This window comes from Altererythrobacter rubellus, assembly GCF_030284385.1.
GTDB classification, from domain to species: domain Bacteria; phylum Pseudomonadota; class Alphaproteobacteria; order Sphingomonadales; family Sphingomonadaceae; genus Erythrobacter; species Erythrobacter rubellus.
The window spans coordinates 1752201-1977311 of sequence record NZ_CP127221.1; the positions used below are offsets into that span (position 1 = coordinate 1752201).

Annotated in this window: 225 protein-coding genes, 7 tRNA genes, 1 other RNA gene and 6 pseudogenes (2 of these 239 running past the window's edge); 102 read left to right on the plus strand and 137 right to left on the minus strand. The window is 57.2% G+C overall.

Features of this window, described 5'->3' with window-relative positions; translation table 11 throughout:
• Together QQX03_RS08745 and ahcY are read right to left on the minus strand one after the other, a co-directional pair.
• On the minus strand, positions 1-1898 hold the 5' portion of the coding sequence (locus QQX03_RS08745; RefSeq protein ID WP_285975364.1) for a PAS domain-containing sensor histidine kinase. Its footprint begins 442 nt before the window's first position; 1898 of the gene's 2340 nt are visible here — the first part of the coding sequence; its start codon is at positions 1896-1898; its stop codon lies off the left edge, out of view.
• Between the two features lie 111 nt (positions 1899-2009).
• Positions 2010-3422 (minus strand): adenosylhomocysteinase, encoded by a 1413-nt coding sequence (gene ahcY / locus QQX03_RS08750; protein ID WP_432762818.1) that lies wholly within the window; start codon positions 3420-3422, stop codon positions 2010-2012.
• A 187-nt stretch (positions 3423-3609) separates the two neighbouring features.
• Between ahcY and QQX03_RS08755 the strand changes: the two genes are divergently transcribed.
• Complete coding sequence (locus tag QQX03_RS08755; RefSeq protein ID WP_285975366.1) at positions 3610-4089, plus strand: peroxiredoxin; 480 nt, start codon at positions 3610-3612, stop codon at positions 4087-4089.
• Between the two features lie 302 nt (positions 4090-4391).
• The gene (locus QQX03_RS08760) at positions 4392-5297 is read left to right on the plus strand and encodes an OmpA family protein (protein WP_285975367.1); all 906 of its coding nucleotides are present in this window, start codon (positions 4392-4394) and stop codon (positions 5295-5297) included.
• A 102-nt stretch (positions 5298-5399) separates the two neighbouring features.
• Here QQX03_RS08760 and QQX03_RS08765 read toward each other — a convergent pair whose 3' ends face one another.
• Both QQX03_RS08765 and QQX03_RS08770 read right to left on the minus strand, forming a co-directional pair.
• Positions 5400-6383 carry a copper resistance protein B gene (locus tag QQX03_RS08765; RefSeq protein WP_285975368.1) on the minus strand — a complete coding sequence of 328 codons (984 nt, stop codon included), beginning with the start codon at positions 6381-6383 and terminating at the stop codon, positions 5400-5402.
• The gene (locus QQX03_RS08770; RefSeq protein ID WP_285975369.1) at positions 6383-8086 is read right to left on the minus strand and encodes a copper resistance system multicopper oxidase; all 1704 of its coding nucleotides are present in this window, start codon (positions 8084-8086) and stop codon (positions 6383-6385) included. Before QQX03_RS08770 ends, QQX03_RS08765 begins: the two co-directional genes overlap by 1 nt.
• A 53-nt stretch (positions 8087-8139) precedes the next feature.
• On the opposite strand from QQX03_RS08770, the gene QQX03_RS08775 reads away from it, so the two are divergent.
• Both QQX03_RS08775 and QQX03_RS08780 read left to right on the plus strand, forming a co-directional pair.
• Positions 8140-8439, plus strand: coding sequence for a metal-sensitive transcriptional regulator (locus tag QQX03_RS08775; RefSeq protein ID WP_285976992.1), 300 nt, complete (start codon positions 8140-8142; stop codon positions 8437-8439).
• A 10-nt stretch (positions 8440-8449) separates the two neighbouring features.
• Positions 8450-9202: pseudogene (locus QQX03_RS08780) on the plus strand (MauE/DoxX family redox-associated membrane protein).
• Positions 9203-9568: 366 nt separating this feature from the next.
• On the opposite strand, the gene folE reads toward QQX03_RS08780, so the two are convergent.
• The 3 genes from folE to QQX03_RS08795 form a co-directional block, all read right to left on the minus strand.
• A complete protein-coding gene (gene folE, locus QQX03_RS08785) occupies positions 9569-10192 on the minus strand; it encodes a GTP cyclohydrolase I FolE (RefSeq protein ID WP_432762852.1) in 624 nt (207 codons plus the stop codon).
• 192 nt (positions 10193-10384) lie between these two features.
• A tRNA-Arg gene (locus tag QQX03_RS08790) sits at positions 10385-10461 on the minus strand.
• 27 nt (positions 10462-10488) lie between these two features.
• Positions 10489-10908 carry a (deoxy)nucleoside triphosphate pyrophosphohydrolase gene (locus QQX03_RS08795; protein ID WP_285976994.1) on the minus strand — a complete coding sequence of 140 codons (420 nt, stop codon included), beginning with the start codon at positions 10906-10908 and terminating at the stop codon, positions 10489-10491.
• 101 nt (positions 10909-11009) lie between these two features.
• Here QQX03_RS08795 and QQX03_RS08800 point away from each other — a divergent pair, with 101 nt between their 5' ends.
• Together QQX03_RS08800 and QQX03_RS08805 are read left to right on the plus strand one after the other, a co-directional pair.
• Positions 11010-11195 carry a Flp family type IVb pilin gene (locus QQX03_RS08800; protein WP_285975370.1) on the plus strand — a complete coding sequence of 62 codons (186 nt, stop codon included), beginning with the start codon at positions 11010-11012 and terminating at the stop codon, positions 11193-11195.
• A 116-nt stretch (positions 11196-11311) separates the two neighbouring features.
• Positions 11312-11479 carry a Flp family type IVb pilin gene (locus QQX03_RS08805; protein WP_285975371.1) on the plus strand — a complete coding sequence of 56 codons (168 nt, stop codon included), beginning with the start codon at positions 11312-11314 and terminating at the stop codon, positions 11477-11479.
• Positions 11480-11810: 331 nt separating this feature from the next.
• Here QQX03_RS08805 and QQX03_RS08810 read toward each other — a convergent pair whose 3' ends face one another.
• From QQX03_RS08810 to QQX03_RS08825, 4 genes are read right to left on the minus strand one after another with little or no spacing between them, the layout of a single operon-like run.
• Positions 11811-12758, minus strand: coding sequence for an acetyl-CoA carboxylase carboxyltransferase subunit alpha (locus QQX03_RS08810; RefSeq protein WP_285975372.1), 948 nt, complete (start codon positions 12756-12758; stop codon positions 11811-11813).
• A 15-nt stretch (positions 12759-12773) separates the two neighbouring features.
• Positions 12774-13658: a tyrosine recombinase gene (locus QQX03_RS08815; RefSeq protein WP_285975373.1), complete on the minus strand. Its 885-nt coding sequence runs from the start codon at positions 13656-13658 to the stop codon at positions 12774-12776.
• A 3-nt stretch (positions 13659-13661) separates the two neighbouring features.
• The gene (locus tag QQX03_RS08820) at positions 13662-15506 is read right to left on the minus strand and encodes a hypothetical protein (RefSeq protein ID WP_285975374.1); all 1845 of its coding nucleotides are present in this window, start codon (positions 15504-15506) and stop codon (positions 13662-13664) included.
• Positions 15503-15676, minus strand: coding sequence for a hypothetical protein (locus QQX03_RS08825; protein WP_285975375.1), 174 nt, complete (start codon positions 15674-15676; stop codon positions 15503-15505). Before QQX03_RS08825 ends, QQX03_RS08820 begins: the two co-directional genes overlap by 4 nt.
• 68 nt (positions 15677-15744) lie before the next feature.
• Here QQX03_RS08825 and QQX03_RS08830 point away from each other — a divergent pair, with 68 nt between their 5' ends.
• The 5 genes from QQX03_RS08830 to QQX03_RS08850 are packed head-to-tail and all read left to right on the plus strand — an operon-like array spanning position 15745 to position 20074.
• Positions 15745-16314, plus strand: coding sequence for a shikimate kinase (locus tag QQX03_RS08830; protein ID WP_285975376.1), 570 nt, complete (start codon positions 15745-15747; stop codon positions 16312-16314).
• Positions 16305-17408 (plus strand): 3-dehydroquinate synthase, encoded by a 1104-nt coding sequence (gene aroB, locus QQX03_RS08835; protein ID WP_285975377.1) that lies wholly within the window; start codon positions 16305-16307, stop codon positions 17406-17408. The genes QQX03_RS08830 and aroB overlap by 10 nt, the downstream gene beginning before the upstream one ends.
• Before the next feature lie 41 nt (positions 17409-17449).
• On the plus strand, positions 17450-18850 hold the full coding sequence (locus QQX03_RS08840; RefSeq protein ID WP_285975378.1) for a peptide MFS transporter: 1401 nt from the start codon (positions 17450-17452) through the stop codon (positions 18848-18850).
• Entirely contained in the window at positions 18847-19614 is a 768-nt protein-coding gene (locus tag QQX03_RS08845; RefSeq protein WP_285975379.1) for a cyclase family protein, read from the plus strand. Before QQX03_RS08840 ends, QQX03_RS08845 begins: the two co-directional genes overlap by 4 nt.
• A 4-nt stretch (positions 19615-19618) precedes the next feature.
• Positions 19619-20074, plus strand: coding sequence for a GNAT family N-acetyltransferase (locus tag QQX03_RS08850; protein WP_349665836.1), 456 nt, complete (start codon positions 19619-19621; stop codon positions 20072-20074).
• A 9-nt stretch (positions 20075-20083) separates the two neighbouring features.
• On the opposite strand, the gene QQX03_RS08855 is transcribed toward QQX03_RS08850, so the two are convergent.
• From QQX03_RS08855 to QQX03_RS08895, 9 genes are all read right to left on the minus strand, one after another.
• Positions 20084-22105 (minus strand): acetyl-CoA carboxylase biotin carboxylase subunit, encoded by a 2022-nt coding sequence (locus QQX03_RS08855; protein WP_285975381.1) that lies wholly within the window; start codon positions 22103-22105, stop codon positions 20084-20086.
• A 158-nt stretch (positions 22106-22263) separates the two neighbouring features.
• A complete protein-coding gene (scpA, locus tag QQX03_RS08860; RefSeq protein WP_285975382.1) occupies positions 22264-24495 on the minus strand; it encodes a methylmalonyl-CoA mutase in 2232 nt (743 codons plus the stop codon).
• Positions 24496-24543: 48 nt separating this feature from the next.
• Positions 24544-25329: an enoyl-CoA hydratase-related protein gene (locus QQX03_RS08865; protein ID WP_285975383.1), complete on the minus strand. Its 786-nt coding sequence runs from the start codon at positions 25327-25329 to the stop codon at positions 24544-24546.
• On the minus strand, positions 25329-25769 hold the full coding sequence (gene mce, locus QQX03_RS08870; RefSeq protein ID WP_285975384.1) for a methylmalonyl-CoA epimerase: 441 nt from the start codon (positions 25767-25769) through the stop codon (positions 25329-25331). The genes QQX03_RS08865 and mce overlap by 1 nt, the downstream gene beginning before the upstream one ends.
• Positions 25769-26260: an OsmC family protein gene (locus QQX03_RS08875; RefSeq protein WP_285975385.1), complete on the minus strand. Its 492-nt coding sequence runs from the start codon at positions 26258-26260 to the stop codon at positions 25769-25771. Before QQX03_RS08875 ends, mce begins: the two co-directional genes overlap by 1 nt.
• Before the next feature lie 46 nt (positions 26261-26306).
• The gene (locus QQX03_RS08880; RefSeq protein ID WP_285975386.1) at positions 26307-26537 is read right to left on the minus strand and encodes a hypothetical protein; all 231 of its coding nucleotides are present in this window, start codon (positions 26535-26537) and stop codon (positions 26307-26309) included.
• Positions 26538-26676: 139 nt separating this feature from the next.
• Positions 26677-28209: an acyl-CoA carboxylase subunit beta gene (locus QQX03_RS08885; RefSeq protein WP_285975387.1), complete on the minus strand. Its 1533-nt coding sequence runs from the start codon at positions 28207-28209 to the stop codon at positions 26677-26679.
• 70 nt (positions 28210-28279) lie between these two features.
• Positions 28280-29002: an SDR family oxidoreductase gene (locus QQX03_RS08890; protein ID WP_285975388.1), complete on the minus strand. Its 723-nt coding sequence runs from the start codon at positions 29000-29002 to the stop codon at positions 28280-28282.
• Positions 29002-30021, minus strand: coding sequence for an NAD-dependent epimerase/dehydratase family protein (locus QQX03_RS08895; protein WP_285975389.1), 1020 nt, complete (start codon positions 30019-30021; stop codon positions 29002-29004). Before QQX03_RS08895 ends, QQX03_RS08890 begins: the two co-directional genes overlap by 1 nt.
• Before the next feature lie 69 nt (positions 30022-30090).
• On the opposite strand from QQX03_RS08895, the gene QQX03_RS08900 reads away from it, so the two are divergent.
• Complete coding sequence (locus QQX03_RS08900) at positions 30091-31203, plus strand: NAD(P)/FAD-dependent oxidoreductase (RefSeq protein WP_285975390.1); 1113 nt, start codon at positions 30091-30093, stop codon at positions 31201-31203.
• A 1-nt stretch (position 31204) separates the two neighbouring features.
• On the opposite strand, the gene gorA is transcribed toward QQX03_RS08900, so the two are convergent.
• The 4 genes from gorA to pgi form a co-directional block, all read right to left on the minus strand.
• Positions 31205-32551 carry a glutathione-disulfide reductase gene (gene gorA, locus QQX03_RS08905; protein ID WP_285975391.1) on the minus strand — a complete coding sequence of 449 codons (1347 nt, stop codon included), beginning with the start codon at positions 32549-32551 and terminating at the stop codon, positions 31205-31207.
• A 101-nt stretch (positions 32552-32652) separates the two neighbouring features.
• Positions 32653-34059, minus strand: coding sequence for a DEAD/DEAH box helicase (locus tag QQX03_RS08910; protein WP_285975392.1), 1407 nt, complete (start codon positions 34057-34059; stop codon positions 32653-32655).
• 246 nt (positions 34060-34305) lie between these two features.
• Positions 34306-34788 (minus strand): TspO/MBR family protein, encoded by a 483-nt coding sequence (locus QQX03_RS08915; protein WP_285975393.1) that lies wholly within the window; start codon positions 34786-34788, stop codon positions 34306-34308.
• Positions 34789-34811: 23 nt separating this feature from the next.
• A complete protein-coding gene (gene pgi, locus QQX03_RS08920; RefSeq protein ID WP_285975394.1) occupies positions 34812-36356 on the minus strand; it encodes a glucose-6-phosphate isomerase in 1545 nt (514 codons plus the stop codon).
• A gap of 49 nt (positions 36357-36405) precedes the next feature.
• On the opposite strand from pgi, the gene lepB reads away from it, so the two are divergent.
• The 3 genes from lepB to era are packed head-to-tail and all read left to right on the plus strand — an operon-like array spanning position 36406 to position 38806.
• Positions 36406-37236, plus strand: a complete 831-nt coding sequence (gene lepB, locus QQX03_RS08925) for a signal peptidase I (RefSeq protein WP_285975395.1) — start codon at positions 36406-36408, stop codon at positions 37234-37236.
• Positions 37233-37904, plus strand: a complete 672-nt coding sequence (rnc, locus tag QQX03_RS08930; protein WP_285975396.1) for a ribonuclease III — start codon at positions 37233-37235, stop codon at positions 37902-37904. Before lepB ends, rnc begins: the two co-directional genes overlap by 4 nt.
• Entirely contained in the window at positions 37901-38806 is a 906-nt protein-coding gene (gene era / locus QQX03_RS08935; RefSeq protein WP_285975397.1) for a GTPase Era, read from the plus strand. Before rnc ends, era begins: the two co-directional genes overlap by 4 nt.
• 255 nt (positions 38807-39061) lie before the next feature.
• On the opposite strand, the gene topA is transcribed toward era, so the two are convergent.
• From topA to plsY, 3 genes are all read right to left on the minus strand, one after another.
• Positions 39062-41602 carry a type I DNA topoisomerase gene (gene topA / locus QQX03_RS08940; protein ID WP_285975398.1) on the minus strand — a complete coding sequence of 847 codons (2541 nt, stop codon included), beginning with the start codon at positions 41600-41602 and terminating at the stop codon, positions 39062-39064.
• Between the two features lie 79 nt (positions 41603-41681).
• A complete protein-coding gene (locus tag QQX03_RS08945) occupies positions 41682-41897 on the minus strand; it encodes a hypothetical protein (RefSeq protein WP_349665837.1) in 216 nt (71 codons plus the stop codon).
• 16 nt (positions 41898-41913) lie between these two features.
• Entirely contained in the window at positions 41914-42516 is a 603-nt protein-coding gene (plsY, locus tag QQX03_RS08950) for a glycerol-3-phosphate 1-O-acyltransferase PlsY (RefSeq protein WP_285975399.1), read from the minus strand.
• Positions 42517-42772: 256 nt separating this feature from the next.
• On the opposite strand from plsY, the gene QQX03_RS08955 reads away from it, so the two are divergent.
• The 4 genes from QQX03_RS08955 to QQX03_RS08970 all read left to right on the plus strand — a co-directional run bounded on the left by QQX03_RS08955 (position 42773) and on the right by QQX03_RS08970 (position 46404).
• Positions 42773-43447 carry an EF-hand domain-containing protein gene (locus tag QQX03_RS08955; RefSeq protein WP_285975400.1) on the plus strand — a complete coding sequence of 225 codons (675 nt, stop codon included), beginning with the start codon at positions 42773-42775 and terminating at the stop codon, positions 43445-43447.
• Positions 43448-43503: 56 nt separating this feature from the next.
• Entirely contained in the window at positions 43504-44301 is a 798-nt protein-coding gene (gene murI, locus QQX03_RS08960; protein WP_285975401.1) for a glutamate racemase, read from the plus strand.
• A gap of 108 nt (positions 44302-44409) precedes the next feature.
• Entirely contained in the window at positions 44410-45630 is a 1221-nt protein-coding gene (hemA, locus tag QQX03_RS08965; RefSeq protein WP_285975402.1) for a 5-aminolevulinate synthase, read from the plus strand.
• An 81-nt stretch (positions 45631-45711) separates the two neighbouring features.
• On the plus strand, positions 45712-46404 hold the full coding sequence (locus QQX03_RS08970) for a nitroreductase (protein WP_285975403.1): 693 nt from the start codon (positions 45712-45714) through the stop codon (positions 46402-46404).
• Positions 46405-46475: 71 nt separating this feature from the next.
• Here the strand turns inward: QQX03_RS08970 and QQX03_RS08975 are convergent, their stop codons facing one another.
• The 4 genes from QQX03_RS08975 to QQX03_RS08990 all read right to left on the minus strand — a co-directional run bounded on the left by QQX03_RS08975 (position 46476) and on the right by QQX03_RS08990 (position 50682).
• Positions 46476-46811 carry a hypothetical protein gene (locus tag QQX03_RS08975; RefSeq protein WP_285975404.1) on the minus strand — a complete coding sequence of 112 codons (336 nt, stop codon included), beginning with the start codon at positions 46809-46811 and terminating at the stop codon, positions 46476-46478.
• A 96-nt stretch (positions 46812-46907) separates the two neighbouring features.
• Positions 46908-48113: a type III PLP-dependent enzyme gene (locus QQX03_RS08980; protein WP_285975405.1), complete on the minus strand. Its 1206-nt coding sequence runs from the start codon at positions 48111-48113 to the stop codon at positions 46908-46910.
• A 179-nt stretch (positions 48114-48292) separates the two neighbouring features.
• Positions 48293-49471 carry a carboxynorspermidine decarboxylase gene (locus tag QQX03_RS08985; RefSeq protein ID WP_285975406.1) on the minus strand — a complete coding sequence of 393 codons (1179 nt, stop codon included), beginning with the start codon at positions 49469-49471 and terminating at the stop codon, positions 48293-48295.
• A complete protein-coding gene (locus tag QQX03_RS08990) occupies positions 49471-50682 on the minus strand; it encodes a saccharopine dehydrogenase family protein (protein WP_285975407.1) in 1212 nt (403 codons plus the stop codon). Before QQX03_RS08990 ends, QQX03_RS08985 begins: the two co-directional genes overlap by 1 nt.
• A gap of 265 nt (positions 50683-50947) precedes the next feature.
• Here QQX03_RS08990 and QQX03_RS08995 point away from each other — a divergent pair, with 265 nt between their 5' ends.
• The 3 genes from QQX03_RS08995 to QQX03_RS09005 are packed head-to-tail and all read left to right on the plus strand — an operon-like array spanning position 50948 to position 52857.
• Entirely contained in the window at positions 50948-51907 is a 960-nt protein-coding gene (locus QQX03_RS08995) for a threonine ammonia-lyase (RefSeq protein ID WP_285975408.1), read from the plus strand.
• A gap of 60 nt (positions 51908-51967) precedes the next feature.
• On the plus strand, positions 51968-52414 hold the full coding sequence (locus QQX03_RS09000) for an MAPEG family protein (protein ID WP_285975409.1): 447 nt from the start codon (positions 51968-51970) through the stop codon (positions 52412-52414).
• On the plus strand, positions 52414-52857 hold the full coding sequence (locus QQX03_RS09005; protein ID WP_285975410.1) for an MAPEG family protein: 444 nt from the start codon (positions 52414-52416) through the stop codon (positions 52855-52857). The genes QQX03_RS09000 and QQX03_RS09005 overlap by 1 nt, the downstream gene beginning before the upstream one ends.
• A 39-nt stretch (positions 52858-52896) precedes the next feature.
• On the opposite strand, the gene trxB is transcribed toward QQX03_RS09005, so the two are convergent.
• The 5 genes from trxB to QQX03_RS09030 all read right to left on the minus strand — a co-directional run bounded on the left by trxB (position 52897) and on the right by QQX03_RS09030 (position 57339).
• Positions 52897-53871 (minus strand): thioredoxin-disulfide reductase, encoded by a 975-nt coding sequence (trxB, locus tag QQX03_RS09010; RefSeq protein WP_285975411.1) that lies wholly within the window; start codon positions 53869-53871, stop codon positions 52897-52899.
• A 77-nt stretch (positions 53872-53948) separates the two neighbouring features.
• On the minus strand, positions 53949-54728 hold the full coding sequence (locus QQX03_RS09015) for a tyrosine-protein phosphatase (protein WP_285975412.1): 780 nt from the start codon (positions 54726-54728) through the stop codon (positions 53949-53951).
• 206 nt (positions 54729-54934) lie between these two features.
• The gene (gene rimK, locus QQX03_RS09020) at positions 54935-55840 is read right to left on the minus strand and encodes a 30S ribosomal protein S6--L-glutamate ligase (RefSeq protein WP_285975413.1); all 906 of its coding nucleotides are present in this window, start codon (positions 55838-55840) and stop codon (positions 54935-54937) included.
• Between the two features lie 5 nt (positions 55841-55845).
• The gene (locus QQX03_RS09025) at positions 55846-56316 is read right to left on the minus strand and encodes an ATP-dependent zinc protease family protein (protein WP_285975414.1); all 471 of its coding nucleotides are present in this window, start codon (positions 56314-56316) and stop codon (positions 55846-55848) included.
• Positions 56317-57339 carry a YVTN family beta-propeller repeat protein gene (locus QQX03_RS09030; RefSeq protein WP_285975415.1) on the minus strand — a complete coding sequence of 341 codons (1023 nt, stop codon included), beginning with the start codon at positions 57337-57339 and terminating at the stop codon, positions 56317-56319.
• Positions 57340-57653: 314 nt separating this feature from the next.
• Here QQX03_RS09030 and QQX03_RS09035 point away from each other — a divergent pair, with 314 nt between their 5' ends.
• On the plus strand, positions 57654-58214 hold the full coding sequence (locus QQX03_RS09035) for a metal-independent carbonic anhydrase family protein (RefSeq protein WP_285975416.1): 561 nt from the start codon (positions 57654-57656) through the stop codon (positions 58212-58214).
• A gap of 79 nt (positions 58215-58293) precedes the next feature.
• On the opposite strand, the gene QQX03_RS09040 is transcribed toward QQX03_RS09035, so the two are convergent.
• The 5 genes from QQX03_RS09040 to QQX03_RS09060 form a co-directional block, all read right to left on the minus strand.
• Positions 58294-58743: a hypothetical protein gene (locus QQX03_RS09040; protein ID WP_285975417.1), complete on the minus strand. Its 450-nt coding sequence runs from the start codon at positions 58741-58743 to the stop codon at positions 58294-58296.
• A 63-nt stretch (positions 58744-58806) separates the two neighbouring features.
• Positions 58807-59559, minus strand: a complete 753-nt coding sequence (locus tag QQX03_RS09045; RefSeq protein WP_285975418.1) for an alpha/beta fold hydrolase — start codon at positions 59557-59559, stop codon at positions 58807-58809.
• Complete coding sequence (locus tag QQX03_RS09050) at positions 59556-60041, minus strand: GFA family protein (protein WP_349665838.1); 486 nt, start codon at positions 60039-60041, stop codon at positions 59556-59558. Before QQX03_RS09050 ends, QQX03_RS09045 begins: the two co-directional genes overlap by 4 nt.
• Positions 60005-60652, minus strand: a complete 648-nt coding sequence (locus tag QQX03_RS09055; RefSeq protein ID WP_285975420.1) for a 2-hydroxychromene-2-carboxylate isomerase — start codon at positions 60650-60652, stop codon at positions 60005-60007. Before QQX03_RS09055 ends, QQX03_RS09050 begins: the two co-directional genes overlap by 37 nt.
• 48 nt (positions 60653-60700) lie before the next feature.
• Positions 60701-61726 (minus strand): aspartate-semialdehyde dehydrogenase, encoded by a 1026-nt coding sequence (locus QQX03_RS09060; RefSeq protein ID WP_285975421.1) that lies wholly within the window; start codon positions 61724-61726, stop codon positions 60701-60703.
• A gap of 75 nt (positions 61727-61801) precedes the next feature.
• On the opposite strand from QQX03_RS09060, the gene QQX03_RS09065 reads away from it, so the two are divergent.
• The gene (locus QQX03_RS09065; protein WP_285975422.1) at positions 61802-62710 is read left to right on the plus strand and encodes an alpha/beta fold hydrolase; all 909 of its coding nucleotides are present in this window, start codon (positions 61802-61804) and stop codon (positions 62708-62710) included.
• Here the strand turns inward: QQX03_RS09065 and QQX03_RS09070 are convergent.
• From QQX03_RS09070 to trmD, 3 genes are all read right to left on the minus strand, one after another.
• Positions 62670-64895 carry a S9 family peptidase gene (locus QQX03_RS09070; protein WP_285975423.1) on the minus strand — a complete coding sequence of 742 codons (2226 nt, stop codon included), beginning with the start codon at positions 64893-64895 and terminating at the stop codon, positions 62670-62672. The genes QQX03_RS09065 and QQX03_RS09070 overlap by 41 nt on opposite strands.
• Before the next feature lie 125 nt (positions 64896-65020).
• Positions 65021-65389, minus strand: a complete 369-nt coding sequence (gene rplS / locus QQX03_RS09075; protein ID WP_285975424.1) for a 50S ribosomal protein L19 — start codon at positions 65387-65389, stop codon at positions 65021-65023.
• A gap of 5 nt (positions 65390-65394) precedes the next feature.
• A complete protein-coding gene (gene trmD, locus QQX03_RS09080; protein WP_285975425.1) occupies positions 65395-66168 on the minus strand; it encodes a tRNA (guanosine(37)-N1)-methyltransferase TrmD in 774 nt (257 codons plus the stop codon).
• Positions 66169-66277: 109 nt separating this feature from the next.
• On the opposite strand from trmD, the gene QQX03_RS09085 reads away from it, so the two are divergent.
• Entirely contained in the window at positions 66278-66742 is a 465-nt protein-coding gene (locus QQX03_RS09085; protein ID WP_285975426.1) for a hypothetical protein, read from the plus strand.
• A gap of 9 nt (positions 66743-66751) precedes the next feature.
• Here the strand turns inward: QQX03_RS09085 and QQX03_RS09090 are convergent, their stop codons facing one another.
• From QQX03_RS09090 to QQX03_RS09115, 6 genes are all read right to left on the minus strand, one after another.
• Positions 66752-67705 (minus strand): carbon-nitrogen hydrolase family protein, encoded by a 954-nt coding sequence (locus QQX03_RS09090; RefSeq protein WP_285975427.1) that lies wholly within the window; start codon positions 67703-67705, stop codon positions 66752-66754.
• A 4-nt stretch (positions 67706-67709) separates the two neighbouring features.
• The gene (gene rimM / locus QQX03_RS09095; protein ID WP_285975428.1) at positions 67710-68240 is read right to left on the minus strand and encodes a ribosome maturation factor RimM; all 531 of its coding nucleotides are present in this window, start codon (positions 68238-68240) and stop codon (positions 67710-67712) included.
• An 8-nt stretch (positions 68241-68248) separates the two neighbouring features.
• Complete coding sequence (gene rpsP / locus QQX03_RS09100) at positions 68249-68764, minus strand: 30S ribosomal protein S16 (protein ID WP_285975429.1); 516 nt, start codon at positions 68762-68764, stop codon at positions 68249-68251.
• 43 nt (positions 68765-68807) lie between these two features.
• Positions 68808-70280 (minus strand): signal recognition particle protein, encoded by a 1473-nt coding sequence (gene ffh, locus QQX03_RS09105; protein ID WP_285975430.1) that lies wholly within the window; start codon positions 70278-70280, stop codon positions 68808-68810.
• Between the two features lie 117 nt (positions 70281-70397).
• Positions 70398-70473 (minus strand) — tRNA-Ala (locus tag QQX03_RS09110).
• Between the two features lie 78 nt (positions 70474-70551).
• Positions 70552-70890 (minus strand): TIGR02300 family protein, encoded by a 339-nt coding sequence (locus QQX03_RS09115; protein ID WP_285975431.1) that lies wholly within the window; start codon positions 70888-70890, stop codon positions 70552-70554.
• 182 nt (positions 70891-71072) lie between these two features.
• On the opposite strand from QQX03_RS09115, the gene aroA reads away from it, so the two are divergent.
• The 6 genes from aroA (at position 71073) to QQX03_RS09145 (ending at position 77024) form a co-directional block, all read left to right on the plus strand.
• Positions 71073-72386 carry a 3-phosphoshikimate 1-carboxyvinyltransferase gene (gene aroA, locus QQX03_RS09120; protein ID WP_285975432.1) on the plus strand — a complete coding sequence of 438 codons (1314 nt, stop codon included), beginning with the start codon at positions 71073-71075 and terminating at the stop codon, positions 72384-72386.
• Positions 72383-72643 (plus strand): CBU_0592 family membrane protein, encoded by a 261-nt coding sequence (locus QQX03_RS09125; RefSeq protein WP_285975433.1) that lies wholly within the window; start codon positions 72383-72385, stop codon positions 72641-72643. Before aroA ends, QQX03_RS09125 begins: the two co-directional genes overlap by 4 nt.
• Complete coding sequence (locus tag QQX03_RS09130; RefSeq protein ID WP_285975434.1) at positions 72640-73260, plus strand: (d)CMP kinase; 621 nt, start codon at positions 72640-72642, stop codon at positions 73258-73260. The genes QQX03_RS09125 and QQX03_RS09130 overlap by 4 nt, the downstream gene beginning before the upstream one ends.
• A gap of 216 nt (positions 73261-73476) precedes the next feature.
• The gene (gene rpsA, locus QQX03_RS09135) at positions 73477-75180 is read left to right on the plus strand and encodes a 30S ribosomal protein S1 (protein WP_285975435.1); all 1704 of its coding nucleotides are present in this window, start codon (positions 73477-73479) and stop codon (positions 75178-75180) included.
• A gap of 99 nt (positions 75181-75279) precedes the next feature.
• Positions 75280-76038, plus strand: coding sequence for a hydroxyacylglutathione hydrolase (gloB, locus tag QQX03_RS09140; protein ID WP_285975436.1), 759 nt, complete (start codon positions 75280-75282; stop codon positions 76036-76038).
• Between the two features lie 5 nt (positions 76039-76043).
• The gene (locus QQX03_RS09145; protein WP_285975437.1) at positions 76044-77024 is read left to right on the plus strand and encodes an NADPH:quinone oxidoreductase family protein; all 981 of its coding nucleotides are present in this window, start codon (positions 76044-76046) and stop codon (positions 77022-77024) included.
• Positions 77025-77093: 69 nt separating this feature from the next.
• Here QQX03_RS09145 and QQX03_RS09150 read toward each other — a convergent pair whose 3' ends face one another.
• From QQX03_RS09150 to QQX03_RS09175, 6 genes are all read right to left on the minus strand, one after another.
• On the minus strand, positions 77094-77618 hold the full coding sequence (locus tag QQX03_RS09150) for a F0F1 ATP synthase subunit B family protein (protein WP_285975438.1): 525 nt from the start codon (positions 77616-77618) through the stop codon (positions 77094-77096).
• A complete protein-coding gene (locus QQX03_RS09155) occupies positions 77611-78105 on the minus strand; it encodes a F0F1 ATP synthase subunit B family protein (RefSeq protein ID WP_285975439.1) in 495 nt (164 codons plus the stop codon). Before QQX03_RS09155 ends, QQX03_RS09150 begins: the two co-directional genes overlap by 8 nt.
• Before the next feature lie 77 nt (positions 78106-78182).
• The gene (locus QQX03_RS09160; RefSeq protein ID WP_285975440.1) at positions 78183-78410 is read right to left on the minus strand and encodes a F0F1 ATP synthase subunit C; all 228 of its coding nucleotides are present in this window, start codon (positions 78408-78410) and stop codon (positions 78183-78185) included.
• A gap of 49 nt (positions 78411-78459) precedes the next feature.
• Positions 78460-79221 carry a F0F1 ATP synthase subunit A gene (locus QQX03_RS09165; protein WP_285976995.1) on the minus strand — a complete coding sequence of 254 codons (762 nt, stop codon included), beginning with the start codon at positions 79219-79221 and terminating at the stop codon, positions 78460-78462.
• 69 nt (positions 79222-79290) lie between these two features.
• Positions 79291-79626 carry an AtpZ/AtpI family protein gene (locus QQX03_RS09170; protein WP_285975441.1) on the minus strand — a complete coding sequence of 112 codons (336 nt, stop codon included), beginning with the start codon at positions 79624-79626 and terminating at the stop codon, positions 79291-79293.
• A 178-nt stretch (positions 79627-79804) separates the two neighbouring features.
• Positions 79805-80077 (minus strand): YdbL family probable chaperone protein, encoded by a 273-nt coding sequence (locus QQX03_RS09175; RefSeq protein ID WP_349665839.1) that lies wholly within the window; start codon positions 80075-80077, stop codon positions 79805-79807.
• A 428-nt stretch (positions 80078-80505) separates the two neighbouring features.
• Between QQX03_RS09175 and purB the strand changes: the two genes are divergently transcribed.
• The 9 genes from purB to QQX03_RS09220 all read left to right on the plus strand — a co-directional run bounded on the left by purB (position 80506) and on the right by QQX03_RS09220 (position 88182).
• The gene (gene purB, locus QQX03_RS09180; RefSeq protein WP_285975442.1) at positions 80506-81819 is read left to right on the plus strand and encodes an adenylosuccinate lyase; all 1314 of its coding nucleotides are present in this window, start codon (positions 80506-80508) and stop codon (positions 81817-81819) included.
• Positions 81820-81896: 77 nt separating this feature from the next.
• Positions 81897-82253: a hypothetical protein gene (locus tag QQX03_RS09185; protein WP_285975443.1), complete on the plus strand. Its 357-nt coding sequence runs from the start codon at positions 81897-81899 to the stop codon at positions 82251-82253.
• Complete coding sequence (pyrF, locus tag QQX03_RS09190; protein WP_285975444.1) at positions 82253-82930, plus strand: orotidine-5'-phosphate decarboxylase; 678 nt, start codon at positions 82253-82255, stop codon at positions 82928-82930. The genes QQX03_RS09185 and pyrF overlap by 1 nt, the downstream gene beginning before the upstream one ends.
• A gap of 9 nt (positions 82931-82939) precedes the next feature.
• Complete coding sequence (locus tag QQX03_RS09195) at positions 82940-83572, plus strand: phosphoribosylanthranilate isomerase (RefSeq protein ID WP_285975445.1); 633 nt, start codon at positions 82940-82942, stop codon at positions 83570-83572.
• A 7-nt stretch (positions 83573-83579) separates the two neighbouring features.
• The gene (gene trpB, locus QQX03_RS09200; RefSeq protein ID WP_285975446.1) at positions 83580-84797 is read left to right on the plus strand and encodes a tryptophan synthase subunit beta; all 1218 of its coding nucleotides are present in this window, start codon (positions 83580-83582) and stop codon (positions 84795-84797) included.
• On the plus strand, positions 84794-84982 hold the full coding sequence (locus QQX03_RS09205) for a hypothetical protein (RefSeq protein ID WP_285975447.1): 189 nt from the start codon (positions 84794-84796) through the stop codon (positions 84980-84982). Before trpB ends, QQX03_RS09205 begins: the two co-directional genes overlap by 4 nt.
• A gap of 261 nt (positions 84983-85243) precedes the next feature.
• Positions 85244-86032 (plus strand): tryptophan synthase subunit alpha, encoded by a 789-nt coding sequence (trpA, locus tag QQX03_RS09210; protein ID WP_285975448.1) that lies wholly within the window; start codon positions 85244-85246, stop codon positions 86030-86032.
• 8 nt (positions 86033-86040) lie between these two features.
• On the plus strand, positions 86041-86889 hold the full coding sequence (gene accD, locus QQX03_RS09215) for an acetyl-CoA carboxylase, carboxyltransferase subunit beta (protein WP_285975449.1): 849 nt from the start codon (positions 86041-86043) through the stop codon (positions 86887-86889).
• A gap of 12 nt (positions 86890-86901) precedes the next feature.
• The gene (locus QQX03_RS09220) at positions 86902-88182 is read left to right on the plus strand and encodes a bifunctional folylpolyglutamate synthase/dihydrofolate synthase (protein WP_285975450.1); all 1281 of its coding nucleotides are present in this window, start codon (positions 86902-86904) and stop codon (positions 88180-88182) included.
• Here the strand turns inward: QQX03_RS09220 and QQX03_RS09225 are convergent, their stop codons facing one another.
• On the minus strand, positions 88183-89904 hold the full coding sequence (locus tag QQX03_RS09225; protein ID WP_285975451.1) for an AmpG family muropeptide MFS transporter: 1722 nt from the start codon (positions 89902-89904) through the stop codon (positions 88183-88185). It lies immediately after the preceding gene.
• A 72-nt stretch (positions 89905-89976) separates the two neighbouring features.
• On the opposite strand from QQX03_RS09225, the gene QQX03_RS09230 reads away from it, so the two are divergent.
• The 6 genes and pseudogenes from QQX03_RS09230 to QQX03_RS11570 form a co-directional block, all read left to right on the plus strand.
• Positions 89977-91137, plus strand: coding sequence for an aromatic ring-hydroxylating oxygenase subunit alpha (locus QQX03_RS09230; RefSeq protein WP_285975452.1), 1161 nt, complete (start codon positions 89977-89979; stop codon positions 91135-91137).
• A 19-nt stretch (positions 91138-91156) separates the two neighbouring features.
• Complete coding sequence (locus QQX03_RS09235; RefSeq protein ID WP_285975453.1) at positions 91157-91936, plus strand: pseudouridine synthase; 780 nt, start codon at positions 91157-91159, stop codon at positions 91934-91936.
• Entirely contained in the window at positions 91933-92478 is a 546-nt protein-coding gene (gene rsmD / locus QQX03_RS09240) for a 16S rRNA (guanine(966)-N(2))-methyltransferase RsmD (RefSeq protein WP_285975454.1), read from the plus strand. The genes QQX03_RS09235 and rsmD overlap by 4 nt, the downstream gene beginning before the upstream one ends.
• A 45-nt stretch (positions 92479-92523) precedes the next feature.
• Entirely contained in the window at positions 92524-94833 is a 2310-nt protein-coding gene (locus tag QQX03_RS09245) for an ATP-dependent helicase (RefSeq protein ID WP_285975455.1), read from the plus strand.
• Between the two features lie 101 nt (positions 94834-94934).
• A complete protein-coding gene (locus tag QQX03_RS09250; RefSeq protein WP_285975456.1) occupies positions 94935-95723 on the plus strand; it encodes an SDR family NAD(P)-dependent oxidoreductase in 789 nt (262 codons plus the stop codon).
• Positions 95724-96059: 336 nt separating this feature from the next.
• Positions 96060-96218: pseudogene (locus tag QQX03_RS11570) on the plus strand (isoprenylcysteine carboxylmethyltransferase family protein); the annotation flags it as partial.
• Positions 96219-96357: 139 nt separating this feature from the next.
• Here QQX03_RS11570 and QQX03_RS09255 read toward each other — a convergent pair.
• Together QQX03_RS09255 and QQX03_RS09260 are read right to left on the minus strand one after the other, a co-directional pair.
• Positions 96358-97734: a DEAD/DEAH box helicase gene (locus QQX03_RS09255; RefSeq protein ID WP_285975457.1), complete on the minus strand. Its 1377-nt coding sequence runs from the start codon at positions 97732-97734 to the stop codon at positions 96358-96360.
• A gap of 160 nt (positions 97735-97894) precedes the next feature.
• Entirely contained in the window at positions 97895-98470 is a 576-nt protein-coding gene (locus QQX03_RS09260) for a hypothetical protein (RefSeq protein ID WP_285975458.1), read from the minus strand.
• Positions 98471-98626: 156 nt separating this feature from the next.
• Between QQX03_RS09260 and QQX03_RS09265 the strand changes: the two genes are divergently transcribed.
• Positions 98627-100060 (plus strand): FAD-binding oxidoreductase, encoded by a 1434-nt coding sequence (locus QQX03_RS09265; protein ID WP_285975459.1) that lies wholly within the window; start codon positions 98627-98629, stop codon positions 100058-100060.
• A 107-nt stretch (positions 100061-100167) separates the two neighbouring features.
• Entirely contained in the window at positions 100168-100944 is a 777-nt protein-coding gene (locus QQX03_RS09270; RefSeq protein ID WP_285975460.1) for a SapC family protein, read from the plus strand.
• A gap of 204 nt (positions 100945-101148) precedes the next feature.
• Here the strand turns inward: QQX03_RS09270 and QQX03_RS09275 are convergent, their stop codons facing one another.
• On the minus strand, positions 101149-102096 hold the full coding sequence (locus QQX03_RS09275) for an N-formylglutamate amidohydrolase (RefSeq protein WP_285975461.1): 948 nt from the start codon (positions 102094-102096) through the stop codon (positions 101149-101151).
• A gap of 149 nt (positions 102097-102245) precedes the next feature.
• Here QQX03_RS09275 and cpdR point away from each other — a divergent pair, with 149 nt between their 5' ends.
• The 5 genes and pseudogenes from cpdR (at position 102246) to QQX03_RS09300 (ending at position 107687) form a co-directional block, all read left to right on the plus strand.
• Positions 102246-102635: a cell cycle two-component system response regulator CpdR gene (cpdR, locus tag QQX03_RS09280; protein WP_285975462.1), complete on the plus strand. Its 390-nt coding sequence runs from the start codon at positions 102246-102248 to the stop codon at positions 102633-102635.
• Positions 102636-102714: 79 nt separating this feature from the next.
• Positions 102715-102789, plus strand: a tRNA-Val gene (locus QQX03_RS09285).
• A gap of 126 nt (positions 102790-102915) precedes the next feature.
• Positions 102916-104136: an NADP-dependent isocitrate dehydrogenase gene (locus QQX03_RS09290; RefSeq protein WP_285975463.1), complete on the plus strand. Its 1221-nt coding sequence runs from the start codon at positions 102916-102918 to the stop codon at positions 104134-104136.
• A 94-nt stretch (positions 104137-104230) separates the two neighbouring features.
• A pseudogene (locus QQX03_RS09295) lies at positions 104231-105874 on the plus strand (carbon-nitrogen hydrolase family protein).
• Between the two features lie 49 nt (positions 105875-105923).
• Complete coding sequence (locus QQX03_RS09300) at positions 105924-107687, plus strand: cation:proton antiporter domain-containing protein (RefSeq protein ID WP_285975464.1); 1764 nt, start codon at positions 105924-105926, stop codon at positions 107685-107687.
• Here the strand turns inward: QQX03_RS09300 and alaS are convergent.
• The 6 genes from alaS to smpB form a co-directional block, all read right to left on the minus strand.
• Positions 107684-110335 carry an alanine--tRNA ligase gene (alaS, locus tag QQX03_RS09305; RefSeq protein ID WP_285975465.1) on the minus strand — a complete coding sequence of 884 codons (2652 nt, stop codon included), beginning with the start codon at positions 110333-110335 and terminating at the stop codon, positions 107684-107686. The two genes, QQX03_RS09300 and alaS, sit on opposite strands and share 4 nt — an antisense overlap.
• Positions 110336-110385: 50 nt before the next feature.
• On the minus strand, positions 110386-111216 hold the full coding sequence (locus QQX03_RS09310; protein ID WP_285975466.1) for a class I SAM-dependent methyltransferase: 831 nt from the start codon (positions 111214-111216) through the stop codon (positions 110386-110388).
• A 213-nt stretch (positions 111217-111429) separates the two neighbouring features.
• Entirely contained in the window at positions 111430-112488 is a 1059-nt protein-coding gene (recA, locus tag QQX03_RS09315; RefSeq protein ID WP_285975467.1) for a recombinase RecA, read from the minus strand.
• 391 nt (positions 112489-112879) lie between these two features.
• On the minus strand, positions 112880-115342 hold the full coding sequence (locus tag QQX03_RS09320) for a response regulator (protein ID WP_285975468.1): 2463 nt from the start codon (positions 115340-115342) through the stop codon (positions 112880-112882).
• Positions 115339-115926, minus strand: coding sequence for a DUF2062 domain-containing protein (locus QQX03_RS09325; protein ID WP_285975469.1), 588 nt, complete (start codon positions 115924-115926; stop codon positions 115339-115341). The genes QQX03_RS09320 and QQX03_RS09325 overlap by 4 nt, the downstream gene beginning before the upstream one ends.
• A gap of 152 nt (positions 115927-116078) precedes the next feature.
• On the minus strand, positions 116079-116561 hold the full coding sequence (gene smpB / locus QQX03_RS09330) for an SsrA-binding protein SmpB (protein ID WP_285975470.1): 483 nt from the start codon (positions 116559-116561) through the stop codon (positions 116079-116081).
• 115 nt (positions 116562-116676) lie between these two features.
• Here smpB and QQX03_RS09335 point away from each other — a divergent pair, with 115 nt between their 5' ends.
• Entirely contained in the window at positions 116677-117747 is a 1071-nt protein-coding gene (locus QQX03_RS09335; RefSeq protein ID WP_285975471.1) for a succinylglutamate desuccinylase/aspartoacylase family protein, read from the plus strand.
• On the opposite strand, the gene dapA is transcribed toward QQX03_RS09335, so the two are convergent.
• On the minus strand, positions 117744-118625 hold the full coding sequence (gene dapA / locus QQX03_RS09340) for a 4-hydroxy-tetrahydrodipicolinate synthase (RefSeq protein WP_285976996.1): 882 nt from the start codon (positions 118623-118625) through the stop codon (positions 117744-117746). The two genes, QQX03_RS09335 and dapA, sit on opposite strands and share 4 nt — an antisense overlap.
• A 103-nt stretch (positions 118626-118728) precedes the next feature.
• Between dapA and QQX03_RS09345 the strand changes: the two genes are divergently transcribed.
• The 5 genes from QQX03_RS09345 (at position 118729) to QQX03_RS09365 (ending at position 123505) form a co-directional block, all read left to right on the plus strand.
• Positions 118729-120720 (plus strand): lytic transglycosylase domain-containing protein, encoded by a 1992-nt coding sequence (locus tag QQX03_RS09345; protein WP_285975472.1) that lies wholly within the window; start codon positions 118729-118731, stop codon positions 120718-120720.
• 6 nt (positions 120721-120726) lie between these two features.
• Positions 120727-121206, plus strand: a complete 480-nt coding sequence (gene greB / locus QQX03_RS09350; RefSeq protein WP_285975473.1) for a transcription elongation factor GreB — start codon at positions 120727-120729, stop codon at positions 121204-121206.
• On the plus strand, positions 121199-121723 hold the full coding sequence (locus tag QQX03_RS09355; protein WP_285975474.1) for an invasion associated locus B family protein: 525 nt from the start codon (positions 121199-121201) through the stop codon (positions 121721-121723). Before greB ends, QQX03_RS09355 begins: the two co-directional genes overlap by 8 nt.
• 36 nt (positions 121724-121759) lie before the next feature.
• Positions 121760-123004: a dual-specificity RNA methyltransferase RlmN gene (rlmN, locus tag QQX03_RS09360; RefSeq protein ID WP_285975475.1), complete on the plus strand. Its 1245-nt coding sequence runs from the start codon at positions 121760-121762 to the stop codon at positions 123002-123004.
• A gap of 135 nt (positions 123005-123139) precedes the next feature.
• A complete protein-coding gene (locus tag QQX03_RS09365) occupies positions 123140-123505 on the plus strand; it encodes a glycine zipper 2TM domain-containing protein (protein ID WP_285975476.1) in 366 nt (121 codons plus the stop codon).
• Between the two features lie 71 nt (positions 123506-123576).
• On the opposite strand, the gene QQX03_RS09370 is transcribed toward QQX03_RS09365, so the two are convergent.
• Entirely contained in the window at positions 123577-124422 is an 846-nt protein-coding gene (locus QQX03_RS09370) for a PhzF family phenazine biosynthesis protein (protein ID WP_285975477.1), read from the minus strand.
• A 63-nt stretch (positions 124423-124485) separates the two neighbouring features.
• Here QQX03_RS09370 and QQX03_RS09375 point away from each other — a divergent pair, with 63 nt between their 5' ends.
• From QQX03_RS09375 to QQX03_RS09385, 3 genes are read left to right on the plus strand one after another with little or no spacing between them, the layout of a single operon-like run.
• Complete coding sequence (locus QQX03_RS09375; RefSeq protein ID WP_285975478.1) at positions 124486-125259, plus strand: SDR family oxidoreductase; 774 nt, start codon at positions 124486-124488, stop codon at positions 125257-125259.
• Positions 125256-125927 carry a cytochrome b/b6 domain-containing protein gene (locus tag QQX03_RS09380; protein ID WP_285975479.1) on the plus strand — a complete coding sequence of 224 codons (672 nt, stop codon included), beginning with the start codon at positions 125256-125258 and terminating at the stop codon, positions 125925-125927. The genes QQX03_RS09375 and QQX03_RS09380 overlap by 4 nt, the downstream gene beginning before the upstream one ends.
• Positions 125917-126657, plus strand: a complete 741-nt coding sequence (locus QQX03_RS09385; RefSeq protein ID WP_285975480.1) for a molybdopterin-dependent oxidoreductase — start codon at positions 125917-125919, stop codon at positions 126655-126657. The genes QQX03_RS09380 and QQX03_RS09385 overlap by 11 nt, the downstream gene beginning before the upstream one ends.
• 7 nt (positions 126658-126664) lie before the next feature.
• Here the strand turns inward: QQX03_RS09385 and QQX03_RS09390 are convergent, their stop codons facing one another.
• A complete protein-coding gene (locus QQX03_RS09390) occupies positions 126665-127159 on the minus strand; it encodes an ATP-binding cassette domain-containing protein (protein ID WP_285975481.1) in 495 nt (164 codons plus the stop codon).
• Here QQX03_RS09390 and QQX03_RS09395 point away from each other — a divergent pair.
• A pseudogene (locus QQX03_RS09395) lies at positions 127130-127624 on the plus strand (class I SAM-dependent methyltransferase). The gene QQX03_RS09390 and the pseudogene QQX03_RS09395 overlap by 30 nt on opposite strands.
• Before the next feature lie 6 nt (positions 127625-127630).
• Here QQX03_RS09395 and QQX03_RS09400 read toward each other — a convergent pair.
• Positions 127631-128512, minus strand: coding sequence for a DUF1295 domain-containing protein (locus tag QQX03_RS09400; protein ID WP_285975482.1), 882 nt, complete (start codon positions 128510-128512; stop codon positions 127631-127633).
• Positions 128513-128695: 183 nt separating this feature from the next.
• On the opposite strand from QQX03_RS09400, the gene QQX03_RS09405 reads away from it, so the two are divergent.
• Positions 128696-129109 (plus strand): DoxX family protein, encoded by a 414-nt coding sequence (locus tag QQX03_RS09405; RefSeq protein WP_285975483.1) that lies wholly within the window; start codon positions 128696-128698, stop codon positions 129107-129109.
• 277 nt (positions 129110-129386) lie between these two features.
• Here QQX03_RS09405 and QQX03_RS09410 read toward each other — a convergent pair whose 3' ends face one another.
• From QQX03_RS09410 to QQX03_RS09425, 4 genes are all read right to left on the minus strand, one after another.
• Positions 129387-129875: a DUF411 domain-containing protein gene (locus QQX03_RS09410; RefSeq protein ID WP_285975484.1), complete on the minus strand. Its 489-nt coding sequence runs from the start codon at positions 129873-129875 to the stop codon at positions 129387-129389.
• Between the two features lie 3 nt (positions 129876-129878).
• A complete protein-coding gene (locus QQX03_RS09415; RefSeq protein ID WP_285975485.1) occupies positions 129879-130655 on the minus strand; it encodes a copper resistance protein B in 777 nt (258 codons plus the stop codon).
• 329 nt (positions 130656-130984) lie between these two features.
• The gene (locus QQX03_RS09420) at positions 130985-132748 is read right to left on the minus strand and encodes a copper resistance system multicopper oxidase (RefSeq protein WP_285975486.1); all 1764 of its coding nucleotides are present in this window, start codon (positions 132746-132748) and stop codon (positions 130985-130987) included.
• A gap of 2 nt (positions 132749-132750) precedes the next feature.
• The gene (locus QQX03_RS09425; RefSeq protein WP_285975487.1) at positions 132751-133023 is read right to left on the minus strand and encodes a metal-sensitive transcriptional regulator; all 273 of its coding nucleotides are present in this window, start codon (positions 133021-133023) and stop codon (positions 132751-132753) included.
• 96 nt (positions 133024-133119) lie between these two features.
• On the opposite strand from QQX03_RS09425, the gene QQX03_RS09430 reads away from it, so the two are divergent.
• The 3 genes from QQX03_RS09430 to QQX03_RS09440 are packed head-to-tail and all read left to right on the plus strand — an operon-like array spanning position 133120 to position 135023.
• Complete coding sequence (locus QQX03_RS09430; protein WP_285975488.1) at positions 133120-133749, plus strand: DUF2231 domain-containing protein; 630 nt, start codon at positions 133120-133122, stop codon at positions 133747-133749.
• Complete coding sequence (locus QQX03_RS09435) at positions 133750-134259, plus strand: DUF305 domain-containing protein (RefSeq protein WP_285975489.1); 510 nt, start codon at positions 133750-133752, stop codon at positions 134257-134259.
• A 17-nt stretch (positions 134260-134276) separates the two neighbouring features.
• Positions 134277-135023 carry a MauE/DoxX family redox-associated membrane protein gene (locus QQX03_RS09440; RefSeq protein WP_285975490.1) on the plus strand — a complete coding sequence of 249 codons (747 nt, stop codon included), beginning with the start codon at positions 134277-134279 and terminating at the stop codon, positions 135021-135023.
• Between the two features lie 217 nt (positions 135024-135240).
• Here the strand turns inward: QQX03_RS09440 and QQX03_RS09445 are convergent, their stop codons facing one another.
• The 11 genes from QQX03_RS09445 to aspS all read right to left on the minus strand — a co-directional run bounded on the left by QQX03_RS09445 (position 135241) and on the right by aspS (position 147787).
• On the minus strand, positions 135241-138477 hold the full coding sequence (locus QQX03_RS09445; RefSeq protein WP_285975491.1) for an efflux RND transporter permease subunit: 3237 nt from the start codon (positions 138475-138477) through the stop codon (positions 135241-135243).
• Positions 138467-139612: an efflux RND transporter periplasmic adaptor subunit gene (locus QQX03_RS09450; RefSeq protein WP_285975492.1), complete on the minus strand. Its 1146-nt coding sequence runs from the start codon at positions 139610-139612 to the stop codon at positions 138467-138469. The genes QQX03_RS09445 and QQX03_RS09450 overlap by 11 nt, the downstream gene beginning before the upstream one ends.
• Positions 139609-140853 carry a TolC family protein gene (locus QQX03_RS09455; protein WP_285975493.1) on the minus strand — a complete coding sequence of 415 codons (1245 nt, stop codon included), beginning with the start codon at positions 140851-140853 and terminating at the stop codon, positions 139609-139611. The genes QQX03_RS09450 and QQX03_RS09455 overlap by 4 nt, the downstream gene beginning before the upstream one ends.
• A 64-nt stretch (positions 140854-140917) precedes the next feature.
• Positions 140918-141283: a hypothetical protein gene (locus QQX03_RS09460; protein WP_285975494.1), complete on the minus strand. Its 366-nt coding sequence runs from the start codon at positions 141281-141283 to the stop codon at positions 140918-140920.
• Positions 141284-141515: 232 nt separating this feature from the next.
• Positions 141516-141592, minus strand: a tRNA-Met gene (locus tag QQX03_RS09465).
• A gap of 77 nt (positions 141593-141669) precedes the next feature.
• The gene (locus tag QQX03_RS09470) at positions 141670-142179 is read right to left on the minus strand and encodes a 2'-5' RNA ligase family protein (RefSeq protein WP_285975495.1); all 510 of its coding nucleotides are present in this window, start codon (positions 142177-142179) and stop codon (positions 141670-141672) included.
• A gap of 21 nt (positions 142180-142200) precedes the next feature.
• Positions 142201-143163 carry an endolytic transglycosylase MltG gene (mltG, locus tag QQX03_RS09475; protein ID WP_285975496.1) on the minus strand — a complete coding sequence of 321 codons (963 nt, stop codon included), beginning with the start codon at positions 143161-143163 and terminating at the stop codon, positions 142201-142203.
• A gap of 1 nt (position 143164) precedes the next feature.
• On the minus strand, positions 143165-144427 hold the full coding sequence (fabF, locus tag QQX03_RS09480) for a beta-ketoacyl-ACP synthase II (RefSeq protein ID WP_285975497.1): 1263 nt from the start codon (positions 144425-144427) through the stop codon (positions 143165-143167).
• Between the two features lie 142 nt (positions 144428-144569).
• Positions 144570-144806 (minus strand): acyl carrier protein, encoded by a 237-nt coding sequence (locus QQX03_RS09485; protein ID WP_285975498.1) that lies wholly within the window; start codon positions 144804-144806, stop codon positions 144570-144572.
• A 119-nt stretch (positions 144807-144925) separates the two neighbouring features.
• Entirely contained in the window at positions 144926-145918 is a 993-nt protein-coding gene (locus QQX03_RS09490; protein WP_285975499.1) for a hypothetical protein, read from the minus strand.
• A gap of 81 nt (positions 145919-145999) precedes the next feature.
• Complete coding sequence (aspS, locus tag QQX03_RS09495; protein ID WP_285975500.1) at positions 146000-147787, minus strand: aspartate--tRNA ligase; 1788 nt, start codon at positions 147785-147787, stop codon at positions 146000-146002.
• A 181-nt stretch (positions 147788-147968) separates the two neighbouring features.
• Between aspS and rnd the strand changes: the two genes are divergently transcribed.
• The gene (rnd, locus tag QQX03_RS09500) at positions 147969-149171 is read left to right on the plus strand and encodes a ribonuclease D (RefSeq protein WP_285975501.1); all 1203 of its coding nucleotides are present in this window, start codon (positions 147969-147971) and stop codon (positions 149169-149171) included.
• Positions 149172-149476: 305 nt separating this feature from the next.
• A complete protein-coding gene (locus tag QQX03_RS09505) occupies positions 149477-150385 on the plus strand; it encodes a LysR substrate-binding domain-containing protein (RefSeq protein WP_285975502.1) in 909 nt (302 codons plus the stop codon).
• Here the strand turns inward: QQX03_RS09505 and QQX03_RS09510 are convergent.
• Both QQX03_RS09510 and pgsA read right to left on the minus strand, forming a co-directional pair.
• A complete protein-coding gene (locus QQX03_RS09510) occupies positions 150382-150648 on the minus strand; it encodes a hypothetical protein (RefSeq protein WP_285975503.1) in 267 nt (88 codons plus the stop codon). The genes QQX03_RS09505 and QQX03_RS09510 overlap by 4 nt on opposite strands.
• Positions 150649-150724: 76 nt before the next feature.
• Positions 150725-151318, minus strand: a complete 594-nt coding sequence (pgsA, locus tag QQX03_RS09515) for a CDP-diacylglycerol--glycerol-3-phosphate 3-phosphatidyltransferase (RefSeq protein ID WP_285975504.1) — start codon at positions 151316-151318, stop codon at positions 150725-150727.
• A gap of 113 nt (positions 151319-151431) precedes the next feature.
• On the opposite strand from pgsA, the gene QQX03_RS09520 reads away from it, so the two are divergent.
• A complete protein-coding gene (locus QQX03_RS09520) occupies positions 151432-152748 on the plus strand; it encodes an MFS transporter (RefSeq protein WP_285975505.1) in 1317 nt (438 codons plus the stop codon).
• Here QQX03_RS09520 and QQX03_RS09525 read toward each other — a convergent pair whose 3' ends face one another.
• The gene (locus QQX03_RS09525; protein ID WP_285975506.1) at positions 152749-152940 is read right to left on the minus strand and encodes a hypothetical protein; all 192 of its coding nucleotides are present in this window, start codon (positions 152938-152940) and stop codon (positions 152749-152751) included. It lies immediately after the preceding gene.
• 139 nt (positions 152941-153079) lie between these two features.
• Between QQX03_RS09525 and QQX03_RS09530 the strand changes: the two genes are divergently transcribed.
• Positions 153080-154741, plus strand: a complete 1662-nt coding sequence (locus tag QQX03_RS09530; protein WP_285975507.1) for a thiamine pyrophosphate-binding protein — start codon at positions 153080-153082, stop codon at positions 154739-154741.
• Here QQX03_RS09530 and QQX03_RS09535 read toward each other — a convergent pair.
• The gene (locus QQX03_RS09535) at positions 154719-155177 is read right to left on the minus strand and encodes an EVE domain-containing protein (RefSeq protein WP_285975508.1); all 459 of its coding nucleotides are present in this window, start codon (positions 155175-155177) and stop codon (positions 154719-154721) included. The two genes, QQX03_RS09530 and QQX03_RS09535, sit on opposite strands and share 23 nt — an antisense overlap.
• Positions 155178-155357: 180 nt before the next feature.
• On the opposite strand from QQX03_RS09535, the gene QQX03_RS09540 reads away from it, so the two are divergent.
• From QQX03_RS09540 to QQX03_RS09565, 6 genes are all read left to right on the plus strand, one after another.
• Positions 155358-157016: a putative bifunctional diguanylate cyclase/phosphodiesterase gene (locus QQX03_RS09540; RefSeq protein ID WP_285975509.1), complete on the plus strand. Its 1659-nt coding sequence runs from the start codon at positions 155358-155360 to the stop codon at positions 157014-157016.
• A gap of 62 nt (positions 157017-157078) precedes the next feature.
• Positions 157079-157903, plus strand: a complete 825-nt coding sequence (dapF, locus tag QQX03_RS09545; protein WP_285975510.1) for a diaminopimelate epimerase — start codon at positions 157079-157081, stop codon at positions 157901-157903.
• Positions 157903-159078 (plus strand): MiaB/RimO family radical SAM methylthiotransferase, encoded by a 1176-nt coding sequence (locus QQX03_RS09550; RefSeq protein WP_285976997.1) that lies wholly within the window; start codon positions 157903-157905, stop codon positions 159076-159078. Before dapF ends, QQX03_RS09550 begins: the two co-directional genes overlap by 1 nt.
• Positions 159075-160013 carry a signal recognition particle-docking protein FtsY gene (gene ftsY / locus QQX03_RS09555; protein ID WP_285975511.1) on the plus strand — a complete coding sequence of 313 codons (939 nt, stop codon included), beginning with the start codon at positions 159075-159077 and terminating at the stop codon, positions 160011-160013. The genes QQX03_RS09550 and ftsY overlap by 4 nt, the downstream gene beginning before the upstream one ends.
• Positions 160013-160666: an inner membrane-spanning protein YciB gene (locus QQX03_RS09560; protein WP_285975512.1), complete on the plus strand. Its 654-nt coding sequence runs from the start codon at positions 160013-160015 to the stop codon at positions 160664-160666. Before ftsY ends, QQX03_RS09560 begins: the two co-directional genes overlap by 1 nt.
• A 98-nt stretch (positions 160667-160764) precedes the next feature.
• Positions 160765-161337 carry a urate hydroxylase PuuD gene (locus tag QQX03_RS09565; protein WP_285975513.1) on the plus strand — a complete coding sequence of 191 codons (573 nt, stop codon included), beginning with the start codon at positions 160765-160767 and terminating at the stop codon, positions 161335-161337.
• A gap of 91 nt (positions 161338-161428) precedes the next feature.
• Here the strand turns inward: QQX03_RS09565 and QQX03_RS09570 are convergent, their stop codons facing one another.
• From QQX03_RS09570 to QQX03_RS09620, 11 genes are all read right to left on the minus strand, one after another.
• Positions 161429-161665 (minus strand): hypothetical protein, encoded by a 237-nt coding sequence (locus tag QQX03_RS09570; protein WP_285975514.1) that lies wholly within the window; start codon positions 161663-161665, stop codon positions 161429-161431.
• A gap of 54 nt (positions 161666-161719) precedes the next feature.
• Positions 161720-163642, minus strand: coding sequence for a potassium transporter Kup (locus tag QQX03_RS09575; protein ID WP_285975515.1), 1923 nt, complete (start codon positions 163640-163642; stop codon positions 161720-161722).
• A 127-nt stretch (positions 163643-163769) separates the two neighbouring features.
• Entirely contained in the window at positions 163770-164420 is a 651-nt protein-coding gene (locus QQX03_RS09580; protein WP_285975516.1) for a tetratricopeptide repeat protein, read from the minus strand.
• 38 nt (positions 164421-164458) lie between these two features.
• Positions 164459-164905 carry a cytochrome c-type biogenesis protein gene (locus QQX03_RS09585; RefSeq protein ID WP_285975517.1) on the minus strand — a complete coding sequence of 149 codons (447 nt, stop codon included), beginning with the start codon at positions 164903-164905 and terminating at the stop codon, positions 164459-164461.
• Complete coding sequence (locus tag QQX03_RS09590) at positions 164902-165426, minus strand: DsbE family thiol:disulfide interchange protein (RefSeq protein ID WP_285975518.1); 525 nt, start codon at positions 165424-165426, stop codon at positions 164902-164904. The genes QQX03_RS09585 and QQX03_RS09590 overlap by 4 nt, the downstream gene beginning before the upstream one ends.
• On the minus strand, positions 165426-167417 hold the full coding sequence (locus QQX03_RS09595) for a heme lyase CcmF/NrfE family subunit (RefSeq protein ID WP_285975519.1): 1992 nt from the start codon (positions 167415-167417) through the stop codon (positions 165426-165428). The genes QQX03_RS09590 and QQX03_RS09595 overlap by 1 nt, the downstream gene beginning before the upstream one ends.
• Positions 167418-167419: 2 nt before the next feature.
• Complete coding sequence (ccmE, locus tag QQX03_RS09600; protein ID WP_285975520.1) at positions 167420-167884, minus strand: cytochrome c maturation protein CcmE; 465 nt, start codon at positions 167882-167884, stop codon at positions 167420-167422.
• The gene (locus tag QQX03_RS09605; RefSeq protein WP_285975521.1) at positions 167881-168021 is read right to left on the minus strand and encodes a hypothetical protein; all 141 of its coding nucleotides are present in this window, start codon (positions 168019-168021) and stop codon (positions 167881-167883) included. The genes ccmE and QQX03_RS09605 overlap by 4 nt, the downstream gene beginning before the upstream one ends.
• The gene (gene ccmC / locus QQX03_RS09610; RefSeq protein ID WP_285975522.1) at positions 168021-168743 is read right to left on the minus strand and encodes a heme ABC transporter permease CcmC; all 723 of its coding nucleotides are present in this window, start codon (positions 168741-168743) and stop codon (positions 168021-168023) included. The genes QQX03_RS09605 and ccmC overlap by 1 nt, the downstream gene beginning before the upstream one ends.
• Before the next feature lie 81 nt (positions 168744-168824).
• A complete protein-coding gene (locus tag QQX03_RS09615; RefSeq protein WP_285975523.1) occupies positions 168825-169856 on the minus strand; it encodes a Leu/Phe/Val dehydrogenase in 1032 nt (343 codons plus the stop codon).
• Positions 169857-169906: 50 nt separating this feature from the next.
• A tRNA-His gene (locus tag QQX03_RS09620) sits at positions 169907-169983 on the minus strand.
• A gap of 205 nt (positions 169984-170188) precedes the next feature.
• On the opposite strand from QQX03_RS09620, the gene QQX03_RS09625 reads away from it, so the two are divergent.
• Both QQX03_RS09625 and QQX03_RS09630 read left to right on the plus strand, forming a co-directional pair.
• Positions 170189-170821 (plus strand): prolyl hydroxylase family protein, encoded by a 633-nt coding sequence (locus tag QQX03_RS09625; protein WP_285975524.1) that lies wholly within the window; start codon positions 170189-170191, stop codon positions 170819-170821.
• Positions 170822-171023: 202 nt separating this feature from the next.
• Positions 171024-171137, plus strand: coding sequence for a TraR/DksA family transcriptional regulator (locus QQX03_RS09630; protein WP_285975525.1), 114 nt, complete (start codon positions 171024-171026; stop codon positions 171135-171137).
• Positions 171138-171247: 110 nt separating this feature from the next.
• On the opposite strand, the gene rpmE is transcribed toward QQX03_RS09630, so the two are convergent.
• The 12 genes from rpmE to rpsB all read right to left on the minus strand — a co-directional run bounded on the left by rpmE (position 171248) and on the right by rpsB (position 182509).
• Positions 171248-171472 (minus strand): 50S ribosomal protein L31, encoded by a 225-nt coding sequence (gene rpmE / locus QQX03_RS09635; protein ID WP_285975526.1) that lies wholly within the window; start codon positions 171470-171472, stop codon positions 171248-171250.
• A gap of 106 nt (positions 171473-171578) precedes the next feature.
• A complete protein-coding gene (gene fabZ, locus QQX03_RS09640; protein ID WP_285975527.1) occupies positions 171579-172043 on the minus strand; it encodes a 3-hydroxyacyl-ACP dehydratase FabZ in 465 nt (154 codons plus the stop codon).
• A gap of 25 nt (positions 172044-172068) precedes the next feature.
• Positions 172069-172761, minus strand: coding sequence for an OmpH family outer membrane protein (locus QQX03_RS09645; RefSeq protein WP_285975528.1), 693 nt, complete (start codon positions 172759-172761; stop codon positions 172069-172071).
• Positions 172761-175451 (minus strand): outer membrane protein assembly factor BamA, encoded by a 2691-nt coding sequence (bamA, locus tag QQX03_RS09650; RefSeq protein WP_285975529.1) that lies wholly within the window; start codon positions 175449-175451, stop codon positions 172761-172763. Before bamA ends, QQX03_RS09645 begins: the two co-directional genes overlap by 1 nt.
• Positions 175452-175607: 156 nt before the next feature.
• Positions 175608-176738, minus strand: coding sequence for an RIP metalloprotease RseP (gene rseP, locus QQX03_RS09655; protein WP_432762819.1), 1131 nt, complete (start codon positions 176736-176738; stop codon positions 175608-175610).
• A 1-nt stretch (position 176739) separates the two neighbouring features.
• A complete protein-coding gene (gene dxr / locus QQX03_RS09660) occupies positions 176740-177894 on the minus strand; it encodes a 1-deoxy-D-xylulose-5-phosphate reductoisomerase (RefSeq protein ID WP_285975530.1) in 1155 nt (384 codons plus the stop codon).
• On the minus strand, positions 177891-178571 hold the full coding sequence (locus QQX03_RS09665; protein ID WP_285975531.1) for a phosphatidate cytidylyltransferase: 681 nt from the start codon (positions 178569-178571) through the stop codon (positions 177891-177893). The genes dxr and QQX03_RS09665 overlap by 4 nt, the downstream gene beginning before the upstream one ends.
• The gene (gene uppS, locus QQX03_RS09670; protein ID WP_285975532.1) at positions 178558-179253 is read right to left on the minus strand and encodes a polyprenyl diphosphate synthase; all 696 of its coding nucleotides are present in this window, start codon (positions 179251-179253) and stop codon (positions 178558-178560) included. The genes QQX03_RS09665 and uppS overlap by 14 nt, the downstream gene beginning before the upstream one ends.
• Before the next feature lie 24 nt (positions 179254-179277).
• Positions 179278-179835, minus strand: coding sequence for a ribosome recycling factor (frr, locus tag QQX03_RS09675; RefSeq protein WP_285975533.1), 558 nt, complete (start codon positions 179833-179835; stop codon positions 179278-179280).
• Between the two features lie 3 nt (positions 179836-179838).
• Positions 179839-180561: a UMP kinase gene (gene pyrH / locus QQX03_RS09680; protein ID WP_285975534.1), complete on the minus strand. Its 723-nt coding sequence runs from the start codon at positions 180559-180561 to the stop codon at positions 179839-179841.
• Positions 180562-180718: 157 nt separating this feature from the next.
• Positions 180719-181645: a translation elongation factor Ts gene (gene tsf, locus QQX03_RS09685; protein ID WP_285975535.1), complete on the minus strand. Its 927-nt coding sequence runs from the start codon at positions 181643-181645 to the stop codon at positions 180719-180721.
• A gap of 114 nt (positions 181646-181759) precedes the next feature.
• Complete coding sequence (rpsB, locus tag QQX03_RS09690; protein WP_285975536.1) at positions 181760-182509, minus strand: 30S ribosomal protein S2; 750 nt, start codon at positions 182507-182509, stop codon at positions 181760-181762.
• A gap of 327 nt (positions 182510-182836) precedes the next feature.
• On the opposite strand from rpsB, the gene QQX03_RS09695 reads away from it, so the two are divergent.
• A complete protein-coding gene (locus tag QQX03_RS09695) occupies positions 182837-183079 on the plus strand; it encodes a hypothetical protein (RefSeq protein ID WP_285975537.1) in 243 nt (80 codons plus the stop codon).
• Here QQX03_RS09695 and pssA read toward each other — a convergent pair.
• From pssA to QQX03_RS09710, 3 genes are read right to left on the minus strand one after another with little or no spacing between them, the layout of a single operon-like run.
• Complete coding sequence (gene pssA, locus QQX03_RS09700; protein WP_285975538.1) at positions 183036-183863, minus strand: CDP-diacylglycerol--serine O-phosphatidyltransferase; 828 nt, start codon at positions 183861-183863, stop codon at positions 183036-183038. The genes QQX03_RS09695 and pssA overlap by 44 nt on opposite strands.
• Complete coding sequence (locus QQX03_RS09705) at positions 183860-184612, minus strand: phosphatidylserine decarboxylase (protein ID WP_285975539.1); 753 nt, start codon at positions 184610-184612, stop codon at positions 183860-183862. Before QQX03_RS09705 ends, pssA begins: the two co-directional genes overlap by 4 nt.
• Before the next feature lie 56 nt (positions 184613-184668).
• Positions 184669-185814, minus strand: coding sequence for a beta-ketoacyl-ACP synthase III (locus QQX03_RS09710; protein WP_285975540.1), 1146 nt, complete (start codon positions 185812-185814; stop codon positions 184669-184671).
• 319 nt (positions 185815-186133) lie between these two features.
• Between QQX03_RS09710 and QQX03_RS09720 the strand changes: the two genes are divergently transcribed.
• Entirely contained in the window at positions 186134-186580 is a 447-nt protein-coding gene (locus QQX03_RS09720) for a YeeE/YedE family protein (RefSeq protein ID WP_285975541.1), read from the plus strand.
• Positions 186580-186990: a DUF6691 family protein gene (locus QQX03_RS09725; RefSeq protein WP_285975542.1), complete on the plus strand. Its 411-nt coding sequence runs from the start codon at positions 186580-186582 to the stop codon at positions 186988-186990. Before QQX03_RS09720 ends, QQX03_RS09725 begins: the two co-directional genes overlap by 1 nt.
• Before the next feature lie 13 nt (positions 186991-187003).
• Here QQX03_RS09725 and QQX03_RS09730 read toward each other — a convergent pair.
• Positions 187004-187089 (minus strand) — tRNA-Tyr (locus tag QQX03_RS09730).
• Between the two features lie 139 nt (positions 187090-187228).
• On the opposite strand from QQX03_RS09730, the gene rlmB reads away from it, so the two are divergent.
• Both rlmB and QQX03_RS09740 read left to right on the plus strand, forming a co-directional pair.
• Entirely contained in the window at positions 187229-188017 is a 789-nt protein-coding gene (rlmB, locus tag QQX03_RS09735) for a 23S rRNA (guanosine(2251)-2'-O)-methyltransferase RlmB (protein ID WP_285975543.1), read from the plus strand.
• A 22-nt stretch (positions 188018-188039) separates the two neighbouring features.
• Complete coding sequence (locus QQX03_RS09740) at positions 188040-188900, plus strand: hypothetical protein (protein ID WP_285975544.1); 861 nt, start codon at positions 188040-188042, stop codon at positions 188898-188900.
• A 92-nt stretch (positions 188901-188992) separates the two neighbouring features.
• Here the strand turns inward: QQX03_RS09740 and QQX03_RS09745 are convergent, their stop codons facing one another.
• The 9 genes from QQX03_RS09745 to hrpB form a co-directional block, all read right to left on the minus strand.
• The gene (locus QQX03_RS09745) at positions 188993-189265 is read right to left on the minus strand and encodes an HU family DNA-binding protein (protein WP_118052299.1); all 273 of its coding nucleotides are present in this window, start codon (positions 189263-189265) and stop codon (positions 188993-188995) included.
• A gap of 265 nt (positions 189266-189530) precedes the next feature.
• Positions 189531-191927 carry an endopeptidase La gene (gene lon, locus QQX03_RS09750; protein ID WP_285975545.1) on the minus strand — a complete coding sequence of 799 codons (2397 nt, stop codon included), beginning with the start codon at positions 191925-191927 and terminating at the stop codon, positions 189531-189533.
• 299 nt (positions 191928-192226) lie between these two features.
• Complete coding sequence (locus QQX03_RS09755) at positions 192227-192847, minus strand: hypothetical protein (protein WP_285975546.1); 621 nt, start codon at positions 192845-192847, stop codon at positions 192227-192229.
• A 97-nt stretch (positions 192848-192944) separates the two neighbouring features.
• Positions 192945-193739, minus strand: coding sequence for a class II aldolase/adducin family protein (locus QQX03_RS09760; protein WP_285975547.1), 795 nt, complete (start codon positions 193737-193739; stop codon positions 192945-192947).
• A gap of 52 nt (positions 193740-193791) precedes the next feature.
• Positions 193792-194130, minus strand: a complete 339-nt coding sequence (locus QQX03_RS09765) for a YbaB/EbfC family nucleoid-associated protein (RefSeq protein WP_285975548.1) — start codon at positions 194128-194130, stop codon at positions 193792-193794.
• Between the two features lie 5 nt (positions 194131-194135).
• Positions 194136-195980, minus strand: a complete 1845-nt coding sequence (locus QQX03_RS09770; protein WP_285975549.1) for a DNA polymerase III subunit gamma/tau — start codon at positions 195978-195980, stop codon at positions 194136-194138.
• Positions 195981-196038: 58 nt separating this feature from the next.
• Positions 196039-196133, minus strand: an RNA gene (gene ffs / locus QQX03_RS09775) — signal recognition particle sRNA small type.
• Positions 196134-196189: 56 nt separating this feature from the next.
• Positions 196190-196468: an ETC complex I subunit gene (locus QQX03_RS09780; protein ID WP_285975550.1), complete on the minus strand. Its 279-nt coding sequence runs from the start codon at positions 196466-196468 to the stop codon at positions 196190-196192.
• Between the two features lie 15 nt (positions 196469-196483).
• Positions 196484-198916, minus strand: coding sequence for an ATP-dependent helicase HrpB (gene hrpB / locus QQX03_RS09785; protein ID WP_285975551.1), 2433 nt, complete (start codon positions 198914-198916; stop codon positions 196484-196486).
• Positions 198917-199282: 366 nt separating this feature from the next.
• Between hrpB and QQX03_RS09790 the strand changes: the two genes are divergently transcribed.
• Complete coding sequence (locus tag QQX03_RS09790) at positions 199283-199870, plus strand: hypothetical protein (protein WP_285975552.1); 588 nt, start codon at positions 199283-199285, stop codon at positions 199868-199870.
• Positions 199871-199947: 77 nt separating this feature from the next.
• Here QQX03_RS09790 and QQX03_RS09795 read toward each other — a convergent pair whose 3' ends face one another.
• On the minus strand, positions 199948-200958 hold the full coding sequence (locus QQX03_RS09795; RefSeq protein WP_285975553.1) for a polyprenyl synthetase family protein: 1011 nt from the start codon (positions 200956-200958) through the stop codon (positions 199948-199950).
• A 65-nt stretch (positions 200959-201023) separates the two neighbouring features.
• Between QQX03_RS09795 and QQX03_RS09800 the strand changes: the two genes are divergently transcribed.
• Both QQX03_RS09800 and QQX03_RS09805 read left to right on the plus strand, forming a co-directional pair.
• Positions 201024-201332, plus strand: a complete 309-nt coding sequence (locus QQX03_RS09800; RefSeq protein ID WP_285975554.1) for a chorismate mutase — start codon at positions 201024-201026, stop codon at positions 201330-201332.
• A 150-nt stretch (positions 201333-201482) separates the two neighbouring features.
• Positions 201483-201806: a hypothetical protein gene (locus QQX03_RS09805; RefSeq protein WP_349665840.1), complete on the plus strand. Its 324-nt coding sequence runs from the start codon at positions 201483-201485 to the stop codon at positions 201804-201806.
• Here QQX03_RS09805 and QQX03_RS09810 read toward each other — a convergent pair.
• From QQX03_RS09810 to QQX03_RS09820, 3 genes are all read right to left on the minus strand, one after another.
• A complete protein-coding gene (locus QQX03_RS09810) occupies positions 201803-203128 on the minus strand; it encodes a sensor histidine kinase (RefSeq protein WP_285976999.1) in 1326 nt (441 codons plus the stop codon). The genes QQX03_RS09805 and QQX03_RS09810 overlap by 4 nt on opposite strands.
• A 49-nt stretch (positions 203129-203177) precedes the next feature.
• Positions 203178-203855: a response regulator transcription factor gene (locus tag QQX03_RS09815; RefSeq protein ID WP_285975556.1), complete on the minus strand. Its 678-nt coding sequence runs from the start codon at positions 203853-203855 to the stop codon at positions 203178-203180.
• A gap of 101 nt (positions 203856-203956) precedes the next feature.
• Positions 203957-204265, minus strand: coding sequence for a PepSY domain-containing protein (locus QQX03_RS09820; RefSeq protein WP_285975557.1), 309 nt, complete (start codon positions 204263-204265; stop codon positions 203957-203959).
• Positions 204266-204407: 142 nt separating this feature from the next.
• Between QQX03_RS09820 and QQX03_RS09825 the strand changes: the two genes are divergently transcribed.
• Together QQX03_RS09825 and QQX03_RS09830 are read left to right on the plus strand one after the other, a co-directional pair.
• Positions 204408-205997 carry an amidohydrolase family protein gene (locus tag QQX03_RS09825; RefSeq protein WP_285975558.1) on the plus strand — a complete coding sequence of 530 codons (1590 nt, stop codon included), beginning with the start codon at positions 204408-204410 and terminating at the stop codon, positions 205995-205997.
• Positions 205998-206058: 61 nt separating this feature from the next.
• Complete coding sequence (locus tag QQX03_RS09830; protein WP_285975559.1) at positions 206059-207876, plus strand: ABC-F family ATP-binding cassette domain-containing protein; 1818 nt, start codon at positions 206059-206061, stop codon at positions 207874-207876.
• Between the two features lie 53 nt (positions 207877-207929).
• Here QQX03_RS09830 and QQX03_RS09835 read toward each other — a convergent pair.
• Positions 207930-208403, minus strand: a pseudogene (locus tag QQX03_RS09835) (DUF6456 domain-containing protein).
• 101 nt (positions 208404-208504) lie between these two features.
• Between QQX03_RS09835 and QQX03_RS09840 the strand changes: the two are divergent.
• A complete protein-coding gene (locus QQX03_RS09840; protein ID WP_285975560.1) occupies positions 208505-209077 on the plus strand; it encodes a helix-turn-helix domain-containing protein in 573 nt (190 codons plus the stop codon).
• A 37-nt stretch (positions 209078-209114) separates the two neighbouring features.
• Here QQX03_RS09840 and secF read toward each other — a convergent pair whose 3' ends face one another.
• Genes secF through yajC form a run of 3 tightly spaced genes read right to left on the minus strand, consistent with a single transcriptional unit; the run spans position 209115 to position 212076 of the window.
• A complete protein-coding gene (gene secF / locus QQX03_RS09845; protein WP_285975561.1) occupies positions 209115-210095 on the minus strand; it encodes a protein translocase subunit SecF in 981 nt (326 codons plus the stop codon).
• A 13-nt stretch (positions 210096-210108) separates the two neighbouring features.
• Positions 210109-211713, minus strand: coding sequence for a protein translocase subunit SecD (gene secD, locus QQX03_RS09850; RefSeq protein ID WP_285975562.1), 1605 nt, complete (start codon positions 211711-211713; stop codon positions 210109-210111).
• Positions 211714-211755: 42 nt separating this feature from the next.
• Entirely contained in the window at positions 211756-212076 is a 321-nt protein-coding gene (gene yajC / locus QQX03_RS09855) for a preprotein translocase subunit YajC (RefSeq protein ID WP_285975563.1), read from the minus strand.
• A 237-nt stretch (positions 212077-212313) separates the two neighbouring features.
• Here yajC and QQX03_RS09860 point away from each other — a divergent pair.
• From QQX03_RS09860 to QQX03_RS09870, 3 genes and pseudogenes are all read left to right on the plus strand, one after another.
• A tRNA-Pro gene (locus tag QQX03_RS09860) sits at positions 212314-212390 on the plus strand.
• Positions 212391-212466: 76 nt separating this feature from the next.
• Positions 212467-213357 carry an HpcH/HpaI aldolase/citrate lyase family protein gene (locus QQX03_RS09865; RefSeq protein ID WP_285975564.1) on the plus strand — a complete coding sequence of 297 codons (891 nt, stop codon included), beginning with the start codon at positions 212467-212469 and terminating at the stop codon, positions 213355-213357.
• A 59-nt stretch (positions 213358-213416) separates the two neighbouring features.
• Positions 213417-213831 (plus strand): annotated as a pseudogene (locus QQX03_RS09870) (holin family protein).
• A gap of 144 nt (positions 213832-213975) precedes the next feature.
• On the opposite strand, the gene queF reads toward QQX03_RS09870, so the two are convergent.
• Positions 213976-214434: a preQ(1) synthase gene (queF, locus tag QQX03_RS09875; RefSeq protein ID WP_285975565.1), complete on the minus strand. Its 459-nt coding sequence runs from the start codon at positions 214432-214434 to the stop codon at positions 213976-213978.
• Positions 214435-214520: 86 nt separating this feature from the next.
• On the opposite strand from queF, the gene QQX03_RS09880 reads away from it, so the two are divergent.
• From QQX03_RS09880 to QQX03_RS09920, 9 genes are all read left to right on the plus strand, one after another.
• On the plus strand, positions 214521-215675 hold the full coding sequence (locus tag QQX03_RS09880; RefSeq protein ID WP_285975566.1) for a hypothetical protein: 1155 nt from the start codon (positions 214521-214523) through the stop codon (positions 215673-215675).
• Positions 215676-215723: 48 nt separating this feature from the next.
• Positions 215724-216566, plus strand: a complete 843-nt coding sequence (locus tag QQX03_RS09885) for a sulfurtransferase (protein ID WP_285975567.1) — start codon at positions 215724-215726, stop codon at positions 216564-216566.
• Positions 216563-217771: a cystathionine beta-lyase gene (metC, locus tag QQX03_RS09890; protein WP_285975568.1), complete on the plus strand. Its 1209-nt coding sequence runs from the start codon at positions 216563-216565 to the stop codon at positions 217769-217771. The genes QQX03_RS09885 and metC overlap by 4 nt, the downstream gene beginning before the upstream one ends.
• Positions 217768-218868, plus strand: coding sequence for a mechanosensitive ion channel family protein (locus tag QQX03_RS09895; protein WP_285975569.1), 1101 nt, complete (start codon positions 217768-217770; stop codon positions 218866-218868). Before metC ends, QQX03_RS09895 begins: the two co-directional genes overlap by 4 nt.
• Before the next feature lie 106 nt (positions 218869-218974).
• Positions 218975-219733 carry a uroporphyrinogen-III C-methyltransferase gene (gene cobA / locus QQX03_RS09900; protein ID WP_285975570.1) on the plus strand — a complete coding sequence of 253 codons (759 nt, stop codon included), beginning with the start codon at positions 218975-218977 and terminating at the stop codon, positions 219731-219733.
• Positions 219730-220026, plus strand: coding sequence for a DUF2849 domain-containing protein (locus QQX03_RS09905; RefSeq protein ID WP_285975571.1), 297 nt, complete (start codon positions 219730-219732; stop codon positions 220024-220026). The genes cobA and QQX03_RS09905 overlap by 4 nt, the downstream gene beginning before the upstream one ends.
• A complete protein-coding gene (locus QQX03_RS09910; RefSeq protein ID WP_285975572.1) occupies positions 220026-221663 on the plus strand; it encodes a nitrite/sulfite reductase in 1638 nt (545 codons plus the stop codon). Before QQX03_RS09905 ends, QQX03_RS09910 begins: the two co-directional genes overlap by 1 nt.
• Entirely contained in the window at positions 221653-222135 is a 483-nt protein-coding gene (locus QQX03_RS09915) for a DUF934 domain-containing protein (protein ID WP_285975573.1), read from the plus strand. Before QQX03_RS09910 ends, QQX03_RS09915 begins: the two co-directional genes overlap by 11 nt.
• The gene (locus QQX03_RS09920; RefSeq protein WP_285975574.1) at positions 222128-222925 is read left to right on the plus strand and encodes a phosphoadenylyl-sulfate reductase; all 798 of its coding nucleotides are present in this window, start codon (positions 222128-222130) and stop codon (positions 222923-222925) included. Before QQX03_RS09915 ends, QQX03_RS09920 begins: the two co-directional genes overlap by 8 nt.
• A 59-nt stretch (positions 222926-222984) precedes the next feature.
• Here the strand turns inward: QQX03_RS09920 and QQX03_RS09925 are convergent, their stop codons facing one another.
• The 3 genes from QQX03_RS09925 to proB form a co-directional block, all read right to left on the minus strand.
• Entirely contained in the window at positions 222985-223386 is a 402-nt protein-coding gene (locus QQX03_RS09925) for a hypothetical protein (RefSeq protein WP_285975575.1), read from the minus strand.
• 99 nt (positions 223387-223485) lie between these two features.
• On the minus strand, positions 223486-224412 hold the full coding sequence (locus QQX03_RS09930) for an NAD-dependent epimerase/dehydratase family protein (RefSeq protein ID WP_285975576.1): 927 nt from the start codon (positions 224410-224412) through the stop codon (positions 223486-223488).
• On the minus strand, positions 224409-225111 hold the 3' portion of the coding sequence (gene proB / locus QQX03_RS09935) for a glutamate 5-kinase (protein ID WP_285975577.1). It continues 422 nt past the right edge of the window; only the last 703 of its 1125 coding nucleotides appear in the window; its start codon lies beyond the right edge, outside the window — the gene reads right to left on this strand; the stop codon is at positions 224409-224411. Before proB ends, QQX03_RS09930 begins: the two co-directional genes overlap by 4 nt.

Sequence of the window (225111 nt, forward strand, 5' to 3'; positions counted from 1 at the left end):
TTCGAAAGCGGCAACATGCCCGCTTCACCTTGCGAGAGATCAAGCACGTTCTCGACCTGATCGGTCAGGCGGTTGACCGAATCCAGAATGGCTTGAACGTATTCTTCCAACTGCGGACTGACGGGGCCAGCTGCACCGCTTTGAATCAACTCCGCAAAACCGCCGATCGACGTGAGCGGAGTACGAAATTCATATGACATATTGGCCAGGAAGCTCGCTTTCACACGATCCGCCTCTTCCAGCGCTTGATTGCGCTCACGCAGAGCGGTCTCTGCCATTTGTGAATCCGTGATGTCGAGAACCGTCAACAGTCCATTGCCATCGGGCAAAGGCACACCCGCAAATTCAAGCGTTCGACCGCCCGCCAGCTCAACCCGCCCGCCTTTTTCCTTGCGGTCCAGCGTGGCAGACCGGATGATCTTGCCAATCGCATCCGCATGGGCAGACTTCTGCAGATTTGGCGCGATTGCTTCGATCAACTTGTCGGCAGAAGGGTGACCGTCAAGCGCTTCGGGTTCAATGCCCCAGATTCCCGCAAAGCTGCGGTTCCAAAGCTGAAGTGACCCATCTGGAGCGAACACAGCGATCGCCTCGAACAGGCTGTCGAGCATGGCCGTTCGCGTTCGCAGCAAGGTGTCGCGCGTGGCGGATTCGGCCAATTGCTCTGTGCGATCTTCGGCGAAAAGAACCAAGCCGCCATCCGGCATAGGTTGACCGACAATCCGAAGATGTTGCCCCGCACCGAGCGGCCAAGCCTCCTCCACCGCCTCGTTTAAGCTGAACCATTCGACCCGCTCGCGGCGCCAGGCGGGGAAATCTCGAACCTCTGGCGTGCGCCGTTTCTCTCGAGAATCGCTCAAGAAACGATCAAAGGGAATGTGATCGGATACGATTCCAAATGGCAGATCGAACAGCCGAATGAAGGGTTTGTTCGCAAAGGCCAATTTCTGATCGGCGTCAAACTGAGCAACCCCAACCGACAATTGATCCAGCATGGCACGTTGCGCTTGGCGGAATGCGCGGAATTTGCGGGCAATCTGCTCTGTTTCTTCGATATCAATCGCGTAGCCAGCAATGCCTTCGTCACCGACTGCAAGGTCGCTAACCCGCAAAAGCCTGCGCTGCCAATCAATTGTCGCAGGAGATTCCCGCTCAATCGTTTCACCGCTTGCAGCGGCTTCCTTCGCGTAATCTCGTGCTGACTTGCCTTGATGGGATTCCAACAATTCGATCTGTTTGCTGACCACTTCGTCGGCGCTTTGCGCTGCCACAGCGTCGACGTAGGCCCGATTCACCAGCTTGATATTGGCATCTTTTCCCCGGAACCACATGGGAATCGGGGCCGCCTCAATCAAACCAACCAGAGCAGTGAAATCACTTTGCGCCCGCGAAACCTGTTCGCGCAATAGAGCCAATTCGCCCTCGCTCTCGGTAAAATCGAAAATCCACACCTGCGCCGCCCCGCCTGGCGCGACTTTGGGGTCTGCCGCACACCCACGGAATGCCAGGCTGCGCCCCGCGCCATCCAATTTGATCGACATGCGAAAAGGCGCGGCAGTTCTCTGTGTGACCTTGATAGCCTGGGTCAAATCTTCAAGCTGCGCAGTTGTGAGGCCAGCGCTCGCGCCGCCGTCGAGCTCGCTCAAGAACGATGGAGGTGAATCTAGGCCAAGCCACCCAGCAAGGCGTTCATGCACCTCTAACCTGCCATCGGCAAGGACCAGCATCGGGATGGCCGGGGCTTCTTCGAGCATGCCCGAGAGCCGCGCGCTTGAACGTTTCAGAACCTCAAATTTCTGGGACCTTTGCGCTGCTCTGATCATAAGCAACGCTGCGCCCACCGTCCAAGCGGCTAGCAGTAGCCCTATCATGGCCAAAGCGGTCGGCGAAAAGTCCATCGATCCCAGCTATGCGCGGGCTGCGGCGGATGCAACCGATCACTAAAGAAAAGCCCCCGCAAACACATCAGTTTGCGAGGGCTATCGTAGATTTTCGGACGAACCGAGCGCTTAGTAGCGATAGTGATCCGGCTTGAAAGGTCCTGCCTGTGGCACGCCAATGTAATCGGCCTGCTTCTGGCTCAGCTGAGTCAGCTGAACACCAAGCTTCTCTAAGTGTAGCGCTGCCACCTTCTCGTCCAAGTGTTTGGGCAGAACGTAGACTTCATTGTCGTACTCATCCGCCTTCGTGAACAATTCGATCTGCGCCAGCGTCTGGTTAGTGAAGCTGCTGCTCATGACGAAACTCGGGTGACCGGTCGCGCAGCCGAGGTTGACCAAGCGCCCCTTGGCAAGAACGAGGATCGAAGACCCGTCCGGGAAAGTCACAAGGTCGGTTCCTTCCTTGATTTCTTTCCATTTGTAATTGTCGAGCGCAGAAACCTGAATCTCGCTGTCGAAGTGGCCGATGTTGCACACGATTGCCATGTTTTTCATGGCTTCCATATGCTCGCCAGTGATCACGTCTTCGTTGCCGGTCGCCGTCACGAAGATATCAGCGCGTTTCACCGCTTCATCCATCGTCACAACTTCATAGCCATCCATCGCTGCCTGCAATGCACAGATCGGATCGATTTCTGTGACCATAACGCGCGCACCGCCATCGCGAAGTGACGCCGCTGAGCCCTTGCCAACGTCGCCATAGCCAGCAACGCAAGCGACCTTGCCAGCCAACATCACGTCAGTCGCACGGCGGATCGCGTCGACCAGCGATTCCTTACAGCCATAAAGGTTGTCGAATTTGGATTTGGTCACGCTGTCGTTCACATTGATCGCCGGGAACGGCAATTTGCCCTGTTTCGCGATCTGATAGAGCCTCATCACGCCGGTAGTGGTTTCTTCCGAGACGCCTTTGATGTTTTCAACCGACTTGGTCAGATAACCTGGCCGTGCAGCAACGAAAGCCTTGAGCGCGCGCTGGAATTCGATTTCCTCTGCATTGCCAGGTGCTGGCAATTCTTCGCCAGCCTCGATGCGGGCGCCCCAAAGCGCGAACATGGTGGCATCACCCCCATCATCAAGGATCATGTTCGCCGTCAGGTCAGCATGTGATTCGGTCGACCAATCAAAGATACGACCAACATAGTCCCAATAATCGGCCAGACTTTCACCCTTGATCGCAAACACGGGGATACCCTGCGCCGCAATGGCTGCCGCTGCGTGATCCTGGGTCGAGAAGATGTTGCAAGTTGCCCAGCGGACTTCCGCACCCAGTGCAATGAGAGTTTCGATCAGAACGGCCGTCTGGATGGTCATGTGCAGCGAACCGGTGATGCGTGCACCTTTCAACGGCTGGCTCTCTCCGTATTCCTCCCGCAATGCCATCAAGCCGGGCATTTCCGTTTCGGCGATCGCGATTTCGTCTCGACCATACTCGGCCAGCGCGATGTCTTTAATGATGTAATCTTGTGCAGCTTTTGCCACGGCCAAACTCCTGAAAATCAATCCAGCATCGCAGCCGATGCCAGTGCCAAAAATATGTCGGGGGCTCTAACGCCAAGACTGCCCTGAGGCAAATATAAAAGATTCTTTATATCCTTCATTATTGCGGACGCGCAGCAAGCGCCTATATCGAGCGCAGTTAAACGGAATTTCGAAAGGATATTACGCGATGGCAATTTCGGTTGGTGACAAGCTTCCTGATGTAACTCTGGTCAAAGCGACCGAAAACGGGCCGGAGCAAGTCTCCTCGGCCGATTATTTCGCTGGCAAGAAAGTAGCTCTCTTCTCGGTTCCGGGCGCCTTCACACCCACCTGTTCAGCACGCCACCTTCCCGGTTATGTCGAGAAGGCCGCAGAGCTGAAGGCAAAGGGCATTGATGAAATCGCCGCGACCGCAGTGAACGATGCCTTTGTCATGGGCGCATGGAACAAGGCAGCTGGCAGCTATGACATCACGATGCTGGCAGACGGCAATGCCGAATTCGCGGAAGCGGTGGGCCTGACCATGGATGGTTCGGGCTTTGGTATGGGCAAGCGCGGTCAACGCTTTTCGATGATTGTCGAGGACGGCATTGTCAAAGAACTGAATGTCGAAGCGCCAGGCGACTTCTCGGTTTCGAGCGCGGAACACATGCTCGGCCAGCTCTGAGCTTTCCAACATATGTAAGCTTGAAGGGCGCCCAGTGCGGCGGCCTTTTTCGTTTCATTGAGGCGAATTGAACCGAATCAGACGCGCGATTCAGGCCGATACAATCAGTTCGCCGCAACTTGCGCTCGAAACACCCCCAATAGCTATCAGGCAAGCTGGGATCGTGTGAATGGCGCGATTATGGCTTCTCGTCACATTTTAAACGGGGGTTTGGCTCGCGCAAGCGGGTCAATTTCATATGGGTCGGCCGGTTTGTCCATAGATACAACATTGCAACCGGCTACGAATGAAGGAGTACACTGATGAAAGTCCACTCAAAGGGAACCAAAGCGATGCTCGCAATGTCGATTGTCGCAGCGCCCGCTTGGAGCGGAGCGGTTGCCCAAGACCAAACCGCGCCATCGGAAGAAGTCTTGACTACGGTTGTTGGCGTTGAAGGCCCGAAGATCGAAGGAATTATAGCCGCTCGCAATGAAGATCGTCTGCAAATCACAACGGCAGGCGGAACTACCACCACGGTTGCGGTAAACGACGAAACCCGCGTACGCGGAACTGGTGGCTTCCTTGGTCTGGGGCGCAAAAGCCTCGGCATCGATGCGCTGCTCAACGGCCTGCCTGTGACAGTTGAAACCTGGCAATCCGGCGCAACGCTTGTTGCCAGCGACATTCGTTTCAAGAACGATGATCTTAAAACCGCTGCGATGATCCGCAACGGAACCGCTCAACGCTTCGCAGCAAACGAGCAGGCGATCGGAGAGAATAAGGTCGGCGTTAAAGAGAATGCACGCGCAGCAGAGGCTCTTCGCGGCCGACTTGGCGACATTGATCAGTATAACATCAAGGGCGTGACTAATGTCTACTTCGCCTCTGGCCGCTACCAGCTGTCTGGCAAAGCTCGCGAAAAGCTGTGCGCCGCAGCCGCTGAAGCCGATGCGATCGAAAACTCACTGCTACTGGTGGTTGGATACACTGACTCAACTGGCAGCTATGAAGTAAACCAACGCCTGAGTGAGCAACGCGCAGGCCGCGTAGTTAACTACCTCCAACAGGAATGCTCGTGGAAGCCATTTCGCATGTTGACGCCGACTGGCATGGCCGCCTCTGATCCGACGGCCGACAACAGCACCGCCGCAGGTCGTTCAGAAAACCGCCGCGTTTCAGTCAACATTCTGGTGAGCAAAGCGCTCGACAGATTTGGAGACAGCTAAGTAAATTTGACTTTTAGTTTTGGAAGGGCGCCCGCCGAAATTCTCGGTGCGGCGCCGTTTATTTTGCCAATCAATATCTAGGCCAGTCTCGCAGCGATGCGCTCAAAACCAGGCTCGCAGCCCGATCAAGATTTTGAGACCAGCCACATCTTCACCTTCGGCGCGGGCAAGATCGGCGGTCTGACCCAACTTTGCCTTGTACTCTACGCCGACATAGGGCGCGAATTCAGGCACGAATTCATAACGTAAGCGGAGGCCCGGCTCGATCTTGGTCAGACCTGCACCAATCTCTCGCTCCGGAATATCCTGCGCTGACATCTCGAGTTCGAATCGCGGCTGAAGAATCAGCTGTTGCGTGATCTTCTGGTCGTATTCAGCCTCTATCCGCGCGGTCAGATCGCCACGGTCCGACAGGAACAGCGCGCCATCAACATGGAACATGTAAGGCGCGAGGCCCTGAACGCCGACAACCAGATGCGAACGCGTGTCAGGCTCCGGATCGAAGCGAATGCCGGCTTGCAAATCGAAGAATGGTCCGATTGCGCGGCTGTAAAGTGCCTGGACCTCAGCGTCCTCTAACTCACCGCCAAACTCGCCTTCGCCCTCGGTTTTTAGCACGAAGCGATTGATATCGCCGCCATACCAGGCCTGCGCGTCCCAGACATAGCCCGTATCGCCGCCCTCGGTGGGGACGCGTGCCTCGAGCCGCTCAATCATGACCATGCCGGTCTTCATCGCACCATTTTCGCGAGCGAGTTGCGCGCGGCTGGGGGCCATCGCGACTTCGCCCCAGATATCGTCGGCAGCGTGACGCGGGCCTTCGAATGCGCGGGGTGGCACTGCGTTCTCCGGTGCGGCCCCGGGTGCTGATTTGTCCTGCGAAATGGCGTGGCCCGAATGGTCCATTTGCGAGTGGTCTGTCGCCTCTTGCTTTGGCGGGCACTGTTCGGGCGGCATATGCCCCATTGCGCAATGGTCGACTTCTACCTTGTCAGGCGCGGCCTGATGCTGATGCGCAGAATGATCCTGCGCTGCCGCAGGTGTGCTGGCGGCCAAGGCAGAACTAGCGAGCAAGAGCGCGCGCATCAGTGGTGCCCCTCATGCGGGAAAGGTCGCACGCTGACGACCTGCATCATCCCGGCATGCATGTGGTAAAGCAGGTGGCAATGGAAAGCCCAGTCGCCGGGCTCATTCGCGGTCAGGTCAAACGTTGCCGTACCGCCGGGCTGCACCACCATCGTATGCTTCAAGGGTTGATGCATGTGGTCTACGCCATTGACCATCTCGAAGAAATGGCCGTGCAAATGGATTGGGTGCGCCATCATGTTCTGGTTGACGAGCTTCACTCTGACCCGCTCGTCAAAACCGAAACGTATCGGATCATCGGTAACGGCGGTGAACTTCTTGCCGTCGAAGCTCCACATATAGCGTTCCATATTGCCGGTAAGATGGATCTCCATCTCGCGCTCGACCTCGCGATGCGGGTTCATCCGCGCAGCCCTGAGGTCGGTGTAGCGCAGCACACGGTGCGGCACCTTGTCGAGGCCAAGACCCGGGAAGTCCATCCGGTCCATCGGCATCGGCGCGACCATGTCCAATCCAGGGCCAACCTTCACGTCGCCGGGCAATTTTGAGGTGTCACGCATGTTGTGATCCATGCCGCCGCCGCTCATGTCGTGTCCCATCGCGCCATGATCCATCATTCCCATATCAACCATGGTGAGAGTGGGCGTTTCGCGCAGCGGTGGCGGTGTCGCGACATGTCCAGAATGGCTGGTTAGGCTGGCGACGCCCATACCGCTGCGGTCGATTGCTTCGGCTACGATCGCATGGCTGCCGTCCTGCGGCGCTACGATCACGTCATAGGTTTCGGCAACTCCGATCTGGAATTCATCGACCTCGACCGGATCCACTGGTTGCCCGTCTGCTTCGATCACGGTCATCGGCACGCCGGGAATGCGGACATTGAAGAACGTCATCGCGCTGCCATTGATAATGCGCAGGCGAATGCGCTCTCCACGGTCAAAGGCGAGCTGCAAATTGTCCGCAGGGCCATGACCGTTGATCATGTAAGTGTAGGTCGAACCCGTCACGTCAGAGATGTCGCGCGGGTTCATCCGCATCTCTCCCCACATTCGCCGCATTTCGCCTGACATTTCGCCCTCGGTCGCGATCATCATGGTGCGGTTGAAGTAATGCTCGCCCACCTTCAGCTTGCGCATGATTTCGTGCGGATGAATGGGCGTGAATTCGCTTAACAGGACAACGTAGTCACGGTCATATCGAGAGTCTTGCTCGGCACTTTCAATGATAATCGGGCCATAGTGGCCAGCCTGTTCCTGAAGCCCCGAGTGGCTGTGCCACCAATAAGTGCCCGCTTGGCGGATCGGGAATTCATAGGTGAATGTCTCACCCGGCTTGATGCCGGGAAAGCTGACGCCGGGTACTCCGTCAAACTGGAATGGCAGCAAAAGACCGTGCCAGTGGATAGAGCTGTCCTCTTCAAGTTTGTTGGTAACGTGCAGGCGCACGTCTTGCCCCTGCTTCAGGCGGATCAGTGGACCGGGGACCGTGCCATTGACCGCAAAGGCATGGCCCATGCGGCCACTAGTCATGAAGTGATGGTTAGCAATGCTGAGGTTTATTTCTTCTCCTGAAAGTTCACCAAAGCCGTTGCGGGCGTGCGGCAAAGAAGTGCCCTTGGCCCAAGCAGGAACGGGGAGCGATGCGGCGGCGGCCAAGCCAACCATACTAGTGATCATGCGGCGGCGATTAATAAGAGTTGTCATGTTTATATCTACGCTTGCTTGAACCAATTGGTTTCAGCCGATATATACCCCCCATGGGTATATCAAGTGATTCACGCTGCCCAACAGATGCGGCCACCGCAAAGATAAGTCGCCTTAACCGCATTGCCGGCCAGGTTCGCGGTGTCGCACTTATGATCGAGGATGACCGCTATTGCATGGACATTCTACATCAGATCCAAGCCATTAAGTCAGCTCTCGCCAAGGTAGAGACTCAAGTCCTGAAGGATCATGCTGCGTGCTGCGTCGCTGAGGCGATTGCAAGCGGCGATGAAGCCGAACAACGCCAAAAGTTTTCTGAGCTCATAGATCTGCTTGAGCGGACTAGAAAATAGGGCAACCCAAATGACAACTAGCATGACAGCGGCCCTCTATCGGATGATGATGCCTGACCATTTGTGCCCATCCGGACCCAAGGCGAAATGGCTACTTGAGAGCAAGGGCTTCGCCATTGACAATCACCATCTGGAGTCGCGCGCGCAAACCGACGCGTTCAAGGATAAGCAAATTGTTGCCACTACGCCCCAAGTATGGATCGATGGCGAGCGAATTGGCGGTTACGCCGATTTGCGCGCGTACTTCGGCAAGCCTGTCCTTCAAAAAGGCGAGGCAACCTATCGCCCGGTGATTTCGTAGTTTGCGATGATGGCATTGATGGCGATCAGCGCGGCGTTTGTTGTCACTCAACAGCCGCTTTCAATTCTCACTGCTGAGTGGTTTGTCAGCTTCTCAATGTGCGCTCTGGCCTGTCTCAAACTGCGCGACGTCGAGAGCTTCTCGACAATGTTTCTGAACTACGATCTGCTCGCCCGACGCTGGGTCCCTTGCGGTTAGGTCTATCCCTTCGCCGAAGGGTTGGTTGGCGTGCTGATGACCGCACATATACTCGATTAGGTGTCGATCCCTGTTGCGCTTCTCATTGGCTCAATCGGTGCAATCAGCGTGTTCAAAGCGGTGTATATCGATAAGCGCGAACTGAAATGCGCCTGCGTAGGCGGAGACAGTAATGTGCCATTGGGGTTTGTCTCACTGACCGAAAATCTGTTTATAATCAGCATGGCGCTGTGGATGTTGGAGAAGCCAAGCCTTGTCGGCTAAACGGCTTTATCTGGCCCGGAGTGAAATCGAAGCCCTCTCCGTCCAATGCCTAGCATAGAGCATCGACGGCGCTCTTCAGGTCGTTGTCCTTACCAGTCGAACGCATTACCAAGTTCGCGACGGCTACATCAAGGGAACCGGATATCCCAATGATCCGAACAGGGTTTTGCTTGTCTCAACACAAACCCCGTCGCCGAAGAAATATATCTTCGACACGGTAAGCGCATTCGATATTCCGTGCGCTATGACTGCGGGCAAAAGCAGGAACGCACAGCCGCCTTAGAGACCCGTTGAACGAAGCTTCAGCTTGAGGCACGCCTACAGTGGAACGATTAGATGATAGAAGAAGCACAGCTGCGCTGAGATCTAGTAGCCCATCAGGCTCATCACTTCCTTGCGGCTGCGATGATCTTCGAGAAAGCAGCCCATCATGCGGCTGGTGAGCATTTCCACTTCGTGCACTTTAACACCGCGGCCCGTCATGCAAGCGTGCTCGGCCTCGATAACAACGGCTACACCGCGCGGTCCAAGGTTCTGCCAAATGCAATCGGCAACTTCAGCAGTCAGGCGCTCTTGCACCTGCAGGCGGTTGGCGAAACCATGAAGGACGCGCGCGAGTTTAGAGATGCCGACAACTTTCTTGTCGGGAATGTAGGCAATATGCGCCTTTCCCGTGATTGGCGCCATGTGATGTTCGCAATGCGACTGGAACGGAATGTCTTTCAGAAGAACAATCTCGTCATAACCGCCAACTTCTTCGAAGATGCGGCTGAGATGGACTGCGGGATCGCTCTGATAGCCTTGGCAGTATTCCAGCCAGGCCCTGCCCACCCGTTTGGGCGTGTCGACCAGGCCTTCTCTCTCTGGATTATCTCCGGCCCAGCGAATCAGTGTACGAATGGCTTCTTGCACATCTTCAGGAACGTCAGGCTTGTTCAAGGGATTCTCCGGATCAAACTCAGCGTTATCATGCACGCTCATATAGTTCATGGCTATGTCTTTCGCGTATTTCGTTCTTTCCTGACGCGCCATCTAAAACGGCCGGCGCGTCTTGACGGGTCTTTCAAACACGCACTTAGATTCACGAGTTAAGCCCGGAGAAAGAACAGCATCTGCCCGTGAATGTTCCAAAAACTCTGCAGATTCTACAAAAAAACCCACCCCCGAGGGGATGGGTTTTCTTGGCGCGCCAGGAAGGATTCGAACCTCCGGCCGCCTGATTCGTAGTCAGGTACTCTATCCAGCTGAGCTACTGGCGCGCGAGAGGGCCGGCACATAAGGGGGCTTTACCGCCTTTGCAATCCCTTATCGGCCAATTCTTCAAACAGTTTTTCCGCTAGCACTACGTCAAGCGGTGGCTTGTCGAGCTTGTTAATCTCATCAGGCGTAAACCAACCGATTGACCCGCCTTCCAATGCCTGCGGCTCCCCCACCCAATACCGGCAAGTGTATAGCGCGATGACAATCTTTTCACCGCCGGTCGGCGAAGCATGTCTCGCTTCAGCAATCGAGCTATGCGAGTCGAGGACGGCTTTGATCCCGAGCTCTTCGTGAAGCTCGCGAATCAAGGCTTCGTTCTGATTTTCATATACTTCCGCTTTGCCACCAGGAAATTCCCACAGTCCACCATGCTGTTTGTGCAGGGGCCTCTTGTGCATCAGCCAGAGGCCATCTTGGCGCTGCAGAGCGCCAGCCACCACACGCATGAATGTCGGATTTTTTTCCAAACTTCGGTTCCCCCTCAACACATTTTTAACACCCTGAGGCGCAGAATGCTCTCATCACGACGTAAAAACAGGTTTTGTCTATGAAATTACCGACTTTCGTTAAGCGTATCGGGAGCGACAATTCCGGGGTAACCGCCGTCGAATACGGCCTGATCGCAAGTTTAATCGTTATTGCATCCATGGGAGCATTTGGTTCGGTTGCGGACGAGAATGCCCGGATGTGGAACACGGTTGAAACTGTGATGGTCGAGGTGGGATCAAGGTAAATATTTTGAAAGCATCCGATTTAGGATTTTTCAATAACTGCGGATTACACCTTTGTCAGTTCGGTCGGGATACTCGATCGGACACGGGTACCGAAGACTGAACTAGGGGACTACTAATGACTTTCTTCAACAAGCTTCTCAAAAACGAGCAAGGCGCGACTGCAATTGAATACGGCCTAATCGCTGCACTGATCGCAGTTGCTGCTATCACTGCAATGGGCGCTTTAGGTGACCAGTTGGACAACACCTTCACTGACGTTTCGACCAAATTGGCAAACGCCTAATTTTCGAACGGCATCGCCGAAAAGCGAAGCGGCGGGGGTTTCCCCGCCGCTTTTCTTTTGTGCGCAGTAAATTCCTCGGACTCTGCGCCCTGCTGGGCCTCTTACTGCGTAATCGGGGTCGAGGCGCTGGGAATGCTGCCCCCGTCCATACAACCGGTGAGCGCCAGATTGAGCGAAGCCGCCGTTGTCAGTGCCAATGCCTTGCGCGAAAAAGCCATGAATTCTCTCCGTTTTTCAGCGTCCGCGCCCCACCACGCGCTTTGGAAAACACGCGCAGCATCGCGCATCGCAGCCTTCGCTGCAAGGGCGATCAACGGCAATTTGAAACGATCTAACTTGCTCCGATCTGCAGGAAGCGTTCTTCGCGCATCTGCCGGATCTGCTCCGATGGCATCTTGCCAAGCTTCTCAAGCTCTTCAGCAATCGCATTGCCCAGGCTCCGCGCCATCGCTTCAGGCGCGCGGTGCGCGCCGCCAACAGGTTCTTTCACGATCCGGTCAATAATCTTCAAGCGCTTCAGATGTTGCGCAGTGACGCGCATAGCTTCGGCTGCGTCAGGTGCTTTCTCAGCGGTACGCCAAAGGATTGATGCACACCCTTCAGGAGAGATTACCGAATATACCGCGTGTTCAAGCATTAGCACACGCTCCGCACTCGCCAAAGCGACTGCGCCGCCAGAACCGCCCTCACCTACGATCGTCGCCACCATCGGTGTCGGCAATGCCAGACATGCCTCTGTCGAGCGTGCGATCGCTTCTGCCTGGCCCCGTTCCTCGGCCTCAACGCCGGGAAATGCACCCGAAGTATCCACCAGCGTGACCACCGGCAGATCGAACCGGCCAGCCAGTTCCATCAAGCGGATTGCCTTGCGATAGCCCTCTGGCTTGCCCATGCCGAAATTGTGTTTGAGGCGCGTCTCCGTATCGTGGCCTTTCTCATGGCCGATCAAAACAACGCGCTTACCCTTTAGCCGGGCAAATCCGCCCTGAATCGCTTCATCATTGCCGTAATAACGATCACCGCCCAATGGCACGAATTCGTCAAAGGCGTGTTTGATGTAATCGCGCAAATGCGGCCGCTGCGGGTGCCGTGCAACCTGCGTCTTTTGCCAAGGGGTTAGCGAGGCATAAGTGCTCGCCAGAAGTTCCTTGCTTTTTTGTTCGAGCCGCTTGAGCTCCGCGCCGACATTGACCTCGTCATTGTCAGCAGCGGCGCGCAATTCTGCGATCCGCTCTTCGAGCTTGGAAATCGGCTTCTCGAATTCGAGATATGAAATCATGCGGCTGCGCTAGTCTTATGTTGCGTTTCGGGCAAGAGGATGTCGCGCATTTACCAGCGCAACCAAGCGCGCAGCATCGACATGGGTGTAAATTTGCGTTGTGGAAATATCCGCATGTCCAAGCAGAGTTTGTAGCACGCGCAGGTCCGCACCACCTTCCAGCAGATGCGTTGCGAAGGCATGGCGCAACACGTGCGGACTGACCGATCCGGGATCGATATCGGCCCGCAAAGCCAGTTCTTTCAACATCTGGTATAGGCGCACACGGGTCAAATGCTTGGCGCGCGACGGGAACAGGAATCGCGCAGCTGGCCCAGAGGGCGCCCCTCGAACCGCCATCCAAAGCGCGATTGCCTCTTTGGCGCGCTCGCTCACCGGAACCATCCGGGCTTGCCCGCCCTTGCCCATCACCGTCAGCAAGGGGGCATCGCGAGGGACCGAGGAGACAGGAAGCGAAACGAGTTCACTTGCGCGCAATCCCGAACCGTAAAGCAATTCCAGCAAGGCCAATTGACGAACCGCCGCCGGTTTGCCGCTGCCCGCCTCCAATTCCGCTCGATTGAAAAGTTTGTCGACGTCATCATGCGAGAGAATCTTGGGCAAGGGTCGCCGCGCACGCGGCTTGGGAAGCGCATTCGAGGGATCGTCTCCCCGCCAGCCTTCATCCACTGCAAAACCGAAGAATTGTCGTAGCGCCGAGCTTTTGCGCGCCACTGTAGAAGGTGCCAGCCCAGACCATGCTGCGGCCAGTTTCTGTACATCTGCGCGCGATGCCTTAGCCAGGTCTCCGATCAGGTCCTCCGAGCCCTGCAAGTCGCGTCGATACGCCGCCAGCGTGTTGATCGCTGCCCCGCGTTCGGTTGCCAACATGTCGAGAAAGGCTTCGCTGGCCGCGCCCATGGTCTAAACGCGCGCGATCGCCTCCACAGCGATCATTCTGGCTTCCGCCTCCAGACCGACCCGGCGCAGAGAGGAAACTATGAAGTAGAGATGACGCGGTGTCATGCGATCCCATCCCTCGCCCTGCATTCCCAACCCTGCGAGCAATGCGACCAATGCCGCGTTATTAACGTCTGCCGCGCGTGTGATGGCGCGTGACCAACGGCTTTGGCGGACTAGGTCTGCCTCCGTTCGGCTGGTAAAGTCACTGAGATCGCTAGGGGCAACCCGTTCCAGCCCGGCCAATCCCGCCAGCAGAAACTGCGAACGGCGGTAATCTGCGCTGCTATCACCATCAATGAAGCTATCGATCGCTTCGCGAGGCTCAATTCGGCCAACGGCGTTGCGCCCCACCGCGATCAGCGCCCATGCATCGCTTCCTTGCTCGACGGCCTCAGACCAGGCTGCCGCATCGCGGTCCAGACCAGCAGTCAGCATGGACGCGATCAGAGCCGGTGCATGTTCCGCCAAATCGGGTGACGCGGGAATCCTCGCGGCTGCATAAGCTGTCAGTACCAAGCGACCATAGTCAAGAGAATCCCCATTCCCCCAGACCGACTGCATTGCCGAGACGCGTTCGGGCGCTGTGTTCGCGACGTAAGCTTCTCGCAACAGAGTGGCGCGGTCGGCGGCTTCGCCTGTAATATTCTCATTCGCATAGATTTGGCTGTAGAGATCAATCGCGGCCTGCGAAGAGAATATACCTTCACGTGCTGCTCGATCCGCGCCAATCGCCCGCTGTTGCAAGGAAAGTGTCGGCGTTACCGCCCAAACCCGCTCGTAATAGGGTTCCACATTTGCTCGAAGTGATTCGGGAATTTCCTCTCCAACAGCGTTCGCTATCGCAAATCGCCACGGATTGATCTCGTCCACGCCTTCCCACTCGACATCAACTGCTCTGCGGCCGCGCCCGGCAGCGCCAGCCAACCGTTGAGCCAGCAAGACATCAATACCAGGGGCAATTTCGTCGCGCAGCGCACGATCGAGCTGACGCCCGCCCAATACACCCTCGCCCGCATAGGAATTGCAGATTGCACCAAGCATGCGCCATTGTGGGTCTTCGCGCTCGGAACCGACCAATCGAACAACCGGACAGGTACCGATAAGGTCGGTCGTCGCTATGTACGCTTCGAGCCCGGCGTCAACGAGCGCCGTATTCCAATTGCCCGTGTCGATATCCTGCAGCAGCGATCGTGCAGCATGATATTCGCCCATATTGTTGAGCGCCTGAGCCCGAAGAGCGGCGAATTCGACCGGACTCATGCCTTCGGGAGCCTGCAGCCTGCTCGCCAAAGCCCGGCGCAGCAGAACATGGCCCCAGCGCGAGACGACTGGCCGTTCAAGCCCGCGAAGCGCAGCCTGAACCAATGCAGCGGGTTGCCGCGCCAAAGAGGCGGAGGGAAATCCGCCTTCCTGTGAAGAAATCACTCCGACCCGCGTCATCGCACGCCGTGCCGCCGGCGGAATGTCGTAACTGGGGCTTAGACCAAGAAGATCGTCCAGCTCGTCAGGTGACATCTCTTCCAATTCCTCAAGCGTGGGAATGGTCGAAAAATCGAACTGAGAAAGTTCGCGCAACGGATCGCCCGCACCCGGTATCGGCTGCACAGTTGGCTCACCCGGTTCCTGCGGCTGCCCCGGTACAGGGGCGGTTGGCGCGGCTGGAGCGGTGGGTGCAGGTGTCGGCCTTGGTTCCGGATCGTCAAAACCAGGCGGCAGCAAAGATTCCGGCGCATCTTGCGCCGCAACGAAACTGGCGCTGAGCGCAATTGCAGCCACGCCTGCACAAATCCATGTCTTGCGGGTCATTGTTCGGCCAACTCCGGAATCGCAATTTCCTGCGAGATCGGGTGCAATGCCTCTTCTCCGCCATCGAACCAAGCAAGGCAAAGGATCCCGACCAAAGCGGCAACCGCTAGCCAAATTCGCTTGGCGCGCGGCTCGCGCTTTTGCGAAGTCACACCAACCGAGTCATCCATGGAAAGAATTGTGCTGCGTCTGCTTACCATATTGCATGGCCGATAGCCGATCTATAGGCCGCTCTGCAATGACTGACGCACAGCCTACCCTCAATGAAGAGCGGATTGCCGGAATCATCAAGCGGCTGGACCGGCCAATCGCATTGGTCGGGCTGATGGGCGTGGGCAAGTCGACCATCGGAAGGCGGCTGGCCAATGCGTTGGGCCGCCCGTTTGTCGATGCGGACCACGCGATAGAAGACGCCGCCCAGCACAAGATTTCAGAAATCTTCGAACAATTCGGTGAGGACTATTTTCGCGACGGAGAACGGCGTGTGATTGCCCGGCTCATCGAAGAACACGATGGCGTTATCGCGACCGGCGGCGGGGCATTCGTAAACGACGATACACGCGCCTTGATTCTGGAACAGGCAATTGCGGTTTGGATTGACTGCGACATCGATACCTTGGTCGAGCGCACAGCGCGCAAGAACACCCGCCCACTACTCAAAACCGGCGACCCGCGTGAGATACTCAGCAATCTCTACGAAAATCGCAAAGGCTTCTATTCGCAGGCACAAATCCATGTCATGAGCGACGCCGGTCCGCACGATTACACTGTGACGAAAATTCTGGAGGCGCTCGACTCATGGCTGTGATCCCGGTCCAACTAGCTGGTCGAAGTTATGAAGTGCTGGTCGATCACGGCTTGCTTGACGATGCCGCGAATGTTGGCGCAGCATTTTTGCGCAAGGAAACTGTCCCGATTGTCGCCGATACCAATGCGAAGGCGCACCATGGCAAACGTCTTGAAGCTGCCCTGGCTACGGCAGGCCACAAAGCCACATGGTTTGAGGTAGCATCCGGAGAAGCCTCCAAAAGCTGGCAAGGCCTCCAGGAACTAACCGACTGGCTGCTTGCGCAAGGGGTAGAGCGCGGCGATCAAGTGTTTGCGCTGGGCGGCGGCGTGGTTGGCGATCTGACCGGATTTGCCTGCGCAATCCTGAAGCGTGGCTGCGGCTTCGTGCAAATCCCCACCACCTTGCTCGCTCAGGTTGATTCTAGCGTAGGCGGGAAGACCGCAATCAACACAAATGCGGGCAAGAATTTGATCGGGGCATTCCATCAGCCCGCGCTCGTGCTGATCGACCCTGCCACACTCGACACATTGCCGGATCGCGAGATGCGCGCGGGCTATGCCGAAGTGATCAAATACGGCATTCTGGCCGACCGCGAATTCTTCGATTGGCTCGCCGAAAATGGCAAGAAAGTAGTCGCCCGCGATCCAGGCGCGCTTGTCCATGCGATTTCGACAAGCGTAGCGGCCAAGGCGCGGATTGTCGCAGAGGACGAGCGCGAGACCAGCGGCGCGCGCGCGTTGCTGAATCTGGGTCACACGTTTGGACATGCGCTTGAAGCGGAAACGGGTTTTTCCGACAGATTGCTTCATGGTGAGGGTGTCGCACTCGGTATGGTACTCGCCGCCCGGTACTCGGCGCGGCGCGGACTAATCAGCGTTGAGGACGCCGCATTGGTTGCCAGCGCTATCGAGGCATCCGGCCTTCCGTCGGAGATTTCGCAGCTCGGACTCTATTGCGATGGCTCCAAACTGGCGGATCACATGTTGCACGACAAGAAGATGGACGCGGGCACTTTGCCATTCATTTTGCTGCGCGGCATCGGTGCAGCATATCTGGCAAAGGACGTAGCTCTGGATGACGTTGCAAGCTTCCTCGACGAGCAGCTTCAATAGGGCTAGATCAGCGACAAAAGCAGAAATGAGGGGAGTTCTGCATGACCGTTGCCGAAGCCACACCAGAGCTTGATTTCGATTGGGACGATAAAAGCTTTCTTGGCCACCCGAAGGGGCTTGGCTATCTCGCCTTTACTGAAGCGTGGGAGCGTTTCAGCTTTTACGGCATGCAGGCACTGCTGGTGCTCTACATGGTCAATTTCCTGCTCTTGCCGGGAAATGTCGAGCAAGTCGCGGGCATCGAACAGCTTCGTGCGCTCTATGGCGGACTCGAAGGACAAGCCTTCGCAAGCGCGATCTTCGGTACCTATGCCGCAACGGTTTATCTGACACCCATCTTTGGCGGCCTGCTGGCTGACCGGGTTCTGGGCAAACGGCGCACCGTGCTTCTTGGCGCGGTCACCATGGCGCTCGGCCATTTCCTGATGGCGTTCAACGTCACCTTCCTGTTCGCGCTGCTGTGCCTGATCCTTGGTTCAGGAATGTTCAAAGGCAATATCTCCAGCCAGGTGGGTAGCCTTTACAAACCCGAAGACCTGCGCCGCGCCGATGCTTTCCAGATCTTTTATCTGGGCATCAATGCGGGCGTGATTGCGAGCCCGCTGGTGGTTGGCACATTGGGTGAAACCATGGGCTGGCATTGGGGGTTTGGCGCAGCGGGGGTCGGCATGCTGATCGGCCTTGTTATCTATGTCGCAGGTCAGAAATATTTGCCCAAGGAACATTTCGACGTCGCAGCGAAAACAGCAAAAGCAGCGCAGGATCCGATGTCGCGCAAGGACTGGCTTGCCACCATTGCACTGCTGCTGCTGATCCCCGTTCTGGCCGTCGCAATCGTTCCCAACAACCAGATATTCAATGCCTATCTGGTTTGGGGGGATCAGCAATTCGCGCTTTATTGGGGTGACGAGAAGCTTCCTACGACTTGGCTTATCACGCTCGATGCTGTCGTATCCGTCAGCTTCCTCGCCGGTGTTGCTGCCTTTTACCGTTGGTGGAAGACCAAATGGCAGGAGCCCGATGAACTGAGTAAAATCATCATCGGATCGGTATTCTCGATTGGCGGCATGGCCTGCCTCTATATGGCCGCTGCAACGACACCTGCGGGCGAGAAAATCGGCCTGTTCTGGCCGGTCATGTTCCACATCGTAAACTCGATCGGCTTTGCGCATATGTTACCCGTCAGCCTTGCACTGTTTGCGCGGCTCGCGCCCAAACAGATATCCGGAACGGTTATCGGGCTTTACTTTCTGGCATTCTTCGCCGGCAATTCGATGGTGGGCTATGTCGGCGGCTGGTTCGAGACTATGCCGGTTACGCAGTTCTGGCTGATCCACATGGGCTTTGCCGCGGCGGCGGGCGTGGTGTTCCTGCTGTTCAAGCTGCTGCTCGCACCGCGCCTGATGCATAGCGCAGAGCCGGAGGATGTCGCGCTCGCATGACCCGCTTCATCGATCTCTCTATCCCGATCACCAACGATGTGATTTCCGATCCGGAGGTGATGCGGCCCAAGGTCACTTACATGACCCACGAGAACACGTGGGAGCAGATCGCGATGTTCTTCCCCGGACTCGAAAAGGACGATCTACCAGACGGTGAAGGATGGGCGGTCGAATTCCTTGAACTGTCCACGCACAACGGCACACATATGGACGCGCCGTGGCACTACCATTCAACCACGGACGGCGGAGCCAGCCCTGCCCCGAGCATCGACGAGGCACCGCTCGACCGGTTCTTCCGACCCGGCGTGAAGCTCGATTTCAGTCATCTGCCACACGGGCATGTGGTGAGCGCGGCGGAGCTGGAGGAAGCGTTCCAAAAGATCGGTTACGCGCTACAGCCGCTAGACATCGTATTGATCCAGTCAGGCGCGGTCTATGGAACGGAAAATTTCACCGATCAGGGCGTGGGACTTGGCACGGAAGCGACGCTGTGGCTGACCGAACGCGGCGTGGAAGTTGTCGGCACCGATGCCTGGAGCTGGGATGCACCGTTCAGCCACACCGCTCGGCGCTGGGCCGAAACCAAAGACCCGTCGATTATCTGGGAAGGGCACAAGGCCGGGCGCATCCGCCCCTACTATCAGATTGAAAAGCTGACAAACCTGGCCACACTGCCCGATTTTGGTTTTACTTTCAGCTGCTTCCCCGTGAAGATTGAACGTGCCAGCGCAGGCTGGATTCGTGCGGTCGCAATCGTGGAGTAAGTCAATGCGGGTTGGAAAGGCGTCCTTGACGGATAGCCAGGTCAGGGACTTGCTCGAAGCGCATCAGCGCAACATGTTTGAAATATCTCCGCCTGGCACTTCATTTGCGTTGGACTTGTCCGGGCTCTCTGGCCCGACGATTTCCCTGTTCGGGGCATGGGAGGGCGACACGCTGATGGCGGTGGGCGCGCTCAATCGACTGTCGGACACCGAAGCCGAGATCAAGTCCATGCGTACCCATGCAGACCATCTGGGCAAAGGCGCAGCTCAAGCCGTTCTGAATCTGATTCTGGAAACCGCGCGAGCTGATGGCGTTGAACGTCTCAGTCTGGAAACAGGGACAAGTGAGGAGTTCATGCCCGCAGTGAAGCTTTACCTCAAGAACGGATTCGAGCGGGGTGAAGCGTTTGCCGACTATTCAAATGGTCCGCACAATCAGTGTTATCACTTAGCGCTTTAGTGCCTCCGGTTATTCCAGCTCAAGGATGATCGCATCAACAGCCAGGCTCTCGCCCTCGCCCGCGTTAATCTTGGAAACAATCGCCTGTTTCTCCGCGCGCAGGATGTTTTCCATCTTCATCGCTTCGACGGTCGCCAGCGGCTGTCCGGGCTGAACTTCATCGCCTTCCTGGACGTGTAGCTTCATCAGCAGGCCCGGCATCGGGCAGATCAGCAACTTGGAAAGATCAGGCGGTTCTTTCTCAATCATGTGGCCCGCCAAATGCGCAATTCGCGCTGGTAGCACGCGCAAGATGTGGGTCGCGCCGCGTGTCGTGATTGCATAGCCGGTATGATTGCGCGCAAGCTGGATCGTTAACGCCTCTTCGCCAAACTCTATATCCACCATCGTTTGACCCGGCGTGTAATCGAATGTGAGATCAATCGCCTGGCCATCAACGGTGATTGCATCCTCTTCGAGAACCACCGCATATTCGGTTTCGCCAATCTTCACCGACCAATCGCCCGGCGCATACATCTCATCAGCAAGCTGCTGATCAATACGCCGTGCGCGGTCTGCATCAACCGTCGCGATGACGCCGCCGATTGCCGCCAATCCGCGCAGCAATTCGTCAGACGTTGCAGCGCCTTCAAAACCGTCCGGATATTCCTCTGCGATAAAGCCGGTGGTCAGTTCGCCTGAACGAAACCGATCATGCTGCATTATGGCGCTGAGAAAATCGACATTGTGCCCCAGCCCCTTGATGCGAAAAGCATCCAGAGCCTGAATCTGCAGATCAGCCGCTTCGTCGCGTGTTTCGCCCCAAGTGATCAGTTTGGCGATCATCGGGTCATAGAACATGGAAACTTCGCCGCCTTCATAGACGCCGTCGTCAATCCGCACTCCATCGACGCCGCGCCTGCCATTGGCATTGCCATCGTCGGTCCAGCCTTCGAGCGCGGGCTGGTATTCGACCAAGCGGCCCGTCGACGGCAGAAAGCCGCGATAGGGATCTTCGGCATAGACACGGTTTTCGATCGCCCAGCCATCAATGCCGATATCATCCTGCGTCATTTCCAGCTTTTCGCCAGCAGCAACGCGGATCATCTGCTCGACCAGATCAATGCCGGTGATCGCTTCGGTAACCGGATGTTCCACTTGCAGGCGGGTGTTCATTTCTAGGAAGTAGAAGCTTTCGCCAGTGGTGTCCGCGCCGCTGACGATCAGCTCAACCGTGCCGGCGGAGTGGTAATCGACTGCCTTGGACAGCGCGACGCATTGCTCGCCCATCGCCTTGCGCATCTTGGGGGTCACGAAGGGCGACGGCGCTTCCTCGACCACCTTCTGGTGGCGACGCTGGATCGAACATTCGCGCTCGTTCAGATAGAGCACATTGCCGTGCTTATCGCCCAATATCTGGATTTCGATATGCCGCGGGTCTTCAATGAATTTTTCAATGAAAACGCGGTCATCGCCGAAGGAGTTCAGCCCTTCACGCTTGGTCGCTTCGAAGCCTTCGCGTACGTCCTTCTCTGAATAGGCAAGGCGCATGCCCTTGCCGCCGCCACCCGCGCTGGCCTTCATCATCACCGGATAGCCGATGTCATTGCTGATCTCGACCGCGTGCTCGGTGTCGCGGATCTCGCCAACAAAGCCCGGGACGACATTCACGCCTGCTTCCTTGGCAAGCTTCTTGGATTCAATCTTGTCGCCCATCGCCGCGATGGCCCCGGCTGGTGGTCCGATAAACGCGATACCTTCCTTCTCCAGCGCTTCAACAAAGCTTGCACGCTCGGACAGGAAGCCATAGCCAGGGTGTACAGCCTCCGCGCCGGTCTGCTTGCAGGCCTCGATGATCTTGTCCGCAATGAGGTAGGACTCAGCGGCAGGCGGCGGGCCGATGTGCACGGCCTCGTCTGCCATCTTCACGAAGGGCGCGCGTGCATCAGCATCGGAATAGACCGCAACGGTCTGAATACCCATGCGACGGGCGGTCTTGATAACACGGCAAGCGATTTCACCGCGATTGGCAATCAGGATTTTTTTGAACACTCAGGCGTCCCCTGGTTTTTCAGGCCCAGTTTGCGGGCTTTCCATTTCATTGTCGCTATAGCCGATGCAATCACAGTCCTTGCAGGAACAATGCATCTCCGGATCGGTTCCAGCATGATGATAGCCAATCGGATGGCCGCAGTTTAGGCAATCACTGCTCACTCCGCCGCCTCATCCATTGGAGGCATGTTGTGGCCAAGCAGCGTCAGGATATCTGCCGCACATTCGACCACGTTCGAGCCAGGGCCATAAATCCCCTGAACGCCCTTTTCGCGCAGGAAATCATAGTCTTGTGGCGGGATCACCCCGCCGGCAGTCACCTTGATATCAGGCCGCCCGGCATCGCGCAGCAGCTGTATCAGCTCGGGGATCAGCGTCTTGTGCCCTGCGGCGAGCGAGCTTGCACCCACCACGTCGACCTGCTTTTGCAGCGCGAGCGCGGCGGTTTCCTTCGGCGTCTGGAACAGCGGGCCGGAAATCACCTCGAAACCCATATCGGCAAACGCGGACGCGATCACATTCGCGCCGCGATCATGCCCGTCCTGCCCCATCTTGGCGACCATGATGCGCGGTTTGCGGCCCAGCCGGCGCTCCACGGCGTCGACGCCATCGGTTACCTGAGCCCAACGCTGATCAAATTCGTATGCGGTCTTGTAAACCCCGCTCACCGGCTTTGGTGTCGCGTCATGGCGCCCGAACACTTCTTCCATTGCGGCCGAAATCTCGCCCAGCGTCGCATCATGGCGTGCAGCGTCTACCGCCCGCGCAAGCAAATTGGTGTCACCCTTTCGGGCCATTTCCTCCAGCACTGACGGCGGCAACGGAACCCCGTTTTCGTCAAGCCCGGTGCTCAGCGCTTGGCTGCTTGCGCCCGGGTCAGCCGCAGCGGCTTCGCGCAGTGCCGCCAACGCCGCCTGACACGCTGCTTCATCACGGCTTGCGCGCACTTGCTTCAATCGCTCGATCTGGCCCGTGCGAACCTTGTGATTGTCGATGTCCAGCGTTTCGATCTGCGCTTCTTCAGCAAGGCGATACTTGTTGACGCCAACAATCACGGTTTCGCTCTTGTCGATGCCGGTCTGCTTTTGAGCAGCCGCACGTTCAATCGCAGCCTTGGGTGCGCCTGTATCGACATAGGCAGTCATTCCGCCGGCCTCATCGACTTCCGCGATCAGCTTTTCAGCTTCTTCAACCAGCTTGCTGGTCAGTGCTTCGATGTAATAGCTGCCACCCAGCGGATCGACGACGTTAGTGATGCCGCTTTCTTCCTGCAGAACCAGCTGCGTGTTGCGAGCAATACGCGCTGAGAAGTCGGTAGGTAACGCTATGGCCTCGTCCAGTGCGTTTGTATGCAAGCTTTGCGTGCCGCCCAGCGTCGCGGCCATCGCCTCCACCGTCGTGCGGATAACGTTGTTGTAGGGGTCTTGCTCTTGCAGTGAAACGCCGCTGGTTTGGCAGTGGGTACGCAACATCTTGGAGCGTTCCTGCTTCGCGCCGAGACCATGCATCACGCGGTACCACAGCGTGCGCGCCGCGCGCAGCTTCGCGATCTCCATGAAGAAGTTCATGCCGATGCCAAAGAAGAACGAAAGGCGCCCGGCAAACGCATCGATGTCCAGCCCTGCCGCCATCGCCCGCTGCACATATTCCTTGCCGTCAGCGATGGTGAAGGCGAGCTCTTGCACCGCTGTCGCCCCGGCTTCATGCATGTGATAGCCGCTGATCGAAATAGAGTTGAATTTCGGCATGTTGGCCGAGGTATAACCGATGATGTCCGACACAATCCGCATGCTCGGCTCAGGCGGATAGATGTAAGTGTTCCGGACCATGAATTCCTTCAGGATGTCGTTCTGGATCGTGCCCGAAAGCTGTTCAGGCGAGACACCCTGACGCTCGCCCGCAACGATATAGAACGCCAGTACCGGGATCACAGCTCCGTTCATCGTCATGCTGACGCTCATCGTGTCGAGCGGGATCTGATCGAACAGGATTTCCATGTCCTTGACGGTGTCGATCGCAACGCCCGCTTTGCCGACATCGCCAACTACACGCGGGTGATCGGAATCATAGCCGCGGTGTGTCGCCAGATCGAACGCGACCGACAACCCCTTCTGGCCTGCTGCCAGATTGCGGCGATAGAATGCATTCGATTCCTCAGCCGTAGAGAAACCCGCATACTGGCGGATCGTCCACGGGCGGCCCGCATACATGCTGGCCTTAACGCCGCGTGTGAATGGCGCAAATCCCGGAAGCCCCGGATCCTGAGCATCCGCTTGTGTATAGAGCGGCTTGATGGCGAAGCCTTCGGGCGTTTCCCAAGTCAGGTCACGCCCCTTCACTTCCTTGTCGGCAAGCGCTTCCCAGTCAGATACGGTCGGTTTTTCAGTCATAGCGCGGCTCTTAGCACAGTTGGATCAGCGCGGAAGTCTGCGGTAAGCTTACTTCCCCTTAAACTCAGCCTTGCGCTTCTGAAGAAAGGCCATGCCGCCTTCCCTCGCATCTTCGCTCCGGCCCGCAATGTGCTGTGCCTCTGCTTCTGCGAGAAGCACTTGCTGGAGCGAACCATCGAGCGCCGTCGCAATGTTGCGCTTCATCGCCGCATAGGCCAACGTCGGCCCATTCGCGAGCTTGCCTGCCAAGGCGCGCGCTTCTTCCATCAAGTCTTCGGCTTCTACGGCCTTGTAGATCAGACCCCATTCCTCGGCCTGTTCTGCACCGATCTTCTCGCCCAGCATCATCATGCGGGTGGCGCGCGCGCGGCCAATGGCACGGGCGAGCAACCAGGTAGAGCCGCCATCGGGGACCAGGCCGATATTCACGAAAGCTTGCAGGAAGTAAGCATTCCTGCTGGCGATGGTAAAATCAGCTGCGAGAGCGAGTGAACACCCCACACCTGCTGCCGGGCCGTTTACGGCACAGATCACAGGAACATCTGCGCGGATAAGATGGCTTATCGCCGGATTGTAGTGGTTGTTCAGCGCTTCGTGACTGCCGCCCTTGCCGGTCAACGCACTGTCGGAGCCCCGCGCAGACAGATCAGCGCCCGAGCAGAAGCCCTTGCCTTCGCCGGTAATCAATACGGCACGCGCATCACCCAGATCGTAAAACACCTGGCCGATCTCGTCGGCCATAGCGGGAGGCATGGCGTTCAGGCGTTCTGGTCGGTTCAATGTGATGGTGAGCAGTGGACCGTCGCGGTCAACCTTGATGGTTTCGTAGGACATTAATGCGCTCCGTCTTTCGGCGTTTCCATGATTTCCGTAAGCATGCCCTGCATATCCTTGGGATGGACGAAAAAGATAGGCGTGCCGTGCGCACCAATTCGTGTGGGGCCAAGAATACGCTTGCCTATTGCTTCGAATTCCTCCCTCGCCGTAGCGATATCTGGCACTTCGAAGCAGACGTGATGCTGGCCGCCCAAGGGATTCTTCTCGAGGAAGTTATTTATCGGGGAACTGTCATCAAAGGGCTCGATCAGCTCGATTTGCGTCCCATTCATGCCCGAATCGGTCGGCGTATTGACGAAGCAGACCTTCACGCCCTGCTCTGGCAAGTCGAAGGGCTCCTCGATATCTGTCGCACCCATCGTGTCACTATAATGCGCGATCGACTCTGCGATCGAGGGCGTTGCTACGCCGATGTGATTGAGACGTCCCAGTTTCATTATTCCACCACCACTTCCGTTTTGACCGAGTTGGCTATGAAGCAGGCCTTATGCGATTTGTGATGCAGCGCATCGACTTCTTCCGCAGTGGGCCGGTTCTCGCCGGAAAATCCGATTTTCGGCTTCAAGCTAACCCTGGTCATGGCCATCTGGCCACTCTCGTTTTTCTCCATAAGGCCTGACGCCTCGTCAACGTAGCTATCGACGCAGAAACCGCGCTGAGCCGCGAAGGAGAGAAAGAACAGCATATGGCAGCTTGATAGCGCAGCTACAAACGCCTCTTCCGGATCGACGCCTGCTTCGTCGGAATAGGGCAATGAAACGATATGCGGAGAGGATGACGCCGGGACCACGGCCCCGCCATCAAATTCCCATTCGTGCCGTCGGCTGTATTTGTTGTCTGTGAAGTCTTCCGATGCAGATCGATTCCAAGATACCGTCGAAGTGTAGATTGCCATGGTTGCGAGCCCTTTGTTTTGAGGCTTCGCCACTTGTCATTTTTTTTCGGTCTATCCAGCGATATAGCGAGGCCCAGTGTCAAAGTTGCAGCCCCAAAAAACTCGCGACGCCTAGACCAGTAAAAATCACGGCCAATAACAAATGAAAAGACTGTGTCCCTTTGTATCCATCAGAACCGCGCCCAAACCTATCTATAGACATCGCCTCGCCAAAATCCTCACCGGCATCACCGTTCAGATCGTTGCGCAGCCAGGCGATCAGGTTGATTCCCGCGAGTGCAAAACAGACATAAGGAAACAGTTCAGGCATCACAGCAGCACTCTTCAGTTGGATGAGGAGGCTTAGAGCCGATTGGTCGTCAAATCCTTACAAGTTCGAAGCCGTGCCGCGACAGCAAGTCGCAAGACGTTATTCACGTCCTGCGATGGTCAAAGCAAGAAACGAAAAGCTAAAGCGGGATATTGTCGTGTTTCTTCCACGGGTTCTCGAGCGCTTTGTTGCGCAGTTTCCTGAGGCCGAGCGCGATGCGCTTGCGGGTCGAGTGTGGGTAGATCACTTCGTCAATGTAACCTCGGCTAGCCGCTACGAAGGGATTGGCAAACCGGTCTTCATATTCCTTTGTTTTCTCCGCAATCTTGCCCGGATCGTCGCGGTCTTGGCGGAAGATGATCTCCACCGCACCCTTCGCGCCCATCACCGCGATCTCTGCAGTCGGCCACGCATAGTTCAAATCGCCGCGCAAATGCTTTGAGGCCATGACGTCATATGCCCCGCCATAGGCCTTGCGAGTGATAATGGTGATCTTGGGCACAGTCGCCTCGGCGTAAGCGAACAGCAGCTTCGCGCCGTGTTTGATGATCCCGTTATGCTCTTGCGCGGTTCCAGGCAGGAAGCCGGGCACATCCACAAAAGTGAGGATCGGAATTTCGAATGCATCGCAGAAACGCACGAAACGCGCGGCTTTCTTTGATGAGTTGATGTCGAGCACACCAGCGAGCACCATCGGTTGGTTCGCGACGACGCCCACGGTGCGACCTTCCACCCGGCCAAAACCGCAAATGATATTCGCTGCATGGGCAGGCTGAATTTCAAAGAAATCGCCTTCGTCCAGCGTCTTGCGGATAACTTCGTGCATGTCATAGGGTTGGTTCGCATTGTCGGGAATCAGCGTGTCGAGGCTGTCCTCGATGCGGTCCCAGGGATCATCGGTCGGGCGCTCTGGCACGTCTTCGCGGTTGCTGAGCGGTAGATAATCAAAGAACGCCCGCGTTGCCATCAACGCTTCGACATCGTTTTCGAACGCGATATCCGCCACCGAAGTCTTAGTGGTGTGAGTGATCGCACCACCCAGCTCTTCTTGCGTGACTTCTTCATTGGTTACGGTCTTCACAACGTCCGGGCCCGTCACAAACATGTAAGAGCTGTCCTTCACCATGAAGATGAAGTCAGTCATGGCTGGCGAATAGACTGCCCCGCCCGCGCATGGCCCCATGATCAGGCTGATCTGCGGCACGACGCCGCTGGCCAGCACATTGCGCTGGAACACATCAGCATAGCCGCCCAGTGACGCCACGCCTTCCTGAATGCGCGCGCCCCCGCTGTCGTTCAGCCCGATTACCGGCGCGCCATATTTCATGGCGCTTTCCATTACTTTGCAGATTTTTTCCGCGTGCCGTTTGGACAGACTGCCACCAAAGACAGTGAAGTCTTGCGAATAGACATAGACGAGGCGGCCGTTGATCGTCCCGGAGCCGGTGACCACGCCATCGCCCGGAATCTTCTGATCCTGCATGCCGAAATCGACGCAGTCATGCTCGACATAGGCGTCCAGCTCTTCAAACGAGCCCTCATCGAGCAGCATGTCCAGCCGTTCGCGCGCGGTCAGCTTGCCCTTGGCGTGTTGCGCGGCGATCCGCTTTTCTCCGCCACCAAGATTTGCAGCTGCGCGGCGGCGTTCCATTTCAGCGATATTTGCAGACATCAGGCCCCCTGAATGTGACTTTGTACTTGGGTAAAGCGCCTAGCCAGCGAAAGCCTGCAGCGTCAACGTATCAAAAACGCAGTGTTATCCGGCGCGCGAGAGCGGGAGATAATGAATAGGCCCAGCGCAGCAGCCGAACCTGCCCAATATTGGCTTCATCTGCTCCGCTTTCGATCGCGTCCATGATCTGCGCCGCGCACTCGGCGGCGGGCATTTTCGACATCAGATTATCCGCGTTCATCTGCGTGTCCACAACGGGCGGCAGCGCTTCGATCACGTGGATATTGGTGTCCTTGAGCTGTTCGCGCAGCGTCAACGAATAGGCACGCAGCCCCGCCTTGGTGGCGCAATAGACCGGCTGGCGCGCAGCAGGCGCAATCGCAAGCCCGCTGGTGACATTGACAATCACAGCCTCAGGACGGTGCCCCAACATCGGCACCAAAGCCGTAGTGAGCCGGATCGGCGCGCTCAAATTGGCATAAATACAATCATCAGCAGCATCACTGTCTGGCAAGCCCTTGCGGAAATCGTGATCGACCAATTGCCCTGCATTGTTGATCAGAATGTCGAACTCGCGCTCGCCAATATCCGCAATCAGCGCATCGACACCTTTCGCGTTGGACAGGTCGGCCTCGATCACTTCGAAGCCTTCTTCCTGCATCGCCGCCATTCGCTCCTTGTTGCGACCCGTTAGCGTAACCTTTGCGCCCTTTTGCTTCATCAAACGCGCCAATTCGCGCCCGATCCCCGTGCTGCCTCCGGTCAGCAATACTGCCTTGTCTTTCAAGTCCATCAGAGTTTCACAATCCCACGCTCGACCAGGCTACGTGCCGTGTCTTCCAATGTCTGTTCGGCAGAAATGAACTGGAAGCCAAGCACTTCTTCGGTGTGCTTGCCGGACACATCACGCACATTGCCCAGCTCTGGCTTGATCTGCTTCATTTCTTCCATGAATAGCGCGAGGATGCTGACAAGCCAGTTCGGCATCGGTCGTTTGGGTACCTTGCCGGCAAGTTCGGGCGCGCGTTGTCGAACTATGTTGGCCATTTCGCGCAGCCACAGAAATTTCTCGGACGTAGGGAAGCGTTCGCCGCGCACCTTCTCTTCCGGGGCTTCAATTGCCAGCACATGCGCCCTTCCAACATCGCGGATATCGGTTACGCATATGCCCATATTCGGGATCATGGGGATCGATCCGTCAATGATCTTCTTCACAAATTCGATGCTTGTTGACAGGTCATCATTGTAAACCGGCCCAAACACCGCAACCGGATTGACCGAACAAAAGATCATCTCTGGCGCGTTTTCCGCCACCCAGTCGCGCGCGGCACGTTCTGCCACGGTCTTTGACTCGATGTACGGTGCGACATTCGCATCAAGGTTCGTCCAATCAGTGTGATCGAAATGGTCCTTCTCTGGATGGCCATAGGCAATTGCAGCGGCAGAGCTTGTCTGAACAAACCGCTGAACCCCAGCGTCCTTGGCAAAACGCAGCGCGCGAAGAGTGCCCTCACGCGCGGGAACTAACAGCTCGTCCTTGTGCTTGGGTACGGCGAGCGGAAAAGGCGAAGCGACATGCGCCACGGCGTGACAACCGGCATTCGCCTCTGCCCATCCCTCATCGCTCATCAGATCAGCCTGAAAGACCTTGAGGCGATCACCAGCATCCGGCCAGCGTTCACGCAGGCGTGGCTCGCTCTTGGCAGCGTTCCTCACGGTAGTATGAACGGCATATCCCTTGACCAGAAGCTGGTCGATGACTTCGCCGCCAATATAGCCTGTGCCGCCAGTTACGAGTACAGTGCCTGTCATTGACTTTCTCCCTTGAAGCGAAGGATATGTCGCGGGATTTCAAATGACAACGCAGATAATCTCTCGGCGATGAAGCAGATCGACTGCCTTGTGGTCGGCGCAGGCATTGCGGGGCTGTCCGCCGCTGCACGCATCGCTGCGCACCGCAGCGTTATCGTATGCGAAGCAGAAGGGGCAGTGGGTATGCACGCGTCCGGCCGCAGCGCTGCCTTTGCCCACTTCGACATGGAATCGGCGATCGTGTGCGCATTAACGGCGGCAAGCCTGCCTTTGCTGCAAGAGCTAGGCGCAAAGCCGCATCCCGCGCTGTTTGTGGCGCTGGACGGACAGCTGGAGAAACTCGACCAGCTGGAGACGAATTACCGCAAATGGGCACCCGGTATCGAGCGGCTCGACCCTGTTCAAGCCTGCGAACTGGTTCCTGTTCTGAAGCAAGACAGTGAGGGGATCGTCGGCGCGCTGCTTGATTCCGATGGGCGCAAGCTGGATGCGCACGCCCTGTTGGAGGGGCACCGCAAGGCCCTGCGTGTCTCGGGCGGTGAATTGACCGTTGGCGCGCCTGTCAAAGCAATACGGCGCAATTCCGATCGCTGGATCGTGGATACACCCGGACAAAGCTACTCTGCCAAGGTTATCGTGAACGCTGCGGGTGCTTGGGCAGACCATGTCGCAAGCCTGGCGGGGGTTGAACCTGTCGGCATTCAGCCGCTGCGACGCACGGTAATTACCTTCGATGTGCCTGCCGATATGGACGTATCGCGCTGGCCGTTCACAAAGACTGTAGGCACAGGTTTCTACATCGAGCCGGAGGGAAGCGGACAATTGCTAGCCTGTCCGATGGACGAACACCCGAGCGATCCTTGCGATTCCCAGCCGGAAGAAGAGGATATTGCGCTGACCGCCTGGCGGGTAGAACAAGCGACCACCCTCGAAATCAAACGCATCGCCAGCAAATGGGCGGGGTTACGCAGCTTTGCACCGGACCGTGAACCGGTTGTCGGTTTCGATCCGGACGCATCGGGATTCTTCTGGCTCGCAGGACAAGGCGGCTTCGGGTTGCAAACCTCGCCCGCGATGGCGTTGGCCGCCGAAGCGCTGATTTGTCAGCTCGGCTGGCCAGAAGAACTGCGCGCAGTCAGTGTTGCGCCCGCCCAGCTCTCGCCCGCCCGCCTGCGCAGCTAACTTACTTCAACAGCACGAGCTCTTCCGCCATCGAGGGATGCAGCGCCACGGTATCGTCAAACGCCTGTTTGGTCAGCCCGGCTTTCACCGCTACTGCCGCAGCTTGCAATATCTCGGGCGATTCCGGTCCGATCATGTGGATGCCCAGCACCTTTTCAGAAGTTGCCTCAACGATCATCTTGTATAGCCCGCGTTCAGCGTGGGGTGAGAAGATGTTCTTCATCGGCCGGAAGTCCGAAGTGTAGACTTTTACGTCGCCATATTTCGCCCTCGCCTCTTCCTCCGTCAGACCAACACCAGCAAGTGGCGGCTGGCTGAACACAGCGCTTGGAATGGAGCCATAGTCGATCATGCGCGGGTTGCCGCCGAACACGGTGTCAGCAAAGGCATGGCCTTCGCGAATCGCAACCGGCGTTAACTGCACCCGGTCAGTCACATCGCCCACTGCATAAATGCTGTCGCAGCTGGTCCGGTTGTATTCGTCAACCTTGATGGCGCCATTGTCGGCCATCTCGATGCCAGCGCACTCCAACCCCAGTCCCACGCTATTGGGGTCGCGACCGGTTGCGATCAGCACCTGATCAACTTTTACCGGATTGCTGTCCCCCAGATCGACCACAAGGCAGCCATCTGCGCCCTTCTCAACCGATTTGATCTGGCTGTGCATGCGGAAATCGATCCCGCGGCCCATTGCGATATGCAGCATACGATCGACGATCTGTGCGTCATAGCTGCGCAGGATGCGGTCAGTCCGGTTCACCACCGTTACTTCGCTGCCCAGCGCATTGAATATCCCCGCGAACTCCATCGCGATATAGCCGCCGCCAACCACCATCAGACATTTGGGCTGCTGTTCCAGATGGAACACTTCGTTGGAGCTGATGCAATGCTCAAGCCCCGGAAATTCGGGCATTGCCGGCCATGCGCCGGTTGCAACAAGAATGTACTTCGCGGTTACCTCGCGCCCGCTCGCAAGCCGCAACGAATGAGGGCCGGTGATGGTGGCTCGCTCTGCAAACACCTCAACATCGTGGCTGGCCAGAGTGTTGCCATAGAGGCCCTCTAGCCGGTCGACATCGGCATTCACGAAATCGCGCAGTGTCGCCCAGTCAAACCGCTTGCCTTCAATAGTCCAGCCAAGTGTTTCAGCATGGCCGAGCTCCTCTGCGAACATGGAACCATAGACCAGCATCTTCTTGGGCACACAGCCGCGTATGACGCAGGTTCCGCCAACGCGGTATTCCTCTGCAACTGCAACCTTGGCCCCATGGGCAGCGGCCACACGGCTGGCGCGCACACCGCCGGAGCCAGCGCCGATAGTGAAGAGGTCGTAATCGTATTCGGGCATCTGCGCGTTCCTTCAAGTGTTGGCGCGATATGGCGGTTGGAACGCCAAATGCCAACCGCTCACGCCAATCGGAACGCTATTCGTTCAAGAAGTGCAGATTGTTACGCGCTGGCTGCGCGCGGGCCGCGGCTTCCGCCGCCGCCATGTCTGCGCCCGCCCCCTGGCTTGCCCCGGAATCCGCCTGAGCGATTGGGCTTGCCTTTACGTGCTGTATGCTTCTGCTTGGGTTTGCCCTGGGGGCCGCTTGGTCCATCACCACGCGGTGCAGCGCCGCGCGCTCCACCCTTGGGCTTAGGCTTTACGCGAGTGCGCTGCCCAGGCGCTGCGCGCTTGGTTGGGCCGACGCCTTCGACCACGGCACGGAAGTTATCCGGCAATGGCAAACGCTCAAACTCTGCGTCGGTATTCTTGCGAATATCCTTCAGATAGTCGCGCTCATCCTCGGCACAAAATGCGATTGCGATACCGTCCTTGCCCGCGCGAGCGGTACGACCGATCCGGTGGACATATTGCTCGGGAACGTTGGGCAGTTCGTAATTGATCACGTGGCTAACGCCGGGGATATCGATCCCGCGTGCCGCAACATCAGTCGCGACCAGAATGGGCGTTTTAGCCCGTTTAAACTCGTCCAAAGCGCGCTGCCGCTGCGGCTGCGATTTGTTGCCGTGAATAGCGTTGGCTGGAATGCCTGACTGCGACAGCTTCTTCACGACGCGATCCGCACCATGTTTGGTTCGCGTGAAGATCAGCACGCGTTCGAACTTGCCCGGAACCGGGTGACGCTCTTTCAGCATCAATTCGAGCAAGGTCTGCTTTTCGTCCTGCTGGACCATGAACAGATATTGATCGATCCGCTCTGCCGTCGTCGCGGCGGGTGTCACGGAGACATGGGCGGGGTTCTTGCAATATTGCCCCACCAGATCCTTGATTGCCTTGGGCATGGTCGCGCTGAAGAACAGCGTCTGGCGGTCCTGCGGGACCAATTGGCTGATCCGGCGCAATGCGTGGACAAAGCCAAGGTCGAGCATCTGGTCAGCTTCGTCGAGCACCAAGATTTCAACGCCGGCGAGATTGAAGGCTTTCTGGTCGATCAAATCGAGCAAACGGCCTGGTGTCGCGACAAGAATGTCTGTTCCGCGATGCAGCTTGTTACGGTCTTTGCCGACCGATGTGCCGCCCACAATGCTGTGCACTTTAAGGCCAGCCATCGCGCCATAATCCTTGGCGCTTTGAGCGATCTGTCCGGCCAGCTCGCGCGTTGGTGCAAGCACCAGCATGCGGCAGCTCTTGAAAGGAATACGATTGTCGCTTGCGCGCAAGCGATCAATGCTGGGCAGCATGAATGCAGCCGTCTTGCCGGTACCGGTTTGCGCGATTCCCAATAGGTCGCGCCCTTCCAGCACTGGTGGAATAGCCTGCGCCTGGATCGGCGTTGGCGTGTCATAGCCCTTCATATCAAGGGCTTGGAGAACGGGCTGCGACAGCCCGAGATCGGTAAAGTTAGTCATAGTAACTCGCAATAAATGCGGCGCACGACTTGCTCTCTGGCGGATTCCGGATGGAATCATCGCGCGGCGCGGGTGTCAAACGACCCGCGTGAATAGGGAAGTCTTTGGGAAAAAACCGAGGTGCGGCCTTAAGCGGATGTTTTCAAATCTTCCGCTGCTTCACGCTGGCACTGGCGCCTCGCTGAGGGAGTCATGGAGGCAAACCTGTCAGAAGTCAAAGTTATTCGCTGCGGTGCAGCATATGCTTCAGGTGGATCGCGCACCGAACGGTTTGTTAAGCTGCACTATTTTCCAGTTAAGGCACGCCGCGAAGCTCACCCAGACCAGATATGGCACGATCAACCAACTGGCGAGTACTGACCAGTCACGCAGAAATATCGCCAACGCGAGAACACTGGCCCACAGAAACGGCACTTCGATCAACGCCCAGTCCAGGCGTTTCAACGTGAAGAAGAGCGGCGACCATGCAAAATGGAACACACCGTTGATGGCATAGAGCGCGATGAGAAGGCCGGTTTCACCAGCTGCCTCTGCCGCCGCCCAGCTAAGCCAGAAGGCGTAAGCGGCAAGGCTAAGAATCACTGTCCACGCGGGCCCGAACAGCCAGTCGGGCGGCTGCCAGCTGGGTTTTTTCAGCTCGTAATACCAGCTCCCGATCGAGGTGAGTAACCCTCCTCCGCCTGCCAGGATAATGGCCCATGCGATGGCAAAGATTATTGGGAAGGTCATAGAGGATGCCTACGCGCAACCGTTCAATCCGCCAACCCCGCCCTTTCAAGCAGCGCTTTCGTGCTCGCATCAAAGTCGCCGTCGCCCGAACCAATCTCGTTCGCCATTTTCTTGCCCAGCTCCACGCCAAACTGGTCGAAGGGGTTGATCTCCATAAGAACTGCATTCGCAAATACACGGTGCTCGTGAAACGCGATCAGCGCGCCCAATGTCGCTGCATCCAAATCGTCGCACAACATCGTCGCGCTCGGCCGGTCTCCTGGGAATGCTCGCGCGGGATCTTTTCCGTCGGCTGCCATATTTCCACCCGCCATCAGCGCCGCACCTTGCGCAAAGCAATTGGTCAGCAGGATCGCGTGATGCGCAGGATCTAGCGCATCGCCCGGCGCAATGCTGACGATAAAGTCCACCGGCACCAGATGCGTACCCTGATGCAGCAGTTGGAACACGGCATGCTGCGCGTCAGTACCCACTCCGCCCCAGGTGATCGGCGCAGTCGGCCCGTCGACAGGTGAACCATCGGCCTTTACCCGCTTGCCATTGCTCTCCATCTCTAGTTGCTGGAGATAGTTGGGCAGCAGGCCCAGCCGCTCATCGTAGGCAAAGCACGCGCGTGTCTGGCAGCCGCGAAGGCGCGTGTAATATTGGTCCGCAAAGGCTGCGCGCAGGCACAGGTTTTCGGCGCCATCGGTGTCACGGAAATGCAGGTCTACTGCTTGCGCTCCGGCCAGCATCGGAGTGAAATCTTCCATCCCTACCGCCAGGGCGACCGGAAAGCCGATTGAGGACCACAGCGAATAGCGCCCGCCAACGCTTTCCGGGAACGGAAGTACGCGCGTTTCGTCGACGCCCCACTCAACCGCCCTTTCAGGCGACGCAGTCAGCGCGACAACACGGCCTGTCGGGTCTGGCACGCCATTGTCGCTGAGCCACTTCAGCGCCGATGCCGCATTCGTCATCGTCTCTATCGTCGTGAAAGTTTTGGATGCGACTGCGATCAGCGTCTTCGCCGGATCGCAGGCTTCAAATGCTGCCTCCAGTGCTACGCCATCGATGTTCGAGACAACATGCACATCAACCAGCGCCAGATCGCGGGTCAGCGCATCGACCGCGAGCGCAGGGCCCAGCGCGCTGCCGCCAATACCGATGTGGATCAGGTGCTCGACCTCTCCCAGTGCGCCGCCGTGGATCGCCTCGACCAGCATGCCCATGCGTGCGAGCAAAGCCTGGCCCTCTTCGACATCTGCATCATCCCCGACGCCGCGCATCGCGCTGTGCGTTGCCGCGCGGCCTTCGGTCACATTGACTATTTCGCCGCCAAACAGTTTCGTACGCTTACCAGCGAAGTCACACGCCTTGGCCAGCTTCTCAAACCCTGCGATCAGGTCAGCGTCCAGATGTGTCTTTGACCAATCGAACAATATACCCGCTTGCCCTTCTTCCACATCCCATTCGATCCGCGCGGACAAGGTGTCGACACGCGCATCATCGCCTTCAAACAGTTCCGCGAGCGTCCGCTGCGGGAGGGATTGCAGATGGGTCCAAGCGGAGGAGATGTTGTCGCTCATCACGAAAAGCCTTTCACAAGTTGGTCTCGCGCGATTAGGGACGGATGCGATGGATGGGAAGACCGTAGGTACGAATGCGCCCGCAATTGATGCGGAAGAAAGCGGCGAAAGCTGGGGCAGCTTTGCGCTGTTCGTGTTGAAGCTGGCACTGGTGGTGCTGATATTTCGCAGCTTCGTGTTTTCGCCCTTTTCGATCCCCTCGCAAAGCATGCAGCCAAGTCTATGGAATGGCGACTATCTGCTCGCGGCGAAATGGCCCTATGGAATCTCGAAATACTCGCTCCCTTTCGAGGCGCCGTTGATTTCCGGCAGGGTTTTTGCAGGCCAGCCCGAACGCGGTGATGTGGTTATCTTCAAGCACCCGATCGACGGTACGGATTATATCAAGCGCGTTATCGGTTTGCCCGGAGACACCTTCGCGATGCGTAATGGGCTGGTCGTGCTGAACGGCGAAGCCCTGCCGCAAACCCGGCTTGATGATATCGTAATACCTGTTTCGCCCAACAGCGGCTGTTCGCGAGATTCTGCCCTTGAAACGACTGCAGATGGCAGCGAGGTTTGCCGCTACACCCGTTTCCGCGAAACGCTGCCGTCCGGCAAAAGCTACGATGTAATCGATCTTGAGCCCAGCTTCGTTGATACAACCGCGCCGCGCATTGTGCCCGAAGGCCGCGTGCTGGTTCTGGGCGACAACCGTGATGCGTCCTATGACAGCCGCTACCCCGCTGAACCGGACAAAGGTGTTGGGCTTGTCCCGCAAGAAAAGCTGGTTGGTCGCGCCAGCTTGATCATGTGGTCAACCGATGGCAGCTCGGAATGGTTGAAGCCCTGGACCTGGATCAGTGGAGCACGCTGGGACCGGATCGGAGATAGCTTGTGACCGATCTCGCACCAGAGACACGCGAATGGCTCGCCTCGCTTGGCATAGAGCCGGCAGACGAACCACGCTGGTTCGAAGCCATCACGCATGGCAGCACTGGCGAAAGCTCTGATTACGAGCGGCTCGAGTTTCTGGGTGACCGGGTGTTGGGGCTGACCATCGCAGAATGGCTGTTCGAATCCAGTGCATCTGCGGAAGGCCGTTTGTCACAGCGCTTGAATGCACTTGTCAGCAGGCAGACATGCGCACGGGTCGCCAAACAGATCGGTCTTGGCGACCACATCCGCCTGGGCAAGCAAGCACGCGATGATGGAGCGCGCGAAAGCATCAATATCCTTGGCGATGTCATGGAATCGCTCATCGGAGCGCATTTTGTCGAGAATGGCTTTGCGCCTACGCGCGATCTGATCCGGCGGTTGTGGCAAGCCGAGTTTGAAGGCAGTGCGGGCAAGTCCAAACATCCCAAAAGCGCGCTTCAAGAATGGGCAGCGGGCAATCAGCGTCGCCCTCCGCAATATGAGATAGTCAATCGCGAAGGGCCGGACCACGCGGCCAGATTCACGGTGCGTGTCAGCGTCAAGAATGTCGGGGAAGCCGAAGCCACCGCGAGCAACAAACAAGAGGCAGAGCGGCTCGCCGCTGCTGCCTTTATGGAGCAATTTGCATGAGTTCGAATGATAGCCAAAAATGCGGTGTCGTCGCCGTGATTGGCGCGCCCAATGCGGGCAAGAGCACGCTGGTGAACCAGTTGGTCGGGCAAAAGGTCGCGATCACCAGTTCCAAAGCACAAACGACCCGCGCGCGCATGTTGGGCATTGCGTTGCATGATAATGTGCAGATGATCCTGGTCGATACGCCTGGTATTTTCGCGCCGCGCCGCAAGCTCGACCGCGCAATGGTTAGCGCCGCTTGGGAAGGCGCACTAGCCGCCGATGCAGTGTTGCTGATGGTCGATCCTATCAAGCAACGCCGGCATGAGCTGGAACCGCTGCTTGAGGCGCTGGAAAAGCGGCCTGAACGCAAATTCCTTGTCATCAACAAAGTTGATCGCGCGAAGAAGGAAGATCTGCTTTTACTCGCACAGGAATTGTCCGGAAAGGTCGCGTTCGAGGAGATTTATTTCGTATCTGCGCTGACCGGCGACGGCGTGCCGGAATTAAAGCAGGCACTGGCTGACTTGATGCCTGAAGGCCCGTGGCACTACCCCGAGGATCAGGTGTCTGACGCGAGTGAGCGCTTACTCGCAACAGAAGTGACTCGCGAGCAGCTGTATCAGCAGCTGCACGAGGAATTGCCTTACGATTCCGCAGTACGCCCGGAAAGCTACACCCAGCGCCCCGATGGTAGCGTGGAAATCCGCCAGCAAATCGTGATTGGTCGCGAGAGCCAGAAGCCGATCGTGCTTGGCAAGGGCGGATCCAAGATCAGGTCCATTGGCGAAGCTGCGCGCAAGGAATTGTCCGAGATCCTAGGTGTGAAAGTGCACCTGTTCCTGCATGTTAAAGTCAGCCAAAACTGGGACGAGGACAAGGAAATCTACGAGGAAATGGGCCTCGATTGGGTGCGATAGGAATACTCGGCCTTTTGATACCACACGTCGAGCACGTCATAACTTGCCTAGATCCCGCCAGGCTCTTTCAAGCGCAGGCCTTCTCCGATACGCGGCACAGCCGCAAAACGCAGCCGAGACTGCGTTTGGTGCGTTTCATTCTGTACTTCGATTTCGATCACGTCTGCTGACCCCTTGGTTCAAGGCGATGGCATAAGGCTCAAAGCTTGACGATTTCCCAACGCGAAAGAGTGAAAGTTTCGCAGTGCAAGAAGGTTACTTTTTCGCTGCTGCTGTCTTCTTCGCAGGAGCCTTCTTCTTGGCCGGGGCCTTCTTGCGCTTTTTCTTCGCCGGCCCCTTGGCCGCACGCGCGTCAATCAGCTCGATGGCCTTGGCCGCTTCGATGTCTTCCGGCTTGATATCCTTGGGAATAGTCGCGTTGACATTTCCATCGGTGACGTATGGGCCATAACGACCTGGCATGACCTTTATCTCGCCGCCAGAGGTCGGGTGCTCACCCAGCGTCTTGATCGGTTCAGCGTTGCCGCGCCCGCCGCCCTTGCGATTGGCCGCTTCCGCCAGGATTGTGACCGCGGCATTCATGCCAATATCAAACACATCGCGCGTGCTCTGGAGCTTGCCGTATTTACCATCATGGCGAAGATAAGGGCCATAGCGCCCAATCGCAGCTTCGATTTCCTTGCCGGTTTCCGGGTGCGCTCCAACGATGCGTGGCAGGCCAAGCAGCTTGATCGCCCACTCCAGATCGAAGTCATCCAGATCCTTCGGAATTGAGGCGCGCTTTTTCTCCCCGTCAACTTCCATCTCGACATAAGGACCAAAGCGCCCTGTCTTGCGATGCACCTCTGCGCCGCTGTCCGGATCGGTTCCCATGACACCGTCTTCAGCGCCGCCGTCACCCTGCCCACCTGGCTGCGCAAAGCGGCGGGTGTATTTGCATTCGGGATAGTTGGCACAGGCAATGAACGCGCCGAAACGGCCACCGCGCAGCGCCAGGCGGCCATTCTCGCGCCCTTCGTCCCGGCACATGGGGCACATACGCTGACTTTCGCCATCCTCGCGCTCAGGGAAGAGAAAGTCAGACAAGTAATCGTCAAGAGCTTCGGTCACTTCCGAAGGCAACTTCTCCATCACCTCTTCGGTTTTGGGTTTGAAGTCCTTCCAGAATTTGCTCAGCAGTTCTTTGTACTCTTCGCGTCCGTCCGAGACCGTGTCGAGTTCGTCTTCCATACCTGCGGTAAAATCATAGGCGACATAATTGGGGAAGAATCGCTCCAGAAATGCTGTCAGAAGACGGCCAGATTCCTCTGCAAAGAAACGGTTTTTCTCCATTCGCACATAATCGCGATCACGCAGCGTCTGAATGGTCGAGGCATAGGTAGACGGACGGCCAATGCCCAACTCTTCAAGCCGTTTGACAAGCGAGGCCTCAGAAAAACGCGGCGGCGGCTGAGTGAAGTGCTGGTTGGCTTCCACCGCCTTTTTCAACGGGCTGTCGCCCTTGCGGATGACGGGCAACATACCGTCATCATCATCTTCCGACTTGTCGTCAAAGCCTTCCTGATAGACCGCAAAAAAGCCGGGGAACTTCACAACCTGTCCGGTCGCGCGCAGTTGATGCTGTCCGCTGGGGTCGCGCATAGTTACGGTTGTCCGCTCAAGTTGCGCAGCGGCCATCTGGCTTGCCATCGCGCGCTTGAAAATCAGATCGTAAAGCTTCGCCTCGTCGCCAGAACCCGCTTGATCGCGGCGGAAATCGGTTGGACGAATCGCCTCGTGCGCTTCCTGTGCGTTCTTGGCCTTGGTGGAATAGAAACGAGGCTTCTCAGGGAGATATGCCTTGTCGTAGCGGTCACCGATTGCATCACGCAAAGCGTGGATCGCGCCGGGGTCCATCTGCACGCCATCGGTACGCATGTAGGTGATCGCACCCGCTTCATAGAGCGACTGCGCACAGCGCATCGTGTGGTTGGCGGAAAAGCCCAGCTTACGCGCAGCCTCCTGCTGCAAGGTTGATGTGGTGAACGGCGGCGATGGATTGCGCTTGAGCGGTTTGGTCTCGATATCCTCGACCATAAAACGCGCACCCTCGACAGCAGTCTTGGCCGCCATCGCGCTGCCTTCATTGCCCAGCGTCATCTTGTCGAGCTTCTTGCCGTCGAACTTGACCAACCGGGCATCAAATTCGGTGCCGTCCTGCTCCATCTTGGCAAGGACGGACCAATATTCCTCTGGCTTGAATATCTCGATCTCGTGCTCGCGCTCGCAGATCAGACGCAGCGCAACCGATTGCACTCGCCCGGCACTCTTCGCGCCGGGCAGTTTGCGCCATAACACCGGGCTGAGCGTGAAACCGAACAGATAGTCGAGCGCGCGGCGAGCCAGATATGCATCGATAAGCGGTTGATCGAGCTCGCGCGGGCTCTTCATTGCTTCGGTCACAGCCGCTTTGGTGATCGCGTTGAATGTGACGCGGTCTACCTTGGTGGGCAGCGCCTTGCGCTTCTTCAGCAGTTCCTGAACGTGCCAGCTGATCGCTTCGCCTTCGCGGTCAGGGTCAGTGGCGAGAATGAGCCGGGTTGCATCTTTCGCCGCATCGGCGATTTCCTTGAAACGCTTCTGCTTGTCACGATAGAGTTCCCAATCCATCGCGAAATCTTCGTCCGGGCGCACGCTGCCATCCTTGGGCGGCAGATCGCGGACGTGACCATAGCTGGCCAGAACCTTGAAGTCTGATCCGAGGTATTTCTCGATTGTCTTCGCCTTCGCGGGCGACTCAACGATAACAAGCTGCATTGTTTTGTTCTTAAGAATCCCTGACGTGTCTTTCACGTGTGTACGTACGCGCGAGGGTGGGAGCGGTTCTGCGGATTCGTCAAGAGCCTAACGACACCCGCCCACCAGCATACCTCTGCAGCTGGCCGCTTATCTCCAGCTCCAGCAGCGCCTCAAGCGAATGTTCAGCCGTGCCAAACCTCGCGAGCAATTGGCGATAGGTTATGGGCCCGATGTGCGATGAGCGCAGCAGGCGAATGCGTGCAAATGCCTCTTTCTGGGAGAGGAGAGCTGGCTGCGACCCCGTGCTCTCCATCAGCTTGCCGCTGGCCTCATTTCTTGCCCCCCACTTTGGGTTCTTCGCCCTTCATCAGGCGCCCGATATTTTCGCGGTGGAGATAGATGATCAGGCCTGCGATCGCGGCCAATACGGGGAAATACTCAGGGAAACCGAACAGCGGGGCGGCGGCAGCGGCGGCCACAACCGCGCTCATCCCGGCAAGGCTGGATATGCGAAAAATCGCAAGGATGCTGATCCAGATCGCGGCGTAAGCAAGACCAATCGGCCATGCGAGACCGAATGCCACACCTGCGTTGGTGGCAACGCCCTTCCCCCCTTTGAACTTCAGCCAAACCGGGAAACAGTGACCGATCACAGCCGCGCCCGAAGCGAAAGCGACCGTCGGGCCGCCCCACACTTGCTGCGCGATAAACACCGGCGCAAACCCCTTGGCCAAATCAAGCAGCAAGGTTGCCGCGGCCAAACCCTTGTTACCGGTGCGCAGCACGTTGGTGGCGCCGATATTGCCGCTGCCAATGCTGCGCACGTCGCCCATGCCCGCAGCTTTTGTCAGAAGCAAACCGATGGGAATCGAGCCGAGCAAATAGCCTAGAAGCGTCGCAAGAAGTATTGAGATCGAAACATCGCCAGTCATGAACATATGCATAATGCAATCATTGCAATTGGACAGCATTATTATTCGTAGCGAGTCCACGCGATAAAGGGCCTAGTACCATTCGCCCCTACCTTGTCTGCGCGCAACAAATTGCTACCTTCCAACTGTGAATCAGGTCTTCCCAGCCCCATCCCCGTCCGACGCAGATGAAGCGGATCTGGTTTCCCGCCTTACGTCGAAAGAGCGCGAATGCCTGAGGCGCTAGCTGAATGATGAGACCGCCAAGCAGATTGCTTTGGCGCTTGATTTATCGCACCACGCCGTCGAAAAGCGGCTCAAGTCTGCCAGAGCCAAACTGGGCGTAGGCTCTTCGATCGAAGCCGCGCAAATGGTGGCATGCGTCGAAGGGTACGGTCAGACCGTATCCCAATCGCCGGACCTGTCAGATGCGGCAATCGCCGGTCACACAGGACGCTCCAACTCACTGAAGATCGGAGCACTAACTATGATTATCATTCTTGCCGCATTGGTAACCGTCGCCATGCAGGCAAACCTCACGGCGTCATCAGCCAATGAAGGCTTAAGCATCGAAGCTGACGAATTCCTGGTCGACGATTCGGGCCAGGTAGAGGCACTCAGCATTTTCCGACTGACCAGCAAAGGCCCGGGGCAGGACGCCCCAACGGAAGAAGAGCTGGTCGAGTATCTTAATGGGCAGTTTCGCAAATACGACATGGATGGAAGCGGGTCGATCACAGACACTGAAGTCCCAGATGCAGTTGCGGTTGAAGAAGATGGTAGGCCCATCATTGTTCACGATGCTCGCGCCCGAACAGAGTTCCTCGATCGCCACGATCAGAATTCAGATGGCACCGTTAGCTATGCAGAATTCGTCGAAACCTCTCTCGCAAACTATCATAACTGTGTCGGAATCCTGGAAGTTCTGCGGGTCAAAACGTTCCTGAAGTAAGTCATCGAAGTCGCAGTTATTGACCTTGCAAAGGGCATCGGCCATTTGCGCACACCATGGCCGATGCCGCTTCACCCATTCTGCTATTCGATTCCGGAGTCGGCGGACTGACCGTGCTGGCAGAGCTTCGCAAGATCATGCCTGATGCGCCGGCGATCTATGCTGCCGATCTGGCAGGTCTGCCCTACGGCGAGAAATCGGAAGCGCAGATCGCTGCGCGGGTCGCTGGATTGCTGGGCCGAATGGCAGAGCGATACCAGCCGCGTCTGGCCTGCATCGCTTGCAACACCGCGAGCACGATTGCACTTGGCATGGTACGCGATGTGCTGGAAATTCCGATTGTAGGCACGGTTCCGGCGATCAAACCGGCTGCGGCCATAAGCAAGACAGGCGTGATTGGCTTGTTAGGCACCGCGGCAACCATTCGTCAGCCCTATGTCGACCAGCTCGAGGCAGAATTTGCCAATGGGAACAGCCTTCTGCGTCATGCAGCGCCAGGGCTGGTCGAAGTGGCCGAAGCAAAGCTGCGCGGAGAAGCCGTCGACATCGGAGTGATCGAAGCTGCGGCGCGAAAATTGCGGGAGATGCCTGAAGGTGAACGGATCGATACAGTCGTTCTTGCCTGCACACATTTCCCTCTACTTGAAGACGAATTGCGCGCGGCATTCGGTCCCGAGGTTCAGTTTGTTCACGGCGCGCAAGGCATAGCGCGAAGGATCGCACATTTGACACAAGGCCAGTCATTCGCAGCCAGCCAATCAAGCCGGTTCATAACCACCGGGAACGTGCAATCTGCGCAAGCCCTGTTGCCTGCGCTTAATAAACATGGTTTTTCAAGGATCGAAGCCTTCTGAACTGCGAGTCATTCGCAAAGATCGCAGTAGAAAAATCGTTTCGTCTCCACTACATCGCGTTTCCAATCGAAGCCGGAAACAGGGCGCAACGCAGCGGAAATACGCGAAGTGAATTACGACCAGATCTTCGATAAAGCGATTGATCGCCTGCACGAAGAAGGCCGCTACCGCGTCTTCATCGATATCATGCGCAACAAAGGCGCGTTTCCCAACGCGCGCTGTTTCCATGGGCACAACGGGCCCAAGCCAATCACGGTGTGGTGCTCGAACGATTACCTCGCGATGGGCCAACATCCGAAAGTGATCGGCGCGATGGAAGAGGCACTGCACGATGTCGGCGCGGGTTCTGGCGGCACGCGCAATATCGGCGGCAACACGCATTTACATGTCGAGTTGGAAAACGAACTGGCCGACCTGCATGGCAAAGAGTCCGCACTTCTGTTCACCTCGGGCTATGTCTCGAACGATGCGACGCTATCAACGCTGGGCAAACTGCTGCCCGGCTGTGTGATCTTCTCTGACGAATTGAACCACGCCAGCATGATCGCCGGCATACGCAATTCGGGCTGTGAAAAGCGCGTTTTCCGCCACAATGACCTGCAGCATCTGGAAGATTTGCTTGCGGCTGAAGATGCCGAAACACCCAAGGTGATCGCGTTTGAGAGCGTCTATTCTATGGACGGCGATATCGCGCCAATTCACGCGATCTGCGATTTGGCTGAGAAATACAACGCGCTCACCTATATCGACGAAGTCCACGCGGTGGGCATGTATGGCGATCACGGTGGCGGGATTTCGGAACGTGACGAAGCCGCGCATCGCATCGACATTATCGAAGGCACGCTGGGCAAGGCATTTGGCGTGATGGGCGGCTATATCGCGGCCGACAAGAAGATTGTCGATTGCATCCGCAGCTATGCGCCCGGCTTCATCTTCACCACATCGCTTTCCCCGGTTCTCGCGGCAGGCGTGCTGGCAGCCGTGAAACACCTGAAGGAAAGCTCGGAAGAGCGTGACGCCCAGCAAATCAACGCCAACATGCTCAAAGCGAAGTTCCACGACGCCGGCCTGCCAGTGATGGACAGCGTCACGCACATCGTGCCTGTCATGGTCGGAGATCCCGTTCGCGCCAAAAAGATCAGCGACATCCTGCTCGCGGAATACGGCGCCTATGTGCAGCCGATTAATTTCCCGACTGTGCCGCGCGGGACAGAGCGTCTCCGCTTCACCCCCGGCCCAGCTCACACCGAAGCAATGATGGACCAGCTGACTCAGGCACTGGTCGAGATTTGGGACCGGCTAGAGCTGGAGTTGCGCAAGGCCGCCTGACTGAAGTCCATGTTCCGTAACGTCCTTTGAGTTCCCCAATTCATGCGCTAGCACGCGTGTGAACTTACAGGAGAGAAACGCGTGTACGGCAATCCGGATCAAAAGTATGATGAAGTCGTTCTTGGGCGGCGCTCGATCCGCGGCTATCTCGACAAACCCGTTCCGCAAGAGCTGATTGAAGAAATTCTGGCAATGGCGATGCGCTCGCCCTCTTCAATGAATACCCAGCCCTATTACTTTCACGTCATCACCGGAGAGCCGCTCGACCGGATTCGCAAGGGCAATACCGAGCGCATTCTGGCGGGTGAACCAGACAGCCGTGAATTTCGCAAAGGACACCCGTTTCAAGGCGTCCATCGCGATCGCCAGGTCGGCTGTGCGATCCAGCTGTTCGAAGCGATGGGCATCGAACGTGATGACAAGGAAAAGCGGCAGGACTGGGTTCTGCGCGGCTTTCGCCAATTTGACGCGCCCGTCTGCGTAATCGTGACTTACGACAAGGAACTATCGGACGCAGACGATACGGTGTTCGACTGCGGTGCGGTAACAACTGCGCTGGTAAACGCCGCATGGTCACGCGGGCTCGGCTGCGTGATCAACAGCCAGGGCATCATGCAGTCACCTGTTGTGCGCGAACATGCCAGCATCCCTGACGATCAGGTGATCATGAAAGCGGTCGCGATGGGCTGGCCCGACGAAGACTTCCCAGCAAACCCCGTAAAAATCGTCCGCCGTGAAGTGTCAGAGGCGGCTAGATTCGTCGGTTTTGACTAGCCGTCATACATCCGGCGCTATGCCTTCGTCTCGCAGGAAATATGGGTGAGGAAGAAACGGTCTTCGTTGGTCTAAACGCGATAATCAATCATCCGACCAAACCGATCACCCAGCACTTTTTCGCATGCATCAGTCGCGAATGCCTGATTGGTATTGTAGTTGTTATCCGGTGATCCAGGGTGCTCGGTCGGCGAGAAATGCAGCACAACAACCTGTTTACCTGCAGTCTCCTTCAGCGCGTCAAGCTCCTGCTGCAACGCATTGAGGCGCGTGATAACCGGGTCGGGCTTCACCGGTTGGAAATCACGCGACGGTGTAGTCTGAGTAGATGTAGTTACCGCCCTTGATTGCGATAGAGCGGGGCTTGCCACCGCAACTGCCAACGCAGCCGCTGACGCTAAAATCATCTTTATTGACCGTCTCCCACATTATGAATGAGAGAGACAAACGGCGCACATCAGTTTTTCGTCAAGGCTGAGGGCAATTTACCCGGAAGTGGCCAATCAACGCAAGTTTACCACATTGTCCGCATCAGGACGGATGCGGTCACCACGATAAAGGCTCATCATCGGCTCGTCTGCCACAATGTACTCTTCCGCATTGCCGAAGCCGTTGAACCCGGTCTTCATCGCTGCACCATAGGCGCCGAGCATGCCGATCTCGATGTAGTCGCCGGCCTGAATGTCGCAGGGTAGCGGGAATGGCCCCTGCATATAGTCAGCGTCATCGCAGGTAGGGCCATAGAAGGCGAAATCCTGCGCCGCGTCGCGCAGATCATCTTCCAGCGCGACCACCGGGAACCGCCAGTCGACATGCGCAGCATCGTAGAGAGCGCCATAGGCTCCGTCATTGATGTAGAGTTCTTCGCCGCGGCGCTTTTCTACCTTCACGATCATGCTCGAATATTCGGCACACAGCGCCCGACCAGGCTCGCACCACAGCTCTGCGTTGTAGGCAATTGGCAACGCTTCGAAGTGCTTGGCGATCATCGCGAAGTAATCTTCCAGCGGTGGCGGCTCCAGCCCCGGATAGGAGCTGGGGAAACCGCCCCCAACGTCAATCATGTCAATCACAACAGACGCTTCGGCAATTGCCGCACGGGTCCGGTCCAGCGCCTGCACGAATGCAAAAGGGCTCATGGCCTGACTGCCGACATGGAAACATACGCCCAGCCAGTCACAATGCTGGCGGGTCTGCTGAAGCAACACCGGCGCTTCGACAAGATCACAACCGAATTTGCTTGCCAGTGAGAGCTCGGAAAATTCGCTCGACACACGCAGGCGCACGCACAGCCGCAAATCTTTCGCAGGCTTACCCGCTTGCGGATTGGTGCAAGCCTTCACGATCTTATCAAGCTCTTCCGCGCTATCGAGGCTGAAGGTTTTCACGCCATGCTGGAAATAGGCTTCACGGATCGCGCTGGGTGTCTTGATCGGGTGCATGAAGCACAGCACAGCCTCGGGCAGCGTCGCGCGCACCAGCCGCACTTCAGCGATCGAGGCGACATCGTAATGCGTCACGCCCGCATCCCAAAGAACACGCAGCAGATCAGGCGAAGGATTGGCCTTTACCGCATAGAGCGATTTTCCCGGAAACCTATCCAGGAAAAAGCGGGCCGCGCGATGCGCAGCTTGCGGGCGATTGAGGATAACGGGTTCATCCGGCGCGATCGCGCGAACTACAGCCTTAGCGTTGGGATAGATGTGCAACTCAAGGGACCCCCTAAAGGTTCAGTGTTCAACCAAACGGTTATGAGCCTGCCTTGCGGATGTCCCTTGGGGCAGAAGAAGCGCGCATATAGGGCTTCTGCAGCAAATCGCAAATGAAAAAGCACGCCTCGTACGCGCGATCATCGCCCTCATGTCCGGCCGTTTCTAAACCAACGCGCTCAGCTCAATCGGTTCCGAAAATCTTCGTACCCGAATGACTTCACCAGCTCCAGCTGGTCGATCTCGCTGTCCCAGAGGTATATGCTGGGCAGTTGCACGCCGTTAAACGTGTTGGTTTTGACCATCGAATAATGCGCTTGGTCGAGAAACGCAAAGCGTGCACCGGGTTCTGCCGGCACAGGCAGGCGATAATCGCCGATCACATCACCAGCCAGGCAAGACGGCCCGCCCAACCGGATCGGTACGTGCTCCTCGTCTGTGACTTCGCCAAGCATTGCGGGACGGTAGGGCGCTTCGATCACATCGGGCATGTGGCATGTAGCGGAAACATCGGTGATACCCACTGGCATGCCGTTCCATTGCACATCCAGCAGCGTGCCAACAAGAATTCCAGCGTCCAGCGCGACTGCTTCTCCAGGCTCGATGATGATCTCTGCGCCCGTGTCCGCTTTGGCATCGCGCAGGAACTGGATCAGCTCGTCGCGTTGGTAGTCGGCGCGGGTTATGTGATGCCCGCCACCCATGTTGATCCACTTTAGCTGGCCGAAATGGGGCTCGAGCGCGTCAAACACCGCGTCCCACGTGCGCTTCAATGGCTCCAGATCCTGCTCGCACAGATTGTGGAAATGGATGCCATCCACGCCTTTCAGATGCTTTTCGGTCAGCTGGTCAAGCGGGAAGCCCAGTCGCGAACCGGGCGATGACGGATCGTATTTCGCCACTTCACCGGTCGGCACCATTGGGTTGATGCGCAGCCCAACGTCAAAGTCCTGCCCCCCTGCCCGCGCGTTCTCCAATATCAGCGAGGCACGCTTGAGCTGATCAGGTGAATTGAAGATCACATGATCCGAAAGTCGGCAAATCTCTTCGAGTTCTTCAGGCTTATAGGCAGCCGAGTAAGTCGCAATTTCGCCATCATAGAACTCGCTTGCGAGCCGCGCTTCCCACAGGCCCGATGTGCATACACCATCGAGGTACTCGCCGATGATGTGCGCGGTCGACCACATGGAGAACGCCTTCAGCGCACCCAACACCTTGATCTCGGCTGCATCGCGAATATCGGCCAATATCTGGCAATTGGCGCGCAGCTTAGCCGCATCCACAACGAAAGCGGGGCTATCGACGCGGTTCAAATCAAATTGGGCAAAGGCGCCCGGATCGCCAGCTTTCGTTTCCACTAGAAGGAGACCGGCCCATCAAGCTCTTCAACCGTCCACGGCAGACCGTGCTGGTTGAGCATTTCCATGAACGGATCGGGGTCCATTTCTTCCATATTGAACACGCCGTCGCCTGACCAGATGCCCTGCACCATCATCGCGCTGCCGATCATCGCGGGCACGCCGGTGGTATAGCTGACCGCTTGATTACCGGTTTCCTTATAGGCCGCTTCGTGGCTGCAGATGTTCTTGATATAGAATGTCTTTTCGCCCGACCCATCGAGCGCCTCACCAGTCGCGATACAGCCGATATTGGTGTTGCCCTTCGTCGTTTCACCCAGCGTTTCTGGCTTCGGCAAAACAGCGGCGAGGAATTGCAGCGGGATGATCTCCTTGCCCTGATACTTCACCGGATCAATGCGCGTCATTCCGACATTCTGCAGCACGGTCAGATGCGTGATGTAGGCATCGCCAAATGTCATCCAGAAGCGCGCACGTTCAATCTCGGGATTAAATTTCGCCAGGCTTTCCAGTTCCTCGTGATACATCAAATAAGCATTCTTCGGCCCGACCGCTTCGAAATCGAATTCGGTCTTCACTTGCATCGCGGGGGTCTCGACCCACTCACCATTCTCCCAGTGGCGGGCAGGCGCGGTCACTTCACGAATGTTGATTTCCGGATTGAAGTTGGTGGCAAAATGCTGGCCATGGTCGCCGCCATTGCAGTCAAGAATATCAAGGGTGCGAATAGTCTTCAGTTTGTGCTTCTTCAGCCACATTGTGAACACGCTGGTCACGCCGGGATCGAATCCGCTGCCCAGCAGCGCCATCAGCCCGGCATCCTTGAACCGGTCGTGATAGGCCCACTGCCACTTGTATTCGAACTTGGCCTCGTCCTTCGGCTCATAATTCGCGGTGTCGAGATAGGAAACACCGGCCTCAAGGCATGCGTCCATGATCGGCAGATCCTGATATGGCAGCGCGAGGTTGACCACCAGGCTTGGCTGAATTTTGCTGATGAGGTTGACCATGGCGGGCACTTCTTCCGCGTCGATCTCGTAAGTGGCGACGTCATTTCCGGTGTGCGCCTTCACACTTTCGGCAATCGCATCGCACTTGCGCTTGGTCCGGCTGGCAAGGTGGATGTCAGAGAATATCTCTGTATTCATCGCCATCTTGTGGACGCAAACCGAGCTGACTCCGCCGGCTCCGATGACAAGGACTGTGGACATGAGGGATTTACCTTTCGAAATCGAATCTTTGGCCGCTCTCTAAAGCAATGCGCGGAGTGCGTAAATTGATCGGAATCTTTCCTACTTTGCGCGGCTTGGGCATGATGCTCGAATGCAAGCAGAGAACACCCCAAACCCGCAGAAATCCGTACAATTTCGGTTTCATAAACCGGTGAGTATTTTTCACCAATGGACTGTGTTCCATGTGTTCCATCCTGTAGGAAACTAGCCTCAAATAACAAAGTGCCAGGACAAGAAGAGCGCGATGACAGAAACCACACGACTGCCGACCCGCGAGGGAGTGATTGAAGCCGCGGAGAGAGTTGCAGCGATCTTGCCGCCTACTCCGCTACTTCCGATAGAGATCAATGGAACCCGCTGCTGGGTGAAAGCCGAGAATCTGCAACCTATTGGCGCGTTCAAGATCCGCGGAGCATGGAACCGGCTCTCATCGCTCAGCGATGAGGAACGCGCGATGGGCGTAGTCGCGGTTTCAAGCGGTAATCACGCGCAGGGGGTGGCTTGGGCGGCAAAGCGGCTGGGAATTGCGGCGGCGATCGTAATGCCGGCTGACGCGCCAGAGGTGAAGCTGGAAGGGACGCGGGCACTGGGCGCGAAGATCGTCACCTATGACCGTCAGGGAGAAGATCGCGACAAGGCTGCTGCAAAGCTGATTAAGGAACGCGGCGGCACATTGGTGCACGCCTTTGCCGATCCATGGGTAATGGAAGGTCAGGGCAGCGCCGGAATCGAGATTGCGGCTCAATTGGGCCGCGAACCGAGCCGGATCATTGCATGTTGTGGTGGTGGCGGGCTGACAGTCGGTCTCACGCTGGCGTGCCCCGATGCGTCTATAGTGCCGGTAGAGCCCGAAGGTTGGGACATGGTCGGGCAATCGCTAGCGAAGGGAACGCTTGTGCACGCCGGAGCCGACGCGCCCAAAACGATATGTGATGCGCTTCAGCCTACTGCGACGAAGCAGATCAACCTCGATCTGCTTTTGGGGCGAAGCGACCCGGGCGTGACTGTAACCGATGACGAGGTGCGTGCGGCGCAACGCTTTGCCTTCTCGCGACTGCACCTTGTGGTTGAACCGGGAGGCGCAGCAGCTCTGGCCGCCGCGCTGGCGGGCAAAGTGCCGCTTGATGAAGCTACAGTGCTGATGGTCACAGGCGGCAATGTCGACGCGCATGCCTATGCACAGACGATTGCCGGAGATGCATAGGTTGCGTTTGACAATTGACCTTGTGCTGCGCAGTCTTGCTGCTTCGAGGGGAGATAAATCATGCAAGCTCAAATGCTAGCACCAGGAGCGGTGCTTATTGTCTGGTCAATAATCATGTTGATGTGGACGGCGGGAACCCGGTTTCCGGCCATGGCAAAGTCAGGCATGGACTTGAAAAATGCCAAGCCTGGCGGACGCGGACAAGATCTGGAAGGCGCCATTCCCGACAAGGTGAACTGGAAATCGCACAATTATTCGCACCTGATGGAACAGCCGACCATCTTCTATCCGACCGTCATCATTCTGGCGATGATGGGAGCTGGCGCGATCGACGTTTTGCTGGCGTGGATCTACGTCGGTCTGCGGATCGTCCATTCGCTCTGGCAAGCGCTAGTGAACGTTGTTACCATTCGCTTCCTGCTTTTCATTCTTTCAACCTTGGCACTGGCCGCGCTTGCTGTGCGAGCGGTATCGGTCACATTGCTGGCAGACCCGGGAGTACTTTGATGATCGGAATGGATATCCTGCAACCTGTTGTCGCGCTCACAATCTGGACGATGGTTATGTGGTTCTGGATGTATGCCACACGCATTCCAGCGATGAGCAAGGCAAAAGTCGATCCTAAGGAGCTTTCACGCCTGCCCACCTCCGCAGGATTGGATGCTCAACTACCACCCGAAGTCCAGCGCAAAGCGCATAATTACAATCACTTGCACGAACAACCGACGGTTTTCTATGCTGTGGCGATTGTACTTGCGATCATTGGCCAGGGCGACGGTATGAATTCTCTGCTGGCCTGGATATATGTTGGGCTTCGCGTCGCGCACAGCCTTGTCCAGGCAACCGCCAATGTAGTGTTGGTTCGCTTTGTGCTGTTCGCCCTATCGAGCCTTGTGCTGATCGCGCTGATATTCCACGCAAGCATCAGCGTGTTTGATATTCATATGTAATGAAAGCGGGGGGCGCTTTAACGGCGCGCCCCCTGCATTCTACTCGGCCGCTTCTGTCGCGGGTTCTTTTTCAAATTCCAGTGTCGCGAGGAACTTCTCCGCATCGAGCGCGGCCATGCACCCCATGCCTGCCGCTGTTACCGCCTGGCGATAGACATGGTCCGTCACGTCGCCGGCTGCGAAGACGCCTGGAATCGCGGTTTTCGGCGTGCCAGGTTTCACATCGAGATAGCCACTCTCGTCCATCGCCAGCTTGCCTTTAAACAGCTCGGTCGCAGGAGCATGGCCGATAGCCACGAACGCGCCATCGACTTCCAGAGTGGATTCTTCGCCAGTCTGGGTGTCTTTCAGAACCAGATGATGCAGCGCGCCATCTTCGCCCGCCTCGAACCGTACTACCGTCTTGTTCCAAAGCGGTGTGATCTTGTCCGACTTGAACAGCCTTTCCTGAAGGATCTTCTCGGAACGCAGTTCATCACGGCGATGGATCAAGGTAACATCGTCCGAGTGATTGGTAAGGTAAAGTGCTTCTTCAACGGCGGTGTTGCCACCGCCGATCACCGCCACCTTCTTGCCGCGGAAGAAGAATCCGTCGCAAGTTGCGCAAGCACTCACGCCCTTGCCGCCCAGTTCTTGCTCGCCCGGAACGCCAAGCCATTTGGCTTGCGCGCCAGTCGCGATCACAACCGTGTCTGTAATATACTCATCGCCGCTGTCGCCCACCGCGCGAAACGGTGGACCATTGTCAAAATCAACCTCGACAATGGTGTCCCACATCATCCGCGTGCCAACATGTTCGGCCTGCTTCTGCATCTGCTCCATCAACCACGGGCCTTGAACCACATCCTCAAAACCCGGGTAGTTCTCGACATCAGTCGTGATGGTCAGCTGGCCGCCGGGTTGGATGCCTTGCACAACAATCGGTTCAAGCATGGCGCGCGCGCCATAGATAGCTGCGGAATAACCCGCCGGGCCTGAGCCGATAATGAGCATCTTGGTGCGGTGAGTAGCCATAGTAAAATCCTGATAGTGTCACCAAGCGATCTAGTCACTGTAACCACAAGCTTCAATTCGTGTACGCAAGGAAAGCGTTACACATCCACAAGCGCGGCTTTCAACGCCTCGCGTTTGGCCGCATCGACGTCCAGAACCTGCTCCAAGTAAGCTTCGGTTGATCCGAAACGCTCTTTGACTGAACGCCGCGCCGCTTCGAGAAATTCGGCGTCAACTCCCATCAACACGCGCACCGTCGCTTCATCGATCCCGCCATATTTGTCGCCCATCAGCTCCATGCCATGGCGAATACGCTCTTCATTGCGCGGCGAGTGATTGGTGAGCAGGTAATCCTCCATCGCATCATCAGGATGCACGCCCAAGATGTGATGGAGAAGATCGACAGCGATCCCGGTGCGATCCTTGCCCGCTGCGCAGTGAACCAAGCTGGCGCTCTCTCCCTCTGTCAATACGGAAAAATAACGCTTGAGAACCCAATTCACGCCTTCGCGATCGGGCAGCGCACCATACAGGTCTACCATCGCCTGATGCGCGTTTGCCGCATCAACATTGCCTTGGGCTGCCTCCAGATGCGGAGCGAGCCCGGCCGTCTCGCCAGAGAAATAGATCACCTCTCCGTCAAAGCCTTCAGGTCGCTTGCATGTGTGCCGTTCTCGCTCGCTATCGCCGCGCAAGTCGATCACATAGCGCAAATCCAGCGCTTCGACCGTCGCCAGGTCATGCTCCCCTGCCTCGGCATGATGGCCAGAGCGAAACAATAGCCCAGTTTTGACCTTTCCGCCTCCGGCAACGGCATATCCGCCATAGTCACGCAGGTTGTGGATGGCATTGGTCGGCAAGAAGCGGTCACGAATCATGCCTTGACTGGTGGCAGCCTTCGTGGGGTGCGGCAAGCTCAACCGCTCATCTGATGAAGGGCGCGCGGCAAAGTAGTGTGAGCCCAAACGCCAAACATCTCCTCGAGCTAATCTGGATTGGACCCCATGGCTGGCAACCATGTTAGAGATGGACGAGCTGATGGGCTAAGCCTGTGTCTGGACAGAGCCAAGTCCGCGAATTCGCTCTACCCCTTGCCCTTAGTTTTGGTGTTACCCTTCTTCGCATTGGCCTCGATAAATTCGATAATCTGGCCGGCAATATCTTTGCCGGTTGCGGTCTCGATGCCTTCTAGTCCGGGCGAGCTGTTTACTTCCATGATAACTGGGCCATGATTGCTGCGCAGCAGGTCCACTCCGCAGACATTCAGCCCCATCGCCTTCGCCGCACGGACGGCGGTTGAACGTTCTTCCGGGGTGATCTTGATGAGGCGCGCGCTACCGCCGCGGTGTAGGTTGCTGCGAAACTCTCCCTCGGCCCCTTGGCGCTTCATTGCGGCGACCACCTTGCCACCGACCACGAGACAGCGGATGTCCGAACCGCCAGCTTCCTTGATGAATTCCTGCACCATAATGTTCACATTTGCGCCGCGGAACGCCTCGATAATCGACGCGCCACCCTTCAGCGTTTCGGCAAGGACCACACCGATACCCTGTGTCCCTTCAAGCAGTTTGATGACTACCGGCGGTCCATTCACAGCCTTGATAATCTGCTCGGCTTGCTTTGGATCGTTGGCATATGCCGTCAGTGGCAGGCCGAGGCCGTATTTCGCCATAATCTGGGTAGACCGGAGCTTGTCCCGGCTGCGACCAATCGCGACACTTTCGTTGAGTGACCAGACTCCGCCCATTTCGAACTGACGCAGAACGGCCAATCCATAGTTGGTGATCGACGCTCCGATGCGCGGGATGACGGCATCATACCCCTTCAGCGTTTCTCCACGATACATGACAGTGGGTCGGTGACTGGCGATATTCACTGTGCAGCGGGTAGTGTTGAGAATATCGAGTGTATGCCCGCGCTCCTCCGCAGCGCTGACCAGCCGCTGGTGAGAATAGAGGCTGGGATTTCGCGCTAGCATGGCAATTTTCATAAGAATTATCCTCTGCTTTTCAGCAATTTACGCTCGTGCAAGGGCGATTGGAGATAGGAGCGGCTCGGTTCGACCAGAAACCTGCGCCGTAATGCGGTCCGCCCGATCAGTATCGGGAATTTCATGTCTGATCGGTCAGCAAGGCTGAATTCAGCACGGAAGTTATGGCTTCCCAGTGTTAAAGCGGTTTTGATGATAAAACGTGTCTGCCCGTCGCCATTCGAGCTTGTAATGATACGGCGATCTGCGCGTGGGACTTCGCATGTAACCGGCTCGCTGCGGCCTTCACCCAGATCGAGTAGAAAGCGTACCCAGCGTTGGCCATCGCGATCAAACCGCTCGATCTCGGTTGCGTGAAGCGAAGATGTCCGGGCGCCAGTATCAATCTTGGCTGGGATGCGCGCCGATACAAGATCGGGCAGACCGACCAGTTCACGCCATCCGACAATGGCCGGTTCAGGGCGACTTGCAGCCAACTATCTTGCTCCCAAAATCGCTAGACCATCGCCGCCGTCGCCGACATCCAATCGCCTCAGCACTTCACCGGAGGTGAAATCGACTTCAGCCACGGTATCGCTTGCGGTTTCAGCGACATACACGCGCTCGCCATCATTCGACCACAGGATCGTAACCTGGAAACGATCTTCGGCTTCCTCTGGGCTGGAAACAGAAATCTTGCGCACGACTTCGCGTTTGTCCAGGTCGATCACTGTCAGACCGCCATCCATCAGGTCGGACGTGACGGCAAAGTCACCTTGCGGCCGGATAGCCAATCGCAGCGGAAACGCTCCGGTCTTTAATGTGGTACGCACCGCCATAGTATCAGGATCGAGCTCATAAGCTTCGTTCGATCCGCGCGCTGACACCCACAGCGCCGTCCCATCCGGCGACAATGCAATGCCCTCTGGCTCTTCCCCGACAGTGACCGACATCGGAGCGCGGCGTGTCCGCAAGTCGATCCGTGTGACGGTCTTCGAACCCAGATCAGTGGTCCAGGCATGCCGTGAATCGGGGGCCACGACCAGCATGTGCGTACCGAGTTTGCCCGACGAATACTCGAAGGTCTTCGCATCACCCAGCGGATCGCGGATCCAGAAGATCGACTGCCGCCCCTCAGCGGTAGAATAGAGATCGCCATTCGCATGCCATACGATGCCGTGTGGACGAGCATTCTCGCCCAGATCAATGCTGCGGACCTTTTCCAATGTGTCGGTCGCAAAGATGTCGACTGTAGTACCGCCATAGCATGCCAGGGCGACATGTTGACCATCAGGCGAAGTCGCCAGTTCATGCGGATTTTTGCAACTGTCGAGCCGCGACACTTCCACGCCTGTTGCCAGGTCAACCTTGGACAAAGTGTCGCCGAATTTGTTGGCGACAAAAAGCGTACCTGACGCAGGGCTTGCTGCATCACTGGAGTTCGCAGCCGGGCCAACCTCGACCGGCGAACAGCCAACAATCATCAAGGCGGTGCAGAGGGCATGGAGTTTTGCCTTCATCACAATTCTCTCACTTTGGTCCAGCCGTTACGGAATGCAGGCCCCCTACAGCATTTGTCCCATCCATCCCAAGCGGATTCGCGGGGCAAACGGCGATTGCGAGAAAATCACAACAAGCATGGAACCATCCCTTTCTCTCGTGGCTATTTGACCACGGGCCAGGCCCCTCTGGCGTGCGACAAGAAAACGCACGTGATGTCGGACCGTACCGACTTCGGTCGAGTGGGGTCCGTTATGCGACCTCTCCAAAGACCGCAGTCGATGATGATTATAACATTCCCCGCGTGGGGGCAGACATTCTTTTGGAGACCAAAATGCGCAAGATCGTAATGGTACCTGCGATTGCAGCGGCTAGCCTTGCTGTTGCAGCCTGTGGTGGCGAAGCAACCACTGAAGCTAATGCTGGTGCAGCACCGATCACAGCTGAAGAAGTAGCAGCGGCTCAGCAAGGCTGGGGCGAAGGCATCGTTAATATCGGCAAGGTTCACAGCGAAGGTGGTGACGTTGCTGCCGCAGCGACAGACCACATCAACACATTCTACGCCTACGAAGATGGCGCTGACGTACTGTTCAAGCCGACTCTGGCTGCCGAAGACCAGTTCCGCGGCGATTTCGGCGAAGCGCTGAGCTACTTCATCGGCACCGAAGGCACGGAAGATGGCGGCTTCGCAATCGCACCTTACACAAACGTGCGGTGGGAAAACGAAGGAACCATCACTGACGGTGACAGCGCGCTGGCGATGGGCAATTACTACTTCACCGGCACAGACGGCAATGAAACCAAGGTTGAATACACCTTCGGCTACATGCGCAATGAAGCTGGCGACGTGGTGATTAACCTGCACCACTCGTCGCTGCCATTCAGCGCAGAATAAACGCTGAACAGCGAGCCTGCCAATAAGGCAGGATATTGGCCCCCGTCGCGCAAAGTTGCGGCGGGACTCTTATTTTGCTTCATGTCTTGGGACGATTAACAAGTCGGGCGCAAAGCGCGGCGAGCACTCCAAAAAAGGTAACATAGAACGCAGCAAACTTGATCGGCTGAGCCGTCGCAGCCGTAGCTGCCATCCAGTCAACGCCTTCGTTTTGCAGCATCTGAGCGAACTGCAGGATAGTTTCCAGATAGTCGCTGATCAGGAAGACAACGGCGGCCGCTGCTATAAATCCGCCAAGAAGCCGAAACAGTGCGTTTCCGGACCGATAGAAACTTCGTCCGGCAACAAAGCTCCCCCAGCCATAAACCGCAATGAACACAAAGTCCGCGATCATGCCGTAGATGACTGCATTGCGCAGGCCGTTGGCGCGCCAGTCTGCTTGAATGGTATTGACCATTTCCGCAGTACCGGCACCCTGATGATCGACGATATTGTATTGGCTCGCATCGCCGGCGAGCGCGCCCAACACGATGAATATTCCAAATATTCCGAGGCCAGAGAGCCAAAACTTGAGAGGGGGCTTTATCTTAGGTTATGCCGTCTCCTGAAGCCAGTTAGCGATCACATCGCCCATTTCGGGCTTGGTTGCGCTCATCAAATGATTGCCCGGCGTTTCAACGAATGTCGCATCTGGCAGCATGCCAGCAAGCTCTTCCGCCGATCCATTATCGCGGTCTTCCTCACCACATACCACCAGCGTCGGGACCGTGACATTGGCAAGCATCGCAAGATCAAGATCAGGCATGGTGTCGAGCAAAAGGCGAGCCGCGACCCGGTTCACGCCCTGAGACTTCAGAAACTGACGCGAATAGTAAGCTGGATCGTCTTTTCCGATCGTGTCGAATTCATCAATCACGCGTTTGAAAAAGGCTGAGCGCTTGTTCCACTCGCCTAGCCCCGCTGTGCCCATCCCGCCGACAATCAACCGTGAGGGATTGAGCACGCCATGCGCCACCGCATGCAGCGAAGTGCGCGCGCCAAGTGAAAATCCGCCGAGAACATAGTCCTCAAGCTCCAGATGCTCGATCAATGCCGCAACATCACGCACCAGGACATTTTGCGGATAGCTGTCGGGATCGGTCGGGCTTTCGCTTTCCCCATGCACGCGGAAATCGAGCATGATCGCTTCGTACCCAGCCTCGGCGATCTTTGCGTCATGCCCCCATTTGATCCAGTTCATATCCGCGCTGGAAAACAACCCGTGCAGCAGTACCACGGGCGGTCCTTCGCCCGTACGGTGAACGGCAAGCTTGGTGCAGTCGAAGCTTTCAAAATAGTCCGTCATTCTTCGCGTCCGCCGCTCCAGAGCATCTCCCATTCGTCCGGCGCTGTCGGCTGCGTTAGCCACACGGGCAATTCCTCTCCTAGATGAAGCCACGGTTGCTTGCGACTGACCCAGAGGTGCCCGGTCAACTGCAGAGCGGACGTGTCGTCAAGCGTACCCGCCTTGATCGTGACCTTCCCCGGCCTGCTTTTGCCTTCATGATAGATCCGGCTGCCGCAACTGGGGCAAAAATAACAATCGGTTTGAGCGCCGCTATCGGCGGTCTTGGTATAGCTGCCCAGCTCGCCCTCAACGGTCAGGTTCGTCGTATCCATGGACAGTGAGATACCAAACGCGCTTGACGATTGCTTCTGACAATCAAGGCAATGGCAGGCGTACCCCTTAGCCTCAGCCTTTGCGCGATAGGTCACAGCGCCGCACTGGCACCGCCCAGTCAGAATAGCTGTCATCGCTTGGTCAGCCCTTTTTGCTCCATGCGCCATTTCGCCATTTCGATCCGGTCCTGCCCGAAGAAGGGTTCGCCCTCAAACACCAGCGTCGGCACCCCCCAATGACCAGCGGCCGCCAACGCATCTTGGTTCGCGGCGATTTCCGCGTCGAGTTCCTCTGTCCGAGCTGCCGCCTCGGCATCCAGCTCGTCCAGATCCAGCCCTGCACGTTTGACCGCTTCAGCCAGATGGTCACCCTCGTGCCAATTATCGACTTCACCTGACCAGATGATCTTGGACACTTCGTCGGCGAAAGCGATACCTTTGCCGCGCCTTTGAGCCGCCTGCCCCATACGCGTCAGCCGGTAGATGTAAGGCTGCTCGTCAGACACTTTGCGTGTCATCATGTCCTGCACCACCGGGTCAGGGCGCGGCCAACGATAGGGAGTTCCCAGCATCTGAGCCGAACGCGCGGAATCTATGAAGATGTATCGGCCCTGCAAGGCGTTGGTGAACAGGATGTCGGGATCGCGGATCGCGATCGGATATACCGGCCGCAGCGCGATATCGACATTGTGAGTCTCAGACAGTTCGCTATATCGCCCTATGGCGAGATAGCTGTAAGGCGAACGAAAGCTGAAATAGAGATCTGCAGTCAGTGTCATGCAGAACTTGTGCCGCATTCATAGACACTCGTCACCCCTTGAAATGCGTCACCCCTTCTTGAGATGCGTGCGGCCGAGCAGTTCGGCAATCTGAACAGCATTCAGCGCCGCGCCTTTGCGCAGATTGTCTGACACGCACCAAAGCGTCAGGCCATTCTCTACCGTCGGGTCTTCGCGAACCCGGCTGACATAGGTAGCGCCATCGCCTGCGCATTCGACCGGGGTGACGTATCCGCCGTCCTCGCGCTTGTCGACCAGCATAACGCCCGGCGCCTCACGCAGGATTTCCATCGCTCGTTCGGCTGAAAGCTCATTCTCGAATTCGATATTGATCGCTTCGGAATGGCCAACGAACACCGGCACGCGCACACATGTGGCAGTCAGTTTGATCTTGGGGTCCAGAATCTTCTTGGTCTCGACCACCATCTTCCATTCTTCCTTGGTCGCTCCATCGTCCAGGAAGACATCGATATGCGGGATCACGTTAAAGGCGATCTGCTTGGTGAACTTTTCCGCTTCAACGGGGTCACCAACAAAGATTGCGCGGCTCTGCTGGAAAAGCTCGTCCATTCCGGCCTTTCCTGCGCCTGACACGGACTGATAGGTCGAAACAACGACACGCTTGATCGTCGCCGCATCGTGCAGCGGCTTTAGCGCGACAACCATTTGCGCAGTCGAGCAATTGGGGTTCGCGATGATGTTGCGTTTCGAATAGTCGTCGATCGCTTCCGGATTGACCTCTGGGACGATCAGCGGAACGTCCGGATCCATCCGGTAGAGAGAGCTGTTGTCAATCACCACACAGCCTGCCGCCGCAGCCTTGAGCGCATATTCCTTCGCCGGGCCGCTGCCAGCCGCGAACAGCGCAATATCCCAGCCCGCCCAGTCAAAATGCTCAATGTTCCTGCATTTGAGCATCTTGCCGGTGTCGCCGAATTCCACCTCTGTCCCGTTCGAGCGCGACGATGCGACTGCCGCGACCTCATCACACGGAAACTCGCGCTCTGCGAGGATCTGCATCATTTCGCGCCCGACATTGCCTGTCGCGCCAACAACTGCCACCCGATAACCCAATTACATTCTCCGTCGCATAAAATTGCTTGCACACCCCGCTGCCGCGACTAGCCCTGCATAGCAAGAGGAAAACCTATGCATGCCAATACAGCCGAATGGCGCGGTCGCGCGAACTATTTCACCTTTGAGGGACACCAGATCGCCTATTGGACCGGCGGTGAGGGTCCCCCCCTCCTGCTTGTCCATGGTTTCCCAACCTGCGCATGGGATTGGGAACCTGTGTGGGAAGAGCTTTCCAAACATTACAGCCTGATCGCGTGCGACATGTTGGGCTTCGGCTTGTCGGCAAAACCCCGCTCAGGCTATTCGATCCACCTTCAAACAGATCTTCAGGAAGCACTGCTCTCACACCTCAAAGTTAGTGAGTGGGATGCGCTCGTGCATGATTACGGCGTGTCGGTGGGGCAGGAATTGCTGGCCCGAAACGTCGACGGTACTGGCGCAACCGGATTGGGTCAGATGATATTCCTCAACGGGGGCATATTTCCGGATCAGCACCGCCCGCGGCCAATCCAAAAACTGGGCACTTCGCCCATGGGCTTTATCGTCAGCCGATTGCTGAACCGAAAGGGTTTCGGGAAGAGCTTCTCAGAAGTTTTCGGCCCAGACACTCAGCCGAGCGAAGCCGAACTGGACAGCTTTTGGGAATTCATTAACGAGCATGACGGAAACCTGATCTTCCACAAACTGCTGCACTACATCGCCGATCGCCGCGAACATGAGGCGCGCTGGGTGGGCGCGTTAGAACATTCGCAAGCGCGCATCGGCCTGATCAACGGTGCACTTGATCCGGTGTCCGGAGAACACGCCTATCGCAAATGGCGCGACGTGTTGCCCAATGCGCGCAACCATTTACTGCCCAAAATCGGGCACTATCCCCAGGTGGAAGCTCCCGACGAGGTCGCAGCCAAGGTGCTTGAATGGTTGGCGGAAACCCCGCGCCCTATTCGGGCGGAGTCACGCCGTGCCGTTCGAGGAAGTTGAAATAGGTATTCCAAAGATGCGGTGAGATATTCTCGCCCGCCACGCGGTGCGTGTATCCGGGATAGAGCATCATCTCGAACGGGACATTGCCCTCTTGCAACGCCGCGATCAGTTCTGACGAATGTTCGAACACCACATTGTCGTCAGCCATGCCGTGCACCAACAACAGCGGATCTGACATCTTGGTCGCGTCCTTCATCGCATTGGAATCCTCATAGGCCGTCGGTACAAGTCGCGGATCGCCCATATAACGCTCTGTATAGTGCGTGTCGTAAAGCTCCCACTTGGTAACCGGCGCGCCGGAAATACCCGCGGCATAGACGCCCGGCTCTGCCTGCAAGCGCTTCAAGGTCATGTATCCGCCGTAGGACCAGCCGTAGATCGCAATCTTGTCCGGATCGACGAATTCAAGCGTCTTAAGGAACTCGGTACCTTTCGCCTGATCGCGCACTTCGACCCCGCCCATCGCGCGGTAGATTGGCTGTTCGAAATCGACCCCGCGATTGTTCGACCCGCGATTGTCGAGCGCAAACCAGATATAACCCTTGTCGACCACCGCTTGCGCCAAAGCCCCGTCCCAGCCGCGATCGACCAACTGCGGGCCAGGTCCGCCATAGTGGTAGAAGAACACGGGGTATTTCTTGCCCGGCTCCATTTCCGGCTTGATCATCATGTAATGCAGCGGTGTGCCATCTTCGGCGGCCACCGTGCCAAATTCTGGCGCAACATGGCTGGCCAGATACGGCGCATAAGGATGATCCACGTCGAGCGCGTTTTCTTCAACCCAGGCGATCCGGTTGCCGTCCATATCGGCAAGATAGGTTTGTGGCGGCTGGTTTGATGCAGAGCGCGAGATCAGCAGCGATTGCCCTTTCTTGTCCATGCTGGCGGAGTTGACGAAGCCGGGTTCGGTCAGCCGCGTCCATTCGCCGGGGGTATCGAGGTCAAGCGCGTAGATATGCCGTTCCAGCACACCATCGGAATTGCCTGCGAAATAGAGGCGGCCACGCTCCTGATCGACGCCGACAAGGCCAGTGACAACCCATTCGCCGCTGGTGAGCTGTGTCCATTCGCCTTCAGCAAACCGGTAGAGGTGCCCAAAACCGTCGCGCTCGCTCCACCAGATCAGCGATCCGTCGTTGAGGAAGCGATAATTGTCGTCCAAGTTGATCCAGAAGTCATCACGCGCTGCGCTTTCCGTGAACCACAACTGACTTTCGCCGGTAATCGGATCGACACGCAGCATGTCGAGCACGGTTTGTTCGCGGTTCTGGCGCTGGACATAAAGATAATCGTCCGGGCCCCAATCGACCCGCGCGAGATAGATATCGGTCTCTTCGCCCAGATCTACTTTCACACGGTTCTGCCCGTCCGGGTCCATGATGTAGAGCTCGACAATCGCATTGTCGCTGCCCGCGAAGGGGTATTTCTGAGAAAATACCCGTGTGCCAGTCGCGCCAATCGCGGCGCGGTTCACAACCGCCACAGGTGTTTCATCAGTGCGCTGGACTGCGATGCGCGTATCATTCCCGTCCCACCAGAAGCCAGTGAGGCGGGCCATTTCCTCCTGTGCGACGAACTCGGCTTCGCCCCAGCGGATGTTCTCGCCTTCCTTGGGAGTGATCGGCGTAGCTTCCGAGCCTACTTCGCCAACCCAAAGCTGGCGATCGCGCACGAAAGAGACATAGCCAGCGCGGGGGCTAAGCTTGGGGTTGAGCTCGCTCTCTTCAGTGTCAGTCAATTGCGTGACTGATCCATCAAGGCCTGCGAGATAGAGGTCACCGTCCAGCGGCACGAGCACGGACTTGCCATCGCTCGCCCATTGATAGCTGATGATGCCCTTGAGATTGCCGACACGCTGCCGCTCGCGCTGCATCAGCTCATCCTCGGACAGCGTGCGGCCTGAGCTGAGCTTCTCGCTGTCGACCAGCATGGTCCACTCGCCCCTCTCACGATCAAAGCCCCACAGATCATAGCGCGCGCTGTCATCCTCGCGATTGCCCAGCAGCGTGAGATAGCGTCCATCGGGCGAAAGCTTGGCCTCGCGCGGGCTTGATCCATTGAGGCTTGGCGAAGCGAATACCCGCTCAAATGTCAGTTCTGGCGCATCGCTCATCGCGTGATCATCCGCGAGTGCTGGAGTGGCAAGAGCAAGCGAAGCGGCAACGGCGATGAGTAAGCGCATTCCAAGGACAGACCTCTCTCAAATCGGTTTGGCGATGCATGGCGAAAAACTTGAACGATTGCAAAGTTCCAACGAAAAAGGGCGGCCCCGCAGGACCGCCCTTCTCTATTTCGCTGATGCGAGATTTACGCCTTCGGCGCATTCTCACGGCGTTCGGCGATACGCGCACGTTTACCGGTGCGGCCACGCAGATAATAGAGCTTCGCGCGACGCACGACACCGCGGCGAACCACAGTGATGCTGTCAACGATTGGTGCATAGAGCGGGAATACACGCTCAACACCTTCGCCAAAGCTCATCTTGCGGACAGTGAAATTCGAACCCATTCCGCGGTTGGAACGGGCGATCACTACGCCTTCGAAATTCTGAATACGCTCACGTTGTCCTTCGACAACCTTCACGCCCACGCGAACGGTGTCGCCGACGCGAAATTCGGGCATGTCCTTGCCAGCTTTGGCAATTTCTTCCGCTTCGATTTGCTGGATCAGGTTCACTGGTCCTAGTCCTTCTTTTTTCGCTGCACACCAGAGGCAGATCGGACTGGATCGCCACTATAGCGTTCCCATAAGTCCGGCCTGCGTAGCCGAGTGTCGGTTTCCGCTTGCGCTTTACGCCAAGCATCCACCTTCGCATGATCCCCCGATCGCAGCACTTCAGGGATCGTGCGCCCTTCCCATGTTTGAGGTCGGGTATATTGCGGATATTCGAGCAATCCATCTTCGAAGGATTCTTCGGTTCCGCTTGAAGGCGCGCCCATTACGCCGGGAAGCAGCCGAATGCAAGCATCAAGTATCGCCAATGCCGCCGGTTCCCCGCCGGAAAGCACGATGTCCGCCAGGCTGACTTGCTCGATTTCGGGGCGAGCCTCGAACAGCCGCTCGTCAAACCCCTCGAAACGGCCGCAAATGATGGTGACGCCGGAGCCTGATGCTATCTCGCGAATGCGTGCCTGCGTGATGGGTTTCCCGCGCGGTGTCATGGCGAGGATGGGCACTTTGGGCGAGGAAGCCCCCTCCACTTCAGAGGAGCGCTTTTGCATTTGCAAAACAGAATCAAGCGCAGCCGCCATTACATCGGCCTTCAGCACCATCCCGGCACCGCCGCCCGCTGGCGTATCATCAACCGTGCGATGCTTGTCCTCGGTAAAATCGCGCGGATTGACTGTGTCGCAAGACCAGTCCCCGCGCTCGAGCGCCTTGCCTGCGAGCGAAACGCCCAGCGGCCCGGGAAACATCTCTGGGTAAAGCGTGAGGATGGTGGCAGCGAAGGTCATGGCGAGGCGACTAACAGAAGAGTTGAAGGTCCGAAAGCTGACAAAACCCTCCAAAAACCTCTAAATACCTCTTTATAGCTCATAAACCCTCTAAGTCTGGAAAAGAACAATGCGCACTATTGAAATCTCGAATGAAATCTTTGGCAAGATTTGGAGCGCTTCCGTCGAGGGAGACAAATCGGAGAATGACATACTGGCTAGGATGTTTGCCGAACGAGAATTTCTAGCCGAAGTGGAAGCAGAACCCGAACATGTCGAAACCAAGACCATCCAAGTTAAATCGCACGAGAGGACAATCACCATACCCCGCATAGGAAAGATTACATGGATCGACGACGTAGCTTTGGCGCTCGACCATATCGGTGGCAAAGGTCACTTGGCTGAAATTTACAAATCTGTCCGCGCGATTAGAAGCCGGGGTGGAAGATCACTTCCTCCGAGCACCGAAGCCGTGATCCGAAAAACTCTGGAGGAAAACTCCTCAGATTCTGACGCGTATAAAGGTGGAATGGATCTTTTCGCGTTGCCCGAAGGGAAAGGGCGAGGCATGTGGGCGCTTCGCTACGCCAATTAACAACATACTCTAATCCGCCCAATTCACCCCATCCTTCGCCCGAGTATCGACGTGCAGTTCGAACACATCGGGCCGCGAATAATGGCCATCGGTGTCGAGGCTCGCGAGGCCTTGGCCGACCTCTGAGAGATCAAGCTGCGCAAAGAGCGTTTCCTCGCCCTCGCCTGCCTGCGCCAAGACCCGCGCATCGGGGACGATGATCATCGAGCCTCCACGATTGAGTTGTTCGCTTTCGATGGCGTTAAATAACGCGAGCGCTTCGTCGTTTCCGCCAACTCGTTCCAGCCCGTCGAACAGATCATCGCGATGCTGCACCAGCCCCGCCGCCAGCACAAAGCACCGCCCCTCCATCGCATAATGCCTGCTCGCCAGCGCATATTCCTCTCGCACTGTCGGCCATGCGGCGACATGCACGCTCTCACCCAGATTGTGCATCGCAGCCCTTGCCAGCGGCATCCAATGTTCCCAGCAGATCAGATTGCCGACCTTGCCCCACTCGGCCTGATGCACGCTAAGCGTCGAGCCATCGCCGCGCATCCAGATCAGCCGCTCACCATGCGTCGGCACCAGCTTGCGGTGATCCAGCGGTGTGTCTTCCGGGCGGAACATCAGCTGATTGTTGTAGAGGCTTTGGCGCACCCGCTCATGCGCGCCGATAGAGATGCATGCACCGCTTGCGTCGCACAGCTCCTGCAAGGGCAGCAAACGCTCGTCATTTGGAACAATCGCCTGCTCGAGCATGATTGCATGCAGCGCTTTCGTGCCCGGATGATCCCACAGCGCCGCGCCCGGCGCCTCATCCAGCCACAGCGGATATCCGCCAAGAAAAGTCTCACCGAACGCGACCAGCTGCGCGCCATTGTCGATCGCCTCTTTCGCGATCCGCGTCGCTTTCTCGATCCCGCCAGCAAAATCGAGCGGCACCGGCGCAGCTTGGCATATCGCGACGTTGAGAGAGGTCATGCCGCTATTCGTCAACGAAATTGGCTGCAATCACAAGCTTTTCTGCGTCCCACTCGATCACCGCGTCCTTGGTCATCGGGACCATAAAGGACTTCATGCCCTTTGCAGGCACAGGGTCTTTGGCGATCTCGATAATGTCGGTCGCGCCGAAATTCTGAACATCCACGGCGCGCCCCACGGCGTCGCCGGTATCGGTGAAAACGGCCAGCCCGATCAAGTCCATGAAATAGTATTCGCCATCGTCCAGCGAAGGCAGTGCGTCACGCGGAACGCACAGTACGGTGCCGCGCAGTTTTTCCGCCGCGCCGCGCCCAGATACCTCGGCAAAACGCGCAATCGCGCCGCCCTTATTGTCTGAGCGGATCTTCTTGAGGGTCAGAGTGAGATCGGACCCTTTGGTTTTGAAGCTCTTGTGCTTGGCTAGCGCATCCACGCCTTCGCCAAACAGCTTCAAGCGGACTTCGCCCGCCACGCCATGCGCGCCAGTTACGGCTGCAAGATCGAGATCCTTCGGCGTGACGGGCGTATCCGTCATGAAAGGGCTTACTCAGCCTTCTCTTCGGGTGCTTCTTCAGCAGCCGCTTCTTCAGCCGGAGCTTCTTCGGCCGGAGCTTCTTCGGCTGCGGCTTCTTCAGCAGGCGCCTCTTCAGCGGCAGCTTCTTCAACCACTGCTTCTTCTTCTGCAGGTGCCTCGGCTGCTTCCTTGGCCGCTTCTTCAGCTTCAGCAAGCTTTGCAGCTTTCTCTTCAGCGCGTTCCTTCGCAGCTTCGCCCGGCTCACCCTTGTTCGGGTTGTTGCGCGGTGCACGCTCAAGGATGCCAGCCGCATCCAGGAAGCGGTGCACGCGGTCAGACGGCTTCGCACCGACTGAGAGCCAGTGACGCGCACGGTCTTCGTTGAGCTTCACGCGCTCGCCCGAATCCTTCGGCAGCATCGGGTTGTAGGTGCCGATCTGCTCCAGATATTTGCCGTCACGCGGCGCGCGGCCGTCTGCGACAACGATGCGGTAGTAAGGACGCTTCTTCGCGCCTCCGCGCGACAAACGAATTGCAACTGCCATTGTGTATTACCTTTCCAGTCTAAATATTTGTAAATTAGTAAAACTATTTCTTGTTCAACATGTCTCTAAGTTCCGGCGGGAGCGTGTCGGGATCAACCGACGGCCCCTTTGGACCACCCAAGCCGGGCATGCCGCCACCCGGGCCACCGAGGCCGGGCATGGCTGCACCTAGGCCACCGCCACCAAACATCGATGCGAGGCCTTTGAGGCCACCCATCTTCTTGATCTGCTTCATCGCGCGGCTCATTTCCTTGTGCATCTTCAGAACCTTGTTCACGGTCTGCACATCGGTGCCGCTGCCTGCCGCCACGCGCTTCTTGCGTTTGGCGTTCATCAATTCGGGCCGCGCGCGCTCTTTACCGGTCATCGAACCGATGATCGCGTCCATATGCACCAGCACCTTGTCATCCATGTCGCTCGCCGCGAGCGCTGCCTTGGCTTTCTTCATGCCAGGCATCATGCCCGCCAGCATGCCGAGGCCACCCATATTCTGCATCTGCCGCAGCTGGGTACGCAGGTCATTCAGGTCAAACTGACCCTTTGCCATACGCTTGGCGAGTGCTTCGGCGTCTTCTTCCTTGATCGTCGCCGCAGCCTTCTCGACCAGGCTGACAACATCGCCCATGCCAAGGATGCGGTCCGCAACGCGCGAGGGATGGAATGCTTCAATCGCGTCAAGCTTCTCGCCTGTACCGGCAAACTTGATGGGTTGTCCCGTGACGTGGCGCATGGAAAGCGCCGCACCGCCGCGTGCATCGCCATCCATACGGGTGAGGACAACGCCTGTCAGCGGCACTTCGCCGGTAAAGCTTTGCGCGACATTGACCGCGTCCTGGCCGGTCAGGCTGTCGACCACCAGCAGCACCTCGGTTGGCGCTGAAACGGCAGAAATAGCCTTCATTTCGGCCATCAGCGCTTCATCAACATGCAGCCTGCCCGCAGTATCGAGCAGCAGAACATCCACGTTCTGCAATCTGGCCGATTCCATCGCGCGGCGCGCGATATCAACCGGTTGCTGGCCCGCGACGATTGGCAATGTTGCGATATCGGTCTGCTCACCGAGCACAGCCAGCTGTTCCTGCGCCGCCGGACGATTGACGTCGAGCGAAGCCATCAACGCTTTCTTGCCGTGCTTTTCGCGGATCAGCTTGGCCAGCTTGGCGGTAGTGGTGGTTTTACCCGAACCTTGCAGACCGACCATGATGATCACAACCGGCGGTTTGGCATCAAGATTGAGGCCCGGCGTTTCTTCCCCGCCCAGCATCTCGACCAGCTCGTCATGAACGATCTTGACCACTTGCTGGCCCGGGGTGACCGAACGCAAAACGTCCTGACCAACGGCCTTTTCAGTGACAGCGTCGATGAAACGGCGCGCGACCGGCAAAGCGACATCGGCTTCCAGCATAGCAACGCGGACTTCGCGCATCGCATCGCGTACGTCTTGTTCCTTAAGAGCGCCCCGGCCTTTGAGCTTGTCAAAGACGCCGCCAAGGCGGTCGGACAAATTGTCAAACATCGTCTTCAACTCCAAGTCTCGAAGCTCGAAAGCTTCGCAAATGCGAAAAACGCCGGCGGACGAGAACTCGTCGGCCAGCGTGCGAATCTCATATGAAATCCGACTTTATCAGGTGACTGGTGGAGCCTAGCGGGATCGAACCGCTGACCTCTACAATGCCATTGTAGCGCTCTCCCAGCTGAGCTAAGGCCCCGCGCCAGTCATGTTGCAGGCTCTTCGACCTGCAGGGAGCGCGCGTTAAACACGCCTTCCGAGTTATGCAACGATAATCTTAGCTATCGTCTTCTTCGTCGTCGCCCTTGCCCTTGCTTACGCCAAGGTCATCGTCACCGCCGAGATCAACATCATTGTCTGGCGAATCTTCTGCGTCATCGATGTTTTCCAGATCCTTCAGATCATCATCATCGTCGCCGCTCAGATCGCTATCCGGTTCTACGTCCTTCTTCTTCTCGTCTTCGAACGGAATCGGCTGCTTCGGTTTGAGAACCGGCTCAGGATGCCATTCTTCACCGCATTCGATGCAGGTCGCAGGGTCATCCTTGCCCAGATCGTAAAAACGTTCCCCGCATTTAGGGCAGGAACGCTTGGTGCCCCATTCTGGCTTAGCCATATCTTCGTATTCCTTTGGTCGGGCCTGCTGTTCTTGCTAAATCAGGCCGCGCGAAAAATTCTCTTTCTTTATGGGTAGTAATTCAGCCCGAATCAAGAGCGCGGCGCGCCTTGCCATAGGGCCATGCGCCTGTCAAAATCCGCGCTGCTAAAATCTCAGCTCAAAACGGACCGGAAACCCTCTTGCCCAGCCATAGATTCACTTTTTCAGGACCTCTGACGGGGCGCTTGCGCGTGCCAGGGGACAAATCAATCAGTCATCGATCGATTATGTTCGGTGCGCTGGCCATTGGCGAAACCCGCGTCACCGGCTTGCTCGAAGGCGAAGACGTGATGGCGACCACCGCCGCTATGCGCGCCATGGGTGCAAGGATCGAAAAATCCGGCGAGACATGGCACATCCATGGCGTGGGTGTAGGAGGGTTGCTGCAACCTGACGCGCCGCTCGACATGGGCAATAGCGGCACCAGCACGCGCCTGCTGATGGGGCTGATCGCCAGCCATGGGATAACCGCGCAGTTCACAGGAGATGCTAGCCTGTCGAAGCGTCCGATGGGCCGCGTGATCACACCGCTGAGCCAGATGGGCGCAAATTTTGATGCGTCTGAGGGCGGAACCTTGCCGCTGACCATGCATGGTGCCCTTCCCGCAGTACCGATTACCTATCGCCTGCCGGTGGCGAGCGCTCAGGTAAAAAGCGCGGTGCTGCTCGCAGGCCTCAACACGCCGGGTATTACAACCGTGATCGAACCCGTTCCGACGCGCGATCATTCCGAGCGGATGTTGCGCGGCTTTGGCGCTGAGCTGAAAGTCGAAGAGGTAGATGGAGAGCGTGTGATCCGAATCCACGGCGATGCGGAGTTGAAGCCACAAGATGTGGTCGTTCCGGGTGATCCATCATCAGCGGCCTTCTTTATCGTTGCTGCACTGATCACCGAGGGTAGCGATCTTGTCATCGAAAATGTCGGTCTTAATCAGACACGAGCGGGTCTGATCGAAGTGCTGCGCGCGATGGGCGGACAGATCGAGGAACTGGACCGACGCGAGGTTGGCGGTGAACCCGTTGCCGATCTTAGGGTCAAGCACTCTGCACTTACCGGAATCGATGTCGATCCTGAGGTTGCGCCCAGCATGATCGATGAGTTTCCAGTGCTGTTTGTCGCCGCCGCCTTGGCGAAGGGGACGACCACCACCAGCGGCCTAGACGAATTGCGTGTCAAGGAGAGCGATCGCCTGTCTGCAATGGCGGATGCGCTGACTTTGGCCGGCGCGCGAGTTGAAGAGCGCGGGGATGGCTTGGTTATCCACGGCAGTGGCGGCGATCCCCTGCCCGGCACGTCTGGTGTGCCCGTGACCACGCATTTGGACCACCGCATTGCCATGGCGATGGCAGTGGCCGGAAACGCCAGCCGCAAAGGAGTCGAAGTGGACGACACCTCCCCAATCCAGACGAGCTTCCCTAACTTCATGCACCTGCTCGCGAAGGCTGCGGCATGAGCGAAGCAATGGACATCTATAGCCTGATCGGCTTTGTCGGGATGGCCTGCATCATCGAGGCATATTTCTATCTGACCGCGACGGACGAGCCCAATCCGTTCATTCTGCATGGGACCAATCTGGTGGGGGCGGCGCTGCTCACCATGTCTCTACTCGTCCACACCAATTGGCCCAGCCTGGTGCTCGAAGGTTTTTGGGCCGCGATTGCGATCTGGGGCTTGTGGAAGGCTGTAAAGTCGCGGAAAGCGAAGTCATGATCATCGCAGTCGACGGACTCACTGCTTCTGGCAAAGGCACTATCGCAAAGGCTATTGCCGAGCATTTCGAGCTACCCTATCTTGATACAGGCCTGCTCTATCGCGCGGTCGGCTATCAGACGGTGGCTGACGGCGGCGATCCGGATAGCCCCGAAGATGCGCTCGCGGCTTGCGAATTTCGCAGCGATTTGCTGCGATCCTCAGCCCTACGCAGTGAAGAAACAGGCGGATACGCGAGCCGTGTGTCCGTGCACCCCGAAGTTCGCCAAGCACTACTTGAGCGTCAGCGTGCCTTTGCGCAGCAGCCCGGCGGCGCAGTGCTGGACGGGCGAGATATCGGCACAGTGATCGCGCCAGAAGCCGAAGTGAAACTGTTCATCACGGCCAGCGTGCAGGAACGCGCGCGGCGGCGCTGGCTCGAGATGCAAGGGCGCGAAATCGACATTCCGCTGGACGATATCGAACGCGATATCGCCGCTCGCGATGCGCGCGATATCAACCGCAAGGATGCACCATTGCGCGCAGCGCCCGATGCGATGGTGATCGACACCACTGCATTCGGCAAGGAGCAGGCGATTGATGCTGCAATAGAAGCTGTCCGCCAAGCGCTGCGCTAGGCTGCAAACCACTTGCTTTCCTGCCCGCTTTCGCCTAGGCGCGCGGTCGTTCTCTTGCATCTCTGTGATGGAAAGAACCTCTGCGCTGGTATTCGGCCTCGCGGAGACGTCGGCCTCTTGCCCTGCTAGCCCCCGCAATGGTGCGTGGGAGGCAGTTTAAGACCCGGAGAAAAACTCCGTGGCCGGTAGCAAACAGTGAACGAGGAAACTCAACCTATGGCGACTTCGCCTAACCCTACGCGCGACGATTTCGAAGCGCTTCTTAACGAACAACTCGGAGGTGCAGAAGATGGTGGCTTTGAAGGCCGCGTCGTAAAAGGCACCGTGACCGCCATCGAAAACGGCATGGCGATGATCGATGTGGGCCTGAAATCAGAAGGCCGCGTCTCACTCAAAGAATTTTCCCGTGGCGAAGACGATCACGGCTTGACTGTCGGCAGCGAAGTCGAAGTCTTTGTCGACCGTGTCGAGAACGCAGACGGCGAAGCCATGCTCAGCCGCGACCGCGCGCGCCGCGAAGCTGCCTGGGACAAGCTTGAAAACGAATTTGGCGAAGGCAAGCGCGTAGACGGCCGTATCTTTGGCCGCGTCAAGGGCGGCTTCACTGTCGATCTCGACGGTGCCGTAGCCTTCCTGCCCGGTTCACAGGTCGACATCCGCCCGGTTCGCGATGTCACTCCGCTGATGGATGTGCCGCAACCGTTCCAGGTCCTGAAAATGGATCGTCGCCGTGGCAACATCGTCGTTTCACGTCGTGCGGTTCTCGAAGAAACCCGTGCGGAACAGCGCAGCGAGCTGATCAATGATCTGGCTGAAGGTCAGGTTATGGACGGCGTGGTCAAGAACATCACCGATTACGGTGCATTCGTTGACCTGGGTGGCATCGACGGCCTGCTCCACGTCACCGACATGAGCTACAAGCGCGTCAATCACCCGAGCGAGATCATCGAGATCGGCCAGACCGTTACTGTACAGATTGTCCGTATCAACGAAGACACGCAGCGCATCAGCCTGGGCATGAAGCAGCTCGAAAGCGATCCATGGGATGGCGTGGCCGCGAAATATCCGGTTGGCGCGAAACTGTCTGGCACAGTCACCAACATCACCGAATATGGTGCCTTTGTTGAACTGGAAGCTGGCATCGAAGGCCTGGTCCACGTTTCCGAAATGAGCTGGACGAAGAAGAACGTGCACCCTGGCAAGATCGTTTCGACCAGCCAGGAAGTCGAAGTTCTGGTTCTCGAAGTCGATAGCGAGAAGCGCCGCATTTCGCTTGGCCTCAAGCAAGCTCAGGGTAACCCTTGGGAAGATTTCGCACAGAAGCACCCAGTCGGCACTGAAGTCACCGGCGAAGTCAAAAACGCGACCGAATTCGGCCTGTTCATCGGCTTGGAAGGCGACGTCGACGGCATGGTCCACATGTCAGACATCGCATGGGGCATCTCGGGCGAGGACGCATTGGCGCTGCACCGCAAGGGTGAAGAGGTCAAAGCAATCGTTCTCGACGTCGACGTCGAGAAAGAGCGTATCAGCCTCGGCATGAAGCAGCTTGAAAAGGGTGCGCCTTCGGCAGACGGCGCAGACTCAAGTGCACTGCGCAAAGGCCAGACCGTTACTGTCACTGTCCTCGAAGTTCGCGATGGCGGCCTCGAAGTTCAGATCGGCGACGACGGCGCAACCGGCTTTATCAAGCGTTCCGATCTTGGTCGTGACCGTGACGAGCAACGCCCGGATCGCTTCCAGGTCGGCTCGAAGGTCGACGCCATGATCACCGGCTTTGACCGTTCGAAGAAGCCTAACTTCTCCATCAAGGCACGTCAGATCGCTGAAGAGAAGGAAGCAGTGCAGCAGTTCGGATCTTCCGACAGCGGCGCTTCGCTCGGCGACATCCTTGGCGAAGCCTTGAAGAAGGGCGAATAAGCCACTTCAACGCTTTCAGACGGAAACAGACAAGGCCCGCCTGCTCATTTGAGCAGGTGGGCCTTTTCTATTGGCGCTCTGGCCACTAGGTAACAGGGCATGACTATACAAATCCACCAATTCCCGTGCCTGTCCGACAACTACGGATTCCTCATTCACGATCCGGCAAGCGGTGAAACCGCGGCGATCGATACGCCGGATGCGAAGGAATATTTGAAACAAGCCGAGGCCAAAGGCTGGACCATCACGCACACCTGGAACACGCATTGGCATCCCGATCATGCAGGCGGTAACAAGGCTATCGTCGAGGCCACCGGCGCAAAGGTGATCGCGCCCAAGGAAGTCGAGAAACTTTCCGAGATCGATCAGGTCGTGGCCCATGGCGACATCGTTTCGCTGGGCGGCTTCAAGGCCGATGTGATCGATGTTTCGGGCCACACTAACGGCCATATTGCGTTTCACATCCCCGACGCTGGTGTCGCCTTCGTCGGCGACAGTGTGTTCGCGCTGGGCTGCGGCAGAATGTTCGAAGGCGAGCCCAAGCAATTCTGGGACAGTCTATCGCGGATCAAGCAATTCCCGCCGGAAACCATGCTGTATTGCGCGCACGAATACACCACTTCCAACGCGAAATTCGCTCTACACGCGGATCCCGACAATGCGGCACTGCAAGCCTATTCGGACGAGATCGATGCCAAGCGCGCGAAGGACGAACCGACCGTACCGACACGGCTTGCGCGCGAGCTTGAGACGAACCCCTTCCTGCGCGCTGACGATCCGGTACTGATGGCGAGGTGGGGCGGAGATGCTCCGTACGAGACATTTGCGGCGCTGCGGGCCGCGAAAGACAAATTCTAATCCGCATGAAGGCGCTACGCGTCTTGGAGCTTACAGAGGATTTGTCAGGCGTATCCTTGAACGAAGTCAAGCCGCCTGAACGCATACCCGGCGAAGTTCTGGTTCGCGTTCGCGCCGCTTCGCTCAACTTCCCTGACCTGCTAATGACGCAGGGAAAATACCAGTTCAAACCCCGGCCGCCGTTTACCAGCGGGCTGGAACTGGCAGGCGAAGTCATTGAAGCAGACACTAATAGCGTCTTCAAACCTGGCGACAAAGTGATTGGCGGCAACAAGACCGGCGCCTTCGCCGAGTTTGCCTGCGTGCCAGAGCGCGGCCTGAGCCCCCTTCCCGTTGGAATAAGCTTTGCCGAAGGCGCGGCCATGGGCGCGGCTTACTCAACAGCTTACACCGGCTTGATCGAACTGTGCGGTCTTAAGGCAGGCCAGTGGGTACTAGTAACGGGGGCGAGCGGCGGCGTGGGACTGGCTGCCGTTAATCTCGCCAAGGCGATGGGCGCAAAGGTAATCGCAGCGACAGGCGTCGATGCAAAGCGCGCGCAGATCGAGCAGCTCTATGCGCCAGATGCGGTGATCGTTAGCGAAGGCCGCTTCCGCGAACAGGTTAGCGAGATTACCGGCGGCAAGCTGTGCGATGTCGTGTTCGACCCGGTGGGCGGCGATGTGTTCGATGAATGCACGCGCTGCGTCAGCTTTGCGGGCAAGTTGGTGGTGGTTGGATTTACCAGCGGGCGGATCGCTGACATCGCGACCAATATCCCGCTGATAAAGGGCTTTTCTATCGTAGGTCTACGCGCGGGAGAGTACTCGCGGCGTTTCCCGGAGCGCGGTGCCGCGATCAGTGGCGAAATAGCAAAACTTGCCAGCGAAGATCGCATCAAACCTGCAATCGATCGCATGCTGCCACTCTCACAGTGGCGCGAAGGCTTCGAAGCTATGGCCAACCGTGAACTGGTCGGCAAAGTAGTGTTTGAGCTGGGCGAATAGAGAATATACGCGCAGACAAAAAAGGCGACCATCGCTGGCCGCCCCATTTGCTCTAATGCAAGCCTAAGCTCAGATCGAAGAGATCATTTCGTTAGCGAGCTTCTTGTCGGCTTCAGCATCGTGTCTATCGGCAATCAGAGTGCGCGCTGCCGCAGCTGCGGCATTGACGGCAACCGATTTGACTTCAGCAACAGCCTCACGCTCTGCTGTTGCAATCTTGTCTTCGGCCATGCGCTTGCGGCGCTCGACCATCAGCTTGCCATCAGCTTCGGCTTTCTTGAGGATTGCGTCGGCATCACGCTCTGCATTGGCAAGCATGTCTTCCGCGTGCTTTTCAGCATCCTTGATCTTGGTAGCATATTCGTCGCGAAGGGCTTCGGCCTCTGCCCGCAGATTCTTCGCTTCGTCCAGCTGATCCTTGATCTCCTGAATCTTGGAATCAAGCCCGCCCGTGATCAGGCCAGGGACCTTCTTCCAGATGAAGATACCGACCAGAACAAGCATCGCGATCGATACCCATTGGTAGGAGTCGAGACCCAGAGCCGCTGGCTCGTTATCGCCCGCAGCGATCAGAATTGTGAGAGCATCAACCATTGGTCATGGCCTCCTTCACCGCGGCCTTTGCAGCTGCACCATCAACCGATGCTCCAGCAATACGCGCCACGATATCCTGCGCTGCCTCAGCAGCCACGCCCTCTACTTCGGCCATTGCCGCACCGCGCGCTTCACCGATCCGCTGCTCTGCTTCTGCCAGCTTCTTGTCCAGTCGCTTCTGCGCGGCGGCGATCTTCTTTTCATTCTTAGCCGCGGCATCCGCCTTGGCTTTGGCGATCACGGCCTGCGCCTTCGCATGGTTCTTATTCTCGCGCTTGCGCCATGCCTCTTCCTGCTCGTCAGCAATGTCACGCGCAGCTTGAGCGGCAGCCAGATCGTCTGCGATCTGCTTGTCACGCAAAGCCACGGTCTCCATCACCTTCGGCACCATTCCGCGCCCGATGACGAAGAAAGTGAGACCGAAGAAGATCAGTGTCCAGAAGACCTGGCTGGACCAGACTTCGGCAAGTTGAGCTATCTGAGGCATGCGTAGGGTCCGAAAATCAATTCCATAGAGACACTGCCCGGTCGGCTGATGGAGCCGACCGGATAATGCAAATCGTCTTAAGCAACGAAGATCAGGATCATCGCAACGACGAAGGCCAGCAGACCGAGAAGTTCTGCTGCGGCGAAGCCGATGAACAGACGGCCCTGCTGGCTGTCTGCTGCGCCCGGGTTACGCAATGCTGACTCAAGGAAAGAGCCGAAAACGTTGCCCACACCGATGGCTGCGGCGCCGCAACCAATCGCTGCGAGACCGGCACCGATAAGCTGTGCTGCTGCTGGTTCCATTGTGAAAAACTCCTTTAGGTGGAAACTTGAAAATTGAGTGAGAAAAAACTCAGTGAAGATTCTCTGCGTCGTTGATGTACAGCGACGTCAGAAGAGCGAAAACATAGGCCTGAATTCCCGCGACCAGGATTTCCAGCGCGCTGATGGCAACCATCAGGATCAAGCTTGGGATACCGATAAAGCCACCGTAAACCGCGCCCGCATTGACACTGCCAATCACGAAGCTGGCGAGCACTTTCAACAGTACGTGGCCGGCCATCATGGCAACGAACAGACGCAACGCCAGGCTGAACGGACGAACGAGGAAAGAGATCAACTCGATCACCGGGATAAGCCAGATCAGCCACAGCGGCGTGCCGTGCGGCACGAACAGGCTGAAAAAGTGCAGGCCGTGCTTCCAGAAACCAACGATCAAAACGATCGCAAAGCTGAGGATCGCCAGAACGCCGGTTACCGTGAAGTGGCTGGTAAAGGTGAAGGCGTGGACACCAGGCACCACACCCACTGGCAAAAGGCCCAACAGGTTGGCGAATAGGATGAACATGAAAAGGCTGAAGATGTAAGGCACATATTTGCGCCCTTCCCTGCCCACATTGGCTTCCAGCAAGTCATCAATAAAGCCGGTGAAGCTCTCGACGGCCATCTGCCAGCGGCCAGGCACGAGCTGACGCTTCATGCCGCCTGCGACGAATACCCAAAGCAGCACAGTGGCAATCAGCATCCACAGTGCGGAATTGGTAAAAGCGAGATTGTAACCGGCCACCGTGAAATCGCCTGTGCCGAACAACGGCTCAATGGCGAATTGCTTCATTGGGTCGACCTTGCCTTCTTCGGCTGCCACGATCGTCTGGTCCCTAACGCCTAAAACTATTTGGCACTGTTACTGATCCTTGTCAGGATCGGCAGAGTGCGCGTTTGCTGAACGAATAACGTTTCTGAAGGCAACAATGATCCCGAGGAACAGCATCACCAACAGGCCCCAGGGCGATGTTCCAGCGAAGTGATCAATCACCCAGCCGATAACAAAGCCGCCAAAGATCCCACCAAGCAGATCCGCCAGCACCCGGTTGCCCATGCGATAATTCGCATCAGCACCCTGCACCTTTGGCTGGTTGCGTTCCTCTTCACGCTCGCGTGCGGCCTTCAGCCGCGCTTCGAGCGCGTCAATTCGCGCATCCTCAGCGATGGGTTCTCGTGCGGGTTTTTCTTCACTCATGCCAGCCTCCAGATATGGAATGCGCAGCACGCGCAAAAAGGTGCCCGCCGAGGGCGCCTGCCCACTAGGCGAGGCCTATAGGCAAGTCAACCGCAAGCGGGCCGCTTTACGCTGAAAGTCAGCGCTATTTTGCAGTGCAGCGAAAAATCAACGTATTTCGCCCGATTTCAGCCAGCATTTAGCCCGGAGGAAAGCGCGAATCGCGCAGCGGCGAGGCCGATGTGCGCGTTTGCCACGAACCATCAGGTGCCTGATACATCTCCCCCGGCACTGTCTTGAGAATCAGCTGGCAACCAGTCGACAGCGCGTATTCTTCAAACGTTACGCCATTCTCGCGGGCTTGCTGTGCATAGACTGCTCGACGCTTGATATTGATGTCGCTCACCAACCGTTGAAGTTCGGGGGTCGCGGAACCTACTATTGCTAGATAGCCGTCCATTTTCTCGCCCACTTGGCCGGACTAACGCGCGGCGGCATAGGCCGGGTCTCGCTCCGCCATAGCAGGCACTGTAAGCACACCCAAAGCGACGGCGGACATCATACAGGCCCAGCAAAAGCACCAGGTACAGGGTGACACTTGGATGCACACCGCTGATCATGAATGCGGCCACGACCGTAGTGCCGACGTATACGCGGGCGAGTTTACGCCAAAGCGTACTTTTCCTTGCCCGCTTGCACGCCTGTTTCCGCGGTCTTTGCCTGCCCGGCCATCTGCTGTTTCCTCCTGCCCCTCTGGTTCGCGCCAGATGCAGGACCGTTACATTGCAGCAGCATGGTAGCAGGGGAAAGCGCAAGTTACGTACCCCTACCCCCTTGCCATTCTTGGCTGCACCGCATAGCCGCGCCTCACACGTTTAATACCTCGATCGGAGTTCGAAGATGGTTCCTCGCTATGCCCGCCCTGCCATGACGGCGATTTGGGAGCCGGAGAGCAAATATGAAATCTGGTTCCTGATCGAAGCGCATGCGACGCAGAAGCTCGCCGATCTGGGCGTTGTACCGGAAAGCGGGGCGAAAGCGCTGTGGGACTGGTGGGCAACCGGACCCAAGATCGATGTGGCCGCAATTGATGCCAAGGAAGCCGTTCTCAAGCACGATGTGATCGCGTTCCTTGACTGGGTGGCAGAACAAGTTGGCCCCGAGGCACGCTTCATGCACCAAGGCATGACCAGCAGCGACGTACTCGACACCACGCTCGCGGTGCAGCTGGTGCGGGCAACCGACATTTTGCTGGAAGATATGGATGCACTACTTGCGGCGATCAAACGCCGCGCAGAGGAGCACAAGTTCACTCCAACCATCGGGCGCAGTCACGGCATCCATGCAGAGCCGGTCACTTTCGGACTGAAGCTCGCGCAAGCCTATGCCGAATTTGATCGATGCAAGACGCGTCTCGTCAATGCACGCGCCGAAATCGCGACTTGCGCGATCAGCGGAGCGGTAGGCACCTTTGCCAATATAGATCCTTCGGTTGAAGAATATGTCGCCGAGCAGCTGGGCCTGACACCGGAGCCAGTCTCGACGCAGATAATCCCGCGTGATCGCCATGCGATGTATTTCTCTACACTCGCTGTCGTCGCCAGTTCGATCGAGCGCCTTGCGGTCGAAGTGCGACATCTGCAACGCACCGAAGTTCTGGAAGCCGAGGAATACTTCGCGCCGGGACAAAAGGGCTCAAGCGCGATGCCGCACAAGCGTAATCCTATCCTTACAGAAAACCTGACCGGACAGGCCCGCATGATCCGCGGCTATGCCGTGCCTGCGCTGGAGAATGTCGCGCTTTGGCACGAGCGCGATATCTCGCACAGTTCGGTTGAGCGCTTTATTGGCCCGGATGCGACGATCACGCTCGATTTTGCTTTGGCTCGCCTGACAGGCGTGGTGGACAAGCTGCTGGTCTATCCGGAACGTATGCAGAAGAACCTCGATATGATGGGCGGTCTGGTTCATTCGCAGCGCGTGCTTTTGGCGCTGACGCAAGCGGGGATCACGCGCGACAATGCGTACCGCCTGGTTCAGCGCAACGCGATGAAGGTGTGGGAATCGGACGGCAAACTGTCGCTGCTCGAGCTTTTGAAAGCCGATGAGGAAGTCACCGCAGCGCTTTCGACCGAGGAACTCGAGGAAAAATTCAATCTGGATTACCACTTTAAGCACGTCGACACTGTCTTTGCTCGTGTGTTTGGCTCCTAGGCGCTTGAGACGAGCCGCCTAGACTCCTTCGCGAAAACGCTTAGGCTTCGGATACAAAGGTTTGAGGGGATACAACAATGCAGATTGTCCGCACGATTCTTTGGGTTCTGATCTTTGTCGGGATCGCACTGTTTTCGGCCATCAACTGGAAGGCTGTTGACGTGAACCTTTGGGGAGACTTCGTGGTCGAAACGAAGGTGCCGGTTCTGGTCATCGTATCATTCCTGCTCGGACTTGTACCGATGTGGCTGTACCATCGTGGCGCGAAATGGAGCCTGAACCGCCGGATCGCGAGCCTGGAAAACGCGGTGCGTTCAAACGCTCTCAGCAGCCGCCATAGCGCGCCGCCGCCCTCTCCGGCGTCAACTGCGCCTGCGCCGCCAGCCACAAATCCTGCCCCTACTGACGACACACTGAAACAAGACAGCAACTAATGAGCAACCCCGTCTACCTTGCCCTGGATTTGCCTCAGATTGAGCCGGCGAAGGCGCTGCTTAACAAGGTGAAATCCCATATTGGCGGAGTAAAGCTGGGCCTGGAATTCTTCTGCGCGCATGGCCATCACGGGGTACACGAAATCGCGCACGCCACCGGCCTGCCGATCTTCCTTGACCTGAAACTGCACGATATCCCGAACACCGTTGCCGGAGCGATGCAGGCGATCCATGTTCTGGAACCAGTGATTGTCACGATTCACGCCAGTGGCGGGCGCGCGATGATGGAAGATGCCAAGGCCGCAGCGGCTGACGGGTGCAAGGTGGTTGCGGTGACTATGCTCACCAGCCTTGATGAGCGCGACATGACCCGCACTGGCATTAAGGGTTCGCCGCATGATCAGGTTATGCGGCTGGCCGAACTCGCGCATGATGCCGGGCTCGATGGAATTGTCTGCTCAGGGCAAGAAGTGGGCGCGGTACGCAAGCAATGGAGAGACGGCTTCTTCGTCGTGCCCGGCCTTCGCCCCGGCGGAAAGGCCACGGGCGATCAGAAACGCGTGGTCACTCCGCGCAAGGCTCGAGATGATGGCGCCAGCGTGCTGGTGATTGGCCGCCCGATCAGCAAAGCGGATGACCCGCTGGAGGCCGCTCGCGCAATCGAAGCGACGCTTTAGAGGCCAAGAATGTCAGTTCAGATCAAAATCTGCGGGCTTTCAACGCCCGAGACTATCGACGCCGCTGTAGATGCGGGCGCGACACATGTCGGCCTCGTGCATTTCGAGCCGAGCGCACGGCATGTCTCGCTGGAAGATGCGGCCAAGCTGCGTGCGCGTGTGCCGGCCAACGTTAAAGTGGTGCTCTTGCTGGTCAATCAGCAACCCGATGCGACCGCCAAAGCGCTTGCCGCCGTCAAACCCGATGTGGTCCAGTTCCATGGTCGCGAGACCCCTGAGTGGACCGAAATGGTCCGCGAAAAGACACAACTCAAAGTGTGGAAAGCGTTGGGCCTTAAAGATGCCGGCACACTGGAACGCAGCGCGGCATATGTCGGCAAGGTCGACCGTCTGCTGTTTGACGCTCCTGCAAAAGCGCTGCCTGGGGGCAATGGCACCGCCTTCGACTGGAACCTTCTGGCGGGGCACAAGCACCTGGTCGATTGGGGCATTGCGGGCGGTCTGACGCCCGACAATGTCGCTGAGGCAATCCGGGCAATCGGCGCGCCGCTGGTCGACTCATCCAGCGGCTTGGAAAGCGCGCCGGGCGTGAAGGATGTGGACTTGATCCGCGCGTTCTGCAAAGCGGCTCTGGAAGCTTGAGAAATCCATGACAGAAAATACCCCCAATTCATTTCGCAACCAGCCCGACGAGCGCGGGCATTTCGGCCAGTTTGGCGGGCGTTATGTCGCCGAAACGCTGATGCCGCTGATCCTCGCTCTCGAAAAGGAATATCGCAAGGCGCAGGCCGACCCCGAATTCGCGCGCGAGTTCAACGACCTGATGAAGCATTATGTCGGGCGCCCTTCACCACTCTACTTTGCGGAGCGGCTGACAGAGGCGCTGGGCGGCGCACAGGTCTGGTTCAAGCGCGACGAACTCAACCACACCGGCGCGCACAAGATCAACAATTGCATCGGGCAGATCCTGCTCGCGATCCGCATGGGCAAAACGCGGATCATCGCGGAAACCGGTGCAGGCCAGCATGGCGTCGCCACCGCGACCGTCTGCGCACGCTTTGGTCTGCCTTGCGTGATCTACATGGGCGCAGAGGACGTGAAGCGGCAATCGCCCAACGTCTTCCGTATGAAGCTGCTCGGCGCGGAAGTTGTCCCCGTCACCAGCGGCGGTGCGACGCTGAAAGATGCGATGAACGAAGGGCTGCGTGACTGGGTCGCGAACGTCCATGACACCTTCTACATCATCGGTACGGCAGCAGGGCCGCATCCCTATCCGGAGATGGTGCGCAACTTCCAGAGCGTGATCGGTAAGGAAGCGCGCGAGCAGATGCTCGATCGCGTAGGCCGCCTGCCGGATCTGCTGGTTGCCTGCATAGGCGGCGGTTCGAATGCGCTCGGGCTGTTCCACCCCTTCCTCGATGATCCGGAAGTGAAGATGCTGGGCGTCGAGGCGGCGGGGCATGGGCTGGATGGCGATGAACATGCGGCAAGCCTTTTGGGCGGCGCGCCCGGTGTGCTCCACGGCAACAAGACTTACCTGTTGCAGGATGAGGACGGTCAGATCACCGAAGGCCATTCGATCAGCGCCGGGCTGGATTATCCCGGTATCGGTCCGGAGCATGCGTGGCTGAAAGAGTCAGGCCGCGTCGAATATACCGCTGTTACCGATGACGAAGCATTGGACGGCTTCCAGCTGCTTTGCCGCACCGAGGGGATCATTCCGGCGCTTGAACCATCACACGCCATCGCCGCCGTTGCCGACCGCGCGAAGCAGATGCGCGATAATCAGATCATCCTGATGAATCTGTGCGGCCGCGGCGACAAGGACATTTTCACAGTGGCTGAAAAGCTGGGAGTGGAGATGTGAGTGCGAAGGCTCTTTTCGTCCGAAACGTCGCCGTAATTGCAGTGCTCTTTTTCTTGGCAATGCTTGGCGCAGACATAGTATTTGAACGCGATCCTGTGCCGATGTTGGAACGTATTGGCTTAGCGGTTTTTATGGGAATCCTCAGCGAAGCCAGCCAAATGATCTACCTCAGGCACACGAAATGAATGACACTCTGCTCGTCATTCCGGGCTTGACCCGGAATCCAGAGCGGCTCGAACTGCGCCCTGCAATTCTGGATTCTCGCTTTCGCGTGAATGACGATTGTTGGCCTGTCCTACACACCCGCAGCAATGCCATAAGACACATATGAAGAATGCTTCAAACCTCTGGAACCGCGCCGAAAATTGCACTCGAATTGACGCAAGATTTTTCGCCCCTAGGACAGTGTTCCATGTGTTCCATACTGTAGGACTTCACGCCCGGAAATGACCGAATCCAACCGCCTCTCAAACGCCTTCTCCAAGCCGCACCCCGCGCTCGTGTGCTTCATCACCACTGGCGATGGCGACACCGCGGCCAATCTCGACGCGCTGGTCGAGGGCGGTGCGGATGTGATAGAGCTGGGCATGCCTTTCACCGATCCGATGGCCGATGGGCCGGCGATTCAGGCCGCGAACCTGCGCAGCCTGGGCAAAGGCACAACCACGGCAGACGTGCTTATGATCGCGAATGAATTCCGCGAGCGGCACCCGGACATTCCGCTGGTTCTGATGGGCTATGCCAACCCGATGATCCGGCGTGGGCCGGGGTGGTTTGCCGAGCAATGCATGGGCTGCGGCGTTGATGGCGTGATCTGCGTCGACATTCCCCCCGAAGAGGACGAGGAACTCGGCCCCGCCCTGCGCGAAGCAGGCGTTGCACCGATCCGCCTCGCGACACCCACAACCGATGCAGCGCGGCTTCCCTCCGTGCTCCAAGGGTCCGAGGGCTTCGTCTATTACGTTTCCGTTGCGGGCATCACCGGCAAGCAACAGGCCGCAATCGACTCCATCGAAGACAATGTCAGCCGCATCAAGCAATCGACCGATCTGCCTGTTGCGGTGGGTTTCGGCGTGCGCACGCCTGAACAAGCCGCAGAAATCGCAAAGGTCGCCGATGGCGTGGTCGTCGGCTCGGCTCTGGTCGAACTGGTCGGAAAGTTTGGCAAAGACGCGCCGGAGCAGCTAAAGGAACTGACGTCGGCTCTCGCACTTGCGATCCAAACCGCGCGATAGGACAACAGATGAACTGGTTTACACGCGTTCGAAACTCCATCGGCTTCGGCGAAAAGCGAATCAGCGAGAAGGATTTGTGGGTCAAATGCCCGTCCTGCGCAGAGATGCTGTTCGAGCAGGAATATAAGGACAATCTGTGGGTCTGCCCGCGGTGCGACCATCATGGCCGGATCAGCGCGGATCAGCGGCTGAAGCTGCTGCTGGACGATGGTTTCGAGATGCTCGATCAGTCTGAGGTTGAGGAAGACCCGCTCAAGTTCAAGGACAGCAAGAAATACACTGACCGGCTCAAAATGGCGCGGGCGAACAATCCGCATGCCGATGCCTTCAGCGTCGGTTCCGGCACGATTGACGGCCGCGTGGCGGTGGTCGGCGTTCAGGATTTCGGCTTCATGGGCGGATCGATGGGCATGGCGGTGGGTGCGGCCTTTGTCGCGGGCGCGCAAAAGGCATTGGAGCGCCGGTCGGCATATGTCGTGGTGACCGCCGCAGGCGGTGCACGCATGCAGGAAGGCATCCTCAGCCTGATGCAAATGCCCAAGGCAACCGTGATGACGCGCCGCCTGAAAGAAGCGGGCTTGCCCTATATCGTCGTGCTGACAGACCCGACCACCGGCGGCGTAACCGCCAGCTATGCCATGCTGGGCGATATTCAGATCGCGGAGCCAGGTGCACTGATCGGCTTTGCCGGACAGCGCGTGATCCAGGATACGATCCGCGAGCAATTGCCCGAGGGGTTCCAGCGCGCGGAATATCTCTACGAGCACGGGATGGTCGACATGGTGGTGCACCGTGCGGACCTGAAGGAACAGCTTGCAACCGTGCTCGGCTATTTGCAGCCGCGCAAGGCCGCTTAAGGCGTCACCGCTATGCGCGATATGGGGCGCTCGGACGATCCGCGCGTTCAGGCCCAGCTCGACCGACTTGGCAGCTTAAGCATTCAGCGTGACACGCTGGGGCTCGATGCGATCCAAGAATTGATGCGGCAACTTGGCGATCCGCACAAGCGATTGCCGCCTGTGTTTCACGTCGCGGGGACCAATGGAAAGGGATCAACCTGCGCCTTCCTGCGCGCGATGCTGGAGGCGGAGAGGTACAAAGTCCACGTCACCACCAGCCCGCATCTGGTGCGCTATAACGAGCGGTTCCGGGTGGCGGGCAAACTGATCGAAGACGCACGGTTGGCGGAATTGCTGGAGCAGGTGTTTGACGCCGCCGAGGGGCTCGATTGCAGCTTCTTCGAGATCAGCATTGCGGCGGCGTTTGTGGAATTCGCGCGCGTTCCAGCCGATGCGTGTGTGGTGGAAGTCGGCCTTGGTGGGCGGTTGGATGCAACCAATGTGCTTGAGCCGGGTGCGCTGGCAGCTTGCGGAATTGCTGCGCTGGGGATCGATCACGAGAAGTTCCTCCTCGCGCCAGAGGAAGGCGTACCGCAAGAACCAATGGCGCGGATTGCATTCGAGAAAGCGGGGATCGCGAAACAGGGCGTGCCGCTGGTGACGATTGCTCAGCCGGAGCAAGAGAAGCAGGCAATCGAAGCAGTCGCAAACGCAGCTGGAGCGCCTGTGTTCGTCGCATCGCGCGTGGATGGACGCGAACTGGCTCTTCCCGGCGAACATCAGGGTCTGAATGCCGGCTTGGCGATAGCAATGCTGCGTTCCCAATCAAAGATCGACGTTTCAGACAATGCAGTTGCGGTCGGGCTTCGCACTGCGAGCTGGCCTGCGCGGCTTCATCGACTGGCCGATGGTCCGTTGACGCAAGGGCGCGAGGTTTGGCTAGACGGTGGGCACAACGCTTCGGCGGGGGCCATGCTGGGCGCGTATTTTGCTGGACATAAAGTGCATCTGGTGATTGGCATGATCGAAGGCAAAGATCCTGCTTCGCTGGTCGCTCCGCTAGCAGCTTCACTGGAGACGATCACGGTTGTTCCCGTGCCTGGCTTCCCTTGCCATCCGCCAGAGGCGTTTGGCGCGACGGCTGCATCTGCCTCTGATGTTAGCAAGGCGTTTGGCGCGACGGCTGCATCTGCCTCTGATGTTAGCAAGGCGATTGACAGATTGCGCGATGACGGATTGCCGGTCCTTATCGCTGGTTCGCTCTATCTCGCGGGCGAGGTGCTGCGCCTCAATGACGAGATTCCGGACTGACTACTCCGCCGCAAGCGCTTCTAGCGCGATGACACCTGAATTGCGCCCCGCACGCCGTTCGCGCCACCATTCAAGGCACACCAGCACGACAGCAGCAAGCCCGATGAAAGTCGTCAGTACGAACACGTCGAAATAGCCCTGATCCTCTATCATCTCACCCAGCGCTCCACGCCCCAGCGTGCCCACCAGCAGAGTGAGTGATGATAGTAGGGCATATTGCACCGCGCTGAACTTCTTCGACACGATCGAGCTGAGCCAGGCGATATAGGCTGCCCCCGCAATGCCAATCGCCAGATTCTCGAAGAAAATCGTGAAGGTGAGTTTAGCGAGCGCAGCGCTGCCAATTCCGGGCACCTGCATGATCAGCCATGTGAAGCCGACAAGATCGCTCAGCGCTTGCATATTGTGCCCGCCAATCGCCAGATCGGCATAAAGCAGGTTCGTCAGTGCCGCGAGCAATCCGCCGATGAATAGCGTAGCCATGCGGCCGATCACAGTGAGCAAGAAACCACCCAATGCAAGGCCGCCGATAATCGCGCCCACGCCGAAGAACTTGGAGGCAAACGCCACTTCGTCGTTGGTGTAATTCAGCTCTCCCAAATAAAACGGATAGGCAAACGTGCCCCAGATCGCGTCGCAAATCCGGTAGGTCAGCACGACCGCCAGTATAAGGACCAGGCTCCATCCCATCCGCCCAACAAACTCAACCAGCGGCAGCACAAGAGCGCGATAGAGGTGGTCCATCGCAAAGCCCGCGCCGCTTGATGGCGGAGCGTCTTGCTCTAACAAATAGTTGCCCTGCTTTTTTTGGCTTGCGAGCCAGCCAGCGATCAGAGCTGGCAGTATGATCGTGGCAACAATAATCCAGGGACCGAAGTTGAGCGTGAATTGGGTGGGGTTTGGCCTGTCCGCTGGCGCATAGGTCATCGACATGATCATGAAGCTCAACACGACGCCAATCGCACCGGCCCAGAGCACGCCGACAATCGCTAATGCGCGGGCGCGGATTTTCGGATCAAGCTCGCCCGCCTTGCGCAATTCGCGCACCAGTTCATCGCTCGCGGCCATAGTGTTTGCGGCATCGCCATCGCCATTGGGCGCAAACAGCCCCAGAAATCCTGCCGTCAGCAAGATTGCTCCCATCAGCATATAGGTTTCCGGCCATCCGATCCGTGCCGCGATAATCAGTCCCAACGCGCCACCAACCAGCGAGCTGAACCGATATCCCATCTGGTAAACGGTCGAGAGGATATCGATCGTTGCAACATCGTCTGCTACGTCGATACGCCAGGCATTTATTGCAATATCCTGCGTCGCACTGGCAAACGCCCCGATCCCGGCCAATAGCGAAAACAAGCCAAGTTGCGACTTGGGGTCTAGCAGGCTGAGCGTGACGAGAATCGTGCCCAACGCCACTTGCATCGGCACAATCCATTGCTTGCGCTTGCCAAGCTTGCGCAGCAGCGGAAGATCGACCTTGTCGATCAATGGGGACCACAGGAATTGGAAAGCGTATGCAAGCCCGATAAGCGAGAAAATGCCCATCGTCTCCAGCTCGACCTCGGCCTCTGTTAGCCATGCGAACAGCGTGCCGAGGAACAGTGCGAACGGCAGGCCACTGGCAAAGCCGAAAATCAGCATAAAGCCGGTTTTCCGGTTGGTCAGCGCTAATACCAGCGTCTTCCATGCAGATTTCTTCTTGTCGGCAGTGGCAACAGCCATTCCCTAGCGTCCTTCCAGAAACGTCAAACTTGTGCGACACTACCCATGGTTGAGAGGAATAGGAACGTCCGGATGAACGAGGCAGCAACGAAATCACCACCTTTGCGCCCGACAGAGGGGCAATTGGCACTGGCGCGGGCTGTTGCACGTGGAGAGGAGCGCAGCGGAAACGGCATCACGCAAGTTCCCGCGAGCGTTTACACCGATCCGGCGCACTGGACGCGAGAGAAAGCGGCATTGTTTGATCGATTGCCACAAATCCTCTGCCCCAGCGCGGTCTTGCCTCATGCGGGAATGGCCTTGCCGCATGACGCAACCGGGCGCCCGCTGCTGATCACGCGCGATGCAGATGGCACGACGCATGTGTTCCTGAACGTTTGCCGCCATCGCGGTACGCGGCTGGTCGAAGGTGACGACGTGCAATGCGCCAAGCGGCTGGTCTGCCCTTACCATGCCTGGACCTACCGGTTGGACGGTAAATTGCTTGCCCTGCCCCGTCCGGAAACCTTTCCCGGGATGGACAAGGAACACTACGGCTTGATCGAATTGCCAAGCTGCGAGGCTGGCGGACTAATTTGGTTCGCTCCGCAAGATAACGCTGACTTTATGCATGCACGCATCCTTGGCGAAGATTTTGACGCGTTTGGAATGGCGGAGCACGTGTTGTTCCGCCGCAAGACGCACACAGTCAAAGGCAATTGGAAGCTCATCATGGATGCGTTCCTTGAAAGCTACCATGTCACCCGGCTGCATTCGCAAACCATCGGCCCCTTCTTCAAGGATGGCGTGACCAGCGGTGATCAGATAGGCCCGCACCAGCGCAGCGCCGTGGGCAGGCTCGAAGACATGGAAGGCGTTGACCTGAACGATATGGCCGCGCTGCGCAGGGTCGTCACATACGCCTATCAATTGTTGCCAGCTACCATCATCATCCCCAGCCCGGATTATCTCAATGTCATGGTGCTGATGCCTCAAGCGCACGATCTGACTCTGGTTGAGGACTTCATGTTGATCCCGGAGGCTCCTGCCACGGACAAGGCACGCGATCACTGGGAACGCAGCTGGGCGCTGTTGGACGGAGGCGTCTTCGCTTCAGAGGATTTTCGCGCGGCGGAGCTTGGTCAGCAGGGCTTGTCGACAGGAGCAATTCCAAATTTGACTCTCGGCACGCTCGAAGGCGGCATTCACCGCTTCCACGAAGTGGTTCAAGAAGCGTTGCGCGGAATCAATTGAGCGCGTAACCGGCTGGGACATGCCAAAGGCTCCTCCCCCCTCCGCAGACCGCCCAGATGGTGACCGCATTGCCAAGCTGCTTGCGCGTGCGGGAATTGCCAGCCGTCGCGAGATCGAACGGATGATCGCTGACGGGCGGGTCGCCATTGATGGCAAACCAGTCGATACGCCGGCAACCTTTCTGACAGATCTCAAAGGTGTGACGGTTGATGGCAAGCCTGTCGCTGCGCCAGAGCCCACACGGCTGTTCGCCTTCCACAAGCCAACCGGGCTGATTACCGCTGAACGCGACCCCATGGGTCGGCCCACAATCTACAGCGCGCTGGTCAATGCCTTGCCCAAGAGGACCCCGCGATTGATGCCGATCGGGCGGCTGGACCTCAATACTGAGGGCCTATTGCTGCTCACCAATGACGGTGAACTCAAACGCGAGATGGAGCTTCCTTCTAGTGGAATCCCACGTATTTACCGCGCGCGCACCTTTGGCGATGTGACTCAGGAACAACTCGAAGAACTGATCGACGGCATTTCAATTGATGGTGTGAATTATGGCCCAATCGACGCTAATCTTGAGCGCAGCACGGGTCGCAACCAATGGATTGAAGTCAGCATCACCGAAGGCAAGAACCGGGAGGTGCGCAAAGTTCTGGAACATCTGGGGCTCCAGGTCAGCAGGTTGATCCGCACCGCCTATGGTCCGTTTGAACTGGAAGATTTGCCACGCGGTAGAGCACGCGAGATTCGCAAACACGAATTGGGCAAGTTCCGCAGTCGATTGAAGCGCGGCTTCAAATTATGAGAATCATCGCAGGCGAATGGCGCGGGCGGAAACTGATCGCACCGCGCGGCGATGCGACACGGCCAACGGCTGACCGCACACGCGAAACGCTGTTCAACATGCTTGTTAGCCGGATCGGTGATTTCGATGGGTTGCGTGTGGCCGATCTGTTCGCAGGTTCCGGCGCGCTTGGACTCGAAGCACTTTCAAGAGGTGCAGCGCATTGCCTGTTTGTAGAACAAGAAAAGCCGGCCGTGGACGCGATCAAGGCAAATGTTCTGGCACTTGACGCGCGCGGCCGCAGTGATGTCCAGCATGCCTCGGTCATGTCGCTGCCTCCCGCGCGCGAACCGCTCGATCTGATTCTGCTTGATCCGCCCTATCGCACTGGCGCAGCATCTGTTGCCTTAGACCGGATGCTGCGGCTGGGCTGGATCGGCGATGCGACCTGGATCGCTGTCGAGACTTTAGGCAAGGAAGCAGTCGAAGTCGCGGGGCTCGAGCCAATGGCCGACCGCAAGGTAGGTAAAGCGCGATTGACGCTGTTGACCAAGGCGGAGTGAGGCTTGCCGACAAGGCAAACGTTCTCTACCTGTTCACATCAAACGATGACCGATCCAGCCCCCCTTCCATCTACGCAAGGCCGCGAAAATGTTCCGGCGTACGCCGCGCAGCTGAACCCGCCGCAGCGCGAAGCAGTGCTGACGACAGAGGGCCCAGTCTTGATGCTGGCGGGCGCAGGCACGGGTAAAACCGCTGCACTTACGTCTCGATTGGTGCATCTCGTTGCAACCCGCCGTGCATGGCCAAGCCAGATCCTGTGCGTCACCTTCACCAATAAGGCGGCGCGCGAAATGCGCGAACGCGTGGCAGGGCATTTGGGGCAGACCGTTGAGGGGATGCCGTGGCTCGGCACGTTCCACTCAATTTGCGCAAAAATGCTGCGCCGCCATGCCGAGCTAGTCGGGCTGCAAAGCAATTACACCATCATCGATACAGACGATCAGCTGCGCCTTCTGAAACAGCTGATCCAGCAGAATGATCTGGATGAGAAGCGCTGGCCGGCGCGTCAGCTTGCGGGCTTAATCGACCGCTGGAAGAACCGCGGGCTTAATCCAGGCGATCTGGATGCGGTAGAGAATGAAAGCTACGCCAATGGGCGCGGGCAACAATTCTACCAGCTTTATCAAGACCGGATGAAGGCTCTCAACGCCTGCGACTTCGGTGATCTGATGCTTCATATGCTGAACATCTTCAGGCAATACCGCGAAGTGTTGGAAGATTATCAGCAACGCTTCAAATACATACTGGTTGACGAGTATCAGGACACGAATGCGGTGCAGTATCTGTGGCTGCGCCTGCTGGCACAAGCGCACAAGAACATCTGTGTCGTCGGAGACGATGACCAGTCGATTTACTCATGGCGCGGAGCCGAAGTCGCCAATATCCTGAAATTCGAGAAAGACTTCCCCGGCGCCAAGGTTGTGAAGCTGGAGCAGAACTATCGCTCAACACCGCACATTCTGGGTGCAGCCTCCGGCCTGATCCGAACCAATTCAGAACGCCACGACAAGACGCTTTGGACCGAGACCAACGGCGGTGACAAAGTGCGCGTCATCGGCGTTTGGGACGCTCCCGAAGAAGCACGCCGCGTGGGCGAAGAGATTGAGCGCTTGGAACGTGAAGGCGCGCCGCTAGACAAAGTCGCAATCCTTGTGCGCGCGCAATACCAGACGCGTGAATTCGAAGATCGCTTCATCCAGATCGGGATCAACTACCGAATCATTGGCGGCTTCCGTTTCTACGAACGCGCGGAAATCCGCGATGCGCTGGCTTACCTGCGGGTTATCGCTCAACCGCAAGACGATCTCGCTTTCGAGAGAATTTATAACCAGCCCAAGCGCGGGCTTGGCGCAAAGACACTGGAAAAGATGCACCAGCATTCGCGCAAAACCGGTCTGCCGCTAGCTGCCGCGTCACTGCAGATGGCCGATAGCGACGAGCTGCCTAAGCGTGCCGCTGGCACTATTGCCGCGCTATTGGGCCAATTCCTGCATTGGCGCGAACAGTCTGAAGCAGTCACCCCGGCGGACCTGTTGCGCATGGTGTTGGACGAGAGTGGCTATACCGAAATGCTCAATGCGGAACGCACCGCCGAAGCCGCTGGACGATTAGAGAACCTGTCAGAGCTCGCGCGGGCGATGGAAGAATACGAAACGCTTGGCGATTTTCTAGAGCATGTCAGCCTGGTGATGGACAATGACGCGGCCGACGATGGTGAGAAGGTCACCATCATAACCATGCATGGCGCAAAGGGTCTGGAGTTCGATCACGTTTTCCTGCCCGGGTGGGAAGAAGGCGTGTTCCCCTCGCAACGCTCGCTCGATGAAGGCGGATTGGCCAGCCTGGAGGAGGAACGGCGCTTGGCCTATGTCGGGATCACGCGCGCCCGGCGCCGCTGCATAATCCTGCATGCAGCAAACCGGCGTATCTACGGCCAGTGGACCAGCAGCATTCCCAGCCGCTTCATCGAAGAGTTGCCTGAAGAACATATCGATCAGGAAACCACGCTGACAGGCGGCGCATCACTTTGGCAAGCGAACTGGTCTGAAAGCGAAGACCCGTTTGCACATGTGGCGCAAGATCGGCCACAGCGTTCCTCTCAGCGTGGCCCTGGATGGCAGCGCGCTATCTCTACCGGCTACGAGACCAAGCAAGTCCGCGTACGCGAAAACAAGCGCTCTGCCGCCAGTTTTGCGGCCAAGCCGCGCAGCGATATCGCGATTGGACAACGCGTCTTCCATGACAAATTCGGCTATGGTATTGTTGTGTATCAAGAAGGCAACAAGCTCGAGATCAACTTCGAGCATTCGGGCACGAAACGCGTGATCGACAGCTTTGTTAGCCTTGCGGATTAAAAACGCCGCGCCCGGCATGCTGCACCATCGTGACTAGCTGAAGCGACAGTATCGAAGCTGCAGCTTCGACCTATCGTTCCTAAACGAACTGACGCAGACGTTTGAGGGAGGCCGCTATCAGCATTCTGGACAATTTTCGCCTTGATGGAGAGGTGGCAGTCGTCACCGGTTCAGGCAAGGGCATTGGCCGAGCGATCGCAATTGGCCTTGCCGAGGCAGGGGCCGATGTAGCGTTGGCATCGAGGACGCAGTCCGATCTTGACGCTGTAGCCGAAGAGATCCGTGCGCTCGGCCGGCAGGCATTACCCATTGCCACTGACGCAACCGACCGGTCTGCGCTTGAGCGACTTGCGGACGAGACAGTCGCCAAACTGGGTAAACTGACGATCTGGGTCAACAATGCGGGCGGTATACCCGATGGCACGCCGCGTTATCTCACCCGTACGTCGGAAGAGAATTTCGATGCTCAGATCGCCCTGAACCTGAAAGCTGTCTGGATGGGTTCGACCGTTGCGGCCGGAAAAATGGCGGAGAGCGGCGGTGCAATCATCAACATCTCGTCCCGCTCTGCCTTTGGCCCGCAGGTCAAAAATGGGCCCTATGGCGCTGCAAAGGCGGCGGTCAACAGCCTGACCAGCACCATGTCCGTAGAAGTTGCCCCACGGATCCGAGTCAATGCCATCGCGCCGGGGCCGGTACCGACAGAGAATTTTGACGACTGCATGGGCACAGACACGGAGGAAAAACGCGAAGAGCTACTCAAGATGATCGGCGTTCCGATGCAGCGGTATGGCCGACCGGAGGATATAGCAGCGGCCGTTGTCTATATGGCATCACCCGCGGCAAGCTGGGTGGCCGGACAATGCCTGTACGTGACCGGCGGTCGCTAGTGCATCGCTCTTGTGAAGCCGGTGTGCTGCAGGCGAAATCATGAACTCGCCAACGATGCCAAGCGTCCATGACACATCGGCATGAGTGAAAAAACCGCCAACTGCTCATTACGCCAGCCAGAACGACAATTCCCATCGATAGCCCAAGCAAAATCGCGAACGTCCCGTCAAACACGAAGCTGAGCAGCTTGCCTAACGGGTGTTTTCGCAGAAGCGATTGCCAATGTCGAGAAGCTGACAGGCACGGCGATCACATTTCTGGCGAAGATATTCCTTGGACGTAGCTTTGGCATTGTGCCTGCAAATCGCGTAGTAAAACAGTAAGGCGTATACAGGTTTGTGCGCCATCCGATGTACCTGGGATACATCCTGAATCAGCTGGGTTTCCTCTTGTTCTTCTTCTCACTGCACAACGTGGCAGTATACACAGTGGCGTGGATCGCATTCTGGTTGCGCGCCAAAGAAGAAGAAAAATTTCTCGAAGCCGATGAATAGTATCGCACCTATCGTGAAAAGGTAGGTTATCGCCTTTTCCCTGGCATAGCTTAGGAACCGAAGCGTTTGCTAGGCCCGGTTTGCCACCTCGAAAGGATGATCCTGAGGTTGCAGACCGGGTTTGTTCATTCCCGAATTTCTAGCCGACCCCGACATCAAGAAAACCGGGCTTCGGACCGTTCCACTCGCCAGCTGGAATCGGCTCGTCATCTTCGTCATAGCGATGCGAACGTGGTTTCTTTTCAGGCTGTTCTTCCGACTTGGGCTTTTTCTCACGTCGCGGCTTCTTGGAAGCATCCTGCTCGATGTCGTCCACTTTCCGGCGACTGTTGCTGCGTGCCTTCTTCTCTTCGCGCGGCTTTTCCGCCTCCGGATTCGGCTGCTTCAGCTCGACGCGTACGTCCTTCTTGCTGAACAACGCGATTTCACTGCCGGTCAGCTTCTCGACATTGGCAATCGCTTCTGCATCTTCTTTCGAAATAAACGTGAATGCGCGCCCCTTTGCACCCGCGCGACCAGTGCGGCCAATGCGGTGGACATAGTCATCGGGATGCCATGGCGTATCAAAGTTGAATACGTGGCTGACGCCTTTGATATCAAGTCCGCGCGCCGCAACATCAGAGGCGACCAGGATGTTCACATCACCGCTCTTGAACCGATCCAGCTCTTTCAAACGCGAGCCCTGGTCCATATCCCCGTGGATCTCGCTGCTGGCAAATCCATGGCGCTGCAAGCTCTTGTTGAGTTCGCGCACCGTCGTTTTCTTGTTCGCGAAAATCATCGCGGTTTCGACCAGATCGTGACGCAGTAGCCAGCGCAAGGTCTCGCGTTTCTGTTTTGTCTGAACCGGGATCTTGAAAGCGGTGATATCTTTGTTCGTGCTTGCCGCACGGCTCACTTCGATCCGTTTTGGATTGTTGAGAAATTTCTTCGCCAGCTTCTCGATCGGCGAAGGCATGGTGGCCGAAAACAGCATCGTTTGACGCGTTTCGGGCAATTTCGAACAGATAAACTCAATGTCCGGAATGAAGCCCATGTCCAGCATCCGGTCAGCTTCATCGATCACGAGCAGTTCGCAGCCGTTGAGCAGTATCTTGCCGCGCTCGAACAAATCCATCAGCCGACCTGGTGTAGCGATCAAAACGTCGACGCCTTCATCAAGCGCTTTCAACTGATCGCCCATTTGAACACCGCCAATAAGCAGTGCCATTTTCAGGTCATGGTTCTTGCCGTATTTCTCAAAATTCTCGGCAACTTGAGCGGCCAACTCTCGTGTTGGCTCAAGAATTAGAGAGCGCGGCATCAGCGCGCGCCGCCGGCCAGCCGCCATGACATCAATCATTGGGAGCACGAAACTCGCGGTCTTGCCCGTTCCAGTCTGCGCGATCCCGATCAAATCCTTCATCATCAGAATCGCAGGGATCGCTTCCGCCTGAATATCGGTCGGAGTGGTATAGCCAGCGGAATCAACCGCCTTGAGCAATTCAGGTGAAAGGCCGAGATCGGCGAAAGTCATACGTTTTTGAATGTCCGGATCTGGAAGCGTTAAGCGCTCCGTGGATTGTGCAGTTGCGAAAGGTGTTCGCAATGCGAGCCGCGCACTTGCTCAAAAACTGACAAAAGTCAAGAAATCACGATGCAGCAACGCCTCTGCTGAACCAGCACAAGTCGCATGATCAATTGTAGATGGGTGTCAGCTCGCGCATTCTGCTTAGCGCGCATTTTGCGCCTGCGCGCGATTGGAGCTTGTCACGATTAACGCAAATGTTTCCGTGTTCGCCCCGTTCCACGTAAAATCCCGAATAGAAATCGCGCGCGCGGCAACTCTTTTCCAGCCGTGCGCTGAGCATGCGCTGATCGCGCAGGTAGAGCACTAACCGATCACCACTGCCGGTCTGAACACCCGCAATGCTGTTGATCGAAACACACTCTGTGTTGTCGCCCTCTTCATATCGAATGGGCTGCGGGAGCTCCTCCAGATCAGCGGCAAGATTCTGCCTAGGGCTAACTCTGCGAGGAGAGATACGCACAGTCACGCGGCGCTCGATACGGACTTGATAGGCGACATTTGGCGGCAAGCCAGTGAAACTGTTTGCGGTAGCTTCCAGTTTGCTTGACGGCCCGGACAATACCTCAACTTCGCGCGGATCGAGCCTTGCGCTCTTATCGATTTCGCCAACAATCGAACCGTCGGACACGCCGAACGGCAAGATCAGCGCTAGCGGCGCAAGATAGGCGAGCATGCTGGGCATGGTGGTTCAATCTTTTGGGCTAAATTTCACCCGATCTCTGACCCCTGTTTGGCTACTGTGTCACGCGATACCACAATGGGTTGAATAGCGGCTTAATGCGTTTGGGGTTATCTGCAAAGTCTGGAAACACTTGTTTGCCTGTGGCAATGGGCAGGCATGAGCGACGTCCAGACTTTTGTACGACAGGCCGCAGACCTTCTGGGACCGCGCGGATTTTCATGCGATCCCGATCTGGTGGAGCCCTGGCTGACCGATTGGCGTGGCCGATTTCATGGCCGGACCATCGGGCTGGCATCACCCGCCTCAACGCAAGAAGTTGCTGAATTCGTCAAACTTTGCCGCAAACACCATATCCCGATTGTCCCCCAGGGCGGCAATAGCGGCATGGTTGGTGGTGCCACGCCTGACGAGAGCGGTCATTCTGTGCTGCTATCCTCACGTCGGATGGATGCGGTGCGGTCATTCGATGTCGACGCGCGCCAGATCGTCTGCGATGCCGGTGTCATCCTTCAGAATCTGCACGAAAAAGTCGAAGAAGAAGGGCTGCGCCTCCCACTGACTCTGGGCGGCAAGGGCTCAGCCACAGTTGGCGGGCTTATCGCGACCAATGCTGGCGGAACACAGGTGCTACGCCACGGAACAATGCGTGCGCAGGTTTTGGGACTTGAAGCCGTTCTTGCAAATGGCGATATTTTTGAGAGCCTTACTGCTCTGAAGAAAGACAATCGCGGCTTTGACCTCAAGCAACTCTTGATCGGATCAGAGGGCACGCTGGGCATCGTAACGGCGGCAAACCTGCGCCTGCTTCCGCAAATTGGCGAACGTGTGGTCGCTTGGGTAGGTGTGGAGAGCATCCACATGGCGCGCGAACTCCTCCTACATTTCGAGGCATGCATGCCGGAAGAACTCGAAGGCTTTGAGGTTGTGCCGGACCATTGCCTTGAAAGCGTACTTGCGCATCTTCCCGATGCCCGTGCACCATTGGCTGAGCGCTATCCGTGGAACGCTTTGATTGAGCTTGTCGCCGCGCCGGCGCAAAGCGCCCTGCTGCGCGAGGCGACTGAGGCCGCCTTTGCTGGAGCGATGGAGAAGGATCTGCTGCTCGATGCAGTCATTGCAGCCAATGAAACACAGGCTGACAACTTTTGGTTGCTGCGAGACTCCATAGCTCCGGCAGAGCGCGCGTTGGGCCCGGCGATGCAACACGATATTTCCGTCCCCGTCGAGCGCATGCCAGATTTCGTGGAAGCTGCCATCCCGCATGTTGAAGCGCAGTTCCCTGGCACGAAAGGTTTGGCATTCGGGCATTTGGGGGATGGCAATGTGCATTTCCACGTGCTTGCTCCAGACGGGGCAGTGCCGGGAGAATGGGAAAACACCCAAGGCAAGTTGGTAAGCCGTGTCATCTACGAAATGGTCACTGAATGGGGCGGTTCAATCAGCGCAGAACATGGTATCGGTCAGGTCAAACGTGACGAGCTGGAGCGGCTGGGTGACCCGGTAGCACTCAACATGATGCGTAGCGTTAAAGCCGCGCTCGATCCGGACGGGCTGCTCAACCCTGGTAAACTTGTCCCGGGCTCAGGTTAGAGCGGCTTGCTTATGAGAGCCTGAAGGCCTAAAGCGCGCATCGCGCGGCCCGCTGGCGATCCAGCGAGGCCTTTTTTGAATTTTGCACTATTTCTCGGAGACGTTTCATGGCCAGCGCGCCGAAGCCCAATCTGCCTATCTTTTTCAATGACTTGATGCCACTTAACAGCCGTGATCACTCCAGCTGGCACAGCAAACAGTTTCCGGATGTCAGCTTTTTAGGGAAGCATCACGCGATTCCTGTAACGGTTGACGAGTTCATCGACACACAGCGTCATTATCCGATCGTGTTTAGCGCAGGCGACAACCCTGTCCCACTGGCATTGATGGGCCTTAACGAAGGCGTGAACACGTTTGTCGACGATGAAGGTAAGATTACTGACGACGTATACATCCCCGCCTATGTGCGTCGCTATCCATTCATGCTCGCAAAGTTGCAGCCCAATAGCGAAGAACTGTCGCTATGCTTTGACCCGAGCGCGGGCGTAGTTGGCGATCACAGCGACGGCAATGCGTTGTTTGACGACAAGAACGAACCGACCGATTACACCAAGGGCGTTCTCGACTTTTGCCAGAAGTTCGAAGAGTCGGGTGCTCGCACCAAGGGCTTCATGGAAGAGATCAAGAAGCATGGCCTTCTGATGGATGGCGAGATCGCTATCACGATGCAGGAAAACCCGGACAAACCGTTTGTTTATCGCGGTTTCCAGATGGTCGATGAAAACAAGCTTCGCGAGCTTAAGGGCGAAGTGCTAGAGAGCCTTGCTGGTAACGGCATGCTGATGTTGCTGCACGCACATCTGTTCTCGCTCAACCTGATGCGTGTTATCTTCTCTCGCCAATCACGGCTGGGCAAGGTTCCACAACCTGAAGCGAGCACCTGAACGAGGTAAAATTGTGGGCCGCGGGGCTTGAAAAAGCTCCGCTAAATCCCAAATCTGGACTGTTCAGGCGCGGCTCCCCTCATTGCCCGCCTGGACATCGCGCTGCTTTTACAACAGCGCGATCCTCCCTGAACCTTGGCCACCTCGTGCAGATTGCACGGGGTGGTTTTTATTTTGATTTCCAAGGCTTAATGACCAATCTTGTCATTCAGCCGCATTTCGCAAATCACCTCTGCCCATCATTCTGGCGGTCATCGCGCCGAGATCTTGAACCAAACCAGCAAGCATTTTGACGAGCGTTCGTGCCTTGGGTGAAAGTTGTTCTTGGCAGGCATCGAGATAGGTCGACCGGCAAACTTCAATCTGGATGGCATGAATGCCATTTTGCACCGCACCATGAGTATCCAGGACATAACCGCCGGCATAGGGTCGGTTATGCGAAACGACCTGCCCCTTCTCTTCAAGAAAGCGATAGGCATGGTTAACCAGGCTTGCATCGCAACTTGTGCCAAATCGATCGCCCAGAACAAACTTGGGCATCTGGCTCTCTCCATTTGATGGCTTGAGTGGCGGCATGGAATGCAGATCCAATAACAATGCTTGCCCCCATTGGTCGCGCACCCTTGCCAATTCGCGGCCCAATGCGGCGTGATATGGCTGATGGATGCCTTCAATTCGCGCGTCGAGTTCTTCGCGGGTGAGCGATTGCCGCCAAATCTCGCCAAATCCGGGCAAGCGCCGGGGGACTAGCCCCAGTCCGCTGCGGGCACGCCGGTTGGCCTGCGAATGCCGGATGGGATGCGGCTTTGCTCCCTTGATCATGCCCCAATCGACATCATCGCGCGATCTATTGAGGTCGAGCATCGCGCGCGGCGCGTGCGCTTCAAGCAATACAGCGCCAGTCAGCTTTGCGACCTCTACTCCGATCTCGTCAATCAACCGGTCTTCCAAACGCAAGCTGGAGAATTCGGGATCCCGCATCGCGCGCAGCACGTGCTCTGGATAGTCGCGCCCGCCATGTGGAACCGCGATCACAACGGGTACTGGCGAGGTAGCAGGTGCCTTGAGCGTAAATGAGGGGCAATCCAGACTAGGAATTGCGCCACCGCGCTCCATCCGCCCGCCTACCGATTCGCGCTTGCTTGTTGTCATATCAAGTCTGCTGCCTGCTCTCGCGCAGGGTGTCAAAGCAGTTTGGCTTGTCAAATCGCAGCCAAATTATCCTCTTCTCGTCTGTCCCAAAGCAGGTCACCGCTTATGTTCAGTAAGATTTCTTAAGCCCTTGGCGCTATGAAAACGTCATGAACAACGGGTCTAAACTGCGAATCCTCTTGGCTGAGGACGAAGATGCCATGCGCACATACATTGCGCGCGCGCTCGAAAATGCGGGATATGAAGTGGTCTCTGTCGACCGCGGGACGTCCGCAATACCTCATTTAGAAAACGAGCATTTCGACCTGCTGCTTTCGGACATCGTAATGCCGGAGATGGACGGGATCGAGCTCGCGCAACGCTGCGCAGAGATCACCCCTCGAACCAAAGTTATGTTTATTACGGGTTTTGCTGCCGTTTCACTGCGAGCGAGCCGCGAACAGCCTCACGCCAAGGTGCTGTCGAAGCCATTCCATTTGCGCGATCTCGTGCTTGAAGTGAAGCAAACATTCGGCGAAGCGCAAGAAGTCAGCCTTTAGTCCGCGCGAATCGCTTGCGTCTATGGCAGGTGCAGGTTAATGGCGCGCCCTGTCCTTAAGCGGACATGTTCGATAGCGTGGGCGTATAGCTCAGTGGTAGAGCACTGTATTGACATTGCAGGGGTCGGGAGTTCAACTCTCTCTACGCCCACCATCGAAACACAAATCCGCCCTCACCCGGCGGGTTTTTTGTTAGCATCTGTCTCACTTGCGCGCGCGCGCTCCTCTGCTAAAGCGCGGCAAAACCTATTCCGGACAAATTGCAGCACACAGGAACATCATGCAGAAAATTCAGGTCAAGAACCCGGTTGTCGAACTCGACGGCGACGAAATGACAAAAATCATCTGGCAGTGGATCCGCGAGCGATTGATCCTCCCCTACCTCGATGTTGACCTGAAGTATTACGATCTTTCGATCGAGAAGCGTGATGAAACCGATGACCAGATCACCATCGATGCGGCAAATGCGATCAAGGAACATGGCGTTGGCGTGAAATGCGCCACGATCACACCTGACGAAGCGCGCGTGGAAGAATTCAGCCTGAAGAAAATGTGGCGTTCGCCAAACGGCACGATCCGCAACATTCTGGGCGGTGTAGTTTTCCGTGAGCCCATCGTGATCGACAACGTACCGCGTCTTGTACCTGGCTGGACCGATCCAATCGTTGTTGGTCGCCACGCTTTTGGTGACCAATATCGCGCAACCGACACGCTGATCCCGGGTGCAGGCAAGCTTCGCCTCGTATTCGAAGGCGCAGACGGACAGAACATTGATCTTGATGTGTTCGAGTTTGAATCTCCAGGCGTCGCAATGGCGATGTACAATTTGGACGATAGCATCCGTGACTTCGCGCGCGCATGCATGAACTATGGCCTCGATCGCGGCTGGCCGGTCTATCTTTCGACCAAGAACACCATTCTCAAGAAATATGACGGCCGCTTCAAGGACCTGTTCCAGGAGGTGTTCGACGAAGAATTCGCCGACCGCTTCAACGAAGCCGGCATTCACTACGAGCACCGCCTGATTGATGACATGGTTGCTGCGGCCATGAAATGGAGCGGCAAGTTCGTTTGGGCCTGCAAGAACTATGACGGTGACGTTCAGTCGGATGTCGTCGCGCAGGGCTTTGGCTCGCTTGGCCTGATGACTTCGGTCTTGATGACCCCTGATGGCAAGACAGTGGAAGCTGAAGCCGCGCACGGTACTGTTACGCGCCATTATCGCCAACATCAGCAGGGCAAGGCGACCAGCACTAACCCGATCGCATCGATTTTTGCCTGGACACGCGGCCTGATCTATCGCGGCCGCTTCGACAACACCCCTGATGTTGTCCGGTTTGCTGAAACGCTTGAGCGCGTCTGCATCGAAACAGTCGAAAACGGCCAAATGACAAAGGATTTGGCATTGCTGATCGGCCCAGAGCAGAACTGGCTCACGACAGAACAGTTCTTTGAGGCGATTGTGACCAATCTAGAAACAGAGATGCAAAGCTGGAGCTGATTGTCGGAACCAGCTCCCTTACGCAACGTACCAAAAGGGCGAACGGTCTTTCGGGCCGGTCGCCCTTTTTGATTCCGGAGATCAAGTAAACGCCATGACTCAATCTCGCGCCAAGGCTCGTCTCGAAGTTCGCCAAGCCAAGTTGTGCGATGTCCGCGCGATAGCGGATCTGGTGCGGCGCGTGTACGACGACATGCCTGCCTATACGCATGGCGAGATCCGCGGACAGTTGAACAACTATCCCGAAGGCTGTTTTGTCGCAAAACTCGACGGCAAGCTGGTGGGCTATTGTGCGACCACGCGGCTGAGCAAACGGATCGCACTTGCGAACCATAGCTGGGATGAAGTGACGGGCAATGGATTTGGCAGTCGCCACAATCCCAAGGGCGAATGGCTGTAAGGCTATGAAATGTGCGTTGATGCGAAAACACGTGGTACGCGTATCGGACGGCCACTCTACGAAGAACGTCAAGATCTCGCAGAACGACTAGATCTGACCGGCATTGTGTTCGGCGGGCGGATGCCCGGCTTTGCCAAAGCGACGCGCCGCAAGAACAACCGTGCGGAAACGCCGGAGGAGTATCTCGATCTCGTGCTCGAAGGCAAAGTGCACGATCCGGTCCTGCGCTTCCAACTCGCAAACGGGCTTGAGCCAGACGGGGTGCTTCATAACTATCTACCGGAAGACAAGCAGTCGAAGTCGAACGCTGTCAGGATGGTCTGGCGCAACCCCTATGTCGACGGAAACACACCCAAGAAACACCGCATCCCGCGCGACGTGGAGAGCATACGGATCGCGACGTGCCAGCTACAAGCGCGCGCGGTTGCAGACTTTGACGAGTTCATGAAGCAGATCGAATACTTCGTCGACGTTGCGGCCGACTATGAAGCTGATTTCATTGTCTTTCCGGAACTGTTCACGCTGATGCTGCTTAGCGCGGAAGAGCAAGAGCTGAATCCGCAGGAATCGATCGAAGCGCTTAGCCGCTACACGCCTCGAATTCGCAAGGCGCTGAGCGAAATGGCGCTCAACTTCAACATCAATATCATCGGTGGTTCACACCCGACCCGAATGGATGATGGGGACATTCACAACGTTGCCCATGTCTGCCTGCGCGATGGATCGATCCATACTCAAGAGAAGATCCATCCCACCCCGAATGAGGATTACTGGTGGAACATCAAGGGCGGCGACAGCATCGATGCCATTCAGACCGATTGCGGGCCGATCGGCGTGCTGATCTGCTACGATAGCGAGTTCCCGAAATTGGCCCGCAGGCTGGTCGATGAAGGTGCGCGGATCATCTTTGTGCCCTTCTGCACCGATAGCCGCCAAGGCTATATGCGCGTGCGATACTGCGCTCAGGCACGGGCAATTGAGAACCAGTGTTACGTCGTGATGAGCGGCAATATCGGCAATCTGCCCAATGTCGCCAATATGGACATTCAGTACGCCCAAAGCTGCATCCTGACACCGTGCGATTTTCCCTTTGCACGAGACGGAATTGCCGCTGAAGCGAGCGAGAATGTAGAGACACTGACCATCAGCGACGTCAATCTGGCGGACCTCAGCTGGGCCCGCGCTGAAGGGACAGTCCAGAACCTCGCCGACCGCCGTTTCGACCTTTACCGCATCGAATGGGACAAACGGGTTGGACAGGTCAGCACTCCAATAGGCGAGGCCGGTGAAGGACGAGCGACCGCTCCCGGTGGCAGACATGCTCCCGGCGGCGGTTAAGCCGTATTCTGTCAGTGACATGAGGCAAACGCCCGGCTAACCCAGAACCGTGGCTGGCGAACTGACCCTTTCTCCGATGTTATCTGACGCGCTGGTGATCCTTGGCGCAGCAGGCATCGTGATTCCGGTCTTTGCACGCTTCCGCATAACACCGATTATTGGTTTCATTCTGATCGGGATCGCAGTTGGGCCCTACGGTTTGGGTTCATTGGTGCCAGAGGTCCCGTGGCTCAGATACATAACGATCACCGAAGCGGATCGATTGACGCCCTTCGCAGATTTCGGGATCATACTTCTTCTGTTCGCGATTGGGTTGGAGCTCTCGTTCAACCGGCTGTGGCAGCTGCGAAAACTCGTTTTTGGCCTAGGTAGTCTTGAACTGCTGATCATAGGCTGTGTGGGGGCGGCATTTTTTGCTTATGTCAGCGGCATGGGCACCACCGCCGCAATTGCCCTGGGTTTCGCACTTGCATTCTCATCCACGGCTATCGTTCTGCCAATTTCCGGGACCAAGACGCCGGTTGGCCGGGCAGCACTATCCATGCTGCTGTTCGAAGACATCATGATCGTGCCGATTATCTTCATTCTGGGCGCGCTTGCGCCAACCGCAGCGAACGAAGGCGTAGGAGGGCTAACCACCACACTGATTCAGGGCGGCCTTGTTGTTCTCGTTCTGCTGGTGGCCGGGCGGTTTTTGCTACCTAAGCTGTTCAGCCAGGCCGCGCGAACAAAGAATCCAGAGCTGTTTCTATCTGCTTCATTGTTGGTTGTTATGGGTGCCAGTCTGGCCACGTCCGCCGCTGGCCTGTCACCGATTGTTGGTGCGTTGATCGCAGGCCTGCTAATTGCCGAGACCGAGTATCACAGCGAAGTCGAAACGATCATGGAGCCTTTCAAAGGCCTCGCGCTCGGTGTGTTCCTTATCACCATCGGCATGAGCATTGATCTGATGGAGATATGGGCCAATCTGGGCGAGATCGCCTTCGCTGTTGTCGGCGTCCTCACATTAAAGGCAATCGTGACTGGCGTGTTGCTGCGCATGATGGGAGCGCGCCGCAGCACTGCGGCGGAAACCGGTGTGTTGATGGCCAGCCCCAGTGAGACGACCTTGATCGTGCTGGCCGCAGCAACCACGGCATTGGTGATCGATCAGGATACGGCGCAGTTCTGGCAGATCGTCGCTGCGATAGGCCTGACTGTGACACCATTGCTTGCCAAACTGGGTCGCGTCATCGCTCGCCGGATAGAGCCAATTCCTGAGCTGGATGAGGATGAAACTGACGAATCACGCACGATAATCATTGGTGCCGGTCGCGTCGGTCGTCTGGTAGCGGATATGCTCAAGGTACATGACAAACACTATGTCGCAATTGATTCAGACCCTGATTTGATTGAGCGCGCCGCGCGTGACGGATACCGCGCCATATTTGGCGATGCAGCACGTGGAGATGCCTTGTCCCGGTTAGGTGTCGAAACGGCACCGGCGGTCGTTTTGACCATGGACGAGCCCGTACTTGCGCAGCGTTTGGTCTCCAAGCTTCGGAAGGAGCATCCTGAGCTGCTGATCGTTGCACGCGCCCGCGACACGGACCATGCAGCGGAACTGTACCGTGCCGGCGCAAGTCATGCGGTGCCGGAAAACCTCGAAAGTTCGCTTCAACTTTCCGAAGCTGTGCTCGTTGATATTGGCGTGGCGATGGGGCCGGTTATTGCGTCAATCCATGAGAAACGTGACGAGTTTCGCGAAATGCTTGAGCGCGAAGGCCAACTTGAGCATCGCCCGAAACTTCGAACTTCAACGGGCGAAGCTTAACCGGCGATAGCTGCACGTACCGCGGCAATCGCATCCTCGCCCTTGCTGCCGTCCGGGCCACCACCTTGCGCCAAGTCCGGGCGACCACCGCCGCCCTTGCCGCCCAAGGTCTCAACGCCTACACGGACCAGATCAACGGCACTGAAACGCTCGGTCAGGTCGTCAGTTACTGCAACGGCAAAAGCTGCCTTGCCATCATTCACTGCGACCGCCGCCGCAATGCCTGAGCCGAGACGCTGCTTTGCCTCATCAAGCAGCGGGCGCAGCTCCTTTGGGCTAAGGCCGTCAAGCACCTGACCGCTGAACTTCACGCCGGCAATTTCTTCGTCCGCAGATTGAGCCGGGCCGCCGCCGCCTGCAAGCGCGAGGGCCTTTTTGGCGTCCGCGAGTTCCTTCTCCAATGCTTTGCGCTCGCTTAGCAGAGCGGCAATTCGTGCGGGCACCTCTTCCGGTGTGGCGCGAATCTCGCTTGCGGCGGACTTGAGCGCTTCTTCGCGGGATACGAGCCATTCTCGCGCTGCTTCACCGGTCAGCGCTTCGATACGGCGTACGCCGGAGCTGACCGCGCCTTCTGACACAATCCGGAAGATGCCGATATCCCCTGTCGCTTTGACATGTGTGCCGCCGCACAGCTCGACTGAGTAGTTCCGATTGCCGTCGGCCTTGCGCCCGATGCTAAGCACGCGAACTTCATCGCCATACTTCTCGCCGAACAGCGCTAGGGCACCAGCTTCGACTGCATCATCCGGGCTCATAAGCCGTGTCTGAACAGCTTCGTTCGCGCGGATTTCTGCGTTTACTTCGGCTTCGACTGCCGCAATCTCTTCAGTCGTCAATGGCTTAAGGTGGGAAAAGTCGAAGCGGAATTTGTCATCCGCAACCAGCGATCCCTTCTGCGTTACATGGTCACCCAAGGCGTTCCGCAAAGCCGCATGGACAAGGTGCGTTGCCGAGTGGTTTGCACGAATGCGATCTCGACGCTCGACATCGACTTCGAGATGCAAACTATCGCCCACCTTTATCGTACCGGTCGAAATCTTGGCGTGGTGTGCATGCAATCGGCCCAGCGGCTTGGATGTATCCGTAACATCGGCCGAAAGACCCTCGACATTGGTGATTGAACCCACATCCCCGGTCTGACCGCCACTCTCGCCATAGAAAGGCGTCTGGTTGGTTAGGATAACAACCTCGTCACCTGGGAACACAGCTTTAACTTCCGCACCGTCTTTGACGATTGCGACAACGGTTCCTTCACCACTGGTGGACGTGTAGCCAGTGAACTCCGTGCCGCCTTCACGCTCGGCAATATCAAACCAGACCTCGCCCGAAGCAGCGTCGCCCGAACCCTTCCAGGCCGCGCGTGCCGCCGCCTTCTGTTGCCCCATGGCGGCGTCGAAACCTGCGCGATCCACCCCAAGCCCACGCGCGCGTAGAGCGTCTTCGGTCAGATCATAAGGGAACCCGAACGTGTCATAGAGTTTGAATGCTGTCTCACCATCAAGCTCTCCCCCCTCGGCCATATCGCTGGTCGCATCGTCGAGCAGCCGCAGACCTTTTTCCAGTGTCCTGCGAAACTGCGATTCCTCGCGCTCAAGCACTTCTTCGATCAGCGCCTGCCCGCGAACCAATTCCGGATAGGCCTGCCCCATCTCGGCCACTAGCGCGGGTACAAGGCGATACATCAAAGGCTCTGACGCGCCCAGCAAATGTGCGTGCCGCATTGCGCGACGCATTATCCGGCGCAGCACATAACCGCGACCTTCGTTGGAAGGCAGAACGCCGTCCGCCATCAGGAAACTGGTCGACCGCAAATGGTCCGCGATAACGCGGTGGCTCGCGGTATGATCCCCCTCCGCAGCCACACCAGTAAGTGACACAGAGGCACCGATCAGAGCTTTAAACGTGTCAGTATCGTAGTTGTTGTGCACACCGTGCATCACAGCTGCAATACGTTCGAGTCCCATACCAGTATCGATAGATGGCTTGGGCAAATTGCTGCGCGAACCATCCGCAGCCTGATCGAACTGCATGAAGACCAGGTTCCAGATCTCCACGAAACGATCGCCATCTGCATTAGGGCTGCCCGGAGGCCCACCTTCGATGTGATCGCCATGGTCGAAGAAAATTTCCGAGCACGGACCGCAAGGACCAGTATCACCCATTGACCAGAAATTGTCATTGGTGGGGATACGAATGATCCGATCTTCCGGAAGACCGGAAATCTTGCGCCACAGATCAAACGCTTCGTCATCCGTGTGATAAACAGTCGCAGTCAGCCTGTCGGGCGAAAGACCCCATTCCTTGGTGAGAAGTGTCCACGCATGATGGATCGCCTGTTCCTTGAAATAGTCACCGAAGGAAAAATTGCCGAGCATCTCGAAGAAGGTGTGATGCCGCGCGGTATAGCCAACATTGTCGAGATCATTGTGCTTGCCACCCGCCCGCACACATTTTTGCGAGCTTGCTGCACGCAATGCCGGAGGCGCTTCAAGCCCGGTGAATGCATTCTTGAACGGCACCATCCCCGCATTGACGAACATGAGGGTCGGATCATTGTAAGGCACAAGCGGCGAGCTCGCGATCTCGGCGTGATCAGCAGCGGAGAAGTACTCAAGAAAAGAGCGGCGGATATCATTGGTCGACGTCATGCTTGGGCAGTTAAAGGCTAAGCCAGCCAGCGACAAGCCAGATAAAGCATTCAATCGCGTGTGGCCGTGACGATCCAGGCAGCTGCATCAAGTGCGACCTCATCTGCTGAAAGATGCTCTCTCACGAATCCCTCAAGTTTCATGCGGAATGATTGCTTTGCCACGTCATCCATCAGGGAGATCGCCCGTGCCGCCGGGCCGATCCTGCTGAAATAGCTTACCGCGTCGCTGACCGGATCTTCACCCGAACCAGCAATCATCTGGAAGTCAAACGGCACAATCGATACATTGCACCAACCAGCATCAGACAAAATTCCATGTACCCGCTCAGCACCCGCAAATGCGAAAGGCCCCGGTGCGTGGGGATCGGGCAACGAAACCCCACCGTCGACCAGATTGCCAGCCAATCCGAAAAACGGATTTTCCTCTAACGAGCGAAAGCAGGAGAATATCAAGTTGGCGCCGGGCGCAGATATTGCCCGCAGATTGGCGAAAGCGGCAACAGGTTGATCGAAGAACATGACCCCGTGTCGTGAAACCTGAAGGTCAAAACTCTCCCCATCGCCAGGCCGCCAGCTGGCCGCGTCCGCGAGTTCAAACCGCACATTCGGTATACCGGCGGAGCGTAGCCGTGCGACATCGATAAGGTCAGGTGAGATATCAACGCCCGTCACCCGCGCTTCCGGACGCGCCTGCGCCGCTACAAGCGACAGCTCTCCGGCCCCGCAACCGACATCGAGCAAATTCGCATATGGGCTTCCCGCAATTCTGCGCTCTAACTCACTAGTTAGCATTCGGAAGCTTCGATCCGTGCGTTGCCACTCGCTTGCCCATGATTTGCCAACGCGGCCTTGCCATTCTTGAGTGTCGGAACTTGCCATAGATGTCTCCCACGTCAGTATCGGACCTGTCTGCTTACTACGCTATTGTATTGTCCCAACACGACAAAGTAACGCAAGGCATCCATAAGCAGTATACGGAAAAGCCGATGTGGGCCGCTCGAGGAGAAGAGCTACGCACACCGGCTTTCCAGGTTTCCGGGAACGCTATCACGAGAGTTACTTGAACTCGGCGCGCCCGCTTGAAGATATGTGTCAGGCCTCCGCGTCAGGCCCTGCCATCATTTCCCCGGCGACTTCGTCGGTGCGGCCGCGAATAGCAGCTTCCAACTTGTCGCAAATTTCCGGGTTCTCCTTCAGATAGGTCTTGGCGTTCTCACGGCCCTGACCGATCCGGATACTGTCATAGGAGAACCAGCTACCTGACTTCTCGACTATACCGGCCTTCACACCAAGATCGAGAATCTCACCAATCTTGGAGATCCCTTCTCCATACATGATGTCGAACTCGACCTGTTTGAATGGAGGTGCAACCTTGTTTTTGACTACTTTTACGCGGGTGGTGTTGCCAACCACTTCATCGCGATCCTTGATCTGACCTGTGCGGCGAATGTCCAGGCGAACCGATGCGTAAAACTTCAGCGCATTGCCGCCAGTTGTGGTTTCAGGGTTACCATACATCACACCGATCTTCATGCGAAGCTGGTTGATAAAGATCACCATGCATTTCGAACGGTTAATCGAACCAGTAAGCTTGCGCAGGGACTGCGACATTAGGCGCGCCTGCAAGCCGACGTGGGTGTCGCCCATTTCGCCTTCGATCTCAGCGCGCGGCACCAAAGCGGCCACCGAGTCCACCACCAATACGTCGATCGCGTTCGAGCGAACCAGCGTATCGGTGATCTCAAGTGCCTGCTCACCGGTGTCCGGCTGAGAAATAATAAGTTCGTCAATATCTACACCTAAAGCCTTGGCATAAACCGGATCCAGCGCATGCTCGGCGTCGACAAAGGCGACAGTACCGCCATTCTTCTGCGCTTCTGCAAGAACATGGAGTGCCAGCGTGGTTTTGCCTGAACTTTCCGGACCGTAAACTTCGATGACACGGCCCTTAGGCAGGCCGCCAATACCAAGCGCGATATCCAGGCCCAACGAACCGGTCGAAATCGATTCGACGTTCATCGCTTCTTTGGAGCCCAGCTTCATTGCCGAACCTTTACCAAAGGCCCGATCAATCTGTGCAAGTGCAGCGTCTAACGCCTTCTGACGATCCACGGATGATTCCTTTTCAACCAGTTTAAGATTAGTCGCCATCGCATGGCCTCCCTTGCTTGCCTAGAGCTTTAAATCGGTTATCGACCGCCCTGTTTGAACAGTATGTACCTGATTTGTTCTTATAGAACAAGTAGGGAACTTAATTTTTTTCACCCGGGTGTTTTTGTTCGAATTGCTGGGCTTTTAGCGCTTAGACCTCTCGTACCAGAGGACGAACTTGCGTTCCTCCCCGGCGCCAAGACTGGTCTTAATGATATACTCCCCATTACGAAGTTTTAATCCACGTGTGCGGCGCACTTCGAGACTTGCGGAACTCCCGATCCCGAACCGAACCTGTGCGCTTTGCGAGCCGGAGTTCCTGACAACCGCGCGCAGTTCGCGCCAGCCGGCCTGGCCTTCACCCGTTCTTTCGATCTCGCCTGTTCGACGACTATTTGCGCGCGGACCCTCGCATGACATCGGCAACCTTGTCGCCGATCTGCTGCACGCTGAATGGCTTTGGCAGAAAATACATCTTCGGGATATCGATATCCTTGCGCAACTGCTCCTCGGCATAGCCCGACATGAACAGTACCGGCAGGTCCGGATGCGTTTCACGAATGACGCGCGCCATAGTTGGCCCGTCCATCCCAGGCATCACAACGTCACTCACAATCACATCGAACTCGCCGCCTGATGTGATCGCAGAAAGGCCGACCTCGCCATCATCACATGCGGTCACATCATATCCGGCGCGCGTGAGCGCACGTTCCGCAACTGCGCGCACCATGTCTTCGTCTTCAACCAGCAGGATGCGGCCTCCGCCGGACCACTCGCTCGATGGAACTTCGACCGGAGCTTCTGGCGCAGGCGCCATGGGTCCTTCGTGCACTGGCAGGTACATTGTGAAGCGCGCGCCGATCGTGCGCCCGCCAGTGCCTTTGACATTGTCCGCGAACAAAAACCCACCTGACTGCTTTACGATACCGTAAGCTGTCGAAAGCCCAAGCCCTGTGCCCTTGCCTTGCTCTTTGGTTGTAAAGAATGGCTCGAACAGCTTGGGCATCACCTCTTCCGGAATGCCGCCACCAGTGTCCTCAATAACCAGAACGGTATAGTTGGCCACGGGCAGGATTTCAGACCCCATCTGCTCGACCTCGCGCATGTTGACACGCTGCGTGGTCAGAGAGATTTTTCCAGTCCCTCCGCGGTGCATGTTGATCGCATCGCGCGCATTCACCGCCAGATTCATGATCACTTGCTCAAGTTGCTGCGGGTCAGCCCGCACCACACCCAGATCGCGGTCATGTTTGATGCTATACTTGATCTTTTCGCCTAACAGCCGGGTGATCAGCGGACCAACTTCGCTCACCACATCGGGCAATTGCAGTATCTCGGGGCGAAGGGTTTGTTGGCGAGAGAAGGCGAGCAACTGGCGCGTCAGGGAAGCTGCACGGTTGGAGTTTTGCTGGATCTGCTGGATATCATCATAATCGCTGTCGCCGGGCGTGTGGCGGAGCAGCATCAGATCACAGGTACCAATGATTGCGGTGAGCACATTGTTAAAGTCGTGCGCAACGCCGCCAGCGAGCTGACCCACGGCTTGCATCTTTGTCGCTTGTGCGACTTGCCGCTTGAGCTGTGTTTCCTGACTGGAATCGGTCAAGCTAAGCAAGACTGATGCATTACCCATCCCCCGAACGCCAGCCAGTCCCAATGAGACCGTATTATCAGGCGCGCTAGCGAGCCTGATTGCCATGTTCCCACTAGTTGATGGGCCTCGCCCATGGCGGCGCACCGCATCAGACAATGCCGCTTTGTCATCACGCACAACCAGATCGGTCGGGAATGCGGGTAGTCCCAGTTCATCGCGGTTGACGGCCCTTAGGAATGCCTGATTGCCGAACAAGAAACGGCCATCTCGATCCGTCATCGCCAAGCCAAGCGGCAATTGCCCAAGCAACCTTTCCAACTGGGCTGTACCTTGGGAAGAATTTTCCCATCCGCCGCCAATCCCGACTCCTGCATCGATGAGTAGCATCAGCGAAGGTACTTCGTCAGGACCTAGGGCTCGCTCGTCATTGGGATCATCCAGCGGAATATGAATGAGCGTCTGCGGCGTGCCGCTTCGTCCCTCTCGAGAGAAGAATATCCGGTCTCGATCATCCGAGCGCAGGAACGAAACGAAGTCTTGTCCAGCCAACGTAGTCTTCTCGTCCCCGGCGGCGCGGCGTGCAAAGCCGGCACTTGCATTTTTGATCGTCCCGTCGGGCGCGGTGATCGCCGCTTCAATCCCGGCCTTTGCCAGCATTCGCCCGAACGCACCGGTTACGTCATAACTTGCCAGCGGATCGGCAATTTCGGTCTCGATCTTTCGGAAACGCCAAATCAGATGATCATCGCCGCGACCGACGCGTTGGGCTGTCACTTTCCATTGGCGTTCGATATCCAGCCCTTCCAGCCGATCCGAATGGGCAGATCCATCGCGCCATGCTTGACGGATCAAACGCAGCATTTCCTCTTGGCTTGCACGTGTCAGAGCAAGGTTTGGTAGCGCTGAATCCAACCCGAACCATTCGATGTAAGCCGAATTGGCACAAGTAAGACGATTGGCGCGGTCTGTTATCGCAACAGCTTCGCCCGGCTGTTCAATAGCAGCGACGGTGACGGACCAGTCGGGAATCCCAAGCGCTTCAGTTTCGGGCGCAGCTTGCATCCTCTGAAAGGCCAAACCGCCGGCAAGCAGGACGGCAAGCCCCAGCGCATAGGCCAGAACCAACAGTACTTCGCCCGTTGCGAACCATAGTACGGCAGTGCTCGCGATGAGCGCGAGAGTCAGGCCCAAGAAGAGCTTCAAACGCTGATCTCCGACCTGTTTCGAAAGCGCCCCCCGCGCGCCCTCCAGATATGTCATCCCTGTTGCGCTCCCAGCCGCTCATCTAGCCGTGCTTCCATCCGGCGCAATCGCTTCGTGCGACGGCGCGCAACCATCACGCGCCAAGTGCCGCCTGCGATCAGATAACCCATCGCAGCCGACACGACTGCAAGCACCACAAATCCGAATGCCGTTACACCCGCGAGCTGCCAGAACTCCGCAAGCCATGCGAACTGGTCAGCGGCCATACCTTCGGTTGCAACCCCGGTAGTCGCAGCATCAATCGCGAGCGTAAAATTGCCAACCCGATTGGCAATTACCAGCCAGAACGGGAGAGTGAACGGGTTCGTGACAAATGTGACCGCGGCCGCAAGCGGCATGTTTGCTCTGAAAGGCAACGCCAGAAATGCAGCCAGGAAGATTTGTCCGATGGGCACGATAAATGCGGCAAACAGCCCAAGCGCGACGCCGCGCGGCACAGAACGGCGCGTAAAGCGCCACAACTCAGGCGACAAAAACCGATGCGCTATGGGAGCCAGATAGCGATTGCTGGCCAATTCTTCCCGATCTGGGAAGTGTGACTTCAGCTTATCTGCCAACCAGGTTTTTGAACGTGTCGCCATTTCGATTCCGTGTTCGCCTTGCGCTTCTGAACGCGTGTCCGCAAGTGCAGCGAGCCACGTAATTCGGCAAAGCGTTTACTCTTGTCGATATGGGTAGCAGAAACAGTCTGACAATATTGTGAATTCGCGACAGAACGCGCTTAGCTGTCTGCTCAGCCTTTTTCGCGCATCAATCGCGCCTTGTCGCGTTTCCAATCGCGGTCCTTGATATAGTCACGCTTGTCTTGCGCCTTGCGCCCTTTGCCCAGCGCCAGCTCTACCTTCGCGCGGCCAGTCTTGTTGAAGTACATCGACATCGGGATCAATGTCATGCCCTTGCGTTCGACCGCACCAAACAATTTGTTGATCTCACGCGCCGATAACAGCAGTTTTCGCGGACGCTTCGGCTCGTGGTTGAGGCGATTGCCGTGGCTGTATTCGGGAATGTTGGCGTTGATCAGCCAAACCTCACCATCGCGAACCTCAGCGTAGCTCTCGGCGATCGTCGCCTGACCCGCACGCAGAGCCTTCACTTCCGTGCCTTGAAGCGCCAAACCGGCTTCAAACTTATCCTCGATGGCATAGTCAAACTTCGCGCGACGATTGTCAGCGACGATATTGTGCTTGTCGAAGGTTTCAGGTTTCGGGCGAGCCATGGTGACGCCCATGTAGGCATTTGTGAGCAAATGCGAAAGGGTTGAGAGACAACCGATTATTCTTGCTTTGACGCGGGCTTCAGGGAAAGCGCTGCAAGAGAGGAGTCGACGGGTAATGGGCGAAGCAGAGCAGAACGAGTTCGAGATTGGCGGGCATCATGTCCCGGCATGTAGCTCCTCTGACATTTCCATACCGATCACTACCTTGGCGACTGGATATTCATCGATGTTGTCCGTTCGCGTTTTTCATGGTGCGGAGCCTGGTCCGACCGTATTCGTCAGCGGCGCTGTTCATGGTGACGAGATTGTCGGCACGGCTGTGATCCAGCATCTGGCGCAACAGATTGATCCCAGCAGGCTTTCCGGAACCGTTCTGCTCGTGCCGGTCACGAATATCTTCGGGTTTCTCAATCGGTCACGCTACCTGCCTGACAGGCGCGATCTCAACCGCTCGTTCCCGGGCAGCGTAAGCGGCTCACTCGCTTCGCAGTTGGCTCAGGTTTTCTTCTCGGAAGTGGTACAACGCGCATCGCTCGGGATCGACATACATACCGCCGCTGTACACCGGTATAATCTGCCACAGATCCGTATCGACAAAGGAAACCCCCGCCTGGTCAAGCTGGCGATGGCATTTGGTGCGCCGGTGATCATCGAGAGCCCATTGCGCGAAGGTTCCTTGCGATCCAAAGCCAAGGAAGAAGGCGTGGATATGCTTCTACTTGAGGCGGGTGAAGCGCTGAGGTTTGACAATCTATCAATCGAAACGGGGGTAGCCGGAGTTTTGAGAGTTCTGGCACATCTGGGAATGATCGACGCCGATGATGGGCTCGCAGGGGTCAGTGTGCCCGCCCGTTCGAACAAGTCCACCTGGGTCCGGTCGACACGCGGCGGCGTAGCGCATCCCGCGAAAACTTCAGGCGATCCGGTGCGCAAGGGGGACTTGCTCGCAACTGTCGCAGGGCTGTTGGGAGAAGAACCAGAGGCCGTCATAAGTCCAATCGACGGAATCATTATCGGACACGCGACTCTGCCAGTGGTGCATCAGGGAGACGCGCTGTTCCATATCGCAGAAGTGTCCCACCCGGAGCAAGTCGGTGCTCAGATAGACTCGATTAAAGAAGCGATCCGCGCGAGCGAACCGGAAGGTCTGGCTGAAGTTCTGCTCGACGAAGACGAAGTGCTCTAGATCAATCCGGCGATTTCCAGCGCTTCATCGACCTGCCGCTTGGCCTCATCCGAGCATTCCACCAATGGCAGGCGCACGGTCGGCTCAACCCAGTCGTGCACGCGGCTGAGCGCATACTTCACTGGCGCCGGCGAAGCATCGCTGAACATTGCATAATGCAGCGGGAACAGCTTGTCGTTCAGCTCGCGCGCGCGCTTCAATTCATTGGCTGCAATCGCTTCATGAAACTCCACGCACAGCGCCGGGGCAACATTGGCGGTCACCGAAATCGCACCTTTGCCGCCAGCAGCCGAATGCGGCAGCCACAGTTCGTCATTGCCTGAAAGCTGACAGAATTCGCGCCCGATGCCCATGCGGTGATCAGCGACTCGAGACAGGTCTCCACTCGCATCCTTGATCGCCACGATCCGCTCCGGGTATTTGCGCACCAGTTCGACCACCGTTTCATCTTCGATATCTGTCACGGTGCGGCCCGGCACATTGTAAAGAACAATCGGCAAGTCGCTGTTTTCCGAAAGAAAGCTGAAATGGGCAATCAGCCCGCGTTGGCTCGGGCGATTATAGTAAGGCGCAACGCAAAGCCCCGCGGCAGCGCCGGCCTTCTTGGAAAAATTCATATGCAGCAACGCGTTGCGCGTATCATTCGATCCGCAGCCGGCGATAATCGGAACACGGCCCGCTGCTTGCTCTATGCAAACTTCGATCACCCGGTGATGCTCTGCATTCGAAAGAGTCGATGCTTCACCGGTTGTTCCGCATGGCACCAATGCCGAGCTGCCCTGCTCGATTTGCCAATCGACCAGGCGGCGAAAGGCCCCTTCATCAAATTGTCCACCGCGAAATGGTGTAACCAGAGCCGGTATTGAGCCAGAGAACATTGATTTCAGACCTTTCTTGATGGCATAATGCAATTGAGGGGAAATCTTAGCGCCGTGAGCTTTTCCAAGCCGTTCACAGCCTGATAAGGAGCGCACTGGCAAGATGTCCAGCATGCAAAACACCTCGAGCCGAAAATTCGGTATGAAATACCTTGTCGCGACAGTCCTTCTCGGCACGACCGGGCTGGCCATGGGGGCGCCTGCAGCAACGCAGAACGCCAGTGCATCAGACATGGCACGCGCGCAAATGGTGGCGCAGCAGCCAACCCGCATGGAGCAAGTCATCAACCGTTGGGAATATCTCAACGAGAATGATGATCTGGATTTTGATGCCTATTCCGGCTTCCTGCTTGCCTATCCCGATTTTCCGCGCACAGCCCGCTTGCAAATACGCGCCGAGAATGTGCTGGACAGCACAGCCGCGTCTTCGGAACAGCTGGTCGCCTATTTCGATGCGCACCCACCGCTAACCAATACCGGGCGTGCGCGCTACGCTCTGGCGCTCAACACTCTACGACGCCCTGAAGCCGCCGAAATGGCGCGTGCTGCCTGGCGCGGTGGGCCAATGAAGGAAACCACCGAAGTCTACCTTCTCGGCCTGTTTGCAGGGCAATTTACACAGGCCGACAATGACGCTCGGATGGAAGCGTTGCTGTGGGAAGGTGATGCTGATGGCGCAGTTCGCCATATGCTCATGACGTCTCTCGACAAGCGTGACCTGTTTGGCAAACGCCTCGCCCTGGTGCAGGATAAACTTCCGCAAGACGAAGGGCTGGCAATTCCGCGCACCGCGCTCGACAATCCGGGCACGGTGTACAACCTTGTACGCTACTACCGTGAAAACCGGCAGATGAACCAGGCGATCAATATTCTGACTAATCGCCCGCAAGCGACTTCATTGCCGTTTGAAGAATCTGACATTATCAATGAGATGCTGATTGCTGCAAAGGGCGCCGGTGCACGCCGTGCGGTCCAGATTGCCGCATCGGCGGATGACCTTTTTGCCCCAAACACCGACATTAGCGAGGGGTCGTTCCGTCTTCGGGACAAATACACCGATCTGATGTGGCTGGGTGGCACACAAGCTCTGTGGGATTTGGGTGACGGCGCAGCCGCTGCCCCTCTGTTCTATCGTTATGGCGCAGCAGCAAAGACTCCGCTGACGCGGGCCAAGGGATTCTACTGGGCGGGCAGAGCGTCGAGCCAGGCAGGCAACGCAGGCGAAGCAACCCGCTACTACGAAATGGCCGGGCAATATGCCGATCAGTATTATGGCCAGCTTGCGCTGAGCGCTTTGAACAAGCCGGTGCCAGAATTCGCGCAGCTTCCCGAACTTGAAGTCAGCGACGAGCAGCGCCGTGAGTTTCGTGCGAAACCGCTTGCGCAGGCGCTGCGTACACTTGCTTCCTCACGCCGCGACTGGCGCACAGAACGCGCATTCTTTGAAGCGCTGGCCGACAAGGCGAGAACTCCCGAAGATATGGTCTTGCTGTCCGAGCTATCGCAAGAGCTGTTGATGGATGAATTCGCTGTCGTGGCTGGCGCAACAGCGCCGGAGCATGGCCTGACAGGGTTTGAAAGGTTCGCGCATCCGACAGTACGCGTGCCATCAACTTCAAACTGGACCATGGCACATGCGATCATGCGCCAGGAAAGTGAGTTCGACCAGAACCGCGTCAGCCATGCCGGCGCACGCGGGATGATGCAGCTGATGCCGGGCACCGCGCGTGAGCAGGCGGGCAAGCTGGGCGTCAATTACATGTCAGCCAGCCTGACCGATGACACACAATACAACATTCGCCTGGGCGATGCATATTTCCGCCGGATGCTGGACTATTACGGCGGGTCATACCCGCTTGCGCTGGGTGCCTACAACGCGGGCCCGGGTCGCGTAAACCAGTGGCTGCGCCTGAACGGTGATCCGCGGACCGGGGCTATCGATTACGTCACCTGGATCGAGAAGATCCCGGCCAATTTCGAGACACGCTATTACATTATGCGCGTTCTCGGTAACGCAGTGGCATATGACAATATGCACCCCGATCGCGCGCCTGGCGGCCAACCGCGGCACATCGATTACTTCCTTCGTAGCTAGCGACCGATGAAACCAATCGGTGATCCGATCACGCCGTCAGGGATGGCGGCGCTAAAAGAGCGATATCACCATCTGCTGGGGACTGAACGCCCTGAAATCGTAGAGATCGTCAGCTGGGCGGCGGGCAATGGTGACCGCAGCGAAAACGGCGATTATCTCTATGGCCGCAAACGCATGCGCGAGATCGACCGCGAACTGAGCCATCTCTCGCGCCGTATGAAAAAGCTGCGTGTTGTCGATCCCAGCGAGCAACCCGATCAATCGCGGGTGTTTTTTGGTGCCACTGTCGAGCTGGCCGATGAAAACGACAATCGCAAAACCGTTACACTGGTCGGCGATGACGAGCAGGATGCGGGCAATGGCCGGATTGGCTGGAATTCGCCCATGGCCAAGGCCTTGCGCGGCGCATCAATCGGGGATTTGCGAACAGTCAGGCTTCCCACTGGGCTGAAGGAATGGGAAGTTTTGGCGATTAGCTATGATTAGATCGCTCGCTCCTGTTCTGGCCATTCTGGCCGTTGCCTCGCCGTTCGCAGCCAAAGACAGCCTCGGCGTGTTTTCTGATTGGGCAGCGTTTCGCGATCTCGAGGCACCAAGATGCTATGCGATCACCGCAGCCGAACCGGTTGGCCCACGTACAGATGCCGCGCGCGACTATGAGCCCTATGCAAGTGTCGGCACCTGGCCCCTGCGCAAGGTCCGCAATCAACTGCATTTGCGGCTATCTCGCGAGATGACGCAGGGCGCTTCGATCAGCCTGCGCGTCGGCGGGCGCAGCTTCGCTTTGACCGGCGGTGGCGGCGATGCATGGGCCGCAGATCAAGCAATGGATGCGGCGATCATTGGTGCCATGCGTTCCGCCGACACCATGCGCGTTACGTCGACTTCCAAGTCAGGCCGGCGTTTCACAGACACCTATCAGCTGTCTGGTGCAGCGACCGCAATTGATGCCGCCACGCTAGGCTGCGCGCCTGCGGCCTTGAACGAAGCGCGCCGCAGCTAGCCAAACGGTCAAACCGGCCCTATATGCGCGGCCTCCATGGCAGACACTGCACTCATGAGTATACCGGGACAGATTGATCCCGTGCTCGCGCCGCGTGACGTCACGCCGCGCGCCGACGGTCGTATCGATCTGATGGGTTTGCCAAAAGAACGCATCCAGGAACTCTTCGCGGAAGCTGGCTTGGACGCCAAGCAGGCCAAACTGCGCAGCAAGCAGGTGTTCCACTGGATCTATCACCGCGGCGTTGGCGAGTTCGCGGATATGACTGATATCGCGAAAACCATGCGCCCTTGGCTGAGAGAGCGGTTTGTGATCGCCCGACCCGATGTGGTCGAGGCGCAGCATTCGACCGACGGAACGCGCAAATGGCTGCTCAAGACCGCTGATGGTCACGAATACGAAATGGTCTTCATCCCTGATGCCGATCGCGGAACTCTGTGTGTTTCCAGCCAGGTTGGCTGCACCTTGAATTGCACTTTCTGCCACACTGGTACGATGAAGTTGGTTCGCAATCTGACACCGGGCGAAATCGTAGGGCAAGTGATGCTCGCACGCGACGCGCTGGGGGAATGGCCCAAAGGCTCGATGGCCGGCCTTGATGGCGCTGAAGACAGCAGCGAATATCGCGCCGATGGCCGCCTGCTGACCAACATCGTGATGATGGGCATGGGAGAACCGCTGTATAATTTCGACAATGTCAAAGCTGCACTGAAGCTGGTGATGGATGGCGGAGGTCTTGCGCTGTCACGCCGGCGGATCACGCTTTCCACAAGCGGTGTTGTGCCGATGATGGAGAAGTGCGGCGAAGAAATCGGCGTGAACCTGGCGGTCTCACTCCACGCGGTGACCAAGGAGATCCGCGACGAAATCGTGCCGCTCAACAAGAAATACGGCATTGAAGAGCTGCTCGCGGCTTGTGCCGCCTATCCGGGTGCCAGCAATGCACGCCGGATTACATTCGAATATGTGATGCTGAAGGACAAGAATGACAGCGACGAGCACGCGCATGAGCTCGTCCGGCTAATCAAGGAATATGATCTTCCCGCCAAAGTGAACCTGATCCCGTTCAATCCATGGCCGGGATCAGCCTATGAATGCTCTACGCCGGAACGGATCAAGAGCTTCTCCAACATCGTGTTCGAGGCCGGGGTCAGCGCGCCAGTACGCACACCGCGTGGCCGCGATATCGATGCGGCCTGCGGTCAACTCAAAACGGCTGCGGAAAAGAAGAGCCGCGCCGAGCGTGACCGCGAAGCTGCCGCGGCCGCTGCGCAAGCGTGAGTTTCAACTATACTGAATTTCGTCGCAATTGAGGCTCGCTTAATTCCTAATACCGCGGAAACCGCCCGCGTTCATGCAAGGTTTTGATCGCGATCTGCATATGCTGCGCATGAAATTATCTTGGGAGGTACCCAAATGAAGAAGCTCGCTTTGGCAATCGCCACCGCCACTTTGACAATTCCTGCGGCACCAGCGCTGGCTGATCCGCCCGCGCATGGCAAGCGCGCGAAAGGCCGTGCCGGTATCTACGAGGCCAATGGTTATTACATCTCGCCGCGCCGGATCTCTCGGGATTCACGCATATGGCGCGGCCGCGACGGGAAATATTACTGCAAGCGGTATAACGGCACGACCGGCCTGGTGATCGGTGCTGGTGTTGGCGCATTGGCTGGTCACGAGCTTCCCGGTGACGGTGACAAGACGCTGGGAGTTTTGCTCGGCGCGGCGCTTGGTGGCGTGCTAGGCCGCGCCATTGATCGAGGCGATCTGCAGTGCCGCTGATCAGAGGATAACATTGCTAAAGATTCGGTACCGGGCCGTCTCTCATCTTAAGAGGCGGCCCTTTTCTTTACCTAAGCGATCGGTTGCAGCGCCCCACCCTGCGCAACCATCGCACAGCGCCCCCCGATCCAGATACTTCCATCTGTTTCCTGTCTGCAATCGACCAGACCGTCCGCACCGGTCTCGCGCCCCTGCGCAGCGCGGTAACTGCCTCGCGCCAGCCCGCTGCCGAACAAATGCATCGCCACGCCCGCGTTGAAACTGCCGGTCACGGGGTCCTCTACAAAACGACCCGCGGCGTTGACGAAGAATGCGCGCAATTCCCAATCCGCATCCGCACGTTCCTCGCATGGCCCGGCTAGCCCGATGTCGGTTCCCAACGGCGCTTTCGATACCGGATCCGCTGCCAAAACATCTGCCGCGCTTGCGAGCCTGAGCAATTGCCATTGCGGGCCATTTTGAACATGCACCGCTTCGACAACAGCATCTGGGTCAACCCCTGTCAGCTTGATCGCATTGTCGCGCTCTTCGGCAGTCAGATCGCCTTGCTTGGTAAACGGCGGCGCCTTGAATGCCAGTTGAGTTCCGTTTCGACGAACTTCGACCAGCCCCACCCCGCATTCCTGTATCACCACCCCGTCTTGCTGTGGCGATCCGCCCGCCTCGAGCCAAGCGTAACAGCTTCCCAATGTGGGGTGGCCGGCAAACGGCAGTTCGCCGCCCGGATAGAATATCCGCACACGATAATCGGCCGCAGAATCGCTAGGTGGCAACAGAAAGGTCGTCTCGGAAAACCCCAACCATTTTGTAAGCGCCAGCATCTGATCTGCTGACAAGTCGCCCGCACCATGAACCACCGCCAACCGATTGCCGCTGAGCGGGCCGGATCCGAATACATCCACCAGATCAATTTTCATCGCGTTTCTCCAACCTTCGCACGCTCTCTAGCCAAGTTGACGCATTTCTGCTGAATAGATTTGATGTCCAGGCCAGCAATTCTCGTTACCGGCGGAGCAGCGCGTATCGGCGCAAGCATCGTTCAGGCATTTGCGAATGCAGGCTGGCACTGTGTGATCCACTATCGCGGCTCTGACGAGGAAGCGCGCGCACTGGCAAATACATTGTCCTCAGCCGAGATTTTCCGATGCGATCTGCTAGACGGGGATGCGGCAGTCGCAATGGTGCACGAGCTTGCGGGCAAGCTGACCGACTGGCGCGTGCTGGTCAACAATGCTTCGGTATTTTCATATGACGATGCAACCAAACTTGATCCCGCAACGAACAAGTATGCGATGCAGGTTAACGCAGAAACTCCCACGCGCATGGCGCAAGCATTCCTGGCGGCAGCGCGAAGCGGCGCCGGGCGCACTGTAATCCACGTCACAGATCAAAAGCTCGAGAATACCAATCCGGACTTCTTCAGTTACACCATGAGCAAACATGCGCTCGCATCGACGATCAAAATGCTGGCAAAGGACACGACCGATCCCGATGACCGCGTGTACGGCATCGCTCCAGGTGCGATACTGCCTAGTCACGACCAATCACCCGACGAAATCGAAATCTCGCATCGCTTGAATCCACTTGGCCGTAAGACTGGCCCGGATGAAATTGCCGATGCTGCACTTATGCTGTCACGCGGTCATGTTCGCAGCGGCGAGTCCATCTTTGTCGATAGCGGGCAGCATCTGCTCGATCAGGATCGCGATGTGATCTATCTCGCTCGCGAAATGGCTAAGGGAACCGCACGATGAAAAAGAAGCACTCCCTGCTCACGCGTATCTGGCACTGGCTCAATACGCTATGTGTGATTGTGTTGTTTATGAGCGGTCTCGGCATCTCCAACGCGCACAGATACCTCTATTGGGGTGATGCGGGGTCGCAGCCGTCAGAGGCGTGGACCGCAGTCATCCGGTTCCCGGATTGGGCGACACTTCCGCAGCGCTATGATCTGGCCGAATCGCGCGATTGGCACGTGCTGTTTTCATGGCCTTTTGGCGTCGGATTGCTAGTGTTCTGGATCGCGATGCTGATCGGCGGGCATTTCTGGCGTGACCTGCGAACACGCCAGGAAGAATGGAAACCAGCTGCAATATGGGCTGATGTTGTTAAACACGCGAAGCTCGATTTCACCCATGTTGGCGCGAAATACAGCTTTCTGCAAAAGCTGACTTACGGGATCGTACTGGGTGTCTTGCTGCCCGTTATGGTTTTCACCGGCCTTGCAATCAGCCCCGGTTTCGAGCCGGCCGCGCCGTGGCTGGTGGATATCTTCGGGGGGCGGCAAAGCGCCCGGTCGATCCACTTTCTTGCTGCTTGGACGCTGTTCGCATTCTTCGTCATTCACATCCTGCTCGTGCTGCTTTCCGGCCCTGCGAAGCAAATGCGCGACATGATCACCGGAGGCGTGGATGAAACGTAGAGCAGCCCTCGTTGGCCTTGGTGCGTTATTCGCCGGGGCATGCTCGAAAACCTCTGAAAGCCGTGCGGGCCAATCGCTGTTCGACATGGCGGAAAACTGGCATATGAAGGCGCATCGCGCGCTGGCAAACCGTCTGGCTCTTGCTCCTGAATTTGCCAAGTCCGATATTTCTCCGGTCTTTAAGGGCAATGGTTCGATAACGGTCGACAGTGACATCTATCGCGATCAGCTGAGCAAAGGCTTCCCCGATTGGCGTCTGCGGATCGGCGGATTGGTCAAGAACGAGATGTCATTCTCGCTCGAAAACCTTCGCACCCTGCCCCAGCGGACACAGATTACCCGGCACGATTGTGTCGAAGGTTGGAGTGCGATCGGGGAATGGACCGGGCCGCAGCTATCGTTGCTGCTTGACGCCGCCGAAGTGCTTCCGGCAGCCAACTTCATTGCCTTCTATTGCGCGGATATTCTCTACGGCAAGCGCTATTACGAGAGCGTCGATATGGTCGATGCCTACCATCCACAGACAATCGTGGCGCATGCACTCAATGGCGAGCCGCTACCGGAAAAGAACGGCGCTCCGTTGCGGATGCGCATTGAACGTCAACTTGGCTACAAGCATCCCAAGTATCTTACCGGCATCGAAGCGGTAGCCAGCCTTGACGATATCGAAGGCGGCAAAGGCGGCTTCTGGGAAGATAACTACGGATATCAGTGGTATGCGGGGATGTGATTGATCCCTATTTGGCGGGCTTCCGTCCGAGATAGTGCTCAATCACTAGCGGTGCGCGCATCATTTCATCCGGCGTGCCGGAAAAAATTACCCGCCCTTCATCCATTACGTATGCACGCTCAATCAGGCTGAGCATTTCGGGCACGTTCTGATCGGTGAGCAAGACATCAATGCCGCGCGTCCGCATCTCGCGGATCAGTTGCTTGATGCTGGCGATGGTAAGCGGATCAATGCCCGAGAATGGTTCATCAAGCAGCATGAACGCCGGATCAAGCGCGAGCGCCTTAGCCACTTCGCATCGCCGCCTTTCACCGCCCGAAAGGGAATTGGCCGACGCCTTGCGCAGCCGGGCAAGATCGAGCGACTCAAGAATCTCCTCGAGTTTGGCGTCCCGTTGCTCGCGCACGGGTTCGACTATTTCCAGCATGGACAGGATGTTCTGCTCGACGGTAAGTCCACGAAAGATCGATGGTTGCTCGGGCAAATACGCAAGTCCCAGCATCGCCCGACGGTAAAACGGCAATGCCGTCACGTCCGCGCTGGCAAGCCTGGCTTCACCGATGCCTGGACGCGCAAATACATCTTTCCTGGCGGCTACATTCCGGCACTGTCCGAACTTGTCTCTCAAAGCGAGAAGACCGGCTGGCAGATTATGGATGTGGAGGCGATGCGCTTCCACTAGTCCTACACGCTTGAGGAATGGTACAAACGCACCGTCATGCACCGCGAGGAAATCACGGAGATGTCTGACGAGACGTTTTACCGCATGTGGTTGTTCTACCTCGCCGGCGCAGAGCAAAGCTTCCGTAATGGCACGATGGTGAACTGGCAAATCCAGTATGTGAAAGATCGCGCAGCGGTGCCGATGACCCGCGAGTATATAGTCGAGGAGTCGGCCCGCTTGCGCGAGAAAGGCGAAGTACCCAAATGGCGCTTCGATCCGGAGTTAAAGGAAGCGGCAGAGTAGCCACCCTCACCCCTTTGGCGGGCGCGGAAACAGTTTTGGCGTGTTCTTGCGATAATTCTGATAATCCGGATCATCCCCCCAGCGTTCTTTGGCGATGCCATCGAGCAGGTTGATCCCGCTCACCCGCGTCAGCAGCAGGAAGACGAAAATGGGCGATATCACCGCCAGCCATGACCAGCCTGAAAGCAGCGGCATCGCAATCACAAGAATGCCGGTCCACAGCGTGATCTCTCCGAAATAGTTCGGATGTTGAGACCATGCCCACAGGCCGCTCTGGATGAATTTGCCCTTGTTCGCCGGATCTTTCTTGAACTGCCGTTTCTGGTTATCCGCGACCACTTCCAAGCCGAATCCGATCACCCAGATCGCTGCGCCCACCCAGAAGAATAGTCCCAGCGGCGCGCTTTCTTGCGCTGTGATAATAACCAGTGCTGCGGACGCGGTGAAGATCACCCACACCGCTTGCAATGTCCATGCAACCAGGAAACGCGGAGGATTTACCTTGATCTTCTCGAACCGTTCATCCGCACCACCTGCGGCATGAATGCGTGTAAACAGGAAGCTGCCCAGCCGGATAGTCCAGATACCTACCATCGCTGCCACCACCATCGCGCGCGCGTCCAGCGGCGCCGAATTATACGCCGCCACCGCGATGACAGAGAGATAGGACAGCGCGCCGACCGTGTCATAATAGGTATCCTTCTGCGCCAAAGCCGAGGGGATGAACGCCAGCCAGTTCACCGCAAAGGCCACCATGGCGCACACGAAAACCGCTGAATGCACACCCATCGACACGCTGTTTGCGCCCGCAAGGTAGGCAAAACCTGCCCCCAGAATTGTCGCGAAGACGACAACCGTCAAACTTTTCGCAGCACCTTTGAATGTCATTATCTGCTCCCCCGAAAATTGCTTTGTCCTGGAACGAGTAGCAATACAAATCGATCCGGCAAAGATGCAGGCGATTAACAAGTCGCAGCTTGAAACGCCAAACTCGGCTTGGGATGGGGATTGCGCCTTGTTCAACGGGCTGCGGAACTATAGGCCGGACCCTGCATCAAGGGAGACAGCAAAATGGGACAGCTAAGCATCACAATCGGAAGGGTTCTGCTGGGGCTATATTTCCTGATGCCGGGTTTGATAAAGATCGCAGGACCCGCCCAAACCATCGCCTATATGGAAAGCCACGCGATCCCCTTTGCTGCACCGCTGATGTGTTTTTCTGCCTCCATAAACATATTGGGCGGGCTGGCGCTGATCGCGGGTCGGCATGTCCGACTGGTCGCCTATGGCTTCGTAATCTATGTTTTGCTGGTCAATTTCATGCTGCACGATTTCTGGACAATAGGTCCGGATATGGTCGAGCGCGAAACACAGAATTTCTTCAAGAATTTGGGAATTCTTGCCGGACTGCTGGTGCTGGCAGGCACGGCAACAGTCAGGCCACTATCGATAGCGGGTTGGTGGCTAAGCGACAAATCTGTCTAGGGCTAAGCGCCGCAACCACGCGAAATATTGAGAAGCCATGACATCTGTTCAGCAATGCGATCCCTGCAAGCATTGCTGCGATCAATTCGCTTGAAATATTCTGAGACTGCTGCGCACACTCATACGCATGAGACTTCGGCAGTGGGAATGGTAGCGGAGGTCCGCTGCACGCGTTACCCCCGCGATGAAGCCTCGAACGATGTTTGCCTTAGATTAGCGAGGCAAATTGCAGAACTAGGTAGATTCAGTGCACGAAAGTCCGTTTAGTTACAACGCTTTAGTTGTGCTGAGCGAAAGCCTCGGTGGCTCCATCGTGCCCAATCGCAAAGACTGTGTAAGGTTGCGTCTGGCCACCAGCCTCCATCCCAGGGGAACCCAAAGGCATTCCAGGAACGCTGAGGCCTGCAATATCAGGTCGTTCATCTAGCAGACGCTTTATGTCCTCTGCCGGGATGTGACCTTCCAATGCATAGCCATCGACCTCACCTGTGTGACAGGAGCGCATATTATCCGGCACGCCAAGACGGCTGGCGATAGGTGTGGTGTTTTCGACATCAATAGCACTCACCTCAAAACCGTTCTCGCGCAAATGATCTATCCAAGCGTTACAACACCCACATGTCGGTGTTTTATGAACTGTAATTAGCGGCAGAGCGGACACTTCCTCAACCGCGATATTTTCAGCATTTTGGGGTTCTTCTTCCGAGCAGGCAGCCAAGCCTAGCGGCACTGAAAAAAGAAAAATTGTAAGTAGTAAGCGTATCATGATTTAGAACCAAAACTTCACACCTGCAACGAATACGGTGCGATCCGGGTCTCCCCCTTCCGTTTGTGTTATATTACGTGTTTCACCAAGGTCGGTTTGATATTCGACGCCGATGTAAGGCGCGAATTCAGGCACAAATTCGTATCTCAATCGAAGTCCCGCATCGAGGCTGGTAAGCCCGCTTCCGATATCAAGTTCGGGGATGTCCTGAGCTGACATATTCAGCTCAACGCGCGGTTGCAAAATCAGCTGTTGCGTAATGCGCTGGTCGTATTCAGCCTCTGCCCGTGCGGTAAAATCACCCTCATCAGAGACAAAGCCTGCAACATCGACCTCGAAAAGATAGGGGGCTAATCCCTGCACACCCAACACGAGGTGTGAGGTGTCAGGTTCAGATGGGCGATAATCATATCGCACGCCTGTTTGAAAATCGAACCAAGGGCTGATGGCACGGCTCCATAAAGCTTGCACCTCAGCATCATCAAGGGACTCTTCAAATTCGCCCTCGCCTTCGGTTTTAATCCAAAGTTTGTTGAGATCGCCGCCAACCCATGCGTTGGCTTCCCAAACGTAAGCATCTGCACCTTCACCCGATTGCAGTTCCAATCGGTCGATGCTGATGAGCGAGTTGATCGCACCGCCTTGTTCGCGGCGAAGCTGTTCACGCGATGCTGCCATCTCAGAGTCAGAGAAAATGGTATCGGCGGCATGCTCAGGGCCGGAAAAAGCCTCAGGAGGCGGGCCTGATTGTGGAAGAGACATCGCGTCCATACCACCCATATCATGTCCTGCATGCGGGTCCGCATCGTCGCTGCCTTGCTCTTGCATGTCACTCATATCGTGACCGGCATGGGGGTCGGGTTCGGTTGTGTCCTGGCCTTGCATAATTCCCATGTCATGGCCCGCGTGAGGATCGGTTGCCGCGTCTGAACTCTCAGACATATCGCCCATGTCGTGACCTTCATGCGGATTAGACATGTCATGGCCTGCGCGAGGGTCTTCTATCTGTGCGTCTTGAGCAGGTGCTTCCATCCTATGTGCGCTATGGTGCATCTGCTGTGCAGCGACAGGAATTGGAAGAGCTAGTGCGGCAATAATAAGGGCTGTTCTCATGTCGGTTCACCTTCCATCGGGCGAACCTTCACAACGTTGAACATGCCTGCGTGCATGTGCATCAAAAGGTGGCAGTGAAACGCCCAGTCTCCTGGTGCATCGGCAGTGAGGTCGAACTTCACATAGCCTCCGGGAAGGACATTGACGGTGTGCTTCCTCGGCTGGTGCCCGTCCTGCCCATTGACGATCTCAAAGAAATGTCCGTGCAGGTGAATCGGGTGCGTCATCATCGTATTATTCACGAGTTTGACGCGCACCCGCTCGTCGCGTGCAAAACGGATTGGCTCTACGATTTCGGCAAAGCGTCGTCCGTCGAGGGACCACATATAACGCTCCATATTCCCTGTCAGATGGATGACTAGCTCGCGGCTCGGACTGCGTGGATCGGGGTTAGGATTAAGCGAACGAAGTTGCGTGTAAGTCAAAACACGGTGCGGGACGTTTTCGAGGCCGAGGCCGCGATCACCTGTTCGGTCGGCAGGGTTAGGGGCAATCATATCAACACCCGGATTGACGTCGATTCCAGGAGCGTTTTCAGGGTCACGCATGCTCATGTCCCCATGATCCATGCTGCCGTGGTCCATGCCGGAGTGATCTTCACCATCGCCCATACTGGCCATGCCGCCCATGCCCATGTCGCGCATGGTGAGCGTTGGACGTTCCCTGAGAGCTGGCACGGGAGCTTCCATACCGAGGCGCGGTGCTAGCGTTGCACGGCCTAGTCCTGAACGATCAATGCTTTCTGCGACGAAGCTGTAAGCCCGATCCTCGCGCGGTGTGACCACCACGTCATAGGTTTCGGCAACACCGATTTGGAATTCGTCTGTCTCAACAGGCTGGACGTTTTCTCCGTCAGCATTGACCACAGTCATCGAAAGGCCAGGAATTCGCACATTAAATATGCTCATGGCAGAGGCGTTGATGATACGTAGGCGAACGCGCTCACCCGGCTCGAACAGCCCTGTCCAATTCTCGTTCGGACCGTGACCATTGATAAGGTAGGTGTAGGTTGCGCCCGTCACATCGGCGATATCTGAGGGCATCATGCGCATGCCTGCCCAGCGAATGCGCTCTTCTATATCCTGACCTTCACCTGCCAGAAGGCCTGCTAGGGTTTGCTGCTGGCGGTTGAAATAGTCGGGCGATTGCTTGAGCGTTCGCATGATCTCATGCGGGTGCATGAAGCTCCAGTCCGAGAGCACAATAATGTGTTCGCGGTCATATTGAATGGGGTCAGTACCTGCGGGATCAACAACAATCGGACCGTAATGCCCCATCGCTTCCTGCAAGCCCGAATGGCTGTGATACCAATATGTCCCCGACTGAATAATCGGGAATTCATAAACGAATGTCTCATGCGGCTTAATGCCCGGGAAGCTAACGCCCGGAACGCCGTCCATCTGGAAAGGCAAAAGAAGGCCGTGCCAGTGGATAGATGTATCTTCTTCAAGATGATTGGTGACAGCCAATCTAACATTTTGCCCTTCGCGCAGGCGAATGAGCGGTGCGGGAAGTGAACCATTGACGGTCACAGCATGTCCGGTGCGGTTACCAATCGAAAAGGACGAGTTGGCAATTGATAGCGCGATGTCCTCGCCTGACAGCGTGGCACCATTCTTCGTCGCAGGCGCGTGGGCCAAACCTTTTGGAGAAGCCCAGGCGGGCATCATTGAGTGGAGGGCAAACATGCCGCCAACGGCTAGTGAGCCCTTGAGAAGGTTTCTTCGCGACTGGTCGATGGGGGCAGGTTTACGCTTCATACTTACCTGCCCATCTTTCCAAAGAGTTCGACGAGTTCCGTAAACTTTTCGCGCTGAGCCTCGCGGTCGCCGCTTTCAATCGCTTCGTTCACACAGCATCCTGCATGAATCGAAAGCACCTTCTGTCTCGTTGACTTCAGAGCCGCTTCCATTGCCTGCATCTGTTGCAGGATGTCGATGCAATAGCGTCCTTCCTCCATCATTTTGGAGATGCCGCGTGCCTGTCCTTCAATCCGCTTCATGCGGGCGATTTCTTTTTGGAACTTCTCGCTCATCGTCTCGTATGTCCTCGGCAAGGTTGCAAAATATACCCTAGGGGAGTATGGTATAGCAATTAGATAGATCGATCAATGACGACGACAAGGGACCGCATGCACAAAAATTTATTTAAACCGCGCTTGGCGGTTTTTGGCGTGTTGCTTGTCATTGTCGCTCTGGTCTTTTCGGTTGGGTCGCCTGTGACAGCACATGAGGCTCACCGACAGGATCAAACCGAGCAGGAAATTGCGACAGAAAGCTCCGCACCGAAGGTTGATCAAGATCCAGCAATCGTTGTCGACGAAAGTGCATTTGATGTTGCCGATTTTCTGGGTCGCCTTCACCCGGCAGCCGTTCACTTCCCGATTGCTCTTCTTTTTTTCGCTGCCATTGCCGAACTTGCGCTTCTCATTCGACCAACTCTTGGACTGGAGAGGACGGTTGGCTTTTTGGTATGGTCGGGTGCGTTGACCGGAATAGGGGCGGTTATCCTCGGATGGTTTGCAGGCGGTTTCCGTTTGACCGACCGATCCGAAACACTGTTCTGGCATCGCTGGAACGGAACGGCGCTTGTCGCAATTGCACTGATTGCTGCGCTCATTCACGCACGAAAATGGAACCGCAACCTGTTCCGCCTGTTAGTGTTTTCAGTTGCTATTGCATTGATAGTTCAGGGTTATTTGGGTGGCGAGCTCGCCTTGGGCCCTGACCACCTTAACTTAAATCCGAAAGGGGGCTCTTAAATGAGTTACGGAAGATTTGCGGCCATGATCCTGGCCTCTACAGTCATCATGTATGGCTTGATGTATTTGAACACTTACGAACTAGGCCACGTGTTTTTCAGTGAGACGCGCGCCTGGATGGCGCTCTACATGGGCGCGATGATGGCAATCATCATGCTCGCCTTCATGCTGGGCATGTATAAGAAAACGAAAGTCAACATTGCAATCTTTGTGGGCGCAGCGGTTGTGTTCGCAGGATCGCTTTTCCTTGTGCGAAGTCAGAACACGATTGCTGATGAGGCGTGGATGAGCGCGATGATCCCGCATCACTCGATTGCCATTCTCACCAGTGAGCGCGCCAATATCGAAGATCAGCGCGTGCGCGAATTGGCAGACGAAATCATTAAGGCGCAACGCCGCGAAATCGATGAGATGAAGTGGTTACTTGATGACATCGAGACGAACGGGCGCGCGACCACGGAAGCTGAGGCCGAGGCTCGGCCTGTGCCTGAATTTGAAGGTGAACTGTAAGCGGGAGGGTAGTGGACATGGCACAGACCAAAACAGCAAAGCTCTATCGGATGGTCATGGAAAAGCATGTCTGCCCCTACGGCCTTAAATCAAAACACCTGCTCAAAAAGCAGGGATTTGAGGTCGAGGATCACCACTTGACTACGCGCGAAGAAACCGACGCCTTCAAGGAAAAGCATGGGGTTAAGACCACTCCGCAAACTTTCATCGATGGCAAGCGTATCGGTGGTTATGACGATTTGCGTGCGCATTTTGGAGAAGAGCCAAAGGGCGAAGACGAGACGACCTATCGCCCTGTTATCGCGCTATTTGCGATGACTTTCCTGATGGCGCTAATGGCAGCCTTCGTTGCCGAAGGTGAGTGGATAACGCTGCGCACCTTCGAGTGGTTTATCGCATTCTCCATGTGCGGACTTGCCTATCTCAAGCTGCGCGATGTCGAGAGCTTTTCGACCATGTTTCTCAATTACGACCTGCTGGCAAAGAAGTGGGTGCCCTATGGCTACGTCTATCCCTATGGCGAAGGCTTGGCAGGATTACTGATGATTGGCGGAATTTTGCCATTCATCTCGATTCCGGTCGCGCTTTTCATCGGAACGGTAGGAGCGGTCTCGGTCTTCAAGGCTGTTTACATCGACAAGCGCGAACTCAAATGCGCCTGTGTCGGCGGGGATAGCAATGTGCCCCTTGGCTTTATATCGCTCACTGAGAATTTAATGATGATGGGCATGGCTATTTGGATGATCGTGAAAATGAACCTGTAGAAATGCGTTCATTGACAGATGTTGACAACCAGTCAAATTCGTCTTAAGCTATTGATATTAAACAAAAAAATGGTAGCGGAGGTCCGCTGCACGCGTTACCCCCAGTATAATGAGGACAATGAGATAGTTGAACGACTTTCCAATAAAATCAGAGCTTTAGCTAGAACATACTTGCATAAAGCTGCCTGAAAACGTCAAATACCTACCGCAAAATATCCTAATGATAGTCTTGGCAATGATTGGCCTCGGTTTGATTACTATCTCTACGCTTAAGAACAAGTCGCGAAATTGCGGGGAGCACGAATAGGGTGAGCGCGGTTGCGGTTATCAATCCGCCGATTACAACGGTCGCAAGAGGGCGTTGAACTTCGGCGCCAGTGCCAGTGGCAATGGCCATCGGCACAAACCCCATCGAGGCGACCAGTGCCGTCATTAAAACGGGGCGGAATCTTGCCAGTGCGCCTTCGACGATTGCCTTGTCCAAAGGCATACCACTCTCCAGTCTTTGGCGTATCGCAGTCATCATCACGAGGCCGTTCAAAACGGCCACGCCTGATAATGCGATGAAACCAACCGCAGCGGAGATCGAGAAAGGGATGTCGCGCAGCCAGAGCGAGAACACGCCTCCGGCAAGAGCCATCGGGATCGCACTAAACACTGCAAGTGTGGAAAGCCAACTTCCCAAAGCCATATAGAGCAGGAGAAGAATTAGGAAAAAGCATAGCGGAACGATGAGGCTTAGCCTGCTTTTGGCAGCTTGCAGGTTTTCAAACTGACCGCCCCATTCGATATACGCACCTTCCGGCAAGGAAACCGTCTCACTCACTGCCGCCTGGGCTTCTTCGACATAGCTGCCGAGATCGCGCTCGCGCACATTGGCGGACACGATGACAAGGCGACTGCCTTGTTCACGCCTGACTTCCGCCAATCCGTCGCTCACCTCGAAGCTCGCCAGTTCCCGCAAAGGCAATGTTGCGCCGTTCGGCGTCTTAACCGGCAATGCTCCTAAACGATCAAAGTCACTTCTCAGAGTTTCAGGCAAGCGCACGACAATATCGAAACGCTTGTCGCCCTGAAAAACCGGACCTGCGGGACGACCCCCAACGGCAATAGCGACAAGTTCGGCTACCTCTTCAACGCTTAAGCCGTAGCGCCCGATAGCAGTACGGTCGAAACGGACATCAAGTGTCGGAAAGCCGGTGGTCTGCTGCACTTTTACGTCTGCCGCCCCGTCAATTCCCCGAAGTACGTTTGCCACTTCATTAGCTGATGCCGATAACACTTCGATATTGTCGCCATAGAGTTTGACGGCGATGTCACCGCGCACACCTGCAATCAGTTCATTGAAACGCAGCTCAATTGGCTGGCTGAACTCATAGAGGTTCCCGATCAAGCCGTTCAGCTCACTCTCCATATTTGCGACAAGAGCGTCCTTGCTAAGTGAGGGGTCTGGCCATTCGTCCCTAGGGTTGAGAAGAACGTAAGCATCGGAGATATTTGGCGGCATCGGATCGCTTGCTACCTCGGCTGTGCCCGTTCTGGAAAAAGCGGTCGCCACTTCCGGAAACTCGACTAAAGTCCGCTCGACCTGCCTTTGCATTGCCACCGACTGCTCAAGCGAGGTCGAGGGAATACGCAAACTCTGCACGGCCAAGTCGCCCTCATCGAGCTGCGGCGTAAACTCACTCCCCAAAGTCGTGAAGAGAAGCGCAGCAACGGCAAAGAGTGCGGCACCGCCGCCGATCACCGGCCAGGGTCGTGCGATGGCTTTGACAAGTAGCGGTTCGTAACGCTCCTTCGAGGCGCGGATGACCCGTACTTCCTTTTCCGAGATACGCCCTTTGAGAAGCACTGCGATCATCGCAGGTACGAAAGTCAGCGACAGAACAAAGGCAGAGGCCAGTGCGAGCAGCATCGTGATTGCCATAGGCGAGAAGGTTTTGCCCTCAACGCCTGTGAAGGTCAGAAGTGGTGCAAAGACGAGCAGGATGATGGCCTGACCGTAGACGGTCGGTTTAATCATTTCTTGTGCGGCAAGGCGGGTTTCTGCGAGCCTCTCGCCAAGGGACAGCAAGCGCCCCTCTTGATGTTGACGCGCGGCCAACCTTGCCACCGAATTCTCAACGATGATGACTGCACCGTCCACAATCAGTCCGAAGTCGAGTGCGCCCAGGCTCATCAGATTCCCTGAAACACCCAAGCGGTTCATGCCGATGGCGGCCATCAGCATGGAAAGCGGGATGACTAGGGCTGTAATGAGTGCTGCGCGGATGTTTCCCAACAGCAGAAATAAGATGACGATGACAAGAAGCGCGCCTTCGACGAGGTTTTTTTCGACTGTTGCGATCGTCGCATCCACGAGGGTTGAGCGATTGTAGATGATCTCGCCGACAACACCGTCGGGCAAGACCGATCTCACCTCCTCAAAGCGTTCCGCAGCCCCGGCTGCTACAGTCCGGCTGTTCTCCCCGCTTCTCATTAAAACGGTGCCGATGACGGCTTCCTCGCCGTTGTAACTGCCTGCCCCTGTGCGCAGATCACCGCCAAGGCTTACCTCGGCCACGTCGGCTACTCGCACAGGCACGCTACCCCGATTGGCAACGATGGCCTGCGCGATGTCTTCCACCGAACCCACCCGCGCATCGACGCGCACGAGCAAGGCCTCTCCGTCGCGGTTGAAGAAGTTTGCGCCCACCGCAAGATTGGCGCGCTCGATTGCATCGACAAGTTCGTTAAATGCGATGTCATAGCCGTTCATGCGGGTTGGATCGGGCTGCACCAGAAACTGCTTTTCATAGCCACCAATCGAATCCACGCCTGCCACGCCGGGAGACGCGCGCATGAGCGGTGCGATTACCCAGTCCTGCAAACTGCGTAGGTAAGCTGCCTGCGCGACCTCATCGGCAAGTCGTTCACCTTCGGTGGTGACAAAACTGCCGTCAGCCTGCCAACCTGTTGCACCGCTAGATGCACCACCTTCCTCGCGCTCGGCAAAGCCGATGCGATACATGAGAACTTCTCCAAGCCCTGTTGAGATTGGCCCCATGACGGGCTGTGCGCCTTCGGGAAGGTCGGAGGCTATCGCGGTCAAGCGTTCATTGACCTGTTGGCGGGCGAAATAGATGTCGGTGCCTTCGTCGAAGATGGCCGTGACTTGCGAAAAGCCGTTGCGTGAAATTGAGCGGGTCATGTCTAACCCCTCAATCCCCGCAAGCCCTGTTTCGACCGGATAGGTGATTTGCTGTTCGACCTGTGCAGGCGAGAGCGCCGGCACGACCGTATTGATCTGCACCTGCGTATTGGTGATGTCGGGAACGGCATCAATTGGCAGTTTGAAGAGATTGAACGCTCCCCAAGCCGCGACAAGAACGGTCAGGACTATCACCGGCAGACGGAAGCGGACAGCGTAATCGAGGATGCTCCCGATAAAGCCGTGCTGTGTATCAGTGGCCATGTTCTGCCTCCGATTTTCCAAGCTCGGCCTTTAGCAAAAAGGCGTTTTCCGAAGCGATGACGGCTCCTGCTTCAAGCCCCGAAATGATCGTAATCATCCCTGCCGAACGCGCGCCTGTTTGAACCTCGACGGGCTCGAACGCATCACCCTCGCGCACGAAAACGACCGACCTACCTTCAACCGTCTGGACAGCAACTTCCGGCACCGAAATCACGTTCGGATCAGAATCCGATGTGCTCTCAATTCTCACCTCCACAAAGGCGTCAGCTTGGAGTGCAGCCACCAGTCTATCGGGAATGATGATCGCCGTAGCTGCCCTGCTAGAAGGATCAAGAGCAGGTGTCATCGAGCGGATGCGTCCGCCGATGTCCTGCGAACCAATCACAATGGTCACACCGTCGCCACTGGAAACGCGCGAGACATCACCGAGTGGTATCGCCGCCTCGATCTGAACCCGTGCTGGGTCAACGACCTCCATCAACTCTGTTCCTGCCGTGACAAAAGCCCCGAGCACAGCGGGTGCATCTGTAATCCGGCCTACGATGGGACTTGTAATCGCAATTGAGCCGCCACCGCTCACTCCGGCGGCGGTAGCTGTATTGCGCGCTCGTTGAAGGTCGGCTCTAGCCACGGAAAGCTGGGTTTGGGCTGCCTCCAAATCCTGACGCGCGGTCACATTTGCATTGAAGAGGCGCTGCTCGCGCTCAAAATTGGCTTGCGCCTCTATGAGACGAGCTTGGGCTGCTGCAATATCGGATGAATATTGTGCGGCCTGCGCGCTCTCAATAACCGCCACGGTTTCGCCGCGAGCGACAGTATCGCCAAGTGTCTTGGTGATACGGACAATCGTGCCATCGGCACGCGCGTCAAGCCGTGCCGCCCCGCTCGGATTGGCCTTTACCGTTCCCGGAACGATGATCTGTGCATTGCCGCCTAATGTGACGGTATGAAGTTCAATCCCGGACGCAGCCATCTGCTCGTCGGTAATCAACAGCCGTTCTTCATCATCGTGTTCGGCGAATTCCTCCGCATGACCATGTTCTTCGTCGGCAAAGGAACTCGGAAGTGAAAACCATATGATCGCTGCTGCAATCAACAGGACCGAAAGGATAGTGAGGAGTCTTTGCCTGGTCATGACTCACCTCCTTGTCGCTGGGTGAGCTGCATGAGCGTGGCGGTAGCTTGTGCCAGGTCCGTCCTTGCAGAGATCAAGTCGGCAAGTGCTGCGTCCCTGACCGACGCCGCATCAAGGACATCAATGAGCGTGAATCTGCCGTAGCGATAACCGATTTGCGCGAGTTCAAGCGTTTCTTCCGCACGGGGCAGAATAACCCTGGACAGTCTCTCAACGCGCATCTCGGCGGCACTGATGGTGGTCAAAAGCGTGGTGCACTCGCGCTGCAATTGGAGCCTCAAAAGCAACAAGCGGCCTTCGGTTGCTCGGGCGCTCGCTTCTGCTGCTTCGATGCCTCCTTGATTGCGGTTGCGCAAAGGGATCGCCATCGACGCGCCGATAGTAAAAGCGGTGTCGCCGGTTTCCTCAAAACGGCGGATGCCCGCACCAACATTGAGATCAGGAATAGCTGCACGTCTCTCACGCACAATTCCGGCCTCGGCAGCATTGAGCTCAGCTTCTGCACGCGCCAAAGTGAGCGTGCCCGCAATATCGCCCGTGCCTGAAACTGTATCAGGCGTAAGCCAGAATGTTTCGATGGTTTCGGGTGGTGTGCTTGCCCCCCAAAGCTCGGCAAGATTTGTTCTCGCATTAAGATATTCGGCCTCGGTGGCACGAAGGTCTGTCTCGGCCTCTGCCATTGCAGCCTCTGCCCGAATGGCACGAAGGGGTGGCTCGCGTCCTGCCTCGACCAGTTCACTCGCGATGCGGTAAAGTTCTGCCGAGCGCTCATAAATACTCTGCTGCAAAGCGACATTTTCTTTGGCTGCTACGGCTTGGGTAAAACGCTGCCGCACGGCAAGTACGAGATCAGCGCGCGATATAAGCGCGTCAAGTTCGGCAACGCTCGATTGTGCCTGTGCTGCGAGCACCCTTGCACTCCGTTTACCGCCAAGCTCGATTGGCTGGGTCAACATCAGGGTGGTTTCATTCGAGCGCAGTCCCGAGAAAGTACCGCTGCCAGCGATGTTCTCGACCTCGAGCGAGACTTCGGGGTTCGGGCCATAGCCTGCTTGCCGCTCATTGCCTCGGGCAATATCGACTTCGGCCTCTGCTATGCTTGCAACAGGAGATTTTGCTCCCGCTAATTGCAAGGCTTCATCCAGGCTCAAGCCCTGCTGTTGGGCCGAAACTGTAATGGGTATGAGCGCAAGCACAATTGCTGCGTATATCGGGCGCAAAAGCGCCAAGTTTGGTGACATGGAAAGTCCTCTGGTCTGGTTTGTGTTGGGGGGGGACCGCGAACACGCGGTCAGGGAACACAAATCAGATGCGTGGAGGACGCTTCAGTTTTGAGAGATTTGCCTCGGGCAAGGCATTATCGCGCCTGGGACCCAGCAGTGACGCCGCTAGGCTAAGGCCTTCTGCCGAAGCAACAGGTGCCACGATCTGCGCCAGATGATGACAATGCCCGTGCGCGCAAACAGCATGTTTGTCGCCTGTGTCGCCGTCCTCATCGGAATGGCTTTCATCGGCCAAATCAGATGATATGTGGGAGATTTCCGGTTGCACTTCGCCTTCACAAGCGGCTGCCTCTGCGACCGTCGAGAATGCGAACATGGCAAGCAACAGCACGGCGATGACACGCATCGCAGCACTTTGAAACCTTGCCTGATGTGTTCGAGCATTCATGGTGCGAGTATCTGCCAAATCTATTTCACGGTCAACAAAAGAAGTAATAATCTTTCGCAGGAAAGATATAACATTAACTTTCGGAAGTTTGAATTTGACGACACTTGAGCAGCAAAATCTTCAATTAACAAACTAGTGTCTAAGAAAGATTTATCTCGCTAGCTGAATCAAATCTCATGCCAAAATGCGTGTGGAAGATATTGAGCTAAGTAATTGATTTAAAACAATAAAATGGTAGCGGAGGAGGGACTCGAACCCCCGACACGTGGATTATGATTCCACTGCTCTAACCACCTGAGCTACTCCGCCCCGAAAGGCATGCCGGAAACGAAATCAACCGCTCGGCAGGCGGCGCATTTAGGGCGCGTGTCGCCCTTGGTCAACCGCTATTGCCCGCGAAATGCGCAGCGTTTGACTGCATCCCATGGACCGCCACGATAGATGTGCATCTCAATCGCGGGAAAGTGGAAGCTGCGCGGCTCGATCTGCGCCTTCAATTCGGCTTGAAGAGCCCGCGCTTCTTCCTTGCTGACCTTGTTCTGGATCGTGATATGCGGCCGTGGTTCATACAGATCCTGAGCAGTCAGCGCGCCATGGAAATGCTCAGCAATGAATGCACGGATTTCCAGCAATTCCTCGCTCTGGAGAGCGATCGCAGTCCCCTTCCCCAGATCCATTACGCCGGTCACGCGGCCAAGGGGTGGCGCAAACTCCGCCGCAACTCGAGATAGAAAATCCTTCAGTTCTTCGAACAGGGACGGCGCGAACGAGTGAAACATGGTGACATGGGCATGGAGCTTGTTGCGATGTGCGGGATAGTGCGCGCGGCGCAGGCCCTCAGCCCAGCTTTGAATATCTTGCGGCAAGGCAGCGGTGACAATGAAAGGTTGCGACATAAACCTTGCGCCTAGCGCACCCTAGATCCCGTTCTCTTCGCGAAAGCGCCGCCATTTGGCCACGTTGCGATTATGCTCTTCCAATGTGTCCGCAAAAACGTGACCGCCGCTGCCATCTGCCACATAAAACAGCGCACTCGTTTCTTCGGGATTGAGCGCGGCCTTGATTGCAGCCCGGCTCGGATTGGTGATGGGGCCAATTGGAAGGCCGAAAATCGCCCGCGTGTTGTAAGGATTGGGATCGCGCAGCTCGGATACCCGAATCATGCGGCCCAGCGGTTTTCCTTTGGTAATCGGATAGATCGTCGTCGCATCAGCGCCCAATTGCATGCCGATCCGAATACGATTGGACATAACGCCCGATACCTTGCCGAGTTCATCTTTCGCCTGCGTTTCCTTCTCGATGATCGAGGCAAGGATCACCGCTTCAGCTTTCGATGTAACTGCGGCATCGGCGCTGCGCTCTTCCCACGCCTGGTCGAGATAGTCAGTCATTGCGCTTTGCATCCGTGCCAGCACGGCCGAACGCGCTTCGCCGCGCTCGAAATCATAAGTGTCGGGCAGCACCGATCCCTCAGGCGGGATTTCAATCTCTCCGCTCAGAAGTTCGTCCGCCATCAACCGCTCGAACACCATGATCGAGGGCATGCCTTCCGGAATTGTGATGAAGCGCCGGATCACATCGCCGTTCTGGAACGCGCCGAGGATGTCCGCCTGACTCATATCAGCGGTAAGTTCGAATTCACCTGCCTGGATTGCGTCGCCGCCACCAAACAGTTTGGCATTCAACAAGAAACCATCAGCTGAGCTGATCAAGCCTTGCTCCTCCATCCTGTTCGCGACCGCAGTCAGCGAGGATCCAGCCGGAATCGCAAACACCGTGTCTTCTTCAATGGTCGCTTCGCCCATGACAGAACCGATGACGAGCCATCCTGCGATCAAAAGCGCCATCAGGGCCGCAACAAGGCAGCCGAGCTTTTTCACGTCAGTCCTCTACCTGCTTCATAATCAGCGACGCGTTAGTACCGCCAAAGCCGAAGCTGTTATTCAGCGCTGCACGCACCTGACGCTTTTTCGCTTGATGCGGGACCAAGTCTGCACCTTCGGTGCCTTCATCCGGATTGTCCAGATTGAGCGTCGGTGGCACAATCTGGTCGCGGATCGCAAGGATACAGAATACCGCTTCAACAGCGCCTGCACCGCCCAGCAGGTGACCGATGGCCGACTTGGTCGAGCTCATCGATGCTCCGCCCAGATCATCGCCCAATACGCGTTTCACCGCGCCCAACTCAATCGTATCGGCCATGGTCGATGTGCCATGCGCATTGACGTAATCGATGTCTGCCGGGGTAAGGCTAGCCTTGCGCAATGCCATTTCCATCGCGAGCTGCGCGCCCTTGCCCTCTGGGTGCGGTGCTGTGACGTGATAGGCATCACCCGAAAGGCCATAGCCGACCACTTCGGCGTAGATCTTCGCGCCGCGCGCCTTGGCGTGTTCATACTCTTCGAGCACAACCACACCCGCGCCTTCGCCCATCACAAACCCATCGCGATCCTTGTCGTATGGGCGGCTCGCCTCGGTTGGGCGGTCATTCATGCTCATGTTGAGTGCGCGTGCTTGCGCAAAGCCTGCAACACCCAGCGGATTGATCGTGCTTTCCGCGCCGCCGGCCAGCATAATATCGGCATCGCCATCTTTGATCATGCGGGCTGCGTCGCCAATCGAGTGAGCGCCGGTTGAACAGGCGGTCACCACCGCGTGGTTCGGGCCCATCAGCCCGTATTTGATCGAAACCTGCCCGCTGATCAGGTTGATCAAGCGTCCATGGACAAAGTGCGGGCTCACACGGCCTGGGCCGCGTTCTTTCAGGACGATCGATTCGCTTTCAATACCCGGCAATCCACCGATGCCTGAACCGATCGAGCAGCCGGTGCGCATCTTGAGATCGTCATCCATCTCGGTCAGGCCTGCATCTTCCAGCGCCTGTCCTGCTGCATCGATCCCATAAACGATGAAAGGATCAACCTGACGCTGGACCTTGTGATCAACGCGTTTGTTCGGATCGAAACCGTCCGGATGATCCGCCGGCTTCACTTCGCAGGCGATCTGGCACTTCTGGTCAGACGCATCAAAACGCGTAATCGGCCCCGCCCCGCTCTTGCCAGCGATGAGATTGCTCCAGCTGGTCTCCACATCGCCGCCCAATGGGGTAACGAGGCCAAGACCGGTAACGACGACACGACGCATCGAATTCTCCGTACTTCAGCGAAACGCTGACAATTCAGTAGACCAGATAGCAACAGGCTCAACCCCTAGGGGGCCGAGCCTGTCAATAACCCGCTAAAACGTGGCCAAAGCCGCGCCGTGGCGGGGCAAAGACGAAAAGGCCTTAGCCCTTGTTGTCTTCGATGAATTTGGTTGCGTCACCAACGGTGCTGATTTTCTCAGCAGCGTCGTCAGGGATTTCAACGCCGAATTCTTCTTCGAACGCCATAACCAGTTCAACGATGTCCAGGCTGTCTGCGCCCAGATCGTCAATGAAGCTGGCTTCCTGAGTAACCTTGTCGCCTTCGACGCCAAGATGCTCGACAACAATTTTCTGCACGCGGTCGGCAGTATCGCTCATAGTGATCCCTCTGCTTATGGGGTTTAGAATTGGCTTTCGCCCTAATGAACGGCGCTGAATAGCGCAAGGGCTGTTCGCAATAGATGGTGGGACTAGGCCGATCTGTCAAACAGGCATAGCTATTCAATTGACGCATCTTGCGGGCTTGCAGAGGCTAGCGCAACCGCTGGCAGACTTAGCGATGCCAATTGTTCGCGCGCCAGAAACCGACTGTCCACACGTGCCATCCCGTTGCGAAAACGGTCTTTGTCGGATGCAAGCATCAATTGACCATACGCTTCAGCGGCGAGTTCCAGCTGGCCGTCCGCCTCGCGGCAAAGAGCAGCATTGTAGAGCGCGGAACGCTGGTATGGATTGCGAGAGAGGATATCTTCAAACGCGATGCATGCGCCGACCGGATCGGTCTTGGTCAGCTTGATGGCATTCTTGAAAGCTCGGCGGTCACTCCTCTCCAGCCCGCTGCGGCTTTCCAGGATGCGAATCCGGTCAAAACGCTGCTTCGGCGCCAGGTCCAGTCGCACTGCCCGCGCAAAGCGCGATATCATCGGTTTGATTATCGCTTCGGCTGATGGGATATAGGAGCTATCCGCGCAGTAACGTTCTGAATTTACGAAGCTATCCTGACGCTGATAAAGCGCGCCCTCATCTGAGAACAGTGCTACATCAGGCCGGAACTCGACGTGTAGGCGTCGGCACTCATAGACGGCCTTGACGCTTTCGACGCACTCTTTCTCGCCGTCTTCATGTTTGATCTTGCGCAGACAGCGGGTGCGCTCAATCTCTCCATCCGAAGCGTCGTAAACGCGTGAATTGGCAAAGCCGCGCAGCTCTGCATGGCCGGGTTGTGATCCTTCATTGTCGAAAGACGAAGGCACAATGCGAAAGTATTGCTCGCCATAGATTCGCGCCGAGCCAAGTTGATCCGCAAGCGCGTTTTCCAATGCGATACCTTCACGGCCGCGAATTGGCTCGATGGATATCTCCGTCACGCCACGCCCGCCATCAGTTCGCGCTGCATACACGCCCTCAACGGCCAGCTGCTCTGCCCGCACTGCGCCGCTTGACACAGCACAGGCCGCCACCAGCGAGAGAACCCATTTCGAAAACGCCATCACTCTTCCCCTTAGAAGGTCGAAGAGGTGATTTTATTCAGATAAATACAACCTAAGCTGAACAAATGGGCTGTGGGTCGCTTATTTCTGTTCCTTGGGCGGCTCAATCACACGCAAATGCAATTCACGCAGCGACTTCGGTTCTGCGGGGCTTGGCGCACCCATCAGCAGGTCTTCCGCCTTCTGGTTCATCGGGAACAGCGTGATCTCGCGCAAATTCTGCGCGCCGCAAAGCAGCATCACGATCCGATCGACGCCCGCAGCCATCCCGCCATGCGGCGGCGCGCCATACTGGAACGCGCGGTACATACCGCCAAAATCGCGCTCGACGTCTGCCTGTGAAAGGCCAACCAATTCAAACGCCTTCACCATGGTTTCAGGCTTGTGGTTACGGATAGAGCCCGATGCGAGTTCAAAGCCGTTGCAGACCAGATCATACTGGTAAGCCTTGATGGTCAGCGGGTCCTGCGTTTCGAGCGCTTCCATCCCGCCTTGCGGCATAGAGAACGGGTTGTGGCTGAAATCGACCTTCTTCTCGTCTTCGTCATATTCGTAGAACGGGAAATCGACGATCCATGCGAATGCAAAACGATTTGTGTCGATCAGCTCAAGAATTTCACCAACGCGGGTACGCGCTGCCCCGGCCAGTTTAGCCGCATCGGCTTCCTTGCTAGCAGCGAAGAACAGACCGTCATTTTCACCCAGACCCAGCTCTGCATAGAGCTCGGCCATGCGCTCAGGCCCGTGGTTCTTGGCAATCGGCCCACCAAATTCGCCGCCCTTGCGCGTTACATAGCCCAAGCCGGCAAAGCCTTCCTTGCGTGCCCAATCGTTCATATCGTCGAAGAACTTGCGGCTCTTCTCATGCGTGTTCGGCGCAGGGATCACACGGACGCGGCCACCGCCGCCCACGATCTTTTCGAACAGGCCAAAGCCGGACTTTTCGAAGTGGCTGGTCACATCGCTGATGATCAGCGGATTGCGCAAATCGGGCTTGTCCGTGCCGTATTTGATCATCGCTTCGGCATAAGGAATGCGCGGAAATTCGCCTGCTGGCGTCACATGCTTGCCTTCAGCGAAAGTTTCGAATGTGCCAGCGATCACCGGCTCCATAGTATCCCACACCTCTTCCTGAGTGACGAAGCTCATTTCCAGATCGAGCTGGTAGAATTCGCCCGGCAGGCGGTCAGCACGCGGATCTTCATCGCGGAAACACGGTGCGATTTGGAAATAGCGGTCGAAGCCAGAGACCATCAGCAGCTGCTTGTAGATCTGCGGCGCCTGGGGCAGCGCGTAGAATTTGCCCGCGTGGATTCGGCTGGGCACCAGGAAGTCACGCGCGCCCTCTGGCGAAGATGCGGTCAGGATTGGAGTCGAAAATTCATTAAAGCCGATCGCGTTCATCCGCTGGCGCAGGTCAGCCACAATCCGTGTGCGTTTCATCAGGTTTGTGTGCAGCGTTTCACGGCGCAGATCGAGGAAACGGTATTTCAGGCGGACGTCTTCCGGATATTCCTGCTCGCCGGCTACCGGCATAGGCAATTCTTCAGATGCGCTCTGCACGGTGATCGAACGCGCAAACACTTCAATCGCTCCGGTAGGCAGGTCTTTATTGACCGTCTCTGGAGTACGGGCCTTCACCTCGCCGTCGATCGTCACAACCGATTCGAGACGAAGCTTTTCAAGCACCGAAAGTGCAGGCGAATCTTCGTCCGCTACGATCTGCGTCATGCCGTAATGATCGCGCAGGTCGATAAACAAAACCCCGCCATGATCGCGTTTACGGTGGATCCAGCCCGATAAACGGACTGAATCGCCAACATTTTCCGCGGAAAGCTGTGCGCAGTTGTGGGTACGATAGGCGTGCATCTAAAATCTTGTCCTGTTCGGGTGTATGCGGCTAAGGGCGCGCGCAAAGAATAAGCACGATGACCTCTAGCGGTTTCAAGCGCGCGCTAACAGGGGATGAGGGTGCTTTTGTCAAGGCTGACCTCACTAACTGGACTAAGTGTCCGAGAGCGGTACTCCGCTCAACGAAAAGAAATGATGCATGAAAATACATGATCTGATTACCACAACCGACGCTTTGGCAGACTTATGCGAGCGTCTTTCCAAATCCGAATTTGTTACCGTCGATACCGAATTCATGCGCGAGAACACCTATTGGCCAGAGCTTTGCCTGGTCCAGATCGCGAATGACAAAGAGGCCGCTGCGATCGATCCCTTGGCCGATGGCATCGACTTGCAGCCGCTGCTGGATCTGCTAACCGAGAATGAGGACGTTCTGAAAGTCTTCCATGCCGGCGGGCAGGATGTCGAGATTATCGTCAATCTGACCGGCAAGACCCCGCATCCCATATTCGACACTCAAATCGCTATGATGGCGATCAGTCAGAGCGAACAAATCGGCTATGCCAATCTGGTCGAAAGCTGGCTCAGCATTACGATTGATAAGGGCGCGCGCTTTACCGACTGGAGCCGCCGCCCGCTGACCGACCGTCAGATCGAGTACGCGATCGGGGATGTCACACATCTCTCGGAAATCTTCCCCGAGATTCTGAAGAAACTTGTGAAAACAGGTCGCGGCGCGTGGCTCGACGCGGAAATGGAAAAGCTCGCGGAGGTTTCCAACTACGTCACAGACCCCGACCTGGCATGGCGCCGGATTCGTTCGCAAGGCCGCAATCCGCAGGTGCTCGGGCGGTTGAAAGCGCTTGCCGCATGGCGCGAAAGCGAAGCGCAACACAAGAACATCCCGCGCGGTCGCATCATGCGCGACGAAACACTGGCAGACATCGCAAGCCATCCACCCAAGCAGCAGAAAGACCTTGCGAAGGTTCGCGGGCTGTCGGCGGCATGGCGGGAAAACGACATCGGCAAGCGATTGATGAAGGTGATCGAGAAGGCCGGACCGCTCGACAAAGACGAAATGCCCGAGAAGATGAAGCGCGGCGCGCCGCTTGGCAAAGAGGGAGCCCTGGTTGCCGATTTGCTCAAGCTGCTGCTCAAGATTCGCGCGCGAGAAATTGATGTCGCGGCGCGATTGCTGACAAAAGCTGACGAGATGGAGGCGCTGGCCGCTGGAATCCGCGAACTGCCTGTATTGAATGGGTGGCGATATGACGTTTTCGGCCGTGACGCTCTCGAACTGGTGGAAGGTAAGCTCGCTTTCGCCGTGAAGGACGGCAAACTCACCATGACGCATATCGACGATATGCAAGCAGCGATGGAAGAATCGCTCGCGGCTGAGTGAGGGCGCACCTCAATTATCATTGCCAGCAGAGGCCGGGCTTTCCAGCCCAATTGCGGTCATTGATCAACACCGTTTATCAGCGCGGATGCGGGGCTGAATAAGGTACTGGTTTGTTTTCCTACTTGCTGCATTGAGGGCTAGACACCGTGTCATGCCCGCCCGCCAATTCCTCTCCGCACCCGCCACAGGGTCACACTCAGCACCCGCGCATTCACACAATGGCGTTTTCCGCCCTTGGACAGTGTTCCATGTGTTCCATCCTGTAGGGCTTTGCGACCGTGCGGCGGCGGGCTAAGGGCTTAGCGATGTCAACTTACCTCCCCACCATCAAGCAGCTGCAATATCTGGTCGCGCTGCACGAGCACGGGCATTTCGGGCGCGCGGCGGAAAGCTGTTTCGTATCTCAATCAACCTTGTCGGCCGGATTGCGCGAGCTGGAATCCTTGCTTGGGGTAACGCTGGTCGAGCGCAGTCGCCGGGTGGTGCGTTTTACTGCTTTGGGAGAGCAGGTGGTGGCCAAGGCACACAGGCTGCTGCGCGAAGCAGAGGAATTGTCCGATCTGGTGCAGGCATCGGGAAAGCCGTTGACGGGGACCATCCGGATGAGCGTGATCCCCACAATCGCGCCCTTCATGCTGCCAAAGATCCTGCCGCGCCTGCGCAGCGAACGCCCTGAGCTAAAACTTCTGCTGCGCGAAGAAACGAGCCAGGACGCTGTCGAATCGCTGCATCACGGCAGGGTTGATTGCGTGCTGCTGGCTTTGCCTTTCGCGACCGGCGAGGTGGAGATGGCGCATATTGCCGATGATCGCCTGTTCGTGGCGTTCCCAAAGGATGATCCAAGAGACCCGCCGGAGACAGTATCAGCGAGTATGATTGACACCATGACATCCGGAGGGCGCTTGCTGTTGCTGGAGGATGGTCACTGTCTAAAGGAACACGCGCTGGCCGCCTGCAATCGGCCTGAATTGCGCGCATCGGCCACGATGATCGGCACGTCACTGCACACGCTGGTGCAGATGGTGAACAATGATCTGGGGCTAACGATGCTGCCAGAGATGGCTCTGGATGCCGGTATTTTGGGAGGAACAGATGTTGTTGCGCGGCCGCTCAAGAACAAGAGCGCCAAGCGGGAGATTGCGCTGATCTGGCGCAAGAATAGCCCCCGTGCGGAGGAATTCGAGTTGTTGGCAGAGGAACTGAGAGCGGGTTAGGCGTTCACCGGAACCGGTTTGAGCAGCTTCTCGTCCGCGAACTTCTGAATCTTTCTCGCTGCGATCAGCGGTAGCTCCACTGACAAGGCGATACCGACGAGCGAACAGAAACCAACCCAGATCGCCATCCACGAACCGCCCGCCTGATACATGTCGTAAAGCACCGGCACAGCCAGGATTGCTCCACGCACCTCATTGAAGATCAAGGCAATCCAGCCGACCTTCAGAAATGCCGCGAGCAGGGTTGAAAGCGTTGCGCTCATGAGGCCTGACTAGGCCCCAAATATTGAGAATAGGTTGACGCGGCATTCACCAATGCACGCGCCGCCTCAATTCACATCAATCCATATGTTTAAGGCCAACCCTCAGATAGTCCCAGCCGGTCATCACTGTTAGAATGGCTGCAGCCCATAGTGTGATCAGCCCGACCGTATGCGGAACATTCGCCAGCACATCGACAATCATCACATTCCATTGCGGCAGCCCCTGCCCCAATATCAGCGCGCCCAACCCAATTATCTGGAATGTCGTCTTCCACTTGGCGAGCTTCGTGACGGGAACGGAGACTTGCAGACCACCAAGAAATTCGCGCAGGCCCGAGACCGTGATCTCACGAACGAGAATGATCAATCCAGCGATTACATGCAGATCGCCCACATATGGTCCGGTCAAAATGCCCTTTGCTGTCAGCACGAGAATGACAGACGCGACCATAATCTTGTCCGCAATCGGATCGAGAAAGACGCCCAGCTTGGACACCGTACCGCTTGATCGCGCGAGGTAGCCGTCGAAATAGTCCGTAATCCCCATCAGGCTGTAAAGGCCGAATGCCAGCAAATAGCCGAGCTCCCAACCCGGCCACCACAAAAGAAAGGCCAATAGCGGCACGGCACAGATGCGCGAGAGTGTGAGGATGTTCGGCAAAGTAAGCATCGATTTCACCCCTAGCGCGAAGGTGCGTTGGGAAAAAGCCGGAGTTTCAGGCTTGTTCACGGCTACGCCCACCCCTAGGGTCCGCAATAGGGAGCAGCTACAGGGCAGATGATTTGACTACTTCAACCCATTTGCTGCGTCGCAGCCGTTTTCTGCCGCTGTTTTGCACACAGCTGTTCAACGCGTTCAATGACAATCTCTACAAGACCGCGATGGTCCTGTTCGTGGTCTATACCGTCTATAATGACGAGAGCGCGGAAGGTATTTTCAGCGGCGTCGCGTCATTTCTGTTCATCCTGCCATTCTTTCTTCTGTCCGCGCTAGCGGGGCAGCTGGCTGACATGCGCGACAAGGCAAAGATCATCCGCACAGTCAAAATGTGCGAAATCGGGTTGATGATCATCGGCGCATCCGGGCTTTATCTGGCGTGGAAAGGGATCGCTGTCGACACAGTCGCTATCCCGCTGATGTTGCTCGCTCTGCTTTTGACAGGAGTGCAATCCACCTTCCTTGGCCCGATCAAATACGCAATCCTGCCACAGCATCTGAAAAAGGATGAAGTGTTGGCCGGGACAGGTCTGGTGGAGGCTGGCACATATATCGCGATTTTGGCGGGCACGATTTTGGCAGGCTGGATTCCGGTTGAATGGGCCGCTGGCGGTATCATTCTGACCTCCGTGCTTGGCTATCTCACCAGCCGTTCGATCCCGGACGCACCGGCGCAAGGCAAGGTGGAAAAGCTTGACCGACACATCATCCGTGCATCGATCAACCTGATCCGCAATGTAATGCTGGACCGGCAGATCTTTTACGCAATCATCGCGATCAGCTTCTTCTGGACGATCGGCGCAGTGCTGTTCATCCAGTTTCCTCCGCTCGCCAAGAATACATTGATGGCAAGCAAAGAGGTCGCGAGCCTGTTTCTCGTGATCTTCTCTGTCGGAATTGCGATCGGTTCGGTTTCGATCAACGCGCTGCTGAAGGGCGAGGTGTCGGCCCGCTACTCACCAATCTCCGTGGTCATAATGGGCGCATTTGTCGTCGCGTTCTATTTCGTGTGCCGCTTATGGCAATCCTACGAAATAACCGAGATTATGGGTGTGACCGAGTTCTTAGCCTGGCCGCTGGCAAGTTTGATCATGCTCACCTTGATAGGCATCGCAATCGCAGGCGGCATGTTTGTGGTGCCGCTCTATGCGTTCCTGACGACGCGCTGCGCGCCGGATCAAGCCGCACGCACCATCGCTGCGAACAATATCGTCAACTCCGGATCCATGGTTGCAGGGTCGCTCGTTGCGATGGCGCTTAGCGCAATCGGCGTGCCTGTGGTGGAGCAATTGCTGCTCAGCGCGGGAATGTGTCTGGTTTCGGCGTGGCTGGGCCACCGTTTGCACCAGGCAGAGCTGGACGAAGGGCAAAGCCCTGCCTGATCAGGCGACAAAGACCAATACTGCTGCAAAGACAGAGAAATATACAGTTGCAAAGCCGCGCACATCATCGCAGGTCAGCTTCCACAAGACGTCAGCCGGAGCCTCATATTCATTGCTGCGTACATGAGCAGGCAGGCTTGCCCGGAACGGGTGGCGCGCTTGCTCGTCGGTCAGGACCAATGCTCTCTTCATGGATCAGAGTCTTAACCCGATACTAACCATCGTGCGCGGCAGAAATCCTGACTGTCGCAGAGCGGGACATTAAGCATGTGTGTTCATGCTGAGCTGTGGATGATTGCCTCTTGAGCGTACCAAAGCTAAGCGGCGAACCATGACAACACGCACAACACCTGACGCAGCAAAACTGCTGGTCGATTGCCTTGCAGAACAAGGCGCGGACCGTATTTTCACAGTTCCGGGCGAAAGCTTCCTGCAGGTGCTCGATGCGCTGCATGGCCGCGAAGACATTGATGTCGTCACTTGCCGGCAAGAAGGCGGTGTCAGTTTCATGGCTTGCGCGGATGGAGCCATGACCGGCCGCCCCGGTATCGCCTTCGTAACGCGCGGTCCCGGAGCAACCAATGCCAGCATTGGGGTGCATGTTGCGCATCAGGATTCGCAGCCGATGATCATGTTTGTGGGCGATGTGGCGCGCGACATGCACGAACGTGAAGGATTTCAGGAAGTCGATTTTCCTGCGTTCTTCGGCCCGATCTGCAAATGGGCAGCGCGGATCGACAATGCTGACCGGATTCCGGAATTTGTTTCGCGAGCCTATGCGACCGCAATCTCGGGGCGTCCGGGGCCAGTTGTATTGGCTCTGCCTGAGGACATGCTGGACGATGCGACCTCCGCATCCCCTCGCCCGTTCGTCGTACGGCCGCCGCAAGCGGCCTGTCCCGATGCGATGCAAACACTGATGGCAATGATAGCAGATGCGGCCAGCCCCATTGCGATTATCGGCGGTGCGGGCTGGAATCCGAAAGCGCGCGAACACTTCCAGCAATTCGCTGAACGGAACGGGCTTCCCGTCGCGACTGCTTTTCGGCGTCAGGACGCTATCTCTCCTTCATCGCCGGTTTATGCGGGCAATCTGGGCTATGGCCCCAATCCGAAACTGGTTGAGCGCGTAAAGCAGGCCGATCTGGTGATCGCAGTGGGTGCGCGGCTTGGTGAAGCAACCACTGATGGTTACACTTTCCCGGAGCTTGATCGCGCCGAGCAATTGCTGGTGCATATTCATCCAGACCCCGAAGAACTGCACCGTGTCTACCGCACCGATCTCGCGATCTGTTGCGCAATGGATGAATTCGCTGAAACTGCTGCCTTGTGGGAAGACAATTCCATCCTGTCTTTCGACGCAGGCGCTGAAGCTCACGCAGAATGGGAGGCTTGGGCCACCCCTCAGCCGAACGATTTCGCGCTCGACATGGGGCAAGCGGTTGCATTCATGCGCGAAACCCTGCCGTCTGACAGCATCATCTGCAATGGTGCGGGTAACTTCTCAGGCTGGTGGCACCGCTACTGGCGGTATGAGGGTTTCCCGACGCAACTCGCCCCCACTGCCGGCGCAATGGGCTACGGCGTCCCTGCTGCCGTTGCCGCTGCGCAGCGCCACCCGGACCGCACGGTGGTTGCGTTGGCCGGTGACGGTGACTTTCTGATGAATGGTCAGGAATTGGCGACAGCCGCACAGCATGGGTGCGACATGATCGTGTTGGTCATAGATAATAGTGCCTATGGCACGATCCGCATGCATCAGGAGCGTGAATTCCCCGAACGCGTTTCAGCAACAGAACTTGCCAACCCGGATTTCGCGGCGCTCGGCGCAGCGTTCGGGGCTTGGAGTGCGCGGGCTGAAACAACCGATCAGTTCAAGCAAGCTCTTACTGAAGCGAATACTCGCAAGGGATTACGGATGATCCATTGCAAGATTGACGTTGAACAATTGGCCGCAAGCGGAGCGACGATTAGCGGGCTTCGCAAGCGGTAACACGCGGGCTTTGAACCTCGCCTGACAGGCCCCCGCCCATCTCAAGGATAGTGTCCCACTCTGCCTTGGTCAGCTCTGCCACTGACAATCGCCCAAGTCGGATAAGCTCGCATTCCGCCAGTTTGGGCTCGGCCTTGATCTGCTTCAGCGTCACCGGCCGATTGAGCTTCGATTTGGGCTTGATCTTTACCGCCGCCCATTTGCCTTCTGGATCTGTCGGATCGAGGATGCCTTCCACGCTAATCGTCGCAACGCCTACAATTTCCAGCCCTTCGCGCGAGTGGTAGAAAAAGGCTTCCTCGCCAACTTTCATCGCAGCCAGATTATTCTTTGCGCGATGGTTGCGGACACCATCCCATAGGCCTTCCTTTTCGGCCACAAGATCGTCCCAACTGTATTTGAAGGGTTCCGATTTCATCAGCCAATAGCGTGCCAAATTCTTTCTCCAAACTGGATTGGTAAACTTTGATAGCCCTACGCAAGCCACGCTTCGGTTTCCACCCCGGCTGCGATGAGAAGTCACAATTAACCCGATTTTTAATCATCGGCGTCATACGTAATGCGAGTTAGTCCGTAGGATTGAGGGCAGCGCCGACAAGGCCTGTAAGACGCAAGAGTGGCTGAAGACGACAACCAGCAAAAGCTAGGCAAAGCCGAGCGCGACATCGTAGCGCTGGGAATTGCAGCGGCAGCGATCATCCTTTTTGTTGTGACGGGCAGCTCGGTTCTGCCGCTTGTTGCCGCATCGATCATGGGCACCGGAGCCGCGCCGGACAATCTGCTGGTCAATGCCATGTTGCTCAACATTGCGCTGATGATTTTCGGATGGCGGCGTTATCGCGATCTCACAAGCGAGATTGCGGTGCGGAAGCAGGCTGAAGAAATTGCGCGCAAACTGGCTGAAACAGACCCCCTGACCAACTGCCTGAACCGCAGAAGTATTGGGAGCGCGACCGAGAAGTTGCGCCGCATGGCCAATGCACGCGGTCAAGCCACCGCGTTTGTAATGATCGATCTGGACAACTTCAAACAGGTCAATGACATGAATGGCCATGGCATGGGCGACAAGGTGTTGACGGTAATGGCAAAGCGCTTGCGCGATGCAGTGCCGGACACGTCACCTGTAGCGCGACTGGGTGGAGACGAGTTTGCGTTCGCAATGTCATACTCGCCTGATCACCCTGAGAAAGTTGATGAGCTGATTGCCGTCTTGTTTGAAAAAGTATCTGGCAAGGTCGAGATCGAAGGGTCCAGCGTGGATACGACAATGTCGATCGGCATCTCTACTGACCACGATTTGAAAGGCAAGGCCGCGGGGATCGAGGACAGCGAAAATCTGATACACCATGCTGACATCGCGATGTATCAGGCAAAGAAGAACGGAAAGAACCGCTATTTCTGGTTCGAACCTACGATGGAGAATGAGCTACGCTTCCGCAATGAGCTGGAGAATGGCATTCGTCGCGGGTTGAAACGAGGCGAATTCGTCCCGTTCTACGAGCAGCAGGTTGACATTTCGACTGGCGAATTGGTCGGGTTCGAAATGCTGGCGCGCTGGAAATCGCCTGAGCTTGGCCTGGTCAATCCGGACGTATTCATCCCGATTGCGGAAGAGATCGGCGTCATTGCCGAGATGTCCGAGCAGTTGATGGTTCAGGCATTCACTGATGCTCAGGCCTGGGATTCCAGCCTGACCCTGTCAGTCAATATCTCGCCAGTTCAACTGCGTGATCCGTGGTTCTCACAGCGGCTGCTGAAGCTGTTGATTGAGAACAATTTCCCGGCACACCGCTTGGAAATCGAAGTCACTGAAACCTGTCTGCATGAGAATCTGGGACTGGTGAAATCGATGATCGCCAGCCTGCGCAACCAGGGTGTTCGAGTAAGCCTTGATGATTTCGGCGCCGGATACTCCAGCCTTTCGCAATTGCGCAGCTTGCCGCTTGACCGGATCAAGATCGATCGCAGCTTTGTCAGCGAGCTCCGCAACAAGGACAGCAGCAAGATCGTCGACGCGATCATCTCACTAGGTGACGGGTTGCAGATGCCGATCACGGCGGAAGGTATCGAGAACGAAGACATTCTCGCGCAGCTTCGCGAAATGGGCGAGCTAAAGGGGCAAGGATATCACTATGGCCGTCCGGAGGATGGATCCCAGATGCTTGAGCGATTGGCAGAGAACGGCAAGCTCGCGAAGACCCCTCCGGTCGTGACAAAGACCGCTACTGAGGCCGTTGACGAAATCGACGCAGCACAAGAGCAACGCCGCGCATAAGTCGCAACCGACTCGACAAATACTGGACGCAGACGCGCCCGCCGCATAGAGCGCGTTTCGCTATGCGAGTTGATTTCACCAAGATGCACGGGCTCGGAAATGACTTTGTGATCCTAGATGGTCGCAAAGAAGCTCTGCCTGTCTTGGATACTGTCACCGCCGCTGCGATCGCGGATCGCCGCAAGGGGATTGGCTGCGATCAACTCATCCTGCTGGAAAACTGTGATCAGGGTGACGCGGATTTCCGCATGCGGATATTCAATTCAGATGGCGGCGAAGTGGAAGCATGCGGCAATGCCGCCCGTGCCGTGGCGCTGTTGCATGGAGTGTCGGCAAAAGTTTTGACTGACGGCGCCGTCATATCGCTGGAACCAACTGATGGCGGCGCAACCGTCGATATGGGTGAACCTCGCTTCGATTGGCAATCGATACCGCTCGACTATGCAATGGATACAGCCTCGATGCCGGTCAGTTGGGGGCCGCTATGCAACCCGATTGCCGTCAATGTTGGCAATCCGCATGTGATTTTCTTTGTCGGCGATACGGATGCGATCGACCTTGGCAATATCGGCCTTGAGATCGAACATGATCCTTTATTCCCCGAGCGGGTCAATGTGAATGTCGCCACAGTGCAGTCCAAAGAGCGGATCAAGCTAAACGTTTGGGAACGCGGCGCCGGCTTGACGCGAGCATGCGGCACAGGTGCTTGCGCGACGGCAGTGGGTGCCATGAGGCGTGGCTTGGTAGAGCGCAAAGTAATGGTCGAATTGCCCGGAGGGGCGCTTCAAATAAAATGGACTGATGACAACCGCATCCTAATGAGCGGCCCAGCCACCGAAAGCTTTCGCGGCAGCTTTGAATGGTCGGACTACGCGGACGGCGAATGATGAGCGGGCCAGAGCTGATCACATTGGGCTGCCGCCTGAATATCGCCGAAAGCGAACGCATGCGCGGTATGCTTTCCGGCGAAGACAATCTGGTGGTGATCAATAGCTGTGCGGTAACTTCCGAAGCGGTCCGTCAGACGCGCCAGGCTATTCGCAAGGCGCGGAAGGCGCGGCCCGATGCGCGGCTGTTGGTCACGGGTTGCGCGGCGGATATCGAGCGCGAGCAGATCGCAGACATGCCTGAGGTAGATGGGCTGATTGCCAACCAGGCAAAGCTTGATCCGCGCGCATGGAATGTGCCGATGGAGGTACCTCCTCTACCGCCAACCCGCACGCGCGCCTTTATCGCGATCCAAAACGGATGTGACCATGCCTGTACCTTTTGCGTGATTCCGCAAGGGCGCGGGCAAAGCCGTTCGATGACCGTCGATGCGGTCAAACGCGAGGTCGAGCAACATCTGGCGCTCGGCGCGCAAGAGGTCGTGCTGACGGGTGTCGACGTGACAAGCTGGGGCTATGACCTGCCCGATAAGCCGCCGCTCGGTGCAATGGTGGGAGAGATTCTGGATGCTTTTCCAGAGCTGCAACGCTTGCGCATGTCCTCGCTCGACGGAATCGAAATTGACGAACAGTTGTTCGAGCTTTTCGCCAGCGAGCGTCGATTGATGCCCCATCTCCATCTCTCACTGCAGCATGGGCATGATTTGATCCTCAAGCGCATGAAACGCAGGCATTTGCGGAATGACGCAGTGGATTTGGTCGCTAAGCTCAAGCGACGCCGTCCGGAGATCGCGATTGGCGCTGACCTGATCGCGGGTTTCCCGACCGAAACCGAAGAACACCACCAGGCGAACCTTTCCATTATCCGTGAATGCGACATCGTGCACGGGCACATCTTCCCCTATTCGCCCCGCCCCGGCACACCCGCGGCGCGCATGCCGCAGCTGGATCGTTCCGCCATCAAGGCACGCGCGAGCGAACTACGCGCGGCAGTCATCGACATGCGCAGCCAATGGTTGCAATCGCTCGTGGGCAAACAGCTTTCTGTCCTCGCCGAACGCGACGGTACGGGCTATGCGCCGAACTTCGCGCGAGTTTCAGTGCCGCAAGGCATTGCGGCGGGGCAAATCGCCACCATCTCGCCTGACGAAGTGATTGAGGGAATGCTCGTATGAGCGAGGCGGAAGCCCCGAAAAAGAGCTGGAGCGAGCGTCTGTTTGGCGGCTTTCGCAAAACCTCTGACCGGTTGAGCGAGAACCTGACCACAGTGGTTAGCACGGCCAAGCTGGACGATGCGACGCTGGACGATGTCGAAGACGCGCTGATTATGTCAGATCTCGGTCCGTCGGCAGCCGCACGCATTCGCGAGCGCTTGCGTGAAAAACGCTTCGGCCTTGAAATCAGCGAGCGCGAGTTGAAAGAAGCCGTAGCGGAGGAGATCGCAGAGATCCTGCGCCCAGTGGCCAAGCCGCTTGAGATCACAGCCTTCCCACGCCCGCAAGTGTTGCTGGTTATCGGCGTCAACGGGTCAGGCAAAACAACCACCATCGCCAAGCTCGCGCATCTGCTTCAGGAAGATGATTACGGCGTGATGCTGGCCGCAGGCGATACTTTCCGCGCCGCTGCGATCGGACAACTCGCCACATGGGCAGAGCGTGTGGGTGTGCCGATTATTCGCGGCCCCGAGGGCGGGGATCCGGCGAGCATCGTTTTTGACGCGGTCAAAGCCGCAACTGACACTGGTATTGATGCATTGATCGTCGACACTGCCGGGCGGCTCCAGAACAAACGCGAGCTGATGGATGAGCTTGCGAAGATCCGCAAAGTCCTCGGACGGCTCAATCCGGAAGCCCCGCATGATGTCATACTCGTGCTTGATGCCACCAACGGCCAGAACGCGCTCGCCCAAATCGACGTGTTCAAGGAAGTGGCTGGGGTGACGGGCCTCATCATGACCAAGCTCGATGGCACCGCGCGCGGCGGTGTGCTGGTCGCCGCAGCTGAGCAATACGGCCTGCCGATACATGCTATCGGCGTAGGCGAGAAAATTGACGATTTGCGTCCGTTCGATCCCGATCTGGTCGCCAAAGTTATTGCAGGGGTGGCGTAATGTCCGAACAGAGAAGCGCGCCCGCCAAGAAGGGTTCTGGCTGGCTCAATGTCCTGGTCGATTATGGCCCACTGCTGGTGTTCCTTGGTGTCTATCGCTGGAATGCGCCTGCAGAGGCAAACCCGGCCGACGAAATTCTCGCGATCATCTACGGCACCATGGCCTTCATGGCCGCCGCCGTAGTGGCGCTGATCACTTCCAAATGGCGGCTTGGCAAAGTCTCCCCCATGCTGTGGTTTTCAACCGCGCTGATCGTGGGATTTGGCGCGCTGACGATATTCTTTGGCGATCCGGTGTTTGTCCAAACAAAGCCGACGATCATCTACGGCGTCTTGGGTGTCGCATTGCTGATCGGGGTCTGGCGCGGGCGGGCTCTGCTGCAGATATTGCTCGAAGCCGCCTTCGAAGGGCTGACCCATGAGGGCTGGCTTAAGCTTTCGCGCAATTGGGGCATTTTCTTCCTGGCTTTGGCAGCGCTAAACGAAGGATTGCGCGCAAATCTCAGCTTTGAAAGCTGGCTCTGGGCCAAGCTATGGGTGTTCTTACCTCTCACATTCCTGTTCACTTTCAGCCAGATACCCATGCTGCTCAAGAACGGGCTGTCATTGGATGATGGCGACGAAGACGCGGAAACTCCTCCACCAGCGAGTTAATCGCGCTCTTGCCATTTTTGTGTCAATCTGCGCAGTGTCCGCGCGTAGCGGGGATTGGCTGACCATTGCCCCCGCGAAAGCTCATAAGGGGGAGTATAATGGCAAAACTTTTTGGAAATCTTCATCTGGTGCTGGCGATTGGTCTCGTCTCAGCATTCGCACTCATGTTCGGCTTTGCAGATTCGGTTGCGATTGACGGAAACTCGATCGGGCGTTGGCTGCACCTATTCTTCGGCGTGCTATGGATCGGCCTGCTGTACTATTTCAACTTCGTACAGGTACCCGGAATGCCCAAGATCGCGGACGAGCATAAGCCGGCTGTGACGAAGACAATCGCACCAAGCGCATTGTTCTTCTTCCGCTGGGCGGCTCTGCTGACCGTGGTGACCGGTCTGTGGATCGCGATGATCAATGGCTACATGGTCAACGCGTTGACCTTCGCCGGAAACTCGTACGAAAACCTGATCGGTGCCGGCATGTGGATGGCGCTGATCATGGCGTTCAACGTGTGGTTCATCATTTGGCCAGCGCAGAAGAAAGTGCTCGGCATTGTCGAGGCAAGCGCTGACGAGAAAGCCGCTGCTGCACCGCGCGCACTTATCGCCAGCCGTCTCAACACGCTGCTGTCATTCCCGATGATGTATGCGATGGTGAGCGCAAATCTGGGCTAACGCCCGGCGATCACTCACTACGAATAACGAAGGGCGCTGCGGGAAACCGTGGCGCCTTTTCTATGTCTGATTATAGAGTGCAAAGCGGACACTACTGATCCCGTGCACCCTGAATATTGGTAACGGCCTTCTGCCAGTCGCGCCACGACGCGGGGTCGCCCGGCATTTGATTAGACCAAATTTCGCGGCTCAAGTCTGACATAAGGATTGCGATGTCATCCGATAACTTGCCTCTTCTCTCCCAATAACTGTTTAGAAACCAAACCATCGCGTCATATGCTTCAAGTTCGTTCAGAGTGCGGAGTTTGTCTGCCGGAAAATCAGTCATGCCACCATGTTACTTGAATATTGCCAACGTCCGCAAATGGGTCGTTAGCGGACCTTAAATCTCTACCTGGCTACCCAGCTCCACCACGCGGTTGGTGGGCAGTTTGAAGAAATCCATCGCAGTCGCCGAGTTTCGTAGCATCCAGGCAAAAATCTTCTCGCGCCAGATCGGCATGCCCGGCTTGTCAGACGGAAGCAGCGTCTGCCGGCTCAAGAAGAAGCTCGTCTGCATCATGTCAAACTCGCCGCCGCACTGCTCCATCTGCTTCAAGCCCGCTGGAACGTCGGTTTTCTCCATGAAACCATAGTGCAGGATGGCGCGATAGAAGCCGTCACCTATATCGTGATATTCACAGCGTTCGCCCGGATCGACATAGGGCACTTCCTCGATATTGACCGTCAGGATCACCACGCGTTCATGTAGCACCTTGTTGTGCTTGATATTGTGCAGCAGCGCGGACGGTACGCCGTTGGTGCTCGAGGCCATAAAGATCGCCGTACCAGGCACCCGCACCGCAGAGTTCTTAGCTGACTTGGCAAAGATCTCCATAGGCAGGCCGCCCTCGGCCATCTGTGCGCGCATCAGCTTGCGCCCGCGCGCCCAGGTCGTCAGCAACGTAAAGGCAATGAAACCGACCATCAATGGGAACCAGCCCCCATCGGGAACTTTGGTGAGGTTTGCCGCGAAATAAGCACCATCCACGATCAGGAACAGGGCGACTACGGGGCCCGCGTACCACCACTTCCATTTCCATACCCCGACCAGCAATACCGCCATCAGCAGCGTATCGATCGTGACTGCACCGGTCACCGCAATACCGTAGGCGCTGGCGAGAGCGGACGAACTCTGGAACGTCAGCACGAGGATGATAACCGCCACCATCAGCGCCCAGTTCACGACCGGAATGTAGATCTGGCCGCCTTCCGTTTCGCTGGTGTGGCGCACATTCAAACGCGGCATGAAGCCCATCTGGATCGCCTGGTGGGTGATGGAGAACGCACCGGAGATAACCGCCTGGCTGGCGATGAAGGTGGCGACAGTTGCCAGGATCACCAATGGCAAGCGCCATTCTTCGCTGGCGAGCAGGAAGAACGGATTGCGCACCACTTCTGCGGCCTGTTCAGGCGGCAAGCCTGCGATCATCGCGCCTTGCCCGAAGTAGTTGAGCAGCAGGCACGGCATCACAAAACCGAACCAGCTCAAGCGCATCGGACCGCGCCCGAAATGGCCCATGTCCGAATAGAGCGCTTCAGAGCCTGTCACCGCGAGCACCACCGCGCCAAGCGCCAGGAACGCCACCACGCCGTCTGTCACGAAAAACATCACCGCATAATAGGGGTTGAGCGCCCACAGAATGTCGGGGTTCTGGACTATCTGCCATCCGCCCAGGCCGGCAATAACCGTGAAATAGACGATCATAACGGGCGCAAACAGCGCGCCTACCTTGGCGGTCCCGCGTGCTTGCAACATGAACAGGAACACCAGCAAACCCAGCGCAATCGGGATAACAAACGGCTGTAGTCCAGCGTCAACCACGGTCAGACCTTCGACCGCTGACAAGACCGAGATCGCAGGCGTAATCATACTGTCGCCGTAGAACAGCGATGTCGCAAACACCCCAAGCAGAACGACCAACCAGCCGTAGCTTGACTTGCCGATATGCCGCGAAAGCAAAGCGACCAGTGCGAGCGAACCGCCCTGCCCCTTGTTATCGGCCCGCATCAGGATGGTGACATACTGGATCGCCACAACCAGCAGCATGGACCAGAATATCAGGCTGACGACCCCCAGCACATGCATCCGGTCAATTGCAATATTGGCCGTACCGGCAAATGTCTCACGAAAGGCGTAAAGCGGGCTGGTACCGATATCGCCAAAAACGATACCGATAGCGCCCACAGCCAGCGCGGTTTTGGACGCACTGTGTGACTTTCCACCCGTTGGTGGCTGATGTGCTGGCGCTGCTGCTTCGCTCATATCAAACGGATTTCCCGCTTTCCCGGTACTGCCCTCACGAGCCTGACTCGCGATCCCGAACATGCCCCCTGTGGCACAAGGCGGCGGCGCTTAGCACTGCGCTTCGCCCCCTGCAAGCCGCTGCGCGCTACTCTTCGACCACCTGCGCGCGTTGTTCAGCGGCATCTTGCGCTTCCATCATACGCCGCATGCTGTCCATTTGCGCTATCAACTGGTCCAATCCGGCCAAGCGAAACTCCAGATCTTGCCGCCAGGGCGCATCTTCCGGGCTGCGCTCCAGCAGTTCGGCCCACACGCGCCGCGCATCTTCTGGCTGTCCTGATCGCAGAAACGCCATACCCAGAAAATAGCCCGCGCCGGGATGCTCCGGGAAGGCTTCCTGCGCCTTGCTGAACGCGGCAATTGCGGGCGGCGTTACCTGACCCTCAGCATGTTCGACCAAAGCAATCGCCAATGCGAGCCAGGTTTCTGCGTCATTAGGATAATCCTTAATCGCATTGCGCAAGAAACCAGCCGCTTCCTCATACCGGCCTTGGCGCGCATAACCATCTGACGTCACCAGATGGCTCGGAGGCGGCGAACCATCATCGAATAGGCTACGCCGCGCTTGCACCAGTTGCTCGCCTGAGCGCATTTGCTCTGCGCCTGCCGCCTTGGGTGCTGCGGGCTTTCCTGGAGAGCCGAACGTTCCATATCCGGCCAGGCCGAATATCAGCACCGCCGCGAACAACATCCAACCTTGCTTCGGCAGCCGCAAGACCAGAATTGCAGTCAACATCGCGGCTATACCAAGCAGTAAAATGGGCATCCAGGCCATCAATCATCGCCCTCGTCGAGAATCTGGTCCAGTCCGCCGACCGATTTACGGCCGATCCGCCGCCACAGAATTGCGCCTGCGACTAGCAAGAGCAGCAGGGGGATTGCGAACAAAGGCCAAGTCGAACTCGTCACACGCGGCGCATAGCTGACATAGTCACCATAGCGATCGATCAACCACTGGCGGATTTCTTCGGGTTCCTGACCCGCCGCGATTCGTGTGCGCACCTGATGGCGCATATCGCCCGCCATTGGGGCATCGCTGTCTGCAATCGACTGGCTTTGGCATTTCAGGCAACGCAGGGATTCCATCAGCGCGACCGCCTCGGCTTCCTGCGCGGGGTCTTCCAACTGTGTGTAGGCATAGGGCGCAGGCGGCAAGTCATCCTGCGCCGCCAATGGCAGCGAAAGGCTGACTATTGCGAGAAGTGGCAGCACGCGCTTCACGATGCGTCCTCCAGGATTTCCAACAATCGCCGGACATCGCGCGCGCGAACATCGCCAATGTGCTGGTGAATGATATTGCCTTCCCCGTCTATCACGAAGGTCTCAGGCACTCCGGACGAACCGATTTCGAGTTGTACTGCGGAGATTTCATCTGCGCCAATGCGGGTATATGGATTGCCGTGGGTCGCAAGAAATTCATCTACGTCTTCACGCTTGTCACGAATGGCCACACCGATAATCTCGACGCCTTCTTCCTTGAGGCTTTCCAGATGCGGAGCTTCCGCAATACACGGCAAGCACCAACTGGCCCAGATATTGAGAAGCTTGGGCTTTCCGTCCTTGAAATCGGCAGTGGTCACACCAGGGCGGGTCTCGCTCGCCGCTGGCAGCTCGAATTCTGGCAAGGCCCGCCCGATCATGGTCGATGGAATGAATTCGTCTTTGGGCTGAAACAGTTGATATCCCGCAACGCCCACGAAGAACGCAAACAGCATTAACGGGACCCATAATGTCCAACGCATTACGCTGGCCCTCCTGCCGGTGCCGCACCATTTTCAACGCGAAGCGCCGCCATATCGGCACGCTCGTCAGCTTCGCGGGCAAGCCTTTGGCGGCGCCGGATATCGCTGGAAAGACGCCCGATGATTGAAAGCGTACCGCCCAAAGCAATCAGCAACCCGCCGTACCAGATCAGCGTGACCAGCGGCTTCCACCACAGCCGCAATTGCCATCTTCCGTCCGGAGACGGCGCGCCCACCACCGCATAAAGCTGCCCATCCCAACGCGTCAGCAACGCGCTTTCCGTAGTCTGCTGAACAGGTGCCCAGAAATGGCGCGACTGAGGGTTGAGAACTACAGGCGCTCCATCGCCGCGCTGCGCCGTGATCCGCGCTTCCACCGCTGTCCAATTTGGCCCGGCGATCGGGTCGACACTTTCCAATGTGATGGTGAAGCCTGAAAGCTGTGTCGCTTCGCCCGGTGCGACCGCAACCAGCTTCTCATCCGTAAATGCGCTTTCACTCGCCATTCCCAGCAGGGCAACTGCAATGCCGAAATGCGCAATGACCATGCCCCATGTCGCTAAGGGGACGCGCAGGAGATTGCGCCCGCGCAACGGCATGAAGCTCGCCACGCCCAAGCCCACAGCGAACGCCAGACCCAGCAGCGGCAGTACGCCGATATCGGATGTGAACAGCACGATTGCCAGTGCAGCCGTAACGACAAGAACCGTGACAATAGCGATCGGCAATTTGATGCGATCAATATTGTCTTCGCGCCAGCGCAGCATCGGGCCAACGGCCATCACCGCCAGCATCGGAATGGTGAAGATCGCGCCGACCGGATTGAAATAGGGCGGGCCGACAGACACACGCACATCAAATGCTTCCGTAAGAAGCGGGTAAAGCGTCCCAAGCAACACAATTCCGAGGATCGCAGACAGCATCACATTGTTGAACACCAGTGCGCCCTCGCGGCTGACCAGAGCGAAACGCTGGCCCTCTGAAACGCTGCCCGCGCGCAAGGCAAACAGCAGCAACGCACCGCCGATGTAAAGGCACAAGAGAGCGAGGATAAATGACCCGCGTTCAGGATCGACAGCGAAGGCATGAACGCTGGTCAGGATGCCCGAGCGCACAAGAAATGTACCCAACATCGACATGGAGAACGCCACAACGCCCAGCATGATCGTCCAGGCACGTAAAGCATCGCGAGCGGCCAGAACGCTGGCCGAATGCAGCAAAGCGGTCGCAGCGAGCCAAGGCATTAGTGAAGCGTTCTCGACCGGATCCCAGAACCACCAGCCACCCCAGCCAAGCTCGTAATAAGCCCAATATGATCCGGCTGTGATACCCAGGGTGAGAAACACCCACGCACCCAGCACCCATGGGCGCATTACGCGTGCAAATTCCGGGTTTACCTGACGTGTCAGCAGCGCGCCCACCGCAAAGCTGAACGCGACCGACAGTCCGACATAGCCCATGTAGAGCGTAGGTGGGTGGAAAGCCAAGCCGATGTCTTGCAACAATGGATTTAGTCCATTCCCCTCGACGGCAGGTGTTGCGAGCCGCTCAAACGGGTTCGAACTCAACAACAGAAACGCATAAAACCCAATGGCAACAAACCCTTGCGAGGCAAGCGTTGCCAGCATGGTCTTTTCAGGCAAGCGCCGTTCCAGCCACGCAATCAGAGCCCCTGCCAGTGCCATGACCGTGACCCACAGCAGCATCGAGCCTTCGTGATTACCCCAAGCGCCAGACAGCTTGAACATCATCGGCTTCATAGAATGAGAATTGGTCGCGACCAGCTTTACCGACAGGTCTGTAATCGCGAACACCCACAGCAGCATCGCAAAACTAAAAACTGCAAGGAAACCCTGCAAGATCGCGGCCGGCCTGACCAAGGCCGCCAACGGTGCATCCGGATTGCGTTGCGCAATCGCTCCGCCCACCAGCTGCAGGATCGCAAGCGCGGCGGACATCCACAGTGCGGCTAGGCCAAGCTCAGCGCTCATTCTTAATCGACCACCGTATCTTCGGGCCGGTAGGCATTTTGATGTTCGGACATTTCCTGAAGCTCGCGCGGGACGTAGTTCTCATCATGCTTGGCAAGCAAATTGTCCGCAATGAACACGCCCTTGGCATCCAGACTGCCCTCTGCGACCACTCCGGAATTTTCGACGAAAAGGTCGGGCAGAATGCCTTTGTACATTACCGGAACGCGTGCGTCGCCCTGGTCAGTCACAACAAATGAAATGGTGATCCCATCAGGCTGCTTCTCGATCGAACCTTCAGCGACCATCCCGCCAAGCCGAACGGCTTGTCCGACCGCGGGCGGGTCAGCCATCATCTGGTCAGGCAGATAGAAATAGTTCGCTTGATTGCGCAGCGCCCATGCGGCGAGCAATCCGGCAGCGACAATCGCCACCATCGCAAAGCTCACCAGCACTAATCGCTGATGTTTGGGTTTGATGCCGCTCATTTGCGCTTCACCTTATCACGTATTGCCTCTGCGCGGCGCATGTCCCACCAGGCCCAAGCGACCATGCCAAGCGTTCCCGCAATGCCCACAGCATAGGCAGCGACAACAAAGTCCCATTGATTGAGCGCCTCATACATTACGCAATCTCCAGCGCCATGCGTCGAAGGCGGACTTCGGCTTGAAAGTCTGCCAGCAATGCGCGCATCCGCGCCAGCACCACGCCGCCAAATAACAACGAGAAGCCCACCACTGCGAACGCCAAAGGCACAAGAAACGTGGGATCAATCGCGCTTTTCCCGATGGAAATGCTCGCAGGTTGATGCAGCGAGTTCCACCACACGACCGAGCGATTGATAATCGGAATATTGATCGCGCCGACAAGCCCGAAGATCGCGGCAATTCTCGGCGACACGCCCTCGCGCGCGACGGCTTGCGAAAGCGCGATATAGCCGAAGTAGAGAAACAGCAGCACTAGCATACTGGTAAGCCGACCATCCCATTCCCACCACGTACCCCATGTTGGGCGCCCCCATATCGAGCCGGTGGCCAAACAAATCGCCGTGAAGACCATTCCCGGGACAGCCGCAGCGCGCGCTGAAATCGCGGCCAGTGGATGCTTCCAGACCAGATAGACAAGGCTGCTAATTGCAATGGCCGTCCAACCACCCATCCCGAGCCAGGCGCTCGGCACGTGGATGAATAGAATGCGCACCGTTTCGCCCATCAAGCGGTCAGGCGGGACATAGTACAAGCCCCAAACCAGGCTGATTGCCACCATGACCAACCCGCTCAGCAGCAAAAGCGGGGTTAGCCAGGCTGCTAGCTTGAGAAAACGGGTCGGATTGGCAAAGCCGTGCATTAACGAAGAGGTCCTTTAGGAGAGGGTATTACAGTGCCTCTCGCTCCTTGCAAGGCTGCAAATTTTCAAGTCCCGTTTCGTTCAACGCCCGATCAAGCGCTGCGCCATCTTGTCCGCCACCACGTCCGGCGTTTCGCCAGTGCTCTCGCTCTCTTGCCACACTTGTTCAAGGCGGTGGGGGATGCGATCAATCCGTGCATTGATCTCGCCATCACCGGCGTTGTCGATGTGGCGCAGAACGTTGATGATCCCACCTGCGTTGATGACATAATCGGGCGCGTAGAGGATACCGCGCTCTTGCAGCAGCTTTCCTTCGGTTCCTGTCGCCAACTGATTGTTAGCACCGCCTGCAACGACTTTGGCCTTGAGCCCATCGATAGATCGCTCGTTCAGGATCGCTCCCAAAGCGTTCGGGCTGACGATATCGGCTTCTATGCCAAGGATCTCGTCAGTGCCCGCTATAGTTGCGCCAAGCTCCTCTGCCAGAGCGGCAGCGCGGCCGTGATTCACGTCCGAAAGAATCAACTGCGCGCCGTCTTCCGCAAGATAACGCGCCATTCCGCCGCCAACGCTACCTACCCCTTGAACGGCGACACGCACCCCTTTGAGGTCATCTGTACCAAGCGCGCGCTTTGCCGCTGCTTTGATGCCCAAATACACTCCGCGGGCTGTATATGGCCCCGGATCGCCGCCCTGGCCGGGAAGGCCCGCCACGTGCGATGTGTGCTGAGACAGGCTGACCATGTCATCCTGAGACATGCCGACATCTTGCGCGGTAATGTATTTTCCGCCCAGACCTTCCACCGCGCGCGCAAATGCTGCCAACATTTCCGGCGTCTTGGTGCGGTTGGCATCAGCCAGGATCACGGCTTTACCGCCACCGGCAGGTAGGCCGGCCATAGCGTTCTTATAGCTCATACCGCGGCTGAGGCGCAGCGCATCGCGCATGCCAGAGGCAGGATCGGCATAGTGCCAGAACCGCGTGCCGCCCGCCGCCGGGCCAAGATGTGTCGAGTGAATGGCAATAATACCGGACAGGCCCGATGCTGCGTCGCGCACGAACACAACTTGTTCGTGATCATCAAAATCGGATTCATTCCAGAAAGCCGTCATTTGCCCATCCTTGTCTCGGGCAGCTTCACAATCGCGCTGAAGAGGAGAAATGGGGCGATCGAGGGGTCTCGAACCCCCGACCTCCGGTACCACAAACCGGCGCTCTAACCAACTGAGCTACGATCGCCATATGCCCCGCCTCACATTCGCAAGTCGAGCCGCGCAAGCGGGGCTGATAAGCTTTGTGGCCGGATGGTCAAGACCGGCCTCAACGGGGGCGAGCCTGTTGCATAGCTCGGCCCATTTGGGAAGCGAAAACTGCGCATTTCCCTGTTGAACGCAAGATTATTTCGCGCTTTCGCTGGGCCGCCCAAATGCCTATCGTGCAATCCATGGCGGGACCGGGCGAATCTTCTACCGATCGACTCTTGGCAAAGGCGGGCATGCAGCGCGCGCCCTCCGCCAAGATAGAGCTGTTTCAGTGCCGGGACTTTCTTTCCGCTGAGCTGTGCGAAGAGCTGATCGCACTGATAGATGCAGGCCGCCGTCCCAGCACCATCGCTGACGATAATGGTGACAGCTATTTCCGCACCAGTGAGACTTGTGATCTTTCAGCGAGCGAACCTGCGGTGCAACGGTTGGAAGCCATGCTGTTAGAGTTGAACGGCATCGATCCTGCGCATGGAGAGCCGGTACAAGGCCAACGCTATGCCGTGGGACAGGAATTTAAAGCACATACTGACTATTTCGCGCCCGACGGTCTGGACTTTCACAAGTTCTGTTCAGTCGCCGGGCAAAGAACCTGGACTTTCATGATCTATCTCAATGAAGTCGTCGCCGGAGGAGCTACACGCTTCAAGACGGTAGGCAAAACATTTCAGCCGGAGGCAGGCAAACTGCTCTGCTGGAATAACCGCCGCCCGGACGGCAGCGTGAACCCGAATACGCTCCATCACGGTATGAAAGTCCGCAAGGGCGTGAAATATGTGATAACCAAATGGTATCGGGAGAAGGAGTGGGGTTAGAATGAGCGACTACACGGATATGGCAGAGAAGCTGCGCAAGCGGCTTGATGACTTGCTAGAGCGAACAGAAGTGATCGAAGATGATTTGCGTCATCCGCTTGATGCTGACTGGAGTGAGTAAGCGGTTGATCTGGCAGATGACGAGGCGCTCGAAGGAGTCGACGACGTTCTGCGTGCGGAAATCCAGCAGATCAGGCTGGCGTTGCTCAGGATCGAGAACGGCACATACGGAACTTGCTCCAAATGCGGAAAGGACATCCGCCGCGAACGGCTCGAAGCGCGGCCGATCGCGACACGGTGTATCGATTGCGCCTAGCGCCCGCGCCAAATGCGAAAAAGGCGGCCCTATGGACCGCCTTCTCTATCCGGCATGCCAACGGATTGGGGTCGGAAAACTTGTGAAGCCGCTTATTTTTTAAGCGCCCTTTACTTCTTAAGGGAAAGCCCGCCGAAGCGCTTGTTGAACGCTGCCACACGGCCGCCTTCTTGAATCTGCTGCTTGCCGCCGGTCCATGCCGGGTGGCTGGTCGGGTCGATTTCGAGCGCGAGCGTGTCGCCTTCTTTGCCCCAAGTCGAGCGTGTCTGGAATTCTGTGCCATCGGTCATCTTGACCGTGATCATGTGGTAGTCTGGGTGCCCTTCGGCTTTCATCTCAAATATCCTTTATAGCTTGCGCCGGTACCGACCGGCGGTGCTGTATTCTGGGAAAGGCGCGCGGATAGAGGTGCGCTGCCCAAAAATCAAGCGATTCTGCCCATCAACTCGGTGGATCGGCGATCATCGCAGTAAATTCACATTCCGTGGTGGTCTTGCCTTCAACGCTGGCGCGCCCTTTGAACTTATAGACCCGGCTGCGTTTCTGCAGGAATTGAACCTCAAGATCGAGCAGGCATCCCGGCGTCACCGGCGAACGGAACTTAGCCCCGTCAATACCCATGAAAAAAACCAGTTTGCCCGTGCCCGCCAGCTCTAGCGTCTCGACCCCGAGGATCGCTGCAGCCTGAGCCAGAGCTTCGATCTGCAACACGCCCGGCATTATCGGTGCGCCGGGAAAATGCCCTTGAAAGAACTCCTCGTTGAAAGACACAGCCTTCACCGCATGAATTCTATCACCCAGTTCGATCGAGCGCACGCGATCCACTAAAAGCAAAGGGTAACGGTGCGGCAGAGCCTTCAAAATCTTGTGAATGTCGTATGGCGTATCGCCGTTTGCGTCACTCATGGCCCTGCCCCCAGTTGTCTGTCGCTTAGCGGCCGCTTGGGGCCTGCGTATTCGCCTGTTGCTGCGCCTGAGCAGCCTGCTGCTGAGCCTGGATAGCCTGAGCGGCGGCCAGAGTCTGCTGGATCTGCTGATAGACAGCCACAACATTGCGGCTTGGGCGCCAGTTTTGCGGCGGCACAATCGCAACCGAAGGCACGTTTGTATTCAGCGCGGCAGTAACCTGCTGCGTGATGTTTGCCTGCGGCGGTGCATAAATGACCGTTTCAGGGGACAGAACTACTTGAACATTCAACTGCTGAACCACCTGCTCGAGCGCCGGACGATACTGAATCAGGATTTGCTCGACAGCGTAAACCCGCGCTGCTTCGATCTGGTCGGTCAACTGCGTGACTTCCTGATCGATCGCCTGAAGGCGGGTTTGCTGTGCGCTCCCTTGCGCCGCCTGCTGTTCGGCTTCGTCCAGCTGGCCATCGCTGTTAGTGTCAAGCTGTTGCAGCAAAGTTTGGCCTTCCTGCTGACGCGCCTGGATCGTGTCGATCTGCGGCTTATAAGTAACCGCAATCTGCTGATAGGCAGTTACGAATGCATTGGAATTGATAACTGCAGCTGGCAGGTTCACAGTGGCCATATTACCTTGAACCTGAGCCGTTGCAGGCACAGCCATGGCGGCTGCGGTCGAAATGCTCGCTGCTGCAAGCAATGATGCGAAGAGTTTCATTAGAATTGAGTTCCTACGTTGAACGTGAAGCGTTTGGTATCATCACCGGGCTGACTTCTCAGCACACGAGCGAAGTCGATCCGGAACGGACCGAAGGGTGAATTCCAGTTGACGCCGATGCCGATCGAGACACGCGGCGAAATTGAATCGCCGAGGAATACCTCACGGAAGCGGCTGTTCTGAATAATCGACGGTGCGTTGGCAGTTACGCCGTCGGCGGCGATAGCATTGCTGCTGAATACAGTTGAGGGATTGCCGTTGGCATCGGTAATAACCTCAAGATAAAGGAGATTACCATCGCCGTCGCGCTGCTGAATGCCATTGGGGTTGTCCTGAAGGATTGGCTTGGTGACAGCGAAAAGAGCACCAACATCCATGAAGATGGAAGGACGCAGGCCCAACTCACGCGCGCCTGTACCCAGTGGAAGTTCGAGCTCTGCACGACCGAGGTAGTAAGCACGACCGCCTAGCGCATCATCAACAACCTGATTTCGTTCAGTCAACGGGATAACACCGCCTTCGCCATCATCGATATAAGGCTGACGGATAACACGCGGGCCCACACCGCGAATATCAAACCCGCGGAAACGCGGTTCACCCAGCTGGAAACGATCGGTCAGAATGACATCATCGAAGCCGGGGCGATTGCTGTCTTCCAATGCGTTGATCGCACCACCTTCGGCAGAGACCGAGAAGATGAACCCTGCACCTACCGGCCAATATTTGGACGCTGTGCCGCGCACTCGAACATATTTCACATTGCCGCCCAGTCCAGCCAACTCGGTCGAGAAGCTGACGTTCTCACCGCGCGTTGGACGCAAGCGGCTATCGAGCGTGCTGTAAACCACGTTCGCACCCAGGATCGAACTGGTACGTTTGCCGATCGCGTCACACAGGAAACGGCCTGCAAACAAGGGCTCACAAGTGCGTATGCCGTCGCCGTCGAAGTCGGAAAAGAATGTATTCTGGTCCAGCGTGATATCGTCAAAGTTCAGCGTGTAGCTGGCAATGAACGACATATATTCTGTGATCGGCACACCTGCACGAAGCGAAAAGCCGGTTGTCGATTGTTCGAACGTACGGTTGCGGTCACGGCTTCGGAAGTTGAAGCTGTTGAACTCGCGCCGGTAGATATCGACACCCGCTGAAATGTTGCGGTCAAACAAGTACGGTTCTTGGAAACTGATTGACGCGGACCGGCTGAAACGGGACCAGTTGACGCTGAAGCCAACCGTCTGACCACGGCCGCGGAAGTTCCGCTGACGAACCGAAGCTGCAAGAATGAAGCGCTCTAGCGAAGAATAGCCGGCCGACAGCTGAAGCTCGCCGGTTGGTTGCTCTTGCACATTCGCTTCCAGAACAATCCGGTCGGGCTGGCTGCCCTCTGCCTGGTTAACTTCGAAGTTTTCCTGAAAATAGCCCAGCGAGTTAATTCGAGCGGTCGTACGCGCGACCTGCAGCGAGTTGAACGCATCGCCTTCCGAAATACGGAATTCACGGCGAACCACCTTGTCCTGCGTCAGCGTGTTACCGTTTACGTCCACACGCTCGACATAGACGCGCGGAGCTTCGCGGATCACGAAGTTGACGTTCATGGTCAGGTCTTCGCGGCTTCTGTCGAAGCGTGGCTGCACATCGGCAAAGGCATAGCCGAAGGTACCAGCGAGCTCGGTAATCTGTTCGACCGTGTCTTCGATCTGTTTCGCGTCGTACCAATCGCCCGTCTGCATCGGCAGGCCGCTTTGCATCCGTTCGCCATCAAAGTCGCGCAGCTGGCTTTCAACGGTCACTTCGCCGAATTTGTACCGCTCGCCTTCTTCCACCACGTAAGTGATGATGAAGTCCTCTTTGTCCGGCGTCAGCTCCGCAACCGCGGAAACGACGCGGAAATCGGCATAGCCGTTCTCGAGGTAGAACGCGCGTAGCTGTTGCTGGTCGAATGCCAGCCGGTCCGGGTCATAGCTGGTGTTTGAGCTGAAGAAACGGTGCCAGCGCGACTGCTTAGTTACCATCGCACCGCGCAGCTCTCCGTCAGAGAATTGCTCGTTACCGATGATGTTGATCTGGCGAACCTTGGACTTGGGCCCTTCCGTGATCTCGAAGACGATATCGACACGGTTCTGAGGCAGCGTGACCATTTGAGGTTCAACCGTCGCGGCGAACCGGCCCTGCCTCTTGTACAGCTCGATAATACGCGCAACATCTGCACGAACCTTTGAGCGGGTGAAAATCTGGCGCGGCGAGAGCTTTATCTCAGGCAGGATCTTGTCGTTCTTGAGGCGGCGATTACCCTCCAGGATTATCCGGTTAATGACCGGGTTCTCTGTCACTTCGATCACGACATTACCGCCATCGTTGCGAATCGAGAAATTGGAGAACAGCTCGGTCGCGCCCAAATCTTTCAGCGCCGCGTCAGCGCCGGCCGAAGTGTATTCCTGCCCAACACGCAAACGAATGTAGCTGAGGATCGTTTGCGCTTCCAAACGCTCAGCGCCGACCACGCTGATGGTGCGGATCGTATTGTCGACCAGCTCTGGTGCTGTGACCTGCTCTGGCTCCGCTTCTGCAGGGGCTGTTTGTGCAAATGCTGCGACCGGCACACCGGCCAGCACAGTTCCGCACAACAAAAGAGTCGCGAGACCGGCAGCGGGCTTCCTACGGCAATCGCCCGCTTTGATACGTCCACTCATATTCGCAAATTTCCCGTCCAACTCTAAACCTTCAAGCGTCGCCCCCAGGGCCCGATCTCCAGGTTGAGGCAATTCCCTTTCGCCTCTGCCCGATGCGCGGTTGGCAATCAAGCAGGAGAACCTACCAACTGCCGCCTTACCGGCCCCTTTCCCCGACTAACTCCCGAATATCGGCAGCGACACGAGGTCATTGAATGTCACAACCACCATCAGCATCAGCACGATTGCTATCCCCGTGCGGTACGCCCATTCGGTCGCTTGCGGTCCAACCGGCTTCTTCCTAACGGCCTCAGCCGCATAGAATGCCAGATGCCCACCATCCAGCGCGGGGATTGGCAGCAGGTTAATGAATGCCAAATTAAGCGAGATCAAAGCGGCGAAATTGACAAATGCCAGCAGACCGAGGCTCAACTGCTCGCCGGAGTACTTTGCTATCTTGATTGGGCCGCCCAGCTCCTGCACCGAACGGTCCCCGACGATGATCTGCTTTAAACCCAGCATCATCATCTCGAATGTGTTCCATGTGTAGGAAAGCGCGGCGGGCAAGGCCTCGGTCACGCCCAGCCGCTCATACGTTACTTCCGGAATGCCGTTGTCAGGGCGGAATACACCCAGTCGGCCAAGCGTCATCTGATTGCCAAAGCGATCTTCCTCGACAGCGCTGCCAATTGTAACCGGCAGCGTCAGAGTTTGATCAGCCCGTTCAACGGTCAATTCGATCTGCCGGTTCGGGAATAGCGCAACCTGGTCGATCAACTCCTGGAAATCACCAATTGCCTGCCCGTCTATTGCAATGATCCGGTCACCCACTTCAACGCCCGCATCGTGCGCGGCGGATTCTTCCGCAAAACGGCTGATCATAGTGGAATCGTCGGGAAATGTGACTGTTGGCTGTCCACTGATCGCGAAGAACGCAAAGAAGATGCCTATGGCCACGATCAGATTGGTCGCAGGGCCTGCAAACACAATCAGCGCACGTTTCCACAATGACTGCGACTGGAAAGAATCCGAGTGAACCGGCGCCTTGGGATCCGGAATGCTAGCAGGGTTCATATCGCCTTTGAACTGGACATAGCCACCGAGCGGGATGGCCGCGACTTTCCAGCGCGTGCCGCGCTTGTCAGTCCAGCCAAACAGCTCCCGACCGAAGCCGATCGAAAACGCATCGGCGCCGACGCCAAACCAGCGGCCAACCAGATAGTGACCCAGTTCGTGCACTGTAACTAGCGGACCCAACACCAGCAGGAAACCGGCGATATACATCCAGAAAGGCGGGGATTCGAACAAGTTACGCGGTCTCCAGTTGCGCAGTCGCAGCCGATCTTGCCTCTCGATCAACATTTAGCACGTCATCGAGGGTTTGCGGCGCTGGCGCGCTATAGCGGTTTAGTGTGCTTTCCACCACTGCCGTAATGTCCATGAACCCGATCTGACCCGCCAGAAACGCCGCAACGGCTACTTCATTGGCGGCATTCAGCGTGGCAGGAGCGCCCGCGCCCGCTTCGATGGCCTCGCGCGCCAATCTCGTAGCAGGAAAGCGCGCTTCGTCGGGTGCGAAGAAGCTGAGTTCACCGATTGCCGCCAGGTCGAGCGATTCCATCGGTGTGTCCATACGCCTTGGCCATGCGAGGCAAGAAGCAATCGGCACACGCATATCGGACGGGCCCAATTGCGCCAGCGTGGACTTGTCACGGTATTCGACCATGGAATGGATCACGCTTTGCGGGTGCACCACGATTTTCAAACGGTCCAGGCCCACCGGAAAAAGATGATGCGCCTCGATATACTCCAGACCCTTGTTCATCATGGTGGCGCTGTCGACGCTTATCTTCGCGCCCATATCCCAATTGGGATGCGCGATGGCCTGAGCAGGGGTTGCAGCCCTCAGTTGGTCCAGTGACCAGGTGCGCAGCGGGCCTCCGCTGGCAGTCAGCGTGATCCGCGCGACATCGGCAATGTCATTGCCTTGCAAACACTGGAAGATCGCATTGTGCTCGCTATCGACGGGCAGCAGTGTCGGGCCATGTTTGGCAACCGCTGCCGTCATGACGTCGCCGGCCGAAACCAGCGCTTCCTTGTTCGCCAGAGCGAGCGTGCCGCCTTGCTCGATTGCGGCCATAACCGGCGCCAGCCCCGCGCAGCCGACGATCGCAGCAACGGTGATATCGACCGGGCGGCTTGCCGCTTCGCAAAGCGCCGCACGGCCACCAGCCGCTTCGATATCTGTCCCGACAAGAGCCTCGCGCAATTCAGGCAAGCAGCTTTCGTCGCTGACCACGGCGATCTTCGCGCTGAATTCGCGCGCGAACGTGGCCAGCTGTTTCGCGGAGCAATTCGCAGTCAGCGCCTCAACTTGCCATTCGTCAGGATTGCGACGGATCAAGTCGAGCGTCTGCTCGCCCACCGAACCCGTTGCTCCAAGAATCGAGATCGAGCGGGTCATGCCGGATGCACCGCCCACAGTGCGATGCTCACAATTGCGACAGGTAGCAAGCCATCCACACGATCAAACACACCGCCATGACCGGGAATGAGGTTGGACGAGTCCTTCACCCCTGCGCGCCTCTTGAGCCAGCTCTCAAAGAAATCACCCGATTGGGCGACCACCGCAAGCAATGCGCCGATTGCAAATGCGATAAACATCATTGTCCGAAGGGAGCTATCGCCGCTGTTCCAAGCGAAAAATCCGGCTGAGACAAGTCCTGCCGCCAGCATTCCGCCACCTAGGCCAGCCCATGTTTTGGAAGGACTGATCTTCGGTGCGATCTTGGGTCCGCCGATCGAGCCCCCGCTGAAATACGCACCGACATCGGTAGCGATAACGACCGCAAGTATTCCCACCACAACTGCTATTGGCAGGCTCACCAATGCATATGCGGCCGTGCCGACATAAAGCCCGCCCAGCACGAGAGCGATCAGGCGAGATCCCCTACCCTCGAATGCCAGCATCACCAGTCGCCCGAATTCGCTGACGCAGAGGACCGCGACAATCAGCGCGAACAGGTCAAACCAGAAACCACCCAGCCACAGCGCCGTACCTGCCACCGCCAGCATCACCACAGCCGAGGCGAACCGCACCGGCAGGTCGGATTTCTTCTTAGGTGTCTCAGCGTCCGCCAAAGCGTCGCTCCCTTTGCGCGAAATCGTCCAGCGCAGTTTGCAGCATCTCCGGCGTGAAATCCGGCCACAGCGTGTCCACGAACAACATTTCGGCATAGGCCGATTGCCACAGCAGGAAATTCGACAGTCGGATTTCGCCACTGGTCCGGATCAGCAGATCGAGAGGCGGCAAATCAGCCGTATCAAGATGCGCAGCAATAGTCCGCTCGTTCACTTCGCCAATTGACGCAGCTTTGGTCGCTGCGCGCGCGATTTCTTGCTGCGAGCCATAGTTGAGTGCCACTGCAACCGTATGTGTACCCGCTCTGGTCTGTTCTAGTGCATCTTCGAGCATTTGGACGATATCGGGCTCAAGCCCTTGCCAATCGCCGATAATTTTCAGCCGGACGCCATTCTCGATGAATTCGGGTAAATCCGACTTGATGAACTTGCGCATCAAATTCATCAGGTCGTCGACTTCGTCTTCTGACCGTTTCCAGTTCTCGCTGCTGAAGGCATAAAGCGTCAAGCAATCGAGCCCGGAACTATTGAGGCTGCGCACAAGCTTTCGCACGGCCTCTACGCCGCTTTTGTGCCCCATCGATCGCGGTAAGGCGCGCTTTCTCGCCCAGCGCCCATTGCCATCCATGATGATGGCGACGTGACGTGCGCGGCTCGCATCCTTAGAGGGCGTCTCGCCCATCGATCCCCTCCGGCTACCCCGATCTCACTGAGTCAGAATTTCCTGAACCTTCTTCTCAACCGCCGCATCAATATCCGCGATATGGCTATCGGTCATCTTCTGGACCTCGTCTTCCAGACGCTTGCGTTCGTCTTCCGAGATTTCCTTCTTCTTCTCGTCAGCCTTAAGCGATTCCATGCCGTCGCGGCGAACATTGCGCACAGCGATCTTGCCCTTTTCGCCATATTCGCCGGCCAGCTTGGCCAGATCCTTGCGGCGTTCCTCGGTCAGGTCCGGCATCGGTAGACGGATTGTCTGGCCGTCAGTCATCGGATTGAGGCCGAGGTTTGCCTTGGCAATACCTTTCTCAACCGCGCTGACGTTCGACTTGTCCCACACCTGAACGCTTAGCATGCGTGGCTCTGGAGCCGACACCGTCGCTACTTGCGAGATTGGCATCATCGCGCCGTAAACTTCGGCGACAACCGGATCGAGCAGGCTGGTGTTCGCACGACCGGTGCGCAAACCGCCCAGATCACTCTTCAGCGATTCCACTGCGCCATTCATCCGGCGTTCGATATCTGCCTTTTCATATTGCGGCATGTTTCAGGCTTCCTCTTGTACGATTGTCTGTACGCCGTTTCCTTCGAGCACGCGGGCAACATTGCCCTTTTCGCGGATCGAGAAAACGACGATCGGAATGGAATTCTCGCGGCACAGGGCGACTGCAGTGGCGTCCATCACCTTGAGATTGTCTGCCAACACCCGGTCATAGCTGATCGTGTCAAAACGCGTGGCATCGGGATTTTGCTTCGGATCGCTGTCATAGACCCCGTCCACGCTGGTACCTTTGAGCAGCGCATCACAGTTCATCTCGGCAGCACGCAATGCTGCGCCGGTATCAGTCGTGAAGAAAGGATTGCCTGTGCCTGCGGCGAAAATCACGATCCGCCCCTTCTCTAGATGGCGTTCCGCGCGCCGACGAATGTAAGGCTCGCAAACGCTGCTCATCGGGATTGCTGACTGCACGCGGGTCTGCACGCCGGCTTGCTCCAAAGCGTTCTGCATCGCCAACGCGTTCATAACCGTCGCGAGCATGCCCATGTAGTCGCCGGTGGTGCGATCCAGGCCCTTGGCCGCGCCGGCCACCCCGCGGAAAATATTACCGCCGCCGATTACCAGACATATCTCTAGCCCGGTATCCTTGGCCGCCTTCACCTCTTCGGCCAGGCGCGCAACATAGGCAGGATCAATCCCGTATTCCTGTTCGCCCATCAGCACTTCGCCCGAGAGCTTCAGGAGAATGCGTTTGACAGGTGGTAGGCTCATGGTCGGTCCCGCTCCCAAGTATGGATTGAATTGCGAAGGGCCTTAGCCGCCCTTCCCGACTCGCGCAAAGGGTAAAGAAGCGTCACCCTTACATCCAAACAAGACGGCCGCCGAACATAACGTCCAGCGGCCGCTTCAGAATCGGTGCTTGGAAGAATTAGCCGCCAACAGCAGCTGCGACTTCTGCAGCGAAGTCGCTTTCTTCCTTCTCGATGCCTTCGCCGAGCTGGAAGCGGACGTAGTCGACCAGCTTGATCGAGCCGCCGTTATCCTTGGCAGTGCGCGCAACAACATCTTCAACCGAAGACTTGTTGTCCATCACGAACATCTGGCTGAGCAGAGCGTTTTCTTTCGCGAACTTCTTGATCGCGCCATCGACCATCTTTTCCTGCACGTTTTCAGGCTTGCCGCTCTCGGCTGCCTTTTCCGCTGCGATTGCACGCTCGCGCGCGATTACTTCAGGATCCAGGCCGTCTGCATCGAGAGCCTGTGGGAACATCGAAGCGATATGCATGGCGAGCTGCTTGCCAAACGGCACCAGCACGTCGTCGCCCAGGTCGCTCTCAAGAGCAACCAGAACGCCGATCTTGCCGAGGCCTTCTGCCGCCGCGTTGTGCATGTAAGAAACAACCGAACCCTGCGGTACCGACACGCTTTTCATGCGGCGGACCTGCTGGTTCTCGCCAATAGTAGCGATGTTGTTCGTCAGCTTGTCAGCCACAGTACCGCCATCTGGGTATGCAGCAGCTTTCAGAGTTTCGATATCGTCTGTGTCTACACTCAGAGCGACTTGCGTGGTCTTGCGCACGAAGTCCTGAAACTGGTCGTTCTTTGCAACGAAATCTGTTTCAGAGTTCACTTCGACTGCAACGCCCTTTTTGCCTTCAACGGTAACACCGACAAGGCCTTCAGCCGCAGTACGGCTAGACTTCTTCTGAGCGGTAGCGAGGCCCTTGGCGCGCAACGCGTCAACTGCGGCTTCGATATCGCCGTTTGCTTCTTCAAGCGCCTTTTTGGCGTCCATCATGCCCGCGCCGGTCTTCTCGCGCAGAGCCTTCACATCAGCGGCAGAAAATGCAGCCATGGTGATTTCCTTTTCAAATGGTCTGTGTGCACCGGGACCGCTCTTTAGCGGTGATACCCAGTACATTAGGGGTAGTGGATGACACGCCAAAGACGTACCAGCCGAGATTAAGGCTTAAGCAGTCGCTTCAGCTGGTGGCTGTTCCATCGCACCAACGTCTTCACCGCTGTCGGCAACGGCTCCGCCGCGGCCAGCGATAGCTGCTGAAGCAATCGCATCACAATAAAGGCGAACCGCACGGCTCGCGTCGTCATTGCCGGGTACCGGGAATGCGATGCCAGTTGGATCGACATTGGTGTCGAGAACCGCGATCACTGGAATGCCCAATACAGCCGCTTCCTTGATGGCGAGATCTTCCTTGTTCGCGTCAATCACAAACATCACGCTTGGAACGCCGCCCATGTCGCGGATGCCGCCCAATGAAAGCTCAAGCTTGTCACGCTCACGTGTCAGCTGCAAAACTTCTTTCTTCGTGAAGCCCGAAGTGTCGCCCGAAAGCTGCTCTTCAAGGGTCTTCATGCGCTTGATCGACTGGCTGATTGTCTTCCAGTTAGTGAGCATGCCGCCCAACCAGCGGTGGTTGACGAAGTGCTGACCCGAAGCGCGTGCGGCTTCTGCGATCGGCCCTTGCGCCTGACGCTTGGTGCCAACGAACAATACCTTGCCGCCAGAACGAACAGATTGCTCAACGAAGTCGAGAGCGCGCGCGAACAGTGGCACAGTCTGCGACAGGTCGATAATGTGAACACCGTTGCGATTGCCGAAGATATACGGCTTCATCCGCGGGTTCCAGCGGTGGGTCTGGTGGCCGAAGTGTGCGCCGGCCTCAATCAATTGCTGCATTGTGACGGTAGTGGCCGCCATAGGTAATTCCTTTCCGGTTATGCCTCTGGAGAGCTGGAACCTTGTTGCGGTATGTCCCGCGCAAGGCACCGGTATGTACGCTCACCATGTGGATTTGAACGGTTAGAACTCGGCCGGGATGGCCCTATTCTTCACGAACGCCGCGCGCTCTAGACGTGAAATTGCCAAATATCCAGCCCCAATCGTGAAATTCGCGTGCGAGCCGGATATTCCCGCTTGACACCTTGGAACATTTAGTGAACATGCGTAGCGGAACAAACGTGGTACAAAATCAATGCCCGCTAGCGCTTGAAAGGTCAAGTGTTCGGGACAGGCAGGAGACAGCCCATGCTCACTTTCGGACTTGCAGCCCTTTTTATGGTGATCGCCTTGGGGAGTATCATTTCCTTGTCAGACAGCGCACTGAAATGGCGCAATGCCTATCATTCGATGAAAGCTGAAATGGCTTTGGATAGTATTGCAGCTGTTCAGGTCAACGAAGCCGCGGTGGTGACTCTGCGTATGGCACCTGCTGCTCGCGCCGACGTTAGCCGGCAGGTTTCGCCCGCTCATCTTGCAATTGCCGCTTGATTTTTCCGTAGCGGTAAAGAGCCAGCGGCATCAACGCGACATAGATCACGCATATACCCGCAAGGGTCCACCACGGTTCTTGCAACAATGCTCCGAAAACGAGCGCAAAGACACCAATGACTTCCAGGCGAATGCTGCGCCTGGGTCGGATCGATTTCCAGCTGAATGTCGCAACATTGGAAATCATCAGCATGCCCGTTGCTGCAAGCCAGATTGAGACAAACACCGGATTGCGAAATTCCGCGATGTCTGTCGCCATCCAGAGATAGAAAGGCATGAATGCGAGCGCAGCCCCAATCGGAGCCGGAACGCCTGTCAGGAATCCGGCCAGCTTGTGCGGCTGATCATCCGTATCAATCTGCGCATTGAACCGTGCCAGACGCAGCGCGGCACAAATCGCAAATGCCAGCGACGCAAACCAGCCGAGCCGGGGCAAGTCCTGGATTGACCAAAGGTACAAAATAATCGCCGGAGCCACACCGAAAGAGATCGAGTCCGCAAGGCTGTCAAGCTCGGCGCCAAAGCGCGATTGCGCATTCAGGAGGCGCGCGATGCGTCCATCTACGCCGTCGAGCAATCCGGCAAGAACAACCGCGTAAACCGCCAAATTCCAATCGCTAGAGATCGCAAACCGAATGCCAGTCAATCCGGCTGCCAAAGCAGCGGCTGTGATTGCGTTTGGCAGAAGCGCCCGCAGGGAAAGCCCGCGCGTGGTCTTGGCAGGTTTGGGAAGGGTTTCCTCGCCCTCTTCCGACTTTGGCCCAACGCGCGGTGTGTCGCTCACTGAGCGATGCCTTCCAGCAGCTTCTGCGATCCCAGCTCAGCCAAGATGGTTTCGCCGGCGATGATCTTTTGCCCCATCAGAACCTTTGGATCGGTTCCAGCAGGCAGATACACATCTACGCGACTACCAAAGCGGATCAGGCCTACTCTTTGTCCAACGGCAACAATGTCACCTGGTTTAACGAAAGGCACAATACGCCGTGCGACAAGACCCGCTATCTGTGTGAAGGCAATCTTTACGCCGTCCTGTCGCTGTACCAGAAAATGCTGACGCTCGTTCTCTTCGCTCGCCTTATCCAAGTCCGCATTCATGAACTTACCCGGAATATAGACAACACGCTCGATCGTGCCTGCGATGGGTGAGCGATTGATGTGAACATCGAACACGCTCATAAAGATCGAAATTCGTGTTACGGGTTCACGCGTTAAGCTTGGCGCGCCCGAACCATCATCGACGCACAGCTCTTCTGGTGGTTCACACACAGTAATCGTCGAAACCAGCCCGTCCGCTGGCGCAACAATCACGTTTTCACCCTGCGGTACAACGCGTTCCGGATCGCGGAAAAATGCGAATACACCTGCAGACAAGAGCAACATCGGCCAACCGATGATTTCCCAATCGAGCAAGATAAGGGGGATCAGGCTAAGCCCGATAGCGATGACGCCAAATTTGCGCCCCTCGGGGTGTATCGGCGGCCAGCTCCAACTGACTTCGCCGCGCCCCTTATTGTCTAGAATTTCTCCGGCCATGCCAAAGCGTTTAGGCGGTGGTTCGATGCGCTGCAAGCAAAGCCTGCCCGCTTTCGTCAACCAACTTTGCGTACAAACACCGTGCCAGCAGAATATCCTGCTCCAAAGCTGCAGATCAGGCCATCATCCCCTACAGCCAGATCTTCGCTGTGCTTGTGAAAGGCAATGATCGAGCCAGCACTCGATGTGTTGGCGTAAGTATCAAGCACGGTCGGGCTTTCGTCATTGCTTGCTTCGTGACCCAGAATCTTGTGCGAAATCAGGCGGTTCATACCGGCATTGGCCTGATGCAACCAAAGACGGCGCAGGCCCTTCGGATCGATCTCCAGTCGCTCGGCTTCATCGATGATCATCTGCGCAACCATTGGCACCACTTCTTTGAAGACCTTGCGGCCTTCCTGCACAAACAGCTTGTCTGGCTTGCCGTCGCCATCAGGATGCGCGCGGTTCAGAAAACCGAAATTGTTGCGGATGTTGTTGGAGAATACGGTCTTTAGCTTTGTGCCCAAGATGTCCCAATGCTCTGGCGGAGCGATAGCTGCATCTTCAACCAGCACAGCGGTCGCAACATCGCCAAAAATGAAATGGCTATCGCGGTCACGCCAGTTCAAATGGCCCGACGTAATCTCAGGGCTTACCACCAGCACACTCTTGGCATTCCCTGCGCGAATGTAATCTGCCGCTGTCTGGATACCGAACGTCGCTGAAGAGCACGCAACATTCATGTCAAAGCCGAAACCCTCGATGCCCAGCTCTTGCTGAATTTCGATGGCCATCGCCGGATATGCGCGTTGCATGTTCGAAGCGGCACAAAGCACCGCATCCACGTCTTTGGGATCGCGCCCCGCCCGCTCCAATGCCTGGCGCGCGGCCTTGACGCCGATCTCCGCCATGATCGAAAGCTCGTCATTGCCCCGCTCTTCCCAGCGCGGCGACATGATGTCTGGATCGAGTATCGGCTCTTTCGCCATCACGTGGCGTGCCTTTATCCCGCTCGCTTTCTCGATGAACTCAACCGAGCTCGGCTGAAGCGCTTCGACTTCGCCCGCAGCAATAGCATTCGCATTGCTCGCGTTGTGCCCCTCCACATACTCGTTGTAACTGGCAACCAGCTCTTCATTGGTTATGACATGTTCCGGTGTAAAAAGACCGGTAGCGGAGATAACAGGGCGGCCTGTTCGATCTTGGGCAGTGAGTTCCATGGTACGCGGGAATAGTAACCTTCCCCCTCCACGGCAAGTCAAAGCGCCCAGGATGCTTGTGAGCTTTTGCACACTTGCACTGCGCTGCTATGACACCGCATGGGAGAGCACGATTGGTCAGCAACGCAGATCCAGTGTCGGTATATATCCACGAAGGTTTTGCCGAGGGCGAGTTTGTTGTAATGCGGGGCGCACGTGATGCGCTTTTAGGAATGCCCGCATTGATCTTGCCCAGAGTACAAGTGAAAATGCGTGCCGGGGATTTACCGAAACCAGAGGAGAACGGCGTGAGATATCTCAAGATACCGGTGGACCAGCTATGACCTTGGCATACTTCCCGGACGCCCAGCCACTCGAAGGCCTGATCGGCGGACTCATGATTGGCATCGCAGCGGCTATCATGTTACTCGGCCTTGGTCGTATCGCCGGAGCTAGCGGGCTGGCAGGCCGCAGTATTGGACTGAGCGATGCCGGCCCCCCGCGGATTGTCGCCTCAATGTTCATCGCGGGCCTGATACTTGGCGCTTTGTTATTCCAAGGCGCGTTTGGCCCGATAGAATCCACTTACCCCCCATCGATAGGTTGGTTGATTACGGGCGGGCTGATCACTGGTTTTGGAACGCGGCTCGGAAGCGGTTGCACAAGCGGGCATGGTGTTTGCGGGATGTCGCGGCTCAGCCGCAGGTCAATTGTAGCCGTCATGACTTTCATTGGCAGTGGCATGACAACGGTTGCCATCGTCAATTTCGCAGGCGGAGGCTGGTAATGCGGCAAGCAATTATCGCTCTTCTTTCCGGTGCTTTGTTCGGAGGCGGGCTCGCCCTTTCGGGAATGATGGACCCTTCCCGCGTTCGCGGTTTTCTCGACATAGCCGGGCATTGGGATCCCACGCTGGCTTTCGTCATGGGTGGTGCGACGCTGGTAATGGCGGTCGCTTGGCTGGTTCAACGCAGGATGGAGCGGCCCATCGCCGATACCGGCTTCTCGTTGCCGGGCACAGACTTAATTGATCGGCGATTGACGTTCGGCTCAGCGTTGTTCGGAGTGGGATGGGGTTTGGCCGGACTTTGCCCGGGTCCTGGCATCGCATCACTGGCGGTCAATCCGATCCCTGCCGGCATTTTCGTCGCTTCGATGTTCGCCGGGATGACGATTTTCAAAGCAGTCGAAAAATAACCAAACAAGGAAATGGTGGACAGGGCTGGATTCGAACCAGCGTACGCTTGCGCGGGCAGATTTACAGTCTGCTGCCTTTAACCACTCGGCCACCTGTCCACATATTCCTGCGGGAAAAATAGAGCTGCTGTGGGGCGGCTCCGAATGCCGAGACGCGCCCCTTTGGCGAAGCGGCGCTTGCCTGTCAATGGTGTGGCTGGCAGGGGAGCGGCAACAAAGCACTTTTTGGAGAACAGTAATGGCCAAAGGCGAGCGCAAACGCGCGCTTAGAGGTCGGGCAGGACGAATGAAAGGTGGGCGGGGCTCCGGTCGTGCGACCGCCGGTCATGCACGGCTATGGGGGCGGCATGCGGTGGAAGCGGCATTGAAAAATCCTGCACGCATTCACCGCAAGCTATGGGCCACGCGCGAAGGCATCGACTCACTCGATGGCGAGTTGCCGGCCGATTTCCCGATCGAGTATGCAGATGTCACCGATCTTGCGCGCCTGGTTGCGAAGGACGCGCCACATCAGGGCCTGGTGCTCGAATGCGAGGCGTTGGAGAATCGCTTTCTGGACGAATTTACCGACGCAGATCCTGCGCGCCCATTGATTGTGCTCGATCAGGTCACCGATCCGCACAATGTCGGCGCAATCTTGCGTTCGGGTGCGGCGTTCGGTGCAGCTGCCATTGTCACGCAAGACAGGCATTCGCCGCCCGAATCCGGCGTGGTCGCAAAATCGGCGTCGGGTGCGCTCGAAGTCGTGCCTTGGATACGCGTGGTCAATCTAGCGCGTGCACTCGAGGAAATGGCCGAAGCCGGCTATTGGCGGATTGGCCTTACGGGGCATGCGGAGGCCACGCTTGCCGAGGCTCTGCCAGCAGGTCCGGTTGCTCTCGTACTAGGCGCAGAAGGCGCCGGTATGCGGCAAAACATCGAAGGGCACTGTGATGCACTGGCCAAGCTGCCGATCACACGGGCAGTGGAAAGCCTTAATGTGAGCAATGCCGCTGCAATCGCGCTTTATGCCACAACAACACGATAGCCAGTCTGTCAGGAGAACAAACATGAATGCCGCCCTACGAATTCGTACGACTGCCATTTTGGCGGCTTTTGCGTTGGCCCTAACCGGCTGCTTCGTTTCACCTGGCAAATTCACCTCTGAGCTGGTGCTCGAGGAAGGAGGCGCATTCAGCTTCACCTATGACGGCGAAATTTTCTTCCTAGGTCTGAGCGACCTAGCCCAGATGGAAGCGGCGGCAGAGGAGTTCGAAGCCGACGAGTGCTACACAGATAACTACGACGTGCGTGATTGCACGGAAACAGAATTGGCTGAGCAACGGGCAGAATGGGATGCGGGCGCGCAAGAGCGCATCGCCAAGGCGCAAAAAGAAGCCGAGGATATGGCGAAGATGATGGGCGGGATTGATCCAACCGATCCGGAGGCGGGCGAAAAACTGCGCGAGCTATTACTGCGTCACAAAGGCTGGGAGCGGGTCGAAATCAAAGGCAACGGCGTTTTCGACGTGCGCTATGTCGCCAGCGGCAATCTGAGCCATGATTTCAGCTTCCCCGTCATCGAGGGTTTTCCCGCCGGCACCACCTTTGTCGAAGTCATCTTACGCGACGAGAATACAGTCAGGGTCAATGCGCCGGGCTACTCTGCACAAGAGGACGCTAACCCGATGAGCGCAATGATGGGCGGCATGATGGGTCTGGCGAGCCTGGGATCATTGGGAGAAAACGCGAACAATATACCCAATATGCCCAGCATGGAAGGCACCTTCACCATCGTTGCGAACGGAGCGATCCGGGCAAACAATACAGACGAAGGATCGACAACATCACCGCGCGGCGAAGTGCTGACTTGGGAAGTTGATGGCAGCACACAGAACGCACCGACTGCACTGATCAAGCTGGCCGACTAACACCATCTTTCGAGCAAAGAAAAACCCCGCAGGACTGCTCCGGCGGGGTCATTTTTCTTGCGCGCGGATTGAGCGCGCTTACAAACGTGTTCTTAGTTCACCGCGTCTTTCAAGCCCTTGCCGGCTTTGAACTTTGGCTGGTTCGACGCCTTGATCGTCATCGGCTCGCCAGTCCGCGGGTTGCGTCCGGTCGAAGCTTTGCGCTTTGCGACCGAAAATGTTCCAAAGCCAACCAGACGAACTTCATCGCCACCCGACAATGCTTTGGTGATTGTATCGAACACGCCCTCAACAGCACTGGCTGAATCACTTTTGGACAAGCCGCTTGCATCGGCCACAGCGCTGATCAGATCGTTTTTGTTCATTCTTAGAGAACCCCTGTTTCTCGAATTCAAAAAATATACTCGAAAGTTTTCCCTCTTGGGGCGGGCAAATTGAGACGTTTTTACCCGCGCTGTCAAAGGCAAATCGCGCAGAAAAGTGCCATTTTTCGAGAATCTGGCACCATTTACGATAAACTGTGCCGCATTGGCGCAGAGCTAAGGGTCAAGGTCACCGGATTGCGTCACAAGGCGCGTCAGCGCCCGGCAATTTGCACTGCCGAGTCGCTGCGCTGCACCATGTAATTGCTCAATGCGCTGTTGGCGCGCCATGTCCGCTGATCGCTGGCGGCACCGGCTGGCTGGCCAGATCGTCCGCCTCTGTCCACTCGATTTCTTCGAGCGCGTCAGTCAGCGCCCGTTCCAGAACCTGATCGACATGGCTGACCGGAACGATCTCCAAGCCTTCCTTCACATTATCGGGAATCTCCGCCAGATCCTTCACATTCTCTTCAGGAATGAGGACAGTCTTGATCCCGCCACGTAGCGCTGCGAGCAGTTTTTCCTTCAGCCCGCCAATCGGCAACACGCGACCTCGCAATGTGACCTCGCCGGTCATCGCGACATCCGGACGCACCGCAACGCCGCTGAGAGCAGACACGATCGATGTCACCATGCCGATACCGGCGCTTGGCCCATCCTTTGGCACCGCACCTTCAGGCAAGTGGATGTGAATGTTGCGTCGCTGGAAGATCGACGGCTTGATCCCGTATGCAGGCGCACTCGCTTTTACGAAGCTGAACGCAGCCGCAATACTTTCACTCATCACATCGCCCAACTTGCCGGTCGACTTGATCTCGCCTTTGCCAGGCGTGGTCACGCTTTCAATGGTCAGCAGCTCACCACCAACCGACGTCCATGCCAGGCCGGTCACGACACCAACCTGCGCTTCTTCTTCCGACATGCCGTGCTTGAATTTCCGAACACCTGCGAAGTCGCCAAGGTTTTCGGGTGCGATCGTGATGCTGGTGGCTTCTTTTTCAAGGATCTTGCGCAAGCTCTTGCGCGCCAGCCGTGCGATTTCACGCTCTAGTGTCCGAACCCCGGCTTCGCGCGTGTAATAACGGATCAGATCGCGCAATCCTTCTTGCGTCAGCTCGAACTCGCCATCTTTGAGGCCGTGATCCTTTATCTGCTTAGGCAGCAGATGCCGCGTAGCGATTTCTACCTTTTCGTCCTCGGTGTAACCTTCCAGACGGATGATCTCCATCCGGTCTAGCAAGGGCTGCGGGAGATCCAGGCTGTTCGCGGTGGTAACGAACATGATGTCCGAAAGATCGAGGTCCAGCTCCAGATAATGGTCTTGGAATTTGCTGTTCTGTTCAGGATCAAGCACCTCAAGCAGCGCTGATGCGGGATCGCCACGGAAGTCCTGGCCAAGCTTGTCAATCTCGTCGAGCAAGAGGAGCGGGTTCGAACTTTCTGCCTTTTTCAGATTGTTGACGATCTTGCCCGGCATCGATCCGATATAGGTACGGCGGTGGCCGCGAATTTCCGCTTCATCGCGCACGCCGCCCAAGGATTGCCGCACGAACTTGCGCCCGGTCGCCTTGGCAATCGACTTGCCCAGAGATGTCTTACCAACACCCGGAGGGCCGACCAGACACAGGATCGGGCCTTTCAGCTTGTTGGTTCGCGCCTGCACAGCAAGATATTCGATGATCCGGTCTTTGACCTTTTCCAAGCCGTAATGATCCGCATCAAGCACTTCCTGCGCCTGCGAAATGTCCTTCTTGATCTTGGTCTTCTTGCCCCATGGCAAACCGAGCAAAATATCAAGGTAATTGCGGACGACAGTCGCCTCAGCGCTCATCGGCTGCATGCCCTTGAGCTTCTTCAGCTCTGCCTTGGCCTTGGCCTTCGCTTCCTTTGAAAGCTTGGTCTTTTCGATCTTCTCGGTGAGTTCGGCGATTTCGTCGCCATCTTCGCCGTCTTGCCCGCCCAGTTCGCTCTGGATCGCCTTCAACTGCTCGTTGAGGTAATACTCGCGCTGGGTCTTTTCCATTTGGCGCTTCACACGGCCGCGTATTTTGCGTTCGACCTGAAGGACTGACAGTTCGCCCTCCATGAAGGACATAACCATCTCAAGCCGCTTCAGCGGACTGACTTCAGACAGCAATGATTGCTTGTCCGATACCTTGGCAGTTATCGCGCCTGCGATATTGTCGGCCAGATCACCCGCATCCTCAAAATCACCCAGCTCCACGCTCGCGTTATCGCCCAACTTCGAGTTGAGCTTTGCATACTCGGTAAACTGCTCTGCAACTTGACGCATCAGGGCGGTGACTTCGCTGCCAGACAGCGACTCGTCTTCGATCACCGTGACTTCGGCCATTACGTGGCTGTCATGGCCATGGAGTTTCTCCAGCCGTGCCCGGGCCTTGCCCTCGACCAGAACCCGGACTGTGCCATCGGGGAGCTTGAGCAGTTGCAAGACCTGCGCAACAACACCCAGGTCATACAGATCATCTGCTTCAGGGTCATCACACCCAGGCTCAAGCTGCGCGAGCAGAAAAATGTCCTTGCTCACTTCCATCGCCGCTTCGAGCGCAGCAACAGATTTGTCGCGTCCAACGAAAAGCGGCACGACCATGCCCGGAAATACGACAATGTCGCGCAGGGGCAGTAGGGGGAATTGTTGTGTCATATAATCCTATCCCGCGCCGTTTGGGCGCACCTTTGTGTAGGAATATGGGTAGCGTAGCGCAGGCTCGCAATGGGCAATACGGCATCTCTTGTGGATGCAGGCGATCGCCTGTGGATCAGTTGTGGTAAGGGCCCGGTAATTGCGGATACGCACCACCGCTTTTGTCTAGCATACGTTCGACGAACTCCCGCGCCAAAGTGGTTTGTCGTTGGTCAACCGAGAGAAAGACTTTGCCCCGCCTGATCTGGCGGTCGTAATACTCTGCCATAGCCCCATCTACATCGTGGTCAGTAAGCATCTTAGCTACAGCGCCACCTGTCGCACCAATGATACTGGATACCGATGCAACCCATGGAATGGCTGATGCGGCTAGCACGCCCGACGCCCGCCGCCGCCAAAGGCCCTACCCCCGGCACAAACAGAAACGCCACACCAAGCAAGGCACCGGCAATACCAGCGCCGGCGACGGCGCCAGTGATACTCATCGAGCTATGTCCCTCAGGCCATTTCGATTCCGGGTCACCAAAATGGCTTGCACGGCAAAGCAATGAAATCGCGGCTGGCGAGATCCCTTCATGATGCAATGCTGCAATGGCGGCTTCTGCTTTGCCGCGATCATCGAAGATTGCCGTCACGACATGCTCTGTAATCGCGCGCTCCTTTGCGATGGCATCGCGAAAGGCGGTGGCAAACCTTTCACGCTCGGCGTCGCTGCGAAAGATGACGCGCAATGCAGAGCTATCGTGCAGTTTTTGTACGCTCGGCGAGGCCGCCGGCTGAAACAGCGTCCGCAGCAACATGTCCGTAGTTGTGGGGCGCAAGACCTGATCTGTCCCGCGATTGATCCATTCGACCGATTGTGGGTGCGGGTGATCGTCGGCGAGATAATTCACCGCAAACAGTTCTTCCGCCTTAATCACATACGCAGGCTGCAAAATGTCGCTCGCTTCTTGGGCAGTGCCTCAAACATTGCGATAGTTAGCATAACAATCTTGCGATAGTATTATTCCGCCAAAATCAGGTCCGGAAGCTCGGGTCAATCCGGTCGAGTTTTCGAAGCAATGCTGGCCAAGCAAGCCCGTTCGCAATCATGCCAATGCCTGCTGGCGGAGTTTGTGCCTTAACCTTTTCCGGCGTGCCTTGCGGCGGATTGTGAAGTCCTTCGCGGCCAGCGGAAAGCATCTTAACTTGCGCATCGCATGCGCGCTCGATGAAATATAGGCGCAGGAAACACTCGCCAACCGTCTTGCCGATTGCAAGTGTGCCGTGATTGCGCAGGATCATGGTGTGCTTGTCGCCCATATCCTCGATCAGCCGGTCGCGCTCTTCAAGGTCCGTCGCAATGCCTTCGTACTCGTGATAGGCGATATCGCTGCGCGCGATCATTCCGGTCTGCGTATGCTCCATCAGTCCATCGGCCATCGCACTGACTGCCTGACCAGCAGGGGTGTGCAAATGCATGACCGCATGCGCAGCCTCGCAGTTCATGTGGAGTGCCGAGTGGATTGTGAAGCCCGCAGGATTCACAGGGTGCGAAGTCGGGATCACTGGCTGCCCCTCGACATCGATCTTCACCAGCGAAGACGCTGTGATTTCCTCGAACATCATGTCATAGGGATTGATGAGGAAATGATGCTCGGGCCCGGGCACTCTCGCAGAGAGGTGCGTAAAGATCAGATCATCCCAGCCATACAGAGCGACCAGGCGATAGGCTGCCGCGAGATCAACCCGGACTGCCCATTCTTCGTCACTAACCTGTCCGCGTACGTCCGTGTCATTGCCAGCACTCGTATCGTTCATCAGTGTCGCCATGATATCTCTCCGAAATTCCGGTTCATCGCGCCATTAGCACGATTTTTGAAGATCACATACCTGGCAAATTGAAGCCCGGGGGCAAGCCCATGCTACCCTGCATCTTCTTCATTTCAGCGTTGGAAACACGGTCAGCCTTGTCGCGCGCATCGTTGAACGCGGCAGTCACAAGATCTTCGACTATGTGTTTTTCTTCGGGCTTCATCAGGCTGTCATCAATTGTAACGCCCAGAATGCGGCCCTTGGCACTGGCGCGAACTTTCACCAACCCGCCGCCAGACTGACCTTCTACCTCGATCCCGTCGAGCTTGGCCTGCATGTCATTCATCTGGGTCTGGATCGTCTCGGCCGCCTGCTGAGCTGCCTGGATCATTTCTTCCATCGATTTCATGATCGTTACCTATTCCATTTGCTGCCGCCCGCTTGAGCGACTTTGTCTTCATCTGCGAGCAACCGGGCATCTGGAAATGCCTCAAAGGTCGCCTTGACCATAGGATGCTCGCGGATTTCTTGTTCCTTGGCCAAGTTGGTGGCTTCTTCCTGCTCGCGCAAGGTCGGCGCGCCAACACCCTGGCCGCGCTCAACCTGCCAGCGGCTGCCTGTTACTCGGCAAAGGCAATCGCGCAGTTCAGCGCCGGGGTCTTCGCCCAATCCATCTTTCACCGAATAGACCAGCTTATTCGGAGCAAGCTCGTTCACCCGGATCCAGTCTCGCATAATCTGCGCGATCCGCAATTGGCCAGCATCATCGATCTGTTGCACCAGCGCGCCCCATTCGACCGAGGCTTGCGCAGGCGCCGCCCCACTCGCATTCGCTCCATCGCCAGATGCGGCTGTTACGGCAGTGCGCGCGATACCCTTCTCCGCAAGCTCTTCCAGCTTCTTCGAAAGTTTGCCTGGATCTGGCATCTCCGCTGCGTGCATCGCCCGCAACAATGCCATTTGCGCAGATACCAGCGGATCAGGCGCATTACGCACTTCCTCATGGCCCTTCAGCAGCAATTGCCACAACCGGTGCAGCTGTGCGGGAGACAACCGTTGTGCAAACTCGCCCAGCGCAGTGCGTTCTTCGGCGGTAGGCACGTCGGGCTCACCACCCGAAACTTGCGCTACTGTAATGCGGTGCGTTAGGTCCATCAGCGCTCGCATCAGAGCGAGCGGTTCAACGCCCAATGCGTATTGCTCTTCGATCGCCGCCAGCAAAGCTTTGGCATCGCCTTCGAGCAAATGCCCGAGAACTCTCCGCTGCGCGCCCTTATCAGCAAGGCCCAGCATGTCGCGAACTTTCGCGGCTGTGACCTTGCCGTCTGTATCCATGTCCGCATGCGCAATCGCTTGGTCAAGAATGGACAGGCCATCCCGCACAGAGCCCTCGGCGGCAGCGGCAATGATATGCAATGCTTCGTCTTCGGCAGGAACGCCTTCCTTTTCGCAGATCATCGCGAAATGGCTTTGCAGAAGCTCAGCCGAAATGCGCCGGAGGTCGAAACGCTGCGTGCGGCTAAGCACCGTCACCGGCAGCTTTTCGACTTCGGTGGTCGCGAAGAGGAACTTTACATGCGCGGGTGGTTCTTCCAGCGTCTTGAGCAATGCGTTGAAGGCATTGCGCGTCAGCATGTGGACTTCATCGATGATGTAGATCTTGTAGCGAGCCGAAACGGCAGAATAGCGGACCTGTTCGATAATCTCGCGCACGTCGTCGACACCGGTATGCGAAGCCGCATCCATCTCGATCACATCAATGTGCCGGCCCTCTGCGATAGCTGAACACGGTTCACACTGACCGCAGGGATCGATCGTTGGGCCACCCTGCCCGTCCGGCCCAACACAGTTCAATGCCTTTGCAATCAATCGCGCCGTCGATGTCTTGCCGACCCCGCGAACCCCAGTCATCAAGAAAGCATGTGCCAGCCGTTCTCGCTTGATCGCATTACCAAGTGTGCGGACCATCGCATCCTGACCGATCAGCTCGCTGAAGGTTTGCGGGCGATATTTGCGCGCCAGAACACGATAAGGCTGGTTTGTGTCCACCGGAGCGGCAGCGGCAGAGGGAGTCGCAGGGTCTGGCAAAGCCGTAGGTGCTCCGGTTGACTCAGCGGTGGGCTCGGGTGCGGGTTCGGCATCGCCAAACATGGAATTTTGACCGGCAGCCTCCAACTCGGCTGCACTTGGCTTTCCAGCCTCTTCCTGCTCACCAGTGTCCCATGGCGGCGTATCCGTGTTTTCCGGTGAATCACCCATGCCCACTTGCTACGCGTTTGGCGCGGCAATGTCATGCCATGTGACGTCAGAAATGCATGGAAAAGGAGCCGAGCGACCCGCCGCAATTCACCTGGGCTGCTTCCTTCCGGACCTGACCCGGTGAGCGAACGCTAACGTCCACCCGACTCCCGAGCGGGCATATGGCGATGATTCGTCGAAAATTCAACAGCGCAGTTAGCGAGCCGGTATCAGCGAAAGTTGTCCGCGTAAGCTTGTAGCTTGAGCGATTTGGGCGGTGTCGCATGAATGCGCACGGCAATCCCATGCTTCTCAGCGTATTCCTTCGCCGCCTCTTTAGTCGGGAATTTGAGCGAGACCTGCGCCTGAGTGTCGCCGCTGCCCGTCCATCCCATCAATGGATCGGGCCGACGCGCTTCGGATTGCTCGAATTCGAGCACCCAAGTGTCAATCTTCGCCTTGCCTGACTGCATGGCACTTTTTGGCTGCTGATAGATACGTGCGCTCATGGCGAAGCCCTTAATTCAGTTTTCGCTGCGATTGAAGGCGTTTTTGGTCTTCAGACTTGGTTTTTCCACCCACGGCTCGTCGGGCCAGCGGTGCTTCGGATACCGCCCCTTCATATCTTTCTTCACATCTGCCCAGCTGCCACGCCAAAACCTGGGCAAATCTCGGGTCGACTGAATCGGACGGCCAGCCGGGCTGGCCAGCTTCATTAACAGTGGTGTGCGCCCGATCATCGGGTGCTGGTCCAATCCGAACAGGGCCTGCACACGAACTTCAACTGATGGAGCGTCATCGCCAGCATAATCGATCGTGTGACATGTTCCGGCAGGTGATGTGAACTCGCGCGGAGCCAATCGGTCCAACTGTTGGCGCGTGCCCCAATCGAGCTGATTGAGGATGGCTTCAATCAGCTTTCCGCGCGGCACATCGAGATCGCGCCGTCCATACAGTATCGGTCTCAGCCATGTGTCGGCGCTGTCTCGGAGCCTTTGTAGTTCAAGCGCTTCAATCTGTACGAATTTTCCGCGTGCCAATAGGTCAGCAGGCAGGAGTTCTCCCAAGCTTTCCAACGCCTTTTCCACTAGCTTATCCACAATCGCTTCCGGGTCTGGCGCGGGGTCTGGACCACTCGCCAAGATGATCGCACCGAGCCTCCGCTCTAGCCGCGCCTCAGCACGCTTTTCCTCATTATTCCAGTTTATTACCGAGCGCTTTTCAACCAGGTATTGAAGATGCTCTTCGATGTCTTGCACGCTCAGTTCCGCTGCTGCGGCGATCCGCGCGCCCTTTGCCTGACCCTGCGCATCGCCAATAACTATCCACTCCGCACGCGCCAGAGGTGAAGCAGGATCAAGTTGAAAGCCCCTGCCACCAGCCGACAGCCATTGCTCGCCAGACTTGTCGCGTCTTCTCGCGACAAAATCAGGCCGCGCAAATGCGAGGAAAAGTGCTGGATTGCGTGGCTCCGGTTCCGTGCCTGAAATTAACCGCCCCGCTGCCTTTGCCCAGCCCTGAGCAAGCTTGCGCGAGGCTTCTGCGCGTTTACCCCGATCGCCGTTCCAATGGTCCAGGCGCTGAAGCAGATCCTCACCGCGACCGCCGAGCCCGCGCTCCTGCACGAGCAGAACCAACTTCGCTGCGTCAAACGCTTGCGAAACCTCCGCTCCGAATAGCACCGCGGCAGCAGCGAAGGGATCTAGGGGCAATGAAGCGATCTGATTGCCTTGCGCAGTTATCCTGCCGTCTTCGTCCAGAGCCCCCATTTTCAACAGAGAAGTGCGCGCGGTGGCAATTGCGGCTTCCGGTGGGGGATCGATCCAGGCCAGGCTCGCATGGTCAGAACTTCCCCATTTTGCAAGTTTCAGGACCAGAGGCGCCAGATCGGCTGTCTCGATCTCAGCGGGAGCGAACGCTGGGCGGCCAGCATGCCCACCTTCTTCCCACAAGCGGTAGGCCACGCCCGGCCCTTGGCGGGCGGCGCGGCCGGCCCTTTGCGCTGATGCCGCTTGACTGGCGCGGCGGGTAACCAGCCGAGTAGTTCCAGCTGCCTTGTCGAATTCGGCATATCGCGCGAGACCGCTATCGATGACGACAGATACTCCGTCCAGCGTCAGCGAAGTCTCGGCAATGTCTGTTGCGAGCACAATCCGTCGGTGACCGCCCGCATCGCGTTTGATCGCTGCGCGCTGCTGCGCGGGCTGAACTTGCCCGTGCAGTGGAAGGATGGGCACATCAGGCAAACGTGCTTCCAGGCGTTCTCTTGTGCGTTCAATCTCACCGACACCAGGAAGGAACGCCAGCAATTCCCCCTCTGTCTCTCGCCAAGCCTGCATCACCGCATCGGCCATCGCGTCTTCAATGCGCGCATCGGGTCGCGAACCCAGCCATTCAATACGTAAAGGATACGCGCGCCCTTCACTTTCGATAACTGGTGCGCGATTCCCCAGAAGCTTCGCAAAGCGCGCACCATCTATCGTTGCGCTCATAACCAATATGCGCAGGTCATTGCGCAAGACGGCGCGGCTTTCCAAGGCCAGCGCCAGACCAAGATCGCTGTCCAGATGCCGCTCATGCGCTTCGTCGAACAAGACAACGGAAATGCCTGCCAGTTCAGGGTCTTCGATGATACGGTTTACGAAGATGGCCTCTGTTACGACCAGAACGCGCGTTTTGGCCGATGTTTTGCTATCCAACCGGGTCACATAACCGACTGTTTCACCAGGTTTCTCGCCCAGTATTTCCGCCATACGTTCTGCTGCTGCGCGAGCCGCAACTCGCCGCGGTGAAGTGAGGATTATCTGTCCAGTGCACCAGGCTTCTTCAAGCAGGGCCGGGGCCACAGCCGTAGTCTTGCCCGCACCCGGCGGCGCAACAAGCACCGCAGCGCCAGAATCTGCCAGTGCTGTCGTCAACTCTCCGAGTTTCTCATCTATTGGCAGTTCGAGAAGCATAGCTAGCCCCTGCCACAATCAGACACGCAGGCACAGATTGAAATTTGCTGTTAGAAGACAGCATCTTTCGCGCTTTGGTTGCGAAAGCCCGCGCAGACTCGTCCGTTCGTTCGGGTCTGCTAACTGTGATGGGTCGAAGTTTGAAGGGGGAATACATTCATGAAGAAACTTATGACTGCCGCAGCTGCGGTGACGCTGGTATTCGGTGTGGCCGCTTGAGGCGAAACGGCAGAAGCTCCGGCAGAAACAGGGCTGTCTGGCACCTGGAAAGCCAATGTCGAATCTGCCGAGTTCGAGAATAGTGTCAACAGCTACACCGTAGCCGATGGCACATATACTTGTAATCATTGCATACCGCCGTTCTCAGTGACCGCGGATGGCGAGTGGCAATCAGTCGAGCGTCCCGGTGTAGACAACCTCAAGGTAACCCTTGTTGACGATAGCACATTGGAATCCTCCAGCCGCAAGGGTGAGGAAGTTCCGGGAGAGTCGGCCTGGAATGTGAGCGAAGACGGACAGACGATGACCCTCAGCTGGACGAATTTCAGAGGCGATGAGACAACAAACGGCTCGACAACCTATGCGCGTGCCTCTGCCGGGCCAGACGGTTCGCATGCGGTATCGGGCGAATGGACTGTCTCTCAACTCGGTGAAATGAGTGACGCAGCGGTTACCTGGACCTATACGATCGATGGCGACACGATTACCAGCACGGGCAACAGTGGTGGATACACCGCGACATTGGGCGGTGATCCGGTCACTCCTGAAGATGATGACACTGGTGGGGTTCTGGCCGTCGATAAGACTGGTGAGAACAGCTACCGCGAGACCTATTCACGCGATGGAGAAGTGATCAACGTTCTGGATCTGACTGTAGATGGTGACACGCTCTCAGGTGCTTCGACTGACCCTCGTGACGGAAGCACCGTCAGATGGACAGAAAAACGTCATTAAATCCAGTTACTTAAGCTATGAATGTCCCGACCCTGCATTGCTCAAGGTCGGTATTTTCTTTGCTTTGCTAGGCTTGATTAATAGCCGCGCGCGACCGCGAACATCGCCGCTTCAGCCATCGCCGCGCGAGCCTTGCTTTCCGGGAAGATAGAGATCGCATCGATAGCGCGCTGGGCAAAATGACGTGCCCGTTCGCGTGTATCTTCGACCGCATTGTGTCGCGCCATCAGCTCGCGTGCATATGCGAGGTCTTCATCTGAGGACCGGTGCCCCATGATCGCGTTTTTCCAGAACTTGCGCTCATCCTCTCCGCCACGCGCATAGGCCAGAATGACCGGTAGAGTCATCTTGCCTTCGCGGAAATCATCGCCCTGCTCTTTGCCCATTTCGGTCGCATCCGAATCGTAATCGATCGCATCATCGACCAGCTGGAACGCGACTCCTAGATTGCGCCCGTAATCTTCCAACGCGCGTTCTTTTTCTTCATCGCATTCTGCAACAACCGCACTGATCTGGCTGGCGGCTGCAAACAATGCGGCCGTTTTTGCACCGATGATATGCAGATAGCGCTCTTCACTGGTTTCAATTTGACGTTGCGCTGACAACTGGGAGACTTCCCCCTCAGCAATCACCGCACTGGCATGGCTGAGTATCTTCAAAACCCGCAGGCTGCCATCTTCAGTCATCAACTCGAACGCGCGGCTAAACAGGAAATCACCGACCAGAACCGTCGCTGGGTTACCGAAAATGATGTTGGCTGCCGCCTTGCCACGGCGCAGTTCGCTGCCGTCGACGACATCGTCGTGCAGCAAGGTGGCGGTATGAATGAATTCAACAGCGGCTGCAAGCAGATGATGCCGCGAACCCTGATAGCCAACCAGTTCGGCTCCAGCGAGCGTAAGCATCGGACGAAGACGTTTTCCGCCGCCAGAGATCAGATGGCCGGCGAGTCGCGGAATAAGCGGGATCTCGCTCTGCATCCGGTCGAGAATTACCGTATTCACCGCATTCATACCGTTTGCCGTCAGCGCGAGCATAGGCTCAAGCGATGGCTGTTTTCGGGGAAGCGGGACGACTGTTGCACTCATGCCACGCCACATTAAGGTCACAAGCGCGCTTGGCAAGGCTGGATTTGATGCTAGCTTTGCAAGTGATGTCCGATGAAACGCAAACCTCGTCCGAACCCGATCGGGTCCTGTCCGCTTACCGCAAGAGCATCGACAATATCGATGCTGCAATAATTCATATGCTGGCCGAGCGGTTTCGCATCACGCAGGCCGTCGGCGAATACAAGGCGAAGGTTACTCTGCCGCCTGCCGACCCGGCGCGCGAGGAGCGCCAGATATCGCGCCTGCGCAAATTGTCCGAAGAGGCTGATCTCGACCCTGAGTTCAGCGAGAAATTCCTGCGCTTCATCATCGAAGAAGTCATCCGTCACCACGAAAAGGCTCGTGGGGCATAGACAATTGCAATCCTAAGTATTCGTACGAGGGGTGGTGATCAGCATAGATTGGAGACGCCGGTATAGGGATAGGCCATGCCCTCGCCTCCAAACCTTGCCGCGCATGATCTTGATCAACAGGCCCCGTAGCCAAGGCACGCTGCATAGCGCTTGCGGCTCCATTTGCCAGCGCACCTGACATTCGTCGGACGAAGAAGCTCGTGTCTGATCGAAAACATCTCTCAGACCGGGGCACAGCTGGTTGTCGATGGCGCGCCCCGTAGAGGCGAGGAAGACCAACTCAAGTGTGAAGACCTCCTGGCATTCTTTCGCACGGTATGGAGTGCTGGCAATCTAGTCGGTGTCGAGTTTGACGAGACGATTCCTCTTCAGACGCTTCTCAATCTGCGCCGCATCAACGACGCTTATTCGGACTTCCAGCGCATGGAGGCCAGGAGTACCGCGCGTCGCTGGGTGGCTGGCGAATTGCGCTAATCTGCAACTGTCGCCGCGCGTGGGAGCGATAACCGGACCAGCAATCCGTCCAAGTCTTCGCTTTCGCCAAGCGTTACGCTGCCGCCGTAGATCTCTGCCACGTCACGCACAATCGCCAGGCCGAGACCCGTACCGGGTTTGCCAGTGTCGAGCCGAACCCCGCGATCAAAGATGCGCTCTCTTTCGCCGTCGGGAATGCCCATGCCATCGTCTTCAACCCAAATGATGCTATGGTGGTCATCCGGCTCGGCATCGACAGTTACAAACACACTGCCACCGCCATACTTCGCCGCATTTTCTACGAGATTGCCGAGGATTTCATCCAGGTCCTGCCGCTCGATCGCGACGGCAGCTTCCTGATTACCTGCCAGATCGAAACGAACGCCCTGATGAATACGCGTGACTGCGCGCAGCACAGATTCAACGCTCGGCCAAACCTCCGCCCTTGAACGACCGGAAGAACGTCTGCCCACCGCGCGTGCGCGGGCAAGATGGTGATCGACATGGCGTTGCATGGACTTGGTTTCGCGGAAAACAAGCCTATCCAGCTTGGGATCGCGAGCGGTCGCGGCATTGGTCAGCACAGTCAGCGGTGTTTTTAATGCATGGGCCAGATTGCCCGCATGGGTGCGCGCCTCTTCGGCTTGCCGTTCGGAATGCTCGAGCAACTCGTTGAGTTCCTGAACCAATGGCTGGACTTCGGTGGGAAGCGGCTCGGAAATGCTGCTTGCACCAGTATTGCGCAATTTCTGGATCGCTGCGCGAACACGGCGCAGGGGGGACAGGCCATAGCGGATTTGGAACAGTGTCATCAAAAGCAGGCCGAGCCCCAGCAAGGCAAAACTGCTGATCAAAATCCCTCTGATCTCTGCAATCTGGTCGTCCAGCTCATCGGTTTCAGATGCGACCGCGAAGGTCCAGCGAACTTCACTATTCGGCAAGATGACTGAGCGTTCCACCATCCGCAGTTGCTCTCCGTCAAACTGAGCAGAATCGTAGAAGTGCGCTTCATCATCGAAGTGATCGCCCTGCAATTGCAAGGTGCGGTCCCAAAGGCTTCTCGACGGATAGGGTTCATATCCCTCGCCGTTTATCTGCCAATAAAGTCCGCTGTTCGGTTCCAGAAAACGCTGGTCGCCGAGGATGCGATTAAAGAAGACTTCACCCCCCGCTTCAATCTCGGCCGAACCGATCATCGCTGTCAGAATGTATTCCAACTGCTCGTCGAAGTTCCGCTCGACCAGATTGGTGAGCGTGCGATCAAGTGCGATGCCTCCGCCAACCAACAGCACAGCAATCCAGCCAGCCGCGATCAGCAGCATGCGCCGCGCGACGCTGCCCTGGCTTACAGGTGCTTCGTCGGATATCGCCCTATGCTCGTGGAGCTTCTGCGGGGTCGTCGAGGCTGTATCCGAGGCCACGGATCGTAGTGATTACCTCTGCGCCAAGTTTCTTACGGATGCGGGTGACAAACACTTCGATCGTGTTCGAATCGCGGTCGAAGTCCTGATCATAGATGTGCTCGATTAACTCAGTCCGACTGACGACCTTGCCCTTGTGATGCATCAGATAGCTGAGCAGCTTATATTCCTGAGCGGTCAGTTTGACCGGCTCGCCATTCAGCGTGACACGGCCTGAACGCGTGTCCAAACGCACGTCACCGGCGGTCAGCTCTGCCGAAGTGTTGCCCGAAGCACGGCGAATGAGCGCGCGCAGGCGAGCGATCAGCTCTTCGGTTTGGAATGGCTTTGCAAGATAATCATCCGCGCCAGCGTCCAGCCCGGCAACCTTGTCTGACCAACTGTCACGCGCAGTCAGCACCAGCACCGGAAAGCCGCGGCCTTCCTTGCGCCACATGCCAAGCACCGTCAGGCCGTCAATCTCGGGCAGACCAAGATCAAGCACAACCGCGTCATATTCTTCAGTGCTTCCAAGGAAATGGCCGTCTTCACCATCGGTGGAGAGATCGACCGCATAGCCGTTCTGCTCCAGCGTTGATTTCAACTGCTGACCTAGGGTCGGTTCGTCTTCGACAATAAGAATGCGCATATTTGCCTGCTAGTCCTAGATCAATTGTCGGGAGTGTTGAGCGTTTGCGTAGCCAGCGTCAAGCGCACGGCGTGATTGTCCACCTGCATTCAGCGAAAGTCTCAGCTCGAACGGCGGATTATGCGGCCAGTGCGCGCATCAACGTCAACATAAGTCACCCGGCCATCCTTGATGAACTTCAGCCTGTATGCGCGCGCCGTGGCATCATATGCTGGTCCAAGGTATTCACTACCGCGCATTTGCGGCAGAACCCGCCGCTCGATCTCGCGCAGAGACAACACATTGCCGGCGCGCATTTCCTTGCGCGCTTCGTTCTGGTCATTTCGCGATTGCTCATGCGCCGGAGCCGGAGCTGCAAGACCGGTAGCGACAATGGCAAACGCAGCCAAAAGAGATGCAATCCGTTTCATGGTGCTGTCATGCCTATTCGCGAGCCATTGAACAAGGTGTGAATATGCCGCCTTCCTGCGGTTCAGGAAACGCGCAATGGATAAGCAGTGGTTTGCAAGCCAAGTGCTGCACGCTAGGGCGATGGCAACTGGGAGACACTCGATGCTTAAGTCATTCTTCAGCGCAGCCGCACTCGCGAGCGCTGTAATTGCTTTTTCGGCGCCTGCAGCGGCACAAATGGAACGCGTGCCCGATCGGCCAGCTGGCGAAGGCGAAGGACCATACGATACGCTGCTCATCAAGGGCGCAACGATTATCGATGGAACTGGCGCACCCCCAGAAGGGCCCGTCAGCATCCTTGTCGAGGGCAACCGTATTGCCCGTATCCTTCGCGGTGGAGCGAATATCCCAGCCGATCGCGTAATTGATGCCAGCGGGATGTATATATTACCGGGGTTCGTCGACACTCACGGTCATAATGGCGATCCATCGAAGGCTCCTCAGCCATCCTATGGCTTTAAGCTCTGGCTTGCTCATGGGGTTACAAGCGTTCGCGGGGTCGGTTTCGGGTTTGGTCCAGACGATCCTTCGCTTGATCAGAAGCGCAGAAGCGCGGCCAATACGATCACCGCGCCTCGGCTGTTCGCTTACACTGTTCCAGGAGATGTATGGCCGAACGGCGCAATTCGCACGCCTCAGCAGGGCCGCGAATGGGTGCGCTGGATAGCAAAGCGGGGCTATGACGGGATCAAGTTCTTCAACAATGAAGATCCCGCCACGCTTGCCGCGATCCTGGATGAATCGGACAAGCTGGGGCTCGGCAGTGTCGCGCACCTGGGTCAACGCGGGGTAGCCGAAGTCAATGCAAGGGTCGCGACTGAGCTTGGGCTTGACGGTGTCACCCACTTCTATGGCCATTTTGAGAGCCTGCTCGATGGTGCCGCGCTGCCGCAATACCCCGCTGACTACAATTATCTGGATGAGCAATCACGCTTTGCATGGGTGGCAAGGCTGGCCGATCAGGTGGGCGATCCCGGCAGTGAGCAATGGAGCGCCTATATCGATCATTTGATCGAAAATGACGCAACGCTCAGCCCTACATTCAACATTTATTCGGCCAGTCGCGACGTTATGAAGGCGCGCAACATGGAATGGCACGAGAAATACACTCTGCCTTCGCTGATGCAATTCTACGCGCCGAGCCTGACCAATCACGGCAGCTATTACCATGACTGGACCAGCGAGGATGAAGTCGCCTGGCGCAATTTCTATCGCAAATGGTTCGATCTGACGCGCGAATTCAAGGACCGCGGCGGGCGCGTGACCGCTGGTTCCGATCCTGGCTATATTTACCAGACATGGGGTTTTGCCTATATCGGTGAGCTTGAGATGCTGCGCGAAGCGGGCCTGACGCCGCTTGAGGTTATTCAGGCAGCAACCATCAATGGCGCGCGCGAGATCTATGAGCCAAAAGGTGAAGAGCCGCCCATGGGTTCGATAAAGGAAGGCAAGCTCGCCGACCTTGTGATTGTGCCCGAAAACCCGCTTGCCAATCTGAAAGTGCTCTACGGCACTGGCCATACGCGCCTCAATCGTGAGACCAATACTCTCGAGACCGTCGGCGGTGTGCGGTGGACGATCAAGGACGGCATCGTGTTCGACGCGCCAGCGCTGCTGAAAGACGTGGCCGATATGGTCGAAATGCAGAAGCTGCGAGAAAACGCCATCATGCAGTCAAAGCAGGCAGAATAGTAACAACCGCATGCGGTGATGGCTTGCGGGGCGGCGCGCCCTCGCCTACCTGCCGCCCACTATGGCTCAACCACCAATCCTCTCCTGGGAAGGTCTCGGCCTGCAGCAAGGCGGACGTTGGCTGCTGGGCGGTCCAGAACGCGAAGATATCGATCTGCATATCGGCCCGCGCGATCGGCTCGCGCTGATCGGTCGCAACGGGGCTGGCAAGACCACATTGTTCCGCCTGATCAATGACGAGATCGAAGCCGATCGTGGCCAGCGAAAAGTCAAGCAAGGCATGCGCGTAGTTGTGCTGGAGCAAGACCCTGACTTCGACGGTTTTGAGACCTTGATGGACTGGGCGTTGGCGGGCGAGGACGCGCCGGCTGAATATGAAGTCGAAGCAATCGCCGGTCAGTTGGGTATCGACATGACAACCCCTTCCAAAGGGGCAAGCGGCGGCGAGAGGCGACGCGCAGCCATTGCTCGGGCATTGGCGCAAGAGCCAGACCTGCTGCTGATGGACGAGCCAACCAACCATCTCGACCTGAGCGCTATTGATTGGCTAGAAGACTGGCTGACACGCTTCAAGGGCGCGTTTGTTGTCATCAGCCACGACAGGACGTTTCTGAAACGGCTGACCAATGCAACGCTGTGGCTGGATCGCGGGATCATCCGTCGTAAGGATGTCGGCTTTGGCGGATACGAGGCATGGGAAGAGCAAGTTTACGCCGAGGAAGCCCGTGCCGCTGAAAAGCTCGATGCCAAACTGAAACTCGAGGCGCACTGGCTCGAGCGTGGTGTCACCGCACGGCGCAAGCGCAACCAAGGTCGACTTGAGAAATTGTGGCAGATGCGTGCGCAACGCGCTGCAATGATTTCCGGTGGCGGAACCGCCAAACTGAAATTGGCGACCGAAGAGGAATTCAAGTCGAAGTCCGTGATCGTGGCTGAAAACATCACCAAGTCTTATGATGGCCGCGCTGTTATTAAACCGTTCAGCCTGCGCATCCAGCGCGGCGACAGGATCGGTATTGTGGGTGCAAACGGTGCAGGCAAAACGACGCTGCTCAAAATGCTGACTGGCGAGCTCGAGCCGGACAGCGGCAGCGTGACGATCTCCAAAAAACTGACAGGCGTGATGATCGATCAGCAGCGCAGCCTGATGGAAGCGGACACGACAGTGCGTCAGTTACTGGCTGAGGGTGGTGACTGGCTCGACGTGCGGGGCAATCGCAAGCATGTTCAAGCTTACCTTAAAGACTTTCTGTTCGACCCCAAGATCGTCGACACCAAGGTCGGCATATTGTCCGGCGGCGAAAAGTCGCGGCTGTTGCTAGCACGCGAATTCGCCCGCAAGTCGAATTTGCTGGTTCTGGACGAGCCAACCAACGATCTCGATCTGGAAACGCTTGACCTGCTGCAGGAAGTGATTGCTGACTATGACGGAACTGTCCTGATCGTCAGCCATGACCGCGACTTCCTTGATCGCACGGTCACGCTGACGCTCGGCCTTGATGGCAGCGGCAGTGTTGATGTGGTTGCGGGCGGCTATGAGGATTGGGAGCGCAAACGCCGTCAGCCCATCACCTCCAAGGCCAAATCATCAAGCACAAAGAAGAAGCCCGATAAAACCACGCAAGCCGCGGTGCAAAAGCAGTCAAAGCCCGACAAACTGTCCTACAAGGATCAGCGCGATTACGAACTGCTCCCCGCTCGCATTGAAGAACTGGAAGGTGCAATCGCCAAGGGCGAGCAAATCCTGTCGGACCCCGAACTCTACACCAAGGACCCGCAGAAATTTGCGACCATCAGCAAGGGTTTGGAGAATGCCCGGGCGAAAAAGGACGCAGCCGAAGAGCGCTGGCTGGAGATTGCGGAGATGGTTGAGGGGTAAGTTCCAACACGATGGAACACTTGGAACACTGTCCTGGCCCAATAAACCCCACTTTACCGCATCCGATAAAAATCCGCCACACGGTCGAGCGCCAGCTTGAGGACCAGCTTACCGCTTCGTGCAGGCCAACCGAGCCGCTTTTCTGCGTCAGGCAGACCTTCCCCTGCGCAAACAACGCGCCAGAGGATGTCCTGCAAGCCGCTGCCCGCTTAGCGCAGCGCGCCATCAAAACGATCCTTGGCTGCGATCTGCCGTTCGTTTGTGGTAAGGCCTTGCTCGCCGGTCGTTTTTACTCGCACCGGATCCCATCGCATGGTGACATTCGCGCCCAAATGCGCGCGTTCATAGTCATCGCGCAAACGCTCGCCCGCAACGAACAGTCGCTCGTCAATATGCCCGCGCGCATGGAGCCAGCTGAGCGGAGATTCAGCCAGATTGACAGTGACGGAGCGACGTTTGCCCTTAGCGCCTGATCCACGAACCGGTCCTTCTTGGGTCAATTCTTTCTCCGCCAATATCCGCCGCATAAACGTGTCTCCTGTTGATGAATTGCAGCGCAGGCTTGCAACGCTGAATGGTCTGTAGGAAGGAAAAATCACCAATTAGGTTAGCCCTCAGGAGAGCTGCTGTGATCAATCGCATCCGGGATATCCGCAAGAGTAAGGGACTGACACTGGCCGAACTGGCCGAAGCCTGCGATCCGCCCACGACCCCGCAAACCATCGGGCGGCTGGAAACGGGCATGCGCAATCTGTCGCTGAAATGGATGGACCGAATTGCGGCTGCGCTGGAAGTCGACCCGGAGATGATCGTCCGGTCCGAAGACACACCAGCCCCCATGGTCATTGCACAACTGCGCGCGAGCGGCCCCGAGGCACTCGCCAAGCCGCGCGAAGCGATGCTCCCGGCCCATATCGCAGGCGAAGGAACGCTGACTGTGCTGAGCGTTGGAGAAAGCGTCGGCGAGTTTCGGCCCGGTGATTTGTTGTGGATGCGCCAGCTAGACGGAGACGATGTCAGCCATGCCATCAACCGCGATGTGCTGGTCCCTCGCCCCGGCGGTCGGTTCTACTTCGGTCGCTTGATTGATCGGCGCGAAAACCTGGTAGGCATTCTGCCGCCGGGCACAGGGCAAAAGCAGCAGGTGATCGACAATCCCTCATGGATAGCTGTTGCGGAAATGCTGGTGCGCAAGCTTTGATCGAACGCGTTTATCGACGGCAGGCTTAGGGGCAGGCTCAGGTCAGCCCGCGTGCCTTCTTTTCCTGCAAATCGGCTGCGCTTTCTTGCGGCACAAAGCTGTCAGAGGTTACACCCAGCCAGATCAGTATCGGTGCAGCCATATAGACCGAGCTGTACGTACCGATAAACAAGCCGAGCGTAATCGCGGCAACCAGTCCGAACAGGCTGGCCGGGCCAAAAATCAGCAATGGCAGCAGCGCAACGAACAGCGTCAAACTGGTCATCACAGTACGTGCCAGCGTTTCATTGACAGACAGGTCGAGCAAATCCGTCAGATCCATCTTGCGGAACTTCTTCAGATTTTCCCGGATACGGTCATAGACCACAATTGTATCGTTCAACGAATAGCCGATGATCGCCAGAATTGCGGCGATGATCTGAAGGCTGAACTCAAGCTGGAAGATCGCGAACATGCCAAGCGTCAACGACACGTCGTGGAACAGCGCGAACAGCGCCCCTGCCCCGAACTGCCACTCGAAGCGGATCCAGATGTAAATCGCCACCGCCAGCATGGCTGCAACCAGGGCGAGCGCAGCATCGTTGCGGAACTCGCTGGAAACCTTGCCCGATACGCTGTCGACGCCGTCGATTCGTACTTCAGGATGACCGTCGCGCATCGCAGCCGTAATCTGCTCTGTCATCATGGCTGCGAATTCCGGCTGCCCTTCGGCCTCTGCCGGCAGTTTCACACGAATCGAAACCTGATTGGGCTCGCCGAAGCGCTGAATCACGGGATCTTCCACCACCTCAAGCGCGCTGACTGTCTGTCGAAGCTCGGCCACGGGCGCCTGAGCTTCCCCGACAAATGTCGCGCGGATTTCCTGACCGCCAGCGAAATCGACGCCGTAGTTGAGGCCTTGGGTGAATACAGCCGCCCAGCTCGCCGCAATCAGCAGCAGGCTGACGACAAAAAACGGAACCCGCAGCTTGAGGAATTTGATGTTGGTATCATCGGGGACAAGTTTGAGAAGTCGCATCGGTCAAATCCCCTTATAGACTTAGATCGTTGGGTCGCGCATTGCGCAGCCATCCGGCCACCCACATGCGCGTGAGTACAACGGCGGTGAAGACGCTGGTGAACAGCCCGATCACAAGCACCACGGCAAAGCCACGGACCGGCCCCGTACCGAACATGAACAACAGGACACCGGCGATAAAGTTGGTGATGTTCGCGTCGTAAATCGCGCGGCTCGCCTCTTTATAGCCATTCTCGACTGCGGCTACGACCCGTCGTCCGCGTTTACGTTCTTCGCGTATTCGTTCGTTGATCAGCACGTTGGCGTCCACCGCAGCACCAATTGTCAGCACAAAGCCGGCAATGCCCGGCAGTGTCAGCGTAGTGTTGAGGCCAGCCATGATACCAAGCAGGATCATCACGTTGAATACCAGCGCAATGGTTGCATAGACACCAAAGCGGCCATAGCTTGCGATCATCAAGGCGATGACCGCAGCCGAGCCGATCAGCATCGCGAGCATGCCCTTGCGGATCGAGTCTGCACCCAGGTCCGGCCCAACGGTGCGTTCTTCGATAACGGACAGATCGACCGGCAATGCACCAGAGCGAAGCGAGATGGCGAGGTTGTTGGCTGTTTCGGTGGTGAAGCCACCTGATATCTGTGCTGTACCGCCCAGGATCGGTTCATTGAACACCGGCGTCGAAAGCACATTGCCGTCCAGAATAATCGCAAACAAACGTCCGACATTCTGCGTGCTGAGCTGCGCAAAACGCTGTCCGCCCTGTTGATCAAATGTAATCGAAACAACCGGCTCATTCGTTTGCGGATCAAAGCTCTGCTGCGCGTTGATCAGGCTGTCACCGCGAATACCGCCCAACCGGCGTACCGCAACCGAAGTGCCCGCAAACTGCGACGATTCCGCATAGGGGAAGATCTCCGATCCCAGCGGCGCAATGCCTTGCTGGACATCGCTCGGCAAAGCCGATTGGTCGACCATCTTGAATTCAAGCTGCGCGGTTTGGCCTAGCAAGGCTTTGAGCTGATCCGGATCGTCCAGACCCGGGACCTGGACCACGATACGTGTGTCACCCTGACGAATGATCGTCGGCTCACGCGTGCCTAGCGAGTCAATACGGCGCCGGATCACTTCGATCGCCGTTTCCATCGCCTGATCGACTGCTGTATCCAGGCCATCGCCAGTCGGAGCCAGGATCATCTGCTGGCCATCCTCGACCCGCAAATCCCATTCACGAACCAGCCCGGTGCCGTTCATAACCGGCAGCAGCAACTCGCGCGCACGATCAACATCGGCTGGATTGTCGACCATGAAGCTCAACTCGCCGTTGGCGGTCGATACATCGCCAATGCGGATGCGGTTTTCCGGGACCGAACCGCGCAGCGTTGTGCGCACGGTTTCTTCCATATTCTCCAGCCGCTGTGCGGCGACCTGCGCCGGATCCGCTTCAAGCAGAATGTGGCTGCCACCCGCCAGGTCCAGCCCCAGATTGACTGTCGGCTGAGGGAGAAAGTCCGGAATATCGATATTGGTCGAAGCCAAAAGCGTCGGCAGAGCGGCGGCCGCTGCAATTAGCGTGAGGCCCCAGAGCCAAATCTTCTTCCATGTAGGAAAGTCGAGCATCGGTAGAATCTTCCGTCCGTTCAGTCGCGCCTAGGTTTTGCGTCAGTCGTTCGCTGCACTGCCGCCCGGCGGGATGATATCCCCGATGGTGCTCTTGACCGCCTTCACGCGAACACCCTGCGCAATATCCAGCTCCACATAGGTGTCATCCACCTTGTGCACTTTGCCTACAAGACCGCCGGCAGTGACGACCTGATCGCCCTTCTTGATCGCTTCGATCTTCTGCTGGTGTTCCTTCTGCCGCTTCATTTGCGGACGAATAATAAGAAACCAGAAGATCAGGATCATACCGATAATCGGCAGCCATTGGATCCATGCTGGTGGTGCGTCGGCGCTGGCCGCGGCGGCAAGAATTTCGAACATTGGTTTTAAGCCTGTGAGACTGGAATTAAACTCAAGCGGGTTGCCTCAGCTTCGCACCGTATAGTGCGCGACCTCGTCTCCCCATTCACGGTAAGTGGGCGCGGTTAGCAGCAATGCAAGCCGCTCGCAATTGGAACTGCTCCAAGTGTGGCGCGCCGTCCACACCCGCATCATCGGCTCAATGACATGTCTTGCAAGCAGCAAGTCCCGCTCCTATAGGCGCGCTTCCACTCGGTTCGGGAAGTAGCGCAGCCTGGTAGCGCATCACACTGGGGGTGTGGGGGTCGCAGGTTCGAATCCTGTCTTCCCGACCAGTGGTTTACCCCTCATAAGTTGGCTTGCACCTCCCCTTTGCGCGCTCTAACCCGCGCGGCTGAGGAGATTTTTTCCATGAGCGAGACTTCCGCCCCGTCCAGAATGCGTAGCTGGCTGTTCGCGCCCGGCGATAGCGAGCGCAAGATGACCAAGGCCAGCGATAGCGCGGCAGACATTGTGCTGCTCGATCTGGAAGACTCCGTCTCTCCGGAAAACAAGCCGGCTGCCCGCACGGCGGTGGCCGATTTTCTGAAGACGCGCGAAGACAAGCACCGCATCTGGGTTCGGGTCAATCCGTTGCGCAGCGGCGAAATCGAAGCCGATCTTGATGCAATCATGGGCGCGGCGCCCGGCGGACTCTTCCTGCCCAAGGCGGAAGGCAAAGCAGACGTTGAAGCGCTCGACGCAATGTTGACCATTCGCGAGGCCGACCATGGCATTCTCAATCGTTCAACACATGTCGCAGCGCTGGTCACAGAGACGCCGAAAGCCATGTTCCATTGCGGCGATTACGAGGGGGCACCGCGGCTCATCGCGATGAGCTGGGGCGCAGAAGATTTGTCTTCTGCCTTGGGTGCGCGAGTGCAGCACCAGCCAGACGGTTCCTACATGCCGATGTACGAAATGGCGCGGAACCTGTGCCTGCTTGGCGCGGTTACGGCGGGCTGCGCTCCTATCGAAACGGTTATGCCCGAATTCCGCGATCTCGATAAGCTGCGCGAACGCGCGCTAATGGTGCGTGGCCAGGGCTATCGCGGAATGTTGGCGATCCACCCGGCGCAAGTCGATGTGATCAACGAAGCCTTCACACCCAGCGCGGAGGAGATTGCGCATGCCCGCGCCATTGTGCAGGCCTTTGCTAACAATCCAGGCGCTGGTACAGTTGGTCTGGACGGGCAAATGCTCGATCGGCCGCACCTCGCGCTCGCGGAAAGACTGCTTGCGGAAGCAGGCGAAAGTGACTGATTTTCCTACATGAACCCATTTGGTTATCTCCAGCGGTTTAGTTCGCAGGAGTTCGACAGATGGCTTTACTCGACTCGCTGATTGGCCCCCCTCGCCTCGATCATCGACAAGATCATTCCGGACAAGGAAGCGCGCGCAAAGGCCAAGCTTGAGCTCATCAAGCTTGAAGGCACGCAAGAAATGCAGATGATCGAAGCGCGCCTGCAAGCCATCGTGGCAGAGGCGCAATCGGAGGGCCCGTGGACCAGCCGCGCCCGCCCCAGCTTTCTCTACGTCATGTATGCGCTGATCCTGTTCAGCGTGCCGATGGGGATCATCGCGGCGTTCGATCCCGCTGCTGCCAAAGCAATCGGCGAAGGCATGACCGGATATCTGGGGGCGCTACCCGAAGCGCTCTATGCCCTCTTCGGCACCGGATACCTCGGCTATACTGCTGCACGCCAATGGGGGAAGGTAAAGGGAGTTGATAGGTGAGCTGTTGACGGCGCAGGCTATCAAACCACTATCGATCATCGGTTGAGTATCGAAATTTATGCGCGCTTGAAGCGCGTCCGACTAATTGACCAGCGCTACAGTCCGCCCACGCTTTGTAATCGAAGCTATCGCCGAATTCGGCGGCTAGCCACGTCCGCGATAGCTTTGCACGCCTTGTTCCGGCACCCAAAGCCCTTCCGGCGCAGGCCCGGTCTGCCAGAACACGTCGATCGGAATCCCGCCGCGCGGATACCAATAACCACCGATACGCAGCCATTGCGGCTTCATTTCCGCTGCCAGACGCTGGCCAATGCCAACAGTCACATCTTCATGAAACCCGTTGTGATTGCGGAACGACCCCAGAAAAAGCTTCAGGCTTTTCGATTCAACGATCGTCTGGCCCGGCGCATAATCGATCACAAGATGCGCAAAATCGGGTTGCCCGGTCACCGGGCAAAGCGAAGTGAACTCCGGCGCGGCAAAGCGCACCAGATACAGCGTCCCTTCGCGTGGATTGGGCACATAGTCGAGCTGCGCCTTCTCTGGTGAATCGGGAAGATCGGTCTGTTTGCCGAGAAACTGCGGTTTTGGTGTGTCGCTCATGCCGCGCTGTTGCCGCGAAGTGACGCCAAGTGCAAGAGTTTGGCTGGATTGCGATGGGTTCACTCACTATTCAGCGCCGCACCCGCTTGACCAAATTGATAGCTATGAAACCTGCAATTGCCCTGATCCCTTCCCTGCTCGCGATAGCACTGATCAACCCGCCTGCGTTTGCGCAGCAGAGGGTGCAGGATTTTACGCTTCCCCCGGATGGAACGCCAACACCGTCGCCGACGCCCGAAGCAGCAGGCCCGGTCGACGAAGCAGCAGGTGTTGCGATCCCTCCTCGCACGATCAGAGAGCCTTCACCTACGCCCACACCTGCCCCGGCCTCGGTGCAATCACCAACCAGCACACCAACACCAACTCCAGCTCAATCACCTGCGCCGTCACCATCAGCTACGCAGCCAATAGTTGCACCGCGTACCGTACCCAGCAACCCGCTGCCTTCGCAGCCGGTATCGGCAAGCGATCTGAACGCGAGCAATCCGGAGCCTGAGTCAGAGGTGATCACTCCTTCGATAGCGCTGCCAACACCCGAACCTATCGCGCCATCACAAACGGCGGAGGCACCGGTTCTCGCGGGCACACCCGGACTTCCCAATTGGTGGATCTGGGCTGCAGGATTGGTCGCCTTGTTACTTGCAGCCGGTGCAGGAGGTTGGGCATTCGCCAGAAAACGGGCAGTCGCAGGACCGGCTCCGATCGAGCCGCCCATTGTGCCGTCAGCGGGAAATGGCCAAGCAAGTAACGCACCTATCCGCGCAGACCGGATGAAGACCAATATCCAGGTCGATAACATGATGCGCAGCGTCATGATGCTGACCCTCAAATTCCACGTTGAACTCGCCAACCGCCAAGACCGCGCATTGCGTGACGTGCGTGTTCAAGCTGATTTGATCAGTGCGAAGCGCGGCTTGCCGATGGATCAACAAATGGCCAGCGCTCAGTCTTCGCTGGCGGAACTAGGGCAAACCGACCGCATAGGTCCACATCAGATGGGGACGCTGGGCGGGCAATTGCAGCTGCCGCTGAGCGAGATTGAAGTGTTCCGCCAAGGACAAACCCCGCTTTGCGTGCCTCTTTTGCGTTTGCGGATCGAGGCGGAGGGCATCGAGCCTCATTTTCACACCTTCCTGATCGGACTTGCAGCCTTGCAGCCCGGTGGTCGATTGCAACCACTCCCCCTGTCTGGGCCTCCTGGTGGTTATGATGGGGTGCAGGCCAAGCGGCTTGACGCCTGAGTTTAGCCCTCTCGACGCGCGCGCGCATCGCGGCTACTCCTGCTGCCAATGGATAGTCTCGTTTCTACAGAATGGCTTGCTGCAGAGCTTGGTGCCGCAGATCTCATTGTGTTGGATGCCAGCCGGCATTTACCCGGCGCTGGCCGCGACGCAGGCAAAGAGTTTCTAAAGGGGCATATTCCGGGCGCCCGCTTTTTCGACCTCGCCCGGCTTGTCGATGAAACGTCGGATGTGCCCCAAGCCCTGCCGCGCCCGGAGCAGTTGACCGCAGAACTGGCGCGCTTGGGAGCCGACCGATCCAGCCGGATCGTGTTTTATGATGACAGCGCAGTCAAAACCGCTGCTCGCGCCTGGTTCTTGTGCCGTGCGCACGGGCTGGAAAACGTCGCGATCCTCGACGGCGGTCTTGCCAAATGGAAAGCCGAAAATCGCGCGTTGGAAAGCGGCACTGCGGCATGCCAACCAAAAGACCATTTTGTCTTGCCTCAACCTGATCGCATCCGTTTCAAGCGCGATATTCTGGCCAATATCAGCAGCGAAGCGGCACAGGTGCTTGATGCACGCGATGCCGGACGGTTCTCAGGTTCTACGGGAGATACAGTGCATGGCCAGCCGACAGGGCACATTCCCGGCTCCTGCAACCTACCATTTTCCGCATTGTTCAATACAGATGGCACATACAAGGCGCCCGAAGATCTACGCAAGGCGTTGGGCGAAGCCGGCATCACGGCAGAAAAGCCAGTGATTACAACTTGCGGCAGCGGCGTGACCGCTTGCGTGCTGATCTTCGCGCTTCATCTCACAGGTCGGGATGACACCGCACTCTACGACGGCAGCTGGCTTGATTGGGGCAGCGATCCGGACACACCAAACGCCACGGTGAAGGCATGAGCGCTGGCAGCAAAGAACATAAACCTGCAACAAAGCTGGTTGAAGCAGGCCGGAAGCCTGAATGGACAGGTCGCGTGGTCAACCCTCCGGTCGTTCGCGCGAGCACGCATCTATATGCAAGCGAGGCCGAGCGCACAGAGACGCTCAAGAACAATCATGACGGCGTATTTTACTACGGGCGACGTGGCGCTCAAACGCAATGGGCATTGGCTGAAGCGCTGACAGAGATAGAGCCAGGCGCGCATGGCACCGTGTTGTATCCCAGCGGGGTGGCCGCGATTGCCGGCGCACTTATGGCGGTACTTCGCCCGGGTGATGTTCTGCTGGTGAGTGATAATTCTTATGAGCCCAGCCGCTTGATGGCGAGCGGGCTGCTCAAGAAATGGGGTGTCGAGCACCGTTTCTTCGATCCGACGGATCTGGAAGCCTACCATCAGGCGTTCTGCGAACAGACGCGCGCAGTTTGGCTGGAAAGCCCGGGCAGCCTGACCATGGAAGTCTGCGATGTTCCCGCCATGGCCCGGATCGCGCGAGAAAAAGGCGCAGTCAGCCTGATCGACAATACCTGGGCTACGCCACTTGGCTTTCCAGCAATCCAACACGGATGCGATATCAGCGTGATGAGCCTGACCAAGCATGTCAGCGGACATTCGGATGCGATGATGGGCTCTGCCAGTGCGGGCGAACGCTGGTATCGCGCGTTGCGCCGGACGAGCCAGCAATTGGGACAGGTTGTGTCGCCAGACGATGCCTCGCTTATGCTGCGCGGGCTCCGGACAATGCACGTAAGGCTGGAACAAAGCACAAAGTCGGCACTGGCAATCGCTGAATGGCTCAAGACCCGGCCTGAAGTCGCGCATGTGCTGTGCCCCATGCTGCCCGGTGATGCGGGACATGAACTGTGGAGCAGGGACTTTAGCGGCGCTTGCGGGCTATTCAGTTTCGTCCTGAAAGGTCGCGATGATGCTGCCCGCGCCCGGCTGGTTGATAATCTCGAATTGTTCGGCATTGGTTATAGCTGGGGTGGTTTTGAGAGCCTGGCGCTCCCATTCGATCCCGCGCCAATCCGCAGCGCCGCGAGTTGGCCGCCCGCTTCGTGGGACCCGCAAGACAAACTTGGCGTTAGGTTATCGATCGGGCTAGAAGACCCTGACGATTTGATCGCCGATCTGACACAGGCTTTCGTTAAAATGGATAACGCATGACAACCTCTGCCACTTTGCCTGCTGAAACAGCCGACGGCGAACAAGCATTCGCTGAAAGCGCGGAGCAAGGCGCAGACGGTGCGACCGAGATGCCAGTTGTCGAGCCTACCCCTGAGGCTCCGGACGAGGCACCCGTCGAAGTGATCGAGGGTTCGCAGGGGCTGAAAGACGCGGTTTCAGAGAAAAGCGAGACTGTAGGCGGAATTCTCGAGTCACTCGACGCATGGGCTTTCGAGATTGGCGATCTGCGGATTTCCACTCTTGATGTGCTGCTGATCATCACCGTCATTCTGCTTGTTTTGACTGCCGCATGGATGGCAAACCGTCTTAGCCGCAGCCTGATCAAACGTATCTCGCGTTTTGACAGCACGCAAAAGCTGCTCGCTGAAAAACTCAGCACGATCGCCATATGGGCGCTGGCGTTCCTGATCGGCATCGATCTGCTGGGCATTGACCTGACTGCGCTGGCTTTCTTTGGCGGCGCCTTCGGCCTCGCCATCGGTTTCGGCCTTCAGAAAACCTTCGGGAACCTGATCTCGGGGATCATTCTGTTGCTCGACAAGTCTATCAAGCCGGGCGATGTGATCTCTGTAACCGATCAGGCAGGAAACGAAGCAATCGGGCAGATCCGCAAGATTGGCATTCGCGCAATTTCAGTGATTACCCGAGATCAGACAGAGCATCTGATCCCGAATGAAAACCTGATGATCAACCAGGTGGTCAATTGGTCTTACAGCTCCAAGGATGTGCGCGTGAAAACGCCGATAGGCGTGTCCTATGACAGCGACCTGAAGCTGGTCACAGAACTGCTCTATCAGGCTGTTAATGATGTGCCCCGCGTATTGAACACGCCAAAGCCACGCGTGAATTTAATGGGATTTGGCGACAGCTCGGTCGACTTTGAGCTGCGCTTCTGGATCCAGGATCCGGAAGAAGGCATGGCGAACATTCGTTCGGATGTTTACACGCGGATCTGGGAACTGTTCAAAGAGCACAATATAGAGATCCCTTTCCCGCAGCGTGACCTGCACATCCGTACCAGCAAACAGTTTGACGAGCTGATGGATGCGATCACCGCGCGTGAAACTTCCTCCTAACTTTCATAAACTTAGTCGACGTTACAGCGGGCAGGTATAGCTTTCCTACGCGGTATAAAATCCATTCTCGCTGGCGAGGTGGGCACCATTGGCCCATTTCCCGGCCATGCAAATCCCCGGAACCATATATCTCGTTGGCGCAGGCCCAGGTGATCCTGACCTGCTAACGTTGCGCGCTGCGCGCTTGATCGAAAATGCGCAGATCATCGTGCATGACGGCCTGGTCGATCCAGCCATTCTGGCGCTCGCACGCGACGATGCAGAACTGATCAGCGTTGCCAAGCAGCGATCCCGGCACACGCTCCCGCAAGAGCAAATCAACGCGCTTCTCATCCGCGAAGCCAAGGCCGGGCGTGACGTTGTCCGCCTCAAAGGTGGTGACCCACTGATCTTCGGGCGCGGCGGCGAAGAAGCAGAAGACGCGCGAGCAGCCGGTGTTCCAGTAGAGATCGTTCCGGGTATCAGCGCCGCGAATGGCGCAGCGGCGGCCGCCCAGATCGCGCTTACCCATCGCGATGCATCCAGCATTGTCAGTTTTGTGGCGGGCCAGTGCAAAGGTCTGTCGGATCAGGATTGGACCGGGTTGGCCGGAAAAGGGCGCACGCTTGTTATTTACATGGGCGTAAAGACCGCACCTCAGATCGCGGAAAAGCTGATGGAAGACGGCCTCACACCGGACATGCCCGTAGCGGTGATCGAGAACGCTGCGCGCCGGGAAATGCGGATTATTCGCGGACTGCTGGCCGGGCTACCTGAACTGGTTGAACTGCATGCGATACAAAGCCCTGCGCTGATTGTTATCGGTGAAGTGACTGCCCGCGACGATATCTCGCTCGCCAAGTTGGCTCAGGAGTCTGCGCGATGAACATCCTTACCGGAAACAACCTGGAAAGCGGCGCTGTAGTCTGGTGGGATGGCACCGGCTGGTCGCTCTATGTCGATGACGCCGTTGACGTTGGCGATCGTGCCGATGAAATCATCGCCCGTGAGCAGTCAGCGCGCCGTGTTAACTCGGCCTATGTTCTGGACGCGAGCCGCGACGAAAAAGGCGTCCGCCCTGCCCATATCAAAGACCGAGTCCGCGCGCTTGGCCCCACTGTTCGGCCTGACCTGACACTCAAACCTAAAGACCCGACAGCCATGGATTGGGTGATCTAATGTACAAGTACGACAGTTATGATCAGGCAATGGTCGAGACCCGCGTCGAGGAATTCCGCGACCAGACCCGCCGCCGCTTGGAAGGCAAGCTGAGCGAAGAGCAATTCCGCCCGCTACGCCTGATGAACGGCCTATATCTGCAACTGCATGCCTATATGCTGCGCGTTGCCATTCCCTATGGGACTCTCAACTCCGCGCAAATGCACGCATTGGCGGACATCGCCGAGAAGTATGACCGCGGATACGGCCATTTCACCACGCGTCAGAACATTCAGTATAACTGGATCAAGCTGGAAGAAGCGCCCGATCTCCTCGCTGATCTCGCTAAGGTCGAAATGCATGCGATCCAGACTAGCGGCAATTGCATCCGCAATATCAGTTCTGACCATTTCGCCGGCGCTGCGGCAGATGAGCTGATTGATCCAAGGCCTTATGCTGAATTGCTGAGGCAATGGTCGAGTTTCCATCCTGAATTCAGCTTTCTACCGCGCAAGTTCAAAATCGCGGTGATCGCAAGCGAGAACGACCGCGCAGCGATGAAGCTGCACGATATCGGCATCCAGATAGTGAAGAATGATGCAGGTGAAATCGGTGCGCGCTTCTATGTCGGCGGGGGCATGGGGCGCACCCCGATGATTGCTCCACCAATCCGTGATTTCGTGCCGCTTGATCAGCTGATCACCTATTCCGAGGCCTGCTTGCGCGTGTACAATCGCTACGGTCGCCGCGACAACAAGTACAAGGCCCGGATCAAGATCCTGGTTCATGAGCTGGGCGCGGATGAATACACCTGTCAAGTCGAGCAAGAATTCGTGCATTTGTTGGAGCAAGGTGTCGAGCCACCATTGGCCGAGCTGGAGCGGATCAAGCCTTATTTCGCCGATCCGGCGTTCGAAACCGGACTTCCGACCGAGATCGACCGTAGCGATCCGGATTTTGCCCTGTGGGCCGATCAGAACACACACCCGCACAAAGCGCCCGGCTATGTCAGCGCAGTCATCAGCCTGAAGCCGGTAGGCGGCATTCCGGGCGATGCTTCCACTGAACAAATGCATCTGATGGCAGAGCTGTCGAAAGAATATTCCTTCGACGAAAGCCGCGTCACCCACACACAGAACATCGTGCTGCCGCATGTAAGGATTGCCGATCTTCATGCGCTCTGGACAAGGCTCGACGCGGCGGGGCTTGGCTCACCCAATCTCGATACGATCGAGGATATTATTGCTTGTCCCGGGCTCGATTATTGCAGCCTCGCCAATGCGCGTTCGATCCCGCTTGCCCAGCAAATCTCCAAGCGTTTCGCTGAAACCGGCAAGACTAGGGAACTTGGCGAACTCAAGCTCAAGATTTCGGGCTGCATCAACGCATGCGGACACCACCATGCCGGCCACATTGGCATTCTGGGTGTCGATAAGAAGGGCGTCGAGAACTACCAGCTGCTGCTCGGTGGAAGCGAAGCGCAAGACACGTCGCTAGCCAAGATCACCGGGCGTGGCTTTGACGAGGCGGGCATCATTAGCGCCGTCGAAACCGTCACAGACATCTATCTCGACAAACGGGAGGAAGGTGAACGGTTTCTCGATACCTACCGCCGGATCGGCATGGATCCCTTCAAGGAGGCGCTTTATGGCGAATGATGTTTCCGAAACCGATTTCGGTACCAGCCCCGACGATGTGCAGTTCCGATTTCGCGACGACGAGGTGGCCGATCACGCACAAGTCACCGTCGACAGCTTCCTTGAGCAATCCAATGCCGCTGCGGTGCGGATTGAGCCGGGCGATGACGCGCGTGCATTGCTCCCGCATCTGGAGCGCCTTCGCTTGATCGAAGTAAACTTTCCCTCTTTTGGTGACGGGCGCGGATACTCCTCCGCACGCGTACTGCGCGAGGCAGGCTACGAAGGTGAACTGCGCGCTGTAGGCGATATTGGCATTGATCAGCTCGCTTATCTTCGCCGCTGCGGGTTTGATGCATTTGCCCCGGACAGCAAACTCGACGAAGCGGACGCGGAGACTGCCTTTGCGCGCTGGGAGAATGTCTACCAGCACGCGGCCGACACGCGTCAGCCGATACCGGACCGCCGTCACGCAAATGTGGGCCATGAATAAGCCTGTGACAGACATTCGCGCGGTCGACCGCATCGACACAGGCCCGCGCTTTACCGAGCATGATGCTGTGCGCCTGAACAATCTGTTTCGGGGCGCCTCGACCGAGGAAATGCTCGAAGCGGTGATCATGGATGGCCTTGCCGGTGACGTTGCCACGGTGTCAAGTTTTGGCGCGGAAAGTGCGGTACTACTACATCTGATCGGAAGCATCGATCCGAGCGTGCCGGTGCTCTTTCTGGAGACCGGCAAGCACTTCGCCGAGACACTTGCTTATCGTGATGATCTGGCTGAGCGTCTTGGTCTCACCAATCTGATCAATCTCTATCCCGAAGTGGAAGAGCTTCAAACGAAGGACGAAACCGGCTTGCGCTGGTCCTACGACCCCGATGGTTGCTGCGAGATTCGCAAGGTCAAGCCGCTGGCAAAAGCGCTCGCAGGATATGATGCAAGCTTCACTGGCCGCAAATCATTCCAATCGGCGACCCGCGCGAACTTGCCGCGGTTCGAAATCGATACATCGGATGCACAAGGCCGCTTGAAGATTAACCCGTTGATCGATTGGGATGCGAGCCAGATTGCTGCATATTTTGTGATGCACGATCTCCCGCAGCACCCGCTGGTGGCGCAAGGCTACCCTTCAATCGGCTGTTCGCCTTGCACCAACAAGGTCGCACCGGGCGAAGACCCGCGTTCGGGCCGCTGGAAAGGCTGGGACAAGACCGAATGCGGCATCCACACCCCGCTGACCGAAGATGGTGAATTGCCACCGGGATACGAGCCGTTTCTGTAAGAGCTCAAGCACCCGGCCCGACCGATTGGCAGGGCCGAGCACTTGATGAACCGGCTGGCTTAGCCTTCGACGCGTTCCACGATTGACGTGTTACCGGTTTCGCGGCCGGTCGATAGCCACTCACCATTGTCGCCATACTTTTCGTCGGCACATTCCTGTGCCGCACCTTCCTCATCCGAGGTTGAGCAGAAAACATCTGGCGACGGCTGCTCCCAGGTGCCATTCTCTACTGATCCGTCCGGCATTGTAGCGGTGTAAGAACCGTCAGCACGGACCTCTTCCATGATCACATCGCCATTTTCTCGGGTAATCTTATAGGTGCCCGGCGTCGCTTTGCCATCAAGAGCCAACGGCTGCGCAGCTTCCGCTACTTCCTCCGTTACCTCTGCCTCAGGTGCGGTTTCAGCCTGCGAGCAAGCGGCGACAGCGGCCAGACTGGCAATCAGAACATATTTCTTCATTGGATCCCTTTCGCGCATTTTTCGACGGTGTTTCCGTCACTCAAAATCTCGACCCCGGGCGGACTCTAATGTGGTCTGCGGCAACTGCAAGGCTGTTAGTTACAACCATCCCTCATCTGCGTACCATTTCGCAGTCATCTTGAAGCCGTCAGCGCCGCCAATCTGCGGCATCCAGACGCTTTCAGGTACCGCTCGATCCGAGCGCGCGACCCAGTTCGGATGGCACATATAGCCCACACGGTCCTGCGTCAGTTTGGCGTTGGAGCCCCGAAAGAGCTTGTCCAAGGCCGCCGCGCTTTGCAGCACTGCGCGCGGTAAATGCGGTGCGAACACACGCTGCCCGACGGCATCGCCAATCGCTTTCGCCATTTCCTTGTGGCTCCAACCTCCTTCCCGGCCATCGTCCGGCTCGAATATCTTCTTCCGCACCAATGCGGGTTGCGCATCCACCAGATCGAGCAAAAGCCGCGCCAGATCCGCCACATGAATGATCGATGTCGCCCCACCTGGCGGCAGCGGCACCACGCCCATTCGTGCGGTTCGAAAGAGCTCGAACATATCGCTGTCACGCGGGCCGTACACCGCAGGGGGGCGGACAATCGTCCAGTCGAGCCCGCTGTCCCGAACCAAGTCCTCAGCAGCTGCCTTCGACGCGCCATAAGCGGACAATTCCGGCTTGCGCGCCGAAAGCGAGGACACAAATACGAACCGCTTCACGCCGTTTTGCTTCGCCGCCGCAATCACATTCGCCGTACCCGCCACATTGGCCGCATCGAAGTCCGCAGGATCAGGCGTGTTGGTCAGCCCTGCAATATGGATCACAGCCTTCGTACCCGCGACAAGGTGGCCCAGCGCATGCGCGTTCGCAAGGTCACCCAGAACCCATTCAACGCGAGTGTGTTTGTGATCGCTCGCGCGCCTGACCAGTACATTCGCTGGCTGGTTGCGGTGCATGGTTTCATCGAGAACTGCTTGCCCGACAAAGCCGGTTGCTCCCGTTATCGCGATGGGTATGTCGCCGCTCACAGCAGCACCATATGATCGCGATGAACCACAGCCGCGCGCGGAGCATAGCCCAGAATTCTAGCCTGATGATCTTCGCGCAGGCCGGCGATCCTGCGGCAAACTACTGCGTCATATTCTACCAAACCTTTGGCGATCGATTTGCCTTTTGTATCAAGCACTTCAACCAAGGCCCCGCGCTCGAATGCGCCGTCAACTGCGGTGATTCCAACTGCCAGGACGCTCGCCCCTCCATTGAGCAAGGCCTTTGTGCAGCCCTTGTCTACGGTCAGCGAACCCTCTGAAGTCAACCTGCCGCCAAGCCATGCCTTGCGAGCGGTATCGCTGCGCTGAGGGAGGAAAACCGTACCGCGATTGGCCGAGATCGCCTTTGAAATCGGCGAATTCTGCGTGCCGTTGATGATCGCTAGCGTAATGCCGGCACGCTCTGCAATTTGTGCTGCCTGAAGTTTGGAGGCCATGCCGCCCGAGCCCATGCCTGACGACGATTCCGCGCTTGCCATCGCCAACACTTCGGGCGTGATCCCTTTGACGTTTTCGATCAGCCGGGCATCGCCTTTCTTGGGGTCGCGATCAAACAGACCGTCAACATCTGATAGCAGCAATACTGCATCTGCTTGCGCCGCTTGAGCAACCCGTGCCGCTAGTCGGTCATTGTCACCAAACCGGATTTCCTCGGTCGCTACGCTGTCATTCTCATTG

What these genes read in the sequence shown, in the direction of transcription:
- QQX03_RS09605 (WP_285975521.1), bottom strand. Translation starts at nt 168,021, where the DNA reads ATGTATGAGGCGCTCAATCAATGGGACTTTGTTGTCGCTGCCTATGCT.
- aspS (WP_285975500.1), bottom strand. Translation starts at nt 147,787, where the DNA reads ATGCACGCCTATCGTACCCACAACTGCGCACAGCTTTCCGCGGAAAAT.
- QQX03_RS09560 (WP_285975512.1), top strand. Translation starts at nt 160,013, where the DNA reads ATGTCCGAACAGAGAAGCGCGCCCGCCAAGAAGGGTTCTGGCTGGCTC.
- plsY (WP_285975399.1), bottom strand. Translation starts at nt 42,516, where the DNA reads ATGACTGGCGATGTTTCGATCTCAATACTTCTTGCGACGCTTCTAGGC.
- QQX03_RS09380 (WP_285975479.1), top strand. Translation starts at nt 125,256, where the DNA reads ATGAAAAAGAAGCACTCCCTGCTCACGCGTATCTGGCACTGGCTCAAT.
- QQX03_RS09565 (WP_285975513.1), top strand. Translation starts at nt 160,765, where the DNA reads ATGGCAAAACTTTTTGGAAATCTTCATCTGGTGCTGGCGATTGGTCTC.
- QQX03_RS09485 (WP_285975498.1), bottom strand. Translation starts at nt 144,806, where the DNA reads ATGAGCGATACTGCCGACCGCGTGCAGAAAATTGTTGTCGAGCATCTT.
- lepB (WP_285975395.1), top strand. Translation starts at nt 36,406, where the DNA reads ATGGATGGGAAGACCGTAGGTACGAATGCGCCCGCAATTGATGCGGAA.
- secD (WP_285975562.1), bottom strand. Translation starts at nt 211,713, where the DNA reads ATGCTCGACTTTCCTACATGGAAGAAGATTTGGCTCTGGGGCCTCACG.
- QQX03_RS08910 (WP_285975392.1), bottom strand. Translation starts at nt 34,059, where the DNA reads ATGACTAACTTTACCGATCTCGGGCTGTCGCAGCCCGTTCTCCAAGCC.
- QQX03_RS09920 (WP_285975574.1), top strand. Translation starts at nt 222,128, where the DNA reads ATGAATAAGCCTGTGACAGACATTCGCGCGGTCGACCGCATCGACACA.
- QQX03_RS09425 (WP_285975487.1), bottom strand. Translation starts at nt 133,023, where the DNA reads ATGAGCGAGAAGTTCCAAAAAGAAATCGCCCGCATGAAGCGGATTGAA.
- QQX03_RS09415 (WP_285975485.1), bottom strand. Translation starts at nt 130,655, where the DNA reads ATGGGTGGTATGGACGCGATGTCTCTTCCACAATCAGGCCCGCCTCCT.
- QQX03_RS09905 (WP_285975571.1), top strand. Translation starts at nt 219,730, where the DNA reads ATGAACATCCTTACCGGAAACAACCTGGAAAGCGGCGCTGTAGTCTGG.
- QQX03_RS09915 (WP_285975573.1), top strand. Translation starts at nt 221,653, where the DNA reads ATGGCGAATGATGTTTCCGAAACCGATTTCGGTACCAGCCCCGACGAT.
- QQX03_RS09430 (WP_285975488.1), top strand. Translation starts at nt 133,120, where the DNA reads ATGCACAAAAATTTATTTAAACCGCGCTTGGCGGTTTTTGGCGTGTTG.
- accD (WP_285975449.1), top strand. Translation starts at nt 86,041, where the DNA reads ATGAACTGGTTTACACGCGTTCGAAACTCCATCGGCTTCGGCGAAAAG.
- QQX03_RS09720 (WP_285975541.1), top strand. Translation starts at nt 186,134, where the DNA reads ATGACCTTGGCATACTTCCCGGACGCCCAGCCACTCGAAGGCCTGATC.
- QQX03_RS09815 (WP_285975556.1), bottom strand. Translation starts at nt 203,855, where the DNA reads ATGCGCATTCTTATTGTCGAAGACGAACCGACCCTAGGTCAGCAGTTG.
- QQX03_RS09615 (WP_285975523.1), bottom strand. Translation starts at nt 169,856, where the DNA reads ATGACGGCTTTCTGGAATGAATCCGATTTTGATGATCACGAACAAGTT.
- QQX03_RS08995 (WP_285975408.1), top strand. Translation starts at nt 50,948, where the DNA reads ATGACAGAAACCACACGACTGCCGACCCGCGAGGGAGTGATTGAAGCC.
- frr (WP_285975533.1), bottom strand. Translation starts at nt 179,835, where the DNA reads ATGCCGCAATATGAAAAGGCAGATATCGAACGCCGGATGAATGGCGCA.
- QQX03_RS09830 (WP_285975559.1), top strand. Translation starts at nt 206,059, where the DNA reads ATGGCTCAACCACCAATCCTCTCCTGGGAAGGTCTCGGCCTGCAGCAA.
- QQX03_RS09375 (WP_285975478.1), top strand. Translation starts at nt 124,486, where the DNA reads ATGTCCAGGCCAGCAATTCTCGTTACCGGCGGAGCAGCGCGTATCGGC.
- QQX03_RS09570 (WP_285975514.1), bottom strand. Translation starts at nt 161,665, where the DNA reads ATGACTGATTTTCCGGCAGACAAACTCCGCACTCTGAACGAACTTGAA.
- QQX03_RS09385 (WP_285975480.1), top strand. Translation starts at nt 125,917, where the DNA reads ATGAAACGTAGAGCAGCCCTCGTTGGCCTTGGTGCGTTATTCGCCGGG.
- QQX03_RS09185 (WP_285975443.1), top strand. Translation starts at nt 81,897, where the DNA reads ATGCAGATTGTCCGCACGATTCTTTGGGTTCTGATCTTTGTCGGGATC.
- rsmD (WP_285975454.1), top strand. Translation starts at nt 91,933, where the DNA reads ATGAGAATCATCGCAGGCGAATGGCGCGGGCGGAAACTGATCGCACCG.
- metC (WP_285975568.1), top strand. Translation starts at nt 216,563, where the DNA reads ATGAGCGCTGGCAGCAAAGAACATAAACCTGCAACAAAGCTGGTTGAA.
- QQX03_RS09050 (WP_349665838.1), bottom strand. Translation starts at nt 60,041, where the DNA reads ATGGCGCATGGAGCAAAAAGGGCTGACCAAGCGATGACAGCTATTCTG.
- QQX03_RS09130 (WP_285975434.1), top strand. Translation starts at nt 72,640, where the DNA reads ATGATCATCGCAGTCGACGGACTCACTGCTTCTGGCAAAGGCACTATC.
- QQX03_RS09405 (WP_285975483.1), top strand. Translation starts at nt 128,696, where the DNA reads ATGGGACAGCTAAGCATCACAATCGGAAGGGTTCTGCTGGGGCTATAT.
- QQX03_RS09370 (WP_285975477.1), bottom strand. Translation starts at nt 124,422, where the DNA reads ATGAAAATTGATCTGGTGGATGTATTCGGATCCGGCCCGCTCAGCGGC.
- QQX03_RS09365 (WP_285975476.1), top strand. Translation starts at nt 123,140, where the DNA reads ATGAAGAAGCTCGCTTTGGCAATCGCCACCGCCACTTTGACAATTCCT.
- QQX03_RS08865 (WP_285975383.1), bottom strand. Translation starts at nt 25,329, where the DNA reads ATGTCCTACGAAACCATCAAGGTTGACCGCGACGGTCCACTGCTCACC.
- QQX03_RS09195 (WP_285975445.1), top strand. Translation starts at nt 82,940, where the DNA reads ATGTCAGTTCAGATCAAAATCTGCGGGCTTTCAACGCCCGAGACTATC.
- QQX03_RS09070 (WP_285975423.1), bottom strand. Translation starts at nt 64,895, where the DNA reads ATGCGCTTACTCATCGCCGTTGCCGCTTCGCTTGCTCTTGCCACTCCA.
- QQX03_RS09325 (WP_285975469.1), bottom strand. Translation starts at nt 115,926, where the DNA reads ATGGCGACACGTTCAAAAACCTGGTTGGCAGATAAGCTGAAGTCACAC.
- QQX03_RS09255 (WP_285975457.1), bottom strand. Translation starts at nt 97,734, where the DNA reads ATGACTTTCGCCGATCTCGGCCTTTCACCTGAATTGCTCAAGGCGGTT.
- QQX03_RS09085 (WP_285975426.1), top strand. Translation starts at nt 66,278, where the DNA reads ATGCGCACTATTGAAATCTCGAATGAAATCTTTGGCAAGATTTGGAGC.
- QQX03_RS09335 (WP_285975471.1), top strand. Translation starts at nt 116,677, where the DNA reads ATGGGCGAAGCAGAGCAGAACGAGTTCGAGATTGGCGGGCATCATGTC.
- rimM (WP_285975428.1), bottom strand. Translation starts at nt 68,240, where the DNA reads ATGACGGATACGCCCGTCACGCCGAAGGATCTCGATCTTGCAGCCGTA.
- QQX03_RS09400 (WP_285975482.1), bottom strand. Translation starts at nt 128,512, where the DNA reads ATGACATTCAAAGGTGCTGCGAAAAGTTTGACGGTTGTCGTCTTCGCG.
- QQX03_RS09820 (WP_285975557.1), bottom strand. Translation starts at nt 204,265, where the DNA reads ATGAAACGGATTGCATCTCTTTTGGCTGCGTTTGCCATTGTCGCTACC.
- QQX03_RS08775 (WP_285976992.1), top strand. Translation starts at nt 8,140, where the DNA reads ATGGGTATATCAAGTGATTCACGCTGCCCAACAGATGCGGCCACCGCA.
- yajC (WP_285975563.1), bottom strand. Translation starts at nt 212,076, where the DNA reads ATGTTCGAAATTCTTGCCGCCGCGGCCAGCGCCGACGCACCACCAGCA.
- QQX03_RS09045 (WP_285975418.1), bottom strand. Translation starts at nt 59,559, where the DNA reads ATGACGGACTATTTTGAAAGCTTCGACTGCACCAAGCTTGCCGTTCAC.
- QQX03_RS09265 (WP_285975459.1), top strand. Translation starts at nt 98,627, where the DNA reads ATGAGCGACGTCCAGACTTTTGTACGACAGGCCGCAGACCTTCTGGGA.
- QQX03_RS09625 (WP_285975524.1), top strand. Translation starts at nt 170,189, where the DNA reads ATGGCGGGACCGGGCGAATCTTCTACCGATCGACTCTTGGCAAAGGCG.
- lon (WP_285975545.1), bottom strand. Translation starts at nt 191,927, where the DNA reads ATGACACAACAATTCCCCCTACTGCCCCTGCGCGACATTGTCGTATTT.
- trpB (WP_285975446.1), top strand. Translation starts at nt 83,580, where the DNA reads ATGACAGAAAATACCCCCAATTCATTTCGCAACCAGCCCGACGAGCGC.
- QQX03_RS09030 (WP_285975415.1), bottom strand. Translation starts at nt 57,339, where the DNA reads ATGAAGGCAAAACTCCATGCCCTCTGCACCGCCTTGATGATTGTTGGC.
- QQX03_RS09705 (WP_285975539.1), bottom strand. Translation starts at nt 184,612, where the DNA reads ATGGCCGGAGAAATTCTAGACAATAAGGGGCGCGGCGAAGTCAGTTGG.
- folE (WP_432762852.1), bottom strand. Translation starts at nt 10,192, where the DNA reads ATGAACTATATGAGCGTGCATGATAACGCTGAGTTTGATCCGGAGAAT.
- QQX03_RS09170 (WP_285975441.1), bottom strand. Translation starts at nt 79,626, where the DNA reads ATGAGTGAAGAAAAACCCGCACGAGAACCCATCGCTGAGGATGCGCGA.
- secF (WP_285975561.1), bottom strand. Translation starts at nt 210,095, where the DNA reads ATGCGACTTCTCAAACTTGTCCCCGATGATACCAACATCAAATTCCTC.
- QQX03_RS09035 (WP_285975416.1), top strand. Translation starts at nt 57,654, where the DNA reads ATGCGCAAGATCGTAATGGTACCTGCGATTGCAGCGGCTAGCCTTGCT.
- topA (WP_285975398.1), bottom strand. Translation starts at nt 41,602, where the DNA reads ATGCAGCTTGTTATCGTTGAGTCGCCCGCGAAGGCGAAGACAATCGAG.
- QQX03_RS09770 (WP_285975549.1), bottom strand. Translation starts at nt 195,980, where the DNA reads ATGGGTGATTCACCGGAAAACACGGATACGCCGCCATGGGACACTGGT.
- rimK (WP_285975413.1), bottom strand. Translation starts at nt 55,840, where the DNA reads ATGAAAATTGCCATGCTAGCGCGAAATCCCAGCCTCTATTCTCACCAG.
- QQX03_RS09440 (WP_285975490.1), top strand. Translation starts at nt 134,277, where the DNA reads ATGGCACAGACCAAAACAGCAAAGCTCTATCGGATGGTCATGGAAAAG.
- QQX03_RS09225 (WP_285975451.1), bottom strand. Translation starts at nt 89,904, where the DNA reads ATGGCTGTTGCCACTGCCGACAAGAAGAAATCTGCATGGAAGACGCTG.
- QQX03_RS09780 (WP_285975550.1), bottom strand. Translation starts at nt 196,468, where the DNA reads ATGAGCGCACGTATCTATCAGCAGCCAAAAAGTGCCATGCAGTCAGGC.
- rpmE (WP_285975526.1), bottom strand. Translation starts at nt 171,472, where the DNA reads ATGAAAGCCGAAGGGCACCCAGACTACCACATGATCACGGTCAAGATG.
- QQX03_RS09345 (WP_285975472.1), top strand. Translation starts at nt 118,729, where the DNA reads ATGTCCAGCATGCAAAACACCTCGAGCCGAAAATTCGGTATGAAATAC.
- rlmN (WP_285975475.1), top strand. Translation starts at nt 121,760, where the DNA reads ATGGCAGACACTGCACTCATGAGTATACCGGGACAGATTGATCCCGTG.
- rlmB (WP_285975543.1), top strand. Translation starts at nt 187,229, where the DNA reads ATGGCCAAAGGCGAGCGCAAACGCGCGCTTAGAGGTCGGGCAGGACGA.
- dapA (WP_285976996.1), bottom strand. Translation starts at nt 118,625, where the DNA reads ATGTTCTCTGGCTCAATACCGGCTCTGGTTACACCATTTCGCGGTGGA.
- QQX03_RS09125 (WP_285975433.1), top strand. Translation starts at nt 72,383, where the DNA reads ATGAGCGAAGCAATGGACATCTATAGCCTGATCGGCTTTGTCGGGATG.
- bamA (WP_285975529.1), bottom strand. Translation starts at nt 175,451, where the DNA reads ATGAGTGGACGTATCAAAGCGGGCGATTGCCGTAGGAAGCCCGCTGCC.
- cobA (WP_285975570.1), top strand. Translation starts at nt 218,975, where the DNA reads ATGCAAATCCCCGGAACCATATATCTCGTTGGCGCAGGCCCAGGTGAT.
- QQX03_RS09745 (WP_118052299.1), bottom strand. Translation starts at nt 189,265, where the DNA reads ATGAACAAAAACGATCTGATCAGCGCTGTGGCCGATGCAAGCGGCTTG.
- era (WP_285975397.1), top strand. Translation starts at nt 37,901, where the DNA reads ATGAGTTCGAATGATAGCCAAAAATGCGGTGTCGTCGCCGTGATTGGC.
- QQX03_RS09910 (WP_285975572.1), top strand. Translation starts at nt 220,026, where the DNA reads ATGTACAAGTACGACAGTTATGATCAGGCAATGGTCGAGACCCGCGTC.
- QQX03_RS09145 (WP_285975437.1), top strand. Translation starts at nt 76,044, where the DNA reads ATGAAGGCGCTACGCGTCTTGGAGCTTACAGAGGATTTGTCAGGCGTA.
- QQX03_RS09450 (WP_285975492.1), bottom strand. Translation starts at nt 139,612, where the DNA reads ATGACCAGGCAAAGACTCCTCACTATCCTTTCGGTCCTGTTGATTGCA.
- pgi (WP_285975394.1), bottom strand. Translation starts at nt 36,356, where the DNA reads ATGAGCGACAACATCTCCTCCGCTTGGACCCATCTGCAATCCCTCCCG.
- QQX03_RS09055 (WP_285975420.1), bottom strand. Translation starts at nt 60,652, where the DNA reads ATGACACTGACTGCAGATCTCTATTTCAGCTTTCGTTCGCCTTACAGC.
- QQX03_RS09895 (WP_285975569.1), top strand. Translation starts at nt 217,768, where the DNA reads ATGACAACCTCTGCCACTTTGCCTGCTGAAACAGCCGACGGCGAACAA.
- QQX03_RS09005 (WP_285975410.1), top strand. Translation starts at nt 52,414, where the DNA reads ATGATCGGAATGGATATCCTGCAACCTGTTGTCGCGCTCACAATCTGG.
- pyrF (WP_285975444.1), top strand. Translation starts at nt 82,253, where the DNA reads ATGAGCAACCCCGTCTACCTTGCCCTGGATTTGCCTCAGATTGAGCCG.
- QQX03_RS08945 (WP_349665837.1), bottom strand. Translation starts at nt 41,897, where the DNA reads ATGGAGAGCACGGGGTCGCAGCCAGCTCTCCTCTCCCAGAAAGAGGCA.
- QQX03_RS09725 (WP_285975542.1), top strand. Translation starts at nt 186,580, where the DNA reads ATGCGGCAAGCAATTATCGCTCTTCTTTCCGGTGCTTTGTTCGGAGGC.
- QQX03_RS09800 (WP_285975554.1), top strand. Translation starts at nt 201,024, where the DNA reads ATGTCCGATGAAACGCAAACCTCGTCCGAACCCGATCGGGTCCTGTCC.
- QQX03_RS09765 (WP_285975548.1), bottom strand. Translation starts at nt 194,130, where the DNA reads ATGAAATCGATGGAAGAAATGATCCAGGCAGCTCAGCAGGCGGCCGAG.
- QQX03_RS09710 (WP_285975540.1), bottom strand. Translation starts at nt 185,814, where the DNA reads ATGGAACTCACTGCCCAAGATCGAACAGGCCGCCCTGTTATCTCCGCT.
- QQX03_RS09455 (WP_285975493.1), bottom strand. Translation starts at nt 140,853, where the DNA reads ATGTCACCAAACTTGGCGCTTTTGCGCCCGATATACGCAGCAATTGTG.
- pgsA (WP_285975504.1), bottom strand. Translation starts at nt 151,318, where the DNA reads ATGCTTACTTTGCCGAACATCCTCACACTCTCGCGCATCTGTGCCGTG.
- ffh (WP_285975430.1), bottom strand. Translation starts at nt 70,280, where the DNA reads ATGTTTGACAATTTGTCCGACCGCCTTGGCGGCGTCTTTGACAAGCTC.
- dxr (WP_285975530.1), bottom strand. Translation starts at nt 177,894, where the DNA reads ATGACCCGCTCGATCTCGATTCTTGGAGCAACGGGTTCGGTGGGCGAG.
- QQX03_RS08990 (WP_285975407.1), bottom strand. Translation starts at nt 50,682, where the DNA reads ATGTCCACAGTCCTTGTCATCGGAGCCGGCGGAGTCAGCTCGGTTTGC.
- fabZ (WP_285975527.1), bottom strand. Translation starts at nt 172,043, where the DNA reads ATGAGTGACGCAAACGGCGATACGCCATACGACATTCACAAGATTTTG.
- rpsP (WP_285975429.1), bottom strand. Translation starts at nt 68,764, where the DNA reads ATGGCAGTTGCAATTCGTTTGTCGCGCGGAGGCGCGAAGAAGCGTCCT.
- QQX03_RS08800 (WP_285975370.1), top strand. Translation starts at nt 11,010, where the DNA reads ATGAAATTACCGACTTTCGTTAAGCGTATCGGGAGCGACAATTCCGGG.
- QQX03_RS09015 (WP_285975412.1), bottom strand. Translation starts at nt 54,728, where the DNA reads ATGATTCGTGACCGCTTCTTGCCGACCAATGCCATCCACAACCTGCGT.
- QQX03_RS09695 (WP_285975537.1), top strand. Translation starts at nt 182,837, where the DNA reads ATGCTCACTTTCGGACTTGCAGCCCTTTTTATGGTGATCGCCTTGGGG.
- QQX03_RS09505 (WP_285975502.1), top strand. Translation starts at nt 149,477, where the DNA reads ATGTCAACTTACCTCCCCACCATCAAGCAGCTGCAATATCTGGTCGCG.
- trmD (WP_285975425.1), bottom strand. Translation starts at nt 66,168, where the DNA reads ATGACCTTCGCTGCCACCATCCTCACGCTTTACCCAGAGATGTTTCCC.
- ccmC (WP_285975522.1), bottom strand. Translation starts at nt 168,743, where the DNA reads ATGCACGGCTTTGCCAATCCGACCCGTTTTCTCAAGCTAGCAGCCTGG.
- QQX03_RS09435 (WP_285975489.1), top strand. Translation starts at nt 133,750, where the DNA reads ATGAGTTACGGAAGATTTGCGGCCATGATCCTGGCCTCTACAGTCATC.
- QQX03_RS09065 (WP_285975422.1), top strand. Translation starts at nt 61,802, where the DNA reads ATGCATGCCAATACAGCCGAATGGCGCGGTCGCGCGAACTATTTCACC.
- aroB (WP_285975377.1), top strand. Translation starts at nt 16,305, where the DNA reads ATGGCTGTGATCCCGGTCCAACTAGCTGGTCGAAGTTATGAAGTGCTG.
- QQX03_RS09550 (WP_285976997.1), top strand. Translation starts at nt 157,903, where the DNA reads ATGAGCGGGCCAGAGCTGATCACATTGGGCTGCCGCCTGAATATCGCC.
- QQX03_RS09590 (WP_285975518.1), bottom strand. Translation starts at nt 165,426, where the DNA reads ATGCGTTGGACATTATGGGTCCCGTTAATGCTGTTTGCGTTCTTCGTG.
- trpA (WP_285975448.1), top strand. Translation starts at nt 85,244, where the DNA reads ATGACCGAATCCAACCGCCTCTCAAACGCCTTCTCCAAGCCGCACCCC.
- QQX03_RS09925 (WP_285975575.1), bottom strand. Translation starts at nt 223,386, where the DNA reads ATGAAGAAATATGTTCTGATTGCCAGTCTGGCCGCTGTCGCCGCTTGC.
- QQX03_RS08890 (WP_285975388.1), bottom strand. Translation starts at nt 29,002, where the DNA reads ATGGACTTGAAAGACAAGGCAGTATTGCTGACCGGAGGCAGCACGGGG.
- pyrH (WP_285975534.1), bottom strand. Translation starts at nt 180,561, where the DNA reads ATGAGCCTACCACCTGTCAAACGCATTCTCCTGAAGCTCTCGGGCGAA.
- QQX03_RS09595 (WP_285975519.1), bottom strand. Translation starts at nt 167,417, where the DNA reads ATGAGCGCTGAGCTTGGCCTAGCCGCACTGTGGATGTCCGCCGCGCTT.
- QQX03_RS09235 (WP_285975453.1), top strand. Translation starts at nt 91,157, where the DNA reads ATGCCAAAGGCTCCTCCCCCCTCCGCAGACCGCCCAGATGGTGACCGC.
- fabF (WP_285975497.1), bottom strand. Translation starts at nt 144,427, where the DNA reads ATGCGTCGTGTCGTCGTTACCGGTCTTGGCCTCGTTACCCCATTGGGC.
- QQX03_RS09885 (WP_285975567.1), top strand. Translation starts at nt 215,724, where the DNA reads ATGGATAGTCTCGTTTCTACAGAATGGCTTGCTGCAGAGCTTGGTGCC.
- greB (WP_285975473.1), top strand. Translation starts at nt 120,727, where the DNA reads ATGAAACCAATCGGTGATCCGATCACGCCGTCAGGGATGGCGGCGCTA.
- QQX03_RS08885 (WP_285975387.1), bottom strand. Translation starts at nt 28,209, where the DNA reads ATGTCTGCAAATATCGCTGAAATGGAACGCCGCCGCGCAGCTGCAAAT.
- QQX03_RS08810 (WP_285975372.1), bottom strand. Translation starts at nt 12,758, where the DNA reads ATGATTTCATATCTCGAATTCGAGAAGCCGATTTCCAAGCTCGAAGAG.
- QQX03_RS09575 (WP_285975515.1), bottom strand. Translation starts at nt 163,642, where the DNA reads ATGAGCGAAGCAGCAGCGCCAGCACATCAGCCACCAACGGGTGGAAAG.
- QQX03_RS09165 (WP_285976995.1), bottom strand. Translation starts at nt 79,221, where the DNA reads ATGAAGCAATTCGCCATTGAGCCGTTGTTCGGCACAGGCGATTTCACG.
- QQX03_RS09760 (WP_285975547.1), bottom strand. Translation starts at nt 193,739, where the DNA reads ATGGCGACACTGATGAACGATACGAGTGCTGGCAATGACACGGACGTA.
- QQX03_RS08850 (WP_349665836.1), top strand. Translation starts at nt 19,619, where the DNA reads ATGCGGGTTGGAAAGGCGTCCTTGACGGATAGCCAGGTCAGGGACTTG.
- QQX03_RS08770 (WP_285975369.1), bottom strand. Translation starts at nt 8,086, where the DNA reads ATGACAACTCTTATTAATCGCCGCCGCATGATCACTAGTATGGTTGGC.
- cpdR (WP_285975462.1), top strand. Translation starts at nt 102,246, where the DNA reads ATGAACAACGGGTCTAAACTGCGAATCCTCTTGGCTGAGGACGAAGAT.
- recA (WP_285975467.1), bottom strand. Translation starts at nt 112,488, where the DNA reads ATGGCGACTAATCTTAAACTGGTTGAAAAGGAATCATCCGTGGATCGT.
- QQX03_RS09825 (WP_285975558.1), top strand. Translation starts at nt 204,408, where the DNA reads ATGCTTAAGTCATTCTTCAGCGCAGCCGCACTCGCGAGCGCTGTAATT.
- QQX03_RS09445 (WP_285975491.1), bottom strand. Translation starts at nt 138,477, where the DNA reads ATGGCCACTGATACACAGCACGGCTTTATCGGGAGCATCCTCGATTAC.
- QQX03_RS09160 (WP_285975440.1), bottom strand. Translation starts at nt 78,410, where the DNA reads ATGGAACCAGCAGCAGCACAGCTTATCGGTGCCGGTCTCGCAGCGATT.
- QQX03_RS09645 (WP_285975528.1), bottom strand. Translation starts at nt 172,761, where the DNA reads ATGAAACTCTTCGCATCATTGCTTGCAGCAGCGAGCATTTCGACCGCA.
- rnd (WP_285975501.1), top strand. Translation starts at nt 147,969, where the DNA reads ATGAAAATACATGATCTGATTACCACAACCGACGCTTTGGCAGACTTA.
- QQX03_RS08880 (WP_285975386.1), bottom strand. Translation starts at nt 26,537, where the DNA reads ATGCCTGAACTGTTTCCTTATGTCTGTTTTGCACTCGCGGGAATCAAC.
- QQX03_RS08760 (WP_285975367.1), top strand. Translation starts at nt 4,392, where the DNA reads ATGAAAGTCCACTCAAAGGGAACCAAAGCGATGCTCGCAATGTCGATT.
- queF (WP_285975565.1), bottom strand. Translation starts at nt 214,434, where the DNA reads ATGAGCGACACACCAAAACCGCAGTTTCTCGGCAAACAGACCGATCTT.
- QQX03_RS09320 (WP_285975468.1), bottom strand. Translation starts at nt 115,342, where the DNA reads ATGACATATCTGGAGGGCGCGCGGGGGGCGCTTTCGAAACAGGTCGGA.
- trxB (WP_285975411.1), bottom strand. Translation starts at nt 53,871, where the DNA reads ATGGCTACTCACCGCACCAAGATGCTCATTATCGGCTCAGGCCCGGCG.
- QQX03_RS09530 (WP_285975507.1), top strand. Translation starts at nt 153,080, where the DNA reads ATGACAACACGCACAACACCTGACGCAGCAAAACTGCTGGTCGATTGC.
- uppS (WP_285975532.1), bottom strand. Translation starts at nt 179,253, where the DNA reads ATGGGCGAGACGCCCTCTAAGGATGCGAGCCGCGCACGTCACGTCGCC.
- QQX03_RS09390 (WP_285975481.1), bottom strand. Translation starts at nt 127,159, where the DNA reads ATGCTGGGACTTGCGTATTTGCCCGAGCAACCATCGATCTTTCGTGGA.
- QQX03_RS09290 (WP_285975463.1), top strand. Translation starts at nt 102,916, where the DNA reads ATGCAGAAAATTCAGGTCAAGAACCCGGTTGTCGAACTCGACGGCGAC.
- QQX03_RS08840 (WP_285975378.1), top strand. Translation starts at nt 17,450, where the DNA reads ATGACCGTTGCCGAAGCCACACCAGAGCTTGATTTCGATTGGGACGAT.
- QQX03_RS08895 (WP_285975389.1), bottom strand. Translation starts at nt 30,021, where the DNA reads ATGACAGGCACTGTACTCGTAACTGGCGGCACAGGCTATATTGGCGGC.
- QQX03_RS09510 (WP_285975503.1), bottom strand. Translation starts at nt 150,648, where the DNA reads ATGAGCGCAACGCTTTCAACCCTGCTCGCGGCATTTCTGAAGGTCGGC.
- QQX03_RS09090 (WP_285975427.1), bottom strand. Translation starts at nt 67,705, where the DNA reads ATGACCTCTCTCAACGTCGCGATATGCCAAGCTGCGCCGGTGCCGCTC.
- QQX03_RS09795 (WP_285975553.1), bottom strand. Translation starts at nt 200,958, where the DNA reads ATGAGTGCAACAGTCGTCCCGCTTCCCCGAAAACAGCCATCGCTTGAG.
- QQX03_RS09155 (WP_285975439.1), bottom strand. Translation starts at nt 78,105, where the DNA reads ATGCCTCAGATAGCTCAACTTGCCGAAGTCTGGTCCAGCCAGGTCTTC.
- QQX03_RS08845 (WP_285975379.1), top strand. Translation starts at nt 18,847, where the DNA reads ATGACCCGCTTCATCGATCTCTCTATCCCGATCACCAACGATGTGATT.
- QQX03_RS08900 (WP_285975390.1), top strand. Translation starts at nt 30,091, where the DNA reads ATGAAGCAGATCGACTGCCTTGTGGTCGGCGCAGGCATTGCGGGGCTG.
- QQX03_RS09115 (WP_285975431.1), bottom strand. Translation starts at nt 70,890, where the DNA reads ATGGCTAAGCCAGAATGGGGCACCAAGCGTTCCTGCCCTAAATGCGGG.
- QQX03_RS09230 (WP_285975452.1), top strand. Translation starts at nt 89,977, where the DNA reads ATGAACGAGGCAGCAACGAAATCACCACCTTTGCGCCCGACAGAGGGG.
- alaS (WP_285975465.1), bottom strand. Translation starts at nt 110,335, where the DNA reads ATGACGTCGACCAATGATATCCGCCGCTCTTTTCTTGAGTACTTCTCC.
- QQX03_RS09580 (WP_285975516.1), bottom strand. Translation starts at nt 164,420, where the DNA reads ATGTTGACTGCAATTCTGGTCTTGCGGCTGCCGAAGCAAGGTTGGATG.
- QQX03_RS08975 (WP_285975404.1), bottom strand. Translation starts at nt 46,811, where the DNA reads ATGATTTTAGCGTCAGCGGCTGCGTTGGCAGTTGCGGTGGCAAGCCCC.
- QQX03_RS09275 (WP_285975461.1), bottom strand. Translation starts at nt 102,096, where the DNA reads ATGACAACAAGCAAGCGCGAATCGGTAGGCGGGCGGATGGAGCGCGGT.
- QQX03_RS08815 (WP_285975373.1), bottom strand. Translation starts at nt 13,658, where the DNA reads ATGGGCGCGGCCAGCGAAGCCTTTCTCGACATGTTGGCAACCGAACGC.
- QQX03_RS09220 (WP_285975450.1), top strand. Translation starts at nt 86,902, where the DNA reads ATGCGCGATATGGGGCGCTCGGACGATCCGCGCGTTCAGGCCCAGCTC.
- QQX03_RS08820 (WP_285975374.1), bottom strand. Translation starts at nt 15,506, where the DNA reads ATGACCCGCAAGACATGGATTTGTGCAGGCGTGGCTGCAATTGCGCTC.
- gloB (WP_285975436.1), top strand. Translation starts at nt 75,280, where the DNA reads ATGACTATACAAATCCACCAATTCCCGTGCCTGTCCGACAACTACGGA.
- QQX03_RS08755 (WP_285975366.1), top strand. Translation starts at nt 3,610, where the DNA reads ATGGCAATTTCGGTTGGTGACAAGCTTCCTGATGTAACTCTGGTCAAA.
- QQX03_RS08795 (WP_285976994.1), bottom strand. Translation starts at nt 10,908, where the DNA reads ATGCGTGTGGTGGCTGGCGCTCTGCAGCGCCAAGATGGCCTCTGGCTG.
- gorA (WP_285975391.1), bottom strand. Translation starts at nt 32,551, where the DNA reads ATGCCCGAATACGATTACGACCTCTTCACTATCGGCGCTGGCTCCGGC.
- QQX03_RS08805 (WP_285975371.1), top strand. Translation starts at nt 11,312, where the DNA reads ATGACTTTCTTCAACAAGCTTCTCAAAAACGAGCAAGGCGCGACTGCA.
- QQX03_RS09865 (WP_285975564.1), top strand. Translation starts at nt 212,467, where the DNA reads ATGAGCGAGACTTCCGCCCCGTCCAGAATGCGTAGCTGGCTGTTCGCG.
- QQX03_RS09740 (WP_285975544.1), top strand. Translation starts at nt 188,040, where the DNA reads ATGAATGCCGCCCTACGAATTCGTACGACTGCCATTTTGGCGGCTTTT.
- QQX03_RS08915 (WP_285975393.1), bottom strand. Translation starts at nt 34,788, where the DNA reads ATGACCTTCCCAATAATCTTTGCCATCGCATGGGCCATTATCCTGGCA.
- murI (WP_285975401.1), top strand. Translation starts at nt 43,504, where the DNA reads ATGGCCGATGCCGCTTCACCCATTCTGCTATTCGATTCCGGAGTCGGC.
- hrpB (WP_285975551.1), bottom strand. Translation starts at nt 198,916, where the DNA reads ATGCTTCTCGAACTGCCAATAGATGAGAAACTCGGAGAGTTGACGACA.
- QQX03_RS09490 (WP_285975499.1), bottom strand. Translation starts at nt 145,918, where the DNA reads ATGGCGTTTTCGAAATGGGTTCTCTCGCTGGTGGCGGCCTGTGCTGTG.
- QQX03_RS09245 (WP_285975455.1), top strand. Translation starts at nt 92,524, where the DNA reads ATGACCGATCCAGCCCCCCTTCCATCTACGCAAGGCCGCGAAAATGTT.
- QQX03_RS09270 (WP_285975460.1), top strand. Translation starts at nt 100,168, where the DNA reads ATGGCCAGCGCGCCGAAGCCCAATCTGCCTATCTTTTTCAATGACTTG.
- mce (WP_285975384.1), bottom strand. Translation starts at nt 25,769, where the DNA reads ATGAAACTGGGACGTCTCAATCACATCGGCGTAGCAACGCCCTCGATC.
- QQX03_RS09525 (WP_285975506.1), bottom strand. Translation starts at nt 152,940, where the DNA reads ATGAAGAGAGCATTGGTCCTGACCGACGAGCAAGCGCGCCACCCGTTC.
- QQX03_RS08765 (WP_285975368.1), bottom strand. Translation starts at nt 6,383, where the DNA reads ATGCGCGCGCTCTTGCTCGCTAGTTCTGCCTTGGCCGCCAGCACACCT.
- smpB (WP_285975470.1), bottom strand. Translation starts at nt 116,561, where the DNA reads ATGGCTCGCCCGAAACCTGAAACCTTCGACAAGCACAATATCGTCGCT.
- rpsA (WP_285975435.1), top strand. Translation starts at nt 73,477, where the DNA reads ATGGCGACTTCGCCTAACCCTACGCGCGACGATTTCGAAGCGCTTCTT.
- ccmE (WP_285975520.1), bottom strand. Translation starts at nt 167,884, where the DNA reads ATGAGCGGCATCAAACCCAAACATCAGCGATTAGTGCTGGTGAGCTTT.
- rpsB (WP_285975536.1), bottom strand. Translation starts at nt 182,509, where the DNA reads ATGGCGGCCACTACCGTCACAATGCAGCAATTGATTGAGGCCGGCGCA.
- ftsY (WP_285975511.1), top strand. Translation starts at nt 159,075, where the DNA reads ATGAGCGAGGCGGAAGCCCCGAAAAAGAGCTGGAGCGAGCGTCTGTTT.
- QQX03_RS08825 (WP_285975375.1), bottom strand. Translation starts at nt 15,676, where the DNA reads ATGGATGACTCGGTTGGTGTGACTTCGCAAAAGCGCGAGCCGCGCGCC.
- QQX03_RS09410 (WP_285975484.1), bottom strand. Translation starts at nt 129,875, where the DNA reads ATGATACGCTTACTACTTACAATTTTTCTTTTTTCAGTGCCGCTAGGC.
- QQX03_RS09260 (WP_285975458.1), bottom strand. Translation starts at nt 98,470, where the DNA reads ATGCCCAGCATGCTCGCCTATCTTGCGCCGCTAGCGCTGATCTTGCCG.
- purB (WP_285975442.1), top strand. Translation starts at nt 80,506, where the DNA reads ATGGTTCCTCGCTATGCCCGCCCTGCCATGACGGCGATTTGGGAGCCG.
- QQX03_RS09460 (WP_285975494.1), bottom strand. Translation starts at nt 141,283, where the DNA reads ATGAATGCTCGAACACATCAGGCAAGGTTTCAAAGTGCTGCGATGCGT.
- QQX03_RS09150 (WP_285975438.1), bottom strand. Translation starts at nt 77,618, where the DNA reads ATGGTTGATGCTCTCACAATTCTGATCGCTGCGGGCGATAACGAGCCA.
- QQX03_RS09000 (WP_285975409.1), top strand. Translation starts at nt 51,968, where the DNA reads ATGCAAGCTCAAATGCTAGCACCAGGAGCGGTGCTTATTGTCTGGTCA.
- QQX03_RS09310 (WP_285975466.1), bottom strand. Translation starts at nt 111,216, where the DNA reads ATGGCAAGTTCCGACACTCAAGAATGGCAAGGCCGCGTTGGCAAATCA.
- QQX03_RS09810 (WP_285976999.1), bottom strand. Translation starts at nt 203,128, where the DNA reads ATGCTGCTGATCGCGGCTGGCTGGATTGCTGTGCTGTTGGTTGGCGGA.
- QQX03_RS09355 (WP_285975474.1), top strand. Translation starts at nt 121,199, where the DNA reads ATGATTAGATCGCTCGCTCCTGTTCTGGCCATTCTGGCCGTTGCCTCG.
- QQX03_RS08830 (WP_285975376.1), top strand. Translation starts at nt 15,745, where the DNA reads ATGACTGACGCACAGCCTACCCTCAATGAAGAGCGGATTGCCGGAATC.
- QQX03_RS09420 (WP_285975486.1), bottom strand. Translation starts at nt 132,748, where the DNA reads ATGAAGCGTAAACCTGCCCCCATCGACCAGTCGCGAAGAAACCTTCTC.
- dapF (WP_285975510.1), top strand. Translation starts at nt 157,079, where the DNA reads ATGCGAGTTGATTTCACCAAGATGCACGGGCTCGGAAATGACTTTGTG.
- tsf (WP_285975535.1), bottom strand. Translation starts at nt 181,645, where the DNA reads ATGGCTGCATTTTCTGCCGCTGATGTGAAGGCTCTGCGCGAGAAGACC.
- QQX03_RS09470 (WP_285975495.1), bottom strand. Translation starts at nt 142,179, where the DNA reads ATGTCGCAACCTTTCATTGTCACCGCTGCCTTGCCGCAAGATATTCAA.
- scpA (WP_285975382.1), bottom strand. Translation starts at nt 24,495, where the DNA reads ATGACTGAAAAACCGACCGTATCTGACTGGGAAGCGCTTGCCGACAAG.